The 230,686-nt window shown below is 62.0% G+C and carries 206 protein-coding genes, 1 tRNA gene and 7 pseudogenes (1 of these 214 cut by a window edge); 81 read left to right on the plus strand and 133 right to left on the minus strand.

Features of this window, described 5'->3' with window-relative positions; genetic code table 11:
- Positions 1-227 precede the first annotated feature (227 nt).
- Positions 228-1,730, minus strand: coding sequence for an IMP dehydrogenase (gene guaB / locus SAZ10_RS15315; RefSeq protein ID WP_318610139.1), 1,503 nt, complete (start codon positions 1,728-1,730; stop codon positions 228-230).
- A gap of 842 nt (positions 1,731-2,572) precedes the next feature.
- A complete protein-coding gene (locus SAZ10_RS15320) occupies positions 2,573-3,316 on the minus strand; it encodes an AraC family transcriptional regulator (protein ID WP_318610140.1) in 744 nt (247 codons plus the stop codon).
- Between the two features lie 554 nt (positions 3,317-3,870).
- Between SAZ10_RS15320 and SAZ10_RS15325 the strand changes: the two genes are divergently transcribed.
- From SAZ10_RS15325 to SAZ10_RS15360, 8 genes are all read left to right on the plus strand, one after another.
- Positions 3,871-5,298, plus strand: coding sequence for a basic amino acid/polyamine antiporter (locus SAZ10_RS15325; RefSeq protein WP_318610141.1), 1,428 nt, complete (start codon positions 3,871-3,873; stop codon positions 5,296-5,298).
- A gap of 421 nt (positions 5,299-5,719) precedes the next feature.
- Positions 5,720-7,153, plus strand: a complete 1,434-nt coding sequence (locus SAZ10_RS15330) for a basic amino acid/polyamine antiporter (RefSeq protein WP_318610142.1) — start codon at positions 5,720-5,722, stop codon at positions 7,151-7,153.
- A 22-nt stretch (positions 7,154-7,175) separates the two neighbouring features.
- Positions 7,176-8,417, plus strand: coding sequence for an arginine deiminase (locus tag SAZ10_RS15335; protein WP_318610143.1), 1,242 nt, complete (start codon positions 7,176-7,178; stop codon positions 8,415-8,417).
- 41 nt (positions 8,418-8,458) lie between these two features.
- Positions 8,459-9,061 (plus strand): HdeD family acid-resistance protein, encoded by a 603-nt coding sequence (locus SAZ10_RS15340; RefSeq protein WP_318610144.1) that lies wholly within the window; start codon positions 8,459-8,461, stop codon positions 9,059-9,061.
- 62 nt (positions 9,062-9,123) lie between these two features.
- Positions 9,124-10,254: an efflux RND transporter periplasmic adaptor subunit gene (locus tag SAZ10_RS15345; RefSeq protein WP_318610145.1), complete on the plus strand. Its 1,131-nt coding sequence runs from the start codon at positions 9,124-9,126 to the stop codon at positions 10,252-10,254.
- The gene (locus SAZ10_RS15350) at positions 10,251-13,442 is read left to right on the plus strand and encodes an efflux RND transporter permease subunit (RefSeq protein ID WP_318610146.1); all 3,192 of its coding nucleotides are present in this window, start codon (positions 10,251-10,253) and stop codon (positions 13,440-13,442) included. Before SAZ10_RS15345 ends, SAZ10_RS15350 begins: the two co-directional genes overlap by 4 nt.
- 117 nt (positions 13,443-13,559) lie before the next feature.
- On the plus strand, positions 13,560-14,114 hold the full coding sequence (locus SAZ10_RS15355) for an HdeD family acid-resistance protein (protein WP_318610147.1): 555 nt from the start codon (positions 13,560-13,562) through the stop codon (positions 14,112-14,114).
- Between the two features lie 268 nt (positions 14,115-14,382).
- On the plus strand, positions 14,383-15,729 hold the full coding sequence (locus tag SAZ10_RS15360) for an amidohydrolase family protein (RefSeq protein WP_318610148.1): 1,347 nt from the start codon (positions 14,383-14,385) through the stop codon (positions 15,727-15,729).
- Positions 15,730-15,776: 47 nt separating this feature from the next.
- Here SAZ10_RS15360 and SAZ10_RS15365 read toward each other — a convergent pair whose 3' ends face one another.
- Positions 15,777-16,811, minus strand: a complete 1,035-nt coding sequence (locus SAZ10_RS15365; RefSeq protein ID WP_318610149.1) for an AI-2E family transporter — start codon at positions 16,809-16,811, stop codon at positions 15,777-15,779.
- Between the two features lie 108 nt (positions 16,812-16,919).
- Between SAZ10_RS15365 and SAZ10_RS15370 the strand changes: the two genes are divergently transcribed.
- Together SAZ10_RS15370 and SAZ10_RS15375 are read left to right on the plus strand one after the other, a co-directional pair.
- Positions 16,920-18,581, plus strand: coding sequence for an alpha/beta hydrolase (locus SAZ10_RS15370; protein WP_318610150.1), 1,662 nt, complete (start codon positions 16,920-16,922; stop codon positions 18,579-18,581).
- Positions 18,582-18,583: 2 nt separating this feature from the next.
- Entirely contained in the window at positions 18,584-18,907 is a 324-nt protein-coding gene (locus tag SAZ10_RS15375) for a CBS domain-containing protein (protein ID WP_318610151.1), read from the plus strand.
- Between the two features lie 151 nt (positions 18,908-19,058).
- Here the strand turns inward: SAZ10_RS15375 and SAZ10_RS15380 are convergent, their stop codons facing one another.
- Together SAZ10_RS15380 and SAZ10_RS15385 are read right to left on the minus strand one after the other, a co-directional pair.
- Entirely contained in the window at positions 19,059-19,502 is a 444-nt protein-coding gene (locus tag SAZ10_RS15380; RefSeq protein ID WP_318610152.1) for an invasion associated locus B family protein, read from the minus strand.
- 172 nt (positions 19,503-19,674) lie between these two features.
- Positions 19,675-28,512: an autotransporter-associated beta strand repeat-containing protein gene (locus SAZ10_RS15385; protein WP_318610153.1), complete on the minus strand. Its 8,838-nt coding sequence runs from the start codon at positions 28,510-28,512 to the stop codon at positions 19,675-19,677.
- Positions 28,513-28,821: 309 nt separating this feature from the next.
- On the opposite strand from SAZ10_RS15385, the gene SAZ10_RS15390 reads away from it, so the two are divergent.
- Entirely contained in the window at positions 28,822-30,552 is a 1,731-nt protein-coding gene (locus tag SAZ10_RS15390; protein ID WP_318610154.1) for a tetratricopeptide repeat protein, read from the plus strand.
- Positions 30,553-30,723: 171 nt separating this feature from the next.
- Here the strand turns inward: SAZ10_RS15390 and SAZ10_RS15395 are convergent, their stop codons facing one another.
- Positions 30,724-31,173: a pyridoxamine 5'-phosphate oxidase family protein gene (locus SAZ10_RS15395; protein ID WP_318610155.1), complete on the minus strand. Its 450-nt coding sequence runs from the start codon at positions 31,171-31,173 to the stop codon at positions 30,724-30,726.
- 648 nt (positions 31,174-31,821) lie between these two features.
- Here SAZ10_RS15395 and SAZ10_RS15400 point away from each other — a divergent pair.
- Positions 31,822-33,465 carry an acetolactate synthase large subunit gene (locus SAZ10_RS15400; protein ID WP_318610156.1) on the plus strand — a complete coding sequence of 548 codons (1,644 nt, stop codon included), beginning with the start codon at positions 31,822-31,824 and terminating at the stop codon, positions 33,463-33,465.
- 20 nt (positions 33,466-33,485) lie between these two features.
- Here the strand turns inward: SAZ10_RS15400 and SAZ10_RS15405 are convergent, their stop codons facing one another.
- Positions 33,486-33,920: a DUF983 domain-containing protein gene (locus SAZ10_RS15405; protein WP_318610157.1), complete on the minus strand. Its 435-nt coding sequence runs from the start codon at positions 33,918-33,920 to the stop codon at positions 33,486-33,488.
- Positions 33,921-34,161: 241 nt separating this feature from the next.
- Here SAZ10_RS15405 and SAZ10_RS15410 point away from each other — a divergent pair, with 241 nt between their 5' ends.
- The 4 genes and pseudogenes from SAZ10_RS15410 to SAZ10_RS15425 all read left to right on the plus strand — a co-directional run.
- On the plus strand, positions 34,162-34,350 hold the full coding sequence (locus SAZ10_RS15410; protein WP_318610158.1) for a hypothetical protein: 189 nt from the start codon (positions 34,162-34,164) through the stop codon (positions 34,348-34,350).
- Positions 34,351-34,437: 87 nt separating this feature from the next.
- Positions 34,438-35,006 (plus strand): annotated as a pseudogene (locus SAZ10_RS15415) (cytochrome b); the annotation flags it as partial.
- A 274-nt stretch (positions 35,007-35,280) separates the two neighbouring features.
- Positions 35,281-36,483 carry a GNAT family N-acetyltransferase gene (locus SAZ10_RS15420; RefSeq protein ID WP_318610159.1) on the plus strand — a complete coding sequence of 401 codons (1,203 nt, stop codon included), beginning with the start codon at positions 35,281-35,283 and terminating at the stop codon, positions 36,481-36,483.
- A 224-nt stretch (positions 36,484-36,707) separates the two neighbouring features.
- Positions 36,708-37,010 (plus strand): annotated as a pseudogene (locus tag SAZ10_RS15425) (response regulator transcription factor); the annotation flags it as partial.
- A 48-nt stretch (positions 37,011-37,058) separates the two neighbouring features.
- Here SAZ10_RS15425 and SAZ10_RS15430 read toward each other — a convergent pair.
- Positions 37,059-37,508, minus strand: coding sequence for a MarR family winged helix-turn-helix transcriptional regulator (locus SAZ10_RS15430; RefSeq protein ID WP_318610160.1), 450 nt, complete (start codon positions 37,506-37,508; stop codon positions 37,059-37,061).
- A 104-nt stretch (positions 37,509-37,612) separates the two neighbouring features.
- Between SAZ10_RS15430 and SAZ10_RS15435 the strand changes: the two genes are divergently transcribed.
- The 3 genes from SAZ10_RS15435 (at position 37,613) to SAZ10_RS15445 (ending at position 40,592) form a co-directional block, all read left to right on the plus strand.
- Positions 37,613-37,915, plus strand: a complete 303-nt coding sequence (locus tag SAZ10_RS15435) for a hypothetical protein (RefSeq protein WP_318610161.1) — start codon at positions 37,613-37,615, stop codon at positions 37,913-37,915.
- A gap of 358 nt (positions 37,916-38,273) precedes the next feature.
- On the plus strand, positions 38,274-38,636 hold the full coding sequence (locus tag SAZ10_RS15440; protein WP_318610162.1) for a hypothetical protein: 363 nt from the start codon (positions 38,274-38,276) through the stop codon (positions 38,634-38,636).
- Between the two features lie 516 nt (positions 38,637-39,152).
- Positions 39,153-40,592 carry an MFS transporter gene (locus tag SAZ10_RS15445; protein ID WP_318610163.1) on the plus strand — a complete coding sequence of 480 codons (1,440 nt, stop codon included), beginning with the start codon at positions 39,153-39,155 and terminating at the stop codon, positions 40,590-40,592.
- A 91-nt stretch (positions 40,593-40,683) separates the two neighbouring features.
- Here the strand turns inward: SAZ10_RS15445 and SAZ10_RS15450 are convergent, their stop codons facing one another.
- Complete coding sequence (locus SAZ10_RS15450) at positions 40,684-41,394, minus strand: RlmE family RNA methyltransferase (protein ID WP_318610164.1); 711 nt, start codon at positions 41,392-41,394, stop codon at positions 40,684-40,686.
- Positions 41,391-42,845: a Ppx/GppA phosphatase family protein gene (locus tag SAZ10_RS15455; protein WP_318610165.1), complete on the minus strand. Its 1,455-nt coding sequence runs from the start codon at positions 42,843-42,845 to the stop codon at positions 41,391-41,393. Before SAZ10_RS15455 ends, SAZ10_RS15450 begins: the two co-directional genes overlap by 4 nt.
- A gap of 335 nt (positions 42,846-43,180) precedes the next feature.
- On the opposite strand from SAZ10_RS15455, the gene SAZ10_RS15460 reads away from it, so the two are divergent.
- Complete coding sequence (locus SAZ10_RS15460; RefSeq protein WP_318610166.1) at positions 43,181-44,158, plus strand: lysylphosphatidylglycerol synthase domain-containing protein; 978 nt, start codon at positions 43,181-43,183, stop codon at positions 44,156-44,158.
- A 704-nt stretch (positions 44,159-44,862) separates the two neighbouring features.
- On the opposite strand, the gene SAZ10_RS15465 is transcribed toward SAZ10_RS15460, so the two are convergent.
- Positions 44,863-45,471, minus strand: a complete 609-nt coding sequence (locus SAZ10_RS15465) for an isochorismatase family cysteine hydrolase (RefSeq protein ID WP_318610167.1) — start codon at positions 45,469-45,471, stop codon at positions 44,863-44,865.
- 310 nt (positions 45,472-45,781) lie between these two features.
- Between SAZ10_RS15465 and SAZ10_RS15470 the strand changes: the two genes are divergently transcribed.
- The 4 genes from SAZ10_RS15470 to SAZ10_RS15485 all read left to right on the plus strand — a co-directional run bounded on the left by SAZ10_RS15470 (position 45,782) and on the right by SAZ10_RS15485 (position 47,626).
- Positions 45,782-46,678, plus strand: coding sequence for a hypothetical protein (locus tag SAZ10_RS15470; protein WP_318610168.1), 897 nt, complete (start codon positions 45,782-45,784; stop codon positions 46,676-46,678).
- 99 nt (positions 46,679-46,777) lie between these two features.
- Complete coding sequence (locus SAZ10_RS15475; protein ID WP_318610169.1) at positions 46,778-46,957, plus strand: hypothetical protein; 180 nt, start codon at positions 46,778-46,780, stop codon at positions 46,955-46,957.
- 299 nt (positions 46,958-47,256) lie between these two features.
- On the plus strand, positions 47,257-47,442 hold the full coding sequence (locus SAZ10_RS15480; RefSeq protein ID WP_318610170.1) for a DUF3606 domain-containing protein: 186 nt from the start codon (positions 47,257-47,259) through the stop codon (positions 47,440-47,442).
- Between the two features lie 110 nt (positions 47,443-47,552).
- Positions 47,553-47,626, plus strand: a tRNA-Gln gene (locus tag SAZ10_RS15485).
- Here the strand turns inward: SAZ10_RS15485 and SAZ10_RS15490 are convergent.
- A complete protein-coding gene (locus SAZ10_RS15490) occupies positions 47,594-48,064 on the minus strand; it encodes a hypothetical protein (protein WP_318610171.1) in 471 nt (156 codons plus the stop codon). The genes SAZ10_RS15485 and SAZ10_RS15490 overlap by 33 nt on opposite strands.
- Before the next feature lie 160 nt (positions 48,065-48,224).
- Here SAZ10_RS15490 and SAZ10_RS15495 point away from each other — a divergent pair, with 160 nt between their 5' ends.
- A complete protein-coding gene (locus tag SAZ10_RS15495) occupies positions 48,225-48,830 on the plus strand; it encodes a TetR/AcrR family transcriptional regulator (RefSeq protein WP_318610172.1) in 606 nt (201 codons plus the stop codon).
- Positions 48,831-48,852: 22 nt separating this feature from the next.
- Complete coding sequence (locus SAZ10_RS15500; RefSeq protein ID WP_318610173.1) at positions 48,853-49,305, plus strand: cupin domain-containing protein; 453 nt, start codon at positions 48,853-48,855, stop codon at positions 49,303-49,305.
- Positions 49,306-49,496: 191 nt separating this feature from the next.
- Here the strand turns inward: SAZ10_RS15500 and SAZ10_RS15505 are convergent, their stop codons facing one another.
- Positions 49,497-50,156, minus strand: coding sequence for a TetR/AcrR family transcriptional regulator (locus SAZ10_RS15505; protein WP_318610174.1), 660 nt, complete (start codon positions 50,154-50,156; stop codon positions 49,497-49,499).
- 242 nt (positions 50,157-50,398) lie between these two features.
- On the opposite strand from SAZ10_RS15505, the gene SAZ10_RS15510 reads away from it, so the two are divergent.
- The 7 genes from SAZ10_RS15510 to SAZ10_RS15540 all read left to right on the plus strand — a co-directional run bounded on the left by SAZ10_RS15510 (position 50,399) and on the right by SAZ10_RS15540 (position 59,227).
- On the plus strand, positions 50,399-51,511 hold the full coding sequence (locus SAZ10_RS15510) for a sugar ABC transporter substrate-binding protein (protein ID WP_318610175.1): 1,113 nt from the start codon (positions 50,399-50,401) through the stop codon (positions 51,509-51,511).
- A 74-nt stretch (positions 51,512-51,585) separates the two neighbouring features.
- Positions 51,586-52,551, plus strand: a complete 966-nt coding sequence (locus tag SAZ10_RS15515) for an ABC transporter permease (protein WP_318610176.1) — start codon at positions 51,586-51,588, stop codon at positions 52,549-52,551.
- Positions 52,552-52,558: 7 nt separating this feature from the next.
- Complete coding sequence (locus tag SAZ10_RS15520) at positions 52,559-54,064, plus strand: sugar ABC transporter ATP-binding protein (protein WP_318610177.1); 1,506 nt, start codon at positions 52,559-52,561, stop codon at positions 54,062-54,064.
- Positions 54,065-54,073: 9 nt separating this feature from the next.
- A complete protein-coding gene (locus SAZ10_RS15525; protein WP_318610178.1) occupies positions 54,074-55,015 on the plus strand; it encodes an ABC transporter permease in 942 nt (313 codons plus the stop codon).
- A gap of 8 nt (positions 55,016-55,023) precedes the next feature.
- Positions 55,024-56,055, plus strand: a complete 1,032-nt coding sequence (locus tag SAZ10_RS15530; RefSeq protein WP_318610179.1) for a zinc-dependent alcohol dehydrogenase — start codon at positions 55,024-55,026, stop codon at positions 56,053-56,055.
- A 71-nt stretch (positions 56,056-56,126) separates the two neighbouring features.
- On the plus strand, positions 56,127-57,623 hold the full coding sequence (locus SAZ10_RS15535) for an aldehyde dehydrogenase family protein (RefSeq protein ID WP_318610181.1): 1,497 nt from the start codon (positions 56,127-56,129) through the stop codon (positions 57,621-57,623).
- Entirely contained in the window at positions 57,623-59,227 is a 1,605-nt protein-coding gene (locus SAZ10_RS15540; protein ID WP_318610183.1) for a GMC family oxidoreductase, read from the plus strand. The genes SAZ10_RS15535 and SAZ10_RS15540 overlap by 1 nt, the downstream gene beginning before the upstream one ends.
- A 55-nt stretch (positions 59,228-59,282) precedes the next feature.
- Here the strand turns inward: SAZ10_RS15540 and SAZ10_RS15545 are convergent, their stop codons facing one another.
- On the minus strand, positions 59,283-60,104 hold the full coding sequence (locus SAZ10_RS15545) for an aldo/keto reductase (protein ID WP_318610184.1): 822 nt from the start codon (positions 60,102-60,104) through the stop codon (positions 59,283-59,285).
- Between the two features lie 114 nt (positions 60,105-60,218).
- Between SAZ10_RS15545 and SAZ10_RS15550 the strand changes: the two genes are divergently transcribed.
- Entirely contained in the window at positions 60,219-61,790 is a 1,572-nt protein-coding gene (locus tag SAZ10_RS15550; protein WP_318610185.1) for an acyl CoA:acetate/3-ketoacid CoA transferase, read from the plus strand.
- Positions 61,787-62,557, plus strand: a complete 771-nt coding sequence (locus SAZ10_RS15555; RefSeq protein ID WP_318610186.1) for an enoyl-CoA hydratase/isomerase family protein — start codon at positions 61,787-61,789, stop codon at positions 62,555-62,557. Before SAZ10_RS15550 ends, SAZ10_RS15555 begins: the two co-directional genes overlap by 4 nt.
- Positions 62,558-62,661: 104 nt before the next feature.
- Here the strand turns inward: SAZ10_RS15555 and SAZ10_RS15560 are convergent, their stop codons facing one another.
- Genes SAZ10_RS15560 through SAZ10_RS15575 form a run of 4 tightly spaced genes read right to left on the minus strand, consistent with a single transcriptional unit; the run spans position 62,662 to position 66,627 of the window.
- On the minus strand, positions 62,662-63,522 hold the full coding sequence (locus SAZ10_RS15560; RefSeq protein WP_318610187.1) for a sugar phosphate isomerase/epimerase family protein: 861 nt from the start codon (positions 63,520-63,522) through the stop codon (positions 62,662-62,664).
- Between the two features lie 8 nt (positions 63,523-63,530).
- The gene (locus tag SAZ10_RS15565) at positions 63,531-64,679 is read right to left on the minus strand and encodes a dihydrodipicolinate synthase family protein (RefSeq protein ID WP_318610189.1); all 1,149 of its coding nucleotides are present in this window, start codon (positions 64,677-64,679) and stop codon (positions 63,531-63,533) included.
- Between the two features lie 23 nt (positions 64,680-64,702).
- Entirely contained in the window at positions 64,703-65,485 is a 783-nt protein-coding gene (locus tag SAZ10_RS15570; RefSeq protein WP_318610191.1) for a 3-ketoacyl-ACP reductase, read from the minus strand.
- A complete protein-coding gene (locus SAZ10_RS15575) occupies positions 65,482-66,627 on the minus strand; it encodes an acyl-CoA dehydrogenase family protein (RefSeq protein WP_318610193.1) in 1,146 nt (381 codons plus the stop codon). The genes SAZ10_RS15570 and SAZ10_RS15575 overlap by 4 nt, the downstream gene beginning before the upstream one ends.
- A gap of 159 nt (positions 66,628-66,786) precedes the next feature.
- On the opposite strand from SAZ10_RS15575, the gene SAZ10_RS15580 reads away from it, so the two are divergent.
- The 3 genes from SAZ10_RS15580 to SAZ10_RS15590 are packed head-to-tail and all read left to right on the plus strand — an operon-like array spanning position 66,787 to position 68,278.
- The gene (locus SAZ10_RS15580) at positions 66,787-67,803 is read left to right on the plus strand and encodes an aldo/keto reductase (RefSeq protein WP_318610194.1); all 1,017 of its coding nucleotides are present in this window, start codon (positions 66,787-66,789) and stop codon (positions 67,801-67,803) included.
- Entirely contained in the window at positions 67,800-67,931 is a 132-nt protein-coding gene (locus tag SAZ10_RS15585) for a hypothetical protein (protein WP_318610196.1), read from the plus strand. The genes SAZ10_RS15580 and SAZ10_RS15585 overlap by 4 nt, the downstream gene beginning before the upstream one ends.
- Complete coding sequence (locus SAZ10_RS15590) at positions 67,928-68,278, plus strand: MaoC family dehydratase (protein ID WP_318610198.1); 351 nt, start codon at positions 67,928-67,930, stop codon at positions 68,276-68,278. The genes SAZ10_RS15585 and SAZ10_RS15590 overlap by 4 nt, the downstream gene beginning before the upstream one ends.
- Positions 68,279-68,522: 244 nt before the next feature.
- Here SAZ10_RS15590 and SAZ10_RS15595 read toward each other — a convergent pair.
- Positions 68,523-69,153 (minus strand): annotated as a pseudogene (locus tag SAZ10_RS15595) (tyrosine-type recombinase/integrase).
- Positions 69,154-69,363: 210 nt separating this feature from the next.
- Between SAZ10_RS15595 and SAZ10_RS33605 the strand changes: the two are divergent.
- Together SAZ10_RS33605 and SAZ10_RS15600 are read left to right on the plus strand one after the other, a co-directional pair.
- Positions 69,364-69,435: pseudogene (locus SAZ10_RS33605) on the plus strand (SEC-C metal-binding domain-containing protein); the annotation flags it as partial.
- Between the two features lie 103 nt (positions 69,436-69,538).
- Positions 69,539-70,207 carry a hypothetical protein gene (locus SAZ10_RS15600; RefSeq protein WP_318610200.1) on the plus strand — a complete coding sequence of 223 codons (669 nt, stop codon included), beginning with the start codon at positions 69,539-69,541 and terminating at the stop codon, positions 70,205-70,207.
- Between the two features lie 1,170 nt (positions 70,208-71,377).
- Here SAZ10_RS15600 and hydA read toward each other — a convergent pair.
- The 14 genes from hydA to SAZ10_RS15670 form a co-directional block, all read right to left on the minus strand.
- On the minus strand, positions 71,378-72,838 hold the full coding sequence (hydA, locus tag SAZ10_RS15605; protein ID WP_318610201.1) for a dihydropyrimidinase: 1,461 nt from the start codon (positions 72,836-72,838) through the stop codon (positions 71,378-71,380).
- Positions 72,839-72,897: 59 nt separating this feature from the next.
- The gene (locus SAZ10_RS15610) at positions 72,898-74,250 is read right to left on the minus strand and encodes an 8-oxoguanine deaminase (RefSeq protein WP_318610202.1); all 1,353 of its coding nucleotides are present in this window, start codon (positions 74,248-74,250) and stop codon (positions 72,898-72,900) included.
- A 160-nt stretch (positions 74,251-74,410) separates the two neighbouring features.
- Positions 74,411-75,346 (minus strand): ABC transporter permease, encoded by a 936-nt coding sequence (locus SAZ10_RS15615; protein ID WP_318610203.1) that lies wholly within the window; start codon positions 75,344-75,346, stop codon positions 74,411-74,413.
- Between the two features lie 9 nt (positions 75,347-75,355).
- Positions 75,356-76,387 (minus strand): ABC transporter permease, encoded by a 1,032-nt coding sequence (locus SAZ10_RS15620; RefSeq protein WP_318610205.1) that lies wholly within the window; start codon positions 76,385-76,387, stop codon positions 75,356-75,358.
- Between the two features lie 23 nt (positions 76,388-76,410).
- Positions 76,411-77,991, minus strand: coding sequence for an ABC transporter ATP-binding protein (locus tag SAZ10_RS15625; RefSeq protein ID WP_318610206.1), 1,581 nt, complete (start codon positions 77,989-77,991; stop codon positions 76,411-76,413).
- 28 nt (positions 77,992-78,019) lie between these two features.
- Complete coding sequence (locus SAZ10_RS15630) at positions 78,020-79,132, minus strand: BMP family ABC transporter substrate-binding protein (RefSeq protein WP_318610208.1); 1,113 nt, start codon at positions 79,130-79,132, stop codon at positions 78,020-78,022.
- A 762-nt stretch (positions 79,133-79,894) separates the two neighbouring features.
- On the minus strand, positions 79,895-80,383 hold the full coding sequence (locus SAZ10_RS15635) for a (2Fe-2S)-binding protein (protein WP_318610210.1): 489 nt from the start codon (positions 80,381-80,383) through the stop codon (positions 79,895-79,897).
- Entirely contained in the window at positions 80,380-83,514 is a 3,135-nt protein-coding gene (locus tag SAZ10_RS15640) for a molybdopterin cofactor-binding domain-containing protein (protein WP_318610211.1), read from the minus strand. The genes SAZ10_RS15635 and SAZ10_RS15640 overlap by 4 nt, the downstream gene beginning before the upstream one ends.
- A gap of 52 nt (positions 83,515-83,566) precedes the next feature.
- Positions 83,567-84,955: an amidohydrolase gene (locus tag SAZ10_RS15645; RefSeq protein WP_318610213.1), complete on the minus strand. Its 1,389-nt coding sequence runs from the start codon at positions 84,953-84,955 to the stop codon at positions 83,567-83,569.
- Positions 84,956-85,035: 80 nt separating this feature from the next.
- Entirely contained in the window at positions 85,036-85,770 is a 735-nt protein-coding gene (locus SAZ10_RS15650; RefSeq protein ID WP_318610214.1) for an aspartate/glutamate racemase family protein, read from the minus strand.
- Between the two features lie 22 nt (positions 85,771-85,792).
- A complete protein-coding gene (locus SAZ10_RS15655) occupies positions 85,793-86,551 on the minus strand; it encodes an enoyl-CoA hydratase-related protein (protein ID WP_318610216.1) in 759 nt (252 codons plus the stop codon).
- A 41-nt stretch (positions 86,552-86,592) separates the two neighbouring features.
- Positions 86,593-86,976, minus strand: coding sequence for a DUF2237 domain-containing protein (locus tag SAZ10_RS15660; protein ID WP_318610218.1), 384 nt, complete (start codon positions 86,974-86,976; stop codon positions 86,593-86,595).
- Complete coding sequence (locus SAZ10_RS15665) at positions 86,960-88,549, minus strand: amidase family protein (protein WP_318610220.1); 1,590 nt, start codon at positions 88,547-88,549, stop codon at positions 86,960-86,962. The genes SAZ10_RS15660 and SAZ10_RS15665 overlap by 17 nt, the downstream gene beginning before the upstream one ends.
- Positions 88,546-89,808, minus strand: coding sequence for a DUF1116 domain-containing protein (locus SAZ10_RS15670; protein ID WP_318610221.1), 1,263 nt, complete (start codon positions 89,806-89,808; stop codon positions 88,546-88,548). Before SAZ10_RS15670 ends, SAZ10_RS15665 begins: the two co-directional genes overlap by 4 nt.
- A gap of 283 nt (positions 89,809-90,091) precedes the next feature.
- Here SAZ10_RS15670 and SAZ10_RS15675 point away from each other — a divergent pair, with 283 nt between their 5' ends.
- Entirely contained in the window at positions 90,092-91,039 is a 948-nt protein-coding gene (locus SAZ10_RS15675; protein WP_318610223.1) for a LysR family transcriptional regulator, read from the plus strand.
- A gap of 36 nt (positions 91,040-91,075) precedes the next feature.
- Here the strand turns inward: SAZ10_RS15675 and SAZ10_RS15680 are convergent, their stop codons facing one another.
- Genes SAZ10_RS15680 through SAZ10_RS15695 form a run of 4 tightly spaced genes read right to left on the minus strand, consistent with a single transcriptional unit; the run spans position 91,076 to position 94,301 of the window.
- The gene (locus tag SAZ10_RS15680) at positions 91,076-91,543 is read right to left on the minus strand and encodes a hypothetical protein (RefSeq protein WP_318610224.1); all 468 of its coding nucleotides are present in this window, start codon (positions 91,541-91,543) and stop codon (positions 91,076-91,078) included.
- 33 nt (positions 91,544-91,576) lie between these two features.
- Positions 91,577-92,770, minus strand: coding sequence for an FAD/NAD(P)-binding oxidoreductase (locus SAZ10_RS15685; protein ID WP_318610226.1), 1,194 nt, complete (start codon positions 92,768-92,770; stop codon positions 91,577-91,579).
- A 41-nt stretch (positions 92,771-92,811) separates the two neighbouring features.
- Positions 92,812-93,009 (minus strand): ferredoxin, encoded by a 198-nt coding sequence (locus tag SAZ10_RS15690; RefSeq protein ID WP_318610228.1) that lies wholly within the window; start codon positions 93,007-93,009, stop codon positions 92,812-92,814.
- A 56-nt stretch (positions 93,010-93,065) separates the two neighbouring features.
- The gene (locus SAZ10_RS15695; protein WP_318610229.1) at positions 93,066-94,301 is read right to left on the minus strand and encodes an aromatic ring-hydroxylating dioxygenase subunit alpha; all 1,236 of its coding nucleotides are present in this window, start codon (positions 94,299-94,301) and stop codon (positions 93,066-93,068) included.
- A gap of 427 nt (positions 94,302-94,728) precedes the next feature.
- On the opposite strand from SAZ10_RS15695, the gene SAZ10_RS15700 reads away from it, so the two are divergent.
- Positions 94,729-95,043, plus strand: coding sequence for a hypothetical protein (locus SAZ10_RS15700; protein WP_318610230.1), 315 nt, complete (start codon positions 94,729-94,731; stop codon positions 95,041-95,043).
- 116 nt (positions 95,044-95,159) lie between these two features.
- On the opposite strand, the gene SAZ10_RS15705 is transcribed toward SAZ10_RS15700, so the two are convergent.
- Entirely contained in the window at positions 95,160-95,393 is a 234-nt protein-coding gene (locus SAZ10_RS15705; RefSeq protein ID WP_318610232.1) for a hypothetical protein, read from the minus strand.
- 67 nt (positions 95,394-95,460) lie between these two features.
- Between SAZ10_RS15705 and SAZ10_RS15710 the strand changes: the two genes are divergently transcribed.
- Complete coding sequence (locus tag SAZ10_RS15710) at positions 95,461-95,883, plus strand: hypothetical protein (RefSeq protein WP_318610234.1); 423 nt, start codon at positions 95,461-95,463, stop codon at positions 95,881-95,883.
- A 513-nt stretch (positions 95,884-96,396) separates the two neighbouring features.
- On the opposite strand, the gene SAZ10_RS15715 is transcribed toward SAZ10_RS15710, so the two are convergent.
- The 4 genes from SAZ10_RS15715 to SAZ10_RS15730 form a co-directional block, all read right to left on the minus strand.
- Positions 96,397-97,689, minus strand: coding sequence for a hydantoinase/carbamoylase family amidase (locus tag SAZ10_RS15715; protein WP_318610236.1), 1,293 nt, complete (start codon positions 97,687-97,689; stop codon positions 96,397-96,399).
- A 5-nt stretch (positions 97,690-97,694) separates the two neighbouring features.
- On the minus strand, positions 97,695-98,573 hold the full coding sequence (locus SAZ10_RS15720) for an alpha/beta hydrolase (protein WP_318610237.1): 879 nt from the start codon (positions 98,571-98,573) through the stop codon (positions 97,695-97,697).
- Between the two features lie 9 nt (positions 98,574-98,582).
- Entirely contained in the window at positions 98,583-99,713 is a 1,131-nt protein-coding gene (locus SAZ10_RS15725) for a pyridoxal phosphate-dependent aminotransferase (RefSeq protein ID WP_318610239.1), read from the minus strand.
- Positions 99,714-99,783: 70 nt separating this feature from the next.
- Positions 99,784-100,563 (minus strand): SDR family oxidoreductase, encoded by a 780-nt coding sequence (locus tag SAZ10_RS15730; protein WP_318610241.1) that lies wholly within the window; start codon positions 100,561-100,563, stop codon positions 99,784-99,786.
- 69 nt (positions 100,564-100,632) lie between these two features.
- On the opposite strand from SAZ10_RS15730, the gene SAZ10_RS15735 reads away from it, so the two are divergent.
- Positions 100,633-100,758: a hypothetical protein gene (locus tag SAZ10_RS15735; RefSeq protein ID WP_318610243.1), complete on the plus strand. Its 126-nt coding sequence runs from the start codon at positions 100,633-100,635 to the stop codon at positions 100,756-100,758.
- A 61-nt stretch (positions 100,759-100,819) separates the two neighbouring features.
- On the opposite strand, the pseudogene SAZ10_RS33610 reads toward SAZ10_RS15735, so the two are convergent.
- The 14 genes and pseudogenes from SAZ10_RS33610 to SAZ10_RS15810 all read right to left on the minus strand — a co-directional run.
- Positions 100,820-101,575 (minus strand): annotated as a pseudogene (locus SAZ10_RS33610) (nucleoside hydrolase); the annotation flags it as partial.
- 1 nt (position 101,576) lies between these two features.
- Complete coding sequence (locus tag SAZ10_RS15750; RefSeq protein ID WP_318610249.1) at positions 101,577-102,395, minus strand: ABC transporter ATP-binding protein; 819 nt, start codon at positions 102,393-102,395, stop codon at positions 101,577-101,579.
- Positions 102,389-103,237: an ABC transporter ATP-binding protein gene (locus SAZ10_RS15755; RefSeq protein ID WP_318610250.1), complete on the minus strand. Its 849-nt coding sequence runs from the start codon at positions 103,235-103,237 to the stop codon at positions 102,389-102,391. The genes SAZ10_RS15750 and SAZ10_RS15755 overlap by 7 nt, the downstream gene beginning before the upstream one ends.
- Positions 103,228-104,013, minus strand: coding sequence for an energy-coupling factor transporter transmembrane component T (locus tag SAZ10_RS15760; protein WP_318610252.1), 786 nt, complete (start codon positions 104,011-104,013; stop codon positions 103,228-103,230). The genes SAZ10_RS15755 and SAZ10_RS15760 overlap by 10 nt, the downstream gene beginning before the upstream one ends.
- Before the next feature lie 2 nt (positions 104,014-104,015).
- Positions 104,016-104,588 carry an ECF transporter S component gene (locus SAZ10_RS15765; protein ID WP_318610253.1) on the minus strand — a complete coding sequence of 191 codons (573 nt, stop codon included), beginning with the start codon at positions 104,586-104,588 and terminating at the stop codon, positions 104,016-104,018.
- 22 nt (positions 104,589-104,610) lie between these two features.
- Positions 104,611-105,033, minus strand: coding sequence for a PPC domain-containing DNA-binding protein (locus SAZ10_RS15770; protein ID WP_318610254.1), 423 nt, complete (start codon positions 105,031-105,033; stop codon positions 104,611-104,613).
- Positions 105,030-106,460, minus strand: coding sequence for an NAD(P)/FAD-dependent oxidoreductase (locus SAZ10_RS15775; RefSeq protein WP_318610255.1), 1,431 nt, complete (start codon positions 106,458-106,460; stop codon positions 105,030-105,032). The genes SAZ10_RS15770 and SAZ10_RS15775 overlap by 4 nt, the downstream gene beginning before the upstream one ends.
- Positions 106,457-106,702, minus strand: coding sequence for a (2Fe-2S)-binding protein (locus SAZ10_RS15780; RefSeq protein WP_318610256.1), 246 nt, complete (start codon positions 106,700-106,702; stop codon positions 106,457-106,459). Before SAZ10_RS15780 ends, SAZ10_RS15775 begins: the two co-directional genes overlap by 4 nt.
- Positions 106,699-107,859 (minus strand): FAD-binding oxidoreductase, encoded by a 1,161-nt coding sequence (locus tag SAZ10_RS15785; protein WP_318610257.1) that lies wholly within the window; start codon positions 107,857-107,859, stop codon positions 106,699-106,701. Before SAZ10_RS15785 ends, SAZ10_RS15780 begins: the two co-directional genes overlap by 4 nt.
- Complete coding sequence (locus SAZ10_RS15790) at positions 107,856-108,782, minus strand: ABC transporter substrate-binding protein (RefSeq protein WP_318610259.1); 927 nt, start codon at positions 108,780-108,782, stop codon at positions 107,856-107,858. The genes SAZ10_RS15785 and SAZ10_RS15790 overlap by 4 nt, the downstream gene beginning before the upstream one ends.
- A 30-nt stretch (positions 108,783-108,812) precedes the next feature.
- Positions 108,813-109,811, minus strand: coding sequence for an ABC transporter substrate-binding protein (locus SAZ10_RS15795; RefSeq protein ID WP_318610261.1), 999 nt, complete (start codon positions 109,809-109,811; stop codon positions 108,813-108,815).
- 31 nt (positions 109,812-109,842) lie between these two features.
- Positions 109,843-110,670 (minus strand): ABC transporter permease, encoded by an 828-nt coding sequence (locus SAZ10_RS15800; RefSeq protein ID WP_318610263.1) that lies wholly within the window; start codon positions 110,668-110,670, stop codon positions 109,843-109,845.
- Complete coding sequence (locus SAZ10_RS15805; RefSeq protein ID WP_318610265.1) at positions 110,663-111,487, minus strand: ABC transporter ATP-binding protein; 825 nt, start codon at positions 111,485-111,487, stop codon at positions 110,663-110,665. The genes SAZ10_RS15800 and SAZ10_RS15805 overlap by 8 nt, the downstream gene beginning before the upstream one ends.
- On the minus strand, positions 111,480-112,991 hold the full coding sequence (locus SAZ10_RS15810) for an aldehyde dehydrogenase family protein (protein WP_318610266.1): 1,512 nt from the start codon (positions 112,989-112,991) through the stop codon (positions 111,480-111,482). The genes SAZ10_RS15805 and SAZ10_RS15810 overlap by 8 nt, the downstream gene beginning before the upstream one ends.
- Positions 112,992-113,156: 165 nt before the next feature.
- Between SAZ10_RS15810 and SAZ10_RS15815 the strand changes: the two genes are divergently transcribed.
- The gene (locus SAZ10_RS15815) at positions 113,157-113,864 is read left to right on the plus strand and encodes a GntR family transcriptional regulator (protein ID WP_318610268.1); all 708 of its coding nucleotides are present in this window, start codon (positions 113,157-113,159) and stop codon (positions 113,862-113,864) included.
- A gap of 318 nt (positions 113,865-114,182) precedes the next feature.
- Here SAZ10_RS15815 and SAZ10_RS15820 read toward each other — a convergent pair whose 3' ends face one another.
- The 7 genes from SAZ10_RS15820 to SAZ10_RS15850 are packed head-to-tail and all read right to left on the minus strand — an operon-like array spanning position 114,183 to position 121,755.
- Entirely contained in the window at positions 114,183-115,208 is a 1,026-nt protein-coding gene (locus SAZ10_RS15820) for an aldo/keto reductase (RefSeq protein ID WP_318610269.1), read from the minus strand.
- A 1-nt stretch (position 115,209) separates the two neighbouring features.
- Positions 115,210-116,007, minus strand: coding sequence for a Gfo/Idh/MocA family oxidoreductase (locus tag SAZ10_RS15825; RefSeq protein ID WP_318610270.1), 798 nt, complete (start codon positions 116,005-116,007; stop codon positions 115,210-115,212).
- A complete protein-coding gene (locus tag SAZ10_RS15830; RefSeq protein ID WP_318610271.1) occupies positions 115,974-116,249 on the minus strand; it encodes a Gfo/Idh/MocA family oxidoreductase in 276 nt (91 codons plus the stop codon). The genes SAZ10_RS15825 and SAZ10_RS15830 overlap by 34 nt, the downstream gene beginning before the upstream one ends.
- Entirely contained in the window at positions 116,246-118,168 is a 1,923-nt protein-coding gene (locus SAZ10_RS15835) for a hypothetical protein (RefSeq protein ID WP_318610273.1), read from the minus strand. Before SAZ10_RS15835 ends, SAZ10_RS15830 begins: the two co-directional genes overlap by 4 nt.
- On the minus strand, positions 118,165-119,172 hold the full coding sequence (locus SAZ10_RS15840) for an ABC transporter permease (protein ID WP_318610274.1): 1,008 nt from the start codon (positions 119,170-119,172) through the stop codon (positions 118,165-118,167). Before SAZ10_RS15840 ends, SAZ10_RS15835 begins: the two co-directional genes overlap by 4 nt.
- A 28-nt stretch (positions 119,173-119,200) precedes the next feature.
- Positions 119,201-120,784, minus strand: coding sequence for a sugar ABC transporter ATP-binding protein (locus SAZ10_RS15845; protein ID WP_318610275.1), 1,584 nt, complete (start codon positions 120,782-120,784; stop codon positions 119,201-119,203).
- Positions 120,781-121,755 carry a substrate-binding domain-containing protein gene (locus tag SAZ10_RS15850; protein ID WP_318610276.1) on the minus strand — a complete coding sequence of 325 codons (975 nt, stop codon included), beginning with the start codon at positions 121,753-121,755 and terminating at the stop codon, positions 120,781-120,783. Before SAZ10_RS15850 ends, SAZ10_RS15845 begins: the two co-directional genes overlap by 4 nt.
- A 342-nt stretch (positions 121,756-122,097) precedes the next feature.
- Between SAZ10_RS15850 and SAZ10_RS15855 the strand changes: the two genes are divergently transcribed.
- The 7 genes from SAZ10_RS15855 (at position 122,098) to SAZ10_RS15885 (ending at position 126,798) form a co-directional block, all read left to right on the plus strand.
- Positions 122,098-122,913, plus strand: a complete 816-nt coding sequence (locus tag SAZ10_RS15855; RefSeq protein WP_318610277.1) for an SDR family NAD(P)-dependent oxidoreductase — start codon at positions 122,098-122,100, stop codon at positions 122,911-122,913.
- 10 nt (positions 122,914-122,923) lie between these two features.
- A complete protein-coding gene (locus SAZ10_RS15860; protein ID WP_318610279.1) occupies positions 122,924-123,781 on the plus strand; it encodes a sulfurtransferase in 858 nt (285 codons plus the stop codon).
- 362 nt (positions 123,782-124,143) lie between these two features.
- Entirely contained in the window at positions 124,144-124,878 is a 735-nt protein-coding gene (locus SAZ10_RS15865; RefSeq protein WP_318610280.1) for a GntR family transcriptional regulator, read from the plus strand.
- 195 nt (positions 124,879-125,073) lie between these two features.
- Positions 125,074-125,520, plus strand: a complete 447-nt coding sequence (locus SAZ10_RS15870) for a VOC family protein (RefSeq protein ID WP_318610281.1) — start codon at positions 125,074-125,076, stop codon at positions 125,518-125,520.
- A gap of 302 nt (positions 125,521-125,822) precedes the next feature.
- Positions 125,823-126,026 carry a hypothetical protein gene (locus tag SAZ10_RS15875; protein ID WP_318610282.1) on the plus strand — a complete coding sequence of 68 codons (204 nt, stop codon included), beginning with the start codon at positions 125,823-125,825 and terminating at the stop codon, positions 126,024-126,026.
- 86 nt (positions 126,027-126,112) lie between these two features.
- The gene (locus SAZ10_RS15880) at positions 126,113-126,490 is read left to right on the plus strand and encodes a M20/M25/M40 family metallo-hydrolase (protein WP_318610284.1); all 378 of its coding nucleotides are present in this window, start codon (positions 126,113-126,115) and stop codon (positions 126,488-126,490) included.
- A 92-nt stretch (positions 126,491-126,582) separates the two neighbouring features.
- The gene (locus SAZ10_RS15885; protein ID WP_318610286.1) at positions 126,583-126,798 is read left to right on the plus strand and encodes a hypothetical protein; all 216 of its coding nucleotides are present in this window, start codon (positions 126,583-126,585) and stop codon (positions 126,796-126,798) included.
- 184 nt (positions 126,799-126,982) lie between these two features.
- Here SAZ10_RS15885 and SAZ10_RS15890 read toward each other — a convergent pair whose 3' ends face one another.
- The 3 genes from SAZ10_RS15890 to SAZ10_RS15895 are packed head-to-tail and all read right to left on the minus strand — an operon-like array spanning position 126,983 to position 127,967.
- Positions 126,983-127,108, minus strand: a complete 126-nt coding sequence (locus tag SAZ10_RS15890) for a hypothetical protein (RefSeq protein ID WP_318610288.1) — start codon at positions 127,106-127,108, stop codon at positions 126,983-126,985.
- Complete coding sequence (locus tag SAZ10_RS33615; protein WP_412535228.1) at positions 127,087-127,293, minus strand: GYD domain-containing protein; 207 nt, start codon at positions 127,291-127,293, stop codon at positions 127,087-127,089. The genes SAZ10_RS15890 and SAZ10_RS33615 overlap by 22 nt, the downstream gene beginning before the upstream one ends.
- On the minus strand, positions 127,290-127,967 hold the full coding sequence (locus SAZ10_RS15895) for an isochorismatase family cysteine hydrolase (protein WP_318610290.1): 678 nt from the start codon (positions 127,965-127,967) through the stop codon (positions 127,290-127,292). Before SAZ10_RS15895 ends, SAZ10_RS33615 begins: the two co-directional genes overlap by 4 nt.
- A gap of 149 nt (positions 127,968-128,116) precedes the next feature.
- Here SAZ10_RS15895 and SAZ10_RS15900 point away from each other — a divergent pair, with 149 nt between their 5' ends.
- On the plus strand, positions 128,117-129,007 hold the full coding sequence (locus SAZ10_RS15900; protein ID WP_318610292.1) for a LysR family transcriptional regulator: 891 nt from the start codon (positions 128,117-128,119) through the stop codon (positions 129,005-129,007).
- A 72-nt stretch (positions 129,008-129,079) separates the two neighbouring features.
- On the opposite strand, the gene SAZ10_RS15905 is transcribed toward SAZ10_RS15900, so the two are convergent.
- From SAZ10_RS15905 to SAZ10_RS15950, 10 genes are all read right to left on the minus strand, one after another.
- Complete coding sequence (locus SAZ10_RS15905; protein WP_318610294.1) at positions 129,080-130,015, minus strand: carbohydrate kinase family protein; 936 nt, start codon at positions 130,013-130,015, stop codon at positions 129,080-129,082.
- A complete protein-coding gene (locus SAZ10_RS15910; protein ID WP_318610296.1) occupies positions 130,012-130,506 on the minus strand; it encodes an ureidoglycolate lyase in 495 nt (164 codons plus the stop codon). The genes SAZ10_RS15905 and SAZ10_RS15910 overlap by 4 nt, the downstream gene beginning before the upstream one ends.
- Positions 130,503-131,252, minus strand: coding sequence for a BtpA/SgcQ family protein (locus SAZ10_RS15915; protein ID WP_318610297.1), 750 nt, complete (start codon positions 131,250-131,252; stop codon positions 130,503-130,505). The genes SAZ10_RS15910 and SAZ10_RS15915 overlap by 4 nt, the downstream gene beginning before the upstream one ends.
- A 54-nt stretch (positions 131,253-131,306) precedes the next feature.
- Positions 131,307-132,695: a M24 family metallopeptidase gene (locus SAZ10_RS15920; protein ID WP_318610298.1), complete on the minus strand. Its 1,389-nt coding sequence runs from the start codon at positions 132,693-132,695 to the stop codon at positions 131,307-131,309.
- 45 nt (positions 132,696-132,740) lie between these two features.
- Complete coding sequence (locus SAZ10_RS15925; protein ID WP_318610299.1) at positions 132,741-133,790, minus strand: ABC transporter ATP-binding protein; 1,050 nt, start codon at positions 133,788-133,790, stop codon at positions 132,741-132,743.
- Entirely contained in the window at positions 133,790-134,806 is a 1,017-nt protein-coding gene (locus SAZ10_RS15930; protein WP_318610301.1) for a dimethylarginine dimethylaminohydrolase family protein, read from the minus strand. Before SAZ10_RS15930 ends, SAZ10_RS15925 begins: the two co-directional genes overlap by 1 nt.
- Positions 134,807-134,839: 33 nt before the next feature.
- Positions 134,840-135,643: an ABC transporter permease gene (locus SAZ10_RS15935; protein ID WP_318610302.1), complete on the minus strand. Its 804-nt coding sequence runs from the start codon at positions 135,641-135,643 to the stop codon at positions 134,840-134,842.
- Entirely contained in the window at positions 135,640-136,482 is an 843-nt protein-coding gene (locus SAZ10_RS15940; RefSeq protein ID WP_318610303.1) for an ABC transporter permease, read from the minus strand. The genes SAZ10_RS15935 and SAZ10_RS15940 overlap by 4 nt, the downstream gene beginning before the upstream one ends.
- A gap of 86 nt (positions 136,483-136,568) precedes the next feature.
- On the minus strand, positions 136,569-137,666 hold the full coding sequence (locus tag SAZ10_RS15945) for an ABC transporter substrate-binding protein (protein WP_318610304.1): 1,098 nt from the start codon (positions 137,664-137,666) through the stop codon (positions 136,569-136,571).
- On the minus strand, positions 137,663-138,877 hold the full coding sequence (locus tag SAZ10_RS15950) for a LacI family DNA-binding transcriptional regulator (protein WP_318610305.1): 1,215 nt from the start codon (positions 138,875-138,877) through the stop codon (positions 137,663-137,665). Before SAZ10_RS15950 ends, SAZ10_RS15945 begins: the two co-directional genes overlap by 4 nt.
- A gap of 147 nt (positions 138,878-139,024) precedes the next feature.
- On the opposite strand from SAZ10_RS15950, the gene SAZ10_RS15955 reads away from it, so the two are divergent.
- The gene (locus SAZ10_RS15955) at positions 139,025-140,641 is read left to right on the plus strand and encodes a 5-guanidino-2-oxopentanoate decarboxylase (protein ID WP_318610306.1); all 1,617 of its coding nucleotides are present in this window, start codon (positions 139,025-139,027) and stop codon (positions 140,639-140,641) included.
- Positions 140,638-141,363 carry an MBL fold metallo-hydrolase gene (locus SAZ10_RS15960; protein WP_318610307.1) on the plus strand — a complete coding sequence of 242 codons (726 nt, stop codon included), beginning with the start codon at positions 140,638-140,640 and terminating at the stop codon, positions 141,361-141,363. The genes SAZ10_RS15955 and SAZ10_RS15960 overlap by 4 nt, the downstream gene beginning before the upstream one ends.
- On the opposite strand, the gene SAZ10_RS15965 is transcribed toward SAZ10_RS15960, so the two are convergent.
- The 14 genes from SAZ10_RS15965 to SAZ10_RS16030 all read right to left on the minus strand — a co-directional run bounded on the left by SAZ10_RS15965 (position 141,360) and on the right by SAZ10_RS16030 (position 155,222).
- On the minus strand, positions 141,360-142,697 hold the full coding sequence (locus SAZ10_RS15965) for an FAD-binding oxidoreductase (RefSeq protein ID WP_318610308.1): 1,338 nt from the start codon (positions 142,695-142,697) through the stop codon (positions 141,360-141,362). The genes SAZ10_RS15960 and SAZ10_RS15965 overlap by 4 nt on opposite strands.
- 62 nt (positions 142,698-142,759) lie before the next feature.
- Positions 142,760-143,515 carry a glutamine amidotransferase gene (locus SAZ10_RS15970; RefSeq protein ID WP_318610309.1) on the minus strand — a complete coding sequence of 252 codons (756 nt, stop codon included), beginning with the start codon at positions 143,513-143,515 and terminating at the stop codon, positions 142,760-142,762.
- Positions 143,516-143,771: 256 nt separating this feature from the next.
- Positions 143,772-144,683, minus strand: a complete 912-nt coding sequence (locus SAZ10_RS15975) for an aldose 1-epimerase (RefSeq protein ID WP_318610310.1) — start codon at positions 144,681-144,683, stop codon at positions 143,772-143,774.
- Positions 144,680-145,825, minus strand: a complete 1,146-nt coding sequence (locus tag SAZ10_RS15980; RefSeq protein ID WP_318610311.1) for a mandelate racemase/muconate lactonizing enzyme family protein — start codon at positions 145,823-145,825, stop codon at positions 144,680-144,682. Before SAZ10_RS15980 ends, SAZ10_RS15975 begins: the two co-directional genes overlap by 4 nt.
- A gap of 13 nt (positions 145,826-145,838) precedes the next feature.
- Positions 145,839-146,636, minus strand: coding sequence for an SDR family oxidoreductase (locus SAZ10_RS15985; protein WP_318610312.1), 798 nt, complete (start codon positions 146,634-146,636; stop codon positions 145,839-145,841).
- Positions 146,637-146,646: 10 nt separating this feature from the next.
- Positions 146,647-147,339 (minus strand): GntR family transcriptional regulator, encoded by a 693-nt coding sequence (locus SAZ10_RS15990; protein ID WP_318610313.1) that lies wholly within the window; start codon positions 147,337-147,339, stop codon positions 146,647-146,649.
- A gap of 25 nt (positions 147,340-147,364) precedes the next feature.
- Positions 147,365-148,192, minus strand: a complete 828-nt coding sequence (locus SAZ10_RS15995) for an ATP-binding cassette domain-containing protein (protein ID WP_318610314.1) — start codon at positions 148,190-148,192, stop codon at positions 147,365-147,367.
- The gene (locus tag SAZ10_RS16000; RefSeq protein WP_318610315.1) at positions 148,189-149,181 is read right to left on the minus strand and encodes an ABC transporter ATP-binding protein; all 993 of its coding nucleotides are present in this window, start codon (positions 149,179-149,181) and stop codon (positions 148,189-148,191) included. Before SAZ10_RS16000 ends, SAZ10_RS15995 begins: the two co-directional genes overlap by 4 nt.
- Entirely contained in the window at positions 149,181-150,053 is an 873-nt protein-coding gene (locus tag SAZ10_RS16005) for an ABC transporter permease (protein WP_318610316.1), read from the minus strand. The genes SAZ10_RS16000 and SAZ10_RS16005 overlap by 1 nt, the downstream gene beginning before the upstream one ends.
- An 8-nt stretch (positions 150,054-150,061) precedes the next feature.
- Positions 150,062-150,781, minus strand: a complete 720-nt coding sequence (locus SAZ10_RS16010; RefSeq protein ID WP_318610317.1) for a PIG-L deacetylase family protein — start codon at positions 150,779-150,781, stop codon at positions 150,062-150,064.
- On the minus strand, positions 150,778-151,704 hold the full coding sequence (locus SAZ10_RS16015) for an ABC transporter permease (RefSeq protein ID WP_318610318.1): 927 nt from the start codon (positions 151,702-151,704) through the stop codon (positions 150,778-150,780). Before SAZ10_RS16015 ends, SAZ10_RS16010 begins: the two co-directional genes overlap by 4 nt.
- 128 nt (positions 151,705-151,832) lie before the next feature.
- Positions 151,833-153,395 carry an ABC transporter substrate-binding protein gene (locus SAZ10_RS16020; protein ID WP_318610319.1) on the minus strand — a complete coding sequence of 521 codons (1,563 nt, stop codon included), beginning with the start codon at positions 153,393-153,395 and terminating at the stop codon, positions 151,833-151,835.
- 721 nt (positions 153,396-154,116) lie between these two features.
- Positions 154,117-154,899, minus strand: a complete 783-nt coding sequence (locus tag SAZ10_RS16025; protein ID WP_318610320.1) for an SDR family oxidoreductase — start codon at positions 154,897-154,899, stop codon at positions 154,117-154,119.
- Positions 154,896-155,222, minus strand: coding sequence for a nuclear transport factor 2 family protein (locus tag SAZ10_RS16030; protein WP_318610321.1), 327 nt, complete (start codon positions 155,220-155,222; stop codon positions 154,896-154,898). Before SAZ10_RS16030 ends, SAZ10_RS16025 begins: the two co-directional genes overlap by 4 nt.
- Positions 155,223-155,276: 54 nt before the next feature.
- On the opposite strand from SAZ10_RS16030, the gene SAZ10_RS16035 reads away from it, so the two are divergent.
- The 4 genes from SAZ10_RS16035 to SAZ10_RS16050 all read left to right on the plus strand — a co-directional run bounded on the left by SAZ10_RS16035 (position 155,277) and on the right by SAZ10_RS16050 (position 160,832).
- Entirely contained in the window at positions 155,277-155,690 is a 414-nt protein-coding gene (locus SAZ10_RS16035; protein WP_318610322.1) for a helix-turn-helix domain-containing protein, read from the plus strand.
- 464 nt (positions 155,691-156,154) lie between these two features.
- On the plus strand, positions 156,155-156,883 hold the full coding sequence (locus tag SAZ10_RS16040) for an outer membrane protein (RefSeq protein ID WP_318610323.1): 729 nt from the start codon (positions 156,155-156,157) through the stop codon (positions 156,881-156,883).
- A 1,322-nt stretch (positions 156,884-158,205) separates the two neighbouring features.
- Positions 158,206-159,840 carry a class I adenylate-forming enzyme family protein gene (locus SAZ10_RS16045; RefSeq protein ID WP_318610523.1) on the plus strand — a complete coding sequence of 545 codons (1,635 nt, stop codon included), beginning with the start codon at positions 158,206-158,208 and terminating at the stop codon, positions 159,838-159,840.
- Positions 159,837-160,832, plus strand: a complete 996-nt coding sequence (locus SAZ10_RS16050; RefSeq protein ID WP_318610324.1) for an NAD(P)H-dependent flavin oxidoreductase — start codon at positions 159,837-159,839, stop codon at positions 160,830-160,832. Before SAZ10_RS16045 ends, SAZ10_RS16050 begins: the two co-directional genes overlap by 4 nt.
- On the opposite strand, the gene SAZ10_RS16055 is transcribed toward SAZ10_RS16050, so the two are convergent.
- Positions 160,755-161,084 (minus strand): DUF3870 domain-containing protein, encoded by a 330-nt coding sequence (locus SAZ10_RS16055; RefSeq protein ID WP_318610325.1) that lies wholly within the window; start codon positions 161,082-161,084, stop codon positions 160,755-160,757. The two genes, SAZ10_RS16050 and SAZ10_RS16055, sit on opposite strands and share 78 nt — an antisense overlap.
- A 134-nt stretch (positions 161,085-161,218) precedes the next feature.
- Between SAZ10_RS16055 and SAZ10_RS16060 the strand changes: the two genes are divergently transcribed.
- The 3 genes from SAZ10_RS16060 to SAZ10_RS16070 are packed head-to-tail and all read left to right on the plus strand — an operon-like array spanning position 161,219 to position 164,019.
- The gene (locus SAZ10_RS16060; protein ID WP_318610326.1) at positions 161,219-161,662 is read left to right on the plus strand and encodes a hypothetical protein; all 444 of its coding nucleotides are present in this window, start codon (positions 161,219-161,221) and stop codon (positions 161,660-161,662) included.
- 3 nt (positions 161,663-161,665) lie between these two features.
- Positions 161,666-163,870 carry an aminotransferase class III-fold pyridoxal phosphate-dependent enzyme gene (locus tag SAZ10_RS16065; protein ID WP_318610327.1) on the plus strand — a complete coding sequence of 735 codons (2,205 nt, stop codon included), beginning with the start codon at positions 161,666-161,668 and terminating at the stop codon, positions 163,868-163,870.
- Positions 163,867-164,019: a hypothetical protein gene (locus SAZ10_RS16070; RefSeq protein ID WP_318610328.1), complete on the plus strand. Its 153-nt coding sequence runs from the start codon at positions 163,867-163,869 to the stop codon at positions 164,017-164,019. The genes SAZ10_RS16065 and SAZ10_RS16070 overlap by 4 nt, the downstream gene beginning before the upstream one ends.
- Before the next feature lie 129 nt (positions 164,020-164,148).
- On the opposite strand, the gene SAZ10_RS16075 is transcribed toward SAZ10_RS16070, so the two are convergent.
- The 12 genes from SAZ10_RS16075 to SAZ10_RS16130 all read right to left on the minus strand — a co-directional run bounded on the left by SAZ10_RS16075 (position 164,149) and on the right by SAZ10_RS16130 (position 177,327).
- On the minus strand, positions 164,149-165,825 hold the full coding sequence (locus SAZ10_RS16075) for an amidohydrolase (protein ID WP_318610329.1): 1,677 nt from the start codon (positions 165,823-165,825) through the stop codon (positions 164,149-164,151).
- Entirely contained in the window at positions 165,798-167,177 is a 1,380-nt protein-coding gene (locus SAZ10_RS16080; RefSeq protein WP_318610330.1) for an aminotransferase, read from the minus strand. The genes SAZ10_RS16075 and SAZ10_RS16080 overlap by 28 nt, the downstream gene beginning before the upstream one ends.
- 94 nt (positions 167,178-167,271) lie before the next feature.
- Positions 167,272-168,042, minus strand: a complete 771-nt coding sequence (locus SAZ10_RS16085; protein ID WP_318610331.1) for an enoyl-CoA hydratase/isomerase family protein — start codon at positions 168,040-168,042, stop codon at positions 167,272-167,274.
- Positions 168,042-169,229: a CoA transferase gene (locus SAZ10_RS16090; protein WP_318610332.1), complete on the minus strand. Its 1,188-nt coding sequence runs from the start codon at positions 169,227-169,229 to the stop codon at positions 168,042-168,044. Before SAZ10_RS16090 ends, SAZ10_RS16085 begins: the two co-directional genes overlap by 1 nt.
- Positions 169,226-169,978, minus strand: coding sequence for an enoyl-CoA hydratase/isomerase family protein (locus tag SAZ10_RS16095; RefSeq protein ID WP_318610333.1), 753 nt, complete (start codon positions 169,976-169,978; stop codon positions 169,226-169,228). Before SAZ10_RS16095 ends, SAZ10_RS16090 begins: the two co-directional genes overlap by 4 nt.
- Positions 169,971-170,915: a hydroxymethylglutaryl-CoA lyase gene (locus SAZ10_RS16100; RefSeq protein WP_318610334.1), complete on the minus strand. Its 945-nt coding sequence runs from the start codon at positions 170,913-170,915 to the stop codon at positions 169,971-169,973. The genes SAZ10_RS16095 and SAZ10_RS16100 overlap by 8 nt, the downstream gene beginning before the upstream one ends.
- A complete protein-coding gene (locus SAZ10_RS16105; protein ID WP_318610335.1) occupies positions 170,912-171,727 on the minus strand; it encodes an ABC transporter permease in 816 nt (271 codons plus the stop codon). Before SAZ10_RS16105 ends, SAZ10_RS16100 begins: the two co-directional genes overlap by 4 nt.
- Complete coding sequence (locus SAZ10_RS16110) at positions 171,727-172,632, minus strand: ABC transporter permease (protein ID WP_318610336.1); 906 nt, start codon at positions 172,630-172,632, stop codon at positions 171,727-171,729. Before SAZ10_RS16110 ends, SAZ10_RS16105 begins: the two co-directional genes overlap by 1 nt.
- A complete protein-coding gene (locus tag SAZ10_RS16115) occupies positions 172,629-173,690 on the minus strand; it encodes an ABC transporter ATP-binding protein (RefSeq protein WP_318610337.1) in 1,062 nt (353 codons plus the stop codon). The genes SAZ10_RS16110 and SAZ10_RS16115 overlap by 4 nt, the downstream gene beginning before the upstream one ends.
- Positions 173,691-173,976: 286 nt before the next feature.
- On the minus strand, positions 173,977-175,017 hold the full coding sequence (locus tag SAZ10_RS16120) for an ABC transporter substrate-binding protein (RefSeq protein ID WP_318610338.1): 1,041 nt from the start codon (positions 175,015-175,017) through the stop codon (positions 173,977-173,979).
- 66 nt (positions 175,018-175,083) lie between these two features.
- Complete coding sequence (locus tag SAZ10_RS16125; protein ID WP_318610339.1) at positions 175,084-176,529, minus strand: NAD-dependent succinate-semialdehyde dehydrogenase; 1,446 nt, start codon at positions 176,527-176,529, stop codon at positions 175,084-175,086.
- A gap of 261 nt (positions 176,530-176,790) precedes the next feature.
- The gene (locus SAZ10_RS16130) at positions 176,791-177,327 is read right to left on the minus strand and encodes a MarR family winged helix-turn-helix transcriptional regulator (RefSeq protein WP_318610340.1); all 537 of its coding nucleotides are present in this window, start codon (positions 177,325-177,327) and stop codon (positions 176,791-176,793) included.
- A gap of 228 nt (positions 177,328-177,555) precedes the next feature.
- Here SAZ10_RS16130 and SAZ10_RS16135 point away from each other — a divergent pair, with 228 nt between their 5' ends.
- Together SAZ10_RS16135 and SAZ10_RS16140 are read left to right on the plus strand one after the other, a co-directional pair.
- Positions 177,556-177,957 (plus strand): RidA family protein, encoded by a 402-nt coding sequence (locus tag SAZ10_RS16135; protein ID WP_318610341.1) that lies wholly within the window; start codon positions 177,556-177,558, stop codon positions 177,955-177,957.
- Positions 177,958-177,963: 6 nt separating this feature from the next.
- Positions 177,964-178,587 (plus strand): flavin reductase family protein, encoded by a 624-nt coding sequence (locus SAZ10_RS16140; protein WP_318610342.1) that lies wholly within the window; start codon positions 177,964-177,966, stop codon positions 178,585-178,587.
- Between the two features lie 214 nt (positions 178,588-178,801).
- On the opposite strand, the pseudogene SAZ10_RS16145 reads toward SAZ10_RS16140, so the two are convergent.
- Together SAZ10_RS16145 and SAZ10_RS16150 are read right to left on the minus strand one after the other, a co-directional pair.
- A pseudogene (locus tag SAZ10_RS16145) lies at positions 178,802-179,769 on the minus strand (IS91 family transposase); the annotation flags it as partial.
- A pseudogene (locus SAZ10_RS16150) lies at positions 179,685-180,618 on the minus strand (site-specific integrase). The pseudogenes SAZ10_RS16145 and SAZ10_RS16150, both read right to left, overlap by 85 nt.
- A gap of 423 nt (positions 180,619-181,041) precedes the next feature.
- On the opposite strand from SAZ10_RS16150, the gene SAZ10_RS16155 reads away from it, so the two are divergent.
- From SAZ10_RS16155 to SAZ10_RS16195, 9 genes are all read left to right on the plus strand, one after another.
- A complete protein-coding gene (locus SAZ10_RS16155; protein ID WP_318610343.1) occupies positions 181,042-181,833 on the plus strand; it encodes an IclR family transcriptional regulator in 792 nt (263 codons plus the stop codon).
- A gap of 70 nt (positions 181,834-181,903) precedes the next feature.
- Entirely contained in the window at positions 181,904-183,040 is a 1,137-nt protein-coding gene (locus tag SAZ10_RS16160; RefSeq protein WP_318610344.1) for an ABC transporter substrate-binding protein, read from the plus strand.
- A gap of 4 nt (positions 183,041-183,044) precedes the next feature.
- On the plus strand, positions 183,045-183,941 hold the full coding sequence (locus tag SAZ10_RS16165; protein WP_318610345.1) for a branched-chain amino acid ABC transporter permease: 897 nt from the start codon (positions 183,045-183,047) through the stop codon (positions 183,939-183,941).
- Positions 183,942-183,980: 39 nt separating this feature from the next.
- Positions 183,981-184,940: a branched-chain amino acid ABC transporter permease gene (locus SAZ10_RS16170; RefSeq protein WP_318610346.1), complete on the plus strand. Its 960-nt coding sequence runs from the start codon at positions 183,981-183,983 to the stop codon at positions 184,938-184,940.
- Positions 184,937-185,740, plus strand: a complete 804-nt coding sequence (locus tag SAZ10_RS16175; protein WP_318610347.1) for an ABC transporter ATP-binding protein — start codon at positions 184,937-184,939, stop codon at positions 185,738-185,740. The genes SAZ10_RS16170 and SAZ10_RS16175 overlap by 4 nt, the downstream gene beginning before the upstream one ends.
- Positions 185,727-186,470: an ABC transporter ATP-binding protein gene (locus tag SAZ10_RS16180; protein WP_318610348.1), complete on the plus strand. Its 744-nt coding sequence runs from the start codon at positions 185,727-185,729 to the stop codon at positions 186,468-186,470. Before SAZ10_RS16175 ends, SAZ10_RS16180 begins: the two co-directional genes overlap by 14 nt.
- A gap of 23 nt (positions 186,471-186,493) precedes the next feature.
- On the plus strand, positions 186,494-187,675 hold the full coding sequence (locus SAZ10_RS16185; RefSeq protein WP_318610349.1) for a Xaa-Pro peptidase family protein: 1,182 nt from the start codon (positions 186,494-186,496) through the stop codon (positions 187,673-187,675).
- Positions 187,676-187,737: 62 nt separating this feature from the next.
- Positions 187,738-188,982 (plus strand): threonine synthase, encoded by a 1,245-nt coding sequence (locus tag SAZ10_RS16190; protein ID WP_318610350.1) that lies wholly within the window; start codon positions 187,738-187,740, stop codon positions 188,980-188,982.
- Between the two features lie 123 nt (positions 188,983-189,105).
- On the plus strand, positions 189,106-189,876 hold the full coding sequence (locus SAZ10_RS16195) for a GntR family transcriptional regulator (RefSeq protein WP_318610351.1): 771 nt from the start codon (positions 189,106-189,108) through the stop codon (positions 189,874-189,876).
- Between the two features lie 3 nt (positions 189,877-189,879).
- Here the strand turns inward: SAZ10_RS16195 and SAZ10_RS16200 are convergent, their stop codons facing one another.
- From SAZ10_RS16200 to SAZ10_RS16240, 9 genes are all read right to left on the minus strand, one after another.
- Entirely contained in the window at positions 189,880-190,770 is an 891-nt protein-coding gene (locus SAZ10_RS16200) for a succinylglutamate desuccinylase/aspartoacylase family protein (RefSeq protein ID WP_318610352.1), read from the minus strand.
- 176 nt (positions 190,771-190,946) lie between these two features.
- Positions 190,947-192,164 carry an MFS transporter gene (locus SAZ10_RS16205; protein ID WP_318610353.1) on the minus strand — a complete coding sequence of 406 codons (1,218 nt, stop codon included), beginning with the start codon at positions 192,162-192,164 and terminating at the stop codon, positions 190,947-190,949.
- A 54-nt stretch (positions 192,165-192,218) separates the two neighbouring features.
- Entirely contained in the window at positions 192,219-193,607 is a 1,389-nt protein-coding gene (locus SAZ10_RS16210) for a M20/M25/M40 family metallo-hydrolase (RefSeq protein ID WP_318610354.1), read from the minus strand.
- 59 nt (positions 193,608-193,666) lie between these two features.
- Positions 193,667-194,914 carry a threonine synthase gene (locus tag SAZ10_RS16215; RefSeq protein ID WP_318610355.1) on the minus strand — a complete coding sequence of 416 codons (1,248 nt, stop codon included), beginning with the start codon at positions 194,912-194,914 and terminating at the stop codon, positions 193,667-193,669.
- A 66-nt stretch (positions 194,915-194,980) separates the two neighbouring features.
- Positions 194,981-195,730 (minus strand): amino acid ABC transporter ATP-binding protein, encoded by a 750-nt coding sequence (locus SAZ10_RS16220; RefSeq protein WP_318610356.1) that lies wholly within the window; start codon positions 195,728-195,730, stop codon positions 194,981-194,983.
- 41 nt (positions 195,731-195,771) lie between these two features.
- A complete protein-coding gene (locus SAZ10_RS16225) occupies positions 195,772-196,464 on the minus strand; it encodes an ABC transporter permease subunit (protein ID WP_318610357.1) in 693 nt (230 codons plus the stop codon).
- Entirely contained in the window at positions 196,464-197,159 is a 696-nt protein-coding gene (locus tag SAZ10_RS16230; protein ID WP_318610358.1) for an ABC transporter permease subunit, read from the minus strand. The genes SAZ10_RS16225 and SAZ10_RS16230 overlap by 1 nt, the downstream gene beginning before the upstream one ends.
- A gap of 134 nt (positions 197,160-197,293) precedes the next feature.
- Positions 197,294-198,040, minus strand: coding sequence for a transporter substrate-binding domain-containing protein (locus SAZ10_RS16235; RefSeq protein ID WP_318610359.1), 747 nt, complete (start codon positions 198,038-198,040; stop codon positions 197,294-197,296).
- A 220-nt stretch (positions 198,041-198,260) separates the two neighbouring features.
- Positions 198,261-198,737 (minus strand): Lrp/AsnC family transcriptional regulator, encoded by a 477-nt coding sequence (locus tag SAZ10_RS16240; protein WP_318610360.1) that lies wholly within the window; start codon positions 198,735-198,737, stop codon positions 198,261-198,263.
- A gap of 129 nt (positions 198,738-198,866) precedes the next feature.
- Between SAZ10_RS16240 and SAZ10_RS16245 the strand changes: the two genes are divergently transcribed.
- Both SAZ10_RS16245 and SAZ10_RS16250 read left to right on the plus strand, forming a co-directional pair.
- Positions 198,867-201,254 (plus strand): transketolase, encoded by a 2,388-nt coding sequence (locus tag SAZ10_RS16245; RefSeq protein WP_318610361.1) that lies wholly within the window; start codon positions 198,867-198,869, stop codon positions 201,252-201,254.
- A 107-nt stretch (positions 201,255-201,361) separates the two neighbouring features.
- Positions 201,362-201,652 carry a hypothetical protein gene (locus SAZ10_RS16250; protein ID WP_318610362.1) on the plus strand — a complete coding sequence of 97 codons (291 nt, stop codon included), beginning with the start codon at positions 201,362-201,364 and terminating at the stop codon, positions 201,650-201,652.
- 95 nt (positions 201,653-201,747) lie between these two features.
- On the opposite strand, the gene SAZ10_RS16255 is transcribed toward SAZ10_RS16250, so the two are convergent.
- The 5 genes from SAZ10_RS16255 to SAZ10_RS16270 all read right to left on the minus strand — a co-directional run bounded on the left by SAZ10_RS16255 (position 201,748) and on the right by SAZ10_RS16270 (position 208,925).
- On the minus strand, positions 201,748-202,236 hold the full coding sequence (locus SAZ10_RS16255; RefSeq protein WP_318610524.1) for a TatD family hydrolase: 489 nt from the start codon (positions 202,234-202,236) through the stop codon (positions 201,748-201,750).
- A gap of 614 nt (positions 202,237-202,850) precedes the next feature.
- Positions 202,851-203,081 carry a hypothetical protein gene (locus SAZ10_RS33620; RefSeq protein ID WP_412535229.1) on the minus strand — a complete coding sequence of 77 codons (231 nt, stop codon included), beginning with the start codon at positions 203,079-203,081 and terminating at the stop codon, positions 202,851-202,853.
- Positions 203,082-203,231: 150 nt separating this feature from the next.
- On the minus strand, positions 203,232-205,373 hold the full coding sequence (scpA, locus tag SAZ10_RS16260; protein ID WP_318610363.1) for a methylmalonyl-CoA mutase: 2,142 nt from the start codon (positions 205,371-205,373) through the stop codon (positions 203,232-203,234).
- Between the two features lie 2 nt (positions 205,374-205,375).
- On the minus strand, positions 205,376-207,385 hold the full coding sequence (locus SAZ10_RS16265) for an acetyl/propionyl/methylcrotonyl-CoA carboxylase subunit alpha (protein ID WP_318610364.1): 2,010 nt from the start codon (positions 207,383-207,385) through the stop codon (positions 205,376-205,378).
- A gap of 7 nt (positions 207,386-207,392) precedes the next feature.
- Positions 207,393-208,925: an acyl-CoA carboxylase subunit beta gene (locus SAZ10_RS16270; RefSeq protein WP_318610365.1), complete on the minus strand. Its 1,533-nt coding sequence runs from the start codon at positions 208,923-208,925 to the stop codon at positions 207,393-207,395.
- Positions 208,926-209,093: 168 nt separating this feature from the next.
- Here SAZ10_RS16270 and SAZ10_RS16275 point away from each other — a divergent pair, with 168 nt between their 5' ends.
- Positions 209,094-210,518: a helix-turn-helix domain-containing protein gene (locus SAZ10_RS16275; protein ID WP_318610366.1), complete on the plus strand. Its 1,425-nt coding sequence runs from the start codon at positions 209,094-209,096 to the stop codon at positions 210,516-210,518.
- 179 nt (positions 210,519-210,697) lie between these two features.
- Positions 210,698-210,823, plus strand: a complete 126-nt coding sequence (locus SAZ10_RS16280) for a hypothetical protein (protein WP_318610367.1) — start codon at positions 210,698-210,700, stop codon at positions 210,821-210,823.
- Here the strand turns inward: SAZ10_RS16280 and SAZ10_RS16285 are convergent.
- The gene (locus tag SAZ10_RS16285) at positions 210,820-211,032 is read right to left on the minus strand and encodes a hypothetical protein (RefSeq protein WP_318610368.1); all 213 of its coding nucleotides are present in this window, start codon (positions 211,030-211,032) and stop codon (positions 210,820-210,822) included. The two genes, SAZ10_RS16280 and SAZ10_RS16285, sit on opposite strands and share 4 nt — an antisense overlap.
- Before the next feature lie 1,050 nt (positions 211,033-212,082).
- On the opposite strand from SAZ10_RS16285, the gene SAZ10_RS16290 reads away from it, so the two are divergent.
- Positions 212,083-213,096, plus strand: coding sequence for a Gfo/Idh/MocA family oxidoreductase (locus tag SAZ10_RS16290; RefSeq protein WP_318610369.1), 1,014 nt, complete (start codon positions 212,083-212,085; stop codon positions 213,094-213,096).
- A gap of 191 nt (positions 213,097-213,287) precedes the next feature.
- Here the strand turns inward: SAZ10_RS16290 and SAZ10_RS16295 are convergent, their stop codons facing one another.
- From SAZ10_RS16295 to SAZ10_RS16355, 13 genes are all read right to left on the minus strand, one after another.
- Positions 213,288-214,394, minus strand: a complete 1,107-nt coding sequence (locus SAZ10_RS16295; protein WP_318610370.1) for an ABC transporter ATP-binding protein — start codon at positions 214,392-214,394, stop codon at positions 213,288-213,290.
- A complete protein-coding gene (locus tag SAZ10_RS16300) occupies positions 214,391-215,179 on the minus strand; it encodes an ABC transporter permease (RefSeq protein ID WP_318610371.1) in 789 nt (262 codons plus the stop codon). The genes SAZ10_RS16295 and SAZ10_RS16300 overlap by 4 nt, the downstream gene beginning before the upstream one ends.
- Positions 215,176-216,060 carry an ABC transporter permease gene (locus SAZ10_RS16305; RefSeq protein WP_318610372.1) on the minus strand — a complete coding sequence of 295 codons (885 nt, stop codon included), beginning with the start codon at positions 216,058-216,060 and terminating at the stop codon, positions 215,176-215,178. The genes SAZ10_RS16300 and SAZ10_RS16305 overlap by 4 nt, the downstream gene beginning before the upstream one ends.
- 41 nt (positions 216,061-216,101) lie before the next feature.
- A complete protein-coding gene (locus SAZ10_RS16310) occupies positions 216,102-217,241 on the minus strand; it encodes a PotD/PotF family extracellular solute-binding protein (RefSeq protein ID WP_318610373.1) in 1,140 nt (379 codons plus the stop codon).
- 134 nt (positions 217,242-217,375) lie between these two features.
- Positions 217,376-218,056 carry a GntR family transcriptional regulator gene (locus SAZ10_RS16315; protein WP_318610374.1) on the minus strand — a complete coding sequence of 227 codons (681 nt, stop codon included), beginning with the start codon at positions 218,054-218,056 and terminating at the stop codon, positions 217,376-217,378.
- A gap of 80 nt (positions 218,057-218,136) precedes the next feature.
- Positions 218,137-219,774 (minus strand): choline dehydrogenase, encoded by a 1,638-nt coding sequence (locus SAZ10_RS16320; RefSeq protein ID WP_318610375.1) that lies wholly within the window; start codon positions 219,772-219,774, stop codon positions 218,137-218,139.
- 168 nt (positions 219,775-219,942) lie between these two features.
- Positions 219,943-220,854 (minus strand): dihydrodipicolinate synthase family protein, encoded by a 912-nt coding sequence (locus SAZ10_RS16325; protein WP_318610376.1) that lies wholly within the window; start codon positions 220,852-220,854, stop codon positions 219,943-219,945.
- Positions 220,855-220,983: 129 nt separating this feature from the next.
- On the minus strand, positions 220,984-221,559 hold the full coding sequence (locus tag SAZ10_RS16330) for a DUF1349 domain-containing protein (protein ID WP_318610377.1): 576 nt from the start codon (positions 221,557-221,559) through the stop codon (positions 220,984-220,986).
- Positions 221,560-221,634: 75 nt separating this feature from the next.
- Positions 221,635-222,663, minus strand: coding sequence for a proline racemase family protein (locus tag SAZ10_RS16335; RefSeq protein ID WP_318610378.1), 1,029 nt, complete (start codon positions 222,661-222,663; stop codon positions 221,635-221,637).
- Positions 222,664-222,944: 281 nt separating this feature from the next.
- The gene (locus SAZ10_RS16340; protein WP_318610379.1) at positions 222,945-223,937 is read right to left on the minus strand and encodes an ABC transporter permease; all 993 of its coding nucleotides are present in this window, start codon (positions 223,935-223,937) and stop codon (positions 222,945-222,947) included.
- Positions 223,934-224,680, minus strand: coding sequence for an ATP-binding cassette domain-containing protein (locus SAZ10_RS16345; protein ID WP_412535230.1), 747 nt, complete (start codon positions 224,678-224,680; stop codon positions 223,934-223,936). The genes SAZ10_RS16340 and SAZ10_RS16345 overlap by 4 nt, the downstream gene beginning before the upstream one ends.
- On the minus strand, positions 224,677-226,767 hold the full coding sequence (locus SAZ10_RS16350; protein ID WP_318610381.1) for a N,N-dimethylformamidase beta subunit family domain-containing protein: 2,091 nt from the start codon (positions 226,765-226,767) through the stop codon (positions 224,677-224,679). The genes SAZ10_RS16345 and SAZ10_RS16350 overlap by 4 nt, the downstream gene beginning before the upstream one ends.
- Positions 226,768-226,830: 63 nt before the next feature.
- Positions 226,831-227,772, minus strand: a complete 942-nt coding sequence (locus SAZ10_RS16355) for an ABC transporter substrate-binding protein (RefSeq protein WP_318610382.1) — start codon at positions 227,770-227,772, stop codon at positions 226,831-226,833.
- 140 nt (positions 227,773-227,912) lie between these two features.
- On the opposite strand from SAZ10_RS16355, the gene SAZ10_RS16360 reads away from it, so the two are divergent.
- The 3 genes in view from SAZ10_RS16360 to SAZ10_RS16370 are tightly spaced (at most 46 nt apart) and all read left to right on the plus strand, a layout consistent with a single transcriptional unit that may run on beyond the window.
- The gene (locus SAZ10_RS16360; protein WP_318610383.1) at positions 227,913-229,628 is read left to right on the plus strand and encodes an aldehyde dehydrogenase family protein; all 1,716 of its coding nucleotides are present in this window, start codon (positions 227,913-227,915) and stop codon (positions 229,626-229,628) included.
- A 46-nt stretch (positions 229,629-229,674) separates the two neighbouring features.
- Positions 229,675-229,872: a 4-oxalocrotonate tautomerase family protein gene (locus SAZ10_RS16365; RefSeq protein ID WP_318610384.1), complete on the plus strand. Its 198-nt coding sequence runs from the start codon at positions 229,675-229,677 to the stop codon at positions 229,870-229,872.
- Between the two features lie 35 nt (positions 229,873-229,907).
- Positions 229,908-230,686, plus strand: the 5' portion of a protein-coding gene (locus SAZ10_RS16370; protein WP_318610525.1) for an Ldh family oxidoreductase. 325 nt of this gene lie beyond the right edge of the window; the window shows 779 of its 1,104 coding nt (coding positions 1-779); its start codon is at positions 229,908-229,910; its stop codon lies off the right edge, out of view.

A 230,686-nucleotide genomic window follows, 5' to 3' on the forward strand; every position in this document is an offset into this window, starting at 1 on the left:
CAACCCTCCAGGTTCAGGTGGATGCGATCCGACGATCGGCGCCAATGGCCGGGTGGCCACCCGGCCATTGGCGTCCCTTGCGAGACCCGTCTTCGTACACAATTTCCAATGCAAGGTGGATCGGCGCGAAGCGCCGAGACGGTTGAGGGGTACTCGTAGAGCGCAACGCTGCCGAAAAGCGCGCTATCGCCAAAGCTTAGCGCTGGGTCTGCGCGTAGTCGAAGCCGCTACGCCGCGCCCGGATAGTTGGGGCTCTCTCGCGTAATCCCGACGTCGTGCGTGTGGCTTTCGCGCAGGCCTGCGTTGGAGATGCGCACGAAGACGGCCTTCTCACGCAGCTCGGCGAGGTCGTGCGCGCCGACATAGCCCATCGCGGCACGCAGGCCGCCTGCGAGCTGATGAAGGACGCCCGAGACCGGGCCCTTGTAGGGTACCTGACCTTCGATGCCTTCCGGCACCAGCTTCAGCGTGTCGCGCACCTCGGCCTGGAAATAGCGGTCGGCCGAGCCGCGCGCCATGGCGCCGACGGAGCCCATCCCGCGATAGGCTTTAAACGAACGGCCCTGGTGGAGGTAGACCTCGCCGGGGCTTTCGTCCGTTCCGGCGAGCAGCGAGCCGATCATGGCGGCAGAAGCGCCTGCAGCGAGCGCCTTGGCCAGGTCGCCTGAATATTTGATGCCGCCGTCTGCGATCACGGTCACGCCCGATTTATGGGCCGCTTCGACCGCCGACATGATGGCCGAAAGCTGTGGCACGCCGACACCGGCCACGATGCGGGTGGTGCAGATCGAGCCCGGCCCGATGCCGACCTTCACGGCATCGGCGCCGGCGTCGATCAACGCCTGGGTGCCGTCTACGGTCGCGACATTGCCGGCCATGATGCGGACCGAGTTCGACAGCTTCTTGACCCGCGTGACGGCGTCAAGCACCCGCTGCGAATGGCCGTGTGCCGTGTCGATGACGAGCAAGTCGACGCCGGCGTCGATCAGCCGCTCGGCGCGCTCGAAGCCGTCGGCGCCGACGCTGGTCGCCGCGGCCACGCGGAGCCGGCCCTGCGCATCCTTCGCCGCGTTCGGGTTGAGCTGCGACTTCTCGATGTCCTTCACCGTGATCAGGCCGACGCAATTGCCTGAGGGGTCGACCACGAGCAGCTTCTCGATGCGGTGCTGATGGAGCAGGCGCTTGGCTTCATCCTGCTCCACATTCTCCTTCACGGTGACGAGGCTGTCCTTGGTCATCAGCTCGCGGACCTTCTGCGCCGGGTCCGAGGCGAAGCGCACGTCGCGGTTGGTGAGGATGCCCACCAGCCTGCCGGTCTTCTGCCCGCCCGTTCCGCCATTCTCGACCACCGGAATGCCGGAGATGCCATGGGCGCGCATCAGCGCGCGGGCGTCGGCCAGCGTCGCCTCCGGTCCGATCGTCACCGGATTGACGACCATGCCGGACTCGAACTTCTTGACCTGGCGGACCTCCTCGGCCTGCTCGGCAGGCGACAGGTTGCGGTGGATGACGCCGATGCCGCCGGCCTGAGCCATGGCGATCGCGAGCCGCGATTCCGTCACGGTGTCCATCGCCGCCGACAAAATCGGGGTGTTCAAATCAATGTCGCCGGCGATCCTGGTGCGGATGTCCGTCTCACCCGGCAGCACCTCCGAGTGAGCGGGCTGCAGGAGCACGTCGTCGAAGGTGAGCGCAAGAGCGCCGGTCGCGGTTTCAATGATTTTCGCCATGGCCAAACCCCGGATAATAGCAAAGGGCGCGGAGCGACGAGCACCGCGCCGATTCGGATGTTCCCTTTCAGGATTGGCGGTGGCTGGTACCACGATCCGCCGAGGATGGGAAGACGATGCCGCCGGATGCAATGCGGCGTGAGGTCCATTCGGTCGGACGCGGTCATCGGACCTTCGTTGGAAGCTCAACGAGTCCAGTTGCCGGCTTAGCCTGCTCAGCCGAACTCGACGTTTGCCGTCACGAACGAGCCGGCGCGCCAAACTCAACGTATTGTAAAACTCAGCCGACCTATTGCATGCGTCGGCCGTCTCCCCCTCGCATTTGGTCATGAGATCGCCGCGCAGGAGGCACGAGATGAACGTGCCGCGCATCTGCCTGTCCGGCTCCCCCAGGCGCCCCGGACGCGCTTGGGAGGACGCGCGTCCGGGATGCCCGGCCCCCTGTTTCGGTCTCGGCCCTTGAGCGTGCTCACCGGTGCTCTCGTCGCCCGGCCAATCTTGGATCGTCCGGCCGCCGGGGCAACCCGCCATGCCGTGGCCTGCCTAAGTCTCTGGTTAGCAAATTCTTTCTCGACGAATCGACAATATGAGTCTCGCCACAGATGGACGGGGATGTATTTCAAGAAAGTTCGGGGTCTTTGCAGGAAAGTACGATTGCCGACTGCTGATTTGCAGCTTGATGCAGGTGCCACCTGAACGTTGCGGTGGCCGCCTCCGGGTATCGGCAAGCCGGAATTCGTGCAGATGCGACGTCTTTGGTGCGCCAGAATATGTAACGCCACGGCGAAGGAGCATGTCTGCCCGGACGATGACGCATGCCGAGCACCCGCCGTCGCCAGATTTCAGGGCGCGGGGCCCAGCTGCGTCGGGGTCATGCGCCGGTATTTCTTCATCGTCGCCGTCAAGTGGCTCTGGCTCGAGAAACCGCTGGCGTAGGCGACTTCCGCAATCGCCAGATTGCCTCCGAGGAGAAGCCGTTCGGCAAAATCCAGGCGCAAGTCGACCAGATATCGATGTGGCGCCGCTCCGAAACTCTTGGTGAAGGCGTGAATGAAGTGTTTGGGGGAAAGGTCGACGAGCGCCGCGAGTTCCTGGACCGACGTCTGCCGCGTGAAGTTCTCGTTGAGATAATCCCGTACCTTTCGCGCGTCGTCACCGCTCAGTCCGCCTTTCACCTGACGGGGCGGCTTTTTCTGCAAAGTGTAGTTGCGGAGCAGGTGGATGCCGAACAAGGTGATCAGCGTATCCGCATAGAGCACGCTGCCGCCTTCTCTGAGATCGGCCCGGAGCAGCTGGGCGATGCTCAAGGCGGTCGTGTCGATAGTGCCGAACGGCGGCGGAACAAGCTCGGCATCGCCCGAACCGATTTCCTGCTCGGCCAGTTCGCGAAGGCCCGCCTCCGTGAACGCGATGACCGCAACCTCCATTACCTCCGGCCACTCCCAGCTGTTTGCGACGTTGGCGGGATTGACGACAATCTGCCCTATCGGAGCGTCGAATTCGCGTGGCTGGTCGCTCCCTAGCCGGGCTCTGACCCGCAGCGCAGGCGCAAGCATGACAGCGGCAAAATGGTGCCTGGAGATCAAGAGCCGGGATCCCGGAGGGCGAACGCAATAAAAAGCGGCCCCTCGCGGTGTGGCTATTCGCGGTCCCACGTCGGCAGGAATCGCGTCAAGAATTTCGTCGATCGCCCGTTGATGGTCACCTCCGGAGGCGAACTCCGGATCAATTCCAGCACCTGACATTCCGGCAGCGCAATGCGATCGGAGCCTGCATTTGCCGGTGGCCGAAACCCCGAAAACACAGTCACCGCAGTGGGTAACCCCTCTTCGCCCCTGGTCCGTCCTGCCCGGGCGCACGATACAAGAATGGTTTCCGCATTGAAAGATAATTTGCTAAGTAATTTTTGGTGACTGGAGCCGGGATCAGGTCGACAGAGCCTGGCAGCAACGACTTTCGATAAGTCTTGCCCTGCGCAATGCTGCCCACCAGCAGTCGTGCAGAGACGTGCATGAGAAATCTGTGCTAATTTCACGAGCGAACCGGCGAAATTGACTCCGCAAGTGCGCTGACGCGCCAAGGGTTTCCGGCCCACACGGCAAGTGCAGCATTGATTCTTGCCGTCGTGGGAGACTGCTGGATGGCAGATAATTCCGAACAGAAGCTGTCCTTGTTCGCGTTGACCGCGATGGTGGTCGGATCGATGGTCGGCGCTGGAATTTTCTCGCTGCCCCGGACCTTCGGAAATGCCACCGGTCCGTTCGGCGCCATCGTCGCCTGGTGCATCGCCGGCGTGGGGATGTTCACTCTTGCCCGGGTGTTCCGTGTGCTCGCGGAACGCAAGCCTCACCTCGACGCCGGCGTCTATGCTTATGCAAAGGCCGGTTTCGGTGACTATGCGGGCTTCCTGTCGGCTTTCGGCTACTGGCTGGTCGGCTGTATCGCCGACGTCTCCTACTGGGTGCTGATCAAGGCGGCGCTCGGCGCCTTCTTTCCGATCTTCGGGAACGGCGACACGATTGCTGCCGTGCTCGTCTCCTCGATCGGACTGTGGCTCTTCCACTTCATGATCCTGCGGGGCGTGAAGGAAGCGGCGACCATCAACACCGTCGTCACGGTGGCGAAGGTCATTCCGATCCTGGTCTTCATCGTGATCCTGGTCGGCGCGTTCAAAGCCGGTCTCTTTCGCGACAATTTCTGGGGCGGTGAAGGCATGTCGGCGAGCCTCTCCGAGCAAGTTCGCGCCACGATGATGGCGACGGTTTTCGTGTTCATCGGCATCGAGGGCGCCAGCGTCTATTCGCGATACGCCCGAAAGCGATCCGACGTAGGCGTGGCTACGACGCTGGGTTTCATCGGCGTGCTCTGCCTGATGGTGCTGGTGACGCTGCTGCCCTACGCGGTGCTGGAACGGGCGGAAATCGGGGCGATGCGGCAGCCGTCGATGGCTTCGGTGCTGGAAGCCGTCGTCGGGCCGTGGGGCTCTATCTTCGTCAGCGTCGGCCTGATCGTTTCCGTGCTCGGCGCCTATCTAGCCTGGTCGCTGATCTGCGTGGAGGTGCTGTTTTGCGCGGCAAAGAGCGGAGATATGCCGAGCATCCTCGCAAGAGAGAACAGCAATAAGGTCCCTGCTCCGGCGCTTTGGCTGACCAACTGCGTCATTCAGCTCTTTCTGATCAGCACGCTGTTCTCGCAGGACGCATTCAGGCTGATGCTCGAGCTGACGAGCTCGATGGTGCTGGTTCCTTATCTGCTCGTGGCAGCATACGGGTTTCTTCTAGCGAAACGTGGCGAAACGTATGACATCGAACCGGGAGAGCGGATCAGCGATCTTATCTTCGCGGGTATCGCGACGCTTTATGCAGCGTTCCTGATTTATGCCGCCGGCGTGAAATTCCTTCTACTTTCCGCCATACTGTACGCGCTCGGAAGCGTCCTCTACTTCCGAATCAGGCATGAGCAAAAGAAGCGGCTATTCAGCCCGATTGAATGGCTAATCTTTACCGGCGCAGTGATCGGCGCCATTGCCGGCGTTTATGGTCTCTTCGCTGGTTATATTACTTTGTAAGTCAATAATTCCCAGAGAATCCAGGCCATTCGCCGACAATGCAGCCGAAGGCGTTGCTCGACGCAGGCTCACTGACAGATTTGTCAGGTGATTTCAGCGAACAATCAAGAAAAAACCTTTAGCAATTTTTTGAATTACACGTTAACATTCCGATCACAGAATGGCGCGGGGGCCTTCTAAAGAAGGGTGTCTCATGGAGACGCCTACATCGTTCGCGCCGTACGAAGCAGGCTTCGTACCAATCAGCCCCCTTCCACCACCCGAGCGGGTGATGGAACTGGGAACCGAGGCATATCGCCGCTTCAAACCCCGTCCCGACCGACGGAATCAGCAAGTTTATCCATTCGGAGCGTTAGCGGATCCGTCCGTTGCTGCGCCGGAATGAACGATTCTGTTTATCGACGAGCCCAGGAGTGGTGCGATGGCGACCAAGGCTGATCAGAAACTATCCCTGCTCGCATTGACCGGGATGGTGGTCGGGTCGATGGTCGGGGCCGGTATTTTCAACCTGCCCGGCCGGTTCGCCACGGCGACGGGACCGTTCGGCGCCATCATCGCCTGGGCGATCGCCGGCACCGGCATGTATATGCTCGCACGTGTCTTTCAGGCGCTGGCCGAGAAGAGGCCCGACATCGACTCGGGCGTCTTCGCCTATGCCAAGGCCGGTTTCGGCGACTATATGGGCTTCCTGTCCGCCTTCGGCTACTGGCTCGGCAGTTGCCTCGGCAACGTCTTCTACTGGGTGCTGATCGGCTCGACGCTCGGACGCTTTTTCCCCGAGATCTTCGGGGATGGCAGCAGCGCCATCGCGATCATCGTCTCGCTGATCGGCATCTGGGCGTTCCATTTCATGATCCTGCGCGGCGTCGAGCAGGCAACCTTCATCAACACCATCGTCACCTTCGCCAAGATCGTGCCGCTCCTCGTAGCCGTCCTCGCCTTCATCATCTACTTCAGCTACCCGCAGTTCTCGGAAAACTTCTTCGGCGGCGTGGGCATGCCAGAGAAATCGCTGGTGGCGCAGGTACGCGACACCATGCTCATCACCGTCTTCGTGTTTTTGGGAATCGAGGGCGCAAGCGTCTATTCGCGCTACGCCAGCAAGCGCTCGGACGTGGGCACCGCCACCATCCTCGGCTTCGTCGCGGTGACCGGCCTGATGGTAGCCATCACGCTGCTGCCCTATGCGACGGCGCCTCGTTCGGCGATCGCTGGAGTGCAGAACCCCTCGCTTGCCGGGGCTCTGGAGCTGGCCGTCGGGCATTGGGGAGCGATACTGATCTCGATCGGCGTGCTGGTTTCGGTGCTTGGAGCCTATCTGGCCTGGTCGCTCATCTGCGCCGAGGTTCTGTTCGCGGCGGCCAAGTCGAGCGACATGCCGAAGCTGTTCGCGGCGCAGAACGGCAACCGCGTCCCCGCAAACGCGCTGTGGCTGACCAACATCATCGTTTCGCTCTTCGTCATCTCCACCTACTGGTCCCGCGACGCCTTCAACTTCATGCTCGACATGACCAGCGTGACGGCGCTGCTGCCCTACCTGCTGGTTGCAGGCTACGGCGTTCTGCTTGCTCGCAGCGGCGTCGGCTACGAAACGGCCCCGGACGAGCGCGGGCGCGACCAGTTCTTCGCCTGGGTCGCCGTCGTCTACACACTGTTCATGTTCGTCGCCGCCGGCCTGAAATACGTGCTGCTGGTGGCCGTGCTCTTCGTACCGGGCACCGTTCTCTACTTCTGGGCGCGGCGCGAGCAGAAGGCACGCCTATTCACCCCCGTCGAGCTGGTCGTCTTCGGCGTCACCGTTGCCGCCGGTTTGATTGGCTTCTTCGGGCTCTTGACCGGCATCATCACTCCTTGAGCTAAAGGATAAGGAGCCTCCCATGGAAACCCCGTTCGGCGTTCACTCCGAGGTGGGCCAGCTGCGCAAGGTGCTGGTCTGCGCGCCCGGCCGCGCGCACCAGCGGCTCACCCCGACCAACTGCGATGCGCTGCTGTTCGACGACGTGCTGTGGGTCGATGTCGCCAAGCGCGACCATTTCGACTTCATCACCAAGATGCGCGACCGCGGCGTCGACGTCGTCGAGATGCACAATGCGCTCGCTGAGACCGTCGCGATCCCCGAGGCCAGGAAATGGATCCTCGACAACCAGGTCGTGCCGAACCAGCTCGGCCTGGGCCTCATCGACGAGATCCGCAGCTATCTCGAGGGCCTCACCGATCGCGAGCTGGCCGAGACCCTGATCGGCGGGCTATCGACCGTTGAATTCCCCGAGGCCATCGGCGGCGAGATGCTGGAGCTCATCCGCGACGCCGCCGGCACCGCCGAATATCTGTTGCCGCCGCTTCCCAACACGCTCTACACCCGCGACACCACCTGCTGGATCTATGGCGGGGTGACGCTCAACCCGCTCTACTGGCCGGCCCGCCACGAGGAGCCGATCCTCGCCGCGGCCATCTACAAGTTCCATCCCGACTTTGCCGGCAAGGTCAATGTGTGGTGGGGCGATCCGACCAAGGACTGGGGCCTTGCCACGCTCGAGGGCGGCGACGTCATGCCGATCGGCAAGGGCAATGTGCTGATCGGCATGAGCGAGCGCACCTCGCGCCAGGCGATCAGCCAGCTCGCGGCAACCCTGTTCGAGAAGGGCGCCGCCCACCGCGTCATCGTCGCGGCGATGCCGAAGCTGCGCGCGGCCATGCATCTCGACACCGTGTTCACCTTCGCCGACCGCGACTGCGTGCTGATCTATCCCGACATCGTCGACAAGATCGAGGCGTTCTCCTACCGGCCGGGCGACAAGCCGGGCACCGTCGAGCTGCACAGAGACGGGCGCCCGTTCGTGGAGACGGTGCGCGATGCGCTCGGCCTCAAGCAGATGCGCGTCGTCGAGACGGGCGGCAGCGACTATATGCGCGAGCGCACCCAATGGGACAGCGGCGCCAATCTGGTCTGCGTCTCGCCCGGCGTGGTCTTCGCCTATGACCGCAACGCCTACACCAACACGCTGCTGCGCAAGGCCGGCATCGAGGTGATCACCATCGCCGGGGCCGAGCTCGGCCGCGGCCGCGGCGGCGGCCATTGCATGACCTGCCCGATCATCCGGGACGCAGTGGACTATTAGTAGACGAGCGCGTTGCGACGATCTGAAAAGGGGCGCCGGCCATGGCAGGAATTTCAGTCAGGCAACCGAGGGTAGATGGCGCCGCCACAGAGGGAGTCGACTACGAGCGCAGAGCCGTATCTCTGCACTCGCGGTGGGGATGGTTTCTCGCTCTGGGCGTGGTCATGGGGCTGGGCGGGGCTTTGGCCGTCATGCTTCCTGCTGTCTCCACATTCGCCACAAGCGTCGTCCTTGGCATTGTCCTTGCGCTCGCCGGCGTGGTGAAGATGGTGCAATCCTTGCAGGTCAAGGAGTGGAGCGGATTCATCTGGCAGGAGCTGACGGGCGCCGTCGAAGTCGTCGGCGGCATCCTGATCTATTTCAGTCCGCTGAAGGGCGCTCTTGCGATCACCCTTCTGATCGCCCTGGTATTTTTCGTACAGGGCATCCTGCAGATCGCGCTCGCCGCAGCCGTACGCAAGCAGGATGGCTGGCACTGGTTCGCTGTCTCCGGGCTGGTTGCGCTGGCAGCCAGCGCAGCACTCGCGTTGAAGCTGCCACACACGACGGCCTACGAACCAGGGGTCGTCGCCGGCATTTCTCTGCTTGTCGCTGGCGGCGCATATATCGCCATCGCGCTCACCATGCGCAGGGCACGGCCATGAAGGCGGGGCTCGAAACATCGGGGCAGGACTGCCCGGCCGGAATGCGGCGGGGGCGTGCCAGCATGCGCACCGTTATCGCCGGCCTGATAGGCGCCGCAACCCTTTATGTCGGCTCGATCGCCTTCGCCCAGCAGGCCAGGCAGGCGATGCCGCCGCCTGCCGTCGTTGTCGAGAAGGTGAAAGTCGAGCAGGTGAGCAACCCCGCACGGTTCACCGCTCGCGTCGAGGCGATCCAAGCAGTCGACATCCGGGCTCGCGTCACCGGGTTTCTGCGCTCCGTCGACTTCAGGGACGGCCAGGAGGTGAAAGCCGGAGACACGCTTTTCGAAATCGAACCGGATCAGCTCGAAGCCTCGGTCGCGTCCGCGCGGGCGCAGGTCGAGCGTGCCGAGGCCACACGCATCTCGGCCGAAAGGACTCTTGCGCGCAACCGTGATCTGTTTGCCCGAAACACCGTCTCGAAGGCGGTGCTGGACGATGCGCAGGCCGGTTTCGACGTCGCCGCCGCGGATGTCCAGGTTGCCCAAGCGGCGCTGAATACCGCCCAGCTCAACCTCTCCTACGCCAGCATCAAGGCACCGATCTCCGGCAGTATCGGTCGCGCGACGTTCACGGTCGGCAATCTCGTCGGACCGGATACTGGGTCGCTCGCGCGGATCGTGGGCCTGGATCCGGTTCGCGTCGCCTTTACCCTGACCGAGGGATTGCTCGTCACGGTTCGACAACAGGAGGCGGGCGGCAGCACGGTTGATCCGAATGCACTCAAGCTGTCGCTGCGTCTTGCGAATGGCACGGACTACGACCAGCCTGGTCGAATCGAATTCGTCGAAAACGAGGTCGACCCGCAGACCGGAACGGTCGCGGCCCGTGCGATCTTTCCCAATCCTCACCACGTCCTCATCCCGGGGCAGTTCGTCACTCTGTCGGTTGAGGAAAAGAACATACCCAGCCTGCCGGTCGTACCTCAGGCCGCAGTGCTGCAGGATCGCGAGGGCCGGTTCATATATCTGCTCGGCAAGGACAATACGGTCTCGCAAAGGCGTATCGATACCGGCGCACGCGTCGGCAACGGATGGGCCGTAACCGCCGGCCTGAACGGAGGCGAACAGGTCGTCGTCCAGGGCATCCAGCGTCTCGCCGACGGCATGACGGTTCAGCCGAGCGAAGGCCAGCCAGTCGGCGGCGGTTCATGATCTCCGATCTGTTCATCACTCGGACCCGGATGGCGATCGTCATTTCGATCGTGATCTCGATCGCCGGCGCCATCGCGCTCTTCGCGCTGCCGGTGCAGCAGTTTCCGCAGGTCACCCCGCCGACGGTCACGGTTTCCGCCACCTACCCCGGCGCCAGCGCCGAGGTCATTGCCGATGTCGTGGGCGGGCCGCTGGAGTCGGCCATCAATGGCGTCGACAACATGATGTACATGTCCTCGACGAGCTCCAATGCCGGGCAGTATTCGCTTTCCGTGACCTTCGAGGTGGGCACGGATCCGAACATAGCGCAGGTCAACGTTCAGAACCGGGCGCAACTGGCCATTTCCCAGCTGCCGGCCGCAGTGACCCAGCAAGGCGTGTCGGTGCGGACGCGATCGCCCGACTTCGTGCTCGGCATTGCCTTCTATTCGCCGGGCGACGAGCTCAGCGCGCTCGAGATCACCAATTTCGCCGCGACGACCATCGTCGATGCGCTGTCGCGCATCAAAGGCGTCGGAGAGGCCTCCGTCGTCGGCGCCTCCGAATATTCGATGCGCGTCTGGCTCAATCCGACACAGATGGATGCCCTCGGCATCACGGCCGACGACGTGGCGGCCGCGATCCGGCAGCAGAATATCCAGGCGTCGCTCGGCCAGGCCGGAGCTCCGCCGACGAATGAAGGTACGGAGCTGCAGTATACGCTGGTAGCCCAGGGCCGGCTCGTGAGTCCGGAAGAATTCGGCAATATCGTTGTCCGCACGGGCGCGGCCGGAGCGGTTGTTCGGCTGCGCGATATCGCTCGTATAGAGCTCGGTGCGCGGAGCTACTCGTCCAGCGCGCGCTTCGGCGGGCACGAAGCGGCAATGCTGCAGATAAACCAGGCGCCTGGGGCCAACGCCATCCAGACCGCCAATGCGGTGCTCGCCGAGTTGCAACGCCTCTCACCGAGGTTCCCGCCCGGCCTTCAATACGAGGTCGTCTATGATGCGACACGCTTCGTCACGGCAAGCATCTCGCTGATCGTGCGGATCCTCGTCGAGGCCTTCCTCATCGTGCTCCTCATCACCTTCCTGTTCCTGCAGGACTGGCGTGCCACCCTGGTTTCGGCAATGGCCATCCCTGCCTCGATGCTCGGCGCGATGGCCGTCCTGCTCGCATTCGGCTATTCGATAAACACGATCTCGCTGCTCGCCTTGGTGCTGGCGATAGGATTGGTCGTGGACGACGCGATCCTGGTCGTCGAGAACGTCAAGCATGTCATGGAGGACGACCCCGAGATCGATACGGCGAGCGCCGCGCGCAAGGCGATGGGGCAGATCACTGGGCCGATCATCTCCACGACCCTGGTGCTGCTTGCAGTGGTGACGCCGACGGCGTTCCTGCCCGGCATAAACGGCCAGCTCTACCGACAATTCGCCGTCACATTGTCGGCAGCGCTGGTGCTCTCGTCCATCGTCGGCCTGACCCTCAGCCCGGCGCTCAGTGCAATACTGCTGAAGCGTGGAAAGGGTGGATACAAGCGCGGCCCGCTCGGCTGGTTCTCGCGCATGGTGAACAAGACCCGCGACGGCTACGGCCGGGTCGTCGGTTTTCTGGTGCGCGTGTGGATCATACCGCTTGCCGCGCTTACCGCCTGCTTCCTCGCCGCCTTTCTCCTGTTCACGCGCCTGCCCGCAACCTTTCTCCCGGACGAGGACCAGGGCGCGCTATTCCTGGATATCCAGCTCCCGGACGCTGCCTCGCTCGACCGCACGCGAGCAATCGTCAACGAGATCGAGCAGACGCTGACGAGGACGGAAGGCGTTGAAAACGTCATTTCCATTGCCGGCCGCAGCATGCTGCAGGGGGCCCTTGCGCCGAACGGAGCCATGATCGTCGTGGCGCTGGATCCGTGGGACAAGCGCACCACGCCGGAGCTGCAGCTCAATGCCATCCTCGCCAAGCTCAGGGCGCAGTTCTCGACTATCCCTGGCGCTATCGTCTCGGTCTTCGCACCCCCGGCCATCTCCGGCATAGGTGCGGTCGGCGGCCTCGACTTGCGCCTGCAGGCGCTGCAGGGCCAACGCCCCGAAGAGATCGCGCAGGTGGTCCGCGCGTTCGTCTCACAGATCAACCAGCAGCCGGAGATCGGCGGCGTGGCGACGACTTTCAGCGCGGACGTGCCGCAGATCTATGTCGATGTCGACCGGACCCGCGCCGAACAGCTGGGGGTGAGCGTCTCAGACATATATTCGACGATCGGCGCCAATTTCGGCTCGCGTTACGTGAACGATTTCACGCTCCAGGGTCGCGTCTTCCAGGTCAACCTTCAGGCTGATGCAGAGCATCGCGCGGACGCCGAGGATCTCCTCAATCTCCATGTGCGCAGCCGGACCGGCGCCATGGTCCCGCTGAGGACGGTGGTATCCACGACTACCGTTCTGGCGCCCTTCGTCATCTCTCGCTACAATTTGTCGACGGCGGCACAGATCAACGGACAGGCCGCACCCGGCGGCAGCTCCGGCGCCGCCATGGATGCCATCGAGCGGGTAGCCGCTGAGGCGTTGCCGGCCGGCTACGGCTATGAATGGTCAGGCCTCTCGTTCCAGGAACGGCGCAGCGCCGGACAGGAGCCGATCATCTTCGGCCTGGCCTTTCTGTTCGCCTATCTTTTTCTGGTGGCGCAATATGAAAGCTGGACGCTGCCCATCGCCGTCATCCTGTCGCTGGGGGCGGCTCTGTTCGGCGCGACTGCTGCCCTCATGCTGTTTGGGTTGCAGAACAGCCTCTATGCGCAGATCGCCATCGTGCTCCTGATCGGGCTTGCTTCGAAAAACGCCATCCTGATCGTCGAATTCGCCAAGGAGCGCCACGAGGAGGGACGATCGGTCGCCGAGGCCGCACAGCTCGGCGCCGAGCAGCGTTTCCGTGCCGTGATGATGACGGCAGTGTCCTTCATCTTCGGCATCGTGCCCCTCGCGATAGCAACCGGCGCCGGCGCCGGCGCCGGCCGAGCGGTGGGCGTGACCATCCTGGGCGGCATGATTGGCGCGACGACCATCGGACTGTTCGTCATCCCGACCTTGTTCGCTGTGATCGAGCGGCTTGCCGAACGGGCTTCCAAGCGACCGAAAATGAAGCTCGAAGCTGCGAAGGTGGGCGACAGCAGCCCTAAATCCAGGCGTCGAGTTGAGACCCAGAACAGATGAAAGTCATTCATGCTGCTCCGTCTCTCTGCTATTGCAGCGTGATCTTATCGGAAAAGGCTGCTGCTTTGCAGAATCATGCTCTATGCTAGGCTTGGACTTTGTGGTGAGGAGGAAAAGATGACTACTTACGATTCTGGAACGTCCACGGCCCTCTACGTGCCCCCGACCTGGCTTCGCGTCCTGCTCGGGATCGTCCTTATTCTCGGAGGATTGTTCGTGCTGGGCGACATCGGGCTGGCCACGCTGGTCAGCACGCTGTTCATCGGCTTTACCGCAATTGTCGTGGGTGCATTCGAAATCATCCACGCCTTCTGGACAAAAGGCTGGGGCGGCTTCGTCTGGCATATCCTGCTCGGCGTCCTCTACATCATCTTCGGCTGGATGGTGGTGAACCAGCCCGTATCGGGCGCGCTGATCCTTACCTTTGCGCTGGGGCTCATCTTCCTGGCGTCGGGCATCGTGCGGATCATCGTCGCGTTCAGGCATTGGGCCGAGGCCGGCTGGCTGCTGCTCGTCTCGGGCATATTCAGCATACTGGCCGGTCTCATCATTCTCTCGGGATGGCCGGCGAGCAGTATCTGGGTGCTTGGGCTGCTCCTCGGCATCGACCTTATTTTGCATGGAGTGGCCTGGCTGACCTATGCCTGGGCTCCTTCGGCGAGAACGGCCTGACTTTCATACGACGGTCGGCTTGCGGTCCTGATCGCCAGGCCGGCCGCATATCGCCGCGCATTGTCCCGGGCTTTGCGGCGCCGTGGGGCCGGGCAGGAGATGCGACTGCGTCTGCTGTCCGATATGACGCCTGACAATGGAGAATGGCATGTTTTCATGCTCAGCAGCTACTGAGGCCACGGCCGCCCACGCTGTATGCCTCTGCCACAGACCGGAAATTCGCTACGTTACCGATCGCGTCAATGCCGGGTTTTCGCGGCGCGGCTTCATGACTGGGATCGCAGCGTCGGTGGCCGGCTTCGGTCTGGGGACAAGCGCATTTGCGCAGCTCCAGCAGCAAGGCGCCTCGGGCCCCGCCCGACCATTGCTCTTCACCAATATCCGTCTGTTCGACGGCATCTCTCCCTCGCTGCGGGAGGGCGTCCAGGTGCTCGTAGACGGAAACAGGATTAAGTCGGTGCATAGCGGCGGCGAAGCCGCGCCCGAGAACGCGATGACAATCGATGGCGGCGGCCGCGTGCTTATGCCTGGCCTGATTGACGCCCACACACACCTGACGTTGGCGACCGTTCCCTTGCAGGTGGCGCTAACCGGCGATCTCAATTACCTAATGTTGCGCGCCGCCAAGGGCGCCAGCGAATTCCTGATGCAGGGGTTCACCACCGCCCGGGACGTCGGCGGGCCTGTGTTTGGCCTGAAGCAAGCCATTGACGACGGCACTATCGTCGGCCCTCGCATCTGGCCGGCAGGGGCGATGATATCGCAGACTTCCGGCCATGGAGACTTTCGCACGCTCCATGACTTGCCGCGTGCGAATTTCGACCCCCTGCATTTCTCCGAGACCAGCGGAACGGCCGCCATCGCCGACGGTGTGGACGAGGTGCTCCGCCGGACGCGCGAGCAGCTGTTCCTGGGCGCGAGCCACATAAAGCTGATGGCGGGCGGAGGCGTCACCTCCGATCATGATCCCCTCGATTCCACGCAATATACCGAACCGGAACTCCGCGCGGCGGTCGAGGCGGCTGATGGGTGGAATACCTACGTAACGGTTCATGCCTATACGCCGAAAGCCATTCGGCTTGCGATCGAGGCGGGCGTCAAATGCATCGAACACGGCCATCTGGCGGATGAGGCCACTGCCAGGCTGATCGCGGAGAAAGGCGTCTGGTGGAGCCTTCAGCCGTTTCTTGATGACGAGGACGCTACCCCATTTCCGGAGGGATCGCCCCAACGCGCTTCGGCGCTTCAGGTCTATAGCGGGACGGATACCGCCTACCAACTGGCGAAGAAGCACCAGGTCAAAACAGCTTTCGGCACCGACACGCTGTTTTCCGCGAAGATCGCGGCCCGCCAGGGTGCGCAGCTTGCCAAGCTGGTCCGCTGGCATACGCCGGCTGAAGTGCTGAAAATGGCCACAGCCGGAAACGGAGAACTGCTCGCCCTCTCAGGGCCGCGTAGCCCATATTCAGGCAAGCTTGGCGTCGTTGAAGAAAATGCCTTGGCCGATCTGCTGCTGCTCGAAGGCGATCCGCTGACCGACATCTCGCTGATCGCCGACCGTAACAACATCCGGGTCATCATGAAGGACGGCCAGATCTACAAGAACACGCTTTGAGTTATAGCTGCTGGGAAGTCCGGATCGCGATGCTTGCTCGGCGATCGTCAAGTTTCACTGCCGAGATTATCGGCAGTCCCTCCCGAGAGCAGCACGGCAAGCCATCTGCTCGATGGATCCTGCGCGCAATAGACGATGAAGGCTATCAGGATAGGCACACCAATGAAGGCGCCCGCCAGACCCCACAGGTAGCTCCAGAAGAAAACGGCGAAAATCACCGCGAAGGGCGAGATCTTCAGTGATGCGCCGGCGAGCAATGGCTCGAGATAGCTGCCGATGATGAACTGAATGATGTTGAGGCCGACGAAGACGATGACCGCCATCTGCCAGGATTCGAATTGCGCGATGGCAAATACTGTTGGGAACATGGTCGCGATCAGCGGCCCGAGGAACGGGATGTAGTTCAGGACAAAGGCGAGCGCACCCCAGGCCGCGGCAAGCTCGAGCCCCGCGAGCAGCGCAAACCCCCAGACCACGAAACCGGTCAGCACGCTCGCGAAGCTGCGCACGACCATGAAGCGACGCAATTTGGCGCCGATCTCGTGGTTTGCCCTTAGCATTTTCTCGCCGAGGGGTTGAGCAGCCGGACGGCGAAGGCGCATGTTGAAGTCGTCGACCTCGAGCAGGCCGAGCATAACAAAGACGAAAACAAGCAGGGCGAAGCCGGCGAAGCCGTTCACTCGACCTGCGATGCCTTGCACGAAGCCGATCAGCCAGGTCACGTTGAACCGATCGGTCACAGGACCGACGATGGCGATGCCGTGCCCCTCCAGCCAGTCGACCCACTCGGTGTAGACCGCCTGAAAGCGAGCGGCGTTGAGGAAAAGCCATTGGGCAAGCTTGCTGAAGCCCCAGGCGGTCAGCGAACCCATGACGACGATTGCAGAAATGGTGATGCTGAGCGTGATCAGCAGCGCCAGCAGCTTCGGCATCCACCGCTGCAGCGCCGACTGGACCGGCCAGACCAGGGCAATCACGAATAGCGAGAAGGCAAGCGGCACGAAAATGGATTGAGCAAAGCGGAGCAGGGCGATGACAAGAATTGCCGTCGCCAGACGGCCGATCACCGGGTGGCCATTCATCTCAGGCTCGTATGAGGTTTCGGTAAGACATGCCCGATCCGCGTTTTCATAGTATTCTACATCGCGGAGGGCACCAAGGGGGAAACGATGGTTAAGAAAATCTGACAAATGAAAAGAAGCTGGCTCGGCAGGTTCTGGTATTCGTTCTCGGGAGGCGGCCTGCTTCTGGGGACGTTGTTCTTTGCGGCGTCGCTGACGCCGACACTGCTTCCACGCACGTTCCTGACGCAGGGCGTGCTCTCGGGAGCTTCTTTTGCGGCAGGATATGGCATCGGCGTGTTCGGCCGCTGGCTTTGGAACTACATGGAATTGCCGAAGCCAAGCGGCCGCACCTTGCGCATCGCCAACCTGGTGGCGGCCGGCTTTTGCGCCTCCGTCGCCGTCGCTTTCCTCTGGCAGGCTGCGCAGTGGCAGAATTCGATCCGCCAACTGATGGGCCTCGATCCGGTCCCGAGCGCGCATCCTCTCGAGGTCGGCTTGATCGCGCTCGCGACTTTCATAGTCCTGATTGCGCTGGCGCGGCTATTCGCGCTGACCTTCAGCGCCATATCGAAGTGGGTCGGCCGCTTCGTGCCGAGACGAGTGTCGGGTGTCATCGGCTTTGCTGCAGCGTTAGCGCTGTTCTGGTTGGCAATCAGCGGAGTGCTCTTCCGCGTTGCGCTGCATGCCGCCGACTCTTCCTACAGGGAGTTCGACGCCCTGGTCGAACCGGACACCGAGCAGCCTACCGACCCTTTGAAAACCGGCAGCAGCGCCTCACTGCTCGACTGGGACGACCTCGGGAGGGCGGGACGGGAATTCGTGTCTTCCGGGCCGACGGGCAAGGACATAAGCTCCTTCACGGGAAAGAATGCGCTCGAGCCCATCCGTGTCTATGTCGGGCTGCGATCCGGCGAAACGCCGGAAGAGCGCGCGAAGCTCGCGCTGGAGGAGTTGAAGCGCGTCGGGGGCTTCAAGCGCTCCATGCTCATCGTGGTGACGCCAACCGGCTCCGGCTGGGTCGATCCGGCCGGGATGAAAAGCATCGAATATCTGCAACACGGCGATGTGGCGAGCGTGGCCGTGCAATATTCCTATCTTGCGAGCTGGCTATCCCTGCTCACCGAGCCCGGTTACGGCACCGACGCTTCGCGCGCGCTTTTCAGGGAAGTCTACGGGTACTGGACCACGCTGCCCAGGGATAGCCGACCGAGGCTCTATCTCCACGGTCTCAGTCTCGGTGCCATGGATTCCGAGCAATCGACCGATGTGATCGAGGTGCTCGGCGATCCCTATAACGGCGCGTTGTGGAGCGGGCCGCCCTATGCGAGCAGGCTCTGGCGCTGGATCACCGCAAGCCGCAATCCCGGCTCGCCTGCCTGGCTGCCTCGGTTCCGGGACGGATCTTTCGTCCGTTTCATGAATCAGGATGGTGCAGCCCCTCAGTCTGGCTCGGGCTGGGGGCCGATACGGACCGTCTATCTCCAGTACGCCAGCGACCCCGTCACCTTCTTCGACTACCGCGACCTCTACCGCGAGCCGGATTGGATGAAGCCGCCGCGCGGGCCGGACGTATCGCCGCAACTCAGGTGGTACCCGGTCGTGACGTTCCTGCAGCTTGCGCTCGATATGGCCATGGCGACCACGACGCCGATCGGCTACGGCCATGTCTACGCGCCCGAGCACTACATCGACGCCTGGATTGCGGTGACGGATGTTCGAGACTGGTCTCAGCAGGAGATCATGCGGCTGAAACAGCATTTGGCCGAATCGGTGGCCCCGCCAAGCTGAACTTGGCAAAGCTCCACGCCTCTCGCCACCAGGGCGAAAGTCTCGACCGAGCGGCGCCTGTCGGCAATGTGCTCGAGCAGTCCGACCTCGTGCTCGGCTATCCGGACGAACTGGTGGGGCAGCTTGCCGACCGCATGACGGAGGCAGGTACCGGGCGGGTGCCTGTCGTCGACGGCGACGGCCGCCTGATCGGCCTCGTCGCACACAAGGACCTCCTGACGGCTCGCGCAAGGCGCATCGCCGAAGAGCGCGATCACTCGGCCAGACTGCGCCTGGGCATGAGCGCTCGCCTCAAGACGAATGCCGCTCGCCAGCCGCTTTCGTGACAATGGCGTCGACCATGGTCCACCCGGCAAGCAGGACCACGCCTGCTGGAAGAGCATCGATCCAGCCTTGGAAAAAGACGAGGGCCGCGACCAGCAGCGTGGACCAGGGTTTCCTCACAACTATCTCACGGAAGTCACACATTCTGAAAATCTAGCTGCCGAGAGCCTGAAGCCTGTCGAGACCAGCCGAAAAACCCTTCAGGGAGATCGACAGACCAAGCTCCTTGGCATCCGCTGATTGAACTCTCACGTGCAGAACGGTGCCGCTTTGAAGGGCGGCGATATACTCAGCGTCGAAGCTGAGCGGCACAACGCATCCTGCCGGCAGGCAGGTTGAAAACCTCAGGGGCGCCCTCTTCTGCCCATCGTCGATCTGAAGGATGACGCCGGCATCGAGCAGCAAGCCGAACGGCAGGATAAGATTGCCGGACAGCCCATTGTTGCCGTCCTTGCGCAACTCGATCGCCAGTATTCGTTGCCCGCTCTGTTGTGTCTGCTGCTGCGAGAGGGAACAGATGTGCTGCGGCGTGGCAGTTTGGCACGCGAGACGCCAATCCTGATAGGTTTCCTGAAGAGACGACGCTCCGCCCGGCAAGGAGGATCCCGGCTCCTCGGAGAGCGCCGATCCGGCTGTGAAAAGAACAAGGGCTGTGGCCAGCGCCATGGACCAGGATTTCTTCACAAGTACCTCCAACGAGAGCAGCGAAGCCACCTGCTTTCCCCGTGGAAATGACAGCTTCGCAAGGTTGCCGGCAGCTTGATCCACCTCACCAGTTGAACCCGATCTTTGCCTTACCGGAGAGGCTCTGGACGTTTCCGGAGAATTCGCCCTGGAGCGCGAGTGCTGCAAAGAAGCCGGATTGGGCTTTATATTCGGCGCCGGCATCGACGAGCGCCGAATAGCGGTCGGGCTCGGCACCTTCGATCACAAAGCCCGTGCCGGGCAGCCTCTGGAAGCCGGCCGTGAAGGCAATGTCGTCACCGCCATTGATGGCAAGCGCGGCACGGCCGGAGAGAGTGAGCACTGCTCCGTCGGAGAGCAACAGCGTGCCGTCGAGCCTGGCACCGAGCTCGGTGCGCGTTGCCGTCACAGTGTCGCCTTCATAGGCAAGTGCGAAGCTGCCTGCGCCCGTCTCGGTGTAACCCGGCAGCCGATAGGCGATCGCCTGGAAGGCGGCGTAGGGGGTCACCGTCGCAAGCGGGGCGGCGATGCCATAGCCCGCTTCGATGCGGCCGGCGAAAGAATGCGCCGTGAAGTCGCCGGACAGCGCGTCGCCGAAGACGGTTCGGCTGGTCTCGACGTCGTGGAAGCCATAGGCCGCCGCGCCCGCGACATAGGCTTGGCCGAGTTCCTGCCTGGCGAAGATGCCGGCATTGAAGGTGCCGGCATGGCCGCTACCGAGCCCATCGGACAGGCTGAAATTGGAAGAGCCGCCACCGAGTGCCAGGCCCAAAAACGTTCCGCCCCAATGCCGGCTGATGCCGCCGACCAGGCCGAACGTGTCGGCATCGGTGTCATGCGAGCCGGTCGCGGCATCACCGCCGACCGAAAGCGCGCCGCCATAGGCCGCGCCCCAGCTCTGCCAGCGGCTCTCGAAGACACGAGCGACCGCGTCGGCGGAGTGGCTCGCATCCAGGCCCAGCGCTGCGAACTCGCTGTCGCCGGCAGTCTTGTCCTTCTCCGCATAAGCTGCCGGACCAGCCGCCATGCTGCCGAATGCGCCGCCGGAGCCGGCCAGCGCCTGATCGCTGATCAGGCCAAGGAAATGGTCGGAGCTGTCGATGCCGGCTGTGATCGCGCCGGCCGCTATCTCGCCCGACGCTACCGTCAGGCCATTGGCATCGAGCGTGGCGAACTCCGCCGGAATGCTGCCGTTGACGTCGAAATAGGAGACGATCGCGTTGGCGACGCTGCGCTGATTGCGGTTGAGATTGCCGAAATCGGGTTCGCAATCCCTCGTGCAGCCAGGGTCGGTACGCCTGACCTTCGTCGTCAGATAGACGTTGTTGCCATCGTAGGTGAGGCTGGTCTCCAGTCCGGGCAGTATCTTGGCGTCGAGGTCCCTGAACTCCGTGCCGCCGAGCCCGCCCGCTGCATTGAGGATGGTGTAGCTCTTGGCGACATAGCTGCCCGGCGCGTAAGTGACCACGACGGTGCCGCCCGACAGGTTGGCGGTGCCGCTGACATTGGTGCGGTCGGCGGCCGTTGTCGAGGTTTCGACGGCATAGGTCGAGCCTGCGCCGAAGGTGAGATTGCCGGCGATGCTGACCGTGCCGATCGAGTTGCCGGGTGAGAGCCGGCCGTCATGATTGACTATGACCGAAGGCAGCAAGCCGCTACCGCCGAGCGTGGCGCCGGCATCGACCGTCAGCAGCGACGACGACGAGATGTCGCCGTTCACCGACAAGATTCCCGCTTTGACGAAGGTCTGGCCGGTATAGGTGCTCGTGCCCGAAAGCAGGAGCTTGCCGGCGCCTTCCTTGCTGAGCGAGCCCGCGCCCGAGATCGCGCCGCCAAAGATGCTGTCGCCGTCCTGGTCGACGGTGAGGCCGCCGGCCCCCAACAGAATGGACCCGCTGCCAGACAGCGCGCCGATCGTCTGGTCGAAGCCGCCGAGGTCGAGGGTCGCGCCGCCAGCCACCGACACTGCGCTATTGGGCGAGAAGGCGCCGGCCGAGCCGGCGCCGAGCGTGCCTTGTGAAACCGTGGTGGGGCCCGTGTAGCTGTTGTGGCCCGCAAGGACCAGTTCGCCAGCGCCGGCCTTCGTCAGGCCGCCGCTGCCGGTTATGTCCGAGGCCGCGGCCACATCGAAGCCGTTGCTGTCGAAGCTGCCGCCGCCTGCATCGAGCTTGACGGCGCGTGTGGCGGCGAGATTGAAGGCCGCGTCAAAGCGCAGCGTGCCGCCGTTGAAGGTCAGTCCGCCTACCGCATCGCCGAGATTGTCGTCGCTCGCGACCGCGATCACCCCGTCGTTGAAGAATGTCCCGCCGGAATAGGTGTTGGCGCCGGTCAGTGCCAGAACGCCGCTGCCGTCCTGCGCAACCTGGCCATGGCCGACGCCTGCATCGGAGACGATGCCGGCGAAGGTGTAGGTGTCAGAGCGGTCGAAGGCGAGCGTGCCGGCAGCGGCCACGTCGCCCAGGATCGAGCCGGTCGTGCCGCCATTGCCGATCTTGAGCGTGCCGGCCTCGATGACCGTGCCGTCGCCATAGCTGTTGGCGCCGGTGAGGACCAGCGTGCCGGCGCCTGTCTTGTGCAACGTCCCTGGATCGGTCGCGTCGGCAATGACGCCGGCAATCGTCATCGTATAGCCATTGGTGTCGACCGTACCGAAGCTGGAGCTCACCTCGAAGCGGTTGGCGAATGCCAGTCCGTTGGCGCCTGCCTTGAAGACGCCGTAGGGGTTGAGCAGCACGGAACCGGTGCCCACAGCATCGTTGTTGGCAGCCACCAGAGTGGCGACCGGCCCAGCGATGAAGCCGCCTACTGTCGTGCCGCCGGTGTAGGTGTTGACGCCGGAAAGCGTCAGCGTACCCCCATCGAGCACGAGGTTGCCGCCGCTGATCACGCCGGAAAATGTGCCGGCGGCGTCGGTGATGCGCAGAGTGCTGCCGAAATAAATCTCACCGCTGCCGCTCAGCGACTTGAAGGTCTGCGGAGCCCAACTCCCCGTAGTGTCGAACACGCCGTCCACGACGAGGCTGCTGGATGGAGACAGGCTGCCGTTGTTGACGAGCCACAGCCGGCCGCCTTGCTCGATCGTCGTCGAGCCGGTGTAGGTGCTGGTGCCGGAAAGATACTGTGACGCACCGCTTGCGATCACCAGGCTGCCAGCCGTCCCGCCACCAATGCCGCCATCCCTGATCGAACCTATGAACGTATTCCAACTGCTACCGGCATCGGTGATGGTGAGCGTCTTGGAACCCAGCGCGACGACGCCGTATCCCGATGGCCCGAACAACTGGCGGACACTGGTGCCGTCCGTCGTTTGCGAGATATCGAACGTACCGCTGACCATGACATAGGAGGAATTCGCGATGGAGCCGTCGCCTTTCAGCGCCAGCGTTCCGGAGACCCCGGTCGTACCTGTATAGGTGTTGACGCCCGAGAGCGTCTGCGTGCCGCTGATATCGATTTGGCCCCCACCGGCGATCACGCCGGCGAATTCCGTCGAGCCGTTCGTTATACCCAGCCCATTGCTGCCGAGCAGCACGGTTCCGGTCGACGTCCCGGCGAGGCTGGTGATCCAAGTGAGGCCACCGGTCGTCACGCCGGAGATGTCGAAGGTGCCGCCATTGACCGCCACCACGCTGGAAGCCGCAATGCTGCCGCTGCCGGACATGGCCAGCGTGCCGCCCTCGATGGTGGTGGCGCCGGTATAGGTGTTGATGCCTGAGAGTATCAGCGTGCCGCCGCCAACCTTGTCCAGACCGATGCCGGCCGCGCCGGTGAGCACCGAGGCAATCTCCGCCGTTACGCCACCGTCGACATTGACGAAGCTCGCCGCTGCGTTGCCGGCGCTGTCACCGGTCATGGCCAGGACGCCGCCGGCGATCGTGTAGCCGGTACTGGAGAACTGGACGCCCTCGAAGGCCACCGGTCCGCTCACGGTCACCGTGCCGGCCGTGCCGGCGAAGACGCCGACCGCGCTGTGCCACTGGTCGTTGAAGTTGGCGCTGCCCGGTGCGCCCGTCCAGTTGGTGCCGGCTGCGCCCCAGGTGCCGTCGCCGCCGTCGACCGAGCCGTTGCCGATGCCGTCGGCGCCGTCCCAGAACTGCACGAACTGCCCGCCATTCGTGATGAGCAGGTTCACCTGGTGCGGGATAGCGGTCTGCACGCTCGCGTCGGTAGGGACGCTCGCGTAGCTTCCAGAGATCGTGCCGTCGACGTTGAAGAGGCGGTAATAACCTGACACTGCGCCTGGCGTCTGCAGCGTGCCGCCGAGGACCAAATTCCCTGACACGTTGACCAGATCGTTCGACGCGCCGCCCTCCACGCCCGAAGCGCCCAGCTCGAACAGGCTGACCGAGGTGGCGCCCAGTGTCAGGTCGCCGTCGACCGTCAGCGTGCCCGGACTGTTGCCGGCCGACAGCGTGCCGTTGACCACCGTGTCGGCCAGCGTGCCGGAACCTCCGATCGTCGCGCCCGCATCCACTGTGATGCCCGACGACGAGGCGATCGAGCCGTTGACCAGCAGCTTGCCGCCGCTGACCTTTGTCTCGCCGGTGTAGGTGCTGGTACCGGTGAGGATCGTGGTGCCGCCGCGCTGCTCGACATCGCCGGTGCCGGAGATCGCGCCGTCGAACTGGTAGGCGTTGGAACGGTTGAAGGCGAGCGCGGCGTCATTGAGCACGTCGCCCAGAATCGAGCCGGAGGTGCCGCCGATCTCCAACGTACCGTTCAGGATAGTCGTTCCACCGGTATATGTGTTGGCGCCTGCGAGCGTCAGCGTGCCGGTGCCGGTCTTGACGAGTGAGCCGCCGTTGCCGACGCCAACCCAGCAGTCATGGCCGCTTGGACCGCAATCGCTGATCACGCCGCTCACAGCCGTGTCGAGATTGTTGCCGCCGACGGCAAGCTGTTTCGACCCGAGGAAATAGCTGCCCGCCCCCTCGATCGAGCCCGCGGTTGTTCCCGCCGACGCCAAAGAAGAGATATCGAATTTGCCACCCGCACCGGTGATGAAGCGTGCGTCGCCACCGCTGCTGCTGTTCCCGAACCAGGTGATTCCGCCAGCCTCTGTGGTGATGGTGGCATTGGCGGCCGTACTGTCATCCGCGAAAGATACGACATCGTGGTTGACGATTGTTGCGCTGTCGGCCGTGCTGCCGTTACTGAACGCCAATTGGGCGTCGTTGGTGATGTTCGCGTTTCCGGCCGTGCTGTTGTCGTAGAACAGCAGGTAGCTGTTGTTGGTGATGGCAGCGTCGCCGGCGGTACTGTCGTCGCGGAAATCAAGCCAGCTGTTGTTGGTTATGACGGCACTGCCGGCCGAGCTTGAGTTGCTGAAACGCAGGATGACATTGTTGCCGACATTGTTGGTGATGTCTGCGCTGCCGGCAGTCGTGCCGTTCACGAAATTCGTGTAGCCATCGTTGGAGATTGAAGTGCCGGTCGTGTCGGCATTGGCAACTCTGAAGATGCCGCCCGCGCCTACGGTCACCTCGCCCACGATCGCACCAGCGCTGCCGCCATCGCCGAGCTGTAGCGTGCCGTGGCTGATCTTGGTGCCGCCCGTATAGGCGCTGGAGCCCGTCAGCGTCAGCGTTCCAGTGCCGGTCTTGGTCAGCGCTGTCGTGCTGGTGGATCCGTCCTTGATCGTGCCGCTGAACGTCGTCGCGGTAGTGTCGCCGGCCGTGAGCATCGCATTGGCTGTGCCGCTGTTGGTAACGGTCCCCGTACCCGACAACGAGGCGATTGTCTGGTCGAAACCACCGAGGTCGAGCGTCGCGTCGACCGTGAACGCGCTCGCGGACGAAAACGCGTTGGCTGCTCCGCCCGCCAGCGTACCGCCCGAAACCAAGGTTGCGCCGGTGTAGGCGTTCGTCCCCGACAGCGTCAGCGTCCCGGTGCCGGTCTGCTTGATGGTTCCCGCTCCTTCGATTTTGCCGCCAAAGGTGTATGCGTCCGACCGATTGAATGCTAGCGAGGCGTTGTTGACGATTTCCCCGACCAACGAGCCGCCATCACCGAGCTGCAGCGTGCCGCCGCTGATCGTGGTGCCGCCGGTGAAGGTGTTGGCCCCCATCAGCGTCAGCGTGCCAGCGCCGACCTTGATCAGGGCAGTCGTGGCATCCGGGCCATCCTCGAGGGTTCCGCTGAAGATGGTCGACATGTTGTCGCCTGCCGTCAGTGTCGCGTCGTCCGTGCCGCTGTTGGTCACGGTGCCCGTGCCCGACAGCGAGGCGATGGTCTGGCTGAAGCCGCCGAGATCGAGCGTCGCGTCGACCGTGAATGCGCTCGCCGCCGATAATGCGTTGGCTGCTCCGCCCGCCAGCGTGCCGCCCGAAACCGTGGTCGCGCCGGTATAGGTGGCGGTACCTGACAAGGTCAGGGTACCGGCGCCGACCTTGACCAGCGAGCCGCCGGCGCCGCCGTCCGCGATGGCTCCATTCACCGTGGTCGACCGATTGTTGGAGCCGACGGTGAGCGTCTTCGAACCGAGAAGATATGTGCCCGCGCCTTCGATCGAGCCGGCGGTCGCCCCCGTCGTCGTGAGGCCGGAGATGTCGACCGCGCCGCCGGTCTCGGTGATGAAACGCGCGTCGCCGCCGCTGCTGTTATGCAGGAACCGGGTCGTGGCGTTGGCGCTGGTGGTGATGGTAGCGGTGCCGGCCGTGCTGGTGGAACGGAAGGTCAGGCTGCCGTTGTTGGAGATCGTCGCGCTGCCGGCGCCGCTCGCGTCGTAGAATGTGAGCTCGTCGTTGTTGATGATGGTGGCGCTGCCGGCGGTGCTGGTGTCGTAGAAGGACAGCATGCCGTCATTCGTGATGCGGGCGTTGTCTGCGGAACTGCCGTTTTGGAAATTCAGCAAAGCGCTGCTGGTGTTGGCAATCGTGGCAGTGCCGGCGAGGCTGTTGTCGTAGAACAGCAAAGTGCCGTTATTGGTGAGCTTGCCGCTGCCGGCCGAACTCGCATTGTGGAATTCGAGGAAGTTGTTGTTGGTCACGACAGCACTGCCGGCGCTGCTCGTGTCGTAGAAATAGAGCTCGCCGCTATTGGTTATGGTGGCGCTGCCTGCGTTGGTTGCATTCTGGAAGTTCATAGTGCCGGCATTCGCGATGCCCGTGATGCCTGCGGTGTTGGCGTTGGTAACGGTGAGCGTACCGGCGCCCTTCACGGTGACCTGGCCCCGGATCGAGCCGGCAACGCCGGCTGTGCCAAGCTGCAGTACGCCGGCATTGACAGTCGTACCGCCGGTATAAGTGTGGTTGCCCGTAAGAACTGTCGTCCCGGGACCGCCTCTGGTCAGACCGGCGCTGCCGGCGAGTGTTGCGCCGACCGTGCCATTGCCCCAGAGATTGATTGCGTTCGCGGCTTCGATCGTGCCTGTGCCGGTAATGGTACCGCCATTGAAGTTCAGGATTTGCACGCTGAGCTTGCGGCCCGCGCTGACGTTCAGCGTCGCCGTATCGGAGTTCGTGAATGTGGAGACACCGAACATGTCGCCGCCGGTGAGCGACACCGAACCGTTGCCCTGGTTGTTGATGTTGCTCATCTGCACATCAACATCGCCGCCAAGAACCTTGATCTGGCCGCTGTTGTTGACGCTATAACCGGCTCCAGGGGAAAGTATCGCCGTACCGCCAGGGCCATTGAAGTTGATGATGCCACTGGCGTTGTTGTTGATGTCGCCATTGTCCATCACGACACCGTCCGTCCCGACATTGACCGTGGCATCGTTGTTCAGCGTGTTACCAGTGCCGAAGAGTACCGCGCCAATGCCCAGGTTGATTGTCGCTCCGCCTGCATTGGAGATGGTCCCGGAGGACAGCGTATTGCCATCGCCAACATTGATCACGCCGGCATTGGTGATCGTGGAGAAGCCGGTCGCGTCACCGGCGCTGATGGTGACAGTTGCCCCGCCATTGACCTGAAGCACGTTCGAATATGTTCCGAAGACATCCGTCGTTCCGCCGGCAAGCTCGATCTTGCCGTTGATCGAGCCTTCGTTACGAAACTCGTTGGCGCCGCCGGTGATATAAATGGCCTGGCGCGCGCCATAGCCGGTGCCGGTACCGCCCGAGATGGTCGCGCCGGCATTGTTCACGATCGTGATGTTTGAGCCAAGGATGCCGTAGCCTCCTTGCCCATAAGTGCCATGGACACTAGGGTCGGACATCACGAACTTGCCGCCCAGGCCTCCGTTCCCGCCCTGAATGATGCCGCTGTTGACGATTGTGGTGTTCGTCGAGCTGTTCGCGGTGACACCATTGCCGCCGTTGCCGCCGGCGCCATTGTCCAACGCGTTGACGCCGTAGCTCCATGACGTATTGGCGTCGCCGCCTTCGCCGCCCAAGCCACCCTTGACGGAGACGCCGCTGCCGATCGTGATGGTCACGTCCCCAGTCGCGTTGTTGACAAGGATGCCGCTGCCGCCACCGCCACCGCCGCCGCCACCACCTACTCGATAACCGCCTTGGGTTTCACCCCAGCCATTGCCGCCTGCACCGCCGGTGCCGCCCAAGACATTGGAGGTAATCGAGCCGCTGGCACTGATTGCCAGGCCGGCACCGCCACCACCACCGCCGCCGCCGCCGGCACCGAGTATATAGCCACCGCCGCCGCTGCCGCCGGAATCAGAACCTCCCCCGGTGCCGCCCGTATAGGTGAACTGGACCCAGGTAACACCACTGCCCCCGGCGCTGCCCGTTACGACACCGTTTCCGGAGACACCGCCACCCCCGCTGGTCCCGGGCGTATTGTAGTTTGGCGCATTGCCGCCGGTTCCGCCGGTCTGGCCTGTGCTTTGCGCCAGCGCCGTTGCTGTCGCCGCAACCAAAGCAAGCGGAGCGACTGAGACCAGCAGGAGCGCCGTCGAGGCAATAGCCGGTCGCTGCGCGAAACGATGGGTTCGCGCCAGGAACTTCGTTCCAGCACTCATGCCGCCGCCCCGCGGCTTTCGAACTCGGCGTTTGGCTGCGAAATCTGCAGCAGTGGCGAGATGCGAAACCGAACCGCCCAGACAAAGCCGGGCGCCGGCCCGGCGCGCAGGCACCAAGCCGCATTGCCCTGCACGGCAGGGTTTCGCCTACACATCCTAGATTTCACGCGGAATTCCCCAGGCCCCGATCCTTAGCGTTCCGAACATGTCATCGGCGTGCGGAGCTGTCCTGAAGAGGGGTCGATGACATTCTGAAGTTTTTCTGATATTCAACCTATGCGGGCACGGGTCTGGGGAAGTGGGGGTAATGTGCTCCGGTTTGCCGGCTTTGAGCTCGACCAGCAGCGCGCCGAGTTGCGTGGTCCCGATGGCGGCGTGATCAGGCTGCGGCCGAAGCCGTTCGCCATGTTGCACGTGTTCGCCGCCAATGCCGGGCGTGTGGTCAGCAAGCAGGAGCTGATGGAGGCCGTCTGGCCGAAGGTCCATGTCGGCGAGGACAGCCTGTTCCAGTGCATCCGCGAGATTCGTGCCGCGCTCGGCGATGATGAGCGCCGGCTCATCAAGGTCGTCTCCGGCCGGGGCTATCTGTTCGAGGCCGAGGTGTCGGACGGATCGGCCGTGCCCGCCGAACCGGTGCCTCTCCTTGAGCGAGGGGAAGCAGGAACGGCCACCGAATTCGAGATAGCGACCGGACCCGCAAAAAGACGACTGATCCCATTCAGGCTGCAAGGGCGCGCTGCGGTCGCAGCCGTCGCGGGGCTTTGCGCCGTTGTCGGATTTGCCCTGGCCGCACCGATCCTTGCTCCCGGTCTCATCTTCACCCGAGAGCCGCCGACCATCGCCGTGATGCCGATCGCCGACGTCAGCGGCGACAGCCAAGGCTCTGCGATGGCGGCTGGCGTGACGGACCGCCTGCTCGATGGTCTTGCCGAGATCGACAATATACGCGTGGTGGCGCCGCCATCGAAAGCGATGGCGGTTTCAGAACCAGCGTCTATCCCATCCGCACATTCGGATTTCGTGCTGCAGGGGGAGTTGCAGAAAGACCAGCGGTCGTGGACCTTCCAGGCGCGCATCGTTAGGGCTGGCACCGGCGAGGTGCAGTCGGTCGCCACGGTTTCGGTAGACGTCAGCGAGCCGGACGTCCGACTCCAGCAGGCGCGGCTTGCCGCTGGAGCAGGTGATCAGCTGGCGCGTCGCCTCAACGCGCTCCTGGAGGCCGGCACGAATTCCGCTGTGTCCGACGAGGCCTCATCGGCCGGCAGCGTCAAAATCGTCATCGAACAAGCCATGGCCTCGATCAACCAGACGTCGCGCGAGCGTTTTGCCACGGCACAGTCGATGCTGGAAAATGCGCTCGCCGCCCAGCCCGACAATGTCGACCTGCAAGTCGCGCTTACCGGGCTGCAGACGCGGGGGATTCAGATGGCCTGGTACAGTCCGCCCGAGAGCGCGGCGGCAGAGAGCAACGGCAAGTCGCTGATGGCGCGTGCGCTGCAGGCCAGGCCCCGCTCCATACCGGTGCTTGAGGCCTATTGCCGTTTCCTCACCGCGACTAACAACTTCACTGAAAGCCTGGTCGCCTGCGCCAGTGCCCTGAGCTTCGATCCATGGAACGGGTCGGCTCTCTACCAGCTGGGTCTCACGCAGGTTCAGCTGGGGCGCTTCGAGGATGCGCTGACAACATTCAGGCGGGCCGACCGGTTCGACACGCCGGCGGTCTCGCGCTGGACCTGGCTGCTCGGAACCGGCTGGACCTATCTGCTCATGGGCCGCGCCGAAGAAGCATTGCCGTGGCTTGAACGGTCGATCGCCATCACTCCGGCATCGGGGCGATCACATATGCTACTGGCAGCTGCCTATCAGCGCCTGGGTCGGCCGGACGAGGCAAAGGCGGCGTTGGCAAAGGCCATGGAGTTGCGGCCAGGCTCGACGGCACTCAACCTCCCGCCTCCGACCAGGAACACCAGCCCTATTTTTCTCGAGGCGACCCAGCGGCTCATCCGGACAATGATCGAGGTCGGATTGCCGGCGGGCTGAACCCGGCAGATGCTCGGAAGCGGCAACAGACGCGTACCCCTTGTCAATGGCGAGCTGAGAAGATGGGAATCGGAGGCTGCTGGAATAAGCCTGCACGGCCGCCGTTGGATCCGCGCACGTCGAGATAGTTGTCTGCGAGGACGAATCGCACGTGAGACGCCCGTTTTGGCGCTACTCTCTCGCTTGGCGCCCTGAAATCTCTTTGACCAGGATGCGGAAGAAAACGGGCGGAAGCTGATCCGACGGCAGAGTTGTTTCCGGCTTCAGCGCGCCGGGCTCCCACCAATTGGCGTTCTGGCCGAGCAGCGACCAGGCGTGCTCCCGCTCATCGTGCTTGCGCCCAATGCCGTCCCGCAGCTCCTCATAGAGGCCGTCAACAACCACGCTTTTCCACGCTCGACCTTGCTGTTTCTCTTCGACCATAAGACAGACCAACGGATTGTAGCGCATCCATTCAATCTTTTTGCCAGGCAGCGAGAACGCGTAGATAACATCGTCGGCGAAGACATAGTGAATCGCGACGACATAGGGCCGCCAGTTATTCGTGCATGCGAGATGTGCAACTCTGTGATTGGCAAGCACGACCTTGCATTCGCTCTCGGACAATGTGCTGATCCGCATCGCTGCTCCTCCCGTCACCTGCAGGAGTCGCTCGATTGAGCGCAAACAATAGCAAGTTTGCGATGCATGTGCTGCGAGGGCTTTGATTTGCGTCAATTTCCCATGGCAATGGCCCGGGCTCTGCTTCGCGAGGGACGCCGGCGCTGAGCGCCCCAAAACCTGGACAGCGGCATCTCTTGAAAACAAAATCGCCGAGTGCTCAAGCGCGCTTCAACGGAACGGTGTGAAAGACCCTCCGAATGGCTTTGAGCAGCGCAAATTTCGACCTTGTGTGCTGTTGTCCGGGCGCGCGCCTTTCTTCGAACTTCGAGATCCCACTCGACGGGACCGCCGCAAGATCCTCAGCCATCTCAGGCCGGGCGAGCAGCGTAAACCACGACGTGGCTCGTTGCCCGCAAAGTCGACATCTCGCCCAATCTGTGATGCGATGCGAAAGTATAGGTGCGTATGTGCTCCGGCAGGTACCCAGTATCGAAATTTGGAAGGGCGCGACGTTGACGGCCCCTCCCCCACCAGCGCCGAGCCACATGCAATTCCCTAGCCGGGTGCCGGACACGGCCATCGCATTTCGGCATCCGGGGGCCGGGGTATGCGGAGCGCGAACAGTTCGAGGCAATAGAGGCCGTCTTGCGATAGGAGCACATCGCCATGCCCAAAGGGTCCGACTTGCTTGTCGCAGCACTCGAGAACGAGGGCGTTGAATATATCTTCGGCATCCCAGGCGAAGAGAACCTCGATGTCCTGGAATCGCTGAGGCAGTCCAGCATCAAGCTTGTGGTGACACGCCACGAGCAGGCGGCCGGCTTCATGGCCGCCACCTACGGACGGCTCACGGGGCGCGCCGGAGTGTGTCTCACCACGCTTGGCCCCGGAGCGTTGAATCTGACGACCAGCGCCGCATATGCTCATCTCGGCGCAATGCCGATGGTGATGATCACCGGCCAGAAGGCTATCCGCAGCAGCCGCCAGGCTCACTTCCAGATCGTCGACATCGTTGCCACGATGCGTCCGCTGACCAAACAGGCGACGCAGATCGCCAGCGCAAGAAGCATTCCGACCCATGTGCGCGAGGCGTTTCGCTTGGCTGAACAGGAACGCCCCGGGCCGGTTCACCTCGAATTGCCTGAGGACATTGCTCAGGAAGGCGCAGAAGCCACTCTGGTGCCGCCCCATCCGGTCGATCTTCCGGTCGCGCGATCTGGCGCAATCGATCGTGCGGCCGCTTTGATTGCCGGCGCCAAGGCGCCGCTGGTGATGCTCGGCGCCGCAGCGAGCCGTCCGCATCTAGCCGATCCACTGTCTGCCTTCGTCCGTCGAATGGGCATTCCGTTCTTCAACACCCAGATGGGCAAGGGCGCCGTACACGGCGGCTCGAACCTTTACATAGGCACGGCCGCGCTATCCGAACGAGACTGGGTGCATCGGGCGGTCGATCAGGCCGACCTGATCATCTCGATCGGGCATGACACCGTCGAAAAGCCGCCCTTCCTGATGGGAGCGCGGGGGCCGCAAGTCGTGCACGTCGGCGCAACCCCTGCGACCGTCGAGCAGGTCTACTTTCCCGAGGCGGAGATCATCGGCGACGTGGGCGCGAGCCTCGCACTGCTCGCGGACCGTCTCGAGGGGCAGCTTCCGAACGCGTCAGCTCTGCTGCACATGCGCGAGGGAATTCTTGCGCGGCTCGCCGACCGCGCGGAAGAGGACCGCTTTCCCATCACGCCGCAGCGTTTCGTTCATGACGTTCGATCTGTCATACCGCCCGACGGCATCGTGGCGCTCGACAACGGGATGTTCAAGATCTGGTTTGCCCGCAACTATCGTACTCACGTCGCCAACACGCTCTTGCTCGACAACGCATTGGCGACCATGGGAGCGGGACTGCCGTCGGCCATAGCCGCCTGCCTGCTCAACCCGCAACAGCGCGTGCTCGCGGTCTGCGGCGACGGCGGGTTCATGATGAACGCGCAGGAGATGGAGACGGCCGTTCGCCTCGGCCTCAATCTCGTCGTGGCAGTGCTGGAGGACAACGCCTACGGCATGATACGCTGGAAGCAGGAGGTCGACGGCTTCCCCGATTTCGGCCTTCGCTTCGAGAATCCGGACTTCGTTGCCTACGCCGAAGCCTACGGCGCGAAGGGAGCACGGGTGAGCTCGGCTCGGGATCTCGCGACCACGCTCGAGGCTGCCTTCTCCAGAGGCGGCGTCCATCTCGTCGCGGTGCCGATGGACTATTCCGAAAACATGAAGGTGCTCGTCGACGAGTTGCGCGGAGTTCAGCCGGCTGAAGCGTAGGGCGGCGCGGCGACGACGCTCTATCCGTCTTTTCTCACGTCATCCGCGCCTGCCTTGCCTTGCTGCGAGCGTGCCGCATGCCAATCCCAGTCAATCGATCCTTCGGCGGCCTTGTGAAAGTATTGGGAGCACACCAGCCAGCCCTTCAAGGGTCGAAGGAGCAGCAAGCAGGCGCCGATCGTAAGCGGCAGCGTCGTGAACAGGTGGACCCAATATGGTGGATCGTAACTCACCTGCAGCCACAGGGCGAAGCCGAGCGCAGGGAAGGCCACGATGGACATTGCAAAGAAAGCGGGGCCATCCGCCGGATCGGCAAACGAATAGTCGAGGCCACAGACTTCGCAGCGAGCGGCAAGTTTCAGGAAGCCTTTGAACAGGTGTCCCTTCTGGCAGCGCGGGCAGCGGCCAAGGAAACCGGTCAGTGCCGGGTTGGTTGTCTCCTGGAAAGCATCCATGTTCTCAAGCTGACTTGCGTCAGAACCCCTATCTGATCACCGGCGGTTGCGACGGCTTTCAAGAGATAGGTGGTCAGCGCCGGCTGCTTCAATGCGCCGACTCGTCGCGTGAACCTATTCTCCGTGAGTATCTGAGACGATACCAACGTATCGCCCGCGCGCGCCCTCGGCACGATGGCTCGCACACTGGAAAGGCTGGCATCGTTTCGGTGGTCCGCAACCGGGAACAAGGATATCGGAAATGACCCTGCGTTCCGCATTTTCGAAATTGCTCTCGATCATCTCGAGGCTCTGGGGCATCGACACAACGATAATCACGGGCCGCTACGGCGGCTCAGACGAATTTGCCGCACGTTTGCCCGACGATCTTGCCTATATGCGCGGCCGCGCCAAAATTCCCGTCTCCCGTACTCGCGCACCTCGCGAATAGACCTCTCCGCTCTCGCGGGAAGGTAACGGGTCAAAAATTCTTCCACCGCTATCGACGCTGTCAATTCACGCAAAGGGGACCAACGCGATGAGCGGTGGACAATCGACTTACACGCCAAAAACGAGGATCGAACGCTGGTTCGACGCACGCCTCCCGCTGCCGCGGCTGGTTCATGATTCCTTCATCGTATATCCCGTCCCGCTCAACCTGAACTACGCCTATACGTTCGGCGGCATCCTCACCATGATGCTTGCCTCGCAGATCGTGACCGGCATCGTGCTGGCGATGCACTATGCCCCCGATACGGGGCTGGCCTTCAATTCAGTCGAAAAGATCGTGCGCGACGTGAATTACGGCTGGCTGTTGCGCTCCCTTCAATTAAACGGGGCGTCGTTCTTCTTCATAGCCGTCTACATCCATATCTCTCGTGGCCTGTATTACGGGCTCCTACAAGGCCCCCGCGTGAGCTGCTATGGGTGCTCGGTTGCACCAACCTGCTGTTGATGATTGCGACGGCCTTCATGGGATATACGCTGCCCTGGGGTCAGATGTCGTTCTGGGGCGCAACCGTCATCACCAACTTCTTCACCGCGATTCCGCTGGTCGGCGACTGGTTCCACCAGCTGCTGCTCGGCGGTTTCGCCGTCGACAATCCGCGACATCGAGTTGATCCCGTTTATCGTCTCCTCGTCGAGCGAACCCTCGAACCGGCCATCGAACATCGTCTCTAGCAGCAGTTCGTCACTGCCTCTTTCGGACAACACGTCGATGATGCGTGCAATTCGCACGAACGGCATCGCCGACGACGGCGGGACAGCTCGCGACCGCTGAAAAATCGCCGCTTGTTGCGCGGATGGCACAGCGTTTTCAGGCCAAGTCAACTAAATTCGAACCGGAGCTGGAGAGCTAAGCGTCACCCGAGAGGGAAGAGTGGCGTCAGACGCGGTCAGCCTGATTGACACAGCAAGTGAAGCCGGCGCTGCGGCGGCTACAGCCCGGTTTTCCGTGAAGATAACGACGCGCGCCGAAGTCGCCGGTTGTCCCGCTTGGGCCGCCACCTTCGCCGACCAGCGAAAGGACCACCGTTACTACGAAATCGTAGAAGATACGCTCCGCGACCGCGTCGAGTATCGCTACTTCGCGATCTTCGACGAAGCAGGCTGCATCCAGGCCGTCCAGCCTTTTTTTCTTCTCGACCAGGACATTCTCGAAGGACTTGGCACGGAATGGCAGACGTGGTTGGCGCGCATCCGACGCTTCGTTCCCCGATTTCTCAAAATGCGCACCTTGATGGTTGGATGCTTCGCCGGAGAAGGACACCTCGCCGCATCAGACATGGTGCCGTCCGGCGAGATGGCGGGGATTCTTCGCCGCGAGATCGTCAATCTCTCAAGGTCGTGCCGGGCGCAGCTTATCGTCCTGAAGGAATTCCCTGCGCGCTATCGGCCGGTGCTGGATTGCTTCCTACGGCGCGGCTTCGCACGCGCGCCGAGCATGCCGATGACGGCGCTCAACATCGAGTACGAAGATTTCGACGCCTACTTGAAAAATGCGCTGCCGCGATCGGCGCGCTGGCAGCTCCGCAAGAAGTTCAAGGCAACCGAGGGTGAAACCCTTGCCCTCACCGTCACCGATGACGCTAAAGATAGCATCGACGAGATCTACCCGCTTTACCTGCAGGTCTTCGAGCGTGCGAAATTGCGTTTCGAGAAACTGACAGATGATTATTTCCGTCGGCTGGGCAGCGACATGGGGGATAAGACCCTCTTCTTTATCTGGCGCCGGAGTGGGAAGGTAGTCGCCTTCAGCCTCTGCATGGTCGAAGGTGACAGTCTTTTCTGGGAGTATGTCGGCCTGGACTATGCTGTCGCCCTCGACCTTCATCTTTACTACTACACCATTCGCGACATGGTGAACTGGGCGATCGCTAACGGTTACAGGCGGCTTCGTAGCACGGGTCTCAGCTACGAACCGAAATTCCGGATGCGGCACGAGCTCGATCCGCTCGATCTCTATGCGCGTCTTCGCTCTCCGCTTCCAAACACGATTTTCAGGCTGCTTCTGCCGTGGATCGTGCCGGCCTGTTACGACAAGACTCTGCGAAAGTTCGCGAACTATCGCGACCTCTGGTAGCAGGTCCGGGCAAACGCCACGCGGCGCGCGGCTCTGCCCAGGCGCTCGCCTTCGACCGGCTGGCGACGCTGCTCGCCCGCCCGCAAGGAGATCGATAGCGAGGCGGTCTGGGGCGCGAGAATTGGATCCGCGCAACAATAGCGCATTTCACCTAGCTCGCCGCGGGCAATCGCAGGGTCATTGTCGTGCCCGATCCGAACGTGCTCACGATATCGATGCTTCCGGAACGCCTCGAAACGCTGACGCCGCGCGAGCGGGAGGTCTCGCATGAAGTGGCGCGCGGACGCCTCAACAAGCAGATCGCCTTCGACCTCGGCATCAGCGAAGTGACGGTGAAGCTGCATCGCGGCAATGTGATGCGCAAGATGGAGGCCGCGTCCGTGGGCGAGCTGATCCGGGCATGGGAAACCCTGCCCGTACCCATGCGCGAGGCCGGCGCGATCAAGTCCGGCACAAGCCGATCGGCGCCTTCGCCCGCCAGGATCGGCGGAAGCAAGGGTCCCTTTTTCGGAATCGATGCATCTTGAAGGCCCGCAGCTCCAGACTGGGATGCGGTGCCTGCAGGACTGCGGCAACTAAGATGCAGGATCTGGGCCTCCGCCCGACAGATCATGCAGGATCTTCGCCAGCTCCGGGGCGCGTCGCCTAAGTTCGGTGAGGTGCACCAGCGAGAGTTGCTCGAGCAGCCGGTGCGCTTTCGGCGTGAGGCGGACATTCACCTTGCGGCGATCATCGGCCGCCGTCGCACGCTTGATCAGGCCGGCGAGTTCGAGCCGGTCGACAAGCTCGACTGCGCTGTGGTGCTGGACCATCAGGTGGCCAGCGAGATTGCCCACGGACATTTCACCATCTGTCGACAATCCGCGGATCGCAAGAATCGCCTGATGCTGCTGCGGAGTGAGCCCGTTCTCACGCGCCGCGCTCTCGCTGAAGCTCAGAAACTCGCGGATGGAGCGGCGGAATGCGGCCAGCGACTGATAGTCCGCGTCGGCAAGCTGCTCCTTCGTCCTTCTTGTGACCCCCACGGCGGCTCCTTGAATTATATCGTGGCGCGATATACTTTTATATCATTCAGGCGGGCCGCCAATGGCGGTGGCAATCGGCGACGCTGCCTTCGCGAGGCAAAGACATGTCCGACACGACATTCTCCGATCTGGACACAAGGCTCGAGCAGTTCGAGCGAAGGTTGCAAACACATCTCGATGCGCGGCACAAGCGCGGCGCCCTCACCATGGAGCACCAGCAGAAGATCGCCGAACTCGACGAAAAGGCAAGAAGGCTGCAATTAAAGCTCCACGAGAAGCTCAGCAGCTCACACGGCGTCGACTGGGAGTTGCTCAGGCTGGAGATGCAGCACGATCTCCTGCTTCTGACCAACAGCTTCAGGAACTGGACGCGTCGCCTCGACAGCAGGTTCGACAGGCCAGGCTGAACTTCCAGCGACTGCCGGGCCGGACCGGCCGCAGGTATCCATTTGTCGCTGACGTCGACCCATGCTTGGGCCGGGGAGCGCCCTGCAGGGTCTCCCCCCTTTTGGAATCCTGCCCCGGGCAAGCCGGCGATCGATCGACCGATTGCGCAGCAGGCGACGCGATGGTGGACTGCGCAACGTGGCGAGGCCTCGACCCGTCTTCCGCTGCTGGCGCACGTCGGCTGGCAGCGTCACGGCCTTCACGATCCTTTCAATTCGGGCGCACCCACACGTGATCCAGATGTGACGGAACCCGCTAGTTCCGCGGCGCGTTCGTTCCCCGGGCCGACGTTTAATCTGATTTGTGAGGAGAACGGCAATGAAACTTTCCTCAGGTCTCGTCGGGGTGACACTCGCCGCGTCGTTCGCGGTTGCATCTGCGCTGCCACTCGGTGCGGCTCCCCTTGCGATGTCGCAGCCCGCTACGGCACAAAACGACCTTATAGCTGTGCAGTATGAGCAAATGGCGCCGAAGAAGCCCCTCTCGCCGATGTTCAACACCGTGCCTGGAGACATCCAGATGCGCGGCGACATCGCGTATTTGAACGGGCATCGCGGCTATCGCGTGAAGCGGGAAGGCTATGTCGAGCATGAGGGCTGGTGGTTCCCCGCCACGGCATTCAGCGACCGGACCACGACCGGCTCGGTAAAGCGGCGCCATCCCTCTTCAGGAAACATGTGAACTGGCATGCCATGAAGCCCTTCGCCCGGCGGACAGCACTTGCACCGCGGGGCGCAAGGAATGCGTTTCGCCCTGTCAATGAAAGTGAGCGGCCGGCTACTGGCTGAAATCTAGATATACATTTCCCGATGACCTGCGCCATCTGCGCTCACCGGGGGAGGACGCGGAAACGCGCCCACGCGCAACCGGAATGCCCCTGCGAGCTGATCCAGCGGCCTTCCGGGCTGTTTTCCGGGGAAGCTATTCGTTTCCGAATGTGACGAGCGAACACAGCGTGACCAACCCCAGATCTCGAAGGAGATCGAGGGCTTGGAAAAATAGGGGGCGGTGACGTCTCCGACGGCTTGGCGCTCACGCGAAAGTGACACCACCGATGCCGGAATTGACGGCGTTTTGCGATGCTGTCCCAACCGATTCCAGGCAAACAGCCGAGACAAGTTCCTGTCTACATGCTAACCGCCGGTTGCATCGGGCAAGCTGCCCCTGGCGCTCCAAATTCAAATCCGGACAACGCGCTTGAATCGAACCATACCGCTTATTCTCGCGGTCGCCCTTTTCATGGAAAACATGGATTCGACGGTGATCGCGACTTCGCTCCCCGCAATCGCCACCGACATTGGCACCAGCCCGATCGCGCTGAAGCTCGCGCTCACCTCCTATCTGGTGTCGCTCGCGATCTTCATTCCGATCAGTGGCTGGATGGCCGATCGCTACGGCGCCAAGCGCGTCTTCCGGATGGCGATCGGAGTGTTTATCCTGGGCTCGATCGCCTGCGCCGTATCGGGATCGCTGCTCCATTTCGTGCTCGCCCGCTTCGGCCAGGGGCTGGGCGGGGCAATGATGACGCCCGTTGCGCGGCTGGTGCTGGTGCGTTCGACGGCCAAGCGGGATCTGGTCAATGCGATGGCATGGCTTACCGTGCCGGCGCTTGTCGGGCCGCTCGTCGGGCCGCCGGTCGGCGGCTTCATCACCACCTTCTTCACCTGGCACTGGATCTTCCTGATCAACGTGCCCATCGGCGTCGTCGGCATCTGGTGCGCAACCCGCTTCCTGCCCGACATCGAGCCGCTCGAACCCAGGCCGATCGACTTTGCCGGTTTCATGCTCTCGGCCATCGCCGCATCGGGTGTCGTGTTCGGCCTGTCTGTAGTGAGCCTGCCGGCGCTGCCGCCGATCGTCGGGCTCACAACTCTTGCGATCGGCGTCGTCTCCGGCGTTGCCTATGTGCGCCACGCCTGGCGGGCCAAGAACCCGATCCTCGACCCGCGCGTTTTTGGGAACCTCACCTTCCGCGCCGGCATCACCGGCGGCACGATCTTCCGCATCGGCAACGGCGCGGTGCCATTTCTCCTGCCGCTGATGTTCCAGCTCGGCTTCGGGCTCACGCCGTTCCAGTCAGGCATGCTCACCTTCGCCTCGGCCTTCGGGGCAATCATGATGAAATTCCTGGCGCCGACGATGCTGCGGCTCGGCGGCTTCCGCAACGTGCTGATCGTGGCAGGGCTACTCGCGGCCTCCTTCATTGGCATAAACGGCTTGTTCACACCGCAAACACCGCATCTGCTGATCATCCTCGTGCTCGTCGGCTCGGGCTTCCTGCGCTCGCTATACTTCACATCGACCAATGCGCTGGTCTTCTCGGAGATCGACGACAAGCAGGCCAGCCAGGCGACGGCGATCTCGGCCGTCGCGCAACAGATAAGCGTGGCGCTCGGCGTCGCCATCGCCGGCGTCATCCTCGAGGCGTTCATCTACGTGACCGGACAGCCGCTCGGGCTGGCTGCCTTCTCGACATCTTTCATGATCGTTGCCGCGATCACGGCAACAGGCGCCCTGCCCTTCCTGCAGCTCGCCCCAGACGCCGGCAGCTCCGTCTCCGGCCACGGCCTCGCGCGCGAAATACGCAACACCAGCGGGAGCGTGAGCCGCTCGGAGGCGGAGGGAGTAGGGCAATAGGGCAATAAGGCAATAAGGCCTGGAGAGCATTCTTGGACCGCCGAGCCGGCGGAGATCCGCCATTCCCTTATTCCCCTACTGCCCTATTGCCTTACTGCCCTATTGCCCTCCCTTTGAACCCCTTTGCCAGCAAATACAGCTCCACCGACTCATCGCGCGAGGCAGGCGGTTTGACGTGATGGACCGAGCGGAAATTACGCTTCAAAAGGTCGAGCAATTGCGCCTCGGTGCCACCCTGGAACGTCTTGGCGAGAAAATGCCCCCCCGGCTTCAGCACCGAAATGGCGAAATGAGCGGCGACCTCGCATAGATGCATGGTGCGGATGTGATCGGTGCGGCGATGGCCGGTGGTGGGCGCGGCCATGTCCGAGAGCACGACGTCGGGCTCGCCGCCGAGCGTCTCGATGAGCTTCGCCGGTGCGGCGTCGTCGAGGAAGTCCATCTTCAGCACGGCAGCGCCGGGCACCGGGTCCATGTCGAGATAGTCGATGCCGACGACGGTCGGTTTGTCCTCGGGCGAGCGTACGCGCTGCGCCGCCACCTGGCACCAGCCGCCCGGCGCGGCACCGAGATCGATGACACGTACCCCAGCCTTCAGCAGATGGTAGCGATCATCGATCTCGATCAGCTTGTAAGCGGAACGCGAGCGATATCCTTCCGCCCTGGAGCGCTGCACGTAAGGATCGTTGATATGCCGCTGCAGCCAGCGGCGCGAGGATTCCTTGAGGCCGCTCTTCTTCTTGATGCGCGTCTTGAGAACGCGGGTGGCGCCAGGCCCCGGCTTCGAAGGCTTGTCCTTCATTGCCGAACCCCGCGACGTTCGCTCCGCCACACGCCTACCTCCCCCATCAACTCGCTCAGTATGCCTTCCCGAAGGCCGCGGTCGGCGACGCGGAGCCTCTCGGTCGGCCAGACCGCGCGGATCGCCTCCAGGATCGCACAGCCGCCGAGCACGAGGTCGGCACGGTCGGCGCCGATGCAGGGATTGGCGACGCGAGCCGGGAAATCCCAGGACAACAGCCGCTCGACCATGGCGTCGACATTGCTGCGGCTCATCCACAGCCCGTCGACGCGACGGCGGTCGTAGCGATCGAGGCCGAGATGGACGCCGGCAAGTGTGGTGACAGTGCCGGAGGTACCCAGCAGATGAAAGCGCGTCCCCGAGGCGAGATGGCTGAGATGGTGGCGCTTTTCGAATTGCAGGAGCAGCGAGGCGACGTGGTCGACCATTGCGCGGAAAGACTGGGGAGTGACGTCGCGGCCGCCGAAGCGCTCGGCCAGGGAGACGACGCCGACGGGCAGCGACGTCCAGGCCACGATATGTTCAGCGAGCCGCGGCGAACGTGGCCCGGATACGTCGATCAGGGCCACCTCGGACGAGCCGCCGCCGATATCGAACAGGACGACCCCATCGGTACCCCGCTCGACAAGCGAGCCGCAACCGGAAACGGCAAGGCGCGCCTCGGTCTCGCGGTCGATCACCTCCAGCTCCAAGCCCGTCTCGTCTTTGACACGGGACAGGAATTCGGGGCCGTTCTCGGCCGAGCGGCAGGCCTCGGTCGCGATCAACCGCGAATGCCGCACGTGGCGGCTCGCGAGCTTGTCGGCGCAGACCTTCAGCGCATCGATGGCGCGGTCCATGGCCGCCCGGCCGAGCCTTCCGGACGTCGAGAGCCCCTCGCCAAGGCGAACGATACGAGAGAAGGCGTCGATGACACGGAACTGGCCGGGACGCGTCGGTATGGCGACGAGCAGGCGACAATTGTTGGTGCCAAGGTCGAGGGCGGCGAAGACCGGAGCGTCGCCGTTCCCCGTCCTTTCGGGATGGCCCCCTCCACCACGCTTCGTGTAGTCCAGGGCCGGGTCCCCAATGCTTCGCATCGTCCCGGCCTTCGCTGGGTTTTCGTCACGCCACCGGCGCGCCGAATTCGCTTCGCGAACAGGCTGCCCACTCCCCGCAGACGAAGGAGTATCCAAGGCGCGGCCGATTGCCTGGGAAGGCGCGACTTCGGCCTTCGGCATGCCTGCGCCATCGCGCGCGAAAACCTTGCGCCCGCGTCTGCGCTTGCGCCGCTTCTTGCCGCGCGGCCTGTTGTCGGGAGCGTGGCGCCCTTCCTGGACAGCACCCGCGGCCCCTCCCCGATGAGCGGCCCCATGAGGCACGGTCCCGCCGTTGACCGGCAGGGTGTCGCCAGACGCCCCGCCTGGCGGCGAGCCGCCTGTATCGGGGTCCTTCACATCAAATTCCTTCATGCGCGCGGTGCCAACCTTGCCGGATGGCCTGCGCGCAACGATCTTGTTGGTTGAGGCGATGTTAGCAGCGCCTGGGTGTTTCACCAAGGGTTGCAGCGCCGAATTTGCTCCGCCGGCAAATCGCGGCGGCCGGCGGCGATTTCTGCAGCCGCGACCGGAAAGCGGGTTTCGCTCGAGCAGGGATGCCGCTATGCCGCGAGAGCCAAGAGAGTTCCAGAAGGGTAATGCGTTGGAAAATGGCCGGCTTAGAGCGTGATCCCGGACCGAAGGTCAGCGGCAGCGAACTGCCGATTTTTCGGACAAGATTCCGCTGCGAAACAACGAGTTAGAGCAGGATGAATGATTCGACCCGAATTCATCCCGCTCGGGGCGCCGCGGTGAAGAAATATTTCTGGCCGGCGATCGGCGTCGTCGCGGTGGTGCTCTCGCTCTGGCTGCTTTATCGCGAAGTGCGCGGTATCTCCCTCAGCGATGTGTATGACGGCCTTGCCGCGATCCCACCACATCGCTACGCGCTGTCGCTCCTTGGCGCGGTCGTCGCTTACACGGCGATCGCCGGCTATGACCACATCGCGCTCGTCCATCTCGGGAGGCATGTGTCGCTCGCCTTCGTTTCGCTCTGCTCGTTCACCACCTATGCGCTGTCGCATAATCTCGGAGGCTCGGTGCTTTCGGGCGCCGTCATCCGCTACCGCGCCTACGCGACCAAGGGGCTGTCCGGCCCTGAGATCGGCATCCTCGTCGCCGTCTGCTGGTTCACCTTCGTGCTTGCGATGACCTTCGTTGGAGGCCTGCTGCTCGTCTTCCTGCCCGACTTCGCAAATCGTTTCTCCGATTCGCTTCCGGTCTCTGTTTCCGCGGCGACGGGAATCGCCGGCCTCGTCTTCGTGGCCGTCTACGTTTTCGGCAGCGCTCTGGGGTTGCGGCCGCTCAGCCTCGGACGCGTCCAACTGCACTATCCCCGCCTCTCGATCGTGTTCGCGCAGCTGACGGTCGGACCCATGGAAATACTGGGGGCAGCCGCGATCCTCTATTTCGCGCTGCCCAGCGAAGGCAATCCCGGCTACCTGATGGTGCTCGGCATATTCGTCGTCGCCTTCGCCATTGCCTCGATCAGCCACGCGCCAGGTGGGCTCGGCGTCTTCGAGTATGTCGCACTGGCGGGACTCTCCGACATGAACAAGGTGGGCGTGCTCGCCGCCCTGGTCGTGTTCAGGCTGTTCTACCTGATCATTCCGCTTATCGTCGCCATCATGGTGGTGATCGGCTTCGAGCGCAGCCAACTCAACCGAGCGACGCCGCCGGTTGGCTGAAGCGCAACATAACAAGTCCAATCCCCGGAAAGCCCGCGCGGGCAGGGTCAATCGGCGGGCGGGGGGCTGGGGAGTGCCGATTGACCACGCGCGGAGTTGAAGCCGGAGGCCATTGCCGGATCGTTAATCTCCGACAGACAATTTTAATGATCGGGCCCGCCAGCAGAGTTGTCCACAGTCGTGGGAAACCACGCGTCCTCCGCGGCGGCCGGGCTTTGCAACATGGCAAACCCTTGTCGCATTGCTCCGCATGACCTACCTACAATCTATCGCTGGCAACCATCTATGGACATCGTCGGCGGCTGAGAGACAATCACCGCGCTCCCGTCTGCTAGAAACGGGGAGCGCTATGTCGCCGCAATCCAATTTACGCATCCGACATTACCAGGTCTCGCCTTACGAGGCGGTCGTCAAAGCCAGTTCAGAACAGTGTTTGGAACGCTCGCGTCGCCTGCTGGCCGCAACGAGCAGCATGGTTGATCCTCGTGAGAATGGAAGGCCGCTACACATATTAAAGACGCCCACGATGCCCTGCAGACAATCGGGACCTGAGACGACCCTCTCCGGCCTGTCGGCGTCTGCCGATTTGGGCCATTCTATCTGGCTGCCGCACCGAAAGGCCGCTGCCGTTGCGGAAACGGCGGTCCCTCCGAAACCTGACAAATGACCAGGCTCGTCGGAAGAGTACTGCTGGCCGGCGAGTTTCAGATCCAGTTCGACAGGACGGTTTTGGTATCGGCGGTCTCGACCTGCTGAGAAAGCCGCTGGTGATAGAAAGTCATCAGCGCGTCGTGGGCCTCATCCGACGAACTGCAAAGGGCGTCCGTAACCAGCACGACCCGGTATCCTCGGTCGATTGCGCCGAGCGCGGCCGCAAGCACGCAAATGTCCGTCTCCGTGCCGGTTATCACCAGCGTATGCACGCGACTACCGGCCAGCAAATTCTCCAGTCTTCCTTCGGTCCAGGGCGAATAGACACGCTTGTCGATGACCTGCGCAGGCGGCGCGAAGCCGGCAAGCTCCGGAAGGAGCTCGATCATCTCGGGGCCGATAACTTGCTGCGTCACCGACGACCAGTGCTCGTAGTAGCGCCGCCATGTGCCGACCCCGTCACCGGCATGCTCGGCCGGCACGAAGCGCGTGAAGATCGTCGCGCTAGGACGCTTCTCGACAATGCGCCTGACATTCGGAAGCACCCGCTTCATCCATGGCGTCGCCCAGGGCGAGCCGTCGCCGAACAGGCGCTGCATATCGATACAAAGATGGACGCAGCCTGCGTCGAGAGGTCCGAAGGGAAGGCCGTCGGCCGACATGGAGCGAGCCCCGCAAGGAAGTTTCGTCGGTATTGAATTCGCGAGCGGCTCGTGCGTTCCAGAAACTCGTCTCGCGAACCAACTTCAACGGAAGGATCGTCGAGCGCTACAGCCCCCGGGCTTGGCCCGTGTTCCCGGGTATTGGTACGTCAGGAACCTTTGGCCGACGGCGGAATTCTTCGGAGATCAAAGTTGCCTTGAGCTCACTGAAGGGAGAATTCCATGGGACGCGGTATCCTGCTTTGGCTCCTTGGGGTCCCTATCCCGATCATCATTCTGCTCCTTCTGTTCTGGCGCTAGGGAGGAAGCAATGCCACACGCCGTTTCCGAACGCGGGGTTATCGGCGCCGCCGCGCCTGAGGAGTCTTCAAGAAGCGCTATCAGCTGGGGCGCAGTAATCGCCGGCGGTGTCGCGGCAGCGGCCGCAACACTGGTGCTGATGCTGGTCGGCTCGGGGCTCGGCCTGACCATGGTCTCGCCGTTCTCCAATCAGAGTGCTTCACTCACCACACTCACCGTTTCGACCGCGATTTGGCTGATCATCGTGCAATGGGCCTCGGCCGCGCTCGGCGGCTATCTCGCCGCCCGGTTGCGGGCCAAATGGGTCAATGTGCATACTGACGAGGTCTTTTTCCGGGACACTGCGCATGGCTTCCTCGCGTGGGCGCTGGCAACGCTGCTCGTCGCGGGCCTGCTCGGCTCCACGATTACCTCGATGCTGGGCACCGGCGTTCAGGCGGCCTCCAATGTGGCGGCGGGTGCCGCGATGGGCGGGGCCTCGGCAGCCGCGAACGGCAACGGCAACCAGACGTCGTACTTCGTCGATGCCCTGTTGAGGCCCGCCGATCCGACGAAACCGGTCGAAGGCGGCGGACAGGCAGCGGCTGAGGTATCACGCATCCTGGTCGCTTCCGCAGCATCCGGTCAGATGCAAGCCGACGACCGCGCCTATCTGGATCGGCTGGTCGCCGCCCGCGCCGGGCTTTCGCCGGCCGACGCCAAGGCTCGCGTCGACGCCGTGCTGCAGCGCGTGAACGCCGCTGCACAGCAGGCCAAGGAGGCGGCGGAGACGGCGCGCAAAGCCGGCGCCACATTCGCGCTCGTCGGCGCGCTGTCGCTCGTTATCGGCGCCTTCATCGCCAGCGTTTCGGCAGCGCTCGGCGGCCGGCTGCGCGATGAGAACGAAGGTGCGTTGATGGCATCCTGAGCGCCGGCGGAAACAGCGCGTCGGCGGCGCCAATCGAGGAACCCTGAGCTACAACAGTCGTTAACACTTCGTGATCTGCATATATGAACTGGACCGCCGATGCAGACCGAGCCGCTACGCGACGAACTGGAAGAAATGCGCCAACGCATTCGACTGTTGCGAGCTGAAATCGCCGATCTCAGCATTCCTGAATTGACTGACCTGGATAGCTTGCTTTCGGTTGCCGAGGCCGAGATCGAACGGGCGATGCCCCGTCCCGAGCGGCCTCCCCGCCGTTAGGGCGGCACGATCCTTTCGGATCGCCGCACCGCTCCCCAGGCTTGTCTGCCCACCCGATTTGTCCGAAAACCGCTAGGTCCTTCTCGGTCCGAGGCGCGAACTTGGAAGCGCATCGCCTCAATCACCCAAGCCTGCGTTGAAAGTCGCGGCCCGCATGCCTCCCGCCCCGAGCGGGTCGCGACGCGTAAGAGTTCGCAACGCCAGCCATTCAGGGCAGCATGCCGCCGCTTGAGGCGCACAGGTGGACCGGAACCTCCTGGGTGCCGAGCCGCTTTCCTTGTTGAGAAAGGAGGCCAGCCATGGTCGACGACAAGACGAAGAAGGGCAAGCGCGACCGCGACCGCGTCGCTGCCGGCGAGGAGTATGAAGTAAGATATCTCATGAAGAAGACCGGGATAACCGAAAGCCAGGCGCTGGCGCTGATCCACCGGTTCGGCAACGATCGCCAGACGCTCGAACGGGAGGCCAGGAAGCTGACGGGATGATGGATATTGGCATTCGGCTGGGCTTGACTATTTATGAGCTACGGCTAGAAGCAGGCTCATCCGATGGCCATATGGTGCCGGCCGCCCGGCATCCAACGCTGCGGCCCTGTTGGGGAATAGGTTAACGGTAGACCCGCGGACTCTGACTCCGTTAGTCCTGGTTCGAATCCAGGTTCCCCAGCCAAACCGGATGCCCTGTGGATAACTTGGCTCCACGAGCTTCCTTCATCGCTGCAGCTGCGGTTGCTTCTGCAAGTAAATCAAAGGGTTGTCTAAAGGACACACGAATCTCACCTCGGTGCCATTCGGAGTTCGACAGCACCAGATTCAGAAGTCTTTTTTTCTCGTGTGGAGCCTGCCGGGCGAATAGCTGGCGAGCGTTGCGGGCTAGCTCCAGAAGCCGCACACCATCCTCCATGTATGATTCCTCCGCCTCGCTGTGGCGCTCGATCTCACGTAACAGTCGGGTCTGCTCTACCCGCCACTGCGCCGACATGCGGTCATAGAAGGCGTTGTCGATCCGTCCGTCGAGCTTGTCCAGGTACATGGCATCCAGGCGCTGTTCGAGACGCTTGTACTTGAAGCCGCGCGGCAGCGATACCGCCACAGGAAAGCGGCCCATGACGCGGCCATCGATGCTTCAACGCGGACCAACGCGCTTGGAACTGGATCGCCGCATCCCACGAGGCGAGCCTGCCATTTTACGCCACTGATAGTGACGTCAATTGACAGGACCTAAATTTCGTGACACTTCGAGTGCCATGATTTTGAGAAGGTCACGCATGACGGACACACGCAGCTACAACAGCCCGCTCCGGGAACAGAAAGCGAGAGAGACCCGAGAAGCGATCTTGAACGCTCTCTATCGGCTAATGAGCGCTTCGAGCATGCCGGACGAGATCACCATGGAGGCGATCGCAACCGAAGCCGGCGTGCAGCGGCGCACGGTATTCCGTCACTTCCCCACCAAGGATGACCTCCTGACCGCCTTCTGGCCTTGGTTGAACGAATTGATGGGCGCGTCCATCGCACCGGAAGATGTCGGAGACATCGTCAACGGGCCGCAGCAAGCCTTTCCGCGTTTCGATGCGCATGAGGCGGCCATCCGCGCTTCACTGCACTCGCGCACCGGGCGCGACATGCGCACCGGCATGGTCGCCAGCCGGCGCCTGCGCTTTGCTGGGGCGCTCGCCCCCGTCCTTTCCGACCTATCGCCAGCTGAGGTCCGGAGGGTCGAGGCGCTGGCGCACCTGCTCTACTCGGCCTCCGCCTGGGAGGTTCTGAAGGATTATGGCGGTCTCACCGGCGCCCAAGCCGGAGAGGCCGCCTCTTGGGCGCTCAATACGATCCTGTCCGCGGTCGCTTCGGGTTCATTGCCGCGGACATAATGTCAAGACAAGGAGAATGGCCATGAGCATACACGTTACCACCATGCAACAAGGCGAGACGCGCTGGGTCGTCGGCGACCGCATACGCTTTCTGGGCGGTCTTGCGGGATCGAACCTCGAAGTTCTCGAGGTGGAGATACCACCGGGTTCCGGCACACCGCCGCACAGCCACGCCTCGCCGGAACTGTTCTATGTGATCGACGGCGAGGTCACGATCCGGCACTTCGCTGCCGGCAAGCCGCCGACGGCAGTCTCGGCTGGAGCGGGAACTTCGGTGCGCATCGACGGCCACGCGCCGCACAACTACGCAAACGAGAGCGGCAAGCCTGCGCGCATGCTGGTGCTTATCGAGCCATCGATGACCGCCTTCTTTCGGGAGATCGGAACGGCCGAGCCCCAGGCTACGCCGGATTTCGCCCGCATCGGCGCGGCCATGCGGCGCCATGGCATAGAAGCCCTTCAAATGGCCTCCTGACGCACTGGCCGCTCTCACTTCCTTTTCAGTGGGAATAGAGCACAACTTCGCTAAGCAGCTACCCTAGGCTGCTCGAAAGGCGTCCCGCCGCCCCGGCGGGACGGCCTTTTCTGCAAGCCACGGCCGCGCTCCGGGAACACTGAGAGAGAGGTCGACCGGTTTGGGGCCGATGCGGACCTACTCGCCGCCAGTTACGCGCTCACAAGTCTCATAATGGTATCGATATTAAACTCTAAGCGCTCATTGAGGGCGCCTTTGTCCATCAGGTCGCGTTCGAAAATAATCGAACCTGTGAAGCGATTTGTCAGATAATAATATCCGATCGCGGCAATCGTAATATTCAATTGCACAGGGTCGATCCCCGCGCGAAAATCCCCGCTACTGACGCCCCTATCGAGTATGCTTGAGACCATGGCAACGAATTTACGGCTCGCAGCCTTTATCAATTCAGACTTCTTCACATGCTTTGCTCTGTGGAGATTCTCACTGTTTACGAGGGTAATAAACTCTGGATTTTTCAAGTAATATTGCCACGTGAAGCGGACGAGGCTCTCAAGAGCCTCCTTGGGCTCCAAGTCATCGAGATGGAGTTTCTGTTCGGCCGTTCGAATGTCGAGATACGCATTTTCAATGACGGTTTGAAAAAGATTATCCTTACTGCCGAAATAGTGATAAATCATGCGCTTGTTGGCTTTTGCCTTCGCCGCGATGACGTCAACGCGTGCACCGCCGAGGCCATTCTTGGCGAAATCGCTCTTTGCCGCCTCCAATATGCGAAGCTTGGTTGCTTCAGCGTCCCGCAGTCGTCTCTTCTTAGCGCCATTCTTTGATTTTTCGGGCGTGGCGTCCACTTCGGCCGCTCCTTTGATTGCCGGTTCCGCTCGCAGGCGGCGGTGCTGATGTCGCTGAAAGTCAGTTCAATTGGACGAGAAGTCAACAGGCCATCGCTCGCGCGGCTGCTTGACTCGCACATCGTTAGAAAGTAACTAGATGGTGCATTAGGCGACCGGGAGGGCGAATTGGACCGCCAGGCATCTCGATTGCCCGATAGAGGCCCGCGACCCCTGCGGGCCGTTGCCAAATGGGAGGTAGCATGTCGACTTTCATCAAGGATTTCATCGAGCGCGAGACCATCAACCGGCGTAACTTCCTTCTCGCCACGGCTGCGGGCATAGGAGCGATGGCGGCGCCGTCCGCCTTCGGTGGCGGCACCGCCCGCGCGGCCCTCACTGACCCCGCGATCGCCTGGTCCTACCGCGACCGCGCTTCGGCTTATTGGAATTCGATCGTGTCGGGCGGCGAGGCGTTCGTGGAATCTCTTGGCAAGCCGAAGGATTCCCTTGTTTCGCTGATCAATGAGGGCTCCTCCGAAAAGTCGCTGGCCGACATCAAGGCCTTCCTGGCCAAGACCGGTGGCAAATGCGCAATCGCCTGCGACGCCAACGACAGCCCGAACGCCCGCCCGGTGGTCGAGGCGGTGCGGGATGCCGGAGCCTATATTTCCACCATCTGGAACAAGACCGACGACCTGCACCCGTGGGACATCGGCGACAACTACGTCTCGCACATGACCTGGTCGGACGAAAAGCCGGCCGAGCAGACGGCGCGCATCCTGTTCGAGGCCATGGGGGGCAAGGGCGGCGTCGTGCATCTGGGAGGCATTGCCGCCAACAATCCGGCGATCGAGCGTTTGAACGGATTGAAGAACGCGCTGAAGGAGTTTCCCAACATCGAGCTTCTCGATGCCCAACCGGCAGATTGGGACACAACCAAGGGCACGGAGCTGATGGCGTCTTTCCTGACCCGTTTTGGCGACAAGATCACCGGCGTCCACTGCGCGAACGACAACATCGCCTATGGCGTGATCGAGGCCCTGCGCGCCGAAGGCATCGAGGACATGCCGATTGTCGCCTATGACGGCAACCCCGAGGCCGTGAAGCTGGTGATGGATGGGAGGCTCCTGGCGACCGTCTTCACCAATCCGCACTGGGGCGGCGGCATCACCGCAGCGCTCGCCTATTATGCCGCGACCGGCGCCTTCAAGCCCTCCGAGGAGCCGAAAGAGCATCGCGAATTCTACGGCCCGACGATCCTCATCACGAAGAAGGACGCCGCGGACTTCAAGGCCAAATATCTCGATTCCGTTCCCGCCTATAACTGGAAGGATTTCTGGGGGCCGAGCAACGGGCAGATCAAGTACAAGTGATACGAAGCTCGATCGGGCGGCCCGGAAACGGGTCGCCCTCCTCTACGACGGCACGCTTGGACGGGAGGCCGAAGTTGCCACGCATCTTCACGCGGGAGAACGCGATCCGCTGGGCACCCTTTCTGGTGCTTCTCGCGCTCGTAGTGCTGTTCACGGCTCTAAACCCTTCGTTCCTGTCACAGCGCAACTTCGCGCGCATCGCGATCGCGGCGGCGCCCGCGCTCATGGTGGCGGTCGGCGTGACCTTCATCATCGTGATGGGCTCCATCGACCTCTCCATGGAGGGTGCCGTTTCCCTGACGGCTGTCCTGTTCTGCTTTGTGATGCTGGCGCTCGGCGGAACGCTCGCGTCGGGTGGCTGGATCGCAATCCCGGTCATTCTCGCCGTCGGGGCCGCGATCGGCCTGGTAAACGGTCTCATTCACGTCAAGCTGAAGATACCATCCTTCATGGCGAGCCTCGCGCTCGGGTTCGTCGGCACCGGCGCCGCGATTCTCCTGACCGGCGGCGACATCGTCAAATTCAACGATCCGACGTTCCGCGCCCTGCTGACGTGGCGTATTCTCGGATTTCCGCTGATGGTCTATGTCGCGGGCCTGTGCCTCGCCCTTGCCTGGCTCATCCAGGCCCATACCCGCCTCGGGCGCTATTTCTACGCGGTTGGCGGCGGCGAGGACCTTGCCCATGCCTCGGGCGTGCAGGTGCAGCGGGTGCGGATGGCCGGGTTTGCGCTTGCCGGCTTCTTTTATGCCATAGCCGCGATCCTGCAGGTGGCGAAGCTCGGCCAGGCGGAATCGGTCACCGGATCCAACTTCATGTTCATGTCGATCACCTCGGTCGTGGTCGGCGGCGTGGCGCTCTGGGGCGGCATCGGTGGGGTATGGAACACCCTCGTCGGCGTCCTCATCGTCGCCGTGATCAACAACGGCATGGTGGTCATCGGCCTGCCCGACTTCCTGCAAGCCGCCGTCCTTGGGCTGCTCGTCATTATCGCTGTCATCCTGTCGACGGACCGGCGCTCGGTCGCATTCGTCAAGTGAGGGCGCCATGTATGAACTGAGAGCGGTCGAAAAGAAGTTTCCGGGCGTCAAGGCGCTCAAGTCCGTCGACTTCTCCATCAGCCGCGGCGAGATCGTCGGGCTGGTGGGCGAGAATGGCGCCGGCAAATCCACGCTCATGAAGGTGATTTACGGAGCCTACCAGCCCGATGGCGGCGAAATCCTTATCGACGGCAAGCCGGTGCGGTTCAGCGGCCCCCGCGATGCGATGGAAAGGGGCATCGGCATGGTGTTCCAGGAGCAATCGCTGATCACCAACCTGTCTGTGATGGAGAACATCTTCCTGGGCTATGAAGACCAGTTTTCGCGTTTTGGCGTGGTCAACTGGAAGGCGATGGCCAAAGCCGCCAGGAAGCAGCTCGCCAAGGTCAAGCTCGACATCGATCCGCGCACGGTCACCTCAAGTCTTTCCTTCGCGCAGCGCCAGCTTTTGGAATTGGCCAAGGTGCTGACCCTGGAGGAACGGGTACAGGGCCATCTCGTCGTCCTGCTCGACGAGCCGACCTCGGTGCTGGCGGAGGAAGAGGTGAAGCTGTTGTTCAAGCTCGTGCGGGAGCTGACGACGCGCGCATCGTTCATCTTCGTGTCCCATCGCATGGATGAGGTAATGGAGCTCTCCGACCGCATCTATGTGATGAAGGATGGTCACGTGGTCGACGTCGTCTCGCGCGGCGCGGCGACACCGGAGGCGATTCAGCACAAGATGGTCGGACGCCATGTCGACAGGGAATATTACCGGGAACAGAAGCAAAGGCCCTACGACCCGACGAAGCCGCTGGTCGAGCTGTCGGATGTCAGCCTGCCCGGGCGGGTCCGCGACATCTCGCTTACGTTGCATGCCGGCGAAGTGCTGTGTCTGGTCGGCACCGAGGGTTCCGGTCGCGAAGCGATCCTGCGAACCATATACGGCATGTACGCGCCAACCAAAGGCGTCTTGAAAATCAAGGGCAAGACGGTTTCCAGGCTGACCACCCAAGACGCAGTGGAGCGCGGCGTCGGCTATGTACCGCGCGAGCGCAAGATCGAGGGCATCGTCACCGGCATGAACGTCTACGAGAACATGACGCTCTCGCAGATGCCGCGTTACGCGCGGATGGGCTGGCTCGACGTTGCGAATGAGCGGGCGCTTGCCAGGAAATGGATCGGCAAGCTCGCCATCAAGGCAAGCTCCGAATATGCCGATTGCGGCAATCTCTCCGGCGGCAACCAGCAAAAGGTAGTGCTGGCCAAATGGCGGTCGGGCGGCTCCGACATCATGCTGCTCGATCATCCGACTCGCGGTCTGGACATCGGCGCCAAGGAGGATGTGTACGACATGATCAGGGAGATGTGCGACGACGGGGTCGGCGTCGTCCTGGTCGCCGACACGCTTGAAGAGGCGATCGGCCTCTCCCACACCATCGTCGTCATAAAGGACGGCGAGATTCAGAAGCGCTTCGACTGCGTGCCCGGATCCAAGCCGACGCTTTACGACCTTCTGCATTACATGATCTGAGAAACCTTCATGGACATCCAGCGCCTCAAGCCGCACTTGCCCTGGATCACCCTGTTGATCCTGGTCGCGATCGTCGGCACCGCCGATCCCAGCTTCCTGAAGCCAGCCAACCTGCTGAGCCTTGCCGGCGACATCGTGCCGCTGTTCATAATGGCGCTGGGCTTGACCTTCGCCATCTACATTGGCGGCATCGACCTGTCGGCACAGTCGATGGCGAACATGATCACCGTCGTCGCCTCGGTCTATCTGGCGCCGCTGGGGATCTGGGTCGCGGCGCTCTGCATTCTTGCCGGGCTCACGCTGGGAACGATTTCCGGCTACCTGACCACCCGCATGTACGTCCCCTCCTTCATCTCCACGCTGGCCGTCGGCGGCGTCTGCTTTTCGGTGGCGCAATGGCTGTCCGGCAACCGCGCTCTCAACATGGATGCCACCCAGCGCAATGAGACGTTTGGCTGGATGATCGGTCGAACCGGCATCGTACCGCACGAGCTCTTTATCGCGCTGGGCCTGCTGGCGATCTGCCTGATCCTAGAACGGCGCACGATTCTCGGCCGGGCGCTGAAGGCCGTGGGCGCCGGCGAACTGGCCGCGGCCGCGTCCGGCCTCAACGTTGCCCGCTACAAGATCCTCGCCTTTGCCATATCCGGAGCGCTGGCCGCGGTGGCCGGACTGCTTTTTTCCGTCAAGCTGTCGGGCGGCGCTCCGACGATTGCCAACGGTTTCCTGTTGCCCGCCATCGTCGCGGTGCTTGTCGGCGGAACGCCGCTGACGGGCGGCGTCGGCGGTGTGCTCAACACCGCGATCGGAACGCTGATCGTCGCGGTCATCCGCGCCTCGATGCTCTACTTCGGCATCGCGGCGACGCAGCAGCAAATGGTCTTCGGTCTGGTGTTGATCGTCGCGATCGCCTTGACCATCGACCGCTCCAAGCTCCGTACTGTGAAGTGAGACGCGCCATGGCAACAATGCGCGCCGCCGTTCTGGCCGCTCCGCACCGTTTCGATCTGCGCGAGGTGGCCATTCCGCAGGTCGGCCTCGACGACGCCTTGATCCGCGTCTCGCGGACCGGCATATGCGGCACCGACATCCATATCTTCAACGGTCACTACGCCGCCGACCGACTGCCGCTGGTACCTGGCCACGAGTTTGCCGGGACCGTCGCCGCGACGGGCGCGCATGTGAAGCACATCAAGCCCGGCATGACCTGTGTCGCGGATGTCAATATCGGTTGTGGTGAATGCTATTGGTGCCGCCGCAACGAGATCCTGAACTGCCCGTCCATGACGCAGGTGGGCATCGGACGCGACGGCGCATTCGCGGAATATGTGTGCGTGCCGGCCCGGCTTGTCATAGCGGCTCCGGACAATGTGCCGGCTGAGGTGCTTGCCCTTACCGAGCCAGTCTCTTGCGTGGTGCGCGCCGCGCGCAAGGCACGCGCAACCTTCGGCCAATCCGTCGTCATTCTCGGCGCTGGGCCGATCGGTAACCTTCACGTCCAGATGATGCGCCTCTGCGGCGCCGCGCCAATCATCGTCGCCGACCTGTCCAAGGAGCGCTGTCGCCTTGCCCTTGAGGTAGGTGCGGATGCAGCGGTTGCCGATCCTGCCCGGCTGAAGGCAGAGGTTCTGGCCAGGACCGGCGGACGCGGGGCGGACCTGGTGATAGAGAGCGTCGGCTCGCCGCGGCTTTATGAGCTCGCATTTCAACTCATCCGCAAAGGCGGCCATGTCGCCTTCTTCGGTCTCACGGGGCCGCAGGATACGGTGCCGGTCGAAATCCTGCGCACGATCCTCGAGGAGAACAGTGTCAAGGGCTCTGTCGCCGGCATGGGGGAGGATATGCATGATGCGCTGACGCTGCTGTCGCACGGGCGCTTTCGCACCGCGGCATTTACGCGCTCGATCTTCCCCCTCGAACAGATCCAGCAGGCCTTCGAGACCCTGGCAGAGCGGCCTAAAGATCTGAAGACGCAGATCGTATTGAACTGAGAAACAGCCGGCGCGCCTCCCTGGGATGGCGGGCGCAAATGGCTGGCGCACCGCTAGAAACGGAGGCATCCATGCTTGATCTCACTGACCGCTTGACCCTGCCGGACGAACCTCGCGAATTCGGGTTCTGGTCGGATGGATCGTGGCGCAAGGGCCGTGCGATGTTCGAGCGTCGATCCCCAGGCCACGGCGTGTCGGTGACGCTTACCCCCAAATGCACGGTGGACGACCTAAATGCTGCCGTGACCGCAGCGCGTCGCGCACTTGAGGACCGCCGGTGGGCGGGATTGCCCGGAGCTGACCGGGCGGGTGTGCTGCTGAGGACTGCAGAGATTCTGCGCCGCCGTCGCGACGAGATCGCCTATTGGGAAGTCCTTGAAAATGGCAAGCCTATTTCGCAGGCGCGTGGCGAAATCGACCACTGCATTGCCTGCTTCGAGGTCGGGGCCGGCGCCGCGAGGCTATTGCACGGCGACAGCTTCAACAGTCTCGGCGACAGCCTCTTCGGCATGGTGCTGCGTGAGCCGGTCGGCGTGGTCGGGCTCATCACGCCCTGGAATTTCCCCTTCCTGATATTGTGCGAACGCATTCCCTTCATCCTCGCCAGCGGATGCACCGTTGTCGTCAAACCTTCGGAGGTCACGTCCGCAACCACGCTGCTGCTTGGCGAGATCCTTTCCGAAGCCGGTGCGCCGGACGGCGTCTATAACGTTGTCACCGGCTCGGGCCGGACGATTGGCCAGGCTCTGACAGAGCATCCCGACGTCGACATGCTGTCTTTCACCGGATCGACATCAGTCGGGCGCTCATGTGTCCATGCGGCCGCCGACTCGAACTTCAAGAAACTCGGCCTGGAACTGGGCGGCAAAAATCCGATCATCGTCTTTGCGGACAGCGACCTCGAGGACGCAGCCGACGGCGCGGCTTTCGGCATAAGTTTCAACACGGGCCAGTGCTGCGTGTCGTCGAGCCGCGTCATCGTCGAGCGCTCGGTCGCTCGCGAGTTCGAGGAAATTCTCGCCGCCAAGATGGCTAAGATTGTCGTCGGCGATCCGCTCCAGACGAAGACGCAGGTCGGCGCCATCACGACGGAGGCGCAGAACTCAACCATCCTCAACTATATCGACAAGGGCAAGGCCGAGGGGGCAACTCTTGTCACCGGCGGTGAGACCCTGGACCTCGGCGGCGGCCAGTACATTGTGCCGACGCTGTTTTCTGGTGTCACTCCGGGAATGTCGATTGCACGCGACGAAATCTTCGGGCCCGTCCTGTCATCCTTTCACTTCGACACCGTCGAGGAGGCGATCAATCTTGCCAATGATACCGTGTATGGCCTGGCTGCCAGCGTGTGGACGAAAAACATCGACAAGGCGCTTGTCGTGACGCGGCGCGTGCGGGCCGGCCGGTTCTGGGTGAATACGATCATGGCAGGAGGTCCGGAGATGCCGCTTGGCGGATTCAAGCAGTCCGGGTGGGGACGAGAAGCAGGAATGTACGGGGTGGAAGAATACACACAGGTGAAGTCCGTCCACATCGAAGTCGGCAAGCGCTCGCACTGGATCAAGTGATGATGACAGGTTTCGACTATGTGATCGTCGGGGCCGGCTCGTCGGGCTGTGTGCTTGCCGCGCGCCTCTCCGAGAACCCGGCCGTCAGGGTCTGCATCATCGAGGCCGGCGGCAAGGACAGCCACCCCTACATCCATATGCCCGTTGGCTTCGCAAAAATGACCACCGGGCCGCTCACCTGGGGGTTGGTGACGGCACCGCAGAAGCACGCCAACAACCGCGAGATCCCGTACGCGCAGGCAAAGGTGCTTGGCGGTGGTTCCTCCATCAATGCCGAGGTCTATACGCGTGGGCACGCAAGCGACTACGATCGGTGGGCAAATGAGGAATGCGCGGACGGCTGGGCGTACAACGACGTCCAGAAGTATTTTCTGCGTTCCGAGGGCAACAGCATCCTTTCGGGCAGCCTCCATGGCACTGATGGCCCGCTTGGCGTGTCAAACATACCCGATCCGAATGTGGTTTCGCGCGCATTTGTCCAAAGCTGCCAGGAATACGGGCTGCCGTACAATCCGGACTTCAATGGCGCGATGCAGGAAGGCGCCGGAATCTACCAGACCACGACCCGCAACAACCGCCGTTGCTCGGCCGCCGTGAGCTACCTTAAGCCCGCCCTGGGACGCTCGAACCTCACGCTGATCACCGGGGCGATGGTCCATCGCATCGTCTTCGAAGGTAGACGGGCGGTTGGCGTCGAATATTCGGTTGGCCGCTCGCGGATGTTCGTCAAAGCCGAAAGCGAGGTTCTGGTGACCTCAGGTGCGATCGGCACTCCGAAGCTGATGATGCTGTCCGGCGTCGGTCCCGCCGGCCATCTCCGCCGCCACGGCATCGAAGCGATTCAGGACCTTCCAGGCGTAGGGCAAAACCTTCAGGATCACTTTGGCATCGACATCGTGGCCGAGTTGAAGGGCCATTATTCACTGGACAAATACAACAAACCGCACTGGATGCTTTGGGCCGGCATCCAGTACACGCTGTTCAAGTCCGGACCGATAACATCAAACGTGGTCGAGGGGGGCGCCTTCTGGCACTCGTCTGCAACCCGCCCTGGCTCGGTTCCGGATCTGCAGTTCCATTTCCTGGCGGGAGCTGGCGCGGAGGCGGGCGTCCCGTCGGTCCCGAAAGGTTCGTCGGGCATCACCTTGAACAGCTACGTGCTGCGACCGAAGTCCCGTGGAACCGTAACGCTCCGCTCGCCGGACCCGCGCGACAATCCAATCGTCGATCCCAATTTTCTAGCTGACCCGGACGACCTAAGAGTGTCGGTCGAAGGCATCAAGATCAGCCGGGAGATCTTCAATCAGCCTTCGCTGAGCAAATTTATCAAAAAGCTCTGCTTCCCTGACACAAGCGTGCGCTCGCAATCAGACTACGAAGCCTATGCACGCCGTTACGGCCGCACCTCCTATCACCCGACCTGCACTTGCAAGATGGGAAAGGACACGATGTCGGTGGTGGATCCCCAACTGCGGGTGCATGGGCTCGACGGCATTCGCATATGCGACAGCTCGGTGATGCCCTCTTTGATTGGGTCAAACACCAATGCGGCAACGATCATGATCGGCGAGCATGCCTCGGACCTCATCCGCGGTAACCGCTAGAGGTGACAATCGAGTCTATTGGGGCCGCGCCAAGGCCAGCCGATGTCCTCATACCTTATGCGTCAAAATCCGGCGCATAAGGTATGAGGCGCTTGCCCACGATGCGGTAGCCGGTGGCATTGAGAGCGTCTATCTTCGCCATGTCGACGGAAGACAGGGTGAAGTCCATCACATCGAAGTTCGCCCTGATGTTTTCGGGCCTTGTCGACATGGTATTGATCGCGAGGCCCTTCTGCAGAATCCAGCGCAGCACCACCTGCGCAGCCGACTTGCCGTAAGCGGCGCCGATTTCGCCAAAAAGCGGATACTTGAAGACCTCGCCACGCGCCACAGAGCAGTAGGAGGAAAGCGGGATGCCGGTCTCGTTTGCCGCTCGCAACAGCCTGCCTTGGTCCAGAAGCGGGTGGAATTCTACCTGGTTCGTGACGAGCGGCAAGCCGACGATGTGCTTTGCCTGCTCCATCATTGCCGCGGTGTAGTTCGAGATGCCGATATTGCTGGCGAGGCCGCGATCATATGCCTGACGCAGCAACTCCAGAGACAGTCTGATATCGCCCCCTGGAGTGGGCCAGTGGAGCAGCAGGACATCGACCCGATCCAGCTTCAAATTCCGCAGGGATTGCTCCACGGACGGCATGAAACGCTCCTCGGTGAAATTCTCGACCGTTACCTTCGTTGTGACGCAGAGCTCGTCACGGGAAACACCGCTCTTCGCCAAGGCCGTGCCGGTGTCGGCTTCATTGCCATAAGCCTGAGCCGTATCGAAGGCGCGGTATCCCGTTTCGATTGCTGCCGCAATCGCATTGCGGAGCGCATCGCCTTTGAGCGGAAAGGTTCCGAACACTCTCTGGTTCGTCTTCTGGAAAATGACGTTCATCGAAATCCTCCCACGCGTTATCGCCACCCCTGAGCTTGCCTTGAAAGTCGCAGGCGGCTATATCATCGATATAACTGTTTAGTTACTTAATGCCAAGCTTTGTGGAGAAGAAACGTGAGCAAGGTCAGATCCGCAGCGGAGGCTGTCGCCCAGATTCGCGACGGAGCGACTGTCGCGGTCAATTCTTCGTCCGGTCTGCTTTGTCCGGACGCTGTGCTTGAAGCGCTCGGCAAACGCTTCGCGCTGGAGGGAGCGCCTCGCAACATCACCACCATCCATCCGATCGCCGCCGGCGACATGTTCGGCACCAAGGGGGTCGATCACATCGCCCTACCGGGCTTGCTCAGCCGCATCATCGGCGGCTCGTATCCATCGGGGCCGACCAATGCCGAGCCGCCGCTGATCTGGCAACGTATCCTTGCCGAGGACGTGGCAGCCTGGAACTTCCCTTCCGGGGTCGTGTTCGACATGCTGCGCGAGGGCGCGGCGCACCGTCCGGGCGTGCTGACCAAGGTCGGCATGGACACCTTTGTCGATCCGGCGCTTGAGGGCGGAGCCATGAACGCCGCGGCGCGGAAATCGCCGATCGTGCAGCGCGTGGAATTCAACGGCGAGGCGTGGTTGCACTTCCCTGCCCTCAAGCCGGACGTGGCGATCATCCGCGCGACCACGGCGGACGAGAATGGAAACCTCACTTTCGAGCAGGAGGGGGCGACCCTCGGCGGGATGGAGATGGCGCTCGCGGCACGCAACTGCAGCGGCATCGTCATTGCGCAGGTCAAACGCATCGCAGCCCAAGGCACATTGCGACCGCATGATGTGCGGGTCCCCGGCATCCTGGTGGATTTCATCGTCGAGGCGCCAGACCAGCTGCAGACCACTGCGACCGCTTATGATCCTGCAATATCGGGAGAATTGTTTCGGCCGCTCCAAACGTTCCGGACGCCGGAATACAATGTCTCCAAGGTCATCGCACGCCGCGTCGCGCAGGAGCTTCGAGCGGGCTGGGCGGTCAACATCGGCTTCGGCATCTCCGCCAACGTGCCTCGCATCCTAATGGAAGAAGGCCTGCACGGCGCCGTCACCTGGGTGATCGAGCAAGGGCCGGTGGGCGGCGTGCCATTGCTCGACTTCAAGTTCGGCTGCGCCTCGAACGCGGAAGCCTTCGTCGCCTCCCCGCACCTTTTCACCTACTTCCAGGCCGGAGGCTTCGACTGCTCCTTGCTGTCGTTCCTCGAAATAGGCTCCGACGGATCCGTCAACGTCTCGCGTCTCTCCTCGACGCCGCATCGGACCGCCGGCGCCGGCGGCTTCGTGGACATCACCTCGCGAGCGCGTAAGATCGTGTTCTCTGGCAACTTCAATGCCGGCGCGAAGATGCGGCTGGAGAACGGAAAGCTGGTCATCGACAAGGAAGGTAAGGTCGCCAAGATCGTCGCGAAAGTGGACCAGGTCAGCTTCTCGGGGGTTCGCGCACGCGCCCAGGGCCAGGACGTCACCTATGTGACGGAAAGATGCGTCATCCGTCTGGCGACCGACGGCCTGGTCGTCACCGAAATAGCGCCCGGACTGGACCTTGAGCGCGACGTCCTGCAACAGGCGACATCACCCCTCTCGGTCTCACCCCAACTGAAGGTGATGGACGAGGCACTGTTCCAGGACAAACCATTGGGCCTTCGGCTGTGAGCGACCCGCGCCTGGATCTGAGCATCGACGGACCGGTCGCGCGGCTGACCATCCGCAGGCCTGAGAAGCTCAACGCGCTTGACGCGGCGATGGTCGATGCGCTCGTCCCGCTGTGCAGGGCGGTGGAGCGCTCCGCGGCGAAGGTTCTGATCGTGACCGGCGAAGGCGGCAGGTCATTCTGCGCGGGCGGCGATGTTGACGCCTGGAGCGCACTCGACCCGGCGGAGTTCGCGCGCCACTGGATCCGCGACGGTCATGCCGGCTTCGACGCTCTCGCCAGACTCTCGCAGCCGGTCATTGCCGTCCTCAACGGTCATTGCCTCGGCGGAGGCTTGGAGCTGGCTGCCTGCGCCGACTATCGGATCGCGGAAAGCCACGCCCGCATCGGCCTGCCTGAAACCAGCCTCGGGATCATCCCCGGGTGGTCAGGAACCCAGCGCGCGGCCCGTCGTTTCGGCCCGCAGCTTATCCGGCGCATGTCGATCTTCGGTGAGGTCTATTCCGCCGGCGAGGCCCTGAGACTGTCGCTTGTCGATAAGGTCGTCGACAAGGGGCGCGGGATGTCCGCGGCCGAGGACCTTGCGGCGGTCGTTGCAGGCAGGTCCGCTACCGCCGTCGAGCTCGCCAAGATGCTCATCAATGCCGTTGAAGGCGAAGAGCGTGAGCGCGTGCTGGACGCCCTTGCCGGACGTATTGCAGCCAGCAGCGAGGATCTTCGGTCCGGTCTCGAATCCTTCCATAAGAAAAGCCGGCGGCCGAGAGACTAGACAAGTCTCGGGGCGATCTGAGCGCGGTAGAAGTCTGGTTCGAAGGTAGCGGCGGACCACACAACGATCTTCTACCTGGGTTGTCCCGTGTCCAGCCTCTGTTTTCAACAAACGGATCGGAAACGCTCCACGCAGGCGTCCAGCACCTCTCCGGGATCGCGCCTCCACCAGTTCTGCGCTGAGAACACCTCCACCTCGCACGGCCCGTCATAGCCGGCCGCTTCCACCGCAGCGCGGATCGCCTTCAGGTCGGCCACACCATCTCCCATCATGCCGCGGTCGAGCAGAACGTCGCGTGTCTGTGCCAGCCAGTCGCAAAGATGATAGCCGAAAATGCGCCCCGGCCCGGCCCGCAGCAATTCGTCGGCCAGCGTGCGATCCCACCAGACGTGATACACATCGACCGCGACGCCCACATTGGGCGCATCGATGGCGACGCAAAGATCGACCGCGTCCAGCATCGTCACCAGGCAGGACCGGTCGCCCCCATAAACCGGATGCAGCGGCTCGAGAGCCAGGCGAACGTTTCTGGCCGCCGCGTAGGGCGCCGCTTCGGCGACCCTATCCGCAACCAGCTTGAGGCTTTCGCCGATGCCTTTCGTTCCCGGCTCCACCCCACCGGCGACGACGGTCAGGACAGGCGCGCCGAGGCCCGCGGCCATGTCGATTGCGGCGCGGAAATCGTCCATGATCGCTTTGCGGCCGGGCAGCGCCAGGGGGCCGGTGAGATAAGGCGCGCGGCACAAGCCGACCACATTCAGGCCGGCCGCGCGAACCTGCTCGCCTATCTCGACGGCGCGGCCGCCGATCTCGCGACGCCAGAAGACAATGCCGCGCAGGCCACGCTCAGCGCATGCATCGAGCACACGCTCGATCGACCAGCCTGTGCCGTATCCGTCGAGATTGTGGCCAAGCGTCGCCGTGTTCAGCGCCAGGGCGGAATGATCCTTCGCAAAATCGCGCATAGTGCTAATCAGAGACCGTAAAGGGCAAGCAGCTTGCGCATGCGCCCGGCTGCGAGTTCGGGATCTCCAAGCAGGCCGCATCCGTCGGCCAGCTTGAACACCTCGACGAAATAGGCCAGCGGCCGCATCGACTGCGCGCCTCCGAGCATGATGAAATGATCCTGGAACCCGTTCAGCCAGGCAAGGAAGACGACCCCCGTCTTGTAGTATTGGGTGGGCGCGCGGAAAATCAGTCGCGCGAGCGGCAAGGTCGGATCCAGCGCCGCGTGGAATCCTTGGGTGTCGCCCCGGCCGAGCCGGTCGATGGCGTAGGCTGCAGCCGGTGCCAAAGGATCGAAGATACCAAGAAGGGCGTGCGAGAAACCCTGCTCGTCGCCCGCGATCAGCTCCGGATAATTGAAGTCGTCACCGGTGTACATCTTGACGCCGGCGGGCAGACGGCGGCGCATTGCGATTTCCTTCTCCTTGTCAAGGAGCGAAATCTTGATGCCGTCGATCCTGGCGGTGTCATTCTCGATGATTGCCAATACCGTCTCGAGCGCATCCTCGAAGCGGGCAGCTCCCCAATAACCCTTTAGGGCCGGATCGAACATTTCCCCCAGCCAGTGCAGGATGACTGGGCGGTCGCAGCGCGCGAGCACGTCGCCATAGACCGATACATAGTCGTCCGACGAACGCGCCACGGCCGCCAGCGCCCGGCTGGCCATGACGATCAATCTGCCGCCGACCTTCTGAACGGCCTCGATCTGTTCGAAATAGGCACCGCGGACATCGTCGAGCGTGCGTGCATCGGCAGGTCCGAGCTGATCGGTGCCGGCGCCGTTGAAGACGAGCGCGTCCGGCAGCTCCTTCCTGGTCCTGCTGATCAGCTCCAAGGCCGAAGGCCAGTCGAGACCCATGCCACGCTGCGCGGTGTCCATTGCTTCAGCGATGCCGAGACCGAGCCCGTGAAGGTGGCGCCTGAATGCCATCGTTGCCTTCCAGTCCATGGAGGCGGAGCCGCCGGGATCGCTGGCGCTGAAAGGATCCGCCACGACATGGGCCGCCGACAGAACGGTGCGTGGCGCATCGGGGGACAATCGCGCGGCCGGAATCGTTTTGCCCTGAATCCGGTAGTCGGAAAGTCTGCCCGTGGTATCCGGCAGCTGGATGATCATGGCGTTCTCCCTCTGCGCCGCAGTCAGAACCGCGGCACCAACATGCCCGCATCGACGGCAATGACATGGCCGGTCGTATATGGCAGCTCACCTGTCGCGAGCGTCGCCATGACGCGACCGACATCTTCCGGCTGGCCGAGACGCCGGATCAGTGTCAGCCCCTCCTCGTCGATGCGGCGCCGGTAAGTCTCGCTGACCGCCTTGGTCATGGCCGTTTCGATTAGGCCGGGCCTGATGTCGTAGACAGCAATGTTCTCGCGGCCAAGGCGGACGGCGAAGACCTGGCTGACCATCGCGGATCCGGCCTTCGACACGCAATATTCGGCGCGCGGCTCCGCCACCGCCGTGGCATTGGAGGAAGAGACATTGATCAGGCTGTAGAAGCGACCGTCGTCGCGCTTGCGGGCAACCAGCCGCCTGGCCCAGCGCTGCGACAGGAAGAACTGCGCCTTCGTGTTGATTGCCTGGCAGCGGTCGTAGCTCTCCTCCGTCACGTCGAGCGGGTCGCCGCGCGAGATGACCGACACGCCGGCATTGTTGATCAGCGTCGACAGTGGCCCGATGGCAGCTTCGGCCGCGTCAAGCATACGCTCGTGGCCGTCCAGATCGGCGACGTCGCCCGCAACACGCGCGACCGGAACACCGAGCGCCGCGACAGCAGCTTCGGCGGACTTCAATTCCTCGTCGTCGACCGGACCGTTGAGCGTCACGCCAAATCCGCGCCGGGCGAGCTCCAACGCCGTCGCCAAGCCGATGCCGCGGCTCGATCCGGTCACGAAGGCCGCATGTCGCGACCCGGCCGTCACGCCCGGGCTCCGTGCTTGAGGAGCTCGCGGGCGATGATCATGCGCTGGATCTGGTTGGTACCTTCATAGATCTGCGTGATCTTGGCGTCCCGGTAAAGGCGCTCGACCTCGAAGCCACGGATGTAGCCGGAGCCACCAAAGACCTGTACGGCGTCGGCGGTGCGCGCCACGGCTATGTCTCCCGCGAAACATTTGGCAATCGAGCAGGCTTTGGTTGCGTTTTCCCCCGCATCGATCTTCTCGGCGGCGCTGCGAACGAGCAGGCGAGCCGCCTCGATGTCCTTCGCCATATCGGCAAGCAGCCATTGCACGCCTTGAAAGTCGGCGATGGCCTTGCCGAACTGGCGCCGCTGCTGCGCGTAGTCGACCGCCGCCTCGAGCCCGGCTTGGGCGATGCCGACGGCCAGCGACGCAATGCCCACTCGTCCCTTGTCCAGGACGCTCATCATCATGTGGAATCCGCGCCCTTCTTCCCCGAGCAGGGCTTCGGGGCCCAAAAGCACATCGTTGAAATTGAGCGCGCCGACTTGGCTGGCCCGTTGGCCCATCTTGTGTTCCTTCGGTCCCCGCTCGACGCCTTTGGAGTGCAGGTCGACGATGAAGATCGACATGCCGCGATGGCCCGCATCCTTGTCGGTGCGCGCCAGCACGAAACCGACGTCGGCGACCGGCGCGTTGTGGATCCAGATCTTGCCGCCGGTCAGTCGCCATCCGTCCCCGTCGCGCGTCGCGGTGGTGCGTATTCCGGAAACATCGGTGCCGGCTTCCGGCTCGGTGATGCAGTAGGCGGCCTTCTTCTCGGCGCGCATGGCCGGCCCTAGCCACTGCTGCCGCTGCGCCTCGGTGCCGTGGTGAACAAGCAAGGTGCTGATCAGCTCGACGAGGCCACACTGATCCGCGACGGATGCATAGCCGCGCGACAGCTCTTCCATCACCAGCGCATATGTCAGTGTGTCGAAGCCGGGGCCACCCATGGCCTCCGGGACGCCGATGCCGAACAGGCCGAGCTCGCCCATCTGCTCATATATCTCGCCAGGGAAACGCTCATCCCGATCGAGCGCCTCGGCAACCGGGCGAATGACGTCCTCGGCAAACTGGCGCGCCATCTCGCGCACCTGCAGCTGCGTTTCGCTCAGCGGCACGATCGACCTCCAGATGTAACTATCTAGTTACTCCTATGCCAGAATCGTCGCCGGCGTCAAGCGGTGGACTTCGCATCGCGATGCATTGCCGTTACAAGTGCTTGCGACGTCGCTCGAGCTCAAATAGCAATAACCGGATGGTTACTAATGGAGGATATTATGAAGCCGTCTGATAAGCGCCTATTCGGCCGGTCTGGCCTCAACGTCACGGCCTTCGCGTTCGGAACCGCCCCTATCGGCAATTTCCTTCAGCCCATATACGAGCAGACCGCGGATGCCATGATCCAGACCGCATGGGATGCAGGCATACGCTTCTACGACACCGCGCCGATGTACGGCCACGGCCTTTCGGAACTGCGAACTGGGCATTCGCTTCGGTGGAAGAAGCGCGACGAATTCGTCCTCGCCAGCAAGGTGGGTCGGGTGCTGAAGCCCGCCAGGCGATCGCAGATCGATTTCGCGCCTTGGTCGAACGCCGCGCCGAACACCATGAATTTCGACTACTCCTATGACGGGACGATGCGGTCGTTCGAGGATTCGCTGCAGCGCCTGGCGCTCGAACATATCGACATGCTTTTCATCCACGACATTGATCGGTTCACGCGGGGCGACGAGCAGCCGGAGGTCTTCCGGCAAGCAATGGACGGGTGCTGGGAGGCCTTGGAGAAACTGCGTTCGGAAAGTGTCGTAAAAGCGATCGGCGTCGGTGTCAACGAATGGGAAGTCTGCTACGAAGCCCTGAAGCAGCGCGACTTCGACTGCTTCCTGCTGGCAGGCCGCTACACGCTGCTCGAACAGGAGGCCCTCGATGGTTTCCTGCCGCTCTGTGTCGAACGGGGCGCGGCGGTTCTGGTCGGTGGAGGCTTCAATTCCGGCATTCTGGCGACGGGTGCCGTTCCCGGTGCCAAATACAACTATTCACCGGCGCCAAAACCTATCATGGAGAAAGTGGCAAAGATCGAGGAGGTCTGCCGCGCGCATGGCGTGCCGCTGCCGGCTGCCGCCCTACAGTTCGTCGTAGCGCACCCGGCCATCCCCTCCTTCTGCGCCGGCACCCGCAATGTCCAACAACTTGAGCAGAATCTCTCTTGGTTCAGTTATCCTATCCCTGGCGATTTTTGGGATGAATTGAAAAAGCGCGGACTGCTGCGAGAGGACGCTCCGGTGCCTGCATGAGCGTCGATGCCCAAGGGAAATCGCTTACAGGCTTCGGGTTGAGCTACGAAGGCGTGGAGATCGGCGACCGTTTCGAGACTCCTGACAGAGAGGTGACGGCGGCCGTCATAGACGGTTCGCAGAAATGACCGGTGACCAGTTCGAAATCCATATGAGCGACGAAGCGGCCCTGCGACACGGCTTCCCTGCCCGTGTGGCGCATGGCCTGCTTGTGCTGTCTCTTGTCGATGGACTGAAGAACAATGCCGTCGCCCGGTTTCGGGCGGTGGCCTCGCTCGGCTGGACGTGGCGGTTTTCAGCCCCGGTGCTCGCCGGTGACACCATCAAAGCCGAGGTAACGGTCGCCGACAAGCGGACCACTCGCAATCCGGCCCGTGCGATCCTTTGCCTGCGTTTCGTCGTTCGCAGTCAATCGGGGAAGATCGTCCAGGAAGGCGACAACCAGTTGATGGTATATCGGCGAGATGCGGGTTGAGAGAACTCATCCCGCCTCATCGAGAAGGGCGCCCCGACCTCTGCTTTCAGGGAACTGCAAGGCTGAACTCAATGTCCGACATCGGGCGCAGAGCTGTAGCTCGTGTTGCCTAACCGAACGTCCGCTTGCTTGCTATGCCTGCCCGAATGCGGTCATTCCGCTTCCCACCCAAGTCCGATCTTGCGACACAATAAGACCGTAGCGTGGAGCGGCCATCCGCTCGCCGCGGATCACCGCTCCAGCGTCAGATTTCAGTTCGTTCTGCCAGGAGCAGCGCGTCCTCGATATCGACACCGAGATACCGCACCGTGTTCTCGATCTTGTTGTGCCCGAGCAGATTTTGGATGGCGCGCAGGTTGCCCGTCGCGTTGTAAATCATTGCAGCCTTTGTTCTGCGCAGGGAATGCGTGCCGTAGTCCGATGTTCGAAGTCCAATTGCAGTGACCCATTCGTCGACCAGACGGGCATATTGCCGCATGCTCTTACGGTGTGCACGGTTGATCCGGCTTGGGAACGCGTGGTCATTCACACTGCCACCGCGCCTCTCCAGCCACGTCAGTAGGCTGGCACGCACATCGCTGGTCAGTTCGAATTGTACAGGACGTCCTGTCTTCTGCTGAACACCGTCACCCGCGTTCGTATCTCCGGCCCCGCTACCAAGTCTCCCGTTTTGATCTTGACGAAATCGCAGCCACGAAGCTTGCTGTCGATGGCGAGATCAAAGAGAGCACGATCTCGCCCCCCTCTTCGCGATCTAAGAAGAAGCGGATTGCCCATATCTGCTTCTGCGTCCGGAGCCGTTTCGTTCCGACTGCGTTTCCCGCATTCCAGGCAACGCGGCCGCGAACTGCTGCATGATAGTGTGAATAGCCCATTTTTCTCCTCGGCCTTGATTGACCGAGCGGGAAACGCAAGGAGGCTGAATCCGGCGGGGCCGATTCCGGATAGTCCGGTTTTGAACAGATTGGCCGACACCGACGTGAGATTTGTTTTCGTCGCCGCCAGTGCCAATTGAACATGTTTGTTCTCCTCGCCTATGCCGCCCTGCTTCATGCTCGATTAGAATCTGCCCGGGGGAGGCGCGAGTGGGACTAGGCAACAAGCGCAACGAAAAATGCTGGTGCGGCTCGGGCCGCAAATACAAGTCATGCCACCTTGGTCGGGAGAGCCAGGAGCCGGTTAAGGAATGGGAGGCCGAAAAAGCACTGCGGGAGGAGTTCCGCTGCCGGTATGTTCGGCGCCGTCTGACTGGCACTCGGATTGCAGTGGGCGCATCGTCCGCGCCCACACCGTACCTCGCGCAGGGAGCCTCAACCGGATCGCACGGGATGGGCACGTCTACACGTCTATGCATTTATACCTTCGATCGAAAACCTCAGCCGTAATAACGGCATTCTCGAACCCGTGCTGCTCGGAGTACGCAACGCCTCGACCTTCACAGGGTTCTGCTCGTTCCATGACGATGCGATCTTTGCGCCGGTTGAAAAGGCGCCGTTTACTGCAACGCCAGAGCAGTGCTTCCTGCTAGGCTATCGGGGCATGGCGCGCGAGCGATACACCAAACAAAGCTCGGCGCGCATGTCGCCGTTGCGACGGTTTGCCGATCGCGGGAAGAGGATCGATCGGCAAGTCGAGATCCAGATGCTCAACGAGTTATTTGAATACGGACTGGCCGTGGGACTAAACGACACACTGGCGCAAATGGACGAGTACTCCGCACGTCTGAAATCAGGCGACTACAGCGATGTACGGGCCTATGTCATTGAAACCGTCGGACCGCCCCCTATTATGTGTTCGGCGGGATGGTTGCCGTCCTCTGACTTTGAGGGAACCGAGCTGCAGGATATTGCCCAGAGCAAACGTCTTGCTGCCATGTCGGTCACTTCCATGTGGGGCGGGGAAAAGGGGTTGTGGCGTTCCAGTGGTTAGCTCAGGACGACGCTGTCTGCCGCGCCTTTGTTGATTCCGTCGTACGGCTCAGCGACGACCAGATTGGTCCGGCGCTGTCAGGTTGATGTTTGAGCACTTCGAGAACGTGCACATCGCGCCTGCATGGTGGGAGGCCCTAACCCTCCCGGTGAGAACCTCGCTCATTAACCGCATGGCACGGTCGGCCAACCCGTTTGTGCCGCAACTCGACAAGCCACTGGTCGACGATGGTCTCGCACTGCCCAAGTGGCCGATCGCTGGCCGGTTCACCGTTGGCTATACTCGCTGAGCGAAAGCCCATGGCTTCCAGCTCAGCCGAGCAACTCAGTAATCGGGTCGTGATAGGCGGACTCTAGCTCGGGCATCCAACGGAACGGCTGGTTTCAAGAAATGGCCGTGGCCGCCTGAATGACGGCCCCATTCCGGTCATTCCAGTGGATGCACTCGAATGGCGACTCGTCGCGCGATTGCGCCCGTTGAACACGCTACCCCGACAAGATACCGGCAACCCTAATCGAGTGAAACTGGCCGGGGTGTCCAGTCCATCGTTACCATGCGGCTGCCCGCGTGGCGTGCTGCGGCTGCGGAGGGTGGCATGGGAGAAGAAGCCTAGCTGGAACAGAGGCCACATGGTTGACCAGAACCCTCCCCTAGCCCCGCGAAGTCTGGAGCATTCGAACAGGCCTGTAGGTGTCAGGCTCGGAAAGAGATCTAGCGCTTTTCAATCTCACCATCGACCGTAAGCTTCGAGGTTCCGATCTCGTAACCGTCACCGTCGGAGACATCGCGTCTTCCGGCATTGCTCGCGATCGAGCGGTGATTGTTCAGAGGAAGACGGGGCGACCCGTACAATTCGAGATTACGGAGCAGACACGTCAGTCACTGGCTGATTGGATCGCACACCGGCATCTCAGCGAGAAGGACTACCCCTTCCCGAGTCGTATTCACGCGAAACCGCACATGTCGACGGGCAGTACGGAAGTATCGTCGACAAATGGGTTGCCAGTATCGGGCTCGACCCGAAGCTGTATGGGACGCATTCGATGCGACGCACCAACGCGGCACAGATCTACAAGAAGACCGGCAACACCCGCGCTGTTCAATTGCTCCTCGAGCAAAGGACCGGGGTCTTAGCAATGAGACCTATCCATGCTGGTAGCTCGGGAGACCTTAGGAGCCCTTGACTGTCCTCCCGGAAACAGGGTCAAATGGCGTCACAAACCGCCCAGTCGGCGCGATGTGCTCATACGGCGCCCGTGGCACGAAGCGGCCCCGACCAGGGTGGCCAACAATTTCACCTTCCCAGCAGACGATCTCTCCACGTGAAAGCGTAATTTCCGGCCAGCCAGTGACCTCGACATCTTCATAGACGGTGTAGTCGACCTGATGGTGCAGGTTGGCGTTTCTGATCTTAACCTTGCGGTCCGGGTTCCATATCGCGATGTCCGCGTCGGCGCCCACGGCAATTGCGCCCTTACGTGGATGCAATCCGAACAACCTAGCGGGATTCGTGGCGGAGAGGGCCACAAAATTTGGAAGATCGATGCGTCCGCTGGATACCCCTTCGGAAAAGAGGATCGGCAGGCGCGTCTCAAGTCCGGGCACGCCATTGGGGACGACAGAGAACGGAGCGTCTTCGCCTTCCACCTTTTTCCCGTGCCGATCATCGAACCGATTTGGCGCATGGTCAGACGAAAAGACGCTGAGTGTGCCGTCCCGCAGGAAGCCCCAGAGCGCTTCCTTGTCTGCCTGCGTGCGCGGAGCCGGGCTACACAGAAACTTTGCCCCTTCGAAGCCTGGCTTGTCGAGGTCGTCCGCTGTCAGCATGAGGTATTGGGGGCAAGTTTCGGCGAATACCTTGAGGCCTCTCTGCTGTGCCCGGCGAATTTCCTCGGCTGGTTCCACACCCGAGACGTGAAAGATATGGATTGGCGTGTCCACAAGTTCCGCCAGTGAAATCACGCGATGACAGGCTTCCCGCTCGACGGCGACGGGCTTTGCCCAGGCGTGATACTTCGGCTGTGTCAGGCCGGCCCGTTCCAAAGCTTCGGTCAGGAATGCTATGGCTGCATGGTTTTCGGCATGAATGCAGACCAGGGCCCCGCAGCGCCTCGCGAGCGCGAGCACCTTCAGCGTCTCAGCGTCGTCAAGGACCATATTGTCATAGGTCAGGAAAATCTTGAGGGACCGGTGTCCCTCCTCGATCAGGCCCGGGAGTTCTGCCAACGCGGCGTCCGATGGGTCCGTGATGATCAGATGGAACGAATAGTCGATCATCGCCTGCTCGGCCTTGCGATGGTAATCCCGCAGGCTCGGTGTGATCACACCGCCTTTTTCCTGCATGCAAAAAGGAATGACCGTCGTGGTGCCGCCTGCAGCCGCCGATGCCGTTGCCGATGAGAAGGTGTCAGCATTGCGGACTTTGCCTGCCGGGGGCTCCTCAATGTGACAATGCGTATCAACACCGCCGGGCAAGACGAGCCTGCCGCGAGCGTCGATTTCCTGCCGCGCGACACCGAGATCGCGCCCCAACGCCACGATCAAACCATTGGCAATACCGACGTCGGCCGCGAACACATCGCTCGCTGTCGCCACCGTGCCGCCTCGGATAACCAGATCGAACTCAGTCATTTGGTCCCCTCATGCGAGGTCTAGCCAGCATCCGGCCGGCGTTGGATGCGATAAGACGCTCACGCTTCAACGCACTGAATGCGTCGCGCATGACGCGCATGGCGTGAAAGCACGTCCTGCAGGTCTTTCAGGACCGGCAGGCCATCTTCCACCAGCGGTTTTCCATTGACGACGGTCAGTCCCGCGACGGCCGGGGCACAACGCAGCCACGCCTCGACAGGGTCCGTGTAGGCTCCCGCAAGCGCAACATCGGACATTTGCCAGACCACGAGATCGGCGCATGCGCCAGGCATAAGGTGACCGATCTCGGCGCTCCATCCCAGGCAGGCCGCCCCGCCCATTGTCGCAGCGTCCAGCGCGTCACGCGCCGTCATGGAGCCGGGACCGTTGCGATAGCGTCCCAGAAGCATCGCCGTGCGCGCCTCAAGCCACATCGAGGCATGGTCCGTGGAGGCGGAACCGTCGCAGCCCAGCCCGACATGCATGCCCCGGCGCCGCAGGTCCATCAAATCCGCGGAACCGCCGCCGATCATCATGTTGGAGCAAGGGCACTGGGCAACCCCCACCCCCGCCCGCGCCAGACGCCCGATCTCGGCTTCGCTCGGATAGATGAAATGCGCCACCCAGGAACGCTTGCTCGCCCATCCGACGCGCTCAAAATATTCGACCGGCGTGCAGCCATAGACCTCGGCGCAATAGGTGTCCTCGTCATGATCCTCTGCGAGGTGGGTGTGCAGACGCAGGTCATAGGTGTCGGCGAGGCGGGCCGATTCCGACATGATGCGCTCGCTGACAGAAAACAGCGAACAGGGCGCCAGGGCGAGACGGCTCATCGAGCCGGGCTTCGGATCGTGATAGGCTTCGATCAGGCGCACGCTGTCGGCGAGGATCTCCTCTTCCTTCTGAACGACGGATGCCGGCGGCAGTCCACCATCCTCCACAGAGCGCGTCATTGATCCGCGCGTCGCATAGAACCGGAACCCCACGTCCTTCGCAGCTCGAAACTGCGCGTCGATCAGGTAAGGCTTCGGGTGGACATACATGTGGTCCATGGACGTGGTACAGCCGCCCATGAGCAGTTCCACCATCGCCACATAGGTCGATAGGTAGACGGACTCTTCGTCAATCTTGGCCCACAGCGGATAAAGCCCGCTCAACCACTCGAACAGCGTACCGTTTGTTACCGGCGCATAGGCACGTGTGAGATTCTGGTACATATGATGATGGGCATTGATAAGCCCCGGGGTGAGAAGCCGTCCCCGCGCCGATATGGTCCGCTGGCTCGACGGCTCGTCGCCTGCCTTGCCTACCGAATGCACCCGTCCGTCGGCGATCGCCACCCAACCGCCCGGTATTTCCCAATCCCGACGCAAATAGACATGCGCATCGCGCACGAGCAGTTCAATTGTCATATTTCACCTCCAGTCGATTGCCGACCGGGAGACGCAACGGGCCTCCCGCGCTCTGAGCCCTGTCCCGCGAGGTGCGAACTGCGGATCGTCATCGTTGGAATTGAACGGGCTTTGTCCGCCAAAATGGGCGGTTGTCGCAGATTCCTGTTCGGGAGCCCTCCTAGCGAATATCACGGAAATACGGTTGCCCGAGCGCGGCAGGCGCCGCCATCAGGCGACGGACCTTCTGCCAGGCCAGGACGGGCACAATCATCAGGCCGATGGTTCCCAGATAGGGAAGCATGGACAGGATTGGCGCCGCGATCGGCCAGTTGCGTGCCTGTCCGACAAATCCAAGCGAGGTAATCAGCCCGAAAAGCAGCGCGGCTAAGACGGCCGTCCAGGGCCGGTAACCGGCAAAGATTACGAGCGCCACTGCGATCCAGCCGCGGCCGGCGACGACACCTTCCGACCAGGACGGTACGAAAGCAAGCGTCAGATAGGCTCCGGCGCCGGCTGCAAGTGCCGAGCCGAGCGAGACATACAAGAACCGGATTTGCCGGACCGGTATACCGGTAGCGTCGGCTGCGGCCGGGTTTTCGCCAACGGCCCTGAGGTCGAGTCCCCTGCGGGTACGAAACAGGAGATGATGGATGCAGAACGGCAGGACGAGATAGATCACGTAGACTAGAACGTTCTGGGTGAACAGGCCGCGACCGACAACAGGAAGATCGCTGAGGATCGGGATCGCGATGGGCTCGAAAGTGACCGGTGCCGGGACCCCCGAATAGGCCTTTCCGATCATCGCCGCCACGCCTGTGCCCATCAGGGTCAGAGCCAGACCGCACAAGATCTGGTTCGCGCGGATGATGACGGTCGCCGTGGCGAACACCATGCCAACGATCAACCCGACCAGCATTGCCAGCACGAGCCCGAGCAATGGGCTCGGAATGGCAACGACGGTTGCAATGCCGGTGATGGCGCCAAGCGAGATGAGGCCCTCGACGCCCAGATTCACCACACCGACACGTTGCGACAGGACTTCGCCAAGAGCCGCGAGGGCGAGGACGCCGCCCGCGAGGATGGATGTTTGGATGAGACCAGCTAGCAGATCCATGCCCGGCTCCTAGTTTTCTGTCCGCATCGGACGAACGACCCTGTAGTGTGAGAGTTCGTCCGCGATTGCCGTGAAGAAGAGGATCAGGCCGGTGAGCGCGATCACCGTCGACATGCTGACGCCCTGCGTCTGCAAGGAGATGCCGGACTTCAGGATAACGGCCATCAAGGCCGCACCTAGCAGAACACCGAGGGCAGAGCCGCGCGCCAGCACGGCCACCATGATGCCGACATATCCGAAATTGTTGGAGATGCCGCCCTGCAGGCGATGCGTCGTTCCGGCTAGTTCAAACATTCCGGCCAGACCGGCAATTGCGCCGGACAGGATCATCACCACGATGAGATGACGACGAAAAGGAATGGCGGCGTAGTGCGCCACGCTCGGATTGGAACCCGAGATGCGGACCTCATAACCCCATCGCGTATAGTTGAGCACCACCGCAACCAGAATGGTCAACAACACGGCCAGTGGGAACCCCCAATGGACATCTCCCCAGAAGAGCGGAATTTCGGGCGGCAGGCGCGCCGTCGATGCGAATGAAAGGCCGCTCGGGTCGAGCCACGGCCCCGTCGCCACGTAGTAGACCAGAAGAATGCCGACAAAGTTCAACAGGAGCGTCGTGATAAGCTCGCTGACGTCGGCGTAGGCACGCGCCAAGGTCGGGATCAGGATCCAGATCACGCCGCCGAGTGCCCCCGCAACAACCATCAGGGGGAGCACCAAGACTGCAGGACCGGGGACATAGAGGGCGACACTGGTTGCGGCAAAAGCGCCGGCGCTGAATTGTCCCTCGGCACCGATGTTCCAGGCGCCGACCTTCTGCGCGATGGTAACCGCAAGTCCGGTCAGGATCAGCGGCGTCATGATCAGGCATATGTCCATCAGGCCGAAGCGCGAACCAAAGGTGGACTTCAAAACATGCGCGCCCAGCTTGCCAAGATCTGCCCCGGTCCACGCAAACGCGATGGCCGCGACAAGCAGCGCCAGGATGATTGCAACCAGTCGAGCCGCCAGACCGCCGGCGAAACTTTCGGAGGGCATCCTTTGAACTCGCATGACCATCATCAATTTCCCGCTGCTGACGGTTCGCGGCGCTGTCCGCCCATCATCAGTCCAATCGCCTCGATGTCGACTTCCGCGGCATCGACGACGCCCATGATCTCGCCATGGAACATCACCGCGATGCGATCGGAGAGCTTGATCAGCTCTTCCAGGTCCTCAGAGAAGAACACGATCCCCACTCCGGCGTCCCGCAGTTCCGTGAAGTACCGCAGCATGGCGGTGATCGCGCCAACGTCGAGGCCTCGGCACGGATAGGCAGCCACGAGGACGTTGGAAGCGATGCGCATTTCACGCCGCGCCACCAACCGCTGCTGGTTACCACCCGAAAGGTTCCGGACCGGCATGCCGAAGTCCAGAATCTTGACTGATGCGGCCTCGGCAATCGAGCGCGCCAGGTTCGCCGCGGCCGCTGGCCGATAGACCCAACCGCGCGACAGGGGCGCCTTTCCGTATTCGCGGATCACGACGTTGTCGGTGATGCTGAGCGCTGGCGCCAACCCGCTGTGCAGACGATCTTCCGGGATATGACCGACACCAAATAATGCAAAGGCGTCCGGCCCCGCTGACGACAGATCCTTACCGCCAACCTCGATCGTCCCACCCGCAAGCCGGCGTGTTCCGGTCAGAACCTGGGAGAGCTCCTTCTGGCCGTTTCCGGCTACACCGGCGATCCCGAGCACCTCGCCGGGGCGCACATTGATCGTGACACGCTTCAGGGCCAAGTCACCGGCGTCATCACGCGCCGAAACGTTGAGCAGGGACAGAACCGAATTCGGAGAAATCGGCTTGGCATCTGGGCCGCGCGTACGCATGTTGCCAAGCACGACATCCTGGCCAACCATCAGACGGGCAAGCATGCGCTTATCGCACTCGGAGGTCATTCTGGTGGCGACCTTGCGGCCTCCACGCAGAACGGTCACCCTGTCCGAAATCTCCAGAACTTCATCCAGCTTGTGGCTGATGAAGATGACTGCATTGCCAAGCGCCACGAACTGACGCAGAGCCCTGAACAGTTCGCCCGCTTCAGCCGGCGTCAGAACGGCCGTGGGCTCGTCAAGGATGAGAACCCGCGGATTGCGGGACAGCACCCTGAGGATTTCCACGCGCTGCTGTTCACCGGTGGACAGGTCGCTGATGCGGGCATCGGGCTTGACGGCAAGCTTCAAGGACGCTGCCAGTTCCGTGGTCCTGGCCTCCAGGCTCTGCTTGCTAATTCGCCGGGGCGCCTCTTTCCAGCCGAGGTGGATGTTTTCTGCGACCGTGAAGGCTTTGACCAGCTTGAAATGCTGGTGGACCATGCCGATCCCGGCCGCGATTGCTTCCACTGGCGAGCCGAACGTCTTCGACTGGCCATCGACGAGTATCTCCCCGGAGTCCGGGCGATAGATGCCGGTCAGGACGTTCATCAGCGTGGACTTGCCAGCGCCATTCTCTCCCAGAAGGGCATGTATCTCCCCGGGCACCAGGTCGAAATCGACATCCTGGTTCGCAATCACGCCAGGAAATCGTTTTCCGATCCCTTTGAGGCGAACGACCGGCTCCACCGGAATGCCGGACGCAATGGTCGCGCCTGCTTCGGGCATTGCATGCATCATCATCGACCGGCCCAAATCAGAGGCCGCTTACGCCGTCGATCGACCAGTTCCAACGATAGAGTTCGGTATCGGTCATCCGCTGGTTGGCAGCGACGCGGACCGCTCCCTTGTTGTCCTTTATCTCGCCCTCGAACGGGCTCCAGCCGGAGAGCAGCTTCGTGCGCGCCTCGTCGGCAAGCTTTGCGGCCTCTGGCGGCACCGTCTCGCCCCAGGCGTCGCGGTCGGTACCATGCGTAAGCGGCAAGAGATGCTGGCCGGGCTGCCATGTCCCTTCCAGGCGGGCCTTCACCTGCTCGACAAAGAACTCACGGAAGTCGAACATTATCGAACTGACATAGGCCTTCGGTCCGAATTTCCGGCTGTCCGTGTTCAGCATGACGGCCTTGGCATTTCGCTGTTCGGCGACCTGCAGATAGCCTGGCTCATCCATGATGCCGAACAGTACGTCCGCGCCGTTGTCGATCAGCGCACGCGCAGCCTGTGTTGAAGCTTGCGGGTCGAACCAAGAATTGATGACGATCACCTGAAGCGTGGCGTCCGGCTTCACGGACCTTGCCCCCATCAGGAAGGCGTTGCTGCCGGCGAAAGTCGTGGGTACCGGGAAGGAGGCGATATAGCCGAGCTTATTGGACTTGCTCATCATACCGGCAGCGACGCCCGTAATGTAGCTGGGATACCAGTGGGCCGGGTAGAAGACGCCCACATTGTCAGTGAGTGTGCGGTCATCGCAATGAAGGAACGCCGTTTCCGGTGCGCTCTTGGCGATGTCATACATGTAGTCGCCATAGTTCGAATTGGTGATGACCATATGTGCACCTTCCGACACGAACTGGCGAAACGTGCGCGAAGCGTCTGCCGAATAGGGAATGTTCTCGACGAAAATCGTCTTGGCTTTGGGAAAAGCCTGCTCGACCGCCTGTCGTCCCTGGTCATGGGTCCAGGTCCAGCCCTCGTCCGAAGTTGGGCCTACGAAGCCGAAAGCGATGACGGCGTCTTCCTCCGCCACGGCCGGGAATGTCGACGCGGCTCTGGCAGGCTGGATAAGGGAAGGCGCGAGGCCGAGCGACAATCCAGCCGCACCTCCGAGTTTCAGAAGGCGGCGCCGGGAAAGCTTGTGAAAATCGATCATCTTGTTCTCCTCCACTCAAGACAGTTCCATGCCGATAGTCTGCGGACCATCGAGACAGGCGGCACGTCGGCTTCACCTCGACTTGAGGCCGACCAGTCCAGTTCGTCGCTTCTCTGCGGCATCGCCCAAAAAAGGCGAAGCTCCTCCCGCTCGATCAATCGACTATGCTTCCAAAACTTCTGCTTATATTAGGGCCGCGGCGGGCCGGCGCCTGCCTCGGCACAAGCCCGTGTCGCATAGCAGGGTGTGAACGGTTCGGAAATCGACCCGATCTGAATGTTGCGTTCAAGATTGCCGAACGAAGTTGCCGAGTACGAACTTCGACTTTAAAGCGGTTGTCGACTGGTGGCTCTCTGGCTTCCATCACTTCTTCTCGACATTCGGTGCGCGGGTCGCCGCAAAAGAACATTGTTCGCGGCAGTTCGGCACCTCAGATGATCAAAACGCTATTGTCGTTTGACCGATCGGAATAGGTCGGCGATTTGGACATATCGTTCGGTTTCATGAACGCCTGCCTTAACGTGAAATCCCAGCAGTTTGCATGGTAGGTAATGGCCACCGACACTCTGCATTGCGCAACATTGCTCTGCACAAGCCGGGCGATATCAGCAGGTGGATCGTTCCAGGATGATCGCCGGAATGGCGCTCTGCGAACTGCGGCCAAGACTGCCAAGCCGGACCAGCCTGGTTGGCCACAAGCCTTGGCCCGGCTCAAGCGAAGCGATCCGCGAAGCGCCTCTGGCCGTTCGACTTCTTAGACGGCTATTTCGAAGCGGCGGCGGCCTGCCCCTTCAGCTCAACGGCACGCAATGCGCCACGGACAATGGAGTGATATCCGGTGCAGCGGCATAGATTCCCTTCCAGAGCCATGCGGATTTCCGCTTCGGTCGGTGCTTTGGTGGCGCTTAGCAATGCTGTCAGTGTGACTGTAAAGCCAGGCGCGCAATATCCGCACTGGAAGGCGTTCTCTTCGATTAGTCCCTGCCGGACATAGGCCGCTTCCGCATCCTCCACGAGGCCTTCGGACGTGATGATCTCGGCGCCATCGACCTGCCACATCATCAGCAGGCAGGCGTTTGTGGGCAGCCCGTTCATCAGGACCATGCAAGCGCCGCAGCGACCAATGCCGCAGGCCTTCTTTGACGCCGTCGTGGCAAGCCGCTCACGCAGGACATCAATGAGCCTGTCCGTTGCAGCCACATCGACTGTACAGGCTTTCCTGTTCAGGGTGAAGGCAATCGCTGTCTTCATGACACTCCTGCCAGATGGCTGAGCACCCACTCCGGATTGATCGGCACCTGTTCCGGCCAACGGCCCGTGGCATCGGCAACTGCATTGGCGATGGCTGGCGTAATGGCGCCAATACCAAGCTCCCCTATTCCGCGTGGTCCGAAAGCATCCTCGCGGTCAAGACTCTCCAACGCAAATACCGACATTGACTGCGGCGCATCCTGAACGCTTGGAATGACGTAGAAATCGAAGTTTTCGGTGACATAGAGCCCCCTGTTCAGAAGGGCATCTTCGGTCAGCGTGAAACCGACACCCTGCACACTCGCCCCTTCGATCTGGCCGAGATAGGCCGCGTGATCGAGGACCGGTCCCGCCGCCGTATGCTGGCTGATATCCAGGACACGAACGGCTCCAGTGATGCGGTTTACCGCGACGCGCGCCAGCGTCGCGCCAAAGGCGAAAATCAGACGGGCATTGCCTTCGAAATAGTCCGATTTGGGAAACTCGAAAGCCGTCGCCGCCCGTGGCAAGTCCTGTGGTGACACCGACTTTGCAATATCGGCAAAGGTCATCAAGAGGTCACCGCTGTTGGATGTTCGCTCGACAACACCGCCTGGAGCGATCGTCAACGAATCCGGGTCCCGGCCAAGTAGGCGAGCAGCGATTGCAACAAGCTCGGCCGCCAGCGCCGGCCCCGCATCTCGGGCTACCCGCCAGACCACAAAGGTTCCGCGCGAGGCCGTGGTCGAGCCGGACTCGGGCGAGGTCGCGGTATCCCCTGTCACCGGTCGGATATCGGCATGCCCGCATCCCATCTCGCGCGCGACAGTGTTGCGGATCGCCGCCTGAAGCCCCTGCCCGATCTCGTCCAGGCCAAAGGCCGCCTCAATGACGCCATCCACGGCAAGGCGCAGTTCCCCACCGCCGGGATCCGGCGGGAGAGTGCCGAGCCCGTTGCCCTGATAGTTCATGCCCATTCCGACGCCGAGGATCTCCGTGCCGTCCGCCGAGAGCCCGGATGGGAGGTCCCAGATGGGATCGGCTGCGGCTGCATCGAGCATTTCCTTGAGCCGTTCAGTCGGTGCCACGGCTTGTCCGAGATAGCCGACCGTGCCGGGTTTTCGCAGATTGCGCGCGCGGAACTCCAGAGAATCCGGGCCGCATGCAGATGCAAGCCGGTCGATCTGGCATTCGAGGGCATAAGACATCTGATTGCAGCCGAAGCCGCGCAACGCGCCGCACGTGCCGTTGTTGGTATAGGCGAGCCGAGCCCGCGTCTGGACATTGGGAACCTCGTATGGACCGCAGGCATGTTCTAGCGCGGTCTCCACAACTCCAGGGCTCAGCGAGGCATAAGCGCCTGCATCGGCGAGCAGATCGACTTCTTGCGCCAAGAGGCGGCCCTGATCGTCGCAAGCCGTGCGCATGCGGATCCGCATCGGGCTGCTCTTAGTGCCGGCTACAACGGATTCCATGCGTTCGAGCTGCATGCGAACCGGCCTGCCGGTCTTGAGCGCCAACAGCGCGAGGGCAGGTTGGACAGTGAGCTCATCCTTGCCGCCGAAAGCACCGCCGGTCGGGCTCGAAACAACACGGATTCGCTCTTCCGGGATGCCAAGCAGTCTGGACAGCTGCATTTGGTCGCGACGCCCGTGCTGGCCGCCGGCACAGACATTCAAGGTTCCGTCTTCGTCGACGAACGCATAACCGCCCTCGGTTTCCATGAAGCTGTGCATCTGCCTGGGCGTGACATAGGTCGCCTCGACAACATGGGCTGCGCCGGCAAATGCGGCGGCAGCATTGCCCCGCGAAAAATGGATCTCGCACTGCAGATTGCCTTTGGCATGGACAGCCTCCGCACCGCAACTGAGCGCCCGTTCGGGATCGTCGACGATCGGAAGCTCTTCATAGGTGAGTTTTATGAGCGACAAGGCCCGCGCTGCGGTCTCCTGATCGATGGCAGCAACGGCGGCAACAGCGTCGCCAATGTAGCGGACCTTGTCCAAGCACATGGCCGGCTGGTCCTGCACTACAATGCCGAAGCCATTGGTTCCTTTGATGTCGCGATGCGTGACCACGCCGACAATGCCCGGCAGTTGCTCGGCCTGTGTCGTATCGATATCGATCAGTCGGGCATGCGGGACCGGAGAGCGCAGAATGCGACCGACCAGCATCTCCTTCTCCCGGACATCCGTCAGATAGGTCAGTCGGCCAGCCACTTTGGCCGGCGCGTCCGGCCGCACATGCCAATCCTTCCCCGAGGCCCGACGACCGAGCACGATTTCATCGGACAATCCGGGGCGGCGTTGATGCGGGCGACGTTTTGGCAGCTCATTCAGCTTTGGCAATACCTCGCCCAGCCCGTAGACCAGTGCGTTGGCCGCGGCGACGCGTCGATAGCGGCCGCTGCGGAAATAGTCCGTCGGTGCCTTGATCGCCTCGACAATCTCGCCGTGAATATCCGACCAGTCGATATCGTCGAGCGACTGGCCGGCCACCTTAGCTTCGACCTCGTAGAGTCGTGCCGCGGCAACGCCCCCACCAACGGCCAACCGGCAATGCACGATGCGGCCCGCATCGACGGAGATGAGCCCTGCAACGTCGATTACCGCTGGCGTGAAGGCCGCGCGGTATCCGATCTTTCGGTAAGTCGAGCGGGCGATGGGTTTCGGCGACGGAATGAAAACTGCCTCGACCAGGCAACCAGGTTCTCGGGCTGTTTGAAGCCAGTCAAAAAGCGAGACACGCTGACGAACGCCAGTTCTCGCTACTTCAAGCTGCGCATCGAGAGCGAGCAGCGCCGGGATCAGGCATCCGCGCCGTCCTGCGATATTCCCGCCAATGGTGCCGCGATTGCGTACAGCTGGACTTGCCGTCACCTGAACAGCAGCCAGCAGGAGCGGCAACCCGGCAATTTCGGGACAACGCTCAAGCATACTGAGCGTTGTAAGGGGGCCGATGCGAATACCGCCCGCAACCATCTCCACGCCTTGCATGGCAGGCAGGCGATTGAGGGAGATCAACCAACGGGCGGGCCGCAATCCCATCACCCAATCAAGCTGCATTAGCGTTCCGCCGGCGACGAAATAGGTCTCCTCATCGCCGGAGTACCACAAAGCTTCTTCTATCGTTGTTGGGTGAAGAACCTCCATTCGGGGTTCGCTCCCTCTCCTATGCCTTTCCCCTACTGGTTCATTCGCCTGGTCAAGCCGGACTGCCGGTCGTCCATTGGACCATGTCGCCGCCATTGGCTGCCAGAAACGCGGCACGGCGCGCAAACAGGCCGGGCGCCACCCGATGCACTTCGGCAATGATCTCCTGGAGATCCGCAGTCAGCAGAACACCGTCATCGACGACGATCTTGCCGTCCACCATCGTCAGCGCAACATCGCTTCCACGCACCGCATGAACGATGTTGTGATGCAGGTTGAAGTAAGGCCCTTCAGAGAAGAACGGGGTCATGCGCGGCGTATTCGTTCGCATGGCGATGATGTCAGCCCGCTTGCCGGGCTCAAGCGAACCAATCTCGTGGTCCAGCCCGATTGCACGCGCGCCAAGAACGGTTCCCATACGCAGGACTTCCCAGCTGTCCAGCGGCTGCACCGCGTCGTAACGCAACTTGCCAAGCAGCGACGCGACCTTCATTTCCTCGAACATGTCGAAGTTGTTGTTTTCCTTCTCGCCATCGGTGCCGATGCTGACGGGCACGCCGGCATCGAGCATCTCGCGAACATTCGCAATTCCGCTCGCCAGCTTCATGTTGGAAACCGGATTGTGCGCAACGGAAACACGCTTCCCCGCGATCAGCCTGATCTCGTCCGGATCAAGCCACACACCATGGGCGATCATGGTTATTGGCGTGTCGAAGAACCCGATGTCGTCCAGCACGAACATCGGCCGCGTGCCATAGCGCTGCACGAAGCCATCGACTTCGATCCGCGCCTCACTGCAATGGGTGTGGAACCCCGTCTTGTATCGTTTGGACATCTCGATGGCTCGGCGATGCCCCGCATCGTCGGAATAGAAGGGATGTTCGAGGCCCACCCAGACATTGATGCGGCCGTCCGCCTTGCGGTGCCAGCTCTCGATGATCGCCTGGTTCATGTCGAGCGTGTCGAAATAGTTGTAGTCCGGATGTTCGCCCACATAGGGCACGGCGACGAGCCTGTTCCCTATTGAACTCGCCGCCTTGGCGCTGCCGTCCATGAAACGCCACATATCCACGACGGTCGTCGTGCCGGACAGCAAAGATTCCGCGTAGCATAGCCACGAGGCTGCTTCCGCCTCATGCGGCTGCAGGACGCGGTGCATCGGATTGATATGCTGGGTCAACCAGTCCCAGACCGGCAGGTGCTCGGCGGTCCCGCGCAGGAAGCCGGAATGGACATGGGCATTGACCAGCCCCGGCATAAGCACAGCGTTTCGCAAGACACGCGTCTCGACTCCGGGATTGGCGGCGGAAAGCTCCGCTGCTGGGCCAATCGCCGCAATACGGCCGCCTTCGACGAGCACGGCGCCGTCGTGCAGGACGCTGTTCGCGTCATCCATAGTCAGTACTGCGTCGGCGACGAGGATCAGCTTCCGATCGATCATCTGCTATTTTCCAACCAACTGTAACCGGTCCGTCACCGGCCGAACGGTCTGCAATTCACATTCGACCATCAGATATTGCTTTAATTCAGCTCCTGGAAAAGGCGCCCCCAGCCGGTGATTTTTCTGGAGTCATGTCCGGTCATGGACAGGGCCTTCCACACCGTAGCGCTGACGGAATCGTAGACGGGAATCCCGATCTCCCGCTCAAGCTCCTCGACGATCGGTGCACCGCGGAAATTGGTGCACAGGACGATAATCGCCTCCGGCTTGTCCTTCGCGATGGCACGGATCATTTCCGCGATCGTTGCCTCATCAAACTCGGAGAAAGCAAAGTTGCGGCGCTCGCCGAGGTGACGCTCGGTCGTCACCGGATGGCCGGCGGCGCCATAGTTCGCGATGATCTGCTTCTGGACGTCATCAAGATAGGGTGTCACGAGCCCGAGCTTGCGGACATTGGTGCGGTCAAGGATTTCGTTGAGGGCAAGCACACTTGTCGTTGCCGGAGCACCCGTTGCTTCCGTGATTTGGCGGCAGAGATCGCGGTCGACGTCGAAACCGCGCCAGCCGGCTGCCGTGCCCGCCCATGCGATGACATCCATATTTGCATCGCTCAGGATCTTGGCGGCCTCGATCAGCGGCTCGTTATGGAATTGCGCCATCGCCTTGTCATCCAGCGAGATCTCCCGGACGGTGAAGCGCTGGAAGTGCGCCGTCACATCTGGCAACAGGTCGTGCAGAATCGCGCACATATAGGGTTCAAGCACTGTATTGGATGACGGTGTCAGCATGCCGATCAGCGTGCGCTTCGAGATCAATCTTACCTCCTTCTATTCTGTCCTACTCGCCGCGCACCAGCGGCGGCCTCCCCTCCAGAATGGCCCCGATGCCCTCCTGGAGATCTTTCGTTCCAAACATCAGCTGCCAACCGCGACGCTCCAGCGCGAGGCCGACGTCGGCCGGTGCGTCCAGTCCCAGACGTACGATCTCCTTGATCTGTCGGACGGCAAGCGGCGGCCGCGAGGCGATCTGGACGGCCAGGTCAAGTGCCCGCACAAGAGCATCGCCCTCGACGACCTCCGCGACGAGCCCCATGCGAAGAGCGTCGGCAGCCGAAATCGGCGTTCCGGTCAGCAAGGCATACATTGCGTTTTGACGGCCGATCATACGTGGCAGACGTTGCGTTGCGCCACCACCCGGCACGAAACCGACATTGACTTCCGGTTGCGCAAACCGTGCGCGGTCAGAGGCGATGACGAAGTCGCATTGCAACACGAGTTCACAGCCGCCGCCGAAGGCATCGCCATTAACCGCCGCGATGACCGGTTTCGGGGACCGCCACAGCGCATGCGTGGTGAAGGTATTGATCGCGCCGACTACGTCTCGGCCCAGTTGCTCCTTGAGGTCGGCGCCAACAGCAAACACCGTCTCGTTGCCGGTCAGGACGATAGCCTTAATCTCGTCGTCATCCGTGATTTCGGCAACGTATCGCTCGATCAGGTGCCGGACCTCGGTCGTCAGCGCATTCTTGACTTCCGGCCTGTTCAACCTGATCACAGCCACGCCGGGGCGAGGTCGCTCCAGCAAAACGACTGACATAGCTTCTCCTCCGAAGTGTCTGTTCGCCTTTGGGTAGCCTATCAGCCGGTTGCTTTCGGCCTGTCGACCGCATGCTCCAGCAGGATTTCGAGCGGAACGATATCGAGCGCCGCCTTGTTGGTTGCCGACAGCACGACCGGGCAGGCCACTCCATTCTGGTAGGCCTCGTACCATTTGGCGGTCAGCACGCACCAACGGCTGCCCGGGACAAGTCCTGGAAAGCGCTTGTCTGGTTCCGGCTGGGAGAGGTTGTTGGCGATGCTGTCCTGGAACGCGATGAATTCCTTGGTCACGATTGCGCAGATCGTGTGCGGCGACGGATCGTCCGGCCCGTCATCACAGCAGCCGTTGCGTGTATAGCCGGTTATCGGATCGAGACCGCAAGGTTCAAGCGGGCCATCAAGCACGTTACGTCGCTCGGTCATGCCGAAACTCCTTCCCTGGCTCAACATCGCGATGCGCCCCTGACGCCTTGGGGCTGGGCGACGCAAAGACTTCATTCTGGAAACGATGGGCCAACCTGAGCAGCAGATGGTCATCGAGATGACGCCCGATGAGCAGCATGCCGACCGGCAACCCATCGATCATTGCGCAGGGCACGCTCAGCGCCGGATGACCGGTCAGATTGGTCGCGCAATTGTTGTCATGCATTTCGAAGGCAAGCCGCTGGTGGTCGGCTGGCGCAAGCGGCCCCTTTGGCAACCTATGCGGCAGCATCGGTACCGTCGGCATGACAAGAACGTCGAACTCTTCCAATGCCGCGTCATACTGCTGACGCAGCACCACACGCAGGGCCTGAGCAGCGGCCAACACGCGGCTCCTGGTTTCATGCCGCAGCACGGTGCCTGCTATAAGCGAGACCGTTCCGTTCAACGGCAAGAGGTCGATGTTGTTTTCCAGAGCGTCGCCGAACGCCTGGGCAAGCTCACCGTCGTAATAGCCGGGATGGTTGCTGCCTTGGCTGTTCTGTTCGAACACGGTCGCAAGCCCGCCTTCACAAGAAATCGGAACATGAATGTCACGCGCGCTGCGATGCAGTGCGACGGATGTTTCGCGCGCACCCGCACACAAGCGTGCAAGTGCTTCGACAGCATTGCGTACGGCTGCATCGACGCGCGGGTCGGAACGGTCTGGCCAACCGAAACCATCGGTGACGATTCCGATGCGCAGATCGGAAACATCGCCGTGAATGCCACCCGCATCACCCCGCAGGGCAGCAACTCCTGCCTGCCGCGGATCGCCCGTATCCGGCCCTGCGACAGCGTTGAGCAGCCTTGCCAGACTGCCGGCGTCGCGCGCCATTAGTCCAAGGTGGTCCATGCTGAACTCGGTCGCCAGCGCACCCGTGTACGGAACGACCCCGAACGTGGGCTTGAGCGCCATGACCCCGCACCAGGCCGCCGGATTGCGTACAGACCCACCCAGGTCGGTTCCAAGCGCGATATCAGCTTGTTGCGTCGCCAAAAGCGCGCCGCAGCCACTTGTGGAGCCGCCGGCAGACCGCTCAGGATCGTGGGGGTTGAGGACCGGTCCGGTCGCGCTGGTGAAGCTCGATCCGGAATAACACAGTCCTTCGCAGACCGCCGTTCCGACCAGCGTGGCGCCGGCTTCGAGCGCGCGTTCAACCGAGACTGCGCTGCGTCCGGGTGTAAAACCCTGCAGGAAGTTGCTTCCGGCAGTCATTGGCACACCAGCGACTGCAATCGAGTCTTTCACGGCCAATCGCAGATCCGCCAGGGTTCCAGAACCCGACGCTTGGTGCTTCGTGCGAAACATCCAGGCATGGTGGGGATCTGAACCGGCGACCCGCTCTACCGTCCAGGGTGCTGCCGATGCCGATTTTGGCAGTTTCGCTTCAGCGAGCGCGTCGACACGAGAATACGTTGCCCGCATGCTGTCGAGCAACGCGTCCAGTCCGTCGATAGCTTCAATGTCGACGTTCCATTTCTGCATGAGCCAGTTTAGGTCGGCTCTTGACGAACGGTGGCCGACCATCATGCAACAGTTCCGGCGCGCAGCGCCTCGCTTGCCGCAATGAACGGCTCAATGGGCACCCGCGTGATGCCGGCGCCAGCGCGGCCACGACCAGGCAACCGATGCGCCAGACCATTGTTGATGACTGGGGCAATGCCGGTCTGCGCCACCCTGTGGACGTCGATACCAACCGGCGAGCCGCGGTGTTCCTCTGCCGGGATCAGGAAACGCGAGCTGGTGCCGGCGCTAATGCTGCGCATCTCCTCCACAAGCGCCCTTGCCTGTGCGGCCGTGCCGCCAACGAAGGACATGATCGCCGGCGCAGCAGTCATGGCGAAGGCGCCGAACCCGGCGGTTTCCGAAATCATGGAATCCCCCATCGTGGGTGTGAGATCGTCCATGGTGACACCGGGTACAAGTTTCGGCTCGCCGATCGGCGAAGGAGCGACAAACCAGCGGTCTCCCGTGCCGCTGACCCGGATGCCAAACTCGCGTCCATTCGCCGACATGGCAGTTACGATCGGACTGTTGGCGATGTCGGACGCCGCCAAGGTCAACGCCTTGGCCATGATGATGGCGAATGGCAGCGCGAAGTGGCCGTTGCCGGCCATGAAAGCGGCAACCTGTTCAGCGGCTGCGCTGTGTTTCGAACGAATGAAGGACGGAGCAAAGCGAACAATGAGATTTGCCGTCGTGCCAACCAGGCGATTGTGGCAATCGTCGCCACGCCGCAAACCTTCGGCAACCAGATCAACCAGATCGATCGGGTTGGCTTGCACAGCCTCGTTGAGCACCGCGACCATATCGGTCGACATCCACTTCAGGCGGGCCAATGTCTTGTCATCAAAGGAACCGTAGCGCACGGCGCCATCGGTGCCTTCGTTCAGCGGAGCGAATGTCAGCCGACCGTTCGATTGCGCCACTGCGACTGGCATATTCGGCGTGATGATACCCGCCATGGCGCCAAGACCACCAGCATGGTGACAAGGCGTCAGCTCGATCTCGCCACTGTCGATGATCTGCTCGGCCGTCGCCACATCCTTGGCCTCGCCTTCGAAAAGCAGGCCGCCAATGATGGCCCCTCGCATAGGGCCAGGAATATTGGCTAATTCGATCGGCGGGCCAGCATGCAGAAAGCTGCGCGGCCCGACCTTCGATGTCGCCTCGCAGGCCGCACAAACACGCTCCAGAACTACAGCTGTCGTGTTGAGCGCTTCAATGGATTTGCTCGAAGCTGCCTCACGATCGACATCGATCCGCCTTGTCTGCGTGGCTGTCGGCATTCTCCAATAGACTCCATCTGTCCAATATTCTGCACGGACGTGTTTATGACTACTGAAATGCAAGACGCCCGCCATGCGACCTCGCGCACGGAAGGACGTCTCCCACCGCCTAGACCTGAGCCAGCAGCGGGAAATTTACATCACTATTGCAATGACATAGGCGATTTAGCGCCTCACCTTCCCCGAGGTCTCTTGTGGTTGTCTCACGGCAAGTTATAGGGTGGGTCGAGTTCCAAGATAGATTGAAATAGTGGACCTATCGTTCCATTTTTTGGACAGCTAGATGAACGATCTGTACGAGCTGAAAGACATCCGTTGCTTCCTCTCGATTGCGCGGGCAGGCAGCATTTCGCGCGCAGCGACGACCTACAATATTCCCAAGGCAACGCTCAGCCATCACCTTCGGCGTCTGGAGGATGCGCTTCGCGTCGAGCTCTTCGTACGCAAGGCGAAGGGTCTCGAATTGACCGATGCCGGTAAGGAATTTCTCGATCACAGCTCGATAATTTTCGATTCATGCGAGAACGCGGTTAGCGCGGCCCAGCGCGCGCATTCGATCATCAGCGGCCGCATCCGGATTGTCGCCAGCTCGGCCTTCGGGACGTCGCTGATTGGCGCGGCCGCGCAATACTTCGCGGCACACAACCCGCAGATCGACTTCGACCTGCAGATGTATCCCAATGACAAAATCATTGCCGGCCAGTTCGATTTCGATTGCATGATTTTTGTCGGCGATCCGCCCACATCAAGCCTGATGCGTCGCAAGATGGGCGACGTCTCATTCGGCCTCTATGCCAGTCCGCATTTCATTGAACGAAACGGCATGCCGACAACCTTGGACGAGATCAACAGATGTGACGGTGTCGTCTACATGCGCAACGGCTTGCCCGAGCTGTGGCGGCTACGGCAGGGCCAGCGGATCGTCAACCTGAACCCTCACGCGCGATTCAACGTCAACGAATACTGGATGGCCAAATATTTTGCCGTCGAGGGTCTCGTGATCGGCTATCTGCCGGACTTCTTCGTGCGCTATGAGGTCGAGCAGAAGGGTCTTGTCCCGATCCTGGCGGAATGGCGGTCAGACGACACGCCTGTCTACGCGCTCTATCCCCATCACCGCCACCGCAACCCGCGCATTATGAAGCTTGTCGATTCCATGTGCAGCCAGTTCGACGAATTCGTCCGCTCGCCGGGCTACCGGGCCGTGCGCATTGACTACGGCCAAGGCTAGCTGCCCGGCTAGCCGGCCAAAGAGCCAGCTTGCAGGTCAGTGGTGGTGTGCGTCAGCACCCGGCAATGGCTCGAAGACATCAGAGCCGGTGTTGATCCAGCGTATCCCATCACCGTCTTCGGGGCACTCGTCAATCTGCTTGGAGCCAATATAGGCCACCATGTACCAGATCAGCTCGGCGGCAAACATGGCGGGGTTCGAGCGTGGATCGCGGATGCCGATCCGTTCGCTCCAGGCTGAAGCGGCCTTGTCGACATCGATCTTGTAGCCATAGGTCTTCCCGGGCTCCTGGACAGGCGTGAACGTGATCCGGATCTGCGTACCGTGAGGCCCGCATACGATATCGACCTTGCCAAAGCGCATGTCCGGCCAGAAGGAACGCTCATGCAGATGTTCGTCAACCTCAGTCGGGTGGCCACCACGGCGAACAGTACGGTATCTGCGGCTCAGGATCGTCCAGATATCGCTCTGAACCCTGTCATCGAATTCGGTGGCAACAACCATGCGTCCTCTCCAATCTGCCTAGCCGGATAGTGCCTAGGCTGCCTCGAGCCCCTGTGCTTCCTGTTCGATCTGCCGGCGCAGTTTCATAACGGCACGCGGGACGTTCACACCGGCAGCCGCGATCAGGCGTCCATCCCGATAGAAGCGGGCAAGCATCCCCCCTCCATCGTTCTCGATATCAATTCTGTCGTGGCCGACGTGCCAGCCAACCATCTGTATCTTCTGCCCGTACTGGTCGGACCAGAAGTACGGGACATCGGCAAAGGGTTTGCGCAGTTCCGGGCGGCCTGTCGCGGCTGCCATGTTTCGGGCGGCAGCGCGTCCCTGAGCGGAGGCGTTTGTCCAATGCTCCACACGCATCTGGAGGCCATAGACGGGGTTCATCCAACGGGCGATGTCGCCCGCCGCGAATATGCCATTGGACGAAGCGGCAAGATAGGCGTCGCACAAGATCCCATCGGCGATCGCAAGGCTGGAATCATCCAACCATTCGGTGCAGGGCTGAGATCCTGCGCCGACCAGAGCAAGCCCGGCCTCGATTTCGATGCCGTCAGCAAGGCGCACGCCTGCAAATTGCCCATCGCGAATAATGATGTCGGTGAGCGTCGCATCCATGTGGATCTTGACGCCGTTGTCTCGATGCAAATCCAGGAAATGAGAGCCGAACGCTCCGCCGAATGGCCGATCCAGCAATGAACCGAGGCGCTCGACAATCGTAACGTCGAGGCCAAGTGCGCGGGCCGAGGCAGCCATTTCGCAGCCGATCAATCCGCCGCCGATCACCACGATGCTAGGACGCCGTTCGAGTCTCGCCCGTATGGCCATCGCGTCGTCCAGCGTGCGTAATGAAAACACGCCGCCGACACCGCGCAGCATATCCGGCATTCTGGCGGAAGCGCCGGTCGCGATCAGCAGCTGATCGAAATCGATCCCGCTGCCATCATCGAGCTGAATGGAACGGGCGGAAACGTCGAGCGACGTACACTGCCTCTCCCGAAGCGTGTAAAGACCTTTTGTCTCTCCACCGATATCCGGCAGCATCAACTCCGCAAGCTCACTGCGGCCCTGCATGAACTCTTTGGAGAGCGCCGGTTTGCTATAGGTACGGTGAGGTTCGCCTGTAACCCAGACAATGTCGCTCCCAGGAAGAAGGGTGGTCAACTCCGTCGCGGCAGAGTAGCCGGCCAGAGATCCACCAGCGATGACGATGCGTTGCCTCGCTGCCATGAGCCTGCCTCCCGGGAGTCTGTAGCGGTTAGTCTGCGACCTCAATCCTCGACCAGCTTGAGCGCGAGGATCGGGCATGACGTGATCGACTGACGGACACGCGCCCGTAGCTCTGGATCGTCCGGGATGCTCTCGGCCACATGCAGATAGAGATCATCATCGACGTCGAAGACTTCCGGGGCGATGCCCATGCAGACCCCGTTACCATCGCAGCGCTGGCGATCGACGATTATTTTCATTCCAGTCTCCCAATCAGGTTTGCTGTTATTGACCTGGAAGCCCGCCGCCCCAGGTTCTAGGCGGGCTGCGTCTCGCGCGCTTCTTTCGCATAGTCGCGGTAGCGCTTTTGCAGCCATTGGTAGAACTGCAGCAGCGACTCTTCCTGGAACGAATAGCGGCCGGGCTTGCGGAAACGGGACCGGTTGCCGCGCTGGACGGACTCGGTCGAAGCGGCGTCCTGATTGTGGAAGACGACCAGCCCGTCCTGCGCAATCTTGTAGAGATGGTCGAACAACGGAACCTTTGTGCTCGCCTCGGGATAGAGATGACCGATGCGCAGGTTGATCGAATTCGGGCCAGCCGGCAGGACGAGATAGTAGAACAGGCCCTCGGGCACGGCGCCGAAGCCAAGGTTGGGCGGGATGCTCGCAAAGATCACTTCGTTGCGTTCTTTCTCACCCAGGGTCGGGATGACCGGCATCAACGCTTTGCCCGTCGGGTTGAAGCCCGCGTCCGGATAATAGAAGCCGGTCGGGTGATAGACCGCCCCGTCATCCTCGTCGAACTCCACAAAGCTGGTAAGGCGCACATGCGCGAAATCGTGCAGCATGCCGTGCAGGTAGGCGCTGTGATAGGGCTCGATGCCGTTCTCCAGCTGCGGCTTCCAGTTCCAGTTGCAGCCCTTGATCTCCGCGACGGGCATCGAGACCATTTCACCGATGTGATACTGCTCGAGTGCCTTGGTCAGCTTGGAAAGCGTGGGGCCAAGCGGCTTGGCGTTCGGATCGAGATTCGTAAACACGAAACCGTTCCAAATCTCGACCTTGTGCGACGGCAGATGGGCCTCAGCCTTCAGGGCTTTCAATCCGACTGTGTCGTTCATTGACGGTGCCGCGATAAGGTGGCCGTCGAGACCATAGGTCCACGCATGGAATGGGCAGCGGAACAGGCGACCGGTATTGCCGGACCCTTCGCAGAGCAAATGGCCACGATGTGCACAGATGGGCGAGAAAACGCGGATTTCCATGTTCTGGTCGCGAACCATGACAAGTGGCTCGTCGCCCATATCGATGCGAACGAAATCGCCCGGATTCTTGATTTCGTCGACTCGGCCGAGGCAAAGCCAGCTGCGCATGAACACAGCCTCCTGCTCGAAATCGTAGAATTCCTGATCGACGTAGCATTCGCGCGGCAGATTCCAGCCGCTCTTCATGTCCGTCACACCGTCTTCAATCTGATCCAGAACGCGTCGAATGCGATCCGAAACGCCATGCGACCTGGCGCGCCCATTTCCGCTGTGCTTGCAGTCCACCTGCTTCCTCCAAATTACTCTGTGCTGCTGGCTTGGTGGTTATGATGAGGACATTCTTGAACGCGGCATCTGTAAGGGGCGCTGCTTCAATACCTCACGGATCAACATTTCCGCGTTGAGATCAGGGATCTAAGTCTGATCCTATCCAGACTGGCTCGCTTATCGGCTTGCATGTTCGATGCTGAAAACCTGAAGTCTCCAGTGTTGTGGATGAAGCCGGAAGCTTCTTGCCCTGAAGCCTAGGAACATTCTTCCGTTCGGAATAGAGGACATGATTGGACGTTTCGTTCGGGAATTTAGACGCAACAGACACCCCAACAGAACTTCTTGTCAGACGCTTACTCCCCTACCCACCCTCCTCGAAAAAGGGTTGAGGCGGCGACGCTGCAGATCCTGGCCGGCACCTTGCGGAAATGGTCGTAGCTGTTTGGGCGGAGGGCGACCCAAGGCCATCAAAGAGGAAATTGACAGAGGCTTTGAATACTACCTCGATGGCATCGACTTCGACATTAACGCGGACGCGCCGCTCGACTACGACGTTGGGGCCAATAAGCGCTCTGCTGCAACATCTACAAGGACATTTGGCGCGCCTGCAGTCATCGGGCGCTGGCGCTATGGCGAGGACTTTCCTTCGCACCTTGAACCGGCAGCCGCGAGTCCCGTCGCCGGCACCACCGTCGACCTCGAAGTCTCTTACATCGAGGATGCTGGCATTCGGGAGGTGCTGCAGACCCTGGCGTAGCCTCCGGCGCATGTTCCATTCTCGACGCATTGCTGGCTCCGACCGGCGTTGGAACGCCGTTCATACTCAAGGAGCCGCTCGGACAAGCAAGCGAAGTCAAAGTCGCGCTGTCTGGCCTATTCGGACGCTTCGTCGCTCGAGGCTATCCGCGCCCGCCGGTGCCAATGGCCACCAAGGTCATGCGCCAGGATTGCGAGGGGTTGTCTGGAGTTAGCAGCGGGGGCAAGGATGCCCTCGATCAGCGTCGAAACCGGCAAGGCGTTCTCGACAAAATTGGATGCGTCGGACTGCTGGGCGGCCATCGGCCGCAAGCCGGTCCGCAAAGCCGTTACCGTTCCGTAACCAGCCATTTTAAGCTCTTTCCAACCTGCAGTTGCTAACTCTCCCGCTCACGACGGTAGCAACGGGGGTGCAGCTATGAAGTCGAGACGCCTATTCAGCACGCTGGTCCTGTGTCTGGCGATGCAGCCTATATACGGCGTGTCTGCCCAATCAATGATGCGATCGACGCACGACAACCACTTGATCGAGAGCTATGTCGCCTACATCAGCAACAATGATCTGTTCAATTCTAGCGGAGACCGCCTGACTCAGCCGTGGCAGATCATTCGACAGGATCGAGCGAATTTTCATCGCTTCGGCCTGCGCGATCCAGGCGACGAAAGCGATAGCTTCTTCGCCAGTGCGAAGAACCGCGCAATTATGGAGCAGATGCTCGCGAACGGGCGCATATCCCCTCAAGCTGCGCTAGACGTGATAAGAGGCGGTGCTCTGGTCTTGGTGCAAATTTTCGGGAGCGGGTCTATCGGACGCTGCGTTGTCGTCACTACTGCGCATTGATGGTGCGGAGCAGTCCGTCGCGCCGACTTGATCAAAGCCGCCTTGAGCGCGGCGGTGACGTCCCCTTTCCATCCAGCGAATAACCCCGTCGAACCCTGCGTTCGAACAAGCCTCATCGCGTATTCTTCGACGGCACAGGCCTCGCCAAATATCGCCGACGAGATTGCCCTCTTCGTGTCGTTGACGGTCGATCCGGGCAGTGATCCAGGGCAATTGCAGCGGGTCCTCTTTGGCAGTCCATTGGAGCAACAACGGAACGGCCCTGAGGTCCGGTTCACATACGGCACCACCTACGTTTGCATCGGATCGGGCGCGGATAGCCAAAGAGGCACAAAGAGTATGCCCAATCGCGAGGAGAAAACGGCGGGGATCGTGAGAACGTCCGTACTTTTGCTCGGGCGCGCACAGGCGATAACTGCGTCGCAGGCCTCTTGTCGCTAGCCGGCCATGATCGGCAGCCGCGGGCCGCCATCGACGTTTGGGTCGCCCTTCCGCTTGCGATGCTCCTCGATGTCAGGTCCGGCCCCTGCACGCCAGGCCCCATATGACATCGCAGAGGACCTGCGCTCCCGCGCCGACATGGGCCGGCTCGGCCGATTCCTTGGCAGAGTGGCTTATGCCCTCGTGACAGGGAATAAAAATCATAGCGCTTGGCGCAACAGATGCGAACTGGCGAGCGTCGTGTCCGGCGAAAGAGAGCAGAGGCATGCTCGGATAGCCACGCGCCTCGGCAGCGGCGGCGATCATGTCCCGCAGCTTCAGATCGAAGGTGTTTGACGGAGCCGAAACCAGTTGCACGACCTTCGCGTCGCATGGGGCGGCGTTGGTTGAGCAGATGGTGCCGACCAGGTCACCAAGCGCCTCGAGCACCTCGTTGTCGGGGTGCCGCAGGTCGATCCGAAATCTCACGCGATCGGCCACGACGGAGGGCGCATTGGGGAAGACCTCGACGCGGCCGATGGTGAAGCGTACGTCAGGATCCGGATCGCTTTTCTTTCCGCCCGTTTCGCCTTTGCCGCCGCCAGCGTGGCTGGGAATGGCATCATAGAGCTTGGCGGCCACCCGCGCGAAGGCGGCAACCGTATCGCGACGCTCGGACATCGGAAGCGTCCCGGCATGCCCTTTGTCACCCAGGATCTCTATCTCGAACGTCTTCTTGCCCTGAATGCCGGAGACGACACCGATGACCTTCCCCGCTTTTTCCAAGAGGACGTTCTGTTCGATGTGGGGCTCGATATAGGCGAATACGGGAAAGCCGAGCGGGCGCCGAGGCACGTTCGGGAAGCGGCCATGCAATCTGTCGATCTCGGCTCCGACCGAAAATCCGTCGGCATCGATAACAGCGCCCACCTGCTCCACCGTGCGTTTCCCAGTGAAAGCTTCCGAACCCATCATGCCAGGCGCGAAGCGCGAACCTTCCTCATTCATCCAGGCGACGACCACGATGTCTCGTTGCCCGGTAACTCCGGCCCCGGCGAATGCGCTAACAACTTCCAGGGCGGCGACCACACCGAAAGCACCGTCGAACTTGCCGCCGGTTGGCTGCGTGTCGAGATGACTGCCGATCACGAGCGGCGGCAGCGAAGGATCCTCGCCCGGCAGCGTCAGGAATAGGTTGGCCACCGGGTCAGTGGAGGCCGAGAGGCCAGCCTCCTCCCCCCAGGTGATCATCTGCCTCCAGGCGAGCGCCTCGCCGTCGCTCAACGCTTGCCGGTCGACACCGCCATCCGGCGTCGCGCCGATCTCAGCAAGCCGCATGAGCCGCGCCCATAGGCGCTCCGAATCGATGGTCGGTATCGCGGCCATGGCGGCTACTTGGTCCGCATGATCTGACCCGGCAGGGCGCGCGGATCGCGTTCGCCCCACTTGCCGGCCTCTACCTGAGCAAAGAATTCCGCCAGCAGGCTGTTGAACGCCGTGGGCTCCTCGAGGTTGAGCGTGTGGCCGCTCTTCGGAAACACTGACAGGCCGCAGGCGGGAAGCGTCTTCTTAAGGAAGATGCCGGGCTGCAGGCAGTGATCGTCCTCGTCGCCCACCACCACCAGCGTCGGCACCTTCATCGCCTTCAGCCGCGTCTCGAGATCGTAGAAGGAGGGCCGCCGCGCCTGCACGCCGCGCATGGTCATCGCCGCGCCCTTGCCCGAATGGGTGGCGAGACGGTCGGCGAATTCCTGCCAGCCGCGTGGGTCCTTGTTCTGAAACTGTACGCGGCTTGCACCGAGTGAGTAGATCTTCGAGAATTCCCTGGCACCTATCCTTTCGAAATTGTCCGCTACTTCCAGAGACACGTTGCGGAAATAGTCCTCAAACTCCTTCTCGCATCCGTAGCCGGCCCCTGCCACGGTCAGGGACAAAGCCCGTTCGGGTGCCTCGAGGCCGAAATGGACGGTTGCGAATCCGCCCATCGACAGGCCCACGACATGCGCCTTTTCGATGTTCAGCGCGTCAAGGACCCCGATGGCGTCCTCGACGGCGATCTGCTGCGAGTAGGCGTCGATCGATTCCGGCACATCCGACGGCGGATAGCCGCGTGCGGCGTAGCTGATGCAGCGGTACCGGCGCGCGAAGAAGCGCATCTGCGGTTCCCAGCTTTCGTGATTGCCGCCGAATTCATGGATGAAGAGGATCGGTAGGCCTTCGCCTGCCTCCTCGACATGGAGGCCGACGCAGTCCTTCGTCATGATCCGCATGGAAACCTCCTAGAACTGCGCTTCCACGTCGTTCAGCTTGCGGGCGTCCTCCACCAGGGAAGGCAATTTCTCGCAGAATGCCTCCACCCACGCGGCCGGAACCGAGGTACTGACTTTGATGAACCGTTCGCCGAAGCGTTCGGTGTGGTAGGTGCCCTGCCGGATCATTATGCCCTGCCGCTTAGCCGCGGCGACGAGCGCTTCAGGGCGGATTCCGGCCTGTATCGTTTCGATGACAAGGAAGTTTCCTTGCGACGGGAAGACTGGCAGAGCGAACCCCTGCTTCTCCGTCGCCGTCCTGATCGCTTCCTGGTTTTCGCGGTTGATGCGCCGCACCTCCTGCATCCAGCCGGGCTTGACGGAAAGTCCGGCGAGCGCCGCGCGCTGCGAGATCACGCTGCCTCCGAGGACGCCGGTTGACCACGAGGAGATTTCGGCGGCGAGGTCGGGCACGGCGACGAACGCGCCGACGCGCAGACCGGCCAGGCCCAGCCATTTCGAGAAACTCATCGAAACGACGGTGTTCTCGGTCGAGACCTTGAGCGCCGGATGATGCTCCGTGGCAAAATCGCGATAGGTGCAGTCGTGAACAAGAAGTGCGTTGTTCCGGCGCGCGATTTCGGAAAACGCCTCGATCTCAGCGCGGCTGTAGCAGATGCCGAGCGGATTGTTCGGATCAACGATATAGATGATCGCGGTCCGTTCATCGACCGCTGCCTCCAGCGCCTGCGGCGTCAGCTTGTAGTTGGTCGCCGGATCGTAGATCGGGATCTCGATGACCTCCGCGCCCTGCTGCCTGGCGAACAGGCAAGGCCATTTCCAGGTCGGGTCGGTCGTCACCAGGGTGGTTCCCGGGCGGCAACGCGCCCTGCAGATCGTCGCCAGCGCATTGACGCCGCCTTCCGTGACCACCGCTTCGACGTTAGCGACCCCAAGGTCGGCAACGATCGCCTCACGCAGCGCCTCAAAACCGAGCGGCGGTGCGTAGGCGTTGAACTCGGCAGCCTCGATCGAGGCCAGCATTGCCGCCTTCACGGCCGGATGCGGCGGGATGTGGTTCGTGTTCTGCCCCATCCACAGAAGGCCTTCAGTGGCGAAGAGTTCATCAAAATATTTGTTGCGTGTGCTGAAGCCGCTCATCGCTCGTCAGTCCTTCATTTCCTGGCAGGAGGGGCGCTGCTGAAGCTCAGCGCAACCCGGGATTGTCGTTTCAGATCACCGAGCCCCTGGAGGCGATGCCGCCATCGATGGTGACGATGGTGCCGGTGATGTACCCTGCGCGCGGCGACGACAGGAACGCGCAAAGGTCCGCCACCTCCTCCGCCGTGGCGGGCCGCTTGCCGGGATATTTGTCGAAGAGCTCTTCCCAGCGGCTCTCGTCGCCCAGCATGTCGATCGCCTTGCGCTTCATGATTTTCAGCATGCGGTCGGTCGCCACTGGGCCGGGATTGACCCCAACGACCCGGATGCCGTCGTTTAGGCTGGCTCCGCCAAGCGCCTTGGTGAAGGACATCAGCGCCGCATTACCGGTACTACCGGCAATATAGCTCGCATCCCAATTCTCTCCGGAATTGCCGATGACGTTCAGGATAACGCCGTCCTTGCCCTTCATCTTCTTGTAGAAGGCCCGCGCCAGGGTGATGTAGCCGAAGACTTTGAGATCGAAGCCATTGCGCCACGCGGCGTCATCGACGATCTCCAGCGAGCCCGCCGGGATATCACCGGCATTGTTGACCAGGATGTCGATGTCTCCGGCGTCGATCGCGAGCTTTTCCATGGCCTCGGTGCTCGACAGGTCGAGCGCATGCACGGTGACCTTGACCCCGTGCTCGGCCTCGATCTCATTCTTGGCGGCTTCCATCGCCGCGCCATTGCGTGCGGCTAGATGAAGGTTGCAGCCTTCCTTGGCCAGCACGTAGGCGAGCGAAAGGCCGATCCCCTTCGAGGCTCCCGTGATCAGGGCCGTCTTGCCTTTCAGTTCGAGGTTCATTGCATTCTCCTGGTAGGATCTTTTTTCGGTGTGAAAGCGCATTAGGCGGTTCACGCGTGGAGCGCGGCGATGAGCATCTCGGCGAAGCGATCGGTGTTGGCCTTGCGAATGACGCGGCAGTTCGGCTTCCCGGCCGGCCACAATTTGTCGACCTTTGCCTCCTCCTCGGTGAGGGGCACGCAGACGCTGGAATAGGCCGGGTCAGTTCGCTGCCGGTCTCCACATCGACCAGACAGTCGGCCGCCTCGAGGATGAGGCTCTCATCGATGGCGCAGGCGCAGGTGAGCGAGTCGGGATGCGTGCTGAGCGGACTGCCGTAGCGCACCCTCGTGCGCTCGAACGGCGCTTGGCTCACTCTCATGAAGAAGCGCGACAACGGCGTATCCATGGCCTCGATGTGCTCAAGGGCCGCTCTCGGCAGGACGCCGGAGTTCATGGTCAGCGTCCAAGTCGACAAAGTCGTGCGGAAGCCAGCGTTGATCACCATCTTGGCCGCCTCCGGATCGACGTAGAAGTTGAATTCCGACGCGGGGGTAGTGTTGCCGAGCGCATTGTCGGTCCCGCCCATGATCCAAAGGTGGCGGACCGCCTGCACGATCCTCGGCTCCTTGACATAGGCCGTCGCGATGTTGGTCAGCGGCGCCTGCGCTATGATGTCCATCTCGCCGGGATTGGACATGACCAGGTCGATGATCGCGTCGACGGCGTGCTTGCTTTCCGGTCGTTGGGCTGCCTTCGGGAAATTGGCTCCGCTCATGCCGTCGGCGCCGAAGAACTCAGTGGCATCCACCGGCTTTCGCAGCATCGGCAGCGGACACCCGGGATAGACCGGAACCTTGCCGGAGAATCCAGCGACCTCCAGAGTGTAAAGCGCGTTCTCGATCTGCTGGCCGAAGTCGACATTGCCGTTGCAAACGGTGATGGCCTCCAGGGTGACGCCCGACGTCTTCAATGCCAATAGAATTGAGAAGGCGTCGTCGCCGGCTGTGTCGGTGTCGATGATCAGTCGCATTTCAAACCTGTGTTGATGTTTCCTGCCTGTCGGCGAGCCAGGCCTCCGCGAAGGCGGCGGGTGTGAGGCTGGGAGGAAGCAGCAGTGCCTGCGAAAGCCGGACGATGTCCGGCGCCTCGACGCTCGCCGCGGCAGTGAGCGCCGGATTCGTGAAAAACTGCAGCGGTGCCATGTCGGCCGACAGTCTGCCCTCGGATAGGGCGATCACGCGCGTCGCCAGACGCGCGACGAACTCCATGTCATGGCACACGATGATGATGCAGCGGCCGGCCTGCTGTTCCTGTCGAATGATCGTTTCGAGCAGCGACCGGCTACGCGCATCGAGTCCCCTTTGAGGTTCATCTAGCAGTAGGGCCGAGGGTCCCGTCGCAAGCACCGAGGCCAGGGCGACGAAACGGCGCCGAGCCTGGTCCAGATCAAGCGGGTGGTGCTTCGCGAACTCGGCAAGTTTTGTCCGCGCCAGCGCCTCATGTACCCTTCGATCACGCTCCTCCGCCGAGATCGGCAGGTTCCGCGGCCCGAACATCACCTCGTCGTGCACGGTGGCGTTAAAGATCTGCTGCTCCGGTGCCTGGAAGACGGTACCAATGACGCGCGAGATGAGGTGGACAGGCGTATCGGTCGTGTTCATGCCGTCTACGACGATCGATCCGCGCGTTGGTTTGCGCAGGCCGTTGAGAAGTCGCAGCAAGGTGCTCTTCCCGGCTCCATTGCGGCCGACCAGAGCAAGAACTTCGCCTGCCGACGCCGAGAACGAGACCTCGCTGAGCACATCCGCTCCGCCGGGATAATGGTAGGCAACCCCTTCGGCCTTCAGCATGCGGGCACTCCCCCGAAGAGGCGAACGGCTTGGTCGAAGGTCAGCGGCAGACGGGCCTTGCCCGGGAACTTGCCAGACTCGCGGATAAGCAGCGCCGCTTCCGTGACCGCCGGAAGGCCAAACATGTCAATCGCCGCCGGATGCTGGATCACTTCCTCCGGCAGGCCGTCGGCTACGATGCCGCCGTCGTCGAGCAGCACGAAGCGCTCAGCGACCGCGAGCGCCGGCTTCAGAGCCATGTCGAACAGGATGATCGTTAGGTCGCGCGGCAGCCCCTTGATCTGCTCTAGAAGATTGTCGCGCGATTCCGGGTCGAAGTTGCCGGTCGGTTCGTCAAGCACCAGCGCCTTCGGATTCATGACCAGAGCCGCGGCGATGGAGAGCCGCTGCTGCTCGCCGCCGGAGAGTGTGAAGGGATCACGATAGACCAAGTGCCTGAGATTGCAGATGTCGATCGCCCAGTCCGCACGCGTCCGGATCTCATCGGCCGACAAACCGAGATTGCCCGGTCCGAAGACGATCTCGTCATAGACAGTGAAGGCAAATCCTGAGAGCTGTTGCATCGGGATCTGCCCGACGAACTGGACGGTCGCAGCGCGGTCGAGCGCATTCCATTCGGGCCAGGCCTTGCCCCTGGCGAGCACCTCGCCTTGCGAAGCCTCCATGGCGGGGCGCGGCAGCCATCCGGCAATCCAGTGCGCAAGAGTCGTCTTGCCCGAACCGTTGCCGCCGAGGATGGCTAGACGCTCGCCGCTCTCGATCGAAAGGTTCAGCCCCTTGAGCACGGCCGGCCCCTTGGCGCCATAGCCGAAGGTGAGATTCTTGATGTCGATCAGAGCCATAGGACGACTCCGATCTGTACGGGAATGGCGACAAGAAGCAGTCGGCGCGCCCAGGTCTCCCAGGGCCGATCGAGCGGCGCGTCGAGGACGGTGCGGAACGGCCTGGCACGGAAGGCGCGGCCGTCGAGAACCGAAGCACGCTGGTCGAGGTCGGAAAGGGCCAGCGTCACGAGCGGGATCAGCAGGGCCGGAAACGCCTTGGCCCTTGCTACCCAGCGTCCATTAAGATCGAGCCCCCGCGCCTGCTGGGCGTCGCGGATCGCCCGGGCTCGCACAGAGAATGGCTCGAGCAGGAGCAGCGGGCTGGCGATGAGGTAAGCAATACCCGGCGAGATGCCATGGCTGTCGAGGGCCTTGAGCAGGATGGCCGGATGCGTGGTCGTGACAAACAAGAGAGAGACGGTGAGCAGGGCCGCCACACGCACAACTATGCCGAACATGTATTTCAGGCCCTCGGGACTGACGGAAATGAGCCCGTGGTCGACCATGTCCCCTCGGTCGATGAGAACGCCGTGCACGACGAACAGCGCGATGGTGAGCGGCAGCAGCGTAAGGATCAGACGCTTGACGAAGGTGGCTCCGGCGCCAGCAAGGACGCCGAAGATAATGGCCGCTAGAGCGACCGCAGCCATTCCGGCCGGGGGCAGCATGAAGGTGGTTGCCGCCAGCCAGAGAAGTCCGACGAGCTTGGTAAGCGGATTGATCCGGTGAAGGACGCTGCGCCCCGGTACGAAGAGCAGCGTTCTGCCGGAGTTCGGACCTCCCTGGCCAATCATGATCAGGCGTTCGCCTTCTGGTAGAAGGGGAAGCTCGCCGTGAAGCGGCCGGGCATGCGGCTGGCGATGATCCAGGCGATAGCGCAGGTGAGGATCTTGTCGATCAGATTGGTCGCCAGGTTGGCGACTGCCACGGACTTGATGAGCTCCTGTCCAACGGCGACGAAATAGGCGGTGGCGAAGTCGGTGCCCGCACCGGTCACGCCACCAAACATGTAAACGATGATTGGAACCGCAACGATCGTGCTGATAACGCCCACCACGACGCCGGAGACCGCGGTCTTACCGAGCGTCCTGAACCAGCCAAGTCTCGCCATCAGGCCGGCCACGAGGCCCACAACCAGCGACACCGGGAAGAATGCCGCCGCGACCGGGTCGGACACCAGACCCCAGATCAGGTTGGTAAGAACGCCGGTGACAGCCCCAGCGAGAGGCCCAGCAAGGATGGCCACCAGAACTGTGCCGACCGCATCGATATAGAGCGGCAGCTTCACCCAGACGGCGAGTTGCCCGACGACGACATTGATGACGATCGCAATCGCCATCAGCACCAATGTACGCGTATCGAATTTCATGTGAGTTCCCCTTTTCCCTCAACTATCCGTTCATACGGATCATCAGCTCGTCGTAACCGGACTTCGGGCAAGCAACCCGCGCAAACTCGAAGTCCTCCAGGTGGGCGAGCACAATCTCTGCGGTTGTGTAGACCAGGCAGCCAGGCAGCATGTGGCCGCCGAACATTGCGCCGGTGCCGTCGGAGAGCGACAGGTGCACATGAGCGCCGGTTGGCTCGACTGTGCCCACCATCGAGACGATCTCGAAATGGCCCCGGCTGGTCGTCCCATGCGGCTGGTTTGCGTAGCGGATGACCGCGTCGGTCAGGCTACCGACGACGGTGACGATCGCCACGGCCTTCAGATCGTTGTCGGCCACGAACTGCTGGACAGACTTCAGCACATCCGTGCCGGGCTCCAGCCGCAGTGCATAGAACCGTGCCGCGCTTGATATCGCCGTTGTCATGCTGGAGTTCCTGTCGACTCTTTTGGTTCGCCGGCCAGTGCTAGTGCAGCCTCCGCAATGTTCAGCGGCACTGGCCGAAGCGGCATATGTGGCCTGTTGTATCCGGCCGCTTCTGCTGCAATGCCGAGCCGGCCGGCGACCAGATCGCCCAGCGCCGAGCCGCAGATGCGGCCTTGACAAGGCCCCATCCCGGCGCGTGTCCACATCTTCACGGAGAAGAGGTCCGCGGCCCCCTCGCCCACCGCCGCTTCGACCTGTGCACGCGACACGTCCTCGCAGCGGCAGACCTTCTCCTCTGGGGAAAGCCGTTCGATGAGATGTCCCGGAAAGGGGAAGAGCTTCGCCAGAGACGCCGCGAAATCGCGAGCCCGCGCGAGTGCCCGTCGGGTCCCATCCATGCTAGGTACGGACACCGTGTTTCCGACAGCGCGCGCCGCGTCGAGGCCGGCAAGCCGGCCACTCAGACGCGCCGGCACAGAACCGCCGATCCCGGTCGTCTCGCCGGCAGCGTAAAGGCGGGGAACATCCGTCTGCTGGGTCGCCGGATCGGCCGCGCAATACCAGCCGCCAAGGCTGCTGTCGAAGTGGTGCGCAGCGTGCAGCAGGCTGGTGATGTCGATCACCGGCCGGAAGCCATAGCCGATGCAGAGGCTGTCGATGTTCTCGATCAGAAAGGATTTGTCCTTCTCAGGCAGGCCGTTCCTGCCGATTGCCGCGACGCGCACCGCCTCGAGCCGGCCGTCGCCCAGCGCCTCGGTTACCATGTGGCCCATGTGGATCGCCGGACGCGTTCTGCGCAGGCTCTGGAGCAGGCCCACGGCCTCGCCGAACCTGGCCGGATGGTGGAGGAAGGGCGAAAAGAGCGAGAGCGCGGGCCTCTGCATCTCGACATAGGCGCGCAGATGCTTGCCGGCCTTGGCGAATGTATCGGCGACCGCGAGCAGGAAGGGACCGGTACCGGCCAGCACAACGTTTTTGCCCGGCGACGCGCGGTTCGCCTTGATGAGCCGCTGAGCCGCACCGGCGGTGATCACCCCCGGCAGCGTCCAGCCGTTGAACGGGATTGCCCGTTCCATGGCTCCGCTGGCGACCACCATCGCGGAGGCACGAATCGTAACCGAGTCCGGACCCTGGCGGGCGAAGACCGAGAACCCCGGTTCGGCCCAGAAGATTTCGGTGTCGAAAAGAAAGCGCACGCCAAGCTCGCGGCAGCGCGCTTCAGCAGTCCTGCCGTCCGCGACCTGGAGCGAATGATCGAACGGACCGCCTGCCACGACCGGTCGCATCGAATACTGGCCGCCCGCCTGAGTGAACAGATCGACGCAGATCACATCGGCGCCGCATTCACGTGCCGCCGCCGCCGCGGCCAATCCTGCCGGACCAGCGCCAACCACCAGAACGTCGCATGAGAGGAGCGCCGCCTTCACGGCTGGACCTCCACGGCCATGCCCTCGCGCACCGGCGTGATGCAGGCCCGCTCGGGACGTCCATCCACCATGACCAGGCATTCGAAACAGACGCCCATGCCGCAATAGAGGCCGCGCGGCTGCAGCTCGACGGGACTGTGCCTCAGGGCCGGGCTTCGCCCGTGTAAAACGCTGCCCAGAGAAACGCCGGCTTGCGCCATGACGATCTCGCCATTGACAAGCACTTTTACGAACCGGCTCATGCCGAAACTCCCGCGAAACGCGCCGGATCGTAGAGTGCGTCTGAGGGCGCGGCGGCTACGCCCCGTACCAGCCTGCTGATCAGCCGCCCGAGGTACGGCGCGCGGCAGAAGCCGGTGCCGTTATCGCCTGCGGCGATGTAGAGCCCCTCCGGGGGGAGCTTGCCGGCAAGGAAGCGATCGTCGGGTGTCACGCCCTCGAAGCGCACCCAGGAGCGCAACATCAGGATATCAGCGAGGCTAGGAAACAACGTGGTCAGCGTCTGGATCGAATCGCGCACGAAGCGCAGCGGCACCTCGTTGATGCGGTTCTCGGCACCAGGCGTCGTGCCCTCCGGCGCAACTACCGTGTTGAAAAGAACCTGACCGCTCCGGGCCTGCTGGATCTGGGTATAACCGCTCTCGACGCCTCCGGCGGACTCACAGGCCCCCACGACGGTCCTGATGATCGGCGGCTGGCGCACTGATGCAAGGCACTGTGCCTGGCGAGGCACGATCGGCACATTCACGCCGGCCATCGCCGCAAGCCCGGCGCTCCAAGGACCGGCCGCAATGACGATCTTGCCAACCGCAATCGGCCCCTTCGCCGTTTGGACGCCGGTGACCCGGTCGCCCTGTATCGTCAGCCCGGTTACCGGCGTGGAGTGAAAGGCCGAGACCCCGTGGCGCCGGCCATCCGCCAGAAGGGCCCGCACCGCGAGGAAGGGGTTGACCGTAGCGTCGCCCGGCGACCAGCTCGCGGCCACGATTGGCCCGGTCAGCAGCGGCTCCCTTTCGCGAACAGCCTCAGGCGAGAGGAGTTCGGGAGGCAGGCCGTGGGCACGCTCGGCATCGATCCAGCGCCGCGCAACCGCGACATCTTCCTCGCGCATGATGAAGCGCAGCTGTCCGCTGTGATTGTATTCGAACGGATCGCCCAGACTTTCAGAGAGCTCCCGCCAATGCGCGCAGGCTTCGACCAGAACATCGAGTTCCTGGAGATTGTGCATATGCGTGCCGAGGCAGGCGAGGCTGGCCCCACTCACTGCCCCGCCGAAGGCCTGGCCTTCCAGAAGCACTGTCGACAGTCCGTCATACGCCAGCTGGCGTGCAACCGCCGTCCCGACGATACCGCCGCCGACAATGACCACATCGGCCGATCTTGGCAGAACGTCGCTCAATTCCACTCCTTAGAACGGAAAGCTACAGGCGCCGCCTGCCAGAATCGCAGGTCGAGGATCCCGTCATGGGGAACCGTGCGACCCTCGACCGCCACGATCGCTTCCGCCGCTCGCGTTACATGGCGCGGATCGGGATAGCCAAGCCCGTGGGTGAGCGTCGCCCCCGTCATGGCAAGGGCACGGATGTCCGCAAGCTGCCCGCGATGCTCGGCCTCGCGAATGTCCGGCCGCGCCGCTAGGCAAGCAGCAATCGCCCGATCCGGCTCCTTGAAGGCGATCGACCAGCCTTCCAGCACGGCATCTACGACTGCCTGCACAGCCGTCGGATTTTCCTCGACGAAGCGGGCCGAGACGGCCAGCCCGTCCTTCAGGAGCGAGCTGCCGCTGTCCTTGCCGGAGAAGATCCTGATCGAGTCGGGCCCGAGCCTCTCCTCGACCTGATGCAGCTCGTGATAGTTTGTCATCTGCGCCGACGCGAGTTCGCCCACGAGGAACGGCCCGACCGTGTCAGGTAGCTCCACGCGCGTCACCGCACCTGGAGCAACCCCGGCGCGCTTCAGCATCCACCGCAGTTCGAGATCTTCATGACCCGGCCAGACGCCGACCTTGCGGCCGGCCAGGTCGCGAATCGATTCAATGCCGTCCGCGCGACGCACCGGATAGACGAGCGGACTCTCCTGCTGGATAGCCAGCACGTAGCGCAGGGCAGCCGGATCGCGGCTTTCGAGGATGTGCGCCGGGCTGGCCACGGCCATCTGCGTCGCGCCGGACAGGACCGCCGCAACATGCTTCTGGCTGAAATCGAGTCCTTCGCACACGATCTCGATCCCGTGTCGACGCGCCAGCCCGAGTTGCTCGGCCAGAAGATAACCGGCAAACTGTGCCTGCTTGTGCCAAAGCAGCCTTATTCGAACGGTGGTCATCGCAATTCCGCTTACGTCGGGAGGATAGGGTCACGATCCGCAGTTGATCGTCTTGTAGTCGGCTGGCGCCTTCTCCCAGAATTCGTTGGTGAAGGCCTTCTCCAGCTCGATCGGCTGATCGATCAGCTTGGCTCCGAGCAGGATATTCTGCGCGACTTGATAGTTCTTCAGCTCGGACTTGCCGAACTCGCCGTGCAAGGTTGGCCCGGCACAGAACAACTCGCCCATCGCCTTGATCTGCTCGATCTGCTCCTCGAGTTTCAACTCGCTGTTGTACTTGACCACGATCTCGGCCGCCGCCTTGGGATCGGCGATCGCCTCCTTCCAGCCGCGCAAGGTAGCGTCCACCGCCGCCTGTACGGCCTTCGGATTCTCCTGGATCGTCTTTTCCGTCGTAAACAGGCCTCCGCTGATGATCGAGGCGTCGTCGGTCGGATCGAGGAAGACGAGATCTTCCTTCTTGTAGCCCTGGCGATAGACTTGCTGCAGCTCGTTGTAGATGGCGACCTGCATCACCTCGTAGTCCTTATTCAGCCAGCCGATGATGTCGTAGCCTTGGCTGACGATATTGACCGACGACTGGTCTATGCCGGCCTGATTCAGCATCGCCAGGAATTCCTGTTCGTCACCGCCGAACCAGAGGCCGACGCTGTGGCCGGGCATGTCCTTGACGGAGCTGATCCCGCTGTCCTTGCGGGCAATGTAAGTGGTGGCGCTGCGCTGACCGTGCTGGCTCACCATCACCAGCGGGGCGCCGTTGGCGCGTGCCGAGATGACCTGGTTCGGATGTCCGATGCCGAACGTGTCGGCACCGGTCGCAACCGTCACGGACGGCTTGATGTCGGGTCCGGCCGGTAGCAGCTGGATGTCGACGCCGGCCTCCTTGTAGTAGCCCTTCTCGAGCGCGAGGATTGGGCCCGCGAATTGGCCCTGCATCACCCATTCGAGACGGATCGTCTCAGCCGAGGCCAAGGACAGCCCCGCAACCAGCGCCGTTCCGGCAAGCAATGATTTCAACAATTCTTTCATGGTGTTGTTCCCCTTTTTTTATGTATCCAGCTCAACTCTGGTCGTGCATCGAGGTGTGCCAAGGCACCACGAGCCTCTCAATCAGAGCGATCAGCCCGAAGAACACGATCCCGATCAGAGCCGACATGACCATCGCGGCCCAGAGACGCGGCATGGCCAGCGTGCGGTACGAGGTCATGATGACGAAGCCGAGTCCTTTGTCGGCCTGTACGAACTCGGCAACGATCGCACCGATGACCGAGAAGGTGACGTTCAACTTCAAGCCCACGAAGACGTAGGGCAGCGCACTCGGCAGCCGCATCTTGAAGAAGCGCTGCGGACCCGTGGCGGCGGCGATGTGGAAGACGTCCATTACCGTGCGGTCGTAGGACTGCAGGCCCTTCATCATGTTCAGCGCTAGCGGGAAAAAGGACAGGAAGGTCGTCACCGCGATCTTCGAGCCGAGACCATGGCCGAACCAGATGATGATGATCGGCGCGACGGCGACCACCGGTATGGTGTTGGCGGCGATGATGTAGGGCAGGAAACCCCTCGCGATCACCGGAGAATAGGCAAACAGCGTGCCGAGAAGGGCGCCCAGCAGAGAGCCCAGGACAAAGCCGGCAATCGCCTCGAAAAGGGTAATACCGGAATGGGACAGCAGGGTATGTGGATTGTTCGCGAAGGCCAGCCAGATGTCAGCCGGCGCGGGTAGCACGTAGACTGGTATCTCGAATGCCCTGATCAGGGCCTGCCAAGCCACAACAACGACGACGAACGTAAGGGCTGGAGGCCAGATCTGATCGAACGCGCCGTTAGGCGCTATCAGCTTGCGCAGTGCGGTGGAGTCTGCAGCGCGAGCCGCGTCGAGGCTAGACATCGTGGTAGCCCTTTTCCAGTTCGCGGTTGCCGACCTTGACGAGCTGGTCGAAGCGTCCGTCATCACGGCTGCCGAGGCTGCGAGGCCGCGGGAGATCCACCTCTATGATGCGGGAAACCTTGCCTGGCCGCGGCGTCATTACGACGATGCTATCTGAGAGGAGCACCGCTTCCCGGATCGAATGCGTGACGAGCACGACCGTGATCCCTGTGATTTCGTGAATGCGCGCCAGCTCCATGTTCAGCCGGTCGCGGGTGATCTGGTCGAGCGCTCCGAAGGGTTCGTCGAGAAGCAGGATGCGTGGGTCGGTGGACAGCGCGCGCGCGATCGCAGCGCGCTGGCGCATGCCACCTGAGAGCTGGCGCGGCCAGGCACTGTGGAAGCCTTCCAGTCCGACCAGACGGATCAGTTCGTCGGCTTTGCGTTCCCTCTCGACCCGCCCGACGCCGCGCAGTTCAAGCGGCAGGGCGATGTTGTCGCGAATGTTCCTCCATTCGAGCAAGGCGGCCTCCTGGAAGACGAAACCGATCTCCCGGTTCAGCCGCGCCAGCCGCGGCACGCGTCCGCCGATCTCGACCGAACCGCCCGTCGGCGCAAGCAGGTCGCCGATGATGCGCAGCAGCGTGCTCTTGCCACATCCCGACGGCCCGATCAGCGACACGAAACTGCCTTCGTCGATGGCCAGATTGATGTCGCTCAGCGCTCGGACGGGCGTGTCGCCCTTGGCCCCGTAGACCAACGACAGCTCAGCGACCGACAAGAAGCTGCTCCTCTCAGCGGTGGCCGGCGCATCCTTCGCAAGTCCAGCGTCAACCATAACGCTGACCTCCTGCAAACCAGTCGTCGAACCGCTCCTGCGTGCGGACGACGACGCTGCCCTTTGTCATGTAGCTCTTCAGCGCGTCCCAGCCGTTCTCCTTGCCGTAACCGCTGGCTGCAAAACCACCCCAGATCGAACGCGGATCGTTCTTGTGATGATCGTTGATCCAGGTGACGCCCGCCCGTAGCTGCCCGGCAACGCGATGACCTCGCAAGACATCGCGTGTCCAGATCGAAGCGCCGAGTGCGAAGGGACTATCATTAGCGAGCGAGACCGCCTCATGCTCGTCGGCGAACGGCGTGACGCCCACCACCGGACCGAAGACCTCATCGCGGAACAGGCGCATCCCCGGAGAGACATCGGCGAATACGGTGGGCGGCACGAAAAAGCCGCCGCTCAGCTCATCGGCGAGCGTGGGCAGCTTCCCGCCAGCGACAAGGGGCGCGCCATCGGTCCGCGCTTCTTCAATAAAGCTCATGCAGCGATCGCGCGACGCCCCTGAGATCACCGGACCGACATCCGTCGCCATGTCGGCGGGATCACCGAGTCGTAACTGGCCGACACGCCGGGCGAACTCATCCAGGAAACGGTCGTAGACCGAACGCTGCACGAGGAAGCGCGCGCCGGAGACGCAGGTCTGCCCCGCCGCTACGAAGGCCGAAAATAGAGCTCCCGCCACCGCCTCGCCCTGTTCGGCATCCTCGAAGACGAGCACCGGCGTCTTGCCGCCGAGTTCCAGCGTGCACGGAACCAGCCGGTCGGCAGCAGCCGCCGCGACACGCCGGCCCGTTCCCGTCCCGCCGGTCAGGTCGATGCGCGCTACGTGCGGATTGGCGACCAGCGCCGCCCCCGCCTCTGCAGCTCCCGTAACGACGTTGACTACGCCAGCGGGAATGCCTGCTTCAACGGCCCATTCGGCTATGATCAGCGGCGAGACGGGCGCTAGCTCCGAGGGCTTGATCACCACGGTGTTCCCGGCAGCTAGGGCCGCCGCCAGCTTCTTGACCAGTATGAGGACAGGGTGGTTCCACGGAGTCAGCAGGGCACAGACACCATAGGGCCTGTACTGAGTGTAGGTGAGGAAACCTCCCTTCACGCGATTGGCCTCGCCTTCGAGGCCCAGAACGATGCCCGCGAAGTATTCCAGCCACTCGGGAATGCGGGTCATCTGGGCACGCATCTCGCGGATCGGTCGCCCAGTGATGCGCGACTCGAGCGCGGCCAGCTCCTGAATGCGCGATGCTATGATGTCTGCTAGCCGCCGAAGGAGGCGCGCCCGCTCGGCGCCGTCCGTCGCCGCCCAACCAGGCAACGCTTCAGCCGCCCCCCTACAGGCACGGTCCACGTCCTCGGCTGTCGCATCGGCGACGGTTTCGATCACTTTCCCTGTGGCCGGGCTGAGCACATCCCGGCGGCCGCCCGAGCCATCGCGCCAGGCACCTCCAACGTGGAGCGGAAAATTCTGAGCAGCTCCTAGAGATAGGGACGCGACGAACGCCATTCACCTCGACCTCAACCAGCGCCTTTCGGCGTGACAAATACAGGGATTGCACGTCATTATGATCTTCGTCATAATCTATGCATGCATCGTGTATACACGGCACGCTAGCCATTTTGCCGAAGGCTGGCAAGCCTAAAAAGATGCCGATCTCAGGAGTGAAGAGCCATGAAGACCGGAGCGATCGCCGCACAGATTGCCGGCCCCCGAGCGGATAGCTCGCGCAAGAAGGCCGGCTCGCTTGGCCGCGACGTCGGGGCGGACCTTGAGACCCAGATCGTCGAAGGACGACTCGCCCCCGGCGAGAAGCTCGATGAAATCGCGCTAAGCAACCAGTACTCCGTCTCGCGCACGCCGATCCGCGAGGCCTTGCGGGCGCTGGCTGCCAAGGGGCTGGTCGATTTCCAGCCGAGGATCGGCGCGATCGTGGCGCAGCCGACGGTGGGCGAGGTCATGGACTTGTTCGAGGTGGTGGCCGAAATGGAAGGTGTTGCGGCGCGGTTGGCATGTGAGCGCATGAACGCCGATGACAGAGCGCTGCTGTCTGCCGCTCATCAGGCCTGCCAGGAAACGGCTTCGTCCTTCGACCCGGACGCCTACTACAAGACCAACGGCGATTTTCATTCCGCCGTCCACAAGGCCGCCCATAACGCGATTCTGCTCGAGCAGATCGAGCATCTCAACAAGCGCCTGTCGCCTTATCGCCGCTTCATCACGCTCCGCCCGGGGCGGACTGAGGCTGCGTTGCGGGAGCATGAGGCAGTGTTCGAGGCACTAATCGCGCGTGATGGGGCCGCGGCATCGCAGGCGATGCGAAACCATGTGCGCGTGTTGGCGGAGGATTCGCTGGCACTATCACGCAGCTTGCGCTTCTAGCAGCATCGCTCGGCCCACCCGCCAACGGGGCGCTGTCGTTTCAAGTCAGCTTGCTTGGAACATCTGTGAGTTGGCCGCGAAAAGATTGCAACTCGGCTTCTGAAATCCCGGCAAGTTCCTCCCGTGCAGGGTAGCTGCACGCAGCGCCATGCGTCGCCGGGGACACCGTACGCCGGATCATCGGCGACACCGAAAGCGGAACGAAACCGGCAAGCAGGACGACCAATTGCCACCGGGCCCACGCACGTTAAAGCAAACGAGCATATGCCATACGTTTAGCGGCTCTTACGCTACCGGCCAGGATCTGTCGCCGCTCTGTCAAGGCAGCGGCACCTCAGGATCGACAAGCCCTTCGCCGCGCAGGTCCGACCAGAAATCGGCCGAGATCGCTGTACTGAAATGGGCGATGTTCTGCTGCACCTCCGCCGGCGTCACGGCGCCAAATATCACGGAGCAGACCTCGGGCGCAGCCAGCGGGAACTGTAGTGCCGCCGCCGCGAGCGCCACGCCATGCGCCGCAGCCACAGCCGCCAGCCTGCGCACCCGCTCGACGATTTCGGCCGGCGCGGCACTGTATTCGTATTTTGCCCCCTCGATAATACCGGTGGCGAGGATTCCGGAATTGAAGGCGCCGCCAACGACGACCGAAGCGCCGCGTTTGCCGGCAGCGCGAATCTCGTCGGAGTAGATCGCATGTTCGAGCAGCGTATAGCGCGAGGCGACGAGGAAGACGTCTAGATCCGCCGCCTCGAGGAAACGCCGGATCATGCCGCGCTCGTTGATCCCAGCCCCGATGGCCTTGACCTCGCCTGTGCGCTTAAGCTCGTCGAGCGCGCGGTAGCCGCCGCCCTGATCCAGTTCGCGCAGCTTTTCGTCGAGCGCCTCGGGTGTACGGAAATAGCCGCTGTCGAGATCATGGATATAGAGCGCATCGACCTGGTTGATACCGAGGCGTTGGAGACTGTCTTCATAAGAGCGCATCACGGCATCATAGGTGAAGATATGATGAGGTTCGAAGGCAAGCGGAGCCTGCCATGTCGGGGGCACGAACCCCGCGCGATCGCGCGGTGCGCGCAGCACACGGCCGACCTTCGTGGTGAGCGCGTAATCACCGCGCGGGCGATCATGGAGCGCGCGCCCCGTGCGGTGCTCTGCCTGGCCGAGCCCGTACCAGGGCGCAGTGTCATAGAGGCGCAGGCCCGTGTCCCAGGCCGCCTGATAGGTGGCGCGGGCCTCAGCCTCGCCGATGGCGGCATAGACGCCTCCCAGCGGGCAGGTGCCAAGGCCCAGAACCGGAATCTGAAGATCGGTCTTTCCGACCGGGCGGCGGTCTTGCGGCGTCATCTCAGGCTTCCTTCAAAAGATCGGCGGTTCTTATCAGCTGACCTGAGGATGCCGAACGATATGCGGCCTCGGCGAGCGCATAGGTTTTCAGACTGTCGCGGGCCGAGGTTTCGAATTCCCTGCCCTGACGCAGGGCATCGATAAAATGCTGCTGCGTACGCGGCACCGAATCCTGTATCTGCGTCCAGGGCGCCGAGGTCCAGGCCCGCCCATCGTCATGGATCACTTCGTCGCGCTGTCCGTTGGCGGTATGAATGCGCAGGATCTGGCCCTCTAGGATCTGCACCGTGCCGAGCCTGCCCTCGATCTCCCCGAGCGTCTGCGGGAAGGGATTGGGATTCTTGTGGGCGGCATAACTGACATCCACCACTGAGACGGCGTCATTGTCGTGACGCAAGAGCATCGTAGCAGCATCCTCGCCCGCCAGGCCTTCCCTGACCGACTGGCTGAAGCAACTTACCGAATGCGCGTCGCCCAGGAGGAAGCGCGCCAAGTCGAGCATGTGGATGCCGACATCCATGATCATGAAGCGCTGGGTCTTCAGTAGGTAAGGCTGGTTCGTATAGACGTCGATGTCGTTGCGCCAGCTCAGCCGGCCAAAGGTCACCTCGCCGATCTGACGGGAATCGAGGATCTCTCGGAGCCGGCGAAAGATCTTCTGGAAGCGGAAATTTTCGTGCAGCGTGACCGGCAGACCGGCCTTGCGCGCTTTCGCCTCGATGCGAAGGCAGGTGACGATGTCGGGGGCGAAGGGCTTTTGCACGATCACCGGCACGCCGGCTTCGACAGCGAGGCCCACGAGCGCTTCATGCGTCTCCATCGTGGTACAGATGTCAACGAAATCGAAGGGCCCGAGTTCAGCACTGACGCATCGTCATACCATTCCGCGATGCCGAACTCCTTCGCCGCCGCCTCGGCACGGTCCAGATCGCGATCACAGATCGCGGCGATTTCCGCGCCCTCGACCTCGGTCCATGCGTGAAGATGGTTACGCGAGAAAAAGCCGGCACCGATCAAAAGACCCTTGAGCGGACGGCTCATCGCTTTGCCTCTTGTTCTTCGAGATGCAGCACGGCGTAGGCGTCGAGCGCGCCGGGCAAAGTCTGTGCGCCGGCCCAGCCATTGTCCGCGAGGCTCGCGGCATCGAGGAGCAAGACCTCCGGCACGGCCAGACCCGTGGCGGGAAGAGCCAGCGCCTCGGACGTCAGATTGGCGAGCAGCGCGTGGCGCCTGCCGCCCTTGCGCCAGATTAGCCGCGCGATCCCGCCCTCGGTCCGGGCCTCCATCACCTCGCCGCCCGCAGCGCGGGCCAGGATGCGTGCCACATGGTAGAGCGGATAAAGCGCGCCCTCAGGCTGGTCGTCCCAGAAGGGACGCGCGTAGTCCTGACGGGTCGAGATCAGGCCGAAAGCCCCGGCCGGGCCGCCAAAGGCAAAGCGCACCGGCGCGAAAGGTGCGATCCGGGTCAGATAGCCAATGGTCCAGGCCGCCGCGAACAGTCCGCGCTGGCGCGGGTCGCGCGCAGCCATCCCCTCACGGGCCTCGGGATCATTGACCGAAGGACCTGGGCCATAGGGGTTGATCCGCGCGCCGATCCCTGTGGGGCCGATGAGAAGCGGTAGACCACCAGCCAGTGCCTGCGCCGATGAGAGGATATGCGGCAGGGATTGCAGCGACTCCATCACCGAGGCGTCATCGGCGGCATGGACCACCGGTGTGGTGGCGAAACTCAAGCCTTGCCAGAGCGCCGGATCGGGGCGCTTGCGGTTGAATTCCGTGAAGAAGGCGGGCGAACCGCCGATTCGGTCCGCTGCTTGGAAATGTCTTGCCAGGCTGGCGGAGACGGCGGCCTCCGACGGGTGTGGCGGCCGCGCCTCGCCAGGTTGGAAGCTCTGCTCGTCGATCTTTGCGAAAGCGCCTATGCGAGCGGGGAAGATGCCCGCCGCCTCGAACCGTGCAGCCAACGCGGCGAGTTCAGCCTCGGCAGCCGCATCCGTGGCTCCGGCGAGGATGGCCTGAACTTCGAGTTTCGCTCCGGTCAGGGCGATCAGTTCCGCAAGCGGCGACAGATCCGCGTCGGGGGCTTCCAGCCATCCGTCGTGCCGCAGGAGTATCCAACTGGGCGCCAGCGCGCCAAGGGCCTCTGGCCAGGCGAGCGCCACCCTGGTATCCGCCAGCCGGTCGATCGGCAGCGCATAATCCGGCAAAAGCTGGCCTGCGGTCTTCGGCACCGTGACAGCGGAAACCACCGGACCTTCGCTCCCTTGATCAGTCAGCGTGATCGTCACCGCCTGAGCGACCGGAGCGTCGGGCCCAAGCTTGTAGGGATAGGGCAGGCCGATCGGCCGGCTATAAGTCTTGAACGAGGCATCGGACCAGTTGCGATGATCCTCCATCTCGAAAACATCGCCCTCGAACCGGGTCTCGACCGTCAGGCCTGGTACCGGGCTATGGGTGATCGCGCGTATATCCTTGACCGGCTGGCCGGGCGAGATTTGCGCCGGGATCACGAGGTCGCGCTGTGGCGCGGACGCGTGGTCCACCGTGACTTCGGTCCCCGCAAACCCATCCAGCGGATGCAGGACCACGAAGCCGGTGCGATTGGTGTCGAACGCCGCCTCGGCGCGAATATCGGCTTCGGCCCTGAGCCTGCCAGAAGCCTCGCCGCTCAGGCGGATACCCACCCGGACGCCCTGCCCGGGAACGCCGTAATGCGCCTCATAGGCGACGGAAAAGCTCGTGGCGTCCTCGCCGATCTCGAGCCCGGTGATCACCGGCGCGGGCGTGCCCCAGCCAGGGGTGCGGACAAGGAACATCAACGCGCGCAGGATCTCGACCCCGTTGAAGCGTATCCAGTGCAGGGCGCCGGCATCGAAGGTCGCCTCCAGTCTGCCGGCCTGCAGCAGGCGGGTCGGGCTTTCGCCACGGGGGGTTCCGGTCAGAAGGACGGCACGGCTCATCGGCTTCGCCTCTTGATGAAATGGTCGAAAGCGACCGCTGCCACGATAATCAGACCGACCAGGATCTGCTGGGTATAGGGTGAGACATTGAGGATCACGAGACCGTTGAGCAGAACGCCGGTCAGAAGCGCGCCGATCACCGTGCCTGCCACGCCGCCGGTACCGCCATAAAGACTGGTGCCGCCGATCACCACCGCCGCGATGGCGGTCAGCTCATAGCCGGTGCCGGCCACCGACTCGGCCGAGTTCAGCCGCGATGCGAGGACGAAGCCGCCCAACCCGGAGCAGAAGCCGATCAGCCCGTAGACCAGCACGGTTACCCCGCTGACATTGATCCCCGAAAGCCGTGCCGCATCCGGGTTCGAGCCAACTGCATAGACCGCGCGTCCGAAGCGGGTCTGAGTGAGGACCAGCCAGGCCGTAACCGCGACGGCGGCAAAGATCAGGACCGGCACCGGCACCGGGCCGATCATGCCGCGTCCCCACCAGCCGAAAGCCTCGTCGAAGCCCGAGATCGGCCCGCCATTGCCGATCGTCAGCGCGATGCCGCGAAAGACGGTCATACCGCCCAAAGTCACAATGAAAGCCGGAACCGAGAGCCAGGCGACCGCCATCCCCTGCAAAAGCCCCGCGAGCGTGCCCGCGAGGATCGCCGCCAGAGCCGCCAGCCCCCAGTGGAGGCCACTCCCGTCGAAGGAAAGCGCCAGCCAGCCGTCAGTGCCGCCATGGGCGATCACGGCAGCGAAAAGCCCCGTCATGGCGACCAGCGAACCCACGGAAAGATCGATGCCCCGGATCAGAATTACGAAGGTCATCCCGACCGCTATGATCCCGTAGATCGAGACCTGCCGCAGGATGTTGAACAGATTAAGCGGCATCAGGAAGCGCGGCTGAAGGCCCGCGAAGATGATCACGAGGATCGCGAGGAAGATCAGCGGCGCGAGCTTGCCCATCAGGGCGAAGATCCGGGCGCGGGTCAGATTGTCTGCGGGGCTGGCGCTCATGGCGGCGGTTCCTTGGATTACTGGCGCGTCAGTCGTGCCGGGTCATATGCGCCATGAGACCCTCGGCCGTGGCCGCTGCGGCAGGCTGATGCGAAGTGGTCTCGCCCTCGCGCAGGGTGACGATCCGATCCGAGAGGCTCATCACCTCGGGCAGATCCGATGAGATCAGGAGTACGGCAACCCCTTGCGAGGCGATGTCGCGGATCAGCGAGTGGACATCCTCCTTCGCGCCCACGTCGATGCCCCTCGTCGGCTCGTCGATGATCAGCAATTTCGGCTTCAGCGCGATCCAGCGCGCGAGCACCACCTTCTGCTGATTGCCGCCTGAAAGCGTCGTGATGGCGGCGCGCGGGCCGGAGGCGCGGATGCCCAGCCGGTTGACGAAAATGTCCAGAAGCCGCGCCTCGCCACGCTTGTCGTTAAAGCCAAGCGGGCCTGCGGGTACGGCGCCGGTCAGGGCAAAATTTTCAGAGACCGACCGGTCGGGCAGGATCGAGAGGCCCTTACGATCCTCGGGCAAATATCCGACTCCGGCCTTCATCGCCGCCGCCGGGGACGTGACGCGGAGGGGCTGTCCCTCCAACCGGACGTCTCCCGCGCCGATCGGATCGAGGCCGAAGATCATCCGGGCAGTCTCTGTCCTGCCCGCTCCGACGATACCGGCAAGGCCAAGGATCTCGCCCGCATGGACGGTAAAACTCACGTCGCGGACACGCTGGCCGCCGCGGATCGGAGGGCGCGAAGCCAGGTTTCTCACCTCCAGTACCGCGGCGCCGGGCGTGCGAACCGCGCCACGATCGCCGATGGCGACCTCGCGGCCTGCCATGTCACGGATCAGCGATCGAATATCGGTCTCGGCGACGCGGCCCGAAGACACTGCCTTACCGTCACGCAGGACGGTATAGGTCGAGCAGAAGGCGCGGATCTCATCCAGCCGATGGCTGACGTAGAGCACCGCCACTCCTTCAGAGGAAAGCTGCGCGATGATCTCGCCCAGATGAGCCACCTCATTGGGCGAGAGCGAAGCGGTCGGCTCGTCCATGATGACGACCCGCGATTTGCGGGTGAGCGCGCGTGCGATCTCGACCATCTGCTGTTGCGCAACGGAAAGGCTTGCCACTGGCACCCGGACGTCGATGGAAAGGCCAAGCCGTGCCAGCGCCTTTCGGGCGGCCTCGCGAATGCGCTTCCAGTCGACAAGACCAAGCGCATTTAGCGGCAGATGGCCGGCAAAGATCGCCTCGGCCACCGAGAGATCGGGAAAAAGCGAAAGCTCCTGGCGGATCACACTGATCCCGACATGGTCGGCGTCGATCGGGCGATGGAAGCGCACCGGCATCCCGTCGAGCCGCAATTCCCCGCCGTCGGGCTGATGCACGCCCGAAAGCAGATTGATCATCGTGGACTTGCCCGCTCCGTTCTCACCCAGGAGCGCGCGAACCTCGCGTGGAGCGAGCGTCAGCGATATGCCGTCCAGCACGGTGACGCCGAAGAAGCGCTTCACCAGTTTGCGTGCTTCCAGCACGGGTTGGGCAGGCGGCAGATCGCCGGGGCCGCTCGCGCGCCCCGGCTCCTGTCGGCTCTTCCCTGGAAGGGAGGCCGGGAGGTTCATTTTCCGATCAACCCAACCCGCTCGGCCTGATCGAGATTGTCGGTGGTGATCGCAACCGGTGAGACGAGGATTTCGTTGGTTTGAGGCTTTGTGCCTTCGCGGATGAAGGAGACAAGCGTGTTGATCGCGGTGCGGCCCTGCCGGCCGGGGAACTGGTCGACGGTCGCGGCCAGATCGCCGGATTTCACCGCTTTCAGGGCACCTTCCGAGCCGTCGTAGCCATAGATCGCGACCTTGCCCTTCAGGCCGCGGGCTTCGACCGCCTGAGCCGCGCCGAGCGCCATGTCGTCATTGGCGGCGATAATTACCTGCGGCGCCTGGGTAAGGCCGGTCAAGATGTTCTCGGTAACCTCAAGCCCCTTGTCGCGTGAGAAATTGCCTGCCTGCTCGGCAACGAAAGCATATTTCTTGCCCGCCGCGTCGAGCACCTTGTGCGCGCCACCATTGCGGTCGTTCGCGGTCTTGTCGCCCGGAATGCCCTGCAGGTTCACGATGGTCGCGCCGTCGGGGAAGGCCTTGACCACCGCTTCACCCTGAGCCTCGGCTCCTTTAAAATTGTCGGCCGCGACATTCGCCAGCACTTCCGGCACGCCATTGACCGGACGGTCGATAGTGACCACGGGTATGCCGGCGTCGATCGCCTGCTTCACGACCCCGGCCAGCGCATCGGCCTCGACCGGCGCGAGGATTATGCCATCGACACCCTGAACGATGGCGGCTTCGATATCGGCGATCTGCTTCGGAGCCGAGAGCTGGCCGTCGGCGACCACAATGTTCACGCCGCCAAGCTTTTTGGCCTCGTCCTTGAGCTCGTCGGTCAGAAAGACAAAATGCGGGAAGGCAAACGTCAGAGGCGAGACAAGGATGGTCACCTTAGCGTCCTTGCCCTTGGGCGCGGCGACCGCCGGCAGGCCCAGAACACCGATCAAGGCTGCGGCCGAGGCCGCCAGAAGGAACGAACGTTTCAACATGATTGGGATTTCCCGTTGCGTTAAACTGTATGCAGTTTGTTCAATCGGGCATGTCAAAAACAGCGCACAATATTTTTTCTTTGAGAGCTGCGCGGGAAAATCGTTCCTTCATTTTCGATCCCTGAGATGCAACAATTCCCTTAAATTGCAAGAATAAGCTCCACAGGCGGCGCCTCTTCACCGGGATGCCCCATGGCCCCACACCCGAATGGCATCGCGCGCTCCGCAATGCAGCACGGGAAAAGAGTGTGCACACCCTGTAGACTGTAGTCGAGAAATGCCTCTTATCGCCCAGCGTCGCGGCGGCCTACGGCCGCCCGGCAGGCCAGAAGGAAATGTGACATGTCCAGCTATCTTTCAGATCTCTTCGCGCTTGGCGGGAAGACCGCGCTGCTGGCCGGTGGCGCCGGGGCCATCGGCTCAGCCATTGCCGATGGCTTCGCGCGCGCTGAGGCGACCGTGATCGTTCATGACCTCGCGCAGGAGCGGCTAGACCGGCTTGCACGGGATTTCGCGGCGAAGGGGCTCGAAATCATCGCCCTTCAGGCCGACCTCGGCACGGCGGACGCGGCAGAGAAGCTTGTCGCTCGCGCGAAGGAGATCACCGGCCGCATCGATATCCTGGTGAATCTTCAGGGTACGAACCGCCGCAAGCCGATCACCCAGGTCACACCCGAGGATTTCGACGTGATGACCGCGGTCAATCTGCGCTCGGTCTATTTCCTGTCGCAGGCGGTCCATCCGGTGATGAAGGCGCAGGGCGGCGGCAAGATCCTACATTTCAGTTCGCTCTCGGCCAATTTCTCCTTCGATACGATATCGGTCTATGCTGCGACCAAGGCTGCGGTCACGTCGCTGACGCGCTCTCAGGCGCACGAATGGGCAGATGACAATATCCAGGTAAACTCGATCGAGCCCGGCTTCGTACAGACGGAGTTCACCAGGCCGCTCTGGGACGACGAATACCGCGCCGATTGGTTCGCCAATTTCATCCCGCAAGGTCGGCTGGCGAAGCCTGAGGACTTGGTGAGCACCGCGCTCTATCTGGTTGCTCCGGCCACGCGCTACATCACAGGTCAGAACGTGGTGATCGATGGCGGCGTGCTGGCCGGCGCAAGTTGGATCGAAGCCCCGCGCCGCCCCAGCATCGAGCGTTGAGGCCGGAACCATGAGCGACTGGCTGATCGAGACTCATGAACTGGCCGCCCTGCTGGCGGCCGAGCCAAATGCCGACCGGGTGGTGCTTGATTGCTCCTGGTATGTGCCCGATGCCGGCCGGGATGCCCGCGAGGACTTCCGCGCCGGCCATATCCCCGGCGCGCGTTTCGTCGATCTGAGCGATATCTCGGATCCCGACTCGCCCTACGTCAACATGTTGCCCTCGGCGGAGATTTTCGCCCGGGTGATCGGCGGTCTCGGCATAAGCGGAGAAACCGAGGTGATCGTCTATGACGCGGGCTATGTTTCGGCTCGGATATGGTGGATGTTCCGCACCTTCGGTCATGACCAGGTGAAGATCCTCAACGGCGGCTGGCGCAAATGGCTGGCCGAAAGGCGCCCGGTCGAGACGGGTGATTTCGCCACCAGCACGCCCCGCAACTTCCCGGCCCGGCTGATCGAAGGGCGGGTCGCGCGCATCGAGGATGTGAGGCAGGTGATAGGCCATGGCGGCGCATCGATAATTGACGCGCGCACCGCGGCGCGGTTCGACGGGCACGAAGCCTCAGGCTATCCCGGAGTCGCCTCGGGCTATATGCCGGGTTCAATCAACACGCCCTGGGCCCTGTTCTACGAGCCGGCCCCTTCGCATCGTTTCGTCAGCCCCGAGCGCGCAAAGCAGATTTTCGCCGAACGCGGCGTCGATCTTTCCGGCGCGGTGATCACCACCTGCGGCTCCGGGGTCACGGCATCGATCCTCGGCTTCATGCTCGAGGCGATCGGCCATTCCGACTGGCGGCTTTACGACGGCTCCTGGCATGAATGGGGTCAGCAGCCGGATACCCCCAAGCTGACCAAGCCGTTGTAATCCGCCTCCCGCTGCCGCACAGCTTGGTCATTTTTAGATAATAACGGGATACAGTTTTGTATATCAGCGCCTAATGGTGTTTAAGGCCGTTCGCGCAAGCTCCAGGCTTTATAGCCTTCGATTGCAGCGAGATCGGCCGCTATCCAGTGGTTTTCACACCGTCTTTTCCGCTGAAAGAACTTCGAAGCGGAAACTGCCGGCAACCCCACGAATCCAACTTCTGCATACAGTAAAATTGACGTGAGCAGCAGCCAAAGCTAGGATCCCGGCAAACATCTCCAATAGGCAACTCGATGCCCAATACTCGCTCCATCAGCGACGATCCAGATCCCGGACAAGTGGAAAGCGCGCCCGGGGTAAGGATGGTCGACGCCTACGAGCGGATCCGGTCCGCGATCCTCAAGGGCACCCTGCCTCCGGGTGGTCGCGTCTCGCAGGTCAAGATCGCCGACGGGCTCGGCCTGAGCCGCACCCCCGTCCGCGAAGCCCTTCGGCTGATCGAGAAAGAGGGGCTGATAACCTCGGAACGCGGGCGCCAGGTGGTGATCTCGCAAACCTCCATGGCCGATCTCGACGAGCTTTATGCCTTGCGCATCAAGCTCGACACCACAACCGTGCGCGCAACCGTGCCGGATCTGACGGACGAAGAAATTGCCAGGATGCGGGAGTGTCTCGTGGCGATGGATGAGAGCAGTTCGCCCGACCTGTTCGCGGAGTTCGACGCGGCGCATCAGCAGTTCCACATGATTCCGATTCGCCTCGCGGGGCCTCGTCACGCCCACTATTCGATGCAGCTCAACGAACATGCTGAGCGCTATCGCCGGATCTATTTGGCGCAGCCGAGTTCGTACCAGCAATCGCGCGAGGAGCACCGGGCGATCATGGACGCCTGCGCGGCGCGTGACGGTGAAGCGGTTGCCGCCCTTCTGGCGGAACATTACGCCCGTATCGCGCTGACCATCATCGCGCAGATCGACCCTGCTTTCGAGCCCCGCCAGCTCCGCTCGGCGGTGCGGGGCGCCCGCCACAATCGCGACACCGAGGAACGGAAGCTTGCATCCGAACGCCGCCTCGCCAACGAGCCCTGGCGACGGTAGTCTCGATCGCGAGCGCCGGCGATGCCGCATGGGCCGAGCGGCATTAAGATCAATGTTCCGCTGGGCCGAGTCGGCCCCACCGCTGAGGTCGCTGAAGCCATAACCTTGCTGCTTTTCCGACAGGGCCTGTCACCTGTACTCCAATGGCTGTCCCGTGGCCGCTGAAGACCGATCCGATCACTCAGGAGGAATGCAATGCCTGTCACCGTCAATCACACCGGGATCACCGTCAGGGATCTCGACCGCGCCGAAGCGATCTTCCGCGACCTGTTCGGCTTCGAAACCTATTCGCGCGCGCCCCGCGATCCGGCGATCATCTCGGCGGTGACCGGCGTGCCCGGCACGAGGGTCGAGATTATATATATGCGCAACGGGGCGACCAATATCGAGCTTCTATGCTATTCCGGTCCCGATGGCCGACAGGATTACCGCCCGCGCCCAGTCGATCTGGGCTCGCTGCATATGGCGATGAACGTCACCGAGATGGACGAGATGCTTGAAAAGGCCCGCGCCTGGCCGATGGAACAGGTTGGAGAGGTGATCGAGATCGACCAGGGGCCGAACACCGGATCGCGCATCGTCTACTTCCGTACCCCCGAAGAGGGCCTGATCATCGAGATGATCGAAAAAAAGGCTCCTTGAACCATCCCACCGATCAACCTTGTGCCGTAGCGGATTCCTGTACCCGGACCTCCTTCATAAGCGCCCGCAATTCGGCTGGAGGAGCTACACAGAAAGTTCGATAAGCTTCCAGGAACTCCAGCCAAACCGGATGCCCTGTGGATAACTTGGCTCCACGAGCTTCCTTCAATGCCGCAGCTGCGGTTGCTTCTGCAAGTAAATCAAAGGGTTGTCTAAAGGCCGCACGAATCTCACCTCGGTGCCATTCGTGCTTACCCTGATGCAGCCTCCCGTTCCATTGAAATAGCCCCGGGAAGAGCCGGTTGCGCAAGGTGGTATGTACCGTACTGACCGGCACCGGCTTACCATTCTGGGTTTATGAGCCGATCGGCGTGCGCCGCTTTCGCGACCGCCTGGAGCGAATACTGACCCGTCGCATAGCGCTCGAACAGCTTGATAATGACCGGTGCCCGCATAGGATCGGGCTCGATAACTTTCTTGCCGTCCTTGAAGTGACGTCGATGTAGCCGGGCGGCGCCTTGGTCGGCGGGCTCGAGATAATCCGCACGCTGAATGATTTGGGCATCGAGACAAAGCACCCGATCGAGGCGTCGTGTCCTGGACCAATGAAGAAGGTGTGCGATTTCAACCTCCCATGTTGGGCGCAGGGGCGTTTGCCGGAATTCACGATCCAGACTGGGTTTCGAACCAGACCGACACGGATGGCGTCACGTTCGGTGCGGAACTCGCGCGCATCGGCTATGCAGGCTCGGACTGGCATAGCCCGACAGACGTCGACTCATATTTTGAGCTGCACATCGAGCAAGGGCCGGTCCTGGAAGAAGAAGGGCTTCACGTCGGTATCGTGACGGGTGGCTTCACCTCGTTCGGCGCTGAGGTTGAGTTTCGCGGCGAGAACGCCCATGCGGGCACGACTCTCCCGCAAGGACGCCCTGGTTGGCGCAGGCGTGCTGATCACGAAGGTCAATGAGATCGGCTGGGCGTTCGAGCCGAAGGGGCGCGCAACCTGCGCCCGCCTGGCCATTTTCGCCCAATCGATATGGGATCATAGCTGATCGAACAGTGGTCACGATCGACGTACGCCATCCAGAGGCAAGCGACGCCGAGCAGATGTACCGCCAAGTGATCGATGCTGTCGCAATCGCAGCGAAGCAGGCCAATGTCGAGGGTTCGGTGATTAAGGAATGGATGTTCGGCGGCCTCACTTTTGATGCCGAGCTCGTCAACCTCGTGCGCACCGTGGCTGCCGAGAAGTCGGCAGCATTCACGTTGTTCTGAGTGTTGGCGTATTGCTAGATCTTCGGCGCAATGTCCTCTGAGGAAGGCACGACGGCTGTGTCCTTCTGTTAGCTCCAAAAAAAACGGTCGTTCTTCAAATCCACTTCGAGGCGACAGCCTGCCGTGCCGCGCAACACTCGGCGCCCCACAACGGGATCCTGCGTCGGAGTCGGTCCTCGCTATGTCAGGCGACACGTTCGACGATGCCGCCATAGGTTTGCGCGTCGAAAGCCGGCAAGACGAGGGGGTCGACATGACCGTCGCGTCGTGCAGTGAGCACGTATTGCATCATTGCCTCGTTGTCCGGCATTTCAAAAACCTGACGAAGTCGTAGGGGCCGAGCGTCGCGTAGAAGGCGATCGACCAACCACCGAGAGCGGCGACGCGCTCCTCACTGAGTTTCCTGCGGGCTACGCTCCCCGACAGTTCAGCCAGCCCTTTGGCAGTGAGTTTCATCAAAGACACATATTTTTGCGGCGCCGGACTATCAGTCATCTCGCTTGCCTCGCCTTGAGCCGCGCGAGCCCGTCGATGACGGATCGCGAATCGCTCAGCGCACCGAATATTCCATTCTCGACGGTGACCATGTGGAGCGCCGCTTCATGGGCCAATTGATCTCCGCTGGCACACGCGTCCGAGATCGTCAGGCACTGGAAGTTCCGGTCGCACGCCTCCCTGAGCGTCGTATGGACGCACACATCCGTCGTGCAGCCGGAAAACAGCAGATGCGTGATGCCCTGCGCTCTGAGAACATGTTCGAAGTCGGTGTAGGTGAATGCGCTGTTGCAGGTCTTGTCGACTATGATGTCGTCCGCCGCGACGTCGATTTCGGGAACGATCTGGAATCCGGGGCTGGAACGCAGGAGCACGGTGGTTCCAGCGAGTCCCGCTCTCGTGCGGCGCCATTTTTCATACGGCGTCATATCGGCGAGGTCCCCCCGGTAGCCTTGCCGGGTGTGAATAACGCGGATACCCGCTGCCCTGCAGGCTGCGATCAGGCGGTTCACCGTTGGGAGTATCGCCCGCAATGGCGAAGGATCGTAGCCGCCGCGGGCGAAATAACCCGTCGGAGAAAGGAAATCCTCCTGCAGGTCGATCACGATCAGCGCCGTGGCCGCCGGGATCAGATTGCCGTCATAGGGGAAATCGAACGGTTTTGCCGAAATCATGGCCCATCCTCCACATCCGGTGTGTTGTAGCCGCGGTCACAGTTCGACAAAAACGATTTATCCTGTACGAAATCGTTCCACCAAACTCATGCATCGGTCGCCTGCGCGACCAGCACAGCGAGGCAGTATCGCCGGGTATGGCACGGTCTTTGGCGTTTCTACCATATCTGCGCGTTTTCGAGGCGGTTGCCCGCCTGGGAACGCTGAAGGCTGCGGCGGAAGAATTGCACCTCAGCCCGAGTGCAATCTCCCTGCAACTGCGCAAGCTCAGCGAATGCACGGGTATCCAGCTTTTCGAGAAAGCCGGGCGTAACGTCGAACTCACTTTGGCCGGCCGCGATTTCTCGCAGTCGGTCTCGCACAATCTGAGACAGCTTTCGGCAGCCGCGCGTGCCGCCAAAAAGTCCGGAGAGGACGGACGCACCGTGTCACTTGGCGTGTCCCTGCCCACAGCGTTGGGAACCGCCTGGGCGACCAGAGCAGTCGTCGAGTTCGCCGAAACCAAGGGCATTGCCAACCTGATCATCAACGAGGCGATCATGCACGATCAGGTCGCCTGGGAAAACAACGATGTGGCCATCGTTTACGACAATCCTCCGTTTAAGGGTCGAGCATGGCAGCTCCTGAGCGAAGTCAAATTGCAGCCAGTATGTTCGCCGACGCTGTTTCCGCGGCTGGACCTGCACCATCGTGACCGAGCGGTGAGCGGCATACCCCTGCTCCATGAAGACAGCGGGGACGAATGGGCGAAATGGGCGGCGGCTGCGCGTGTCAGCCTGCAGGGTAGCCTGAGAGTCAAGGTTCCTTCGGTTGCACATACGGTTGCGTCGGCGGTTCAGGGGAAGGGCATCGCGCTGGTTTCCGATGTCCTGACCCGGGACCACCTGGGCCACGGGCAGCTTATTCAACCATTCCCGACCGCCATCAACGCGTCCCGGGCGTATTATCTGGTCTGGGCGGTTGATCGGGCCGATGACCAACTGCTGCAATCGCTGGTGGCTCGACTGCTCGACCTTATCAAGGTCGAGAGAACCAGGTGAACCAACCTCGACATTGGCGGCGACGTTCGCGTCACTCCAAATCCCATAGGTTCCGTCAAACGATCAGCACCTTCAAACAGTCCGGCCGAACGAGGCGCGAAAGGCGGCAAGCTCCGCGTGGCTTGCAATGCCTCCGGCAGGACCGCGTATAGTGACTGCGCGAGCGGAGGCTGCGACTGCCAGTTCCAGGGCGGCGTCCATGGCTCCACCCTGACCGAGCACATGCACCAGCGCGCCGCCGAACGTGTCTCCTGCTCCGGTCACGTCTTCGACCGGAACGGCATAACCTGCAACGTCATATCGCTTCTTGCCGTCGAAGGCTTCGGCGCCGTTGGCGGCGCGTGTCCGGATGACCGCCCCGACGGCGTTCTCTTCCATCCAGCGGCCAAGGCCTTCGACCGGGCGGTCACCAAAGGCCGTCGCGTAGCCGACCTGGTTGAGGATAAGGACCTCTGCGCCGCGCAGATAGGGCAGATCGGCAGCGCCGAGGCCGCCGACATCGAGGTCAAACACCGGGCGCCGGCCGTGTGCACGAAGGTCCTGCAGCAGATCCGCCTGGGCCAGAGCGCCGTGACGCAGGCGCCGGGAGCGATAAAGGGTCGTGTAGAGATATCCCGGTTGCCGCAGTTCTCCGATCAGCTCTTGCGACAGTTCCATGGGCTGGAATCCCAGGTCGACCGTCAGCACGACATGCTCGCCCTCGGCGAGGAAAATGAGGTTGCGCGATTCCGCAATACCGACATGACGCAGCATGTGCCGCACCGAAACCCCGCGCGTCTCGAGTTCGGCGATCAGCCGCTCCGAGATCTGACTGAAGTTGAGCAGGGAAACGAACTCCGTCGGCGACCCGAGCCCGGCATGGACGGAGGCCGCATTGGCTATGCTGCCGCCGACGTAAGTCCCCAGCAGATCGACGAAGCCCTTGTCCGCCAGGCCCGGCCAGCGATCCGAGACATAATATTCGTCGAGGGAAACGTCGCCGATGAAGAACGCCGGCGCGAGCGTCATGGGGCGGGCTCCGCCACTACCGGAATCGGCCCGCCCGTGACGTCCTGCCATTCGGTCCCGGTGCCTACGGTCGCCATCCAGTAATATGTGGTCGGGCCGTAAAGTCCGCGACAGGCGTCATGCCATGTGCCGGGCTTCATGACCGCCACTGTGCCAGGCGGGATCGAGAAGGCGCGCAGGGCGTCCGCGTCGGGCCTGACCTCCGATCCCGCCGACGCGACCACCAGCACGATCGGTGCTTCCGCGCAGAACAAGGCCTCCTCGGTGTTCGGATGACGCTCCATCTGCTTGACCTCGAAGGGAGTGCCACCGGAACGGGTCATGCCGAGGCTTGCGTTGGTCGATAGCAGCGGATCGTGCGTGTAGGCATCCGACCAACCCGGCCCGTCGGTCCGGACGATGCCCACGTCGGGCATGTCCGACCCCGCCATGGCAAAAACCCTGCCGAACGGCGCGAAGGCGGTGGCGCTGATGGGCTCGACGCGGATCATCGACTGCCCTCCGCGCGGACCTTCCGCACCTCTTCCATCAGTTCGCGGACATGTCCGATATCGACGATGCCCGTATCCTTGTAGCTCTCCTTGAAATATGAGCCGACGATCGCTCCGTCGGCGATCCGCATCTGGTCGGCCGCAGTGGCCGCCGTCATGCCCGCGCCGACGATCAGCGGATAGTCGGGCCCCACCACGGAGCGGAAACGCAGGATCTTGCCGTTGTCCGTGCCCTGCCCCGTCGCCTCGCCGGTGACGACGAGTGCATCGGCGCGCGCCGCGCCCAGGCGAATGTCCTCCTCGTCGCTGCGTCCGGACTTCACCGGCTGATATTTGAACCTCACCCCGCCGAACAGCAGGGCATCGGTTTTCGCGCGGCGCTCGGCCAGTTCGGCCGCATAGTCTGCGTCCTCGTCCGGCGGCAGGTGGCCGCAGACGGAATCGATCTGCAGGAAGGAGACCTTGAACCGGCCGACAAAGTCGAAGCCGAGGCGGAAATCGCGCAGCAGGTTCAGCCCGACCACGATCCCCGGTGCGTTTTTCTCGAAAGCCTCGAGCACCCGGCGCGCGTCGTCCGGATCGCCGAAATAGTTTTCCACGACGATCGCATCCACGCCGCCGGCGACCATGTCGCCGGTCTCAGCGAGCGCGCGCGCCAGCCGCTCCTGCGGCGTTGCGCCGCCGAGGTGCAGCATCCCGAGCACCGGCTTGCCGCGCGGAAAGAGTTTCTCGAGCTTCGATCGCATGCTTCCTCCAAACCGATGCAAAGGACTGACTTGGCGCCGGCCCCTGCCCTGTTCTCAAACCCGCGAGATGGCGAGGCCCGGGTTGAGCAGATAGGCGGGCAGCCAGCCTGCAAGGTTGCTGAAGGGCAGCACCTCAGGCTTCACGCGGATGCCGAGGTCGTTTGCCATGAAAGCGCGGCGCGCCTCGATCCGGCCCCATGCTTCGGGGAACCGCTCTGCGAATTCCGCCCGTCCCCGTTCGTCCAGAAGCGCGATGCCGTCCTCGATGTTGGTGGTGAAATAGGCGTTACCCGGCGCCGGGATCATGTCGATCTGGATCGCCTGGTTCGACCGAAGGGTCTCGGTGCTGCCCGGACGGATCGGAGAATGCATCCATTCGTCGATATGGATCAAATGGCCGGGATTGAGCGCCAGCTTGAAGAAGTCGTTATCCAGCCGCGCGCGCATCCTGGCGTCGATCTCGCCGCCGGTGACGCCGATGCCGACGGTCTCATACCATTCGGCGGCCGCCTCCCAGTAGCACGCGACGAAGGCGTCGGCATAGTCGCGGGCTGCCGCGGGCAGTTCATCGACGCTCTCGACCACATATCCCGCGCGCGCCGTCAGCGTACCCTGATAGCCGAAGGCGGTCGTGAACTTCGTGCCCCGCTCGATCTCCGTGTCGCTCGGGCTCCCGAGGCCGAAGCGCGCGCGTTCGCCGGTGGACAGCATCGGGTGGCAGGAAAGCGGATAGCCGAGCGGCCGCATCAGGCTTGCCGCCTCGAACTCGGTCATGCCCGGCTTCAGCCCGAAGATCACGCGCTTCACCGATTCCGAGCCATGGGTTGCGAGGAATTCGAAACGCGCCAGCTCCTCGATTTCGATCTCAGCACGCAGCCCGTCTACCGGGTTCATGAATATGCCGGTCGCGTTTGTCACCGGTCCGATGGCGGCGAGCATGGCCGCGATATAAGCAGGAAGGTCCACAGCCTGGACCGCATCGGCGATCTCGTTGGTCAGGAAATACTTCCAGCCCACCGCGCCGATCCTATGGCCTCTTTCCAGCCCCGCTTTCGCGAGCAGATCAGGCAGCGCGACCGCCTTGGTGCGGTCCTGCCCCAAAAGACCAAACCCCGGCCAGAGCAGGGAGCACGCCCCGAGCGGAGTGACGGCTGCGAGACCGACATTCTCGGGTCCCGTGATGATCACGGGATCCTTCCCACGTACGGCGACCAGCAATGCTTCCTCAAAACGTGGATCGAATCCCGTCATCCAGGAGATGTTGGCGCAATGCTCGCGATCGGCGTAGACCACGGCCGCGTCGAAACCCTTGGCGGCCAACCGGTCCATGAAGCGCGCAAAGCGAGCTTGATAGGTCGCTGCCGCAATTTTCGGGATAAGACGCGGAACTCCGAAATCGGGGAGCGCGATCGGCTTGAGGCTGGCGGTACCAGTCACGGGCATTCTTCCTTCTTCATGTTGCGGGCGGATTTAGGCGGCCGCTCTTTCCTATCTCAGCACGCCGACGGCTTCGGGACGGGCATGGAACGTCAATCCCTGTCCGAGCACGCCCTCGGCGGCCAGGTCGGCGGCAATCAGCGCCGCGATGCTCTCGCCGCCTGGAAGCCTTAGAGTGAGACGGTTCTGCGTTCCGCCGAAGACGAAATCCTCGACTGTCGCGGTGAAGGTTATGTCGCCATCGCCGCCGGGGCCGAAAGCGATGTCGCCCGGACGCACCCACAGTGTTGCCGCGTCGGTGTCACCGCCGGAATCGCGCGTTTCGGGCAGCGAGAAGCCAGTTCCCAAGCCGTGCCACTGACCGTTCGATCGGCTGCCGCGCAGAAAATTGTTCTCGCCCAGGAACTCGGCGACGAAACGCGTCGTCGGGGACTTGAACAGCCGAGCCGGCGAGCCCTCCTCAACAATCTTTCCCTTCTCGAACACGGCGATGCGATCCGACATTGTCAGCGCTTCCTGCTGGTCATGCGTGACATAAAGGAACGTGACGCCCGTCTCCCTATGGAGGCGGCGGAGTTCCGTCTGCATCTGCTCCCGCAGCATCCGATCGAGCGCCGACAGCGGCTCGTCGAGGAGGAGGACACGTGGTCCGAATGAAAGGGCGCGCGCCAGCGCCACGCGCTGCTGCTGCCCGCCTGAAAGCTGGCGTGGCTTGCGATCTGCGAAGCTGTCGAGCCCGACGAGGGAAAGCATCTCGTCGACGCGCGCCTTGATGCGTGCGGCATCCCATTTTCGGACTTTCAACGGAAAGGCGATGTTTCCGGCGACCGTAAGGTGCGGGAACAGCGCGTAGCCCTGGAAAACGAAACCGAAATCCCGATCCTCGGGCTCCTTGGCAGTGATATCCTGCCCATCGAGCAGTATCCGACCGGCGTCGGGCTTGTTGAAACCGGCGAGCGACATTAGAAGCGTCGTCTTGCCCGAACCGGAAGGGCCGAGGAGGGAGATGAACTCCCCCTCCTTGACCGTTAGCGACACGTCGTCGAGCGCCCTGAGCACTCCATAGGTCATCACCAGGCTTTCAACGACGAGAAAAGACATTAGACAGGGTCCCGAGCAAGAGGCGCCGTCGAGCAGTGAATGCCGCCGCCGCCGGCCTCGACTGGCTCATAGTCGCAGGTGATCAGCTCGACTCCGGCGTCGGCTAACCGGTCCTCGAGGCGCTTCGAGCGGCTGCCGTGCATGACAACCTTGCTGGGCGCGATGGCCAGCGAGTTGAGCGAGAACGCGTTGTCCTCTGGCGGAAGCTCGATGAGCTTGATGCCGCGCTTCTGCAGATACTCGATGAAGAACCAGGGAAGCTCGTTGAGGTTCACGATCGCCTTGTCGACGTCAATCATATTGAAGGCGCCGTCGATATGAATGCGGTAGCCCATGCCCGGCAGCGTGATCAGCTCGACGCCGTGATAGCCGAGGATCGCCTGCATCTGGCGGACGCCTTCCTCATTGCACGCGACCGAGACGCAGCAGACTGCCGTCTTGTCGTCGATGTTGGCGTAGCCGCCGCCTTCGAAGACGGCGTTGCCGGTCAGCGTAGCGACTATCGGGCAGCCGACGCGCGCCAGCGCGCGGGTGACGGGCAGTTCCTCGCCGCGGCGCACCTTGCGTGCAAGGCGGGTGACGATGGCGCCGCTCTTGATGCCGACACAGCTGTCCCGGGTATAGACCTGTTTCATGCGGCCCGGCGCGGCTTCGCCCACGAGAACGACGTTAACGCCCTCCTTGCGCAGGATGCCGGTGAACTGGTCGTGTGCCTTCTGCATCGCAGCGAGATCGGGGAGCTCCTTGCCTATCCAGTACCAGCCTTTCTTGGGATCGCCATAGCCGCCGACTTCAGGCATCTTCTTATCGGCGGTGACGATCTTCACCTCGTCGCCCGGACGGTGCATCAGAACGGCGCGTAACTTGCCGACATCGTTGGAACAGCCCCATACACCGCCCCAGACTTCCTCCTGCTCGACGGGGTCGTGGAAAGCAGGCTCGGGCACCGATCCGAACGTCTGGAAGAAGACCTTCTCCCGATATTCGTGATCACTCATTGCATGCGCTTGGCTCATCGTAATCCCCTTTTCATTGGATGAGGTGAAAGCTTATTTCGGCGAACCGGCTCGCTTGTGGCGTCCGGAAAACAGGCTTTGTGCGATCAGCACCGCCATGGTTGCGATCAGCAGGACCGAGGCGATTGCGGCAAGCGCCGGGTCGATGGAATCCGTGATGGAGGTGTAGATTCGGCGGGGGAGCGTGACGAAGTGGCGGGCGGTGATGAACAGTGTGACCGTGATCTCGTCCCAGGACGTGATGAAAGCCAGGAAGGCTCCGGCCGCGAGACCGGGCGCGATGTTGGGGAGGATGACGCGCCCGAAGATCGTCATGGGCCGGGCGCCGAGGCTGCGTGCCGCTGTCACCATGCGGTTGTCGAGGTTGGAGAGCGAAGCTGCGATGGCCAGGAATGCCATTGGCAGGGACAAAACGACGTGGACGACCAGCACACCCCAGAAGGTGTCCAGCATCGACATTTTCGACAGAACCCGCACCACGCCGACAGCGTAGATGATCGGCGGTACGATGAGTGGGGAAAGCATCAGCAGCCGGACCGACGAGGGCCACCAGCCGGCCCGGATCCAAGCGCCCACGGCGAAAGCCGCAGCGATCGCTGTTGCAATGATCGCGGTTGCGAACGCGGCCAGTACAGAGTTGCGAAAGCTCGGCACCCAGTCGCGTGCCGGATCGACGAGCGAGGCGTAGTGGGCGAAAGAGATTCCGTCGGCGGGAAGCGACAGATAGGTCTTGTCGGTCACGGAGACAGGGATCACCACCAAGACCGGCAGGAACAGAAACAGAAGGAAGGCCCAGACGACGGCCATCATCAGGCGGTGGCGTGTCCTGGCGCTCATTTCGAGCTTCCCCCGAATGCCGCGCGCATCGCGGGACTGCGGAAGACAAGAGCGAGCAACATGCCTACCGCGATGAGCAGCGCCGCCGACAGCGCGGTCGCCAGATCCCATCGCCCGGTGTTGGATATCTGCACCGAGATATATTCGGCGATCATCAGGGTCCGACCGCCGCCGAGCAATGCGGGCGTGATCAGGAAGCCCAGCGAAAACACCAGAATGAAAATCGTGGTCACGGCAATCCCGGGCACGCTCATGGGCAGCCAGACGCGCAGGAAGACGGTCATCGGACGCGCGCCCAGCGAACGCGCCGCCTGGACGACGCGCCGGTCGATATCGGTGAGGTTGGCGTAAAGCAGCAGGACTGCGAAGGGCACCATGTAGTGGACCATGCCGATGGTGACGCCGACACGATTGTAGACCAGCTGGATCGGCTCGGTGATCGCGCCGATGGACATCAGCCCGCTGTTGAGCACACCCTGGGAACGGAGAATGGTGATCCAGGCGAAGGCGCGCACAAGGACCGATACCCAGAACGGAATGGAGACCATCAGCAAGGCGAGCTTTCGCTGCCTGTGGTCCATGTGGATCATCCCGAAGGCGATCACATAGGCAATCACCATAGTGATGAGGGTGGTGCTGATGGAGACGACCAGCGTCGTCTGCACGACCCGCGCAACGGCCCTGCTGGTGAACAGCCGCTCATAATTCGCGAGCGCTCCGCTTCCCTCGGTCACGGAGAGCGCGAGCACCTGAAGGATCGGCAGGGCGTAAAGCAATATCACCAACAGGCCGGCCGGCACTGTCAGATATAGCGCAAAGCGTTCAAAGCGTGACGACATGTCCGTTTCCGCTTGGGCGGCAAGACAAGATTGATTTTTGCCGCCGCCCGCCCCGCCAAGCCAGGCAAAGCGGGCGGCCTTCAAGATCAGGTGGCGATCAAGTCGAGGAACTTGTTCTGCACGTCTGCTTCGTTGGCGGCGTACCAGGTGGGATCAATCAGAATCTGCCCGGTGGTGTTGGCCGGTGAAGTCGGATTGAAGACGCGGTCCTCGTCGGTCATCATCGCCTCAGCTGCCGGGTTGGTCGGACCGTTACCCATCAGGCGAAGCAACGTGATCTGCGGCTCGGGATCGAGCGCCGAGTTGATGAACTCGAACACCTTCTTGCCGGCCGGGTTACCCTTCGGCACGGACCAGGCGCTGATGAGAAGCGTGTTCTGGTTCCACGTGATGGCGTAGTCGGGATTCTCCTGGATGAGCAGCTTGGCGCGGGTGTGCCAGATGTTGCCCATAACCACCTCGCCGTCGCGGAAGAGCTGCTGGCTCTGGGCGCCGCCTTCCCAGAAGATGATCTTGTCGAGGTGAGGTTGCAGCTTGGCGAAGGCGCGGTCGACATCAAGGGGATAGAGCTGGTCGGGAGCGACGCCGTCGGCGACCAGGATCGTTTCCAACTGGCCCTGGATCCACTTGCACATCGTACGCTTGCCGGGGATCTTGTCGAAGTCGAAGAAATCCTTCCAATCGGTCAGCTTCTCGACGCCGGTGGTCTTCTTGTTGTGGAACAGAACGTTGGCGAATGCGTAGTTGCCGACGCCGAACTCCTGCGAGAAGTTGGGAATCTTGTTCTTATCGACGATGCCGTAGTCGATCGGCTCGACATAGTTGCCGGCCGAGAGAACCTGGGCATCGATCAGGCCGTTGTCCATCACGTCCCAGGTGACGTTGCCGCTGTCGACCATCGTGCGCACGGCGCCGATAGCGGGACCGGCACCGTCGATGACGAGCTTCATACCGGTCTTGGCGGTGAACGGGCCACCGAACGCTTGCTGGAAGGCGTCGACGGCGACACCCCCCCAGTTGCAAAGCACGACCTCGTTGTCGGCTGCGTGAGCCGTGCCGGGGCGCAATGCCACGCCCAGACCCAACGCAGCCAAGGCGGTCAGGAACCCACGGCGATCGACTTGGCCGGCTCGAAATTTCTGCAGCAGTATTTCTGCCGAGTCTTTTGCAAAATGGTTGGTCATTTCTTTTCCCCTTTCTTGTTCGGTTGGCCTTGAGCGACTTCCCTGGATTTGGTGGCGCTTCTTGGTGCGGTACGCCAGTGACGGCGCAGGCGCGGCGGAGCGACGGAGCTTCGTGACACGAGTTCGACGTCGACATACTCGATGGTTTCTGGGGACTGTTCCCCTCTCAGCAAGCCTACCAGCAGTTGGACTCCGCGCACCCCGAAAGTCTCGAAGGACTGGCGGACGGTCGAAAGAGGCGGTCCGATCACATCGGCGTTTGGAATGTCGTCGAATCCTATGATCGACAGATCCTCCGGGACCGACAGCCCAGCCTCCCGGGCAGCTCTGAGGATACCAAGCGCGACCACATCGGCGGCCACGAAGATCGCTGTGGGCGGCTCCTTGAACTGGTCCAGTATGGCAAATGCCGCCTCGCCGTCCGCTGCTTCATAGCCGAGAAAGAGCATAAGCGACGGATCGGGATCGATGCCGGCAGCTTCAAGCGCCTCGCGGTATCCGGCAAAGCGTTCGGCACTCGAGATAAGGTTCCTGTCACCGCCGACAAAGGCAATCCGGCGATGCCCGGCAGCAAGGAGATGTTCGGTCGCAAGCCGGCCGCCATTGCGATTGCGCGCATAGAGACGCGGGGCTTCGGCATTCGGCACATCTTCGTCGAGCAGGACGACATTGCGCACGCGGTTGACGGTCTCGGCGACCTCGGAAGCGCCGGAATGATTGGTCATGAACAGGATGCCATCGACCTGCGCGCTCTCAATACGCCTCAGGTGAGCGATCTCATTCTCGACGATGTTCCTGCTGTTGAAGATCAGGAGGCTGTAACCAAGCCGCGCGCACTCAGCCTCAGCGACACTCGCTATGGCGGAAAAGAATGGATAGGCGATATCCGAGAGAATTAATCCAAGCGATTCGCTGCTGCCGAGGCTCAGTCTGCGCGCGGCAACATTGGGTCTGTATCCAAGATCGTTGGCGGCTGCTTCGATCCGCGCGACAGTATCGGTCGGTAGAGCGATGCGGTTGTTGAAGTGCCTAGATACTGCCGTTACCGAAAGCCCCGCGGCCGCCGCGACATCTCGAATTGTCGGCGCGACAATACGGTTTTTAGGCGCACGGGGTCCCGTCAAAACAGTTCGGCCTCGCAACAGCACTGCAGATACATGCTGTTCCTCATCGCGTTCAATCCCGATTGCCCCCTTTACAAATGAAAGCATAGAGCATGTAGTTACCACCTGTAAAGCGCTTTACTAAACCGCTTTACCATGTTGACTCGGGCCCTCGCCTGGGACGACAGCCTCGCGCAACATGCCGGCTAGCGGAGGGCTCAGCGGGATTGTCCGGCGCTGAACATGGATGCGAGAATGCGAAGCTTGGCAAAATATCTGGTGGAGATCCTGGAAGCGAACGGCGTCGACCTCGTCTTCGGCATTCCAGGCGTCCACACCGTCGACCTCTATCGCGGACTTGAGAACTCAAGAATCCGCCATGTCACGCCCCGGCATGAACAGGGCGCGGGCTTTATGGCGGATGGCTATGCACGGGTGACAAGGAAGCCAGGGGTCTGCTTCATCATCACCGGACCCGGCATGACAAACATCGCGACCGCGATGGGTCAGGCCTATGGGGATTCGATCCCAATGCTGGTCATCTCCACGGTGAACTCCGTCGGCGAGATGGGATCCGGCCGAGGCCATCTCCATGAGTTGAAGGACCAGCGTGCGCTGATACACGGAGTTTCGGCTTTCAGCCACACCGTACTCGATGTCCGCGAGCTCGAACCAGTCCTCGCTCGAGCCTTCGCGCTCTTTTCAGCCGGCCGACCGCGGCCGGTCCATATCGAGATCCCTGTCGGATTGCTCAATGCCGATGCCTCCGCCATGCCTTCGGCCCGGCGTTTTATACTCCCTCATCCGCCCGCTCCTCCAGTCGGCGCAGGCGAAGAAATCGCCTCTCGACTCGTTTCGGCCAGGCAACCGCTGATCGTCGCCGGTGGCGGAGCCGTGCATGCGGCAAGCGCCATTCGTTCTCTCGCCGAGCGGCTTGGCGCCCCCGTCCTTATGACTGTCAATGCGCGAGGCGTTGTTCCGGGCGATCATCCACTTGCGTTGCCGTTGACCGGCGAGTCGGCCTCGGTCATCGATCTTCTGAAGACGTCGGACGCGACGCTCGCGCTTGGAACGGAATTCGGACCCACCGATTTCGCCGACCGTTTGACCGCCATCGGACGCCTACCTGGCTGGCTTGCCAGAGCTGACCTAGACGCCGAACAGCTGATGCGTGGGCTGGTGGCCGATCGGCCGCTGCTTGCCGATGCTCGGCTGACCGCCGAGGCGGTGCTCGCGGCGCTGCCGGAGGGGCCGCCCGGCGACGCCGGCCCTCGGCTTGCACATGCCGTCCGACAGGAAGTTGAAGCGGCGATGAACCCCGTCCTCTCGGCCGGACTGCAGGTTCTCGACACACTGGTGCGAACCTTCCCCGGTGCCATCATCGTCGGGGACTCGACCCAGCCAATTTACGCTGGCTGCACTGCGTTCGGAGCGATGCAACCAGCGGGCTTCTTCTGTTCCGCCACCGGTTTCGGGACATTGGGATACGCGCTTCCCGCAGGCATAGGCGCGGCTTTGGCCGCGCCTGACAGCCCTGTGTTCGCAGTCATCGGCGACGGCGGATTGCAGTTCACCATCGGCGAGATGGCAAGCGCGACCGAGACGGGAGCGTCCATCCGTCTGATATTGTGGAACAATACCGGATATGGCGAGATCAAGACCTACATGCTGAATGCCGGAGTCGCACCGCTGGGTGTTGATATTCGCACCCCCGACTTCGAGCCGATCGCAAGGGGGTTCGGCTGGCAATATTGCAAGGTTTCCAGCATGAGCGAATTCTCCGCCGCCCTTGGCTCTCCGTGTAAGGGCAACGAGGTCATTGAGATTGACGAAGCCTCCTTTGTCGGAAGCCTTATCGGGGCGAGCACATGAGCGGAGACGTGACCGGCAGTTGGTTTGCCGTTGCCAATCTCGGCGGTGGACTGTTCAGGATCCACGAGCCGCATGTGCACCGGTTCTTCCGTGCCAACATCTTTCTGCTGCACGGGCGCGATGCCGATCTGCTGATCGATTTCGGAATGGGACTGCGGCCGCTCGCTCCGCTGGTGGCTGGTCTTGCCAGCGGCGCGCCCTTGATCGCCGTGGCGACCCATAGCCACGCAGACCATATCGGCGGATTCCATGAATTCGCCGACCGGCGTGCTCATTCGAGCGAGGCGCTAGCCTGCGCGTCGATGCCCGAAAGCGCTACTTTTGCGCCCATCTTCCGCGCGCTCGACGAGCCGGTCGCCGTTCCGCCGGAACTGGGCTGGCGTAAGGAGGGTTGGCGCATCGCTCCCGCCCCACTCACTTCAACCGTGGAAGCGGGCGATATTATCGATCTCGGCGACCGGCGCTTCGAGGTTCTGCATCTGCCAGGCCATTCGCCTGGCAGCATTGGACTGCTCGATCGCGAGAACGGCGTGTTCTTTCCGGGCGACGCCATCTATCGCGGCACCCTGGTCGACGATCTGCCGCATAGCGACAGGATAGCTTATTGCGAGACAATGACGCGGATCGCGGCGCTCGACGTCGCCATCGCACATGGCGGCCACAACGAGGCCATCTCGGGGCAGGAGATGCGCGACATCGCGCTCGATTACATCGGCGCCTAGATCACCTTGCCCGGATTGAGGATCCCGGCGGGATCGAGCGCATGCTTGATCGCCCGCATCGCGTCAAGCTCTCCCGGGCAGCGGCTGTGGCCTAGCCAGGCGAGCTTCAGCGTTCCGATCCCGTGCTCGGCCGAGATCATTCCGCCGACCTCCCGGACAAGACCGTAAGCGATGCGGTCGACCGCATGCACGTCGGCGTCACGGTAGCCCGGGACCTGCACCATGATGTGCAGATTACTGTCGCCGACATGCCCGAAGAAGAAGCTGCGCGTCGATGGAAGCGCCGATGCGATCGCGGCGCGGCAGCTGCGCACGTAATCGTCGATGCTGGCGATCGGCAGGCTGACATCCAAATTGACGATATCGTCCATATGTGCTTCGGGCAGCGCCGCCTCGCGCACCTCCCAGAACCGGCGCGCTTCTGCCTCCGACTGGGCGATCAGGGCGTCGAAGATAACACCTTCCCCGATCGCCTTCTCCAGCAGGTTCTCCAGCCCGCTGCCTTCCGTCTCGACGATCACCGCGAAGGGCGGCGTTTCGGCAAACAGGCGCGACCCGCCGCATAGGTCGAAATAGTCGGCCCACATCACCTCGAAGGCGGAAAGCGTCAGTTGCCCGCGCGCCATACGCAACAGGGCAAGCACCGCATCGTAACTTTCGACCGCGCAGACCGCCGTCTCAATGTCGGACGGCAACGGGCGCAGGCGCAGCACCGCTCGGGTGATGACTGCAAGGGTCCCCTCGGAGCCGGCGAGAAGATGACGCAGATCGTAGCCCGTATTGTCCTTCTGCATCCGCGACAGGTGCGAAAGCACGGTACCGTCAGCCTGGACCGCCTCCAGTCCCAAAAGGTTGTCGCGCACGGTTCCGTGCCGGATGACGCGCAGTCCGCCCGCGTTGGTAGCGATATTGCCCCCGATCTGGCAGGATCCCCGCGCGCCCAAATCGATCGGCAGCAGGAGGTCGGCATCTAGCGCGGCGTTCTGTGCCGTCTCCAGCACGGTTCCTGCCCGCACCACCATGGCGGCGGCGATAGGATCTATCTCCTCAACGCCTTGAAAGCGCGCGAGCGAAAGTGCCACGTCGCCCGGGCGGCAGTTCGCCCCGCCGGCGAGCCCTGTCATGCCTCCCTGCGGGACGACAGGCTGGTGATGGCGATGGCAGATCGTCAGCGCCGTCGAGACTTCCGCCACCGAGCTGGGCCTCAGGAGAGCAATCGGTAGATCGCGGCCGGTAGCGCTCGCGTCGGAGCGAACAGCGATTCCGTCAAGCGCGGGACCGGTCAGGCAGACTTCGGGTCCGAGGGCGGCGAGCAGTTCGGCGACGGCGTCCATCCGGGGCAATCCTTCAGGGGTGCTCATATATCGCGCCGTCGCCCAAGCCAGGACAGAGCGCCTTACTTGCCCGAGGCCCAGGCGGCGAGCTGGCGCCACAAAGGCGCATAACCCTCCCATTCGACGAAAGCGAGAGGCGCCCAATGCGGGGCGCAATCCGAAGTGAAAGCCACCGTCCTGCCCTTACCATAGTTGCCGGCCACGATCAGTGGATCGTTCCCCACATTGGTGATCAACGTGGCGCCCGCCTTGGGCGCAACGCGGTTATAGCCCAGCACATGCGGCCATTTCGAACCGAGGCCGGCGACAATCGGATGCGCCGCATCGATCACTTCCGGCGTCACCCCCTGCGGCTGCTCACTCCGATCGTCCGTGGCCGAGATTGTCACCGGAAGAATTTCCTCGATGGCGGTTCCCGAATACTGACCCTTGGCGTCGATGCCCTGGAAGGTCATATAGCCGCCGATCATCACGAAACCGCCGCCCGCCGCCACATAATCGCGGATGGCATGGAGTCGGTTGGGCAGCGCTACAGAGCGCACGAAGGTGTCGGGATGCAGCAACAGGGTGTTGGCCCCGACGTCGCTCAGCATGACGCAATCGTATTTCGAGAGCGCCTGCGCATCGAACGGAAAGTCACGCGCCGCGACATGCGCCGGCTGGTAGTCCACCTGCCATCCGCCGGTCTCCAGGGCCTCTCGCAGCCAGCGTATGCCCTCCGCGTATTCGACCGTGGAGAAGGTGTCGAACCCCTTCTGATGGATGCTGTGTATCGTCCACGATTCGCCGGCGATCAGGACGCGAGGCTTCGAGTTCATCGTTCTCTCCAGGTTAGCGAGGGGCAATCTAAGCAAGGGAATTGGCCTAGTAAATCGGTTTATCATTCTTACGTAAGGAACCGTCGATAACCAGCTCGTCCGGCGGCGGATAACCGCCACGGCAATCCTTCTGCTCAAGTTTCTGAACGAACGCCCTCTGTGCGTCCGCTTGCAGCAACGGTGTACCCGGCACGAACAGCCGTCTCAGGCCCACGCCCTGGACCACCGGTTTGGAGCGAGATCCATATCAAGGCCTTTACGCACTGCCGGACCCGTCGAGTGAGCGGAGCCGGAAACGGATCGTGCCCGATACGCTTTCGCCAGGTGCGAGCACGATCACGCCAGGCACGGCCCGACCCTCCTCAAGGCCGTCGAAAGCGCAGGGTGCATTGGTCTGCGACTCAAGGCAGAAGACGAGCATGTCGTTACGCGGGACGTGGAACATCAGATGCCTGAAGATCCGGTCGGCTTCGATGATCATTCCGATGCCAACATCCGGCCAGGCGATCTCGGCGCGTCCCGACCATCCGGCGTAGCAGTCGTTGCGATATTCGCGCGGTGGTTCACGCCAGCACTCATAGTCGGCATCGCCCTCGACAGGCACCAGCGCCACCGTCTGGCCTTCCGCATCGGCACGCCATCGACCTGACGCCGCGAAGCGAAGCCTCACGTCGCCGTGGCGCGGAAACCAGGGGTGTTGGCCGAAAGAGAACGGCATGGTCACATCGCCGCGATTGGTGAGTGTCGTCGTCACCTCAAGGCTGTCCGGTGCGAGCTCGAAACGCTGGACGGCCGCATAGCGATAGACGTCGTCGACGATGCCGTTGGTAAGCTGCAGTTCCGCGCTGGTCCGGTCGCTGCCGGTGACCGCCCAGGCGCATTGCCAGCCGGAACCGTGGAAATTCAGGCGGCTGCCCGGCATGTTCGCCGCGACCTCGTAGGCCCGGCCGCCGAAGGCGAACCGGTTGTCGCGGATGCAATTGGCGAACGGCACCATCGGAAAGCAGCCGGAGAAGAGAGCGTCCGGCTCTCCCTCAGGCGATGGGCGGAACAGATCCAATGGGCCGGATAGCGTCACAAGCCGGAAAGCCGCCACCGCCCCGCCGTGTCGTGGCGACAGCTCCAGGTGAAGTGGTCCGGCGCCGAGTGCGAGCCTCAGGGATGTCACGCCTTTCCCAGCAAGGCCTCGGAGTTCCGGGTCATGGCACGCAATGCGTCCCGGTCGAGTCTGACGCCGAGGCCCGGCCCGTCGGGGATCGCCAGCATACCGTCCGCATCGAGGCTCCAGCCACCCTCTGTGATGTCGTCGATATAGGGCGAGCCGCCGATGAACTCGACGAGGTCGGCGGTCGGGACGGCGGCAGCTAATTGCAGGTCAGCGGCGAGGCCAACGGCGGTGTTCCAGCCATGGCCGACATATTTGACCCCGAAGGCGTTCGCCATGCGGGCAATCTGGATCTGTTCGGAAATACCTCCGACCTTCGTCACGTCGGGCTGGACGATGTCGAGGGCGCGTTTCTCGAACCAGGGCAGGTAGTTCTGCCGCCGGGTGATGCACTCTCCTGTCGCGATCAGCACCGGGCTTTGCTCCCGGAGTGAACGGAAATCGTCGACCGCATCGGGCCGGAGCGCCTCCTCGAACCAGGCGACGTCATAGCCCTTCAGCATGGCGGCGGTGTTGACAGCCCAGTTGAGGCCGTTCGGCCAGAAGGCGTCGCTCGCTCCGGCATCGACCATCAGGAGGCAGTCGTCCCCTGCCCCTTCGCGCGCAGCGCGCACGATCGCCTCGTCGAGCCTTGCGTCTTCCCGCCGCCCGAACGGCCCCCAGCCGATCTTGATCGCGCGGAATCCCTGCTCGCGGTAAAAAGCAGTCCGGTCGCGCATCAGTTCGGGCATTTCCATCAGGATCGAAGCGTAAGCCTTGACCTTGGTACGATAGGTACCGCCGAGCAGCCGACCGACGGGCTGGCCAGTCGCTTGTCCGAATATGTCCCAGAGCGCGATGTCGATGCCCGAGATGGCGTGGGTCAGCGTGCCGCCGAAGCCCATCCAGAAGGTGTTCTGGTGAAGCTTCTCGCAGACGCGCATCGGTTCGATTGCGCTCTCGCCGATGCAGAGCGGTCGCAGCACCGCCAGAGCCGCCTCGACAAGTCGAGCGTCGGTGAAGACGCTGCCGATCCCGGTGACGCCGTGGTCGGTGCGCACCACCACCAGCGCGTGAATGGAATCCTCGGGTTTGATCTCGTTACTCCAGCCACCCTTTGGTGACTTGCCGAAAAGCCCCAGGCAATCGATGGATTGGATTTTCATGTGTCTTGCCCGTTCAGAAAGTTGCCGAGACGCCGCCGTCGACCAGCAGGATCTGGCCGGTCACGTAGCGGCAGTCGTCGCCGCAGAAGAAGCTCGTCGCCGCCGCTATTTCGTCCGGTTGCGCAGGACGGCGCAGCGGTATGCGGCCGTATTTGATGTAGATGTCCCTGAACCAGTCGGTTTCGTGCTCATGGCCCGAGCCGTCCGGCAACAACGCCATGCGCGTATCGACGAAGCCCGGACAAATGCAGTTCACCAGGATGCCGTCGGGCGCGAGGTCGACAGCCAGGCTGCGGGTCATGTTCACGACGCCGCCCTTGGCGGTCGCGTAGGCCAGGCTATCGGCAACGCCGCGAACGCCGATGATCGAGGCGATGTTGACGACACGCCCATGCTCGGAGCGGCGCAGCAGCCCGAGCAGGCCGAGCGTCATCCACAGCGCACCGTTCTGGTTGACGGCCTGGACCTCTTCGAAGCGTGCGCGGGTCAACGCGTCGATCGGCGTGCCGTCCAGTATTGCGGCGTTGTTGACCAGTATGTCGAGCCGGGCCTGCCGCTGCAGCCGGGCGGACAGCGCGGCGATATCGGCCTCATGGGTGATGTCGACGGTTTGGGCCTGTGCGTCGAGCCCCTCCCCGCGCAAGCCGGAAGCGACCGCCTCGAGCGGGTCGCTGTCACGATCGGCCAGCACGACCGTCGCGCCGTTGCGCGCGAGCCTGGTGGCAACCGCGGCGCCGATGCCGCGCGCCGCACCTGTCACCACCGCCACCCGTCCGGCGAGCGGGCCGGGCGGCGAAGCTTGAGATTTCATTCCCCTCTCCTCAGCTGTGCTTGTCCAGACGCGTCGCCGGCGCGGAGAAATGCTCCGCCAGCAGCGCGTCGATGTCGTCGATAGAACCGCCCCGCAGAAAGTCGATCAGGTTTTCGTGCAACCGCACCTCGCCGGTGCGGTCGGCGGCATTGGCCCAGTCTTGGCAGAAGACGATGATCATGTGCTGCGCCAGGCCTTCCCAGATCTGCGCCGCGAGTTCATTGCCCGAATGCCGGGCGACTGCGCGATGGAAGTCGAGATCGATCGAACTCAGCGCTACCGGATCGCCGGAGCCGGCCATGGCACGCATTGTCTCGACGATCTGCTCCAGCTCGGCAATGAGCGGCCCACGGTCATGGTCCTCTCGGATGACGTGCTGAAGGATGATCTTTTCGATGGCGAAGCGCAGCTCGAACAGCTCCGCGATACGCCGCCGGCTGTAATCCGGGACCCTCAATCCGCGCTGGCCGCCTTCCACGAGGATGCCGCGCAACTGCAGCTTCTGCATGGCCTCGCGCGCCGGCACGCGGCTGACGTTGAGCACCGACGCCAATTCGGCCTCGGTGATGCGATCGCCCGCGGCCTTGTCGCCCCGTGCGATGGCGAGCACCAGTCGCTCCTCGACCTCGTCGGCTGTGGTCTTGCCGCGGCGGATGGGGGAGAGGGCCGCGGCAGGTATGTCACGATCGAAGGAACCGGTCATGGTTTCCGTCCGGTTGAGTTTGGACTCATGAGTTTGCATGCTCCACTCCGGCAAGCGCGCGGGAATGATCGGGTATGGCGGCGAGAAGCGCCTTCGTGTAGGCGTGCCCCGGGTTGTCGAACACCGCCTCGGTGGGGCCTTGCTCGACGATCTCGCCGAGATACATCACCAGCACCCGGCTGCAGAGATAGCGAATGACACGCAGGTCGTGCGAGATGAAGATCAGTCCGAGACCAAGCTTTTCCTGAAGCTCGATAAGCAGGCTCAACACCTGTGCCTGCACGGAAACGTCGAGGCCCGACACGATTTCGTCGCAGATCAACATCCTCGGTTCGAGCATCAGAGCGCGTGCCAGGTTGACGCGCTGGCGCTGGCCGCCGGAGAGCTGGTTGGGCAGGCGGCGGGAAACGTCGGGGTGAAGCCCCACCAGCTCAAGCATGCGCGCCACTCGCGCTGCACGTTCTGCGGCAGGACAAAGGCCGTGGATGGCCAGCGGCTCGGCGAGTGCCTGGCCGATCCGCATGGTCGGGCACAACGCCGTGAACGGGTCCTGGAAGACATATTGTACCGACCGGCGAAGCGCCCGCCAGTCGGCGCGGCCGACGACGGGACGGCCATCGTACAGCACTTGGCCTGAACTAGCCTCCTCGATGCCAATCATGATGCGCGAGAGAGTCGTCTTGCCGCAGCCGCTTTCGCCGACCAGGCCAACGATCTCGCCCGGCGCGACGCTCAGGCTCACATCGTAGACCGCGCGCAGTTCGCGGGTGCTGCCCTCGCGGCGGACCGTGAAGGTCTTTATGATGCCGCGAGCTTCCAGCACGCCGTGGCCTTCCTGCTTGCGGACACTCATCGGAGTCCCTCCCGTCCGTCGCGCGCGAAACGATGGCAGGCCACCGCGTGGCCCGGGCCGGCAGCCGTCCAACCAGGGCGGCTGATCTCGCAAATGCCGTCGACCACCACCGGGCAGCGGGAGCGGAACGGCGAGCCGGCTCCGATCGAGCCCGGCCTCGGTGCCTGTCCGGGGATGGGTACGAGGGGATTGGCGCGGCTCGATCTGAGCGTCGGCGCGCAGCGCAACAGACCGCGCGTATAGGGGTGGCAGGGATCGCTGAGCACCTGCCTCACGGGACCGCGTTCGACGGCATGGCCGGCATACATGACAAGGAGGTCGCCGCCGATCTCGGCAGCGAGGCCGAGGTCATGGGTGACGAAGATCAGCGCCAGGCCGAGTTCATCCTTCAGCCGGCGAAGCAGCGTCACGATCTGCGCCTGAATCGAGACGTCGAGATTGGTGGTCGCCTCGTCGGCGATGATCAGCGACGGCGACGCCGCGAGCGCCAGGGCTATAGCGACGCGCTGGCGTAAGCCACCCGAGAGCTCGCTGGGATAACTCTTCATGCGATGCGCCGGCTCTGGAAAGCCGGCAAGCCCGAGCACCTCTATCGCGCGCGCCCGGGCCTCCTGTCGGCTGCAGCGCCGATGGGCGCACACGACGTCCGAAATCTGATGCTCCACCGTGATGAGCGGATTGAGCGCGGCCGTGGGATCCTGGAAGATCATAGCGATCTCGGCGCCGCGGATGGCGCGCCAGTCCTGCATACCGAGCGTCAACAAGTCCCTGCCCCGCCAGTCGATCCGCGTGCCGGTCACCTTGGCTGCTCCGGGCACGATGCCGAGGAGGGCCTGGCAGACCATGGACTTGCCGGAACCGGATTCGCCGGCGATGACCAGGCTGCCGCCCACCGAAAGGTCGAAGGACACGTCGTCGACCACGGTGATATCGCCGGCGCGGCCGGCGAAACGGATCGACAGGTTCTCGACGCTGAGCACTTTCTCCATCACTGGTCTCCTTCGCGAGCGCGCAATGCGTCAGTCCGCGCCTGCATTCCGTCGCCGATCAGCACCAGGCTTAGCGAGGTCACCACGATGGCGAGGCCCGGTAGGGAGGTGAGCCACCAGGATGAAGTGATGTAGTTCTTGCCGTCCAGCATGATGCCGCCCCAGCTTGGGGTCGGCGGCTGGACGCCCATGCCTAGGAAGGACAGCGTCGCCTCGAAGACGATCATCGCAGCCATCTGCATGGCGGCCAGCACGAGGAGGCTCGGCAGCACGCTCGGGAAGACATGCAACATCGCAATGCGCAGCTGCGAGGCGCCGAGCACGTCGGCCGCCTTGACGTAGTCCTTGGCACTTTCCTGCAGCGCAATGGCGCGCACGATGCGCGCCGCACCCGCCCAGGCTGCCAGTACCATCAGAAGGATCAGTACTGGGATGGAAGGCCGAACCGCGCTGGTAATGGCAATCGCCAGCAGCACGTATGGAAAAGCGAGTTGCACGTCGATTACACGATCGACCGCGGTCCGCACGAAACGGTTGCCGAAGGCTCCGAGCATGCCCATCACCGTCCCGAGCGTGAGCGACCCGATCATGCCGACCCCAGCGACGAACAGCGAGACGCGACCGCCGTAGAGCACACGCGACAGCACGTCGCGTCCCACGGCATCCGTTCCGAACCAGTGGGCGGCCGAAGGCGGCAGCCTCACGGCCGTGAGGTCAACGGCGGTCGGAGCGGCTGGCGCCAGCAGCGGCGCGGCGAGCGCCGAAAGCAGCATCACGACGAGCACCGCCAAGCCTATCCCGAGCGGCAGGTTCAGCCGCAGACGGTGCAGCCGGCCGGCCCATCCTTGGACGATGGCAGCTGATGTCGCCATCGCCAGCGTCATCGGCCAAAGCCCGGCAACAGCGCGAAGGAGCCGGTGCGGGGATAGGTCTTCACCTCCCGGAACCCCTCGGCATAGGCGACGCCCGCCGCGCTGCCGCGCAGTGCGGCGTTCTGGGTCATCATGTCGGCGATCGACGTGTGCTCGCCATAGACGGCGCGCATCCAGCTGTCCTGGCTTTCATGCTTGAGCAACATGGCCCGTTTCGTCTCGAACACCGTCGAAATGTCGACATAGGCTTCCGGCTCGAATTCGAGGCCGACCGGATTGTCCATATAGAAGAGATGGGGGATCTTCTTGATGTGCGGCAGGGTGGTCTCGACCAGCCGCACCGAAGCGGGAATGCGGGCGTCTTCCGCCACCTGTCCGGCAATGCGATGGTCCGGATGGTAGTCGGTCGGGCCGTGGATGAACATCACGTCCGGATCGGCCTGGCGGATGGCATCGATGAAGCGCTCCCGAGTCGGCCGGTCGTTGAACAGCCATTCGTCGTCGAAATTCATCCAGATCAGTTCCGCCCCGATCATTAGGCAGGACGCCTGCTGTTCCTTGTGGCGGATCGCGGCGATCTCCTCCCTGCTGTAAGTGGGCGAGCCGACATTCCCGTTGGTTGCCACCGCCATGAAGACCTTGTGGCCTTGCTGCGCATAGAGCGCCAGCGTGCCGGCGCACTGCATTTCAATGTCGTCGGGATGGGCGCCGATAGCGAGAATGTTCATGACCGCTCCATACGGATTCGCGGATCGATGCGCGTGTAGAGAAAATCGATCAGGAGGTTGACGATGACGAAGGTCGTCGCAGTGACGATGGTGATGCCCTGGATCAGTGGGTAGTCGCGGGCATTGAGCGCCACCAGCGCGAGTTCGCCGATTCCGGGGAAGGCGAAGACCACTTCGGCCACGATGACGCCGCCCAGCAGATATCCGATATCGACGCCGATCACGGTGAGCAGCGGCAGGCAGGCATTCTTCAGCGCATAAACGAAGGTGATCCTGCCCTGGCCGATGCCGAAGGCATGGGCCGTGCGGATGTATTCCTCCTTCAGCACGCTCTGCATGGAAGCACGCAGCACGCGCAGTTGGGTGGGCAGGATCGACAACGTGACAGCGATCGCCGGCAGGACAAGGCTCGACGGCCCGCTGAAACCGCCGGAGGGAAGCCATCGCAGCAACACCGCGAAGATCAGCACCAGGACCGCTCCAGACCAGAACACCGGTGCCGACTGGCCGAAGGCGGCGATCGCCGAAGACAACCACGCCCAGACAGAGCGAGGCTTCAGTGCCGCCAGGCTGCCGAGCACTACGGCGATGGTCAGAGACAAGAGCAGCGACACGCCCGCGAGCAGCAGCGTCTTGGGGAGGGCCTGCAGGATGAGGTCGGTCACCGGGGCCTGGAAGCGGAAGGACTGGCCCAGATCGCCGCGCAGCGCGTTCAGGAAAAACGAACCGAGTTGCTCCACCAGCGGCCGGTCGATGCCGAAGTCCCGCCTGTACTGCTCGATCACATCGGGCCGGGCGAAGACAGGCGCGCGGATGCGCGCCGGATCGCCCGCCGAAAGACGCAGCACGATGAACACCGTGACGGCGATCAGCACCACGATGATGATCGCCTGCAAGGTTCGTCTGAGGGCGAAACTGCCCATCGGCCGCTCCCCAAGTGCGTTAAAGTGATTTCCGCAAATGTGAACTCCGGTTTTGTGTCCGGAATTGCGTGAAACAAAGGTCTAGGACATTTCCGTTCTTCGGTGAAAAACGGAAAGGTCCTATCAGCTCAAGAAGCGACCGAGGCTTTCGGCACCAGGTTCTCGCCGACCAGCGGTGCGCGGACATAGTCGTGCACGCGTTTGTTGACGATGAAATGCCAGAGCTCGTCGGAGAGATAGAGCGTGGCCTGGTTCTCCCAGAGATACTGCGCCGCCGCCGTCACAGCGGCAGCCCGTTTGTCGGGCGTCGCCGCGCGCTGAGCCGCGTGCAGTTCGGCATATTTGTCGTCCTTGTAGTGGAACACCGCTTCGGCGGTTCCTCCGACATAGAAGCCCAGCACGAAGTCGGGATCGTTGTTGAAGATGGCGAGCGTGTTCAGGTTAATGTCGTAGGTATTGTAGGAAGAGCGGAAGGCGCCGACCTCGAGACGCTCGACCTCGACATTGATGCCGATCTGCTGCAGCGAGGCGGCGATGACCTGATCGATTTCGATCTGGTTGGGCACCAGCGTCGAGGTCGACATGCGCAGCGTCACGCCGTCGGGATAGGCCGACTCCGCGAGCAGCGCCTTGGCTTTTTCCACATCGTACTCGAACTTCGGCCCCAGTGGCGTGTAGTAGGGAGCGTTCGTCGGCAGCGACGAGAAGCCGACCGGATTCGCGCCGCGCATGATCGACTTGGCAATAGCCTCGCGGTCGATGGCATGAGCGACTGCCTGGCGCAGCTTGAGATCGCCAAGCGGGCCGTTGTGCTGATAGATCGCAACGATCTGTGCCGGCGGCGACTGGTTGTTGACCACGAAGTCGGCATTGCCTTCGACGCGCGCCAGATCCTCCGACGAGACGCGGGTGAGGATGTCGACCTGACCCGACAGCAGCGCGTTGATGCGCGCCTGGGCATCCTCGATGTAGCGGAAGGTTACGGTTTTTATGCGCGGCGCGCCGCCCCAATAGTCGGCATTGGCTTCGAGCACCACGTCGTTGCCGCTGTAGGAAACGAACTTGTACGGCCCGGATCCCATCGCGCCCGCCTTGAACGCATCCGGATTGTCGATGTTCACCTTGGGCAGAATCTTGATGAAGGCGAGCGCGTTGAGCACAGGGCCGAACGCCTGTGGTGAGACCACTTCGATGCTGGTCGGCGACAGGATGTTCACCTTGATCCCGGGCGTTGCGACCATCGACTGCGCCAGCTTGCCCTCGCCCAGACGGTCGATCGAGGCCTTCACATCTTCAGCGGTGAGCGGGCTTCCGTCGTGGAACTTCGTGTCCTGGCGAATGGTCAGTGTGACCGCCTTGTCGCCTTTCAGCTCCCAGGCCGTGGCGATCGACGGGTTGAGCTTGCCGGCCTCGTCGAAGGCCAGCAGCGTGTCGTGGACGAGCGATGCGACCTGCTCGTCGACTAGGCCGAAACCGGCGGCCGGGTCCCAGTAGTTCGATGTCGGCGGCTCGGCGTTTCCATAAGTCAGCGTGCCGGCCGGCACGCCATCGGCCGCCAAAGCACGCGCGGGCAGAATGCTCGCAAACCCGGCAAAGGCGGCGCCAGTAAGACCGGCTGCGGCCGTAGCCTTCAGGAAGGAACGTCGGGACGGAGCGAAGGCGCCGTCCTCGGGCTTCGAGTTGTGGGTCATTTCGGTTCCCCTTGGTACGCTTACGGTCCCATCCCGTAAGGTCATCGGCATCATGCATACGGTATACCGTGTGTCAAGCAGGCTGGTTGGATGCTGATCTCTTGCGGGATGCGGTTGGAGGGGGGCGTGTCTGTCCGGCCCGGACTTCTTCCTTGGCTTCAGGAGAAAGTGAGCCTCTGTTGCGGGATTGTGAACAAAGGTATCCTCAGGTCGGAGATCTGGATGGCCAGCCGACCGCGAGGCAATAGAAGTGACCGACCATCGCGGAAGATAGAGCCAAATCCAGCGCGTCGCTGCCGAATATTTGCGGGCGACCGCCCGGACCTCGAGAAATACTTTTCAAATGGGCAGTCGGCGAAGCCGGCATGAGGGCCGCACTTGGAACGGGGCCGCGTCCAGACAGTCCGGTTCTGGGCGTGCTCGGCGGATAACTGCCGTTCAGCAAGCGACCCCTTATCGCCATTCGTAGCGCTTCCGGAGCCCCGAAACCTGACATTTGTTCAGTCCAGCCATCGGCAGAGCCGGGGCCATGTGCTGACTGGCCGGTTTCAGCCAACATAGGCAGCAAGCAGCCGTTCCCCTCCGGACACCCGGTTTACTTAGGCATGGCTGGAGCGGATGCCGCTGGGAAAGCGTTACGCCATCGTGGATCACAGCCGCAGCAGCAATCAGCCGCAACATGTCGCCTTAGACGAGTGTTGGCAGAGGATGCGTAGCCCCATCACGTCGTTGGGACCGTGCCGCCGTCGATGACGAACTCCGTGCCCGTCACCGCGCCGGCGCGCGGCGAGACGACGAAGGCAACCAGATCGGCAACCTCACTCGGCTTTGCCGGCCGGCCGAGCGGAATGCCGCCAAGCGAATCCATGATGATCTTCTTGCCGCCCTCGTAATCGGTGCCCGCCTGCTCGGCAATGCGCTCGGCCATCGCAACCGCCGCGTCGGTCTCCACCCAGCCCGGCGAAACCCGCACCACCCGAACGCCTTTCTGCGTGACCTCCTTGGACAGGCTCTTGCTGTAGGTCGAAAGGGCGGCCTTGGCCGCCGCATAGGCGGTCGTGGATTCCGGAAGCGGCAAGCGGTTCTGGATCGAGGTGACATGCACGATCACGCCCGAACCCTGTGCGATCATGCCAGGCAAGAGCGCGCGGTCGAGACGCACGGCCGGCATGAGGTTCCAGTTCAGCTCCCTGAACCATTCAGCATCGTCCAGCGCGGCGAACCCGCCACCGAGTGCGGACGAACCGCCCACCACATGCACGATGACATCCACGCCGCCGAAACGATCGAGCACGCCCGCGGCCACCGTGGCGCACCCTTCGGCGGTCATGAGATCGGCAGTGATGAAGTGAACATCCTCCATCGAGCCGGCCGGCACGTTCCGCGCGGTCGTCACCACGCGAGCGCCGGCACTGCGCAGCGCCTCGACCACAGCCGCACCAACCCCCTTCGTTCCTCCCGTGACCAGAGTGCGCGCGCCGTTCAAGCCGAGGTCGAAACTCATAGTGTGATCTCCAGCCGCGCGATCTTCCCGCCCTCCAGAACGAACGCATAGCGCAGGTCGACCGGGCTGCCGGGGAAATCCCCCGCAACATGGGCCATCACCACGGTCTGGCCGTCTTCCTGACTGACCGCAAATGGTTCGCTGGTGTAGCTGAAATTCGCGGACGCTTCCGCCTTCCATCGGCGGATAGCTTCGCTTCCTACATGCGTCTGGCGCTCGTCTATAACGATAGCGTTTTCGGTAAAGCAGAGGGCAACGGCATCGCCATCGTTCTGATCGGCGGCGAAATACGCCGCGATCGACCCCGGCAGGGTGATCGGCATGACAGTTCTCCGGTTTGTGTTGTCTCGGGGCATAAATCGCCTTAGCCTGCACAAATGACAAGAACAGACGAAAAAGTAAGGTACTCACCTGAAAGTAAGGGTGATGGCCATACGCGCGACACGGCGGCCGAAGGCGTCGAGAATGTGCTGAAGCTGCTCGAAGGCCGATGGAAACTGATCATCCTGTTCCATTTGTTCGGCGGCAATGTCATGCGCTTTTCAGACCTTGAGCGAGCTATTCCGGCTGTCTCGCAAAAGATGCTGATCCAGCAGCTTCGCCAAATGGAGGGTGACGACATCGTGCGTCGCATCGTTCACCATCAGGTGCCGCCGAAGGTCGAATACTGCCTGACGGAATGGGGGCAGGCCCTATGCCCGGCGCTCGACGCGCTTCTGTTCTGGGCCGCACAGCGCGAGCAGATGGTTCAACCGTCCTCCGCTGCAGAGGACGGAATGGCTGATGGATGAATGTCCGCTTCCGCCCAGTGCCCGACTAAAAGCCGCCATTCCCCTTCCCACCCCAGGTCAGCCGGTTTCCAGGTAGCGTGGAAGGGCAGCTTCGGGTCAGTATTTGCGGTTCCACAAGGCGCGTCGCGCCGACGGTATCGTTGCGTCGCCAAGCGACGCGAGCCCCGCGCTATCGATCGCAGCGCCCCCTCTCTCCGCCATCCTGCTTCGCTCTCGAGCTTCGTAGGACTGGCGCCCGCATTCCAGTCGAAGCAGGATGCCCTTCGAAGGTAAACATGTGATGGAAAAGGCACAGGTCAATTTCCTTGTGTGAATACTCGCCCTAGAGACACAACCGTCGATTGCGCGAAGCTGACCTTTTGATCTATGCGTGCTACGGGCTTTTTTCTTGAAGCCAAGGGGCGGCGAAGTCTTTTCTTGAACGACTCTCGAACCCCCTCTATCGGTCCATGGAGGGTTCAGACATGAAACTCATCACTTGTTTCGCGGCTGCAAGCGCCGCAATTCTATTCACTTCCACTGGCTACGCGGCAGATGTCCTCAACACGCCGCCGGCGCCTGCTTTCACCTGGTCTGGCCTCTATCTCGGCGTCAACGGCGGATATGGCGGAGGCACTTTCGAGCACCCGTTCAGCATAACCGATCCGGCGACTGCGACCACACTCGCGGCAGGGTCTCTTGATCTTGACTCCAGTGGATTTCTGGGCGGCGTGCAAATAGGCTACAATTTTCAGCATGACCGGTTCGTCTACGGCATCGAGGCCGATATTCAGGGGGCCAACGTCGATGGTACGGTTTCCGCGGACATAAATTCTGGTGGATTCGGCATTTCTGCTGAAGCAGGCACCAAGGTGGACTGGTTCGGAACGGTGCGCGGCCGCATCGGCTACGCGGCGCTGGATAATTTCCTTCTCTACGGAACCGGCGGCTTGGCTTACGGCCACGTGAAGAGCTTCGCCAAAGTCGATGCACTCGGCTTTGACGAGAGCAGGTCCCACACGAACACGGGCTGGACGCTTGGTGGAGGCGTCGAGTACGCCTTGACCGATCATTTCACCGTTAAGACAGAATATCTCTTCACCGATCTCGGCAAATCGACGCTTTTTGACGGCGACCTGCTCGGTGCGCATGCCACCCTCGAGAACGACGTCTCTTTCCACACCGTCCGGATCGGCCTGAACTACAAGTTTTAGGTTCCAGTCATTTGGGGCGGCCGTCCCGGCCGCCCTTTTTTCTTTTAGCCATATATTCGCGAAGGTGGGAACAAGAGCGCCCTTTGTTGGCGCAGCTGCGTTTGGGCGCATCAGTCGGCCCTCCTCCCCTCAATATCGACGCCGTCTGGCGGTGGTGGAGGGAATGGCGCGCGCCAGACGTGCTTCTGCCGCGAATTGCGATTCCTGATGAACTCTATCAGGTGTTGGCGATTGGTCGCCGAAACGGTCAAGGGTATTCCCGTGCGGATGCGCCAGACTCGCATGCGCATGCGCCATAGGGAATCCTGAATCGGACTCTTAGTCGGGCGGGACTAGTTGCCGACCGACACTTGCTCGAGCCCCAATCTTTTTGCCAGTCTCCGATTGAGTACAATGTGACATCGGGATTGGCCAGGATCACCGGATATTTCTTGCTGGGCAGCGCGCTGCGTTGTCTGTGCTCGAATCATTACCCTCCGCGAGTACTCGGTTCTGACGCAACCGACCCCACCAGCCAAAGTCCGCTTTCTCGCCCTCCCTGCCCGTTCACAGGGCCGATCTCAAAGGGCAGCAAAGGGTCAGAACTACCGGTTCCGGACCCATTCTTTGCGCATCTAATGCGCCCAAGGGCGGACTAGAAGCATCCGGGGGGCACACTGACGCGGCGCATTTGCGGTCGAGCCTGACAAAACAAACAACTTTTTGACCGCGCACTGGCGCTGCGATCACGACAGCCGTCGGTTCGTAGCCGGCGAGGCGGATAACAGCATGGCTGACAGGGCCATGGATTGAAAACCAGTTCGCGACATTCCCCTCATCTGCTTTCTCCTGGTCTGGGTGAACAATAAGACATGACAGCGAGCCGGCGTTGCCGAATGGTCATCGCCGGGCATCATCTGCCCTTCGACCGAACAGGTTGGTCCGCAACCCTGTTCGCGTCAGAAGCCCGCTCTTGCTGTTTGCTGAAGCTCCAGCTCCTCGCAATATTTTGGTTGACAATGTGAACTATATCGTTGACATTGTCAACTATGTGTCAACTGCTACGACAGTGACTTCGCAACTCGGACAATCTCGATCTTGTCACCCACCTCACTCCACCGGCGGGCACAACGCGCGCCTCTGATGCTGCCGGACACCGGCCAAATCGTCGGCTTGACATCCATCACATCGAGAGTCATTCAAACGGGTGCTAGGAGACTTCCTGGCATCGCGCCCGAAAAGGCAGCGGTGCGATTTTCAAGGATTTCAGACCGGCGGATGTCATGGCGCTTTGCCACGGCAGCCGCCGGTTTTTCGTTTTGGAGGACTGGTCAGTGACCCAGATGCAGAACCGGCAACCGTCCGGCTCTCCCGACATCCCGGCCATCATCTGCGAGGCGCTCCATCGCGCGGCAGCACTTCGGCCGCAGACGGAGGCTCTGGTCGGCAACGGCGACCGGATCACTTTCGAACGGCTGCGAACCGAAAGCCTCAAGGTGGCCCGTGGTCTTGTCGCCTCGGGCATTCGCCGTGGCGACCATGTAGCGATCTGCGCCGGCAACAGCGTCGAGTGGGCCATCCTGTTTCACGGCATCGTGCGGGTCGGCGCGGTTTGCGTGCCGGTCAACACACGGTTGACACCGAGCGAAATCCGCATGCAGCTGGAACGTGCCGACGCGCGGATGCTGCTTACGGTCGACAGCCTGCTGAGGATCGACTTCATCGCCGTGTTGCGCGAAATCTGCTCAACTGTCGATGCTGCACTGCCTTCGCCGGAACTGCCGCTTCTGACCGACGTCGTCGTGCTTGGCGGTGCGGCACCGGGGACCTGCAGGCTGTATGCCGACTTCGTCGCCAAGGGTGAAGGCGTCGACCTCCCCGCTCTACCCGAGCCGAACGACGTCGCGCTGATCCAGTTCACATCCGGTACGACGTCCTTCCCGAAGGCCGTGCAGCTCACCCACGCCAACATGGTGACCGACGCCCATTTTCTCGGCAAGCGCATGGGCGCTTGCGAAGGCGACCGTTACCTGTCAGCGCGCCCCTTCTTCCACGTTGCCGGCTCGACGCTCGCAGTCGTGCTGTCCGCCGTGCACGCCATCACGCTTGTAACGATGCATCGCTTCACCGGTGAGGAAGCACTCCGACTGATCCGCGAGGAGGCCTGCACCCTCACCTCCGGCAATGACACCATGTATCTGATGATGCTGGGCAGCCAGGATTTCGAACCGCGCTCCTACACGCTCCGCGGAGGATGGGCAGCGATAAGCCCGGCGATCATGCGCCGCGCGGTCGAGGAATTCGGCGCCGAGCAGACAGTGACAGGCTATGGCCTCTCCGAAGCTTCACCCAACATCATGGCATCCGACCACAGCGATCCGGTGGAAGAGCGCATCGCCGGCTGGATGCGCCCTCATCCCGGCCTGGAAGTCCGCATCTGCGACACGACGAGCGGTCTCGAACTGGCCCGCGGCCAGAAGGGCGAAATCCGCGTCCGCGGCTGGTGCGTGATGAAAGGCTACTACCGCGACGAACAAGCTACACGCGAAACCATGACAGCTGACGGTTTCCTCAAGACCGGCGACATGGGCATTATGCGTGAAGACGGCCGCGTCATCTTTGTCGGACGTCTGAAGGAAATCATTCGTGTCGGCGGCGAGAATGTCGCGCCGGCCGATGTCGAGGATGTGCTGATCGGCCATCCGAAAATCCGCCAGGCGCAGGTCTTCGCCCTGCCCGATCCCCGCCTCATCGAGGTGCCTGGCGCCTATGTCGTGCCGCGCGACGGCGAAGTTGTAACTGCCGACGAGGTTCTGGCCTGGGCGAAACCAAGGCTCGCCGGCTTTAAGCTGCCGAAATATCTCGCCGTCATCGAAAGCTTCGACATCGTCGGCCTCACCGCCAGTTCGAAGGTACCGAAGCGCCTTTTGATCGAGCACGCCAAACGCCATTTCGGCATCGAGGAGAACGCTTCGTGACCACCCGCTTCACCAAGACGTTCGGCGTCGTTTACCCGATCGTCCAGGCAGGGATGAGCTGGGCCTCGTCGAATCCGGCGCTTCCCGCTGCCGTTTCCAATGCCGGCGGGCTCGGCGTGCTTGCCGCCGGCCCGATGTTCGTTGAGGACTTCCGCGAGGCGCTGCGGACACTGAAGGCATCGACCGACAAGCCCTTCGCGGTCAACGTGCCGCTTTACCGGCCGCAGGCCGACGAAATCCTCGACATTGTCATCGAGGAACAGGCGCCCATCCTCATCGCCTCGCAGGGCGGTCCGAAAAAATATCTCGACCGCTTCCAGGCCGTCGGCATCAAGTGCATCCATGTCGTCGCTTCGGAAACACACGCGGTCAAAGCGCTCCAGGCCGGTGTCGATGCGATTGTCGCCGTCGGCGGCGAAGCCGGCGGTCATCCACCGCCAGACCAGGTCTCGACGCTGGTGCTGGTACGCGCCATCGCCAAGGCTGCACCGGAGGCGATCCTGATCGCCGGCGGCGGCGTTGCCGACGGAGCTGCCATCGTCGCCATGCTCGCGCTCGGCGCGGACGCCGCGCAGCTTGGCACGCGCTATCTCGCCACGAAAGAGGCGAGCGTGCACGAGGCCTACAAGCAAAAGGTCCTTGCCGCCGGAATAGCCGATACGGCGCTGGTCGGCAGCGGCATGAGCCCGATCCGCATGGTCTGCAACGATTTCTCGGCGCGCTTCCTGGAGGCGGAAGCCGCAGGCGCCGACATCGAGGCGCGGCGGGCGATCTTTGCCGGCAGTTCGCTCAAACTTGCCGCCCTCGACGGCGATGTTGCCAACGGCAAGATCGAGGCTGGCCAGTGCGCGGGACTGATAGACGACCTCCCCAGTGCCGAAGAACTGACACTGCGGCTGATCGCGGAATATCGCTCAGCCCTTGCCCGCCTGGCGGGCCTCGACATAGCGCTGGAAAGCCGCCTGGAGCGCAGTCTGCAGGGAGTTCCTTGACGGCGTATGGATACGATTTTCGATCAGCGCAGTAAGCCCTTCGAGCCCGTCGGTCAGACGATAGCCCAGCACCGTGCGGCGAAAGAAGTCACGCGCCAGATCCGTCACGAAGGTCGCGTCGGCCGCGACGATCTCGTGGGTTCGCAAATCAATCTCCAGTACGACACCGATCCAGGTCATGGTTTCCGACATGCCGGTGCCACGTGGGGCCTGGGCATAGCCACTGACGAGCACGGTGCGGTTCTCGCTCATACCATCTCCCCTCCCGGTTGGTTTGTCGGGACAAGAACCAATCCTGCCCGCCCTGTCAACGCACACGCCGGGCAGGCGGTCTGCCGCCACCGTGGCAATACGCCGCCCCGATTCCGCATTCGCAGGAGATCTGGATGATCACCTATTTTCACCCAGACGAGCTTGGTCATCATGTTCGCACACGCCTGCAGGGCGGCCGCCTGGTCGAGGCCCTGGAGACCCCGAGACGCCTGTCCGCTCTCCACGACGCCGCGAAGGCGTGCACCGACAGCGTGATCGAACCCGGCCCGGCAGATATGGGCGTCATCGCCGAGGTACACGACCGTGGCTATCTGAAATTTCTCGAGACGGGTTTCGCAGCATGGAAGGAACGGTTTCCGGACGCGCTGGAACTCCGGCCAAGCCTGCATCCGAACGCCTACATGCGGCGCCTGCCGGACGATCTGCTCGGTCGCGCCGGCTACTACATCAACGACGCGTCAAGCGTGCTGCTTGAAGACAGCTGGGAGACGACGATCGCGAGTGCGGCGAGCGCCCTTGCCGCAACGGCGAAGGCCCTCGAAGGCGAGGGAGCTTGACGGATGCAATCTGCCATGCGCGCAGCGGAAGCGAGCAACATCCTGACGGCTCGTGTTCCTCGTCTTAGCGCCAGCGAGCTCGCGCGCCTGCTCGGCGTCTACGGACTGTCCGGCACATTCAAGCCGCTGTCCGGCGAGCGCGACCAGAACCTGAAAGTGACGGCGTCGGATGGCCGCCACTATGTGCTCAAGATCGCCAATGCGGCCGAACCGGCTCAGGCACTCGCCTTCCAGAATGCCGCGCTGGACCACATCGCAATGGCCGATCCGGATTTGCCGGTGCCGCGCACGGTCACCTCATTGGAGGGAGCGACGATCGCGGCCGTGCACCACGACGGTACGGTCTTCATGGCACGACTCGTCACACATCTGCCCGGCGAGCCGGCGCTCGGCTTTCGCGCCACCCCAGACTTCCGCCGTGAGGCCGGCCGGCTGGCAGGCCGGCTGGATCGTGCCCTTTCCGGCTTCCGGCATTCCGGCGGCCCCGCGGACATGATCTGGGACCTACGCCACGCCGCTGCACTCGAAGATCGCATCCACCACATTGCGGACTCCAGGCGTCGAGCGATCGCCGAGAAGGTCATGGCCAATTTCAAGGCCCACGTCGTGCCAGCCCTCGCTGGGCTGCGCAAGCAGGTGATCCACAACGATCTCCACCAGAACAACATCATGCGTGGTCCGCTTACGGGCGCGATCACTGGCATCATCGACTTCGGCGACATGGTGGAGACCTGCCTCGTCAACGAGGCAGCGATCGCGATCGCCCACCAACTCTACCGCGAGCCGGATCCTCTGGGCGTCGCCGCGGAATTCCTCTCCGCCTATGTCACCGGAATGCCCCTTGAACGCGCCGAAGTCGCCGTCCTGTTCGACCTTGTCCAGATGCGGCTGCTGTCCCGCGAGATCATCACTGCCTGGCGCAGCGCCGCATCGGGCGGTCCTTCGCCCTACCGGGCCGACATTTCCGAAATGGGATGGGAAGCGCTCTCGCGCGCTCTGTCGATCAATCCCGAACACGCCTCAGAGCATCTGGAGAAAGCCATGACCGCGCTCGCCGCCGCCCCCCGTCCGACGTCGACCGACTCGGCCTATGAAAACCTGATGGCACGGCGCAGGAAGGCCATGGGACCGATGTACAAAGAGTTCTACCAGCAACCCTTCATGCCGGTGAAAGGCGAAGGCGTCTGGGTGACCGATACACATGGAAAGCGTTATCTCGACGCCTACAACAACGTGCCGCATGTCGGCCACTGCCACCCCAAAGTCGCCGATGCGGTGGCAAGGCAGGTGCATGTCTTCAATTCCAACACCCGCTATCCAAGCGAGCTTATCGTCGACTATGCCGAGCGGCTGACGGCCACCATGCCGGACCACCTCGACACGGCAATGTTCGTCTGCTCCGGAACCGAGGCCAACGAGCTCGCCTGGCGCATAGCCACGGCGAATACGGGGGGGACGGGCGCCCTCGTCACCGACGCAGCCTTCCACGGCAATTCCACGATCATCGGCGCGCTCGACACGGCAACACTGCCGCATGACAGGCTGGAGCCGTGGATCGGCACCTTAACCGCGCCACGCTTCGCGGGTGCTGCCGGAGGCAACGGCAAGGCACTGTCTTCCAGTGACTATGCCGCGACCTATGCTGGAGCCATCGCCGGGCTGGCCAGGCGCGGGCATCATCCCGCCGCCTTCTTCGTCTGCCCGGTCTTCGCTTCCGACGGTCTTTATTCGGCGCCTACCGGCTATCTCGATCCGGCCGTCGCCGAGATCCGCCGCGCCGGCGGCCTGGTCATCGCGGATGAAGTCCAGACCGCACTCGGCCGCACCGGCACCCATTTCTGGGGCTTCCAGCACGCCGGCCTCGTGCCCGACATCGTCACCATGGGCAAACCGATGGGCAATGGCATTCCATTGGGTGTCGTCGTTGCGCGCCGCTCGCTGGTCGAGGGCTTCCTGCAGACCCAGCGCTACTTCAACACTTTCGGCGGCAACCAGGTCGCTGCCGCCGCAGGTCTGGCCGTGCTCGATGTGATCGAGACGGAGAAGTTGCAGCAGAGTGCGCTTCAAGTCGGAACTTACCTGCGCGAAAGCCTTGCCGGCCTGATGAACCGCCATGGGATGATTGGCGACGTACGCGGCACCGGGCTCTTCGCCGGTGTAGAAGTTGTCGAAGGAGACAAGCCGTCACGACAAAGGCGCGCGCCGTGATCGAAGACCTGCTCGCACGCGGCGTGCTGGTCGGCCTTACTGGCGCCGGCAGGAACCTCCTGAAGATCCGCCCGCCCATGGTGTTTTCGCGCGAGAACGCCGACCTGCTCGTCGACGCGCTCGACAAGGCGCTCACCAAGGTCGGCTGAAGGATACACAAGGACAGTCCAGGGCTCGCCCGGGACCGGAACGAGCAAATGAAACCCCGCCGATGGATTCCGGCGGGGTTTCTTCTTGTGATGTGGCAACCGTTAAGAACAGGCCCTGTCCGCCCAGATTCAGGCGGTGTAGACTTCTCTGCCTTCGAAGAAGGTCTTCAGCACTTTCGTGCCGGCAATGGCGCGCGGCTCCACGGCGTAGAGATCGCGGTCAAGTACGATGAAGTCAGCTGAGAACCCGGGAGCCAATCGACCGGTCTTTTCGCCAAGACCCATGCCTTGTGCGCCGTTGCGCGTCATTAGCGGCAATGCCTGGTCGAGCGTGATTGCCTCGTGCGGCGAATGCACCCCTTGCAACCGGCCCGACGGATCCGCGCGGGTGAGCAGCCCCGCCAGCGATTGCCAGGGGTCCAGCTCCGGGAAGATCGTCATCCAGTCGGACCCGACCGCCATCGTCACGCCGGCCTCCAGCATGGTGCGGATCGGCCAGACCGTCGCGTAGCGCTCCTTGCCAACAACGCGCTCATGCGCGAGGCTGGCGTGGTTGACGAACCACATGGGCGGATTGAGGTCGGCGATGACTCGCAGCCGTCTCATGCGCGGGATATCTTCATGTGGGATGTACTGGCCATGGGCGATGTGATGCCAGGGGCCGTTGTCGCCATTTTCGGCACGGACCCGTTCGACGGCATCAAGCACTCGGCATATGGCTGCATCGCCGACGGCATGAACTTTCACGCTGATGCCTCGCCGGTCATGCGCGGCGATCTCGGCGAAGAGTTCATCGGGCGACAGGTACATTTCGCCGTGCTCATCCGTGCCGGGATAAGCCGCGATCATTGCCGCGGTCTTCAGTGACGGCACGCCATCGAGGAAGATCTTGGCGTTACCCGCCACCATATGGGGGCCGCAGGCCGTTTCATGGCGTGTCAGGAACTCCTCCGCCTCGTTCGACCAGGTCGAGCAGGTGCGGCTGGCGGACAGGTGGAAGCCGGCCCAGGTCGAGAGAGCGCCGGCATCGTCGAGAGCGCGGAAAGCAGCGACCATTTCCGGCGTCGATTGCGCGTCGGAAAAGCCGGTGACGCCGACCGAGTTGAAATAGGCAACGGCCGCGCGTGCCACTTCGACGATCTCGCCGCCGCCGAGCGCCGGGACGGCGCCATCGACGATCCACATCGCGCTTTCCTCGAGCAGGCCCGTCGCCTCGCTGTCGACGCGCACGATGCGCCCGCCGGCAGGATCCGCCGTGGAGGCATCTATGCCCGCCGCGGCGAGTGCCGCTCCGTTGGCGAAGGCACCATGCAGGCTGCCGTGGGTAAGAAGCACCGGGCGACCGCCGCTCGCCTCATCGAGAAGCTGCTTTGCCCGGGTGCCGAGTTTCTCGATATCGGCAAGTGCCGCCGCGCCATAGGCACTGCCGGTAAGCCAGGCGCCCTCCGGCTTGCCTTCGGCTGTCTTGCGCACGCGCGCCAGAACGGTCTCGAAGTCATCGCCGGCGTCTATGGCGAAGGAGCGCAGCCGCGTCGTCATGCCCGAAATGACATGCATGTGGAAGTCGACGATACCGGGCATGACGAAACGCCCGACGAGATCGACGACCGTCGTGTCAGGACCAGCGAGGTTCCCCAGCTCGGCCGTTGCGCCGACGGCGACAATGCGACCGGAGGTATCGGTTGCGATTGCCTCGGCTGTCGGATGCTCCGGATCCATGGTCCGGAACGCACCGTTGGTGAAAAGCGTCTTGATGTTCATCTGCTCTGGCCGATCGATCAGGCAGCAGCCTTGGCGTTGGCCCATGCAAGCGTCTGGTCGAGCGCTTCCCGGAACGTGTCGACGATGATGTCGATGTCCCCGGGCGTCACGATCAACGGCGGCGAGAACGACATGGTCTCGCCGAGATTGCGGGTGACCAGGCCACGCTCGAGTGCAAAGCTCGAACAGGCCGCAGCCGCTCCGACGGAAACATCGAAGGGCGCCTTTGTGACCTTGTCGCTGACGAGTTCGACACCTGCCATCAGCCCGATGCCACGCACCTCGCCGACGATCGGATGGTCCTTCAACTCGGCAAGCCGCTTCTGGAAATAGGCGCCGGTCTCGCGTGCGTTGCGGGTGGTATCGAGTTCTTCATAGCGGTTGAGCGATGCAAGCGCTGCCGCCGCGCAGGCCGGATGACCGCCATAGGTGTAACCATGACCGAAGACACCGACCTTGTCAGACTGTTCGCGCATCGCATCAACGATCTTCTCCGACACGATGACGGCCGAGATCGGCAGGTAGGCGGATGACAGCGCCTTGGCGCAGGTGATCATGTCGGGCTTGTAGCCAACCGCTTCCGCGCCCCAGTAGGCGCCGGTGCGTCCGAAACCGCAGATGACTTCGTCGGAAACCGTCAGCACTTCGTATTTGTCGAGCACAGCCTGGATGGCTTCGAAATAGCCTTCGGGCGCCACGACGACACCGCCGGTACCCATCACCGGTTCGGCGAAAAAGCCGCCGACGGTTTCCGGACCTTCGGCGAGAATGAGCTGCTCGAGTTCATCCGCCAGCCGCTTGACGAAATCAGCCTCGCTCTCGCCGGGCCGGCCCTCGCGGTAAAAATGCGGGCAGGTCACATGCAGGAAGCGATCGATCGGCAGGTCAAACTCGCGATGGATGTTCGGCAGGAAAGTGAGACTGCCGGAGGCAATGCCGGTGCCATGATAGGCACGTTTGCGGGCGATGATCTTCTTCTTCTCGGGCCGGCCGAGCGCATTCCAGTAGTACCAGATCAGCTTGACGGCCGTATCGTTCGCTTCCGAACCCGAACATTGGAAAACGACGCGGGACATGCCGGGCGAATTCTGAATCAGCTTCTCGGCGAGATCTATCGAGGGATTGTTGGAGCGGTGCGCGAACAGATGGAAGTAAGGCAGCTCGTCGATCTGCGCCTTCACCGCCTCCTTGATCGAGGTGTCGGAATAGCCCAGCGCCACGCACCACAGACCGGACATGGCATCCAGATAACGGTTGCCGCTGTCGTCATAGATGTAGGCGCCCTCGCCGCGCGTGATGATCAGCGGACCATCCTTCTCGTGCTGGCGGATGTTGGTCTGCGGGTGGATCTGATAGCGGATGTCACGGGCGGCGGCGGAATTGGCGAGCTGGGTCATAACGGTCTCCTGAAAGCGGCCCGAACCGAAGGTCAGCGGAGCAAGAAGTTGCAGACTTTTCGGACAAGGGTCATGCGGCAAACAAACAAACGATTCAGCTGGCGTCGGCGGCGCCGTTGCCGACATTCTGCAGGAAGCGGTCGACGCCATTCTTCCAGCCATTATCGGCAAGCACGCGTTCGATCGCGGCGAGTTCGATGCGGATGCCTGAATCAAGATCTGTCCGCGAGCCAAGGTCGACGGACTGCTTGGTCAGCGCGATCGAGAGCGGTGGCGCCTCGGCGATCTTGAGCGCGGTCAGCATGCCCTCTTCCGAGAGCTTTGAAGGCTCCACCAGTCGCGCCACCATGCCGAGCGCATAGGCTTCCTCGGCCGGCATCTCGCGGCCGGTGTAAAGCAGCTCCTTGGCGCGTGATACGCCGACGACACGCTGCAACCGTTGCGTGGCACCGACCGTTCCCCAATGCGCTTCCGGGAAGCGGAAGCTTGCATCGTTCGCGGCAACGATGAAATCGCAGCTCATGGCGATCTCGCCACCCGAACCGACGGTTGGTCCCTGGACCAGCGCGATCACCGGCCGGGTGCAACGCTCGATCATCGAATAGGCTTCGAAGGATGCGAGCCGGCGCTGACGGATCCAGGCCGCGTCGCGCCCCTTACGCTCCTTGAGGTCGGCGCCGGCGCAGAAAACCGGCCCCTCCCCCTCGACAATGACGACACGAATATCGTGATTGCGGTCGATCGCCCTGAAAGCCTCGGTCAACCCATGGCACATCGACAGGTTGAGTGCGTTTCGCGCCTCGGACCGCGAAAGAACGACGCGAACGACGGCTTCTTCGCGTTTGACCTTGACCGGTCCCGACATCAGATCACTCCTTCGCCACGCAATCTGTCGATTTCCTCGGCCTGCAGGCCGAGCACCTCACCGAGCACACCCTCAGTGTCGGCGCCGAGAACCGGCGGCACGCCGATCGAAATCTCGTCGTAACCGGACAGCCTGACCGGTGTGCGCAACGCGCCGATCCGGCCGGCTTTAGGATGTTCGAAAGCGGCAACCATGCCGCGTGCGCCGACATGGGGGTCGGCAAGAATCTCGGCGACGCTGTTCACCTCGCCCGCCGGCACGTTGACAGCACGCAACGCTTCGGCAAGCTCGTCACGTCCGCGTCCGGCGATTGCCGCCGTCATTGCCGCCATGACCCGCTCGCGCTGAACGACGCGTTCGGAGTTGCGGTCCAACGCCCGGTCCGCCGCAAGTTCGTCCAGGCCAAGCACAGCGCAGATCGCCGCCCAATGCTGGTCGGAACCCGAGATGTGCAGCCAGCGTCCATCCCCGCATTCGAAAGCAGCGGACGGAACGCGACCCGGGTGCTCGGTACCGGTGCGCCTGGGATCTTCGGCGAGCAGGAACCAGCGCGCTGCGGCAATCGTCAGCATCGAGACCTGTACGTCGAGCATCGACAAGTCGACATGGGTGCCGCGTCCCGATTGCGCACGTCCCGCAATGCCCGCCAGAACGGAGATCGCAATCCAGAGGCCGGACGACAGATCGGCGAAAGGCACCCCGACCTTTGCGGGCGCCCCGTCCGGATGGCCGGTCAGTGCCATCACGCCCGACAGCGCCTGGAAGATCGTGTCGTAGCCGTTGCGCTCGCTGTAGGGGCCGGTCTGGCCGAAACCGGTGCACGAGACGTAAACTAGCCCGGGATTGTCTGCCGAAAGCTGTTCATAGCCGAGCCCGAAGCGCGCCATTTCCCCCGGCAGGAAATTCTCGACGACAACATCCGCCTTCTGCGCGAGCGAACGGGCGATCGACTGGCCGTTTGGCGACTTGAGGTTGAGCGTTACCGACTTCTTGCCGCGGTTGAAGGCGAAGAAATAGCCGCTGTCGCCGCTGGCCACGCGCGGCTCGAACGTGCGCGTCTCGTCGCCGCTGCCCGGCCGCTCGATCTTGATCACCTCGGCGCCAAGTTCGGCCAGGATCTGCGTTGCCATCGGCCCCGCGAGCACGCGGCTGAAATCCAGGATGCGGATGCCGTCGAGCGGTTTCACTTGCCCGTCCTCCGGAAGCCGCGCATCAGCGCGTTGACGTCGCGTCCGGCCGCCATGGCAGCATCGAAAGGCAGATCGGCAACGCGGTAGAACAGCGCCTTGGCGGCGGCCATCGCCATCGGATTGGCCTTTGCCCACTGGTTTGCGATCTCCAGCGCGGTGTCGATCACGGCGTCCACGGGAACGACACGGTTGGCGAGACCGAGCGCCCGCGCCTCCTCAGCACCGATCAGACGGCCGAGGCTCACCATCTCGAATGCGGCCTTGCGTCCCAGCTGGCGCTGCAGCCCGGTCATGACCAGGGCCGGGACGATGTCGTGCTTGAGTTCGGGATAGCCGAATTTGAGGTCGGCTCCGGCCACCATCATGTCGCAGCCGATCGCCAGACCGGCGCCGCCACCGACCGCGGCCCCTTGCACCGCCGACACGACAGGCTTCTTCATCTCCTGCAGCCTGGATTGCAGCCGGCAGGTCAGATCGGCACGGGCAAGCACGCGAGGCTGCTGGTCTGGCGTCAGGTCCTTGAATTCGGACAGATCGGCGCCGGCGCAGAAACCCTTCCCTTCACCGGCAAGCACGATCGCGCGGATTGCGTCGTCGCCATCTGCCGCATTCAATACATCAAGCAGGCCCTGCGTCAGCTCCGTGTTGAGTGCATTGAGCTTGTCGGGCCGGTTCATGCGGATGATCCGCACGGTATCGCTATCCTCGACAATGACGCATCCTGGCATATCGATCCTCTCAAGCATTCTCGTGGGCCTCGGCGAACGATGTCGCGAACCCTGCCCGCGCCACCTTGCTGTCGAGCGGGCGTCCGAGCACCTGCTCGCAGAGGCGCGATGCAACCATCACCTTGTCGAGATCGAGCCCGGTGGAGACCCCTTCCGTCTCGAACAGATTGACCAGATCTTCAGTAGCGACATTGCCAGCGCGACCCGAGCCGTAGCGGATCTTCGTCGGGTGACCGCCAACGCCGCCGAAGGATGAATCGAAATGGCGGCAGCCGGCTTCGTAGGCCGCGACGCAGTTGGCGATGCCGATGCCACGCGTGTCATGAAAGTGACCGACGCAGGTCACATCCGGGGCCGCCTGGGTCAGCAGACGGAAGAGCTGCGCGACCTTGGTTGGCGTGCCTAGACCAGTGGTATCGCCGATCGTCACGATCCTGACGCCATGCCTTGCGAAGCGGTGCACATCCTCGACGACACGTTCCGGTGCGACCTCGCCCTCGAACGGGCAGCCCAGCGCCACGGAGATGACGCCCACCAGCCGGAACCGATCACCTGCTGCCTCGACCATTTCGCCAATGCGTGCCCATTGGCCCTCGCGCGACGTGCCGAGATTGCGCTGGGTGTGGGATTCGGTCGCCGAGGCAAGCAGGCTCACCTCGTTGGCGCCGTGCCCGGCAGCGAGATCGACCACAGCCCGCTTCACGCCGGCGAGGTTCGGTGTCGTCGCCTTGTAGTAGACACCGGGACGCCGCCTGATGCCGGCGAGCACGTCTCCCGCGTCGCCAAAGGCCGGCACCTTGCCGGGATGCGAATAGCTCGTCGCTTCGATGCGGGGGAAACCCGCCTCGGTGAACGCATCGATCAACGCGATTTTGTCGGTGGTGGCGACAAAATCAGGCTCGTGCTGCAGGCCGTCGCGCGCGAAGCATTCGCAGATGACGACATCGGCGCTCATTTGCGATCCTCCCGGCCGCGCAGCAAATGCGAGCCGACCAGCAGAATTATCGAAAGCCCGATCAGCAGCGAGGAAATCGCCGCGACGGTCGGATCGATCTGGTCGCGAATGTTGGCGAACATCAGCCGGGTCAGCGTCGCGTTCTCCCCGCCCGAAATGAACAACGCGATGACGACTTCGTCGAAGGATGTGACAAAGGCGAAAAGCGCACCCGACATCACCGAAAGGCGGATCTGCGGCAGCGTAACGGTGAGAAAGGCCCAGGGGAGGGACGCGCCCAGGCTTTGGGCGACACGCTCCTGGTTCATGTCGTAGCTGGCAAGACCGCTCAGCACCGCGATGACGACAAAGGGCAATGCCAGCACGGTGTGCGCCATGACCAGGCCAGTCGTCGTGCCGTTCAGGCCGATCTTGGCGTAGACGAAGTAGCAGCCGATGGCGACAAGGATCAGCGGCACCAGCATCGGCAGCATGAACACGCCGCGCGCCAGCGACGAGGCTGCGCGATAGGCCCGCGAGATTCCGTAGGCAGCAAGCGTGCCGAAAGTCGTCGCGAACACCGTCGTCAGCAGCGCCGCGCGCAACGAAACGAAAGTGGCTGCGCGCCATTCGGGCGATCCCAGATACGCCTCATACCATTGCAGGCTCCAGCTCCGGGGTGGGAACTCCAGATATTTGCTGCCCGAGAAGGACATCGGGATAACGATGACGCAGGGGATGATCAGGAAGGCGAAGACCAGCGCCACCAGCATATACAGCCACAGCCTCTGGAAATGCGTGATTTGGGTCTCGGTCGCGGGACGGTTGAGCATCAGCGTACGCCCTCGAAACTGTCGACCCTGAAGAGCCGCTTGAAGACGTAGAGGATGATGGCGGTGACCACGAGGAGCACGACGCCGAGCGAGCTCGCGGCACCCCAGTTGCCATAGACGGAAATGTTGTTGGCGATCTGCATCGCCCACATCGCGACACGTCCTCCGCCAAGCAATGCCGGCGTGACGAAGAAGCCGAGGCAGAGCACGAAAACAAGTGCGACACCGGCGGCAAGTCCGGGCAGCGACATCGGGAGGAAAACCTGGCGGAATGCCTGCGAGGGCGTGGCACCACAATTAGCGGCAGCGCGCATATACACAGGGTCGATCGCCCGCATGGAGGCATAGAGCGGCAGGATCAGGAACGGCAGCATGACATGCACCATGCCGATCACGGTACCCAGCATGTTGTGCACCAGCGGCAGCGGGGTGGAGATCAAGCCTGCATCGATCAGCCACGTGTTGACCAGTCCGGTACGCTGCAGCAGCACAAGCCAGGCGTAGGTGCGTACGAGCACCGAAGTCCAGAACGGCAGGACCACAAAGATCATCAGCAGCCCGGCGGTGCGCTCGGAAAGCTGCGACAGCAGGTAGGCGACGGGATAGCCGAGAAGCACACAGATGAGCGTCACCAGGCCCGCCACCTCGAAGGTGGAGATGAAGGTGCGCACATAGATCGGTTTCAGCACGCGCGTATAATTTTCCAGCGTCGGCTCCCCGGACGCTCCGAAGAAGGAAAGCCAGAACAGCCAACCGATCGGCAGGATCAGGACAAGGAAGATCAGGATCGCGCCCGGTAGCGTCAGGGACGCGAGCGCGCGGCGCTCGCGGCTGCCCTGTCGCTTCAAGGCATCGGCATTGTGGTCGGCATCGGCGATGCCCGTATGATTGAGCACCATCGTCATGACTTGTCCGCCACCAGGATCGTGTGTTCGCGGTCGAGCCATAGCTGGATCGGCTGCCCGCGTTCCGGCAGGTCCCTGCCGCCGAGGTCCGGCCCGCGACGCAGGTCGAGCTCGATACCATCAGGCATGCGAACCGTGATCAGATAGCTGTCGCCCTGGTAGATGACATCGGTCGCCTCAGCCTCGATCCGGTTGGCGGTCTCGGTTTCGTCGCCCTTCCAGCGCAGTCGCTCGGGACGAATGACGAGCCAGGGTTTGTCGCTGCTCTTCCAGTCGTCGCGCGTCCTGAGCGGCCGGCCATAGAGCAGCGCACCCGACGCATTTGTTTCGACCGGCAGGAAACGGGTCTCGCCAATGAAATCCGCCACGAATTTGTTCTTCGGCCGGTCGTAGATCTCGTCGGGCGTTCCGAGTTGCACGATCTTGCCGCCGTTCACCACAGCGATGCGGTCCGAAAGCGTCAATGCCTCGCGCTGGTCATGCGTGACATAGACCGTCGTCGTTCCCAACCGATCGTGCAGCCGCTTCAGCTCAAGCTGCATGTGCTCGCGCAGCTTCTTGTCGAGCGCCGAAAGCGGCTCGTCCATCAGCAGGATCGACGGTTCGAAGACGATGGCGCGCGCCAGTGCCACGCGCTGGCGCTGGCCGCCCGAAAGCGCGTTGACGCCGCGGTCGGCGAGATGCGCCATCTGGACAAGGCCAAGCGCCTCCTCGACACGACGATCGAGATCGGCGCCGGACACGCCGCGCGGGCGCAGGGGATAGCCGACATTGCGGCGCACGTTCATATGGGGAAACAGCGCGTAGTTCTGGAAGACCATGCCCAAGTTGCGCTTGTGCGGTGGCAGCAGCAGAAATTCGGCGCCATCGATGGTGATCGAGCCCGAATCCGGGCGCACGAAGCCGGCAAGCACATTGAGAAGCGTGGTCTTGCCGGATCCCGACGGTCCGAGCAGGGTCAGAAACTCGCCCGGCGCGATATCAAGCGACACATCGTCGAGTGCGTGAAAGCTGCCATAGGCTTTCTTGATATTACGGATTTCGACCCTGTCGGGCATCGCGGCCTCCTTGTAAACGGTCGGCATTCGCTACGCGCTCAAGCGTCAATGCAGCCAGGACGCATCCTGCGACCGACAGCGGGACGCGTCGAGCGCTTCGGTCGGGCTGGCTTTTCCCACAAAGGTCGTTGGCAACATCATCGACAATGCACCGATACAAAGACGTGTCAGAGATCGCTGCACCAACTTGCACGCCGCAACAGACGCGCGGCACACGGAGCAACGTCGAGGGCTGGATGGAAGGTGGACGCCACAATCCACCCTCCGAATTCCAGGAATGCAGGACCTACTGGACGATCAGGTTCTTGAAGTCTTCCTGGACGTTCTGGATGTTCTCGGACCACCAGGTCGGCTGCATGGTGACCTGCTTTGCCGCGTTTTCCGGCGAGGCGTTCGATTGCGCGAGTATGTCGGCGGAGAACTGGGTTGCCTCGAAGGCTTTCTTGTTCGATGGCCCGTAGTAACCCATCATCGTTGGGATGCGCGCCTGCATCTCGGGCGAGACGATATTGGCAACGAGCTTCTGCGCGGCTGCCACATTCTTGGAGCCCTTCAGGATGGCGACGCAACCAAAGCCGATGACGCCGTCCTGATAGGTGAACTTGACCGGTGCGCCGTCGGCGATGACGCCGGCGATACGGCTGCCCCAGATGGCTTCCATGTCGACTTCACCATCCTTGAGAAGCTGCGCCGACTGCGCACCCGATGTCCACCACACTGATACGCTCGGCTTGATCTTCTCGAGCGCCGCCAGCGAACGCTTGGTGTCGAGCGGATAGACCTTATCGCGTTCAACGCCGTCGCCGAGCAGCGCGATCTCCATCATTTCCTGCGGATAGACGCTGAGTGCGCGGCGGCCGGGGAACTTCTCGACGTTCCAGAAGTCTTTCCAATCCTTCGGCGGGTTGTCGCCATATTTGTCGGTACGCCAGGCGAGAACGACCGAATAGGTGTTTGTGGCGATCCAGTTCTTGGCGCGGACGCCTTCCGGGATACCGTCGCGATTGACGACCGAATAGTCGATCGGTTCGAACAGGCCCTCGGCCGCGCCAATGGCGCAGTCTTCAGCGCCGAGATGCGCGACATCCCAGCCCGGCGCGCCGGACTGCACCTGCACACGCACGGCAGCGATGCCGTCATGCGATTCCGTACGAAGTTCGGCGCCGATCTTTTCCGCCGATGGCTTGAACAGCGTGGCCGTGAGGTCGTCCTGAACCTTGCCGCCGAGTCCTGCGAGGGTCAGCGTATCCGCGGCCGTGGCGGCGGTGGTCGACAATACGGCCCAGGCCGCTGCTGTGATAAGTCCGCGTTTGACAGACCTTTGCATCTTCATCTCTCCCATTGACGATACACAATTGACTTGATCGGCAGTCACTTCTTTCTGTTTTGAGACTCAGGCCGCCGCGTCCTGGAGCCCCAGTTCGCTGACGAACTTCGTCTGGAAGAAGGCCTCGAGGCCCTCCACCCCACCTTCGCTGCCATAGCCGCTTTCCTTGACGCCGCCGAACGGCGTCTCCGGCGCGGCAATGCCGAAATGATTGATCGACACCATACCGGACTCCAGCTGTTCACCGAGCAGCGTCGACGTGCGCTCCGAGCGGGTGAAGGCAAAGGCGGCAAGCCCATAGGTTAGGCTGTTCGAACGCGCGATCGCATCGTCGAGCCTGGAGAAGGACGCGATTGGCGCGAGCGGACCGAACGGCTCGTCAACCATCAGACGCGCGTCGTCCGGTGTATCGACAAGTACGGTAGGCGCGAAGAAATTGCCCTGGTTGCCGATGCGCTTGCCGCCGGCAAGCACCCTGGCGCCGCGACTCTCGGCGTCTGCAACGAAAGCCTGCATGGCATCGAGCCGACGGGAATTAGCCAGCGGTCCCATGTGCACACCCGCCTCCGTGCCCGGACCAACCTTCAGGCTTTCCGAGCCGGCGACGAACGCATCGACAAAACGCTTGTAGTGCCGCTCGTGCACGTAATAGCGGGACGGCGCGGCACAGACCTGCCCGGCGTTGCGGTACTTCAGGAACAGGCCGAGCTTGACCGCTTCCTCCGGGTCGGCGTCTTCGCATACGATGAAAGGCGAGTGCCCGCCAAGCTCGAGCGTCGCGCGCTTGACATGAGCGGCCGCCAACTGGCCAAGGCGCTTGCCGACCGGAATGGAGCCGGTGAACGAAATCTTGCGGATCTGCGGAGCAGGAATGAGATACTCGGAGATCTCGGCCGGCACCCCGAAGACGAGATTGACGACGCCTGCCGGAATGCCGGCATCCTCAAAGCAACGAACCAGTTCGATCGGGGAAAACGGCGTCTCTTCCGGGCACTTGATGATGATCGTGCATCCGGCCGCGACCGCACCGGCAATTTTACGGACTGCCTGGCTGACCGGGAAGTTCCACGGCGAGAAACCGGCGACGGGACCGATCGGCTCCTTGATCACGATCTGGCGCACGCCGGGCGCACGCGCCGGGATAAGCCGGCCATAGGCTCGGCGCCCTTCTTCGGCATACCAGTCGATGTGATCGGCCGAACCGACGGTTTCGCCGAGTGCCTCGGCAAGTGGCTTGCCTTGTTCACGCGTCATCAGCTCAGCAATATTCGGCGCACGCTCGCGCAACAGGTTGGCCGCTTTGCGCAGCAATTTCGAACGTTCATAAGGCGAAACCAGCCTCCATTCGAGGAAGGCGCGCCGGGCTGCCGACAGCGCCCGATCGAGATCGGCAGGTGCGGCATGCGTCACCAAGGCAAAGGCTTCGCCGGTTGCCGGGTCGATGACCTTGCCGGATCGCCCGCCACTTCCCTCACACCACGCGCCATCGATGAACAGCTTCGCCAGATCCATCCGGTTGTATTCCTCACTTCCAATTTAGTTGATTTCGTAAACTATATAGTTCACATCGTCAACCATCTGACCGAAAATATCTCACCCGCCCCATATTTTGAAGGGCGTCAATCAAATCGATGATTTGACTGGGAACTTGGCGAGGCGGCAGAAAAAGGCGACCAGAGCGTCACTCCAGAATCCAAGCCGCTTCTGAACGAAATCATGTATGACAAGACGTTGAAGCGTTTATTGGTCGCGCTTGAAGCGGAACCGCCAGTATCACTCTTCTTCGCTGAGATCGCCGCCGGCGGCAACGACCTCGCGGCGAAGCTGGTCGTAATAGGTGATCGAACTCTTGAAGACGGCCTGCAGGGACTTCTGAAGTTGCAGCCGCTCTCCCGGTGACAGGTTAGAAAGCATCATCTCGTTGCGGTGTTCGGAATCGGCGAGGATCTTCGCCACGATCTCCCTGCCCTCGCCGGTGAGGCGCAGCAGGATGCTGCGGCCATCCTCCGGATTTTCTGAGCGGTTGATCAGGCCCCGGTCGATGAGGCCGGACACGACACGGCTCATCTGGCTTTTCAAAAGACCGCTGTGGTTGGCCAGAAGCTGCAGCGGCGCTTCCTTGAGATAGTCGAGCACGGCAAGGGCGCGCCATTCTCGAACCGTCAGCTTGTAGCGCGGGCTGATCGACAGGAAGGCGATGCGGCTCGATAGCGATGCGAGACGCTGCAACTGGAAGGAAAACAGATCGCGCGCGTCATGCGCGTGCGCCATGCTATCGGCATCGTCGACGCCGTTGTCATGTCCATTCATTCCCTCGTCCCCTGCAGGCGCCCGTCCGCATTCGCCCAAAACGGGAAGCACATTTTCACCTCAACCCGAAACGTCATCGGAAATCCACCTCTTTGTCACGTTACGCGCAACGCGGTTTGGTTGACAAAGTAAACTATATGGTTCATTTCGGCAACCAATCTGTCATCTCGAATACTTCGGATTTTGCCGTGCAACGCGGTGAATTGCAGACTTTCAAGGGAGGATGAAATGACCAACGGCAACAAACTGCACAACCCGGCGACCATGGCACCGCCTGCGCGTAGCCTTTATGCGCATGCCGTCGAAGTGCCCCCCGCCAGCCGCCACCTCTACGTCGCCGGCCAGGTCGGCGTACGTCCGGACGGCACCGTGCCGGAAAGCCTCGAAGAGCAGACCGAACAGATGATGGAGAACATCCGCACCATCCTCGCCTCCGCAGGCATGACTTTCGCCGACATCGTGAAGTTCAACGCCTATTGCATGTCCGCAGAGGACATCATCACCTATGCCGGCATCCGCAACCGCTTCTTCGCCGGCGTCCAGACCGCAACGACAGCCGTGGTGGTGACAGGCCTTGCCAACCCGGCCTGGAAAGTCGAAGCGGATCTCGTGGCGGCACGACAGGACTGACGTTTCATGTTCTACCGTCCATCCGATGGCCACGGCCTGCCTTACGACCCGTTCAAGGCGATCGTGTCGCCGCGGCCGATCGGCTGGATTTCGAGCCGCAGCAGCTCGGGCGCGATCAACCTCGCGCCCTATTCCTTCTTCAACGCGCTTTCCGTCGATCCTTACCTTGTCTGGTTCTCCGCCGATGCCGAGAAGGACAGCGTCGTGTTCGCGCGCGAGACAGGCGAGTTCGCCGTCAATCTGGTGGGTGAGAAACTCGCCCGCCAGATGAACGCGACCTCTGTCGACGCGCCGCGCGGTATCAGCGAGTTCAGCTATGCCGGGCTGGAAGCAGCTAGTTCGAAACTCATCGCGGCTCCGCATGTCTCCGGCGCTCCGGCCGTGCTCGAATGCCGGTTGACCGAGGTCATGGAGCCGAAAGGCCTGGGTGGCCGCTTGGCCGGTGTCTTCGTGGTCGTGGGCGAGGTCGTCGGCATCCATATCGACGATGCCATGCTGACGGACGGGCTCTTCGATCAGAAGAAAGCCGGGAATGTCGCCCGGCTCGGCTACATGGATTATCTCACAACGACCGAGACGTTCCAGATGCGCCGTCCGCGCTGGACCGGCGAGGACGCAGCGCTGCCGTGAGCTGATTGCGGCAGCCGCAAGGAAATAACAGGGAATTCGCCGCGGCTCCTCAAGGCCACGAAACGAAACTGCCCCCGCAACTGTAGGCGGCCAGTCCCTCTCACATCGCGCAGGCTGAGATTGTAGGCGAGACCAGCGTACGCAAAGCAGGATCGCCAACTGGTCGAAATGACGGCCCTTGAACATAGCGAACTCCCCAACAAAGGAGCCTTCATGCCCTCGCCGTCATTGCCGAAGAGTTTGCGACAGAACCGCGATGGAAGCGCTCGGGTAGGACGTGAAGCAGGAATCGGCGGATGAACTCGTCGGCCGAGACGGTCATGACCTTTTGCCGATCACCATGCCGATAGTCCTTCCAGCGGAACCGAACGGCGCCATCCTCGATGCCGATGAGGCGGTTGTTGGAGATGGCGACGCGGTGCGTGTAGCGGCCGACGTAATCGAGGACCTGCTGGGGCACGGCGAAGGGCGGCTTGGCGTAGATCACCACTCGGCCTTTCGAACGGGCGCCAGGTAGCGCCGGAAGGCGTTACGCTCGCTCAGGCCCTGCAAGTCAGAGAAGAACCGCAGTTCGCCGGCAGCGAAGGCCTCTCCAGGTGCTCCAGAAATAGCCGTCGGAAAAGGCGTGAGAGCACGCGGACCGGCAGGAAGAGGCCGGGCTTGCAGGCAATCCATCGCGTGCCGTCCAGCGAGAACCCGCCACCCGGGACGACGCAGTGCAGATGGGGTGGTGCAGCAGGTTCTGGCCCCAGCTGTGCAGCACCGCGAAGAAGCCGATCTCGGCGCCGAGATGCTTGGGATCGGCGGCGATGGTGCGCAGCGTCCCGGCGACAGCGCGGAAGAGAAGGCCGTAGACGAGCGCCTTGTTCTGATAGGCGATGGCGGCAATGTCGCCCGGCAGCGTGAAGACGACGTGGAAGTACTGTGTGTCGAGAAGCTCGGCGCGACGATCCTCCAGCCATTGCGCGCGGGCCAGCACTGGCAGCGCGGACAATGCCTGTCGCGGCAGCTGTTGAAGGCGATGCGCCGGTGCCCGCATTGATCGCATGCTTCGACGTGCCCGCCGAGTGCGGCGGTTCGGCACAATTCGATCGCGGTCATGACGCGACGCTGGGCGGTCGACAGCTGCGCATCATGCTGAGTGCGATAGGCGTCGCCGTAGCGGCGGAAGATATCCGCCACTTCCGGCCCCGAGCGGGCAAGAGCTCGAAGGGACTCGACGTGGCGCAGACCTTGTTGGTGGCAATCCGCAGGTAATGGGCGGTGGTCGCCAGGCTCCTGTGACCGAGCAGCAGTTGAATGGTGCGCACGTCGGCGCCGGCCTCCAACAGGTGGACGGCGAAGGCGTGCCGCAAACTGTGCGGCGTGACCGGTTTGGACAGGCCGGAGAGGTCGTGCGCTTTCGCGCAGGCATGTCCCACCGCATCCCTGGTGATCTGCTCGCCGGCACGATCGCAGGGGGAAGAGCCACATCTCTGGCCGGCGCACCTTCCGGTAGTTGGGCAGGATCTCCAGAAGCTTGGGCGACAGCATCATGTAGCGGTCCTTCTGGCCTTTGCCCTGCTCGACGCGGAGGACCATTCTCTGGCTGTCGATGTCGGTGGGCTTCAACTGCACCGCCTCCGAGATGCGCAAGCCGGCAGCATAGCACGTGGTCGGGATCGCATGATGTTTGACGTCGAGCACGCAGCCGAGGAACTTTAGAACCTCCTCGGGACCGAGGATGATCGGCAGCTTTTGCGGCTTCTTCGGAAGCGGGAAAACCTCTTCAGGCGCCCAGTCCCTTTCGAGCGTCACCCTGTAGGGGAAACGCAGCGCGGCAATGGCGGTATGGATCGAACCGGGCGCGAGCTTCTTCTCGTTGGTCAGATAGACTTGGTAGGTCCGAATGTCCTCGCGCCCGAGCAGGTCCGGCGACTTGCCGAAATAACGGGCGAACAGCGACACCTGTTGCAGATACGAGAACTGGGTGGTGAGCGCGAGGTTGCGCACCTGCATGTCCTCGCTCATGCGCTGGCGAAGTTGGGTCATGACGAGCTCCTTTGTCCGATGGAATAGGCTTCAGGCAGCCACCCCATGCTCGCGCAGTTGGAGCTCCTTTTGCATGCATGACCGACGCTGCGGACGACGCAAGACCGCGCCCGTCGGCACATCGCTTCCTTGCCGCTCCGCGACGCGGAGCGGGTTAGTCCAATCCGCGTTATGCGGAACCAAGCGGGTCATGTGTGGCACGGGCCACTGGCACAAGCGAGTTGCATCTAGATCTTGGCGGCATGAACCTGCCCAGAACCGGGTTTCAGCCGCAGTGGTACGCATTTTCCAGTCTTGGACATGAATGATCGATGGCCTGCGCTACCGGTCTAGCCTGTCGAGGAAGAGGATGAGCAGTTGACAAAATTTCGGGCGCAGAATATCCATGAGCTAATAGGAACACTGCTCCGATAATAGGAACAAATGAAAACCGAAAGCCAATCTCTTGGGAGAGGTCTGGACATTCTTATGCTGATCGATACCTCTCCGGTGCCGATGGGGGTGCGGGAGATAGCTCGTCATCTGAATCTCAGTTCTGCGATTGTGCAGCGGCTGCTGAACACCCTTCTGTCCTATGGTTTTGTGGAGCAGGAGCCGTCTACTCGCCGATACAGGATCGGCCACCAGTCGATGGTGCTTGGGGCGTCGAACCGAAATGCAGACGGGCTGATACGCAGCGCTCACGACGTTCTGCGTGCGCGGGCTGAGGATGAGGGCCTCAACGGCTATTTGGGCGCGGTGTCCGGTGACCGGGGCATCTATCTTCTTTCTGTTCCCAGTCGACGCATCATCCTCAGGGTCGATGCCGGAGAGCCCCTTGCCATGCATTGCACCGCGCTGGGGAAGATTCTCCTGGCCTCGGTCCCGACTTCGCGGGCGCTGCAGTTGCTTGGCTCCGGTCCTCTTCCGAAAAAGACCGAGCACACGATTGACGACGCGCAGATCGTGCTCGCGCAACTCGATCAAATCCGAGCCGCCGGTTACGCCCAAGTGCGAGAGGAGAATCTCCCGGGCGTGATCTCCGTTGCGGCCCCGATCGCCAATGAAACCGGCGCGATCGTAGCCGGAATCAGCCTGGCTTATGCCGCCGGCACCATAAGCTGCTCGCATGAGCGCGTGATCGAACTTGCGGTTGCGGCGGCGCACGAGGTCTCGCTTGGCCTCGGCTGCCCTGTGGCGCTTCTCGACCGCTGGAGAAACAAGCCGGAAATCTGACCTGCAAACCTGACCGGCCTCGACACAGTGAAGGCGGGCATCTCAATTACAAACAAGAATGGGAACCAACATGTTACGCACAGTCGCACTCGCAAGCCTCGCGATATCCCTGCTTTCGTCGGGGGCATACTCGCAGGAGACGATCCAGATCGGCGCGTCAATGCCGATCACAGGCCCGGTCGCGAATGGCGCACTTCAGGAGAAGCGCGGACTTGAACTGGCTTTGGAGGAAATCAATGCAGCAGGTGGCGTGCTGGGTAAGCCGCTTGAAATCCTTTACGAGGATAACCAGTGCAATCCCTCCGTGGCCGTTACGGTGACCAACAAGCTGCTCGAGGCGGGTGTTCCGGTGGTACTGGGCCAGCAGTGTAGTTCAGCGGTCCTTGCCACCATGTCACTTTTCCAGCGTGCAGAAGTGCCGCTGGTATCTGCCATCGCGACCAACCCCAAAATCTCCGAACTGTCGGGTGCCGGTGGCAATCCATGGGTGTTCCGGCTGAACCCTTCGGATCGTGAGCTTGCAATTGCAAACGTCAACTATCTCGTCAGCATGGGGGGCATCGAGAAAATCGCTATCGTGGCCGAGAGCACAGATTACGGTCGCGGCGGTGCAGACGCTTTCGCAGCAGCGGCGAAGGAAAAGGGGCTACAAATCGTTTCAACCGACTTTCATCCTCTTGGCGCACCGGATTTTACCACCATCATTGCCCGGCTACAGAACAACGGTGCGCAGGCTGTCGCTTTCTACCAGGCGCATGCCGACAATGCGAACTTTGCAAAGCAGGCGCATTCAATGGGCCTCAAGGCCATCATGACCGGAAAGCTCAGCCTCGATGGCGATACGTTCGAAGCGTTGATCAAGCAGGGCGCCTACGATAACGCCGTGACGGTATTCCCGTATTCGCCTGCGGTGAATACGCCTGAGAACAAGGATTTCGTCGAGCGCATACAGGCGAAGTTCCATGAGACTGCAAGTTATGAGGCCTTCGCCGGATACGAGTCTCTCTACGTTGTCGCGCAGGCGATAGAGCGTGCGGGAAGTGCCGACCCGAAATCTATCCGGGATGCCCTGGAGAAAACGAGTTACAAGTCGATGATTGGCGTGACTGTCAATTTCGACGATCATAACCAGGCCCACAACAACGCTGTTATCATCACGATCAAGGACCATGTCCTTTGCGTCAAAGACGTGTTTCCGACGAAGTAATAGAATGATGAGCTACGAGTTCCTCATGCAGCTTGTCGTGAACGGTATCGTGATTGGCTTGATTTACGGGCTGATCGCGACCGGACTGGCATTGCTGTTCGGTATTCTTCACATTGTAAACTTCGCGCATGGCGAAATCGTCATGCTGGCGATGTATACGCTGGCAGTCGCGGTGCCTTTTCTCGGCGGAAGCTATATTGCGAGTTTCGCGTTGATAGTTGCGGCCGCGACGATGATCGGATGGCTGGTCTCGGGCGCCCTGCTTGCCGCCTTGTCTGCCAGGCGCGGTGATATGGCGGCCTTTGAAAAGAGCCTGCTGCTGACGCTGGGCCTTTCAATAATCCTCCTGAACGGCGTCCAGTATATTTTCACCGCAACGCCAATGATGGTGACGACTGACATCCCGGTCGGCGCTTTTCTGCTCGGCCCGGTCAGGCTGAGTTACGCTCATGCAATTGCAGGGGCGATTGCCGTTGTCGTCTTCGTCGCGCTCTACGTATTTCTGACGCGCACGAACAGTGGTCGTGCGTTGCGTGCGGTTGCTCAGAACCGCGAGGCGGCATTGATGATCGGGCTTGACCCCGAGCGCGTCGCGCGCCGGGCGATCACGCTCAGCATTGTACTTTGTGCAGTGGGCGGCATGGTCCTTGTTCCGCTCTACGTCTTCCAGCCGATTGTCGGTCAGGCACTTCTTCTCAAGGCTTTTGCCATCGTGATCATTGGCGGCATGGGCAATGTACTCGGGGCCGCGTTGGTGGCGCTTGCGCTTGGCATAATCGAAAGCATGGTGGGGGGCTTCGCCAATATCGTTTGGCAGAATGCGATTGCGTTCATCGGGATGATCGCGGTGCTCCTGATCCGGCCGCAGGGTCTGTTCGCTCTTGCCATGAGAAAGGGCTGAGACGTGATAAGCGCACCCTCCGCCCCCGGAAATATTCTCATGGCGGCGTTGCTGCTGGCCATCTTTATTGCAGTCCCATTCCTGACGCAGTCGCCCTATTTTCTCACCATCGGCATCAGCGCGATGATATTCACGGTCTTCGCGATGAGCCTCAATATCGTCTACGGCTATGCCGGTCTGTTGTCCCTTGCCCAAGTCGGCTTCTGGGGCGTTGGCAGCTATGTCGCCGCGCTTGTCGTAACGCGCCTCGATGGGTCTATCTGGGAAGGGATGCTTGCGGCGGCCGCCGTGAGCGCGGCGGGTGGCATACTCATAGGCGCCGTGGCGTTGCGGTTGTCCAACCATGCCTTTGTCATCGTCTCGCTCTGCTTCACGCTTCTGATGCAGATGCTGGCTCAGGAATGGATCGACCTGACGAATGGTCCTATGGGAATTCCGGGACTGCCCGCACCCGGTATCGGTTTTGGCGAGACATCCTTCGTTTTCGCCACGCCGACTCACTTTTTCTATCTGACGCTCGCCTTCGCAACGATTTCACTGGGCGTCATCTGGCTTATCGTCACCTCGCGGATCGGGCGCACCTTCCGCATGATCAAGCACGATGAGACATTGTCCTGTTCGCTGGGGGTAAGGGTGACGGTGTGGAAACTCTTTGCCATCGCGCTCGCCTCGGTCTTCGCAGCTCTCTCAGGGGCGCTGTACGTGTTCTATGTGACCATCGTCGACCCTCTCATTTTCGACGTCTATTACACTCAGGTCATCCTCGTGATCGTGATTATCGGAGGGCTCGGCAGCTTCTGGCCTGTGGTGGTCAGCGGACTTCTTATCACCGTTCTGCCGGAAATCCTGCGCACGCCGAATGAGCTGCGCATGATCAGCTACGGCGTGATTCTCGTGCTTGCCGTGCTTCTGATGCCGACAGGCATTGCCGGGCTCGTCAACAAGGTGCGCATGCGGCGGCCCATGTCTAATGCCAATGCGGCGGAGAGTTCGACATGATCGGTTTGTCGAACTCCACGGTAGCCGGCAACCTGCTTGAGGTGCGCAACCTCAGGCGGAGCTTTGCCGGTGTCCATGCCGTCGACGGGCTTGATCTCGATGTCGCCCAAGGTTCGATTACCGGCCTGATCGGACCGAACGGGTGCGGCAAGACAACCTCGGTCAACTGTATTTCCGGGTTTGATCGCGCCTTTACCGGGCAGGTCGATATGGCGGGCGTACCGCTGGCTGGATCTGCACCAGATGTGATCGCGCGGGGCGGCCTGATGCGAACATTCCAGGCAATCCGGGTGTTCGACAGTTTCACCGTTCTTGAGAACGTTAAGCTGGCGATGCAGAGCTTTGACCAAGCGACGGTTGTTCAGATGCTTGCGCGCACTCCTGCATTCCGCCGCATCGAGGAAGGAACCGAGGCGATGGCCAGGGAACTTCTGGAACTCGTGGGGTTGAAGGCGAAGGCGAACGATCCGGCAGGGGAGCTCTCCTACGGGCAGAAGAAGTTGCTGTCTCTTGCCGGAATACTGATGTCCAAGCCGCGCCTCGTTATCCTGGACGAGCCGGTCGCCGGTGTGAACCCAACACGTGCCATGGAAATCGCCGGGATCATCAGGTCTGTCCAGGCGCGTGGCACCACATTCCTGATCATCGAACACAATATCCCGTTTGTTATGCGTCTTTGCGACAGCGTCGTGGTGATGGATCGCGGCAAGCGCCTCGTGCAGGGAACACCGGACAGCATCCGCAACGATCCAGCTGTCCTCGAAGCCTATCTGGGAGGCACCGCCAATGTCGACTCGTGATCCGGTGCTGAAATGTGAGGAGCTGGTCGCCGGTTACGGAGGACCGCCTATCGTCCGTAACGTCGATCTCAATATACCCGGAAAGCAGATGATGACGCTGGTCGGGCCCAATGGTGCAGGCAAGTCCACATTGCTGCGTGCCTTCTATGGTCTGACCAGGACCTATGCCGGCCATATCCTGTTCGAAGGCCAGGCAATCGAGAAGGCATCGCCGCTGCAGCGCTATGCTTCGGGCATCGCTTTTGTTCCGCAGGGGCGGTGCAACTTTGACAGGATGAGTGTCGCCGAAAATCTAGCGGTTGCCGCGCATTCCGTGGCGGTTGGGAAGCGGGCCGCCGCTCTCGACTATGTGCTGGGGTTGTTCCCAACCCTGAAACCGCTGATGCAATCCATGGCGGGAAATCTCAGCGGCGGCGAGCAGCAACTGCTGGAGATGGCAATGGTTCTGCAGACGCACCCGAAATGCCTTCTGGTGGACGAGCCGTCGCTGGGCCTCTCTCCCGGGATGCAGGCATCGGTCTTTGAGAAGCTGGCCGAACTCCGCGATGCAGGCATGACCGTCGTCACCGTGGAGCAGAATGTGCGCGTCGCGCTGGCGGTCAGCGATAGGGCCGCCGTACTGGTCCATGGGGAGATCGCCTTTGAAGGACCGGCGGATGAAATACTGGCCGATGACAGAATCCGTATTGCCTATCTTGGCGGCCTGCCGGCTGGCCAGGCGGCCCATTAATAACAGATCCGGAAGTGACTGATATGAATGATACCCTCACCATGACCGAGCTTGCGAGCGAGCTTCGGAGCAAGGCTTTCGGTGAGATGCCTGACGACATAGATCTCATCGTGTCGTCAGAAAGTGCGAACAAGGCATATCTGTCCGGCTATGTCAGCATGGCGCATGACCTCGCGCCGAGCTACCGCTCGGCCGTGCTCGCGACGAGGGACTGCGCGTCGCTTGTTGTAAGTGCTGCGGATGCGGGGCCTGCCTTCGACCTGCTGCGCGATCCGGGTCTGATCTACCGATATGGCGAGTTCTACTTTGAAACAGCCGGGGGCGGTGAGCCCAAAGGGTACAACGTCAAGCCCAAGGCTGCTTTCGAAGACGCAGCGGCAGATGCTCTTCGGTCCGTGAAGCCTTCAAGCGGCCGCGTGGGCATCGATCGTGCGGATGGTGATCTGCTGTGGAATCTTGGGCGCGATTTCTTGGGTGAGGACAAGGTCGTCGACGTTACTAGCGAAATGCGGGCTTCGCGCGCGACCAAGACGACCGCGGAGGTGAAGCGTCTGCGCAGGGCGACAGTTCTGGTTGAAGAAGGATTTCAGAAGATCATCGATGCCGGCCATGCCGGGATGACAGAGCTCGATCTCGCAGCAATGGTGTCTGAGCGGATGGTGGCCGGCGGCGGCGTGCCGCGCTTTGTCTCGGTCACGTCCGGACCAAGGTCGGCTTTGGCCGACGCCTATGCCACACCAAGGAAAATCGCCGAGGGCGAGCTCATCCGTATCGATGCAGGTTGCACGGTTGATGGATATTGGTCGGATCTCGGGCGCACATTCGTCTTCGGAGAGCCTGACACGCGGCAGAGCAAAACCTACCAGGCTATCCTGGCCGGAATCGAGGACGAGCTTGCGGCGGTCAAGGCCGGTGTCGCGGCGAACAAACTGTTTGAAATCGCTGTGAGTTCGGTGAAAGCAAACGGTATTCCCCACTACAAGAGACAGCATTGCGGCCATGGTATAGGCTTAAGGGCTTATGACTCACCAGTGGTCAATTCGACCGACAGGACAACATTGCTGGCTGGCATGTGTCTCTGCCTAGAAACACCTTACTATGAGTTGAACCTGGACGGGATGATGGTGGAAGATACAATCCAGGTTACGTCCGACGGTTATGAACCGCTCACGACGATCTCCCGGGAATTATTCGTCATCCCCTGAGCAATCACGTTTCGACACGCTTTGACTTGTCCGGGGTGACGCCTCGGCGACAGGAGACACGAATGCTCTCTATCAACCGCATGGATTCGCTGGCGACCGGACAAATATCGTTCGGACCGGGCAATCCAAAATTCCCGCTATTCCCCTCGCATCTTGCCGGTTGCCCGGTCACCTCGACAGCTAAGATGCAATACCCGCTCGAACTGGCCTTTGACTACGAAAAAGCCAAGGATGTTAGGTTCACCGAGGGCGCAAGGTCCAGCTGGCAGCAGTTGTTGCCACCCCTGCATCCGGCGTCATCCATGCCGGTAGGCTTCACGCCGCTTGTCGACATCTCCGCAGTCGCGCCTCCGCAGATGCGCGATCGTGGCGTCTACATCAAGGATGAAAGCCGCAACCCGACCTGGAGTCACAAGGATCGGCTTAACAAGTACACGATCAGCGCAGCTCTCCTGGAAGAGGCTTCCACCATCATAGTCGCTTCATCGGGAAACCATGGCGTCTCGGCCGCTGCCATGGCGAGCCGGGCCGGTCTGAATTGCATCGTGATCACGATGCCAGATGTGAGCCCGGCCTTCCGCGACATGATTGTCGGCTATGGGGCCTTTCCTGTCTTCTTACCGGTTGATGCCCGCTGGCCAGCCATGAGAGCCTTACGCGAGGTGCCGGGAACGTATCCGGTGAGCAACCTTACTTCGGTGCATACCGGTCACCCCTGGGGGGCGGAAGGCTACAAGACGATTGCCTATGAGATACTCGAGGCATTCGGCGGAAAGCCACCTGCAGCTGTCATTGTACCGACAGGATATGGCGAGATGCTCTATGGCGTATTCAAGGGCTTCCGCGAGGCTCGCGATTTCGGCTTGACGGACCGCGTGCCACAGATCGTTTCCGTGGAGCCGGCCGCGCGCGGACCCCTCTATCATGCCTTCAAGTCCGGTAATGAGACCGCAACCGTGCAGGGCTTGCCAACGATACAGGGTGGCACCGCCAGCACAGTAAGTGGTTACAGGGCGGCCGTCGCCGTTCGCGAAAGCAGGGGCATTCCGCTGGTGGTAAACGACGATGCGGCGTTGGCGGCCCATGCGAAGCTGGCTCGGCAGGGCATCTGGCAGGAATATTCGTCGAGTGCAGCTTTTGCTGCGCTAAGCGATATCGAGTCGCTTTCGCATGAGGGACCGGTGGTCGTCATGAACTGTTCGACCGGTCTCAAGGAGCCGCCAAAAACGATGGCGGTCCGGAAAGCCAAGCCGGATCTTGCGTCCTTGCGCGCATACCTGAAATTGGAGTTCAACTTCGACTTGTAGTCAGTCGGCATGTTGACAGATCATCCCGTATTCTGGTTGGCGAATGGCAGGTGACCGGATAAATTTATTGATGGTCAGGCGTTATTTCTTCCGGGCCTAAAAGCGATCGGCTATGTTAGCCCGATGGCGAACACTCGAAAATCTGACATCTCATCTGAATTGATTCTGGATGGCGTGGGCGCACGACATCAGCAGATCGAACGTGCCATCCGCGACAAGATCCAGACCGGCGCCTGGCCGCCCGGCTATCGCATTCCGCCGGAAGAAGAACTTGCGCTCATGCTGGGCGTCTCCCGCGCTCCGCTTAACAAAGTGCTGAACCATCTGGCGAACACCAAGATCATAGTCCGGCGTCGGCGCTTGGGGACTTTCGTCAGCGAGCGCACAGACAATCACACCGTTATCGGCATTCTCGATATTCGCGAAAAGATCGAGAGCACCAACAAGACTTACAGCTTCGAACTGCTTAAGCGTGAAATCGTTGACGGCGCAGAGGCCTATGGATGGAAGGAAGCGGTCGCCAACGAACGGCTGCTGAAGTTGGACCTCGTTCACAGAGCCAACGGAGCGAGCGAAGTGTTCGAGGAACGCTTCATCCGCATATCGGTTATTCCGGAAGTGGAATTCGAAACATTCGATAAGGTTCTGCCGAACGAGTGGCTGCTGGCAAGGCTGCCATGCACCCGGCTGATCAATACGATCAGGGCGACAAATGCGGACCGTCGCATTGCAAAGGCGTTGTGTCTCGCTCCGCATGAACCGCTACTCGTCTCGGAGCGACGGACATGGGTCAACGCAGACGCGTTGACGTGGGCAAAGCTGTCGTTTCCTGCGCACCGCAACGAGTTCGTCGGCGAGTTCAGTCCGCTCGAACCCTTAGCCACCCTTCGCTGACGTTCATTCTTCAATCTCGGCGCACAGGCCGCAAAGTGCGTCGCCTGTTGCGGCAAGGGCTGGGAACCTTCGGAAGATGACGAAGCCGTCGGCATTGAAACGCAATTCCGTACGCTCGTCCAGCGGGCGGCCAAGCGGATGCAAATAACCTGCCGGCTCTCCGCTCCTGACCCGGTCTCCAACCTTCACGAGCGGTTCGAAAATACCATGCGAAGACGAGTAGATAGTGGTAGCGGGCGGTAGCATTCGGAGCCTGCGGCTCGGCTTGGCCTCGGGCGCGGAGATCTCGGGCGCGATTCCCAGCTGGCGCAAAACACGGCGGATGCCGGCCTCGGCCAGATCGGTACCGGCAGCCGAAACACCGGGTCCGCCGCCGAGTTCGGTCGTCAGCGCCGCCAGCCCGTGTGCGACCGCCGAAGCGTAAAGCGTTGTAGCGCCGCCTCCGCCTTTCCCGTCAGTGAGAATACTGTTCGGCGCGCGGAAGCAGTCCAGCAGTTCTGCGATTTGATGCGCCTGTTGCGGTGTGCGGCCACGATGCGCCAAGGCCACGGGCATGTAGTCGAGAGAGCTTCCCCCCGAATGAAGGTCAAGCACATAATCAGCTAAAGGGAAAAGAACCTCGGTAACGTAGTTCGCGATCATGCTGGTCGGACCACTATTGGCGTCCCCGGGAAACAGTCGGTTGAGATTTCCTCCATCCAGCGGAGAATTACGGCGTCCGGCGACAACTGCTGGGCGGTTCAGTTCCGGCAGAATGATGACCCTGCCTTTGACCTTCGTCTGCGTCAGGGCATGAGCGATCCTGCGCAAGGCGATCTGGCCTTCATACTCGTCGCCATGCGTACCGGCGGTCAGCAGGACGGTGCGCCCCTCGCCGCCGTTGATGCAGATCATCGGCACCGGTATCCAGCCATAGGCCGATGTGTCGGATGAGTATGGAACGCGGGCATAGTCTAGCTGAACGCCATGCCGTTCAAAATCAATAGTGGACCAAACCTGACTAACCATAGAAGCCTTGCTGTCGTTTGCCCGGCGAAAGCGCGGGGATCATAACTGTTGCTTGCGCGTGTTCATTTCAGACGGAACTCGGCTGCCGTCGGCGTCATACTGGCAAGGATGGCGGCCAGCATACATATGATCGCCGTGCCGATCAGGATTGGCGCGATACCCACGCTCGTGGACAAGGGTGCAATCACCGACAGTCCGAGCGGAGCAAGGCCGTAAGATATGATGAAATCCAGTGAGGAGACGCGCGCAAGCTTTTCGCGAACAATTCCGTCCTGAATAGCGGTGAACCAGATGACGTTGAACAGCTCCATGCCGAAACCGGCGAGCGCATATGCGACCATCGGCATCCAGAAAGTCTCGGCAGCGAGCAGGCTTAGCGGTACCAGCGCGTAGCTGCCCAGTCCTACGAGCCCCCACCAGCCTCTCTTGATCGGGTTCCAGTGCGAAACCACAACCGCGCCGGCCAGCGCGCCCAACATATAGGCGGTGACGCTGCCTACCAGCAAAGTTGCGCTGTCGAAAACATCGACACTTATGACCGGCAAAAGAACGTTGGTGACAGAATAGCCTGTTGCCACGACGGCGCAGAGCGCTGCCAGAGCCGCAAAGAACCAGGGATGACGCCGTGCCTCGTGATAGCCCTCGGTAAAGTCTTCCGCGAACAATCGTATGTAGCTGGAATGCTGAGCGGCCGAGCTGGTTTGTCTTGGCGGCTCGACGGGCCACGGCGGAAGGAATGCGCTTAGTGCCCATAGAATGGCGATTGCGAGGAACGCGGCGGCAACCCCGAACATCGTGGCGATAAGCGTTGCAGCGGCAGGCCCGACCAGAATTGTCGCACGGATGGACAGGCTGAGCGCCGCATTGGCGGTCTGAAGATAAGTGACAGACACAATGCCGGGCACGATCGCCTGATAGACGGGTCTCGAAGCACCCTGACCGATGCCCGAAAAGAACACGCCTGCTCCTGTCAGCAGAGGTGTCGCCTGCGCACTCAAGGCAAGATCGAGACAGACAAGCAGCGTCCCACCGGCAGCGATGAGGCTCGAGGCGAGGATGATCCTGCGGCTTCCGATCCTGTCGGCCATGACACCACCGATCGGCACCGCAACAAGAAATCCGACCGAGCGGAGCGCGAGGAAAATTCCCAGATCGACAGCAGAAAGGACGCCCCGTGAAACAGCGAAGCCAAGCACAAAAGGCAACGCCCAGGTGGCGATGCCCGATGCGGTATTTCCAGACCAGAGCCGGACGAATTGTATGGAGCGGACGCTGGACACCGGATTGCACGGACCTTTCAGGGGGAATCGAAGGCTGAAACGTGCCGGCTGCCGCTAGGCTTGCTGGAACTCATCCAGAATCCGGATCCAGCTGCGCACACCCTTGTGCAATCGCTTAATGTCGTAGCGTTCGTCAGGCGCGTGGATCGCGTCATCGGGCAGGATGAAGCCTATCACAATGCAATCGATGCCAAGCATGTCCTTGAATTGCTGAGCGACTGGAATCGATCCACCCGACCCCTTGAGCACCGTCGGTTTCCCCCATTCCTTCTCCAGCCCGCGGGCCGTGGCCTTCACGAATGGATTGTCCTCCGGCAAGGTGACGGCACTGCTGCCAGGGAATCCCTCGAACTCGACCGTACACCCCTCAGGCAGGCGCGAGCGAACGTGGCGCTGGAATAGCTGTCGGATGTTCTCCGGGTCCTGACCTTCCACGAGACGGAAAGACAGCCGCACTGTGGCAGAACCGGGGATTACGGACCGTTCGCCCGGACCCTGATTTCCGCTGGTGATACCGTTAAAGTCCACCGTGGGCCGGCTCCAGATGGCTTCAAGCGGCGAGTAACCTTGCTCGACCATCCCACCGGTTAAATCCACCTTGCCGAAAAGGTCGGTTTCCTCTGAAAGTGCGCTCCATTGCCTGCGGAGCGCCTGTGAAATCTCTTTCAGGCCATCGTAGAATCCTTCGATGGTTACGCGTCCGGCCTCGTCGTGGATGCTTGCAAGAATCGAACTGAGAATACGGATCGGGTTTACCGCGACCGCACCGAAATAGCCGGAATGCAGGTCCCGATTCGGCGCGAAGATCGTCACCTTCTCATGGAGAAGACCTTTCAGCCGCAGGTTCAGCGCCGGTTGTGTCGGCGACCACATGTCACCGTCGCAGATGAACGCGATATCGCACGACAGTTCATCCTCGTGTGCTTTGAGGAAGGCAGGCAGGCTGTGAGAGCCGGATTCTTCTTCGCCTTCGAGCAGGATCGTCACCTTACCCGGAAAGCTTCCGTAGACGGTTTTCCACGCGCGAAGCCCTTCAATGAATGTCCACAACTGGCTCTTGCTGTCCGACGCGCCTCGACCGTAAAAGCGGCGAATCCCGTCCTCGTTGATGACATTTGGCTCGAATGGCGGGTGCCGCCAATCTTCGACTACGCCGACCGGCTGAACGTCGTAGTGGCCGTAAAAAAGCAACTTCGGGCGATCGGCTTGAGTGTGGTCTGTTGAGTGGGCAAGCACGAGCGGATGCCCTGCGGTCTCGACAACCCGCGCGTCAAAGCCCAGGCTGGAAAGCTTGTCGCACAACCAGCGAGCGGCCTTCTCGATGCCCGGCTTTCCTTCCGGGTCGCTGGAAACGGATGGGATCGAGATCAGTTCGAACAGCTTGGCGGTTGCAGCTTCCAGATTGCCATCCACTTCTAAAAGCGCCTTCTTGATATTGGACATTTTCTTACCCTCCGTGCTGTTCTGGGGGCGGCTTTCGGTTTCTGTGCACAGCCTGCCGGCTAAAGATCGAAGCCGTATTCGTATTTCAGGTAAGCTCGCAGCGACGGCAGGTCTGCCTTGGCCACCGAAACCTGCATAGAGCCCGGTGGCTCCTTCAATCCGGTCGAACAGCCCATAACAACGACCGCGCCATCGTTTTCAAAAGCCGGGATATCTTCCAGAGCCGCAAACGCGGCGCTCGAGGAGAATTCATGCCAGAGGCCCTGACGCGCCATGGTCCTATGAGCTGCCCGGGCAGCCTCATCGTCGACCAGCAACGGGATGCCCTTGCTTTCACGGATTGCGACGACGGATCGATAGCCGTTTACCGTAGTCGCCGTTCCGGACTGTATTGTGGGACCCGCATCGACAGTCGTGGCCGGTAAACCGTTCCTGATGGCGTGATAAAGGGGGCCGCGCGCCGCCGGCTCAACCGATACAAGCTGCGGTATTCGGTCGATATGTCCGAGCAGCCGGGCTTCGTTGAAGCCCTTGTAAATGCCGTACAACATTTCGCCATACCCTGTGGGCACGACAACAGCCGCCGGCACCAGCCCATCCAGATCGGCGAGAATTTCGTAAGCTATGGTTTTGTAGCCTTCCGGTCCCCAAGGGTGTCCGGTGTGAACCGTCGTGAGATTGCTGACGGGATAGGTGCCGGCAATGCCCTGAAGAAGTCGCATTGCTGGCCACCTGTCTTCCGCGGGCAGGAATACCGGAAATGCGCCATAACCCAGTATCATGTCGCGAAATGCGGGACTCACTTCAGGCATAGTCAAGACGATGCAGTTGAGGCCCGAGCGGCTCGCCATCGCCGCCGCGGACACGCCATGATTTCCCGACGATGCAACGATGATGGTCTTTGCTCCCTCGTAAAGAGCGGCCGAGACTGTGAAGGTGTTCAACCGATCCTTGTGGCTCCAGGTCGGATTCCGGCTTTCGTCCTTTACATACACGCCACGTTCACGGAACCGCTGAGGCGCGACGGCAGAAACATCCACCATTGGTGTCGATCCAACCGGCATGGTCATCTTGGGATGAAGTGGGGGCAAGATCTCCTGCCAGTTTTTCCAGCCCGATCCCTTTTTGAAGGATACGTGGGATGCCGATGCGTAGTCGTAGGCAACTTCGAGGGGATATTGCATGGCCTCGTCCGAGGTGCCGGGGCAGCCGGAAAGCAAAGCCGGCAAAAGGGGATACACAGGGTTCGCTGGTCCGAGCGAGCGTTGCCCCGTTGCCAGCGAGCGTGTGTTGGACATCATATTCATTCTTCTTGCCTAGGCATTTCTTGGATTTGCGGTCGAATGTCGTGCCTGACGGCTGCCAGGCTGAAGTCAGTGGAGGATCTGCTCCAGAAAATGCCTGGTGCGCGCCTCCCTCGGACCGCCAAAGAACACCAAAGGAGGTGCTTCCTCGACGATCTTTCCTCGATCCATGAAGATGACGCGATCGGCGATACGCCGGGCAAAGCCCATCTCATGCGTGACGCAGATGATGGTGATCCCGTCGTTTGCGAGATCGGCCAGCGTCTCCAGCACCTCCTTCACCATTTCCGGATCGAGAGAGGATGTTGGCTCATCGCAGAGCAGGATTGTCGGTTTCACGCAGAGCGACCGTGCGATCGCCACACGCTGCTGCTGGCCCCCGGATAGCTGACGTGGATATTTGCCCGCCTGTTCAGGGATGCGAACTCGCGCCAGATAGTGCATTGCCAGCTCGTCGGCTTCCTTTCGAGGTATTTTGTGAACCCATCGGAGCGCCAATGTGCAGTTATCCAGCACCGTTAGATGCGGGAACAGGTTGAACTGCTGAAAGACCATTCCAACGTTCCTGCGGACGGCGTCGAGCACCTTCGATTTCTGTGAAAGCGCTATGCCCTGGACCCTGATCGTTCCGCCCTGGAATGGTTCCAGGCCATTGATGCAGCGGATCATCGTTGACTTCCCTGAGCCTGAAGGCCCGCAGACAACGATCTTCTCGCCTTCCTGAACGGTAAGGTTGATGTCGGTCAGAACCTGGAAATCGCCGAACCACTTGCTCATGCCCTCGATTTCGACAGACGTTCCAGGACCGTTTTCGGGCATTGCCGGATTCCTTTCGGAGGGAGCATCGTTCACGCGCTTCATCACAGCGCCTCGGCCCGGTCGCGACCGGAAACGGCGACCAGTGAAAAGATCGTCGAAAGAACAATGCGGGTTATGATGGTGATGCAGATATAGATTGCGCCCGCGACCAGCAGCGGCTCATAGACGTCGAGCGTGCGGGAGCGGATTTCGTTGGCGTAGCCCATTACGTCCATCACCGTGACCGTGAAGGCGAGCGCAGTGGTCTTGCAAAGCATGATGACTTCGGTGGTATAGGCGGCGAAGCCATTGCGTAGCATGGCTGGGAGGATCGCGACGCGGAATGTCTGGAATCCGCTCAAGCCAAGCGATTTGGCAGCTTCGATCTGTTCCTTTGGGGTCTGGAAATACGACCCCCGCATGATTTCGGAAGTGTACGCCATCTCAACTATGGAAAGGCACAGAACAGCGCACCAGAACGGGCTGGAGAATATGTGCCAGAGGAATGTCTCCCTGATGATCGCGAGCACAGGGAACCCGTAGTAGATCACGTAGAGCACCAGCAGCATCGGCACGCCGCGAATGCAGAACATGAGGTTCCAAACGACCTGCGACAGAAGCCCGCCGAAATAAATCTGGATGAAGGCAGAGGTTGCCGCCAACACGAAGCCGGTGCAGAGCGAAACGATGAACAGGGTGAGTGTCGTGGAAAGCCCGCCAAGGATTTCCTGGCCGTAAGCGATGATGAGGTCCATCAGATTTCTCCTATGGACCGGCGCGACCGCTTTTCCAGCCTGTGGAACAGCTTGGCCGATACGAATGCGAAGACGATAAAGATGATTATCGCGATGCCATAAAAGGTGAACGGTGCTTCGGTGGACCGGGCGCCGATCGAGGCGATGCGAACGATGTCGGATATACCTATAATGCTCAGAAGAGCGGTCTCCTTCATACTGATCAGCCACAGCGAACTCAGATATGGAATCATCTTCTGGTAGACCTGAGGCAGGATTATCAGGGCGAGTGACTGAAATGCCGAGAAGCCAAGCGATCGTCCGGCTTCGTTCTGACCGGGAGGAATGTCCGCCCATCCAGCCTTGAAGAGTTCGGTCGAATAGGCGCCGAGAACGATCGAGGTGGACATTATGCCCGGGACCAGCGGGCTCACGGTAAGGTGCGCCATGCCGGGGATCATCGACAGCGCGCTGTTGATGATGCCGTCCGCGGTGTAGAAGATCAGGATCAGAAGCAGGATGTCGGGGAGGCTTCTGAAAACATAGGTATAGAGCTTGATGACCGCTGCCGCGCCCCACAGTCGCGATCTGGCGGTGATCGTCAGCACGATCCCGATGAAGATGCAGAACGCGAAGCTGAAAACCGCGACTGTGAGGCTGACGCCAAAGGCTCTCATGAATTGCCAGCCCCAACCTGCCTCTAAATACTCGAGCATTCAGAATTACCTTAGAGCATAGGCCGGGAATTGTTGCGGCAGTACAGGCGGAGCGCGGGGCTCGGCCAGTTCTTCAGAAGATCGATTGACGACCGCCTGCGCGAAGCGGACGGCCGTCAGAGAGGTGGAGGGACCTACTTGATCGGAGGCCCCCATTTCTTGGCAAGTTCTTCCCACTTGCCATTGTCGCGTAGTGTCTGCAGGGCAGCATTGAACTCATCGCGCAGTGCAGTGTCTTCGGGACGGAACGCCATGCCGATGCCTTCGGATACCTGAACCGGATCGCCGATATTGACCATCTTGGGCTTTTCGTCCCCTTTCCCGAGGAATGGCTCGATGTCGCCCAGAACGACATCGACACGCCCAGCCTTGAGGTCTGAAATCAGCGCGTCCATAGAGGGATAACGCCGAATTTCCACGCCCGGATAGGTCTTCTCGACATAGGCGGCGTTGGTCGTTCCCTGCTGAATGCCAATGACCTTGTTCTTCATCGTTTCGGGCGAGATGTCGAATTCCTTGCCTTCGACCACCCCGAAATAGGAGTAGGTGCGCGCATAGGGTTCGCTGAAGATGACGCGTTTCCTGCGCTCGTCAGTAATGCCCATTCCGCCAATGATGACGTCGAATTTCTTGGCCAGCAGCGCCGGAATGATGCCGCTCCACTCATTGGTGACGTAGTTGCACTTCGCCTTGATGATTTCGCACATGGCATTGCCAAGATCGATGTCAAAGCCTTGGAGCGTACCGTCCGCCGCAGTCATATTGAACGGAGGGAAGCCACCTTCGTTAGCAATCGTGATCTCTCGTTCCTGGGCTTGTACCCCGGTCAGAGACGCGAGCAGCAATGTTGTCGCGAGAACCCGCGTTAGAAGCGATCTCATTGATCTGTTCCCCGTTTGATTTGTAATTACAAATAGACCGTACGAAGCGGAAGCCAGAATTGTCAAGGGGCTTTAATGGTCAGATAGAGTCACGAACGTCGGGGCAAAGCGCATTGAACTCCTGTCGAGTCCTTGAGGTCGCGATCTGCCAATTTGAATGAATGAGGTGCGGACCGAAAGACGACGCTATGGCTCCGGCCCAGAAAGTCGCGTCCTGACCCTATATCCCATCAAGGGGCAATACTTCCGAGCGTTTTACCTGACCAAGCGCGAAACTGGTTTCGATGGAGGCGATGTTGTCCAGCCGGGTCAGCTTGTCCTTGATGAAGCGCTCATAGGCTTCGAGATCGGCGGCCACAACGCGCATCAGATAATCCCGCTGGCCGGTCATCAGATAACAGTCCAGCACTTCAGGCCAGCGGGAAACAGTTTCCTCGAATTTGTCGAGGTCCTCTTCGCGCTGGCGCTCCAACTTGATCGAGGCGAAGGCGCTGATAGGCAGTCCCACTCGCTTCTGATCGACAACGGCAGTGTAGCCTTTGATGATGGCGGCCTTCTCCAGCAATCGTATCCGGCGCGCGCAAGGCGAGGGCGACAGTCCCACCTTTTCCGCAAGTTCGCCGATTGAAATCTTGCCATCTGCCTGAAGGATGCGAAGGATTTTTCGGTCAATCGCGTCCAGTGCAAAAATTGGCATAAATCACCATCATTGAGCTAGTACATGGCAATTCCAGCTAACATCGCGGTTTTTGGAAAGCAAGTTTGGCCGCTCTCGCTCCGCCCTGTGCCTTATCCTGCTCGCAACGAGAAAAGTTGGGACTGCACAATGGCCGACCTGAAGATACTGGGCGAACTGGAGCGCAAGGTCCTGTGGCTTGCCACCTGGATGATCCATAATGCCAACCATCTGCGGGACAATGACGATGGCCTCAAGGTCGGCGGACATCAGGCGTCCTCCGCTTCGCTGGCGACGATCATGACTGCGCTTTACTTCCATGTATTGCGTCCGGAGGATCGTGTCGCGGTCAAGCCGCATGCTAGCCCGATCTTCCATGCGATCCAGTATCTTCTTGGCAATCAAACGCGTGAGAAGATGGAAAATTTCCGCGGCTACAAGGGCGTGCAGTCCTATCCGTCTCGGACCAAGGATGTCGATGACGTTGACTTCTCCACCGGATCGGTCGGACTGGGGGTCGCGCAGACGCTGTTTTCCTCTCTGGTGCAGGACTATGTGCGGGCGAAGGGCTGGAGGCCGGATTCGCCCGAAGGCAGGATGGTTGCACTGGTCGGCGATGCCGAGATGGACGAGGGCAACATCTTCGAGGCGCTTCTGGAAGGGTGGAAGCACGGCCTTCGCAACACATGGTGGGTTGTCGACTATAACCGCCAGAGCCTCGACGCAGTGGCGCGCGAGGGCCTCTGGGCGCGTTTCGAGGCGATCTTCCGCAATTTTGGCTGGGATGTCGTTGTCATCAAGCATGGCAAGCTGCAGCAGGCGGCGTTCAGCGAACCTGGCGGCGAAAAGCTGCGCGAATGGATCGATGCCTGCCCGAACCAGCTCTATTCGGCATTGACGTTTCAGGGTGGTGCCGCATGGCGCACGCGTTTGATGGACGAGATCGGTGATCAGGGAATTGTCTCGCAGCTGATAGAAAAGCGCAGCGACGAGGAACTGGCATCATTGATGGGCAATCTCGGCGGCCACGACCTGCCGTCGCTGATCGAGGCGTTCGAGAAGGCGCGGCAGCATGACCGCCCGGTCTGCTTCATCGCCTACACAATCAAGGGTTTCGGCCTGCCGCTCGCCGGGCACAAGGACAACCATGCAGGCCTCATGACGCCGACGCAGCTTGAATCGCTGCGTCAGGCAATGAATGTGCGTCCCGGTTATGAATGGGAGAAGTTCGAAGGGATGAGCGCTGGCGAGAGCGCGGCAAAGACGTTCCTGAAGAAGGTCCCGTTTGTGCAGCGCGGTCGCCGCCGCTTCACCGCCACGGAAATCGCAGTGCCCGAACGGCTTGAGTTCGGCGCGCAGCTTTCGATGTCCACGCAGCAGGGCTTCGGCCTCGTCATGCATGAGATCGCAAAGTCTGACACGCAATTGGCCGACCGCATCGTCACAACTTCGCCGGATGTCACCGTCTCGACCAATCTCGGCGCATGGGTCAACCGACGCGGCCTGTTTTCAAAGGAAACCATGGCCGACCTCTTCAAGGCAGAGCGGATACCATCGACCTATAACTGGGCCTTCTCGCCGAAGGGCCAGCACATGGAACTGGGCATTGCAGAGATGAACCTTTTCATCATGCTGTCGGCGCTGGGCCTGTCACATTCGATATTCGGTGAGCGCCTGCTGCCGGTAGGCACGCTCTATGATCCGTTTATCGAGCGCGGCCTCGATGCGCTGAATTATGCCTGCTACCAGGATGCACGCTTCATGATCGTCGCCACGCCGTCGGGCATAACCCTGGCGCCTGAGGGCGGAGCGCACCAGTCAATCGCAACACCGCTGATCGGCATGGCCCAAGACGGGCTCGCCAGCTTCGAGCCGGCATTTGTCGACGAACTGGCTGTCATGATGCGATGGGCGTTCGCATATATGCAGCGTTCCGGTGAAGCTGAGCCCGACAAAATGACGTGGCTGCGCGATGCCACCGGCGGCTCGGTCTACCTGCGCCTGTCGACGCGCTCGGTCGAACAGCCGAAGCGGGAAATCATGCCCCAGCTTGAGCAGGATATCATCAATGGCGGATACTGGATGCGTCGGCCCGGCCCGAACGCGCAGGTGATCGTGGCTTACACAGGCGCGGTTGCACCGGAAGCCATCGACGCAATTGGCATGATGGGCGAGGATCGCCGCGATGTCGGGCTGTTGGCAATTACCTCGGCAGATCGGCTGAATGCCGGCTGGGCCGCAGCACAGCGCGCCCGCGAGGCCGGACTGAGTCATGCTTCAAGCCATATCGAGCGCCTGCTCGCCGGGATCCCGTCGCATTGTGGCATCGTCACCGTCATCGATGGACATCCCGCAACACTCGGTTGGCTCGGTTCGGTTCACGGTCACCGCACCCGCTCGCTGGGAGTGGAGCATTTCGGTCAAGCTGGCTCGATCTCCGAACTCTACCGCCACCATGGCATCGACGCGTCGGCCATCATTGTCGCCACAGAAGCGCTCATCCCGGGGAAACCGATACGAAATCTAAGGCTAGCTTGACTATCGGCGCTTCAAGACCGGGCAAGACGTCGGGTTAAGGTTCGAGCCGTTGGCCAAGCCGAGGCCGCTGACGCCGCAGGATACCTGGAGAGCGGCAAAGGACCACTTTGCTACGAGATTCAGCTACGCGCTACGGCGGCGATGTCGCGGTGTGGGATGGGGTCGATCCTGAATGGGTGGCCGAGGCGGCGCTTGCCGTCTACGGACCTTCAGCCGCGACCGCGGCCGCCTGGTGTGCGGTGACGGCGCGCTGCGACGGACGCGAAGCCGATTATCGCTTCTGGTTTCGCGTCTTCGCCCGGTTGAGTGCCGCAACCGAAGGAAGAGATGGGTTTGAGCTGGGAATGACCGCTTTGCGCCGTCAACTCGGTCATTGCGGCAGCTTCCGGTTCGTCTGAAAAGTAGACGTTACTGACAATCCTCTAGGGCGTGACACTGCCGACACCCGACAGCGCGGCTAGTGGTCTGCTGGCGGCCGACCGACTGATGAGGATCACGCACTGGCCGCGACCCGAAACCGATCTGCTTCGGCCACTATCCCGCGCAGGTTCTCGTTTAGCTGTTTTTGCGTGGCTTGTTCACCCAGGCCCCACAGCCGTGCCAGTGCAGCCACCGGCGAGGACGACGCTTTGGTCGGATAGCTCTCTCCCGAAGTTGAAGCGAACGGAGCGTCGGTTTCATTCAGGACACGATTGCGTGGCAATATTCCAATCATTGCCAACGCGCGGCGGCTTCTCGCCATAGGAAGACGCACGCAAAACCATGCGCCCATGTCCGCAGCTTTCTGGGCATGAGCGAGGGGACCAGAGAACCAGTGGAAGACGGGCAATCCCGCGTCGGGCTGGCGCTGAAGTGCCTCGATGACTTCGCCACTTGCGTGCCTGCTGTGGCTAGACATCATGCGATCATTTGCCAGGGTTATTTCACAGAAGGAGTGATGAAAGCAGCGGAAACCGACACGCGTTCCTAGCCAATTACCCAGCTCGCATCAAGCGGTGCCTTTCCCGCTCCAACACCTTTTGGGCTCTTGCAGAAGAAGTTTCGCAGTCAGACTCTATGGGAGGCCAAGCGTCTCGCCACTTGTCTGACTTTGCAGGATCGTCCGGTAGGCGGCATTTTCCTCCGGGGCGTTGACGGAGCAGCAGCGGACGCCTCGCGGGAGACCAGAAGAATCCTGTCGGTGTGAATGCACCATCGAGGCATGTCCGCCCCGTTGACTTTTATTCCACCACCACACGCTCCCCGGGTCTCCCCGTCAGCAGCGTTAACAGGGAGCAGGGTCCGATTCAGGTCGTCTATAACGGCCTTCCGCATTCAAGGACGCAACGTCGGATCCTGCCGTCTTCAATTGCCGCTTATTCGAGAGAAATGGCGAAGCCGTCAGAGAAATCTTCTCACTTTTCACGATGTATAATGAGATGTTGAACGCTTTCGAGGCAGAGTCAGACAATCCAAATCTGAGCGGGCTAGAAGACACTGATTGCAACATGGTCAACACTGGCTGCCCACCGAGGTTCACCGGACAAATTAGAATCCCGGCGGTTGTAGTCAGCACGCTTGTCTGGCGAGGGATGAGCGTAGAACACTCCAACAGTGTCAGGCAAGATTTCTTCCAGCAGGCTGCGCGGCCGAGATGACGGCTTGCAACCCCGAACCGCAGAGGCGATTCAAAGTCAGGCACGGGACCGAAGCGTACAGGCCGCCCTCGATTGCGGCGACCCTGTAGAGATAGGCATCTCGCGGTTCGCCGTGGATGACGTTGCCAAACACCACGTGCCCTATCCGCGACGGATCGACGCCGCTTTTCGTTACTGCCGAGCGCAGCACGGTCGACGCCAGCTTGTCGCCGGTACACTTTTCAGCGAACGGCCGAAGGAGCCGATCGCAGTACTCGTTGTGGAAACATCGCTACCTGATTGGAGATGTCGAACTCCTTTAGATGTCGGGTTGCCAACCGGAATGCTGCTCCGGTCGAATTCATTGGTTGCGCCGGTTCCCTTCCATGAGGTCGAGCACGGCACGCGCGGCCTCGAGCACGTTGGTGCCGGGGCCGAAAACCGCCGCGACGCCGTGATCGAGCAGGAATTGGTAGTCCTGACGGGGCACGACGCCGCCGACCACGACGATAATGTTCTCGCCGCCCTTCGCCTTGATCGCATCGACGAGCTGCGGCGCGAGCGTCTTGTGGCCCGCCGCAAGCGAGGACATGCCAACGACATGCACCTTGGCGGCGATCGCCACGTCGGCAGCTTCCTGTGGTGTCTGGAACAGGGGACCTGCGATCACGTCGAAGCCCAGATCGCCGAACGCCGATGCGATCACATTGGCGCCGCGGTCGTGTCCGTCCTGGCCGAGCTTGGCGATCATGATGCGCGGGGTCTGGCCAAGCTCGCTGGAAAATTCCTCCAGCCGGCTGACGAGGTTCTGATATTCGGGCTCGCCCTCATAGGCCGGTCCGTAGACCTTGCGCACTACTTTCGGCACGGCCGAATGGTCGCCGAAAGCGTCGCGCATCGCGTTCGAAATCTCGCCCAAGGTGGCCCGGGCCCGCGCCGCGTCCACGGCGGCGGCCAGGAGATTGCCTTGGCCCGAACGCGCAAGCTCGCGCAGCGTCGCCAGCGTCTCGGCCACACGCTCGGGCTCACGTTGCCGCTTGGTTCGCCCGATGCGGGCGATTTGCGCATCGCGGACCGCCTTGTTGTCGATCTCGAGTATCTCGATCTGGTCTTCCTGTTCGAGCCGGTACTTGTTCACCCCGACAATGACCTCATCTCCCCGGTCGATTGCCGCTTGCCGACCCGTCGCGGCTTCCTCGATCAGCCGCTTGGGCAGGCCGTCGATGACCGCCTTGGTCATGCCGCCCAGCGCCTCGACCTCCTCGATCAGCGCCCATGCCTTCTCGGCGAGCTCGGCAGTCAGGCTCTCGACATAATAGGAGCCGGCGAGCGGGTCGACGACCTTCGTCACGCCGGTCTCGTTTTGCAGGATGAGCTGCGTGTTGCGCGCGATGCGGGCCGAAAACTCGGTCGGTAGCGCAATTGCCTCGTCGAAGGAATTGGTGTGCAGCGACTGAGTGCCCCCGAGCACCGCCGCCAGCGCCTCATAGGCCGTGCGCACGATATTGTTGTAGGGGTCCTGCTCCTGCAGCGACACGCCGGATGTCTGGCAATGCGTGCGCAGCATGAAGGACTCCGCCTTCTTCGGTCGGAACTCCTCCATGATGCGCGACCACAGCAGGCGTGCCGCGCGCAGCTTTGCCGCCTCCATGAAGAAATTCATGCCAATCGCGAAAAAGAAGGACAGCCGGCCTGCAAAGGCATCGACATCGAGACCCTTCTTCAAGGCCGCGCGCACATATTCGCGTCCGTCGGCGAGCGTGAAGGCGAGTTCCTGCACCAGCGTCGCGCCGGCCTCCTGCATGTGGTAGCCGGAGATCGAAATGGAGTTGAACTTCGGCATCTCACGCGAGGTGTACTCGATGATGTCAGCGACGATCCGCATTGAAGGCTCGGGCGGGTAGATGTAGGTGTTGCGGACCATGAACTCCTTCAGAATGTCGTTCTGGATCGTCCCCGATAGCTTCTCGCGTGGCACGCCCTGCTCTTCGCCGGCAACGATGAAGCTGGCAAGGATCGGAATCACTGCGCCGTTCATGGTCATGGACACCGAGACCCTGTCGAGCGGAATGTCGTCGAACAGGATCTTCATGTCCTCGATGCTGTCGATCGCCACGCCGGCCTTGCCGACATCGCTCACCACCCGCGGGTGGTCGCTGTCATAGCCGCGATGCGTGGCGAGATCGAAGGCGACGGAAATGCCCTGCTGACCGGCGGCGAGCGCCTTGCGATAGAAGGCGTTCGACTCCTCCGCCGTGGAGAAGCCGGCATATTGACGGATCGTCCACGGCCGGCCAGCGTACATGGTGGCGCGCGGGCCGCGAAGGAACGGCTTTATCCCAGGGAGCGTGCCGAGGTGATCGAGGGCATCGAGATCGGCCCCGGTGTAGAGCGGCTTCAGGTCGATGCCTTCCGGCGTGTGCCAGGTCAATGTCTCCGGCGCTGCCTTGAGTTCGCGCTCGGCAAGCTTGCGCCAGGGTTCGAGGTCGGAACCATCGGCCATACCTACTCGAACTCCATGATCAGTTGATCGACGGCGAGGCTTGCTCCGGCTGCGGCAGCGATCGCCTTCACGGTCGCTTTCCGCTCGGCCCGCAGCACATTTTCCATCTTCATTGCCTCGACCGTTGCCAGCATCTGGCCTGCTTCGACGGTATCTCCCACGCGCACCGCTATAGCGGTCAGCACGCCGGGCATCGGACAAATCAGCATCCTGGACGTGTCCGGCGGCAGTTTGCGCGGCATGAGCCTGGCAAGCTCCGCCACCCGCGGCGAGCGCACGAAGGCGACCGTATCGATGCCGCGCCACCGAAGCCTGATGCCGGAGCCGCAGAGGTTGGTCTTCACGACGATCCGGCAACCGTTCAGTTCAAAGGCGGCACGGGTATCCCCCGGCGTCCAGTGGCTGCCGACGGCGAAGGTCTTTCCATCCTCAAAAGCCACAGTGGTGACGGGGGTCTCTCCTGATAGCGGGACGGCAACCGACAGTTCAGATCCGGACAAGGTCACGACCCAGTCGGAGCCGATTGCGCGAGGATGGTTCGCCATTGCGCCCGAAATCCCCGCATTGCGCAGCTGCAGCCTTGCGTTGACGCAGGCAGCCACCGCCGCAAGCATCCGTGCTTCATCGGGCGAAGGCTCAGCGGCGGAAAAGCCCTCGGGAAACTCCTCCGCGATATAGGCAGTCGTCAGCCGTCCCTCGCGAAAGCGCTCCTGCGCCATGACGGCCGACAGGAACGGCAGGTTGTGGCCGATACCCTCGACCTCGAATTCGTCGAGAGCCTGCGTCATCGCCTCGACGGCAGCCGGCCGATCCGGCGCCCAGGCGCACAGCTTTGCTATCATCGGATCGTAGTGCATGGAGATCTCGCCGCCCTCGAGCACGCCTGTGTCGTTTCGGATCACCGTTCCGTCCGGTCTCTTGCCCTCCGAGGGAGGCCGGTATCGCGTCAGCCGTCCGATCGACGGCAGAAAGTTGCGATAAGGGTCTTCGGCATAGAGCCGGCTCTCTATCGCCCAGCCGTCGAGCTTCACGTCGCCTTGAGCGAAGCGCAGCCTCTGCCCGTCGGCAATGCGGATCATCTCCTCCACGAGATCGATGCCGGTGACCAGTTCCGTCACCGGGTGCTCGACCTGGAGCCGGGTGTTCATCTCGAGGAAGTAGAAGTTTCTGTCGGCATCGACGATGAACTCGACCGTGCCCGCGGAGAAATACCCGACAGCCTTCGCCAGCGCGACCGCCTGCTCCCCCATCGCCTTGCGCGTGGCGGTGTCCAGGAACGGCGACGGCGCCTCCTCGATCACCTTCTGGTTGCGGCGCTGGATCGAGCATTCCCGCTCGCCGAGATAGACCAAATTGCCGTGTTGGTCGCCCAGCAGCTGGATCTCGATGTGGCGTGGTTGGGTGACGAATTTCTCGATGAAGATGCGGTCGTCGCCGAAGGAATTCCTCGCCTCGTTGCGAGATGACTGGAAGCCTTCGCGCGCTTCGGCATCGTTCCAGGCGATCCGCATGCCTTTGCCGCCACCGCCGGCCGACGCCTTGATCATGACCGGATAGCCGATATCGCGCGCGATGGTGACGGCCTCGTCGGCATCTTCGATCAGGCCCATATGGCCGGGCACGGTGTTGACGCCGGCGGACGCCGCGATCTTCTTCGACGTGATCTTGTCGCCCATCGCTTCGATGGCGACCGGCGGCGGGCCGATGAAGGCGACACCTTCGGCCTTCAGCGCCTCGGGTAAATTGGCGTTTTCCGACAGGAAGCCATAGCCGGGATGGACAGCGTCCGCGCCGGTCGCCTTGACTGCATCGAGGATCTTGTCGATGGCCAGATAGGACTGGGCGGACGGCGCAGGCCCGATATGCACGGCTTCATCGGCCATCCTCACATGCAGGGCGTCGCGATCGGCTTCTGAATGGACCGCGACCGTGGCGATACCGAGCTTCTTTGCGGTCTTGATGACCCGGCAAGCAATCTCGCCGCGATTGGCGATAAGTATCTTTTTGAACATCACCGGCTCACAGGGGCATCGTGTCGTGCTTCTTCCACCGCGTTTCGGTGCTCTTGCCTCGCAGTGCGGCAAACGCACGTGCGATGCGCTTGCGCGATGAATGGGGCATGATCACCTCGTCGATGAAGCCTCGTTCCGCCGCCACGAAGGGGGTGGCGAAGCGGGTCTCGTATTCCTTGGTTCGCGCCGCGATCTTTTCCGGATCGCCGAGTTCCGAGCGATAAAGAATCTCGGTTGCGCCCTTGGCACCCATCACGGCGATCTCGGCGGTCGGCAAGGCGTAATTGACGTCCGCTCCGATATGCTTGGAGGCCATGACGTCATAGGCGCCTCCATAGGCCTTGCGCGTGATCAGCGTCACCATCGGCACGGTAGCCTGGGAATAGGCGAAGAGCAGCTTAGCGCCGTGCTTGATGACACCGCCATATTCCTGAGCGGTACCGGGCAGGAAACCGGGCACGTCGACCAGCGTAAGCAGCGGTATGTTGAAGGCGTCGCAGAAGCGCACGAAGCGCGCGGCCTTGCGCGAGGAGTCGATGTCGAGACAACCGGCCAGCACCATCGGCTGGTTGGCAACGACACCTACCGTCTGTCCCTCGATGCGCAGGAAGCCCGTGACGATATTCCGTGCGAAAGCCTCCTGGATCTCGAAGAAATCGGCCTCGTCGGCGATGGCAAGGATCAGTTCCTTCATGTCGTAGGGCTTGTTGGCGCTGTCGGGCACCAGCGTGTCGAGCCGCATCTCCAGGCGCTGAGGGTCATCGTAGAACGGCCTTGTCGGCGGCTTCTCGCGGTTGTTCAGCGGCAGGAAATCGAACAGCCGGCGCACCTGCTCCAGCGCCTCGACATCGTTCTCGAATGCCCCGTCGCCCACGGACGAACGCTGCGTGTGCGTGCGGGAACCACCCAGGTCCTCAGCCGTCACGATCTCGTTGGTGACGGTCTTCACCACGTCCGGACCGGTCACGAACATGTAGGAAGTATCGCGCACCATGAAGATGAAGTCGGTCATGGCCGGCGAATAGACGGCGCCGCCCGCGCAGGGGCCCATGATCACGGATATCTGCGGGACGACGCCGGAAGCATCGACATTGCGCTTGAACACGTCGGCATAGCCCGCGAGCGAGGCCACGCCCTCCTGGATACGGGCGCCGCCGGAATCGTTCAGGCCGATCACGGGGGCGCCGTTCCTCACCGCCATGTCCATGATCTTGCAGATCTTCTGTGCGTGCGTCTCCGAAAGTGAGCCGCCGAGCACCGTGAAATCCTGGGAAAAGACATAGACCAGCCGGCCGTTGATCGTGCCCCAGCCGGTCACCACGCCGTCGCCCGCAACCTTCTGGCCGGCCATGCCGAACTCGGTGGCGCGATGCGTGACATACATGTCGAATTCCTCGAACGAGCCCTCGTCCAGGAGCACATCGAGCCGCTCGCGCGCTGTCAGCTTGCCCTTGGCATGCTGGGCATCGATGCGCTTCTGGCCCCCGCCCAGGCGGGCCTGCTCACGACGGCCCTCAAGCTGCTCGATTACGGCTCTCATCAGTGCCCGACCTCGGTTTCGAATGCATGCCAGAATGCATGGGAAAAGCAGTGCTGCCGGCACTGCCTCGGCGAAGTCGTCTAAATACGGGGACAGACGAAGCAAGCATTGAAAGGGCACAAATGGCTAATGTACCATGTGGCATTTAGTGAATTGTGAAAATGTGAAATGGCAGGCGGGAAGCTCTATATCGGCCGCAAGGTGCGTGAAATCAGGGAGGCCAACAAGGCGACCCAAGCCGTCTTTGCCGAACGGCTCGGCATCTCGACGAGCTATCTCAATCATATCGAGAACAATCAGCGGCCGGTATCGGCCGCGGTGCTGCTTTCGCTGGCGGAAAAGTTCCAGATCGACATTGGATCAATATCCGCCGGAGACAATGACCGATTGTTGTCGACGCTGGTCGAAGCGCTGGCCGATCCGCTCTTCGGCGGCTATTCGCCAAGCTTGCAGGAACTGAAGCTCGTCATTCAGAACGCCCCCGGCTTCGCGCATTCACTCATTGTCTGCCATCAGGCCTATCGGAGAAACAGCGAGCAGCTGGCCAGCTTCGACGATCGATTGGGACGCGCAAACACGTTTTCAGAACCCACCGCCTATGAGGAGGTCCGCGACTTCTTCCATTTCGTCGACAATTATATCCACAGCCTCGATGTTGCGGCCGAAGAGCTGGCGACGAGCCTGAAGATGGCCGACCGGAGTGCTGCCGCGGCCCTTTCGGAGTATCTGGAGACACGGCACGGGGTTCGCGTCCTGGCCGCGGGACAGGATAAGGATGTTCTCAGACACTATGATGCAGCGTCCAGGGTATTGTCGCTGAACCGATATTCACCGGCTGCGACCAAGACATTCCAGATGGCGTTTCAAGTCGGCGCGCTAGAGCAGAATGCCGAGATAGCAGACATTGTCCGGCGCGCTGAATTCCGGACGGACGAGGCCGCCGAGATCTGCAAGATCGGCCTGCTGAACTACTTTGCGGGTGCCTTGGTGCTGCCCTATCTTGCCTTCGCGTCGCAGGCGAAAGCCCTTCGCCATGACCTTGAGCTTCTGGCAGCGCGATTCGGGGCAAGCCTGGAGCAGGTGGCCCATCGACTCTCCACCTTGCAGCGCCCTGGCCTGAAAGGTGTCCCGGTTTTCTTCGCCACGATCGATCGAGCCGGGAACATCACCAAGCGTCATAGCGCTGCGAAGCTGCAATTCGCGAGGTTCGGCGCGGCCTGTCCGCTCTGGAACGTGCACCAGGCCTTCGATTCACCAGGCAGGATTATCAGGCAGCTTGCCGAGACGCCGGACGGCGTCCGCTATCTTTCCATCGCAACGGAGATCACCAAGCGAAGCGGAGGATATCGTGCACCGCAACGACAATACGCCATCGCCCTTGGCTGCGAGATCTCCTTCGCTCGGGATTTCGTCTATGCCGACGGGCTCGACCTCGCCGATCGTGCCGGCTTCAACCCTATCGGTATTTCATGTCGGATCTGCGAGCGAGGCGACTGTTCTCAGCGGGCCGTGCCGCCCCTCAAGACGAAACTCCGCATCGAGCACGATCACCGGGCAGCTCTGCCTTATGTGATCCCTCAACAGTCTCTCTGAAGGTTGTGTTATCAAGCGTTCTGGGCCAGTGCCTATCCCAGAAGTCGCGCTCGCCGGAAACTGCAATTCCGGACTGGCTCTTATGCAACTTTCAAGTCACGAAGCGTGAACATCGACCGCATGGTGTCCCGCGATCCATAAGTTGCGGTTTTGACCCATAAGTCGACTCGCACTTTCAGATGACCCAGTACGACTTCCTCGGCGGGTGGGCCGGCCACAGCGACCGCAATGCGGTCAAGGAATTCGTCAGGCCTATCGAAACGGTTTCCCCGAAGACCGTCAGGCATTCGGCAACGGCGAGCTAGCCCTGCTCATCCAACGCGGCGAGCAGGCGAACACCGTCCCCCATCGGGCATTGCCAGCGGGCGTAGCGCAGCAGGTCCTTGGCGTTGGGTAGGCGGTGCCCTGCCCGGATCTCGGCGACAGTGCGGACCCTGTATCCGAAGCCAAGCTTGTCGGCCGCATCCGCGATCCAGGCCTGCTGTTCAGCGCATAACCCAGTGATGGCATCCAAAAGGAGGGACCACTGACCCGCGTCAACCAGAAAATCCGGAACGTGGCTGTCCAGCGCTCAGCGCATGGCGATCGGAAGACTGGAACATTCGGCGACGTCGGGGCTTAAATCGCGAAGGCAGCCGAGGTCACGCGCAGCCTGGCTCCCGAACACAGCGGCTGGCCCGTGCAGCGCCAGCCGCCATCAGAGCCTCCTTTGACCCAATGTAGAGTCGCCGCCTTGGGTTGAAGGGGTAGTTTTGTCCTGATCAGGGTCCGCCCGACCTTGGCTCAAGGTCTGCCTTTACTCCAGTCTTGTAGCTCCTCGGGCACGTAGGGGCTCGCCGTCCTCGTCGACCGGCAGCTCACTACGTCACTGGAAATCGATGAAATTCTCGAAGTTCCATTCGATGCCGGCCTTCAGCATGTCACGCCTACCTAGTAATCGCCGATATCGAGCCCCCGAGCGCGGCCGCCGCATCGCGCCAGAAGTAAGCCTTCTGCTCCGGTGGCCGCCTTCCCTGCAACTCTTTTAGCCGCTCGACGACTTCAGGGTCCCTCAGGACTTTCCGATGCACCGGCTTCGGCTGTATGACCTTTGCCGCGATAACCTGCGGCGGCGATAGCTCTGCGAGCCGCTCAGGCCTTCGGCAAGACCCTGCGAAGGGCTCGCGGCGAGGGTTTCAAAGCGTCGCCATAGAGAAAGACTACCCCCCGGTCGTCGGCCGGCCGTTATGGGGTGACTGCCACGGCAGAGCCGGAAAATACAATGCTACGCCCGCCAGTGCGACCACTATGTGTGGTGAGAGGACAAGCGCTTACTATTAAGTACCAAGCGAGATGTTCTCTTCTTGGCGTCACGTCATTGACACCGTCGCAGACGCGACGAGATCCTTTGCGCACCTCCCTTGGTGCGTTCCTTGACGGCATTATCCGCCATCTGCGCTTCCTTTGAACCAGCGCTCGCCGAATCCGCCAAGGCGGGCGACTGCTTTGCCATCGGTTGCAAAATCCTTGACAGCTGGCGATTGAATATTGGATACAAGTTTGACATTGGAGAATGGCACGACAAATGATACCAGTACGTTTCGGCATCGTCTCGACCGCCAAGATCGCGCGGGACTGGGTCATTCCCGCAATGCAGGCCGTGCCGGAATGCGAGGTCGTCGCGATCACGTCGCGCGACGAGGCCAGGGCGGCGAGCGTGGCGGCCGAGTTCGGCATCTCCAAGCACTATGGATCGCTCGAGCAGATGCTCGAAGATACCGAGGTCGAGGCCGTTTACATTCCGACGCCGAACAGCAGCCATGTGGCCGAAGCCATCGCTGCCGCGCGCGCCGGGCGGCACGTCCTGTGCGAGAAGCCGATCGCGCTGACCGCCGCTGAAGCACAGAAGCTGGTCGAGGTGCAGCGCGAGACCGGCGTTCAGATGTCGGAAGCCTTCATGGTGCGCTATCATCCGCGCTGGCTGGCCGCGCGTGAGATCGTCCGCAGCGGCAGGCTCGGCCGGGTCACGCAGATCCACGCAACCTACAGCGTGCTCAACGACAATCCCCACGACATCCGCTTCAATCCCGAACTCGGCGGCGGCGCACTCGGGGACGTCGGTGTCTATCCGATCACGGCGGCGCGATTCCTGTTCGAGGACGAGCCTTTCGCAGCCACCGCGACATTCCAGAAGCTCGATCCTGCAGGCGTCGACGTGGCGGTTTCGGGCATGCTCGAATTTCCGAACGACCGCTCGCTTCTTTTCAGCGGCGCCCTGCTGCAGGCTTGGGCGCATTGGGTCATGGTGATCGGCACCGACGGCTGGATGGAGATACCCGTCGCCGTATGGCCGTCGGCCGAGCGCGAGTCCGTGATCCGTCTAAGGCGCCGTGTCGATCTCGACGACACCGATGTCGAGGTGTTGACCTTTGCTCCGGCCAATCAATACGAGCATGAGGTGCGGGAGTTCGCCCGTTCGGTGCGCGGCCTCATTCCGCAGCCATGGCCGATCGACAACGCCGTAGCTGGAATGCGCGTCCTCGATGCGATCCGCAAATCGGCGGCGACCCATTCCAGGGTCGCAGTGGAGAAGCCCTGACGACGACCAGGCGCGGCTAAGTCTTGGGCACGGTAGCCGAAGAGCCGGCTATCGTTTCGTGCCTTCGCTTAGAGCGGTTCAGCTTTGATAGAAACGCGACTGTTCCGACTACGACCCGCTTCAGCTATTTGTTTTTACGCAATTCCAGACGGAAAACCGCTAGGCATTTTCCTGGAATTACTTAGCCGCGCTCAAGACGGCTTGAGGAAGATCACGTCGTCGGCCGACCAGTAAAGCGTCGCTGCGTCGCCGACGTCGGGCAGTTTCCTGACTTGGCTGTTCTGGATCTGAACCCTTACCCGTTCGCCGCTCTCGGTCCGCACCGTGTAGAAGCTTCGACTTCCCATGAAGACCCAATCCTCTATTGTCACGGCTGCAGATTGTGCCAGCCCGGGCCCTGGCGAGAATGCGAAAGCCTCCGGCCGGATCGACACGACGAGACGGTCGCTCTTTCCAAAACCGCCGAGACGGCTGCCGCCAGCGACGCTGGTGGCAAAGCTTGCGAAGCTCGCTTTTGCCGTCGTCAATCCCGGCGAAACGCTCTCGACCTCGGCGTCGAACAGGTTGGTCTCGCCGAGGAATTTCGCGGCAAACAGCGACGCCGGCCGCGAATACATCTCTTTCGGGGGCGCGATCTGCGCGATCCGTCCCTTCTCCATCAGGACGATCCGGTCCGACAGGATCATGGCCTCATCCTGATCATGCGTTACATAGATGAAGGTCGAGCCCGTCGCGGCGTGGATGCGCTTCATCTCGACCAGCATATGCTGCCTGATCTTAAGGTCGAGCGCCGCGAGCGGCTCGTCGAGCAGAAGCACCTTCGGCTCGTTGACCAGCGCCCGGGCGAGCGCGACACGCTGGCTCTGCCCGCCGCTCAGTTCCGTGATGCTGCGACCGGCGAGTGCCTCGAGCTGGACGATGGCCAGCATGCGCTCGACGCGCTTCCTGACCTCCGCCGCGGGCACGCCGCGCACGCGCAGGCCGAAAGCGACATTGTCGAAGACGTCGAGATGGGGAAACAGCGCATAGCGCTGGAACACCATGTTGACGGGCCGCTTCTCCGGCGGCTGTCCGGCACAGTCCTTGCCGTCGATGCTGATGGTTCCGACGCTCGGTGTATCGAAGCCGGCGATCAGGCGCATGAGCGTCGTCTTGCCGCAACCGCTCGGACCGAGCAGCGTGACGATTTCGCCGACGCCAACCGACAGGTTAATATCCGACAGTGCCTGGAAGGCCCCGAAGGATTTCCCGACGCCGACGGCTTCAATGACGGGCAAGGCAGGCATCTCGAATTTCATGTGGGTGTCCGGGCAGCGAGTGCCGTTTTGCGCTTCAGATGTCCGATCGCCCAGGCGAGGCACAGAACGATGACGGAGAAGACGAGCGCCAAAGTGGAGATGGCGTTGATCAACGGGGTCACCGTCCGCCGCATCATCGACCAGATATACATGGGCAATGTGGTCTCGGTTCCGGCGACGAAGACGGTGACGATGAACTCGTCGAAGGAAACGGCGAACGCCAGGATGGCGGAGGCAAGAAGCGTCGGCATGATCAGCGGCAGGGTCACCTTGCGGAAAACCTGGAACTGATTGGCGCCGAGGTCGCGCGCTGCCTCCTCCAGCGAAGGATCGAACAGCGTCAGCCGCGCCCGCATGGTCAGAATGAGCACAGGCAGGGCTATCACCACATGGCCGACGATGATGGTCATCGTGGACAGTTGGATGCCGGTTTGCGCGAAAAGCACGAGCAGCGATACACCGACGAACAGCCCGGGCAGCGCGATCGGAGTCAGCCAGAGGATTTCCAGCACGGCCCGGGTGCGCCGGTCAACCCGCAGCCAGGCGAGCGCCGCGGCGGCGCCAAGCACGAGGCAGATGACAGCCGTTGCAAAGGCGATGATTAGGCTTTTCAGAAGGGCATTGCCAAGCTGGGCGTTGCCGAGCAGTTCGGCATACCAACGCAGGCTGAACCCCTGGTAGGGGAACGAGAGAGCCGGCGAGGCGTGGAATGAGAACAGAATGATGATCGCGATCGGCGCGATCAGGAAGCAGAGAATCAGCCAAACAGCTAGCCTGAGAATCATGCTGCGGAGACCCTGCGGTTTTGTCGTTTGCGGGCAGGCAGCAAGCCGGTTGCCCGGCCTGCAACGATGATTACGGCGTAGAGGACGCCTGAGATGACGAACATGATAAAGGCCTGTGCGGCGCCGAGCGGCCAGTTGCCAGTCTTGCGGAACTGGTCCGCGATCAGGAGGCCGGTCGTCTGGCCCGAGGAACCGCCGAGCATCTGCGGTGTGACATAGTCGCCGGCGACGAGAATGAATGTGAGGATGAATGCACTCACCAGCCCGTTGACTGCATTGGGAGCAATGACCTTGAAGAAGGCGCCGAGCGGCGAGGTGCCGAGGTCGCGAGAGGCCTCGACGAGCTCGGGCTTGATATCGCGCAGGGAGGAAACGACCATCAGGATGCAAAGCGGCAGGTAAACGTGGATCAACGTGATCGCGACGGCGAACCTGTTGAACAGGAAAGCCTCGATTGGCGCGTCGATCAGGCCGAGCTGCAACAGGATTGTGTTGAGGACTCCGCTAGTGCCGAGCAGCGTCCGCCAGGCATAGATGCGCACCAGATAGCTCGAAAACCAGGTTATCAGGATGAGGTAGAGAATAGCCTGCGAACGGCTGACGTAAGTCAGGTAATAGGCGACCGGTATCGCCAGCATGAGGGTCGCGGCGGCCGTCACCAGACCGATGACGATAGCATTGACCGTAACACGCCAGAACAGCGGTGACGTTAAGGAATTCAGAAAATTGGAGACGACGAAGTCCGGAACGATCCTATAGGACGCCGCCGTCCAGAAGCTGTAGACGAACAGAATCGCGGTCGGCACCACGAAGAATGCCAGCATGTAGAGGGCTGCCGGCGCCGCCAGCAGCCTTCCGGTCATCTCGTTGGAAAGTCTCACGACATGCTCCCATATGCGCCGGCCGGCGCATCATGCCTTTTTTACATCCCGGCCTTGAATTCCTGCCATGCAGCGACCCAATCGTCATAGGTCGCATGAGTGTCCGACGCACGCGGCGGGATACCTGGTAGACCCGAGGCAAAGATCTTGTCGATCGCAGAATAGTCGATGCGTGCGCGCGACTTCTCGTCGAGCAGTTCGACCGCCTTTTTGGAAACAGGCGCCTGCACCACGGCCATCGCCACTTCGGCCTGGACCTTCGGGTCCAGCGACTGGTTGATGAAGGCATTGGCGGCTTCGATATTGTCCGCTGAGATCGGAATGAACCAGGCATCAACCCACAACACCGGACCTTCTTCGGGCAGCGCCATCTCAATCTTCACATTCTGCTGCTCGGCCTGGATCAGGATAGAAGGATCGGCGCAAAGCGCCGCGACGACCTCGCCCGACACCATGAGGTTCAACAACTCGCCCTGGTTCAGCGCGATCACGCGCGCCTGATCGCGGTATTTGGCGAATTCGGTGAATGCTTGGGTCAGCTCTTCCTTGGTGAGCAGAGGATATTTGGCGCCGAGACCGGCGACACGAGCGGCCACCGGCCAGGAGCTGACCGTATCATCCATGATCGCGATTTTGCCCTTCAGCGCCGGATCGAGCAGGTCCTTATAGGACTTCGGTGTCGCCAGCTTGTCCTTGTTGTAGAGGAGCGTGTTGAAGCCCCAGACATAGGGCGAGCCCCACAGCTTGCCGTCTGCGAACCAAGTCGGCTGGTCGTAGAACTGCGCAAACAGATTGTCCGCATTGTAGTTGGGAACCTGGGCCACATCGATCGGCGTTACGATCTTCATCTCGCGGATATAGAGATCCGCATAGGCCTGGTTGTACTCGGCGAGATCGATTGGAGGCGGGTTGCCGGCCACGAACTTCGCCTGAACGTCATCCTGGTTGGCAATCGACGTAGCCTCTATGCTGATGCCGTTGGCGGCCTTCCAGTCGGTGAGCTGGGCGTTAAGGTCGTAGCCCTCCCACGCCATCACCTGAAGCTCACCGGTCGGCGCCGCCTGTGCCCATGAGGACATCCTCACCAAAGTCGCGCCGGCCGTCATGCCGGCCAGGCCAGCCAGTGCCGCACGACGGCTTATGGGGGTCGCCAAACCCTTCCTGCCGATTCCGTCAAACATGATGGTTCCCTCTTTTATCGTCAGATTGACTATGGGATATTGGATACAGTTTTGACGGAGAGTCAAGGGCGCGTCGCCGCAAAGAGCGTCTCGATTATCGCTTGCGTTTTATGGACTGCGGCCGGACAGGCTGCCTACGCCAGGCTTCCGCTGGCCTTCAGCTGGCTGACGATTTCATCGGCGGCGTCGGCGACGTGCTTCTTGAGCAGCTTCGACGTTTTCACGATGTCGCGGGAACGATAGGCTTCGAATATCTCGCGATGCTCGTGCAGTGCCTTGGTCTGAGCCTTGAGCGGTTCTATCTGCAGGCGCAGATAGCGGTCTGCGGAGTTATAGAGCGTCTGCACCACCGCCAGCGATCGCGGACGCATCGACGGCGACAGGAGCGCTGTATGAAAAGCCCAGTTGAGGCGGCTGAGTTCCTTTGGATCGCCCCTCGGAACGGCATCCTCATATTGCTGTAAGGCCCGCCCAGCATTCACGATGTCCTCATCCGACATGCGCGCCATCGCCTTGCGGACGAGGAATGGCTCCAGCAGCAGGCGGGCGTCGAACAGGTCGATGGCGTCCTCGGCGGACAGATCCGACACCACCGCGCCGCGATGCGTGCGGATCACGACCAGCCCATCAGCCTCGAGCTGCAGGAGGGCCTCGCGGACCGGTATGCGGCTGACGCCGAGCTCGACCGCAATCGCCTCCTGGCGTATCTGATGCCCGCCGGGATATTCGCCAGCGATGATCTTGGAGGCGATGTAGTCAGCCACCATCGCTGTGACGGTCTGCCGTTGCAGTAGTGGCTTGGGCTGGGACGACATTATCGAGGCTTCCAATCGGTTGGATTAAATGCCTGATCTTACACAAACAATATATTGCATCCAACTGACTGCAGCCGAGTTTACACACGATCTGCATAGTCCATCGGCTCAGGCGGGAGCGGAGCGCGGCCGCGCACCCTGTCGACCAGCTTCTCAGCCAGCATGATCGTCGGGCAATGCAGATTGCCGCTCGTTATGCGCGGCATGACAGAGGCGTCGATCACACGCAGGCCTTCAGTCTCATGCACTTTGCCATCGGTATCGACAACCGACATATCGTCCACGCCCATTCGGCATGAGGAGCATGGGTGGTACTGCGTGCCCATGTTCTCTTTCAGCCAGGGCAGCACCTCCGAATCCGGCTTCTTGCGCAGCCCGGGCATCAGCGCTTCGCCGCGCATGCCGTCCCATGCCCTTTGCTGGATGATCTCGTCGGTGCGCCTGACGCCGTCCATCAGATCGCGCTGGTCCTCCGGGTGGGCGAGATAGTTGGATATAATGCGCGGGTGTCTGGTGGGGTCCGCCGACTCCAGCGTCACCGAGCCGCGGCTGCGCGGCCGCATAAGGCAGGTCTGGTATTGGAAACCCTCCTCGATGTTGACCTTGCCATGCATCAGCTCACCCAGCATCGGCAGGAACTCATGCTGGATGTTGGCGTAGTCGGCCTTCTCGCTGCTCCTGAAGAAGGTCCCGACCTCCCAGAGATTGGTCGCGCCGAGTCCGCTCCGCAGAAACAGCCATTGCGCGCCGATGAGGCCCATCTTGAAGAAATTGAGATCGACGGCAGGCGAGACGCCAGGGCGAGACGCGCGATAGCGCACCGATACCGCGACGTGATCGACGAGTCCTTTGCCGACGCCCCGTACTTCCACGACCGGCTTGATACCCAGCGGCTCCAGCTCTTCGGCCGGGCCAACGCCGGACAGGAGCAGCAGCTGCGGCGAGTTGAAGGCACCGCCGCACAGGATGACCTCGCGCGACGCTTCGGCCTTCCTGATCTCGCCGCCGACCTCGTAGGTCACGCCAACGGCACGCTTGCCGCTGAAATCCACGCGACGAACCAGCGCGTCGAGCTGCAGCCGGACATTGCCTTTGCGCAGGGCCGGTCGCAGATAAGCGCGCCCGCCGCTCGCCCGCACGCCTCGGTCGATGTTGGCCTGGTAGATGTGCACACCCTCCTGTCGGAAAGCGTTGTAATCCTCAGTCAGGGGCAGTCCGAATTGCTGGCCTGCCTCCAGATAGGCCTGGAAGACGGGAAGATCGGCCTTCAGGCTGGTGATCGCGATGGGTCCGCTGCCGCCACGGTAGGCGTTCGCGCCCTTGTCGTAGCTTTCGAGTTTCTTGAAGTAGGGCAGGCAGTGCGCGTACGACCAGTCGGGAAGGCCGTCCTCGGCCCAGCCGTCGAAATCCCTGGGATTGCCGCGAACATAGACCATGCCGTTGAGCGAGCCCGACCCTCCAAGCATCTTGCCGCGGACGTGGGTGATCATGCGTCCGTCGAGGGCCGCTTCAGGCCCGGTTTCGAATGTCCAAGTACGGCGGCTGTCGGTCAGCGGATAGGACAACGCCGCCGGCATGCGCACATAGATCGAATTGTCGCTCGGACCTGCCTCCAGCACCAGAACTCTGACGCCTTTGTCTTCGCCGAGCCTTGCGGCGACGACCGAGCCCGCCGCCCCCGAGCCGACAACGATATAGTCGTACGTGTTTGTCGCCATGAAGCTTGTGGTCCTATGCGTTGATCTCGTGTTTCGTTAGCCACCGGAACGGGCAGTATCGACCTTGGAGGCGACCGATCGGGTACAGGTGCTGCATGACACCACCTGATTGGGAGGAAGCCGGCCGCGGAGGCTCATCTCCAACGGCCGGCCGATATCTGAGGGCTGTCAGGCGGCTGAGAGCACCTTTCCGCTTGCCAGCTGCTTGACCGTCCCCTCGATAGTCGCGATGACGCGGGTGCGCTCCTCGCCGATCAACGGCAGGCGGGGCGCCCGCGTCCATTCCGGTGCACCATAGACGATGTGCTCCGCCATCTTGATGTACTGCACGAGCTTGACGTGGGTATCGAGATGAAACGATGGGGTCATGATCCGGTAGAGCTTGCGCGCTGCCTCATAGTCGCCAGCGGCGCAGAGGTTGAAGATGCGCACGCATTCGGCCGGCCACGCATTCGTCATTCCGGAAACCCAGCCGACCGCACCAAGCGACATGCTCTCCACGATCTGGTCATCCACGCCGCAGAAAATCGCGAAGCGGTCGCCAAGATGGATATACATATCCGTCACCCGGCGGACGTCGCCCGTTTCTTCCTTCACCGCGACGATCGTCCGACATTCGGCGAGTTCGGCCAGGATGTCGGGCGTGACGTCGACGCCGTAGGCGATCGGATTGTTGTAGATCATGATCGGCAGGTCGCTGGCGCCCGCGATGGCTTTGTACCAGGCCGCGATCTCCCGCGGGTCGGCCTTGTAGCCAAGACTCGGAAAAACCATCAGCCCTTCCGCGCCGAAGCCCTCATAGCGCTTGGCCGCGGCGACGGCGTTCGCCGTAGAAATCTCCGCAAGCCCCGAAAGAAGCGGCACACGGCCCTGCACGGCTTCCTTTGCTGCACGCACCACCGCCTCGCGCTCCTCGGGCTGAAGCGACGAGTTCTCGCCGAGCATGGGGAGCACGATTATTCCCGACACGCCATTGCTGATGAGGCGATCAATGCTCTGCTGTGTCTTTTCGATGTTGATCGAGCCGTCCTGATTGAGTTTGGTCGTCACCGCCGGGAAAACGCCCTTCCATGGGGACATAGTGTCTGCCTCTCCTAAAGCACCATTCACTGTCTAATGTATCCAATCTTACAATATGGGCCGCATCGCGTCCAGTGCGAACCAGGTCGCACCCTGGCCGACAAAAGGCTCTTTCCGAGATCGGCTCGACTAATCGTGCAACTCGCGCGAGATAGGCGGGCCGATGAAGAAGTCGCGGAACGTCACCTTGAACCCCTCTCGCTGCGGAGAGCAGCACATGATGCCGACGGCGACGGACGTCGTCGGCGGGAAATAGGCCAGGCGCGCTGGCTTCCAGCGGTTGTCGCTCACATCCAGATATTGCACCCGGATCGCCTCATGGTGCTTCGTGACGCGAATCCTCACCCCCTTTGGATCGACGGGGATCTTGATCAGGGACCAGTCCGAAGTGTCGTTCGTAACGACGGTCGAGAAATACATCTCCCCATCCGTGTATTCGATGCCGGCCTTGATCCAGCTGGACTCGCTCAGCCGGATCATCAGACCCGCCTGATCGTAGAGCACTTCGTAGTGGCCTTCGACGGTCACTTCGGTTGTGAAGTCTCCAGTCACCTGGGTGAAGAGGAAATGGCCGCTGTCGCGCCAGAAGTCGTAGAAGGTTTCCCGCCAGAAGTCGGTCTCCCTGCCGGTTTCAACGTGGACCGCATCGCCCTCGAACCTGTGCCTGAGAGGCGGGTTGAACCATGTGTAGTCTTTGAAGAGCATTGTCTCGCCTGCCGAGTATCGTTGAGGTGAAGTGATCCTGTGGATGGGGCCGTGGTCTGGTTGCAGCTTTGCGCCTTACCGGAACCAGCTGTCGGAAAGGCGGTAGCCCTCCGGGAATGGATCTTCCGGATCGACTCCATAGTAGCTCACGCCGGTGAGCCATGCCCGTCCGGAGATTTGCGGGATGACAGCCGGCACATTGCCGGCGCTGGCCGTGCCAACGATGCGGCACTCGAACTCGGTGTCCAGGATCGATTTGTGCACGAACTTTTCGCCGACGGCGAGTTCGCCGCGCGCATGAAGCAGCGCCATGCGCGCCGAGGTCCCTGTGCCGCACGGACAGCGGTCCAGACGGCCCGGCGACACCACAACCGCATTCTTCGACGTCTTCACCCCGTCGACGATCTCCAGCGGGCCTGCGAACTCGGTCTGGTTGATCGTATGTATTTCCGGGTTTTCCGGGTGGACGGAGGGCAACTGCTCCGCCGCGGCGCTCTTGATCAGTTCACCCAGTGCAACCAGATCCCGCGCCTCGTCGCGGCGCAGACTGATGCCGACATCGGCCGAGTTGACAATGCAATAGATCATGCCGCCATAGGCAACATCGACACGCAGCGTGCCTAGGCCCGGCACCTCGATGCGCTTGTCTTGGTGCATCACAAAGGACGGCACGTTGCGGAAGGTGACGCGCCGGCATTTGCCGCCGGAGCAATCGGCAACGACCTCAACCAGGCCCGCCGGGGTGTCGACGCGGACGATCGTCTCGGCGCCGTGCTTCGGGATGATGCCGGTCTCGAGCGCTACCGTCACCGTGCAGATCAGGTTCGAGCCGGACATGGGCACGAAGTAGTCCGATTCCATCACGATCATGCCGAGATCGGCGTCGGCCCTGATTGGCGGCGTTATCAGGTTGACCGCGGCGTTAACGCTTCCCCTGGGATCGAAGAGCAGCATGTTGCGCAACCAGGAGGAGTACTTCTCCAGGTTCTGCATGCGCTCAAACATCGTTGCGCCCTTCGGCGGCAACACGCCGCCGGTTATCACGCGGCCGACCTCGCCCTCCGCATGCGCGCCGACAACGGTGATGGACCGATCCATTATCATGCCAAACCCTTCTTTCTGCCTAATGAATATTGGATACAAAGCAACGCTGTCAATGCAGAGAACTGCGCCGATATTGGAGTGCCTGCCCGCGCCCATGGCGCTGATCGCATCGGATTCCGGCTTGCCGATGAGGAGTGGCATCCGGTCGTTGAGGAGTGGCGTCTGGTCGTCGAGGTACGCCAGCCGTTTACGTGGACCGCAGGCTCGCATTTAGGCGCTGTATGGAGGGCAGTTACGGTTCTTGCGACGGATCGTAAGCCGCGCACGGTCGGCAGCTACCCTCAGCGACGTCGCTGATCGAGATAGACCGCCAAGACCAGAATAGCTCCGACCGCGATCTGCTGCCAAAACGAGGGGACGCCAGCGATCACGAAGCCGTTGCGCAGCACGGCCGGAATGAAGACACCTATGACCGCACCCACGATCGAGGCAATACCGCCAAAAAGGCTAGTGCCGCCTATGACTACGGCCGCGATCGCTTCCAGACTGAGCGTCGAATAGGCGCCGATCGTCGTGGTCGAGAATCGCGCCAGATCGATAACCGCTCCTAGTCCGGCACAGGCGCCTGAGATCACATAGACCCTTATCTGAACTGCCGGAACATCAATGCCGGTGCGAGCCAACGCTGTTGCGTTGGATCCCACTCCCATGACGTGGAGGCCGAACCGTGTCTTGCTCAACGAGAACGCCGCTACAACAACCACGGCCAGCGATATCAGCGAAACGATCGGCAAAACGCCGAATAGGCGCCCGGCTCCGATCGTCAGCGTAAGCTGATCGGGGATGCCGCTGCGGATATTGATGCCATTGGTCATGAGGAGAGCGATGCCTCCAGCCATTCCCAGCGTTCCGAGGGTTGCGATCAGGGCAGGAATGCGGAGACGTGCAATCATTATGCCGTTGATCAAGCCCCAGAAAGCGCCGCAAAGGACGCTGACGATCACGCCAATGGCAGTAGAAGTCCAGCCGTCGCCGCCGGCCAGAATCATCGCCTGGGCAGCAGTAATCTGCGAGAAAATCAGGACGGACCCGACCGACAGGTCGATGCCGGCGGTTGCGACGACGAACGTCATCCCGACGGCCACGATCAGCAACGTCGATGCGTCGCCGATGATGTTCTGGATGTTATAGGAAGATAAAACGGCCGTCGGGTTCCACACCGCAAACGTGGCAAACAGCAGAACCAGGCATGCAATCAGCCACCAGCCACGGAAACTGCGGCTGCTCGCAATCTTCTGGGAACGATCAATCGCAGATACGAGCGGGGCCATCATGAAGCTCCTGTGATAGCGGCTACGAGGCCCATGGTGTCGGTGTCGCCACGATTGAATACCCGCGCCGTTTCTCCGTGGCGCAACACATGGATTCGGTCGGCAATTTCGATGACTTCCGGCAGATCGTGGCTGATCAAAACGATACCAAGCCCGCGATCCCGGACCCGCCTTATCAGGTCAACGACACCTGCTTTTTGTCTTACGCCCAAAGCGGCGGTTGGCTCATCCAGAAAGAGCACTTGCGACGCCCAGTGCGCTGCCCGTGCGACAGCCACGCCCTGCTGTTGGCCGCCGGAAAGGTCCGACACTCGACAGGTCTGGGCCTTGAGATTCACGTTGAGGGCCTGAAAGGCCTCCATTGCAATCTTGCGCATGGTCGCACGGTCAAGAAGGCCGATGGCTTTTCCCCATCTGCCGCCTCGATAGAGTTCACGGCCGAGGAAGAAGTTCTCCGCAGGCTCGAGGTGAGGCGCCAGGGCCAAATCCTGATAGACGATTTCCAATCCTGCATCGCGCGCCTCGGACGGATTGTGAAATGTGACCTCCCTGCCGCCGAACTCGATGGTTCCTGCATCCGGCTTGTTGGCTCCGACCAAAATCTTGGTCAGCGTGCTCTTGCCTGCCCCGTTGTCTCCAACCAGCGCAACCACCTCGCCGAGACTGACCTCGAAGTCCACGTTGCGAAGCGCCTCGATGGCGCCGAACCGTTTGACAATCCCTCTGGCTCGCAATGCGACAGTCATGGGAGTCTCTCTCCGAGAAACGCCTTGAGCGCATTCAGCGACAGTCGGGACACGGCATTTTGGAAGTGGTTATGCGCCAGGCTGCCGGACCAGTTGATCGACCCCACTCCGAATACCTGTCCGCCTTCCGGCCGCTGGAAATAGACTATTTCTGCGTTCACCCGATCATTGCGATCGCCACCACGCTCGTGCTGAAACTCGATTTCCTGTTCGATTGACGGCAGGAATGTGCGGTCATGCGCGGAACGTGCCAGCACGCGCGCATATTCGGGTGTGCCCAGAGAGATGTCCGCGTTGTCGAGTTCGTCACCCGCGGCACCGCCGAGGATGTCTCCGAAATCGCCAATCACCTTGTCTTCGATCCCGTCGAAGAGCCAAGCCAGATCCGGATCGTAAGAGGCCTCCAGGCGAACGTAGCCGGAGCCTCTGGTGAAGCCGACCGCCGAAAATCCTATCCCGACCAGGGCATTGGGCGCCAAGCCGCGATGCCGCCAAAGCCCACCCTCCTCCCCTGTGGTCGAGAGCGTCGTTTCAAGGGGATCCGAGTTCCAGTTGCGGGTACCCGCAAATCCGCGGCGGGATTCCACCACGGCATGGTCGTAAGGATCGAAGCCCGTCACCCAATAAAAGCCGTTCGCCCCCATATACAGGATATTGCCGGTCTTCCCGAAGGTGTGAAGGGCCGCCAGCATGCGCGCCGACGTGTATTCCGGATGCGATCCCGTGATCAGGACATTGTATCGCGAGAGCAGGCTTTCGCCCTCGCGATGCAAATCCTGATCCGTCGCGACATCATAGGGGATCGCGAAATGATCGAGCCATTGGGTGATGTTAAGATCGGCCAGGAAATGCCGGGGCGCCCTTGTGCACCACCACCATTTGTAGTCGGGCGACAGGTTGAGAATGGGTCGTCGCCGGGACGAATAATGGACACCGGAACCGTCCGCATGGCGGTCGTAGAGGGACGCTGAAAGCCTTGGTTCAGACTCAAGCTGCCTATCGAGGTCGGACAGCAGCGGCGGCTCGGTTTCGCTGGTGAGCGCGGCACCTCTGTCGGAGAATGCCAGGCGCTCATTGGCATAGGCCAGGTAGGTATTGGTGGGAAGCAAAAGCAACGCGCGCTTTTCCTGGCCCGGATTGGCCCGCACGACGAACGGCAAACGAAGCAGGCGATCCTCGGCTACCACCTCCACCGCATATATGCCGCTCGGCACGTCCGTTGGTACCTGCAGCGCCACGGTCTCCTCCCACAGCGCATCGGTCAGATCGAACTCGTGGACATGGATGGCGGTTTGCCATGCGTCGTCGCGTCCTGCCGCATGCAAGATGTCCGTTCGTGAATGCCCCAGCAGGCGTCGTGTGGGATGATTGATGAAGTGCCCGAAGATCGGAGCCCCGGACCGAGCAAGCAAGGTCGGAGCGTTGAAATTATCCGAGAAGTCAAAAACGCAGATGATCGGACCCTGGCTTCCGCCGCGCGTTACCGTCGGGCCCTCCAGGCGAGCGTTTGCTCCGAGTAGGTCCACGGTGCTGAAACCGCGACCAAGCATCACGTCGACGTCGCCGCCCGCAAAGCGATCGATCGCAACGGCAACCCGTGCATCTTCGAAGTCCGCGGTGATCTCGCCGCGCGACCGGGAGACGCAGACCCTGAGTTCGGCCCATTGACCGGACGCGCGCTTCAAACTGGAGCTTTGCTGGAGGGATGTGCCGAGCCACTGAAGTTTGTCGGGCAACAGGAGCAGGGATCTTTGAATGTCGCCGCATCTCAACGCGAAGATGACGTGACCCTGTTCGCGCACCAGGGTTGGCTTTATCCAGAACGAAAGGCACCAGTCATCGGCGCCCATCAGCTCGCCGGGAAGCCTGAAAGTAAAACCGCTACCTGAAGGCAGGTTCTGATGCTTGAGATGGGCAGTGGCTTCCTTGGCGTCGGCCATAGGGACGCTCGCACAGGTGTCGGGCCCACTCTTTTTCAACGCGACGAGACGAGCTTTGGCTTCGCCCGCGCCGCTTAACCGGGCCACGACCTTCTGTCCCGCACGGTAGCTGAATTCATCCAGATAGCCTTGGAGGGGCCGCGTCATCTTCTATCATTCCGTAGGATTGGTGTGGGACTTGCCCACACCTGATTAGGGTTCTTGAACGGCTTACTTGCAGTCGAACGTGTAGATCGTCGACTGCGCCGCCGGGGTGTCGAGGTTGTCGCGGGTGACCGGGGTATAACCCTTGAGAACCAGCGGCTCTACCGATCGGCCTTCGAGCTGTTGGCCTGCGTTCTTCACGCCGAGGTACCCGAGTTCGCTCGGATTGAACGGAAGGAGGACGTCGAGATAACCCTGCTTCAGCCAATCGACCTCGGTCGGGCTGGCGTCAAACGTCACCGCGGGAATATCGGCGCGCCCAAGATTGCGCAAAGTAGCGCCGGTGAATTCGCCGATGAGTGTGGCGTCGGCATGGATGCCTGCCAGGTCGGGGTGGGCAGCCAGCGCGCCTTTGATGGCCGCCGCCACCTTGTCGGGGCTGTCTCCGGCGAATTGCTTGTCCAGAACGGTGATGTTGGGATAGGTCTTCATGACCTCCATGAAGCCTTGGTGACGCTGGTCTGTGATCGCGATACCCGGCGCCACTCCGACCACCAGGACAGTACCTTCTTCGCCGATCAGCTTTGCCAGCTGGCGCGCGGCTTCGCGGCCGCCTTCAACCCCGTCGGTGCCGATATGAGGAATACCGACATTTCCGCCAAGCTCGGAATCCAGGGTCACGACTTTGATACCGGCGTCGAGGGCCTCGCGCAGCGGCTCCTGAAGCGCCACTGAATCCGTCGGATCAATGACGATCGCATTAGGCTTCTTGGCGATCATGGCGCGAAGAACAGGGATTTGCTGCTGGGCATTCCATTCCGCCGGTCCGCTTACCGTGATCTCGAAGCCTTCTTCCTTCGCAGCCTTTCTTGCCCCGCACTCCATCATCGCGAAAACCGGATCTCCGGTTCGCGCGACCACCAGCCCTATCGTCTTGTCCTGCGCGGCCGCAGGGATGATGCCGGCGATGATCGTTGCGGCCATCGTCGGCATTCTGAGTTTACGCATCTTCATATCTCCCATATGTGAGCCCCTGTCGCATATTATATCCAATAGGCAATATGCGCCTCCAGCAGCTCCCGCCATACCCCTTCCGGCATATTGAGCCTCTAGGACGGTCGCCCGGTCCTCCCAGAACCGTCCCGGCGTTGCCGAAATCAGCCTGCAGCGTGCAGCCGTTTCGTTGCTGTGCTTTGCCGTGCGCAGCGTATGCGACGACTGAAGAAGAGGACCCCAAGGATCAGGTTTCCATATGCCAAAGGGGGTATGTCTCTCCGCGCTTCGACGGCCCTAGAAGCAACGGCAAACGGAGACCGGCCTACCGCGCCGGCTCGGGACCGATTTGCCGGGGCGATTTTTCCGTCGCCGGCTCCGACAGGGCAGGACAGGATAGACAGGACCCCACTATGACCAGCGCAAGGAAATACGGCTTGTGGATTGGCGGGCGTTGGGTACAGCCCATCAAGAGTGAAGTTCTCGAGCGTTGCTCGCCGTCGACATCCCTACCCGTCGCAAGCTTCTCGCTCGCCGGCCCCACTGACATCGATGATGCCGCCGCCGCCGCACATTCGGCGTTCCTCAAGGGCGCGTGGAGCGAATTGCCAGGCAGCGCGCGGGCCAAGATCCTCAACCGTTGGGCCGATCTGATCGCGGCGGATTTGCCGAGGCTTGCCCGCATCGAGGCCGACGAAGCTGGGAAAGTCATCTCTTCCGCAACCAGCGAGATCGAATGGTCGGTCGAACTGATCCGCTACGCGGCATCGCTCGCGTGGAACCTTCCGGGACGCCTCGTCGACAGCGAGGGCACAGGCAGGATGGGGCTTGTGAGCTACGAGCCTTATGCGGTCGTCGCCCTTATCCTGCCCTGGAATTATCCCATGGTCACCCTTTTCCAAAAACTGCCATACGCGTTGGCCGCCGGATGTTCCGTCGTCATCAAGCCCTCCGAGCTGACGGCAGGAACGACGCTTGAATGCGCCGTTCTGGCTAAGCAGGCCGGCATTCCAGACGGGGTCATCAATGTAGTGCCGGCGGTGGGCGAGACAGCGGGACCTGCGATCTGCGACAGCCCCTTCATCGACATGATTTCCTTTACCGGCTCGACGCGCGTGGGCCGATTGATCGCCTCGCGTGCGATGTCCAAACTGAAGAAGGTCGCACTCGAACTTGGCGGCAAGGGCGCCAACGTCGTTTTCGCCGACGCCGACCTGGAAGCGGCGCTCAATGGCGCTCTGGCCGGCTTCACGATCAATCAAGGTGAAGAGTGCTGTGCAGCCGGACGACTGTTCGTAGAGGCCCCCGTCTTCGAAGAGTTCGTTCGAAAACTGACCGAGAAGGCCCGTCGCATGCGCTTGGGCACGCCGGACGACCCCGATGCGTCCGTCGGCGCGCTCATTCACAAGCAGCACTTCGACAAGGTGCTCGGATATATCGCAGGTGCCGAAGCCGAAGGGGCGCGCATCGTTTCAGGCGGAAACAGGCCGAAGGACGAAGCGCTCGCGAAAGGCTACTTCGTTGAACCGACCATCCTGACCGGCGTCACGCCCGAGATGACCGTTTTCCGGGAAGAGATTTTTGGTCCCGTCGTCTGCGTTATGCCGTTCGAAACCGACGACAAGGCGATCGAACTCGTCAACGATACCGCGTATGGTCTCGCCAATGGCGTATGGACAAGCAACCTCACGCGCGGCCTTTCCTTTGCGCGCAAAGTGAAAAGCGGGACGGTATACGTCAACGCCTATCTCGAGACGCTGCCTCAGCTGCCTTTCGGGGGCATGAAGGAAAGTGGCATCGGTCGCGAGAACGGCTCCGAAGGCCTTCTCGAATTCATGGAAACCAAGGCGGTCTATGTAAAACTGGCATAAGGCCGGGCACTGGCCGAAACATTCCTGGCGCGTCGGAGGCGGTATCGTGCCAATTGTCAGAGTGGAACTCTTTCCAGGTCGTGCACCGGACATCAAGGCGGCCATTGCCAAAGAGATCACGCAGGTGCTGCAGACCGTCGCAGGCGTACCGCCGCAAGACACGACGGTGATGTTCATAGAAGTCGCGCCCTCCGATTGGGCTGTGGCCGGAAAACCCTTCGCTCCCGGCCCACTCAAGGAATAGCCAGGTATCATGATTTCGACGTTCGCTTGATTTTGATGTCGCGCCGGAGCGAATTTCGAAATCAAGCGACGCTGGAAATCAACATGTCGCTGGCATCCTTTCTCGCCATGAGGAGCATGATGGCCCGGGTTGCAGGAGAGATCAGGCTGATCGCCTTTGACGATCTTGTCGAACTGCTCGCGTGCATTTTTCAAAAGCACGGCGTCAGCGGGCACAACGCCAGAATATTGGCGACAAATTGCGCTTCTTGCGAGCGGGACGGCTCGCTGAGCCACGGCATATTTCGAATTCCAGGCTACATCGCGTCGCTTAAAAGCGGCTGGGTCGACGGCAAGGCTGTTCCTCGTATTGAAGAGGATGGTTCATCATTTCTCAGAGTGGATGCGATGAACGGTTTTGCGCAGCTCGCTCTCACCGCGGCGACGCCGTTCATCCATGAGACCGTAGCGAAAAGTGGGGTGGTGGCCGCGGCCATGCGGCGCTCTCACCACTTCAGTGCGCTTTGGCCGGATCTGGAGCCCTTTGCCGAGAAAGGGCTGGTCGCCATAACGATGGTGACGGGGTTCCTATGCGTCGCCGCTCCCGGCGGCAGGAGGCCTGTCCTCGGCACCAATCCAATCGCATTCGCCACTCCAGTCGCCGGCAAGCCGCCCTTGATCTTCGATTTTGCGACTAGCGCGATGTCGAATGGCGATTTGAGGCTTGCAGCCAGGGCCGGTCACAAGGTTCCGAATGGAACCGGAATCGACAGCCATGGCAATTATACCGACGAGCCGGCCGATATCTTGAAAGGTGGGGCATTGCTTCCATTCGG

Source organism: Mesorhizobium sp. BAC0120 (assembly GCF_033542235.1).
Taxonomy (GTDB): Bacteria; Pseudomonadota; Alphaproteobacteria; order Rhizobiales; family Rhizobiaceae; genus JAWRCU01.

Excerpts from the sequence above, each read along its gene's own strand:
- guaB (WP_318610139.1), bottom strand. The coding sequence starts at position 1,730 with ATGGCGAAAATCATTGAAACCGCGACCGGCGCTCTTGCGCTCACCTTC.
- SAZ10_RS15325 (WP_318610141.1), top strand. The coding sequence starts at position 3,871 with ATGGCAGATAATTCCGAACAGAAGCTGTCCTTGTTCGCGTTGACCGCG.
- SAZ10_RS15330 (WP_318610142.1), top strand. The coding sequence starts at position 5,720 with ATGGCGACCAAGGCTGATCAGAAACTATCCCTGCTCGCATTGACCGGG.
- SAZ10_RS15335 (WP_318610143.1), top strand. The coding sequence starts at position 7,176 with ATGGAAACCCCGTTCGGCGTTCACTCCGAGGTGGGCCAGCTGCGCAAG.
- SAZ10_RS15340 (WP_318610144.1), top strand. The coding sequence starts at position 8,459 with ATGGCAGGAATTTCAGTCAGGCAACCGAGGGTAGATGGCGCCGCCACA.
- SAZ10_RS15345 (WP_318610145.1), top strand. The coding sequence starts at position 9,124 with ATGCGCACCGTTATCGCCGGCCTGATAGGCGCCGCAACCCTTTATGTC.
- SAZ10_RS15350 (WP_318610146.1), top strand. The coding sequence starts at position 10,251 with ATGATCTCCGATCTGTTCATCACTCGGACCCGGATGGCGATCGTCATT.
- SAZ10_RS15355 (WP_318610147.1), top strand. The coding sequence starts at position 13,560 with ATGACTACTTACGATTCTGGAACGTCCACGGCCCTCTACGTGCCCCCG.
- SAZ10_RS15360 (WP_318610148.1), top strand. The coding sequence starts at position 14,383 with ATGACTGGGATCGCAGCGTCGGTGGCCGGCTTCGGTCTGGGGACAAGC.
- SAZ10_RS15365 (WP_318610149.1), bottom strand. The coding sequence starts at position 16,811 with ATGAATGGCCACCCGGTGATCGGCCGTCTGGCGACGGCAATTCTTGTC.
- SAZ10_RS15370 (WP_318610150.1), top strand. The coding sequence starts at position 16,920 with ATGAAAAGAAGCTGGCTCGGCAGGTTCTGGTATTCGTTCTCGGGAGGC.
- SAZ10_RS15385 (WP_318610153.1), bottom strand. The coding sequence starts at position 28,512 with ATGAGTGCTGGAACGAAGTTCCTGGCGCGAACCCATCGTTTCGCGCAG.
- SAZ10_RS15395 (WP_318610155.1), bottom strand. The coding sequence starts at position 31,173 with ATGCGGATCAGCACATTGTCCGAGAGCGAATGCAAGGTCGTGCTTGCC.
- SAZ10_RS15400 (WP_318610156.1), top strand. The coding sequence starts at position 31,822 with ATGCCCAAAGGGTCCGACTTGCTTGTCGCAGCACTCGAGAACGAGGGC.
- SAZ10_RS15405 (WP_318610157.1), bottom strand. The coding sequence starts at position 33,920 with ATGGATGCTTTCCAGGAGACAACCAACCCGGCACTGACCGGTTTCCTT.
- SAZ10_RS15410 (WP_318610158.1), top strand. The coding sequence starts at position 34,162 with ATGACCCTGCGTTCCGCATTTTCGAAATTGCTCTCGATCATCTCGAGG.
- SAZ10_RS15435 (WP_318610161.1), top strand. The coding sequence starts at position 37,613 with ATGTCCGACACGACATTCTCCGATCTGGACACAAGGCTCGAGCAGTTC.
- SAZ10_RS15440 (WP_318610162.1), top strand. The coding sequence starts at position 38,274 with ATGAAACTTTCCTCAGGTCTCGTCGGGGTGACACTCGCCGCGTCGTTC.
- SAZ10_RS15450 (WP_318610164.1), bottom strand. The coding sequence starts at position 41,394 with ATGAAGGACAAGCCTTCGAAGCCGGGGCCTGGCGCCACCCGCGTTCTC.
- SAZ10_RS15455 (WP_318610165.1), bottom strand. The coding sequence starts at position 42,845 with ATGAAGGAATTTGATGTGAAGGACCCCGATACAGGCGGCTCGCCGCCA.
- SAZ10_RS15460 (WP_318610166.1), top strand. The coding sequence starts at position 43,181 with ATGAATGATTCGACCCGAATTCATCCCGCTCGGGGCGCCGCGGTGAAG.
- SAZ10_RS15465 (WP_318610167.1), bottom strand. The coding sequence starts at position 45,471 with ATGTCGGCCGACGGCCTTCCCTTCGGACCTCTCGACGCAGGCTGCGTC.
- SAZ10_RS15470 (WP_318610168.1), top strand. The coding sequence starts at position 45,782 with ATGCCACACGCCGTTTCCGAACGCGGGGTTATCGGCGCCGCCGCGCCT.
- SAZ10_RS15475 (WP_318610169.1), top strand. The coding sequence starts at position 46,778 with ATGCAGACCGAGCCGCTACGCGACGAACTGGAAGAAATGCGCCAACGC.
- SAZ10_RS15480 (WP_318610170.1), top strand. The coding sequence starts at position 47,257 with ATGGTCGACGACAAGACGAAGAAGGGCAAGCGCGACCGCGACCGCGTC.
- SAZ10_RS15490 (WP_318610171.1), bottom strand. The coding sequence starts at position 48,064 with ATGGGCCGCTTTCCTGTGGCGGTATCGCTGCCGCGCGGCTTCAAGTAC.
- SAZ10_RS15495 (WP_318610172.1), top strand. The coding sequence starts at position 48,225 with ATGACGGACACACGCAGCTACAACAGCCCGCTCCGGGAACAGAAAGCG.
- SAZ10_RS15500 (WP_318610173.1), top strand. The coding sequence starts at position 48,853 with ATGAGCATACACGTTACCACCATGCAACAAGGCGAGACGCGCTGGGTC.
- SAZ10_RS15510 (WP_318610175.1), top strand. The coding sequence starts at position 50,399 with ATGTCGACTTTCATCAAGGATTTCATCGAGCGCGAGACCATCAACCGG.
- SAZ10_RS15520 (WP_318610177.1), top strand. The coding sequence starts at position 52,559 with ATGTATGAACTGAGAGCGGTCGAAAAGAAGTTTCCGGGCGTCAAGGCG.
- SAZ10_RS15525 (WP_318610178.1), top strand. The coding sequence starts at position 54,074 with ATGGACATCCAGCGCCTCAAGCCGCACTTGCCCTGGATCACCCTGTTG.
- SAZ10_RS15530 (WP_318610179.1), top strand. The coding sequence starts at position 55,024 with ATGGCAACAATGCGCGCCGCCGTTCTGGCCGCTCCGCACCGTTTCGAT.
- SAZ10_RS15535 (WP_318610181.1), top strand. The coding sequence starts at position 56,127 with ATGCTTGATCTCACTGACCGCTTGACCCTGCCGGACGAACCTCGCGAA.
- SAZ10_RS15540 (WP_318610183.1), top strand. The coding sequence starts at position 57,623 with ATGATGACAGGTTTCGACTATGTGATCGTCGGGGCCGGCTCGTCGGGC.
- SAZ10_RS15545 (WP_318610184.1), bottom strand. The coding sequence starts at position 60,104 with ATGAACGTCATTTTCCAGAAGACGAACCAGAGAGTGTTCGGAACCTTT.
- SAZ10_RS15560 (WP_318610187.1), bottom strand. The coding sequence starts at position 63,522 with ATGCGCGATTTTGCGAAGGATCATTCCGCCCTGGCGCTGAACACGGCG.
- SAZ10_RS15565 (WP_318610189.1), bottom strand. The coding sequence starts at position 64,679 with ATGATCATCCAGCTGCCGGATACCACGGGCAGACTTTCCGACTACCGG.
- SAZ10_RS15580 (WP_318610194.1), top strand. The coding sequence starts at position 66,787 with ATGAAGCCGTCTGATAAGCGCCTATTCGGCCGGTCTGGCCTCAACGTC.
- SAZ10_RS15585 (WP_318610196.1), top strand. The coding sequence starts at position 67,800 with ATGAGCGTCGATGCCCAAGGGAAATCGCTTACAGGCTTCGGGTTGAGC.
- SAZ10_RS15590 (WP_318610198.1), top strand. The coding sequence starts at position 67,928 with ATGACCGGTGACCAGTTCGAAATCCATATGAGCGACGAAGCGGCCCTG.
- hydA (WP_318610201.1), bottom strand. The coding sequence starts at position 72,838 with ATGACTGAGTTCGATCTGGTTATCCGAGGCGGCACGGTGGCGACAGCG.
- SAZ10_RS15610 (WP_318610202.1), bottom strand. The coding sequence starts at position 74,250 with ATGACAATTGAACTGCTCGTGCGCGATGCGCATGTCTATTTGCGTCGG.
- SAZ10_RS15615 (WP_318610203.1), bottom strand. The coding sequence starts at position 75,346 with ATGGATCTGCTAGCTGGTCTCATCCAAACATCCATCCTCGCGGGCGGC.
- SAZ10_RS15620 (WP_318610205.1), bottom strand. The coding sequence starts at position 76,387 with ATGCCCTCCGAAAGTTTCGCCGGCGGTCTGGCGGCTCGACTGGTTGCA.
- SAZ10_RS15625 (WP_318610206.1), bottom strand. The coding sequence starts at position 77,991 with ATGCCCGAAGCAGGCGCGACCATTGCGTCCGGCATTCCGGTGGAGCCG.
- SAZ10_RS15630 (WP_318610208.1), bottom strand. The coding sequence starts at position 79,132 with ATGATCGATTTTCACAAGCTTTCCCGGCGCCGCCTTCTGAAACTCGGA.
- SAZ10_RS15635 (WP_318610210.1), bottom strand. The coding sequence starts at position 80,383 with ATGAAGACAGCGATTGCCTTCACCCTGAACAGGAAAGCCTGTACAGTC.
- SAZ10_RS15640 (WP_318610211.1), bottom strand. The coding sequence starts at position 83,514 with ATGGAGGTTCTTCACCCAACAACGATAGAAGAAGCTTTGTGGTACTCC.
- SAZ10_RS15645 (WP_318610213.1), bottom strand. The coding sequence starts at position 84,955 with ATGATCGATCGGAAGCTGATCCTCGTCGCCGACGCAGTACTGACTATG.
- SAZ10_RS15655 (WP_318610216.1), bottom strand. The coding sequence starts at position 86,551 with ATGTCAGTCGTTTTGCTGGAGCGACCTCGCCCCGGCGTGGCTGTGATC.
- SAZ10_RS15660 (WP_318610218.1), bottom strand. The coding sequence starts at position 86,976 with ATGACCGAGCGACGTAACGTGCTTGATGGCCCGCTTGAACCTTGCGGT.
- SAZ10_RS15665 (WP_318610220.1), bottom strand. The coding sequence starts at position 88,549 with ATGATGGTCGGCCACCGTTCGTCAAGAGCCGACCTAAACTGGCTCATG.
- SAZ10_RS15670 (WP_318610221.1), bottom strand. The coding sequence starts at position 89,808 with ATGCCGACAGCCACGCAGACAAGGCGGATCGATGTCGATCGTGAGGCA.
- SAZ10_RS15675 (WP_318610223.1), top strand. The coding sequence starts at position 90,092 with ATGAACGATCTGTACGAGCTGAAAGACATCCGTTGCTTCCTCTCGATT.
- SAZ10_RS15680 (WP_318610224.1), bottom strand. The coding sequence starts at position 91,543 with ATGGTTGTTGCCACCGAATTCGATGACAGGGTTCAGAGCGATATCTGG.
- SAZ10_RS15685 (WP_318610226.1), bottom strand. The coding sequence starts at position 92,770 with ATGGCAGCGAGGCAACGCATCGTCATCGCTGGTGGATCTCTGGCCGGC.
- SAZ10_RS15690 (WP_318610228.1), bottom strand. The coding sequence starts at position 93,009 with ATGAAAATAATCGTCGATCGCCAGCGCTGCGATGGTAACGGGGTCTGC.
- SAZ10_RS15705 (WP_318610232.1), bottom strand. The coding sequence starts at position 95,393 with ATGGCTGGTTACGGAACGGTAACGGCTTTGCGGACCGGCTTGCGGCCG.
- SAZ10_RS15710 (WP_318610234.1), top strand. The coding sequence starts at position 95,461 with ATGAAGTCGAGACGCCTATTCAGCACGCTGGTCCTGTGTCTGGCGATG.
- SAZ10_RS15715 (WP_318610236.1), bottom strand. The coding sequence starts at position 97,689 with ATGGCCGCGATACCGACCATCGATTCGGAGCGCCTATGGGCGCGGCTC.
- SAZ10_RS15720 (WP_318610237.1), bottom strand. The coding sequence starts at position 98,573 with ATGCGGATCATGACGAAGGACTGCGTCGGCCTCCATGTCGAGGAGGCA.
- SAZ10_RS15725 (WP_318610239.1), bottom strand. The coding sequence starts at position 99,713 with ATGAGCGGCTTCAGCACACGCAACAAATATTTTGATGAACTCTTCGCC.
- SAZ10_RS15730 (WP_318610241.1), bottom strand. The coding sequence starts at position 100,563 with ATGAACCTCGAACTGAAAGGCAAGACGGCCCTGATCACGGGAGCCTCG.
- SAZ10_RS15735 (WP_318610243.1), top strand. The coding sequence starts at position 100,633 with ATGAGCATCTCGGCGAAGCGATCGGTGTTGGCCTTGCGAATGACGCGG.
- SAZ10_RS15750 (WP_318610249.1), bottom strand. The coding sequence starts at position 102,395 with ATGCTGAAGGCCGAAGGGGTTGCCTACCATTATCCCGGCGGAGCGGAT.
- SAZ10_RS15755 (WP_318610250.1), bottom strand. The coding sequence starts at position 103,237 with ATGGCTCTGATCGACATCAAGAATCTCACCTTCGGCTATGGCGCCAAG.
- SAZ10_RS15760 (WP_318610252.1), bottom strand. The coding sequence starts at position 104,013 with ATGATTGGCCAGGGAGGTCCGAACTCCGGCAGAACGCTGCTCTTCGTA.
- SAZ10_RS15765 (WP_318610253.1), bottom strand. The coding sequence starts at position 104,588 with ATGAAATTCGATACGCGTACATTGGTGCTGATGGCGATTGCGATCGTC.
- SAZ10_RS15770 (WP_318610254.1), bottom strand. The coding sequence starts at position 105,033 with ATGACAACGGCGATATCAAGCGCGGCACGGTTCTATGCACTGCGGCTG.
- SAZ10_RS15780 (WP_318610256.1), bottom strand. The coding sequence starts at position 106,702 with ATGAGCCGGTTCGTAAAAGTGCTTGTCAATGGCGAGATCGTCATGGCG.
- SAZ10_RS15790 (WP_318610259.1), bottom strand. The coding sequence starts at position 108,782 with ATGACCACCGTTCGAATAAGGCTGCTTTGGCACAAGCAGGCACAGTTT.
- SAZ10_RS15795 (WP_318610261.1), bottom strand. The coding sequence starts at position 109,811 with ATGAAAGAATTGTTGAAATCATTGCTTGCCGGAACGGCGCTGGTTGCG.
- SAZ10_RS15800 (WP_318610263.1), bottom strand. The coding sequence starts at position 110,670 with ATGTCTAGCCTCGACGCGGCTCGCGCTGCAGACTCCACCGCACTGCGC.
- SAZ10_RS15805 (WP_318610265.1), bottom strand. The coding sequence starts at position 111,487 with ATGGTTGACGCTGGACTTGCGAAGGATGCGCCGGCCACCGCTGAGAGG.
- SAZ10_RS15810 (WP_318610266.1), bottom strand. The coding sequence starts at position 112,991 with ATGGCGTTCGTCGCGTCCCTATCTCTAGGAGCTGCTCAGAATTTTCCG.
- SAZ10_RS15815 (WP_318610268.1), top strand. The coding sequence starts at position 113,157 with ATGAAGACCGGAGCGATCGCCGCACAGATTGCCGGCCCCCGAGCGGAT.
- SAZ10_RS15820 (WP_318610269.1), bottom strand. The coding sequence starts at position 115,208 with ATGACGCCGCAAGACCGCCGCCCGGTCGGAAAGACCGATCTTCAGATT.
- SAZ10_RS15830 (WP_318610271.1), bottom strand. The coding sequence starts at position 116,249 with ATGAGCCGTCCGCTCAAGGGTCTTTTGATCGGTGCCGGCTTTTTCTCG.
- SAZ10_RS15835 (WP_318610273.1), bottom strand. The coding sequence starts at position 118,168 with ATGAGCCGTGCCGTCCTTCTGACCGGAACCCCCCGTGGCGAAAGCCCG.
- SAZ10_RS15840 (WP_318610274.1), bottom strand. The coding sequence starts at position 119,172 with ATGAGCGCCAGCCCCGCAGACAATCTGACCCGCGCCCGGATCTTCGCC.
- SAZ10_RS15845 (WP_318610275.1), bottom strand. The coding sequence starts at position 120,784 with ATGAACCTCCCGGCCTCCCTTCCAGGGAAGAGCCGACAGGAGCCGGGG.
- SAZ10_RS15850 (WP_318610276.1), bottom strand. The coding sequence starts at position 121,755 with ATGTTGAAACGTTCGTTCCTTCTGGCGGCCTCGGCCGCAGCCTTGATC.
- SAZ10_RS15855 (WP_318610277.1), top strand. The coding sequence starts at position 122,098 with ATGTCCAGCTATCTTTCAGATCTCTTCGCGCTTGGCGGGAAGACCGCG.
- SAZ10_RS15860 (WP_318610279.1), top strand. The coding sequence starts at position 122,924 with ATGAGCGACTGGCTGATCGAGACTCATGAACTGGCCGCCCTGCTGGCG.
- SAZ10_RS15865 (WP_318610280.1), top strand. The coding sequence starts at position 124,144 with ATGGTCGACGCCTACGAGCGGATCCGGTCCGCGATCCTCAAGGGCACC.
- SAZ10_RS15870 (WP_318610281.1), top strand. The coding sequence starts at position 125,074 with ATGCCTGTCACCGTCAATCACACCGGGATCACCGTCAGGGATCTCGAC.
- SAZ10_RS15890 (WP_318610288.1), bottom strand. The coding sequence starts at position 127,108 with ATGCCGGACAACGAGGCAATGATGCAATACGTGCTCACTGCACGACGC.
- SAZ10_RS33615 (WP_412535228.1), bottom strand. The coding sequence starts at position 127,293 with ATGACTGATAGTCCGGCGCCGCAAAAATATGTGTCTTTGATGAAACTC.
- SAZ10_RS15895 (WP_318610290.1), bottom strand. The coding sequence starts at position 127,967 with ATGATTTCGGCAAAACCGTTCGATTTCCCCTATGACGGCAATCTGATC.
- SAZ10_RS15905 (WP_318610294.1), bottom strand. The coding sequence starts at position 130,015 with ATGACGCTCGCGCCGGCGTTCTTCATCGGCGACGTTTCCCTCGACGAA.
- SAZ10_RS15910 (WP_318610296.1), bottom strand. The coding sequence starts at position 130,506 with ATGATCCGCGTCGAGCCCATCAGCGCCACCGCCTTCGCGCCGTTCGGC.
- SAZ10_RS15915 (WP_318610297.1), bottom strand. The coding sequence starts at position 131,252 with ATGCGATCGAAGCTCGAGAAACTCTTTCCGCGCGGCAAGCCGGTGCTC.
- SAZ10_RS15920 (WP_318610298.1), bottom strand. The coding sequence starts at position 132,695 with ATGCCCGTGACTGGTACCGCCAGCCTCAAGCCGATCGCGCTCCCCGAT.
- SAZ10_RS15925 (WP_318610299.1), bottom strand. The coding sequence starts at position 133,790 with ATGTCTTTTCTCGTCGTTGAAAGCCTGGTGATGACCTATGGAGTGCTC.
- SAZ10_RS15930 (WP_318610301.1), bottom strand. The coding sequence starts at position 134,806 with ATGAGCCAAGCGCATGCAATGAGTGATCACGAATATCGGGAGAAGGTC.
- SAZ10_RS15935 (WP_318610302.1), bottom strand. The coding sequence starts at position 135,643 with ATGAGCGCCAGGACACGCCACCGCCTGATGATGGCCGTCGTCTGGGCC.
- SAZ10_RS15940 (WP_318610303.1), bottom strand. The coding sequence starts at position 136,482 with ATGTCGTCACGCTTTGAACGCTTTGCGCTATATCTGACAGTGCCGGCC.
- SAZ10_RS15945 (WP_318610304.1), bottom strand. The coding sequence starts at position 137,666 with ATGACCAACCATTTTGCAAAAGACTCGGCAGAAATACTGCTGCAGAAA.
- SAZ10_RS15950 (WP_318610305.1), bottom strand. The coding sequence starts at position 138,877 with ATGCTTTCATTTGTAAAGGGGGCAATCGGGATTGAACGCGATGAGGAA.
- SAZ10_RS15955 (WP_318610306.1), top strand. The coding sequence starts at position 139,025 with ATGCGAAGCTTGGCAAAATATCTGGTGGAGATCCTGGAAGCGAACGGC.
- SAZ10_RS15960 (WP_318610307.1), top strand. The coding sequence starts at position 140,638 with ATGAGCGGAGACGTGACCGGCAGTTGGTTTGCCGTTGCCAATCTCGGC.
- SAZ10_RS15965 (WP_318610308.1), bottom strand. The coding sequence starts at position 142,697 with ATGGACGCCGTCGCCGAACTGCTCGCCGCCCTCGGACCCGAAGTCTGC.
- SAZ10_RS15970 (WP_318610309.1), bottom strand. The coding sequence starts at position 143,515 with ATGAACTCGAAGCCTCGCGTCCTGATCGCCGGCGAATCGTGGACGATA.
- SAZ10_RS15980 (WP_318610311.1), bottom strand. The coding sequence starts at position 145,825 with ATGAAAATCCAATCCATCGATTGCCTGGGGCTTTTCGGCAAGTCACCA.
- SAZ10_RS15985 (WP_318610312.1), bottom strand. The coding sequence starts at position 146,636 with ATGAAATCTCAAGCTTCGCCGCCCGGCCCGCTCGCCGGACGGGTGGCG.
- SAZ10_RS15990 (WP_318610313.1), bottom strand. The coding sequence starts at position 147,339 with ATGACCGGTTCCTTCGATCGTGACATACCTGCCGCGGCCCTCTCCCCC.
- SAZ10_RS15995 (WP_318610314.1), bottom strand. The coding sequence starts at position 148,192 with ATGAGTGTCCGCAAGCAGGAAGGCCACGGCGTGCTGGAAGCTCGCGGC.
- SAZ10_RS16000 (WP_318610315.1), bottom strand. The coding sequence starts at position 149,181 with ATGGAGAAAGTGCTCAGCGTCGAGAACCTGTCGATCCGTTTCGCCGGC.
- SAZ10_RS16005 (WP_318610316.1), bottom strand. The coding sequence starts at position 150,053 with ATGGCGACATCAGCTGCCATCGTCCAAGGATGGGCCGGCCGGCTGCAC.
- SAZ10_RS16010 (WP_318610317.1), bottom strand. The coding sequence starts at position 150,781 with ATGAACATTCTCGCTATCGGCGCCCATCCCGACGACATTGAAATGCAG.
- SAZ10_RS16015 (WP_318610318.1), bottom strand. The coding sequence starts at position 151,704 with ATGGGCAGTTTCGCCCTCAGACGAACCTTGCAGGCGATCATCATCGTG.
- SAZ10_RS16020 (WP_318610319.1), bottom strand. The coding sequence starts at position 153,395 with ATGACCCACAACTCGAAGCCCGAGGACGGCGCCTTCGCTCCGTCCCGA.
- SAZ10_RS16025 (WP_318610320.1), bottom strand. The coding sequence starts at position 154,899 with ATGAGTTTCGACCTCGGCTTGAACGGCGCGCGCACTCTGGTCACGGGA.
- SAZ10_RS16030 (WP_318610321.1), bottom strand. The coding sequence starts at position 155,222 with ATGCCGATCACCCTGCCGGGGTCGATCGCGGCGTATTTCGCCGCCGAT.
- SAZ10_RS16035 (WP_318610322.1), top strand. The coding sequence starts at position 155,277 with ATGACAAGAACAGACGAAAAAGTAAGGTACTCACCTGAAAGTAAGGGT.
- SAZ10_RS16040 (WP_318610323.1), top strand. The coding sequence starts at position 156,155 with ATGAAACTCATCACTTGTTTCGCGGCTGCAAGCGCCGCAATTCTATTC.
- SAZ10_RS16045 (WP_318610523.1), top strand. The coding sequence starts at position 158,206 with ATGCAGAACCGGCAACCGTCCGGCTCTCCCGACATCCCGGCCATCATC.
- SAZ10_RS16055 (WP_318610325.1), bottom strand. The coding sequence starts at position 161,084 with ATGAGCGAGAACCGCACCGTGCTCGTCAGTGGCTATGCCCAGGCCCCA.
- SAZ10_RS16060 (WP_318610326.1), top strand. The coding sequence starts at position 161,219 with ATGATCACCTATTTTCACCCAGACGAGCTTGGTCATCATGTTCGCACA.
- SAZ10_RS16065 (WP_318610327.1), top strand. The coding sequence starts at position 161,666 with ATGCAATCTGCCATGCGCGCAGCGGAAGCGAGCAACATCCTGACGGCT.
- SAZ10_RS16075 (WP_318610329.1), bottom strand. The coding sequence starts at position 165,825 with ATGGGCCAACGCCAAGGCTGCTGCCTGATCGATCGGCCAGAGCAGATG.
- SAZ10_RS16080 (WP_318610330.1), bottom strand. The coding sequence starts at position 167,177 with ATGACCCAGCTCGCCAATTCCGCCGCCGCCCGTGACATCCGCTATCAG.
- SAZ10_RS16085 (WP_318610331.1), bottom strand. The coding sequence starts at position 168,042 with ATGTCGGGACCGGTCAAGGTCAAACGCGAAGAAGCCGTCGTTCGCGTC.
- SAZ10_RS16095 (WP_318610333.1), bottom strand. The coding sequence starts at position 169,978 with ATGCTTGAGAGGATCGATATGCCAGGATGCGTCATTGTCGAGGATAGC.
- SAZ10_RS16100 (WP_318610334.1), bottom strand. The coding sequence starts at position 170,915 with ATGAGCGCCGATGTCGTCATCTGCGAATGCTTCGCGCGCGACGGCCTG.
- SAZ10_RS16105 (WP_318610335.1), bottom strand. The coding sequence starts at position 171,727 with ATGCTCAACCGTCCCGCGACCGAGACCCAAATCACGCATTTCCAGAGG.
- SAZ10_RS16110 (WP_318610336.1), bottom strand. The coding sequence starts at position 172,632 with ATGACGATGGTGCTCAATCATACGGGCATCGCCGATGCCGACCACAAT.
- SAZ10_RS16115 (WP_318610337.1), bottom strand. The coding sequence starts at position 173,690 with ATGCCCGACAGGGTCGAAATCCGTAATATCAAGAAAGCCTATGGCAGC.
- SAZ10_RS16120 (WP_318610338.1), bottom strand. The coding sequence starts at position 175,017 with ATGCAAAGGTCTGTCAAACGCGGACTTATCACAGCAGCGGCCTGGGCC.
- SAZ10_RS16125 (WP_318610339.1), bottom strand. The coding sequence starts at position 176,529 with ATGGATCTGGCGAAGCTGTTCATCGATGGCGCGTGGTGTGAGGGAAGT.
- SAZ10_RS16130 (WP_318610340.1), bottom strand. The coding sequence starts at position 177,327 with ATGAATGGACATGACAACGGCGTCGACGATGCCGATAGCATGGCGCAC.
- SAZ10_RS16135 (WP_318610341.1), top strand. The coding sequence starts at position 177,556 with ATGACCAACGGCAACAAACTGCACAACCCGGCGACCATGGCACCGCCT.
- SAZ10_RS16140 (WP_318610342.1), top strand. The coding sequence starts at position 177,964 with ATGTTCTACCGTCCATCCGATGGCCACGGCCTGCCTTACGACCCGTTC.
- SAZ10_RS16155 (WP_318610343.1), top strand. The coding sequence starts at position 181,042 with ATGAAAACCGAAAGCCAATCTCTTGGGAGAGGTCTGGACATTCTTATG.
- SAZ10_RS16160 (WP_318610344.1), top strand. The coding sequence starts at position 181,904 with ATGTTACGCACAGTCGCACTCGCAAGCCTCGCGATATCCCTGCTTTCG.
- SAZ10_RS16165 (WP_318610345.1), top strand. The coding sequence starts at position 183,045 with ATGATGAGCTACGAGTTCCTCATGCAGCTTGTCGTGAACGGTATCGTG.
- SAZ10_RS16170 (WP_318610346.1), top strand. The coding sequence starts at position 183,981 with ATGGCGGCGTTGCTGCTGGCCATCTTTATTGCAGTCCCATTCCTGACG.
- SAZ10_RS16175 (WP_318610347.1), top strand. The coding sequence starts at position 184,937 with ATGATCGGTTTGTCGAACTCCACGGTAGCCGGCAACCTGCTTGAGGTG.
- SAZ10_RS16180 (WP_318610348.1), top strand. The coding sequence starts at position 185,727 with ATGTCGACTCGTGATCCGGTGCTGAAATGTGAGGAGCTGGTCGCCGGT.
- SAZ10_RS16185 (WP_318610349.1), top strand. The coding sequence starts at position 186,494 with ATGAATGATACCCTCACCATGACCGAGCTTGCGAGCGAGCTTCGGAGC.
- SAZ10_RS16190 (WP_318610350.1), top strand. The coding sequence starts at position 187,738 with ATGCTCTCTATCAACCGCATGGATTCGCTGGCGACCGGACAAATATCG.
- SAZ10_RS16195 (WP_318610351.1), top strand. The coding sequence starts at position 189,106 with ATGGCGAACACTCGAAAATCTGACATCTCATCTGAATTGATTCTGGAT.
- SAZ10_RS16200 (WP_318610352.1), bottom strand. The coding sequence starts at position 190,770 with ATGATCTGCATCAACGGCGGCGAGGGGCGCACCGTCCTGCTGACCGCC.
- SAZ10_RS16210 (WP_318610354.1), bottom strand. The coding sequence starts at position 193,607 with ATGTCCAATATCAAGAAGGCGCTTTTAGAAGTGGATGGCAATCTGGAA.
- SAZ10_RS16215 (WP_318610355.1), bottom strand. The coding sequence starts at position 194,914 with ATGAATATGATGTCCAACACACGCTCGCTGGCAACGGGGCAACGCTCG.
- SAZ10_RS16220 (WP_318610356.1), bottom strand. The coding sequence starts at position 195,730 with ATGCCCGAAAACGGTCCTGGAACGTCTGTCGAAATCGAGGGCATGAGC.
- SAZ10_RS16225 (WP_318610357.1), bottom strand. The coding sequence starts at position 196,464 with ATGGACCTCATCATCGCTTACGGCCAGGAAATCCTTGGCGGGCTTTCC.
- SAZ10_RS16230 (WP_318610358.1), bottom strand. The coding sequence starts at position 197,159 with ATGCTCGAGTATTTAGAGGCAGGTTGGGGCTGGCAATTCATGAGAGCC.
- SAZ10_RS16235 (WP_318610359.1), bottom strand. The coding sequence starts at position 198,040 with ATGAGATCGCTTCTAACGCGGGTTCTCGCGACAACATTGCTGCTCGCG.
- SAZ10_RS16240 (WP_318610360.1), bottom strand. The coding sequence starts at position 198,737 with ATGCCAATTTTTGCACTGGACGCGATTGACCGAAAAATCCTTCGCATC.
- SAZ10_RS16245 (WP_318610361.1), top strand. The coding sequence starts at position 198,867 with ATGGCCGACCTGAAGATACTGGGCGAACTGGAGCGCAAGGTCCTGTGG.
- scpA (WP_318610363.1), bottom strand. The coding sequence starts at position 205,373 with ATGGCCGATGGTTCCGACCTCGAACCCTGGCGCAAGCTTGCCGAGCGC.
- SAZ10_RS16265 (WP_318610364.1), bottom strand. The coding sequence starts at position 207,385 with ATGTTCAAAAAGATACTTATCGCCAATCGCGGCGAGATTGCTTGCCGG.
- SAZ10_RS16270 (WP_318610365.1), bottom strand. The coding sequence starts at position 208,925 with ATGAGAGCCGTAATCGAGCAGCTTGAGGGCCGTCGTGAGCAGGCCCGC.
- SAZ10_RS16275 (WP_318610366.1), top strand. The coding sequence starts at position 209,094 with ATGGCAGGCGGGAAGCTCTATATCGGCCGCAAGGTGCGTGAAATCAGG.
- SAZ10_RS16280 (WP_318610367.1), top strand. The coding sequence starts at position 210,698 with ATGACCCAGTACGACTTCCTCGGCGGGTGGGCCGGCCACAGCGACCGC.
- SAZ10_RS16290 (WP_318610369.1), top strand. The coding sequence starts at position 212,083 with ATGATACCAGTACGTTTCGGCATCGTCTCGACCGCCAAGATCGCGCGG.
- SAZ10_RS16295 (WP_318610370.1), bottom strand. The coding sequence starts at position 214,394 with ATGAAATTCGAGATGCCTGCCTTGCCCGTCATTGAAGCCGTCGGCGTC.
- SAZ10_RS16300 (WP_318610371.1), bottom strand. The coding sequence starts at position 215,179 with ATGATTCTCAGGCTAGCTGTTTGGCTGATTCTCTGCTTCCTGATCGCG.
- SAZ10_RS16310 (WP_318610373.1), bottom strand. The coding sequence starts at position 217,241 with ATGTTTGACGGAATCGGCAGGAAGGGTTTGGCGACCCCCATAAGCCGT.
- SAZ10_RS16315 (WP_318610374.1), bottom strand. The coding sequence starts at position 218,056 with ATGTCGTCCCAGCCCAAGCCACTACTGCAACGGCAGACCGTCACAGCG.
- SAZ10_RS16320 (WP_318610375.1), bottom strand. The coding sequence starts at position 219,774 with ATGGCGACAAACACGTACGACTATATCGTTGTCGGCTCGGGGGCGGCG.
- SAZ10_RS16325 (WP_318610376.1), bottom strand. The coding sequence starts at position 220,854 with ATGTCCCCATGGAAGGGCGTTTTCCCGGCGGTGACGACCAAACTCAAT.
- SAZ10_RS16330 (WP_318610377.1), bottom strand. The coding sequence starts at position 221,559 with ATGCTCTTCAAAGACTACACATGGTTCAACCCGCCTCTCAGGCACAGG.
- SAZ10_RS16335 (WP_318610378.1), bottom strand. The coding sequence starts at position 222,663 with ATGATAATGGATCGGTCCATCACCGTTGTCGGCGCGCATGCGGAGGGC.
- SAZ10_RS16340 (WP_318610379.1), bottom strand. The coding sequence starts at position 223,937 with ATGATGGCCCCGCTCGTATCTGCGATTGATCGTTCCCAGAAGATTGCG.
- SAZ10_RS16345 (WP_412535230.1), bottom strand. The coding sequence starts at position 224,680 with ATGACTGTCGCATTGCGAGCCAGAGGGATTGTCAAACGGTTCGGCGCC.
- SAZ10_RS16350 (WP_318610381.1), bottom strand. The coding sequence starts at position 226,767 with ATGACGCGGCCCCTCCAAGGCTATCTGGATGAATTCAGCTACCGTGCG.
- SAZ10_RS16355 (WP_318610382.1), bottom strand. The coding sequence starts at position 227,772 with ATGCGTAAACTCAGAATGCCGACGATGGCCGCAACGATCATCGCCGGC.